Annotated in this window: 182 protein-coding genes, 1 tRNA gene, 5 pseudogenes and 1 riboswitch (1 of these 189 only partly in view); of the genes and pseudogenes, 104 read left to right on the top strand and 84 right to left on the bottom strand. The window is 71.4% G+C overall.

The features are described 5' to 3' along the window. Positions 1-122: 122 nt before the first annotated feature. The 3 genes and pseudogenes from ACWCQM_RS21045 to ACWCQM_RS21035 all read left to right on the top strand — a co-directional run. A pseudogene (locus ACWCQM_RS21045) lies at positions 123-632 on the top strand (site-specific integrase); the annotation flags it as partial. A gap of 139 nt (positions 633-771) precedes the next feature. Further along, positions 772-1617 carry a VOC family protein gene (locus ACWCQM_RS21040; protein ID WP_450916680.1) on the top strand — a complete coding sequence of 282 codons (846 nt, stop codon included), beginning with the start codon at positions 772-774 and terminating at the stop codon, positions 1615-1617. A 459-nt stretch (positions 1618-2076) separates the two neighbouring features. Further along, positions 2077-2256: a hypothetical protein gene (locus tag ACWCQM_RS21035; RefSeq protein WP_450916679.1), complete on the top strand. Its 180-nt coding sequence runs from the start codon at positions 2077-2079 to the stop codon at positions 2254-2256. A 100-nt stretch (positions 2257-2356) separates the two neighbouring features. Here ACWCQM_RS21035 and ACWCQM_RS21030 read toward each other — a convergent pair whose 3' ends face one another. Then, on the bottom strand, positions 2357-3118 hold the full coding sequence (locus ACWCQM_RS21030; protein ID WP_014154899.1) for a phosphoglyceromutase: 762 nt from the start codon (positions 3116-3118) through the stop codon (positions 2357-2359). 208 nt (positions 3119-3326) lie between these two features. Between ACWCQM_RS21030 and ACWCQM_RS21025 the strand changes: the two genes are divergently transcribed. After that, the gene (locus tag ACWCQM_RS21025; protein ID WP_450916678.1) at positions 3327-4694 is read left to right on the top strand and encodes an MDR family MFS transporter; all 1368 of its coding nucleotides are present in this window, start codon (positions 3327-3329) and stop codon (positions 4692-4694) included. A 76-nt stretch (positions 4695-4770) separates the two neighbouring features. Here the strand turns inward: ACWCQM_RS21025 and ACWCQM_RS21020 are convergent, their stop codons facing one another. Both ACWCQM_RS21020 and phoU read right to left on the bottom strand, forming a co-directional pair. Then, positions 4771-4911: a hypothetical protein gene (locus tag ACWCQM_RS21020; protein ID WP_450916677.1), complete on the bottom strand. Its 141-nt coding sequence runs from the start codon at positions 4909-4911 to the stop codon at positions 4771-4773. Positions 4912-5091: 180 nt separating this feature from the next. Beyond that, on the bottom strand, positions 5092-5769 hold the full coding sequence (phoU, locus tag ACWCQM_RS21015) for a phosphate signaling complex protein PhoU (RefSeq protein WP_099174137.1): 678 nt from the start codon (positions 5767-5769) through the stop codon (positions 5092-5094). Between the two features lie 199 nt (positions 5770-5968). On the opposite strand from phoU, the gene ACWCQM_RS21010 reads away from it, so the two are divergent. Next, a complete protein-coding gene (locus ACWCQM_RS21010; protein ID WP_450916676.1) occupies positions 5969-7237 on the top strand; it encodes a sensor histidine kinase in 1269 nt (422 codons plus the stop codon). Continuing rightward, positions 7234-7914, top strand: a complete 681-nt coding sequence (locus ACWCQM_RS21005; RefSeq protein ID WP_014047499.1) for a response regulator transcription factor — start codon at positions 7234-7236, stop codon at positions 7912-7914. The genes ACWCQM_RS21010 and ACWCQM_RS21005 overlap by 4 nt, the downstream gene beginning before the upstream one ends. A 91-nt stretch (positions 7915-8005) precedes the next feature. On the opposite strand, the gene ACWCQM_RS21000 is transcribed toward ACWCQM_RS21005, so the two are convergent. Beyond that, positions 8006-8674 (bottom strand): DUF461 domain-containing protein, encoded by a 669-nt coding sequence (locus tag ACWCQM_RS21000; protein WP_450916675.1) that lies wholly within the window; start codon positions 8672-8674, stop codon positions 8006-8008. 674 nt (positions 8675-9348) lie between these two features. Between ACWCQM_RS21000 and ACWCQM_RS20995 the strand changes: the two genes are divergently transcribed. The 11 genes from ACWCQM_RS20995 to ACWCQM_RS20945 all read left to right on the top strand — a co-directional run bounded on the left by ACWCQM_RS20995 (position 9349) and on the right by ACWCQM_RS20945 (position 21656). Further along, a complete protein-coding gene (locus tag ACWCQM_RS20995; protein WP_006380568.1) occupies positions 9349-9831 on the top strand; it encodes a CarD family transcriptional regulator in 483 nt (160 codons plus the stop codon). A 402-nt stretch (positions 9832-10233) separates the two neighbouring features. Next, entirely contained in the window at positions 10234-10998 is a 765-nt protein-coding gene (gene ispD, locus ACWCQM_RS20990) for a 2-C-methyl-D-erythritol 4-phosphate cytidylyltransferase (RefSeq protein WP_450916674.1), read from the top strand. After that, positions 10988-11503, top strand: a complete 516-nt coding sequence (ispF, locus tag ACWCQM_RS20985) for a 2-C-methyl-D-erythritol 2,4-cyclodiphosphate synthase (RefSeq protein ID WP_450916673.1) — start codon at positions 10988-10990, stop codon at positions 11501-11503. The genes ispD and ispF overlap by 11 nt, the downstream gene beginning before the upstream one ends. A gap of 179 nt (positions 11504-11682) precedes the next feature. Next, positions 11683-12300: a GNAT family N-acetyltransferase gene (locus ACWCQM_RS20980; RefSeq protein WP_450916672.1), complete on the top strand. Its 618-nt coding sequence runs from the start codon at positions 11683-11685 to the stop codon at positions 12298-12300. 27 nt (positions 12301-12327) lie between these two features. Further along, positions 12328-13839: an ABC transporter substrate-binding protein gene (locus ACWCQM_RS20975; protein WP_450916671.1), complete on the top strand. Its 1512-nt coding sequence runs from the start codon at positions 12328-12330 to the stop codon at positions 13837-13839. A 4-nt stretch (positions 13840-13843) separates the two neighbouring features. Continuing rightward, a complete protein-coding gene (locus ACWCQM_RS20970; protein ID WP_450916670.1) occupies positions 13844-15556 on the top strand; it encodes an ABC transporter permease subunit in 1713 nt (570 codons plus the stop codon). After that, positions 15553-16812, top strand: a complete 1260-nt coding sequence (locus tag ACWCQM_RS20965; RefSeq protein ID WP_450916669.1) for an MDR family MFS transporter — start codon at positions 15553-15555, stop codon at positions 16810-16812. The genes ACWCQM_RS20970 and ACWCQM_RS20965 overlap by 4 nt, the downstream gene beginning before the upstream one ends. A 60-nt stretch (positions 16813-16872) precedes the next feature. Continuing rightward, positions 16873-18273: a cysteine--tRNA ligase gene (gene cysS / locus ACWCQM_RS20960; RefSeq protein WP_450916668.1), complete on the top strand. Its 1401-nt coding sequence runs from the start codon at positions 16873-16875 to the stop codon at positions 18271-18273. A gap of 104 nt (positions 18274-18377) precedes the next feature. Continuing rightward, on the top strand, positions 18378-19334 hold the full coding sequence (gene rlmB / locus ACWCQM_RS20955) for a 23S rRNA (guanosine(2251)-2'-O)-methyltransferase RlmB (protein ID WP_450916667.1): 957 nt from the start codon (positions 18378-18380) through the stop codon (positions 19332-19334). A 280-nt stretch (positions 19335-19614) separates the two neighbouring features. Then, a complete protein-coding gene (locus tag ACWCQM_RS20950) occupies positions 19615-20076 on the top strand; it encodes a dTDP-4-dehydrorhamnose 3,5-epimerase family protein (protein WP_450916666.1) in 462 nt (153 codons plus the stop codon). Between the two features lie 47 nt (positions 20077-20123). Continuing rightward, on the top strand, positions 20124-21656 hold the full coding sequence (locus tag ACWCQM_RS20945; RefSeq protein WP_450916665.1) for a DoxX family protein: 1533 nt from the start codon (positions 20124-20126) through the stop codon (positions 21654-21656). A gap of 77 nt (positions 21657-21733) precedes the next feature. On the opposite strand, the gene ACWCQM_RS20940 is transcribed toward ACWCQM_RS20945, so the two are convergent. The 3 genes from ACWCQM_RS20940 to ACWCQM_RS20930 form a co-directional block, all read right to left on the bottom strand. Then, positions 21734-22453 (bottom strand): nucleotidyltransferase family protein, encoded by a 720-nt coding sequence (locus tag ACWCQM_RS20940; protein WP_450916664.1) that lies wholly within the window; start codon positions 22451-22453, stop codon positions 21734-21736. A gap of 36 nt (positions 22454-22489) precedes the next feature. Next, entirely contained in the window at positions 22490-22903 is a 414-nt protein-coding gene (locus ACWCQM_RS20935; RefSeq protein WP_450916663.1) for a hypothetical protein, read from the bottom strand. Positions 22904-23207: 304 nt separating this feature from the next. Next, complete coding sequence (locus ACWCQM_RS20930) at positions 23208-24344, bottom strand: ABC transporter ATP-binding protein (RefSeq protein ID WP_073743645.1); 1137 nt, start codon at positions 24342-24344, stop codon at positions 23208-23210. A gap of 177 nt (positions 24345-24521) precedes the next feature. Here ACWCQM_RS20930 and ACWCQM_RS20925 point away from each other — a divergent pair. Then, a tRNA-Thr gene (locus ACWCQM_RS20925) sits at positions 24522-24596 on the top strand. Positions 24597-24796: 200 nt separating this feature from the next. Here the strand turns inward: ACWCQM_RS20925 and ACWCQM_RS20920 are convergent. The 3 genes from ACWCQM_RS20920 to ACWCQM_RS20910 all read right to left on the bottom strand — a co-directional run bounded on the left by ACWCQM_RS20920 (position 24797) and on the right by ACWCQM_RS20910 (position 26770). Continuing rightward, the gene (locus tag ACWCQM_RS20920; RefSeq protein WP_450916662.1) at positions 24797-25384 is read right to left on the bottom strand and encodes a class IV adenylate cyclase; all 588 of its coding nucleotides are present in this window, start codon (positions 25382-25384) and stop codon (positions 24797-24799) included. Positions 25385-25555: 171 nt separating this feature from the next. Continuing rightward, on the bottom strand, positions 25556-26050 hold the full coding sequence (locus tag ACWCQM_RS20915) for a WbqC family protein (RefSeq protein ID WP_450916661.1): 495 nt from the start codon (positions 26048-26050) through the stop codon (positions 25556-25558). A 498-nt stretch (positions 26051-26548) separates the two neighbouring features. Continuing rightward, a complete protein-coding gene (locus ACWCQM_RS20910) occupies positions 26549-26770 on the bottom strand; it encodes a hypothetical protein (RefSeq protein WP_450916660.1) in 222 nt (73 codons plus the stop codon). A gap of 144 nt (positions 26771-26914) precedes the next feature. On the opposite strand from ACWCQM_RS20910, the gene ACWCQM_RS20905 reads away from it, so the two are divergent. The 4 genes from ACWCQM_RS20905 to ACWCQM_RS20890 all read left to right on the top strand — a co-directional run bounded on the left by ACWCQM_RS20905 (position 26915) and on the right by ACWCQM_RS20890 (position 30652). Beyond that, on the top strand, positions 26915-27451 hold the full coding sequence (locus tag ACWCQM_RS20905) for a hypothetical protein (RefSeq protein WP_450916659.1): 537 nt from the start codon (positions 26915-26917) through the stop codon (positions 27449-27451). A gap of 5 nt (positions 27452-27456) precedes the next feature. Beyond that, entirely contained in the window at positions 27457-28029 is a 573-nt protein-coding gene (locus ACWCQM_RS20900) for a tyrosine-type recombinase/integrase (protein ID WP_450916658.1), read from the top strand. Further along, a complete protein-coding gene (locus ACWCQM_RS20895) occupies positions 28026-28352 on the top strand; it encodes a helix-turn-helix domain-containing protein (protein ID WP_302000680.1) in 327 nt (108 codons plus the stop codon). Before ACWCQM_RS20900 ends, ACWCQM_RS20895 begins: the two co-directional genes overlap by 4 nt. A gap of 1235 nt (positions 28353-29587) precedes the next feature. Beyond that, positions 29588-30652, top strand: coding sequence for a hypothetical protein (locus ACWCQM_RS20890; RefSeq protein WP_450916657.1), 1065 nt, complete (start codon positions 29588-29590; stop codon positions 30650-30652). A gap of 522 nt (positions 30653-31174) precedes the next feature. Here ACWCQM_RS20890 and ACWCQM_RS20885 read toward each other — a convergent pair. The 4 genes from ACWCQM_RS20885 to ACWCQM_RS20870 all read right to left on the bottom strand — a co-directional run bounded on the left by ACWCQM_RS20885 (position 31175) and on the right by ACWCQM_RS20870 (position 34081). Next, positions 31175-31594 carry an NUDIX domain-containing protein gene (locus ACWCQM_RS20885; RefSeq protein ID WP_450916656.1) on the bottom strand — a complete coding sequence of 140 codons (420 nt, stop codon included), beginning with the start codon at positions 31592-31594 and terminating at the stop codon, positions 31175-31177. Between the two features lie 5 nt (positions 31595-31599). Next, positions 31600-32721, bottom strand: a complete 1122-nt coding sequence (locus ACWCQM_RS20880; protein ID WP_450916655.1) for an adenosylhomocysteinase — start codon at positions 32719-32721, stop codon at positions 31600-31602. 521 nt (positions 32722-33242) lie between these two features. Further along, positions 33243-33644 (bottom strand): ATP-binding protein, encoded by a 402-nt coding sequence (locus ACWCQM_RS20875; protein WP_450916654.1) that lies wholly within the window; start codon positions 33642-33644, stop codon positions 33243-33245. 8 nt (positions 33645-33652) lie between these two features. Further along, positions 33653-34081, bottom strand: coding sequence for a hypothetical protein (locus tag ACWCQM_RS20870; RefSeq protein ID WP_450916653.1), 429 nt, complete (start codon positions 34079-34081; stop codon positions 33653-33655). Positions 34082-34233: 152 nt separating this feature from the next. On the opposite strand from ACWCQM_RS20870, the gene ACWCQM_RS20865 reads away from it, so the two are divergent. From ACWCQM_RS20865 to ACWCQM_RS20850, 4 genes and pseudogenes are all read left to right on the top strand, one after another. Continuing rightward, positions 34234-35334, top strand: a complete 1101-nt coding sequence (locus tag ACWCQM_RS20865) for a helix-turn-helix domain-containing protein (RefSeq protein ID WP_450916652.1) — start codon at positions 34234-34236, stop codon at positions 35332-35334. Positions 35335-35348: 14 nt separating this feature from the next. Beyond that, positions 35349-36017, top strand: coding sequence for a YdcF family protein (locus tag ACWCQM_RS20860; protein WP_450916651.1), 669 nt, complete (start codon positions 35349-35351; stop codon positions 36015-36017). Positions 36018-36111: 94 nt separating this feature from the next. Then, a pseudogene (locus ACWCQM_RS20855) lies at positions 36112-36242 on the top strand (WbqC family protein); the annotation flags it as partial. A gap of 478 nt (positions 36243-36720) precedes the next feature. Next, a complete protein-coding gene (locus ACWCQM_RS20850; protein WP_450916650.1) occupies positions 36721-38178 on the top strand; it encodes a VCBS repeat-containing protein in 1458 nt (485 codons plus the stop codon). Between the two features lie 214 nt (positions 38179-38392). Here ACWCQM_RS20850 and ACWCQM_RS20845 read toward each other — a convergent pair whose 3' ends face one another. Next, positions 38393-39316: a LysR substrate-binding domain-containing protein gene (locus tag ACWCQM_RS20845; RefSeq protein WP_450916649.1), complete on the bottom strand. Its 924-nt coding sequence runs from the start codon at positions 39314-39316 to the stop codon at positions 38393-38395. Positions 39317-39485: 169 nt separating this feature from the next. Between ACWCQM_RS20845 and ACWCQM_RS20840 the strand changes: the two genes are divergently transcribed. Both ACWCQM_RS20840 and ACWCQM_RS20835 read left to right on the top strand, forming a co-directional pair. Continuing rightward, a complete protein-coding gene (locus ACWCQM_RS20840; protein ID WP_450916648.1) occupies positions 39486-40955 on the top strand; it encodes an MFS transporter in 1470 nt (489 codons plus the stop codon). A 404-nt stretch (positions 40956-41359) separates the two neighbouring features. Next, positions 41360-42754 carry a cation:dicarboxylate symporter family transporter gene (locus tag ACWCQM_RS20835; RefSeq protein ID WP_450916647.1) on the top strand — a complete coding sequence of 465 codons (1395 nt, stop codon included), beginning with the start codon at positions 41360-41362 and terminating at the stop codon, positions 42752-42754. Between the two features lie 138 nt (positions 42755-42892). Here the strand turns inward: ACWCQM_RS20835 and ACWCQM_RS20830 are convergent, their stop codons facing one another. Then, positions 42893-44293 (bottom strand): NAD(P)/FAD-dependent oxidoreductase, encoded by a 1401-nt coding sequence (locus tag ACWCQM_RS20830; RefSeq protein ID WP_450916646.1) that lies wholly within the window; start codon positions 44291-44293, stop codon positions 42893-42895. A 71-nt stretch (positions 44294-44364) separates the two neighbouring features. Between ACWCQM_RS20830 and ACWCQM_RS20825 the strand changes: the two genes are divergently transcribed. Together ACWCQM_RS20825 and ACWCQM_RS20820 are read left to right on the top strand one after the other, a co-directional pair. Beyond that, entirely contained in the window at positions 44365-45276 is a 912-nt protein-coding gene (locus ACWCQM_RS20825; protein ID WP_450916645.1) for an aminoglycoside phosphotransferase family protein, read from the top strand. A 37-nt stretch (positions 45277-45313) separates the two neighbouring features. Next, on the top strand, positions 45314-45796 hold the full coding sequence (locus tag ACWCQM_RS20820) for an N-acetyltransferase family protein (protein WP_450916644.1): 483 nt from the start codon (positions 45314-45316) through the stop codon (positions 45794-45796). 189 nt (positions 45797-45985) lie between these two features. On the opposite strand, the gene ACWCQM_RS20815 is transcribed toward ACWCQM_RS20820, so the two are convergent. Next, complete coding sequence (locus tag ACWCQM_RS20815) at positions 45986-47176, bottom strand: NAD(P)-binding protein (protein WP_450916643.1); 1191 nt, start codon at positions 47174-47176, stop codon at positions 45986-45988. 99 nt (positions 47177-47275) lie between these two features. On the opposite strand from ACWCQM_RS20815, the gene ACWCQM_RS20810 reads away from it, so the two are divergent. Continuing rightward, positions 47276-47983 carry a pentapeptide repeat-containing protein gene (locus tag ACWCQM_RS20810; protein WP_450916642.1) on the top strand — a complete coding sequence of 236 codons (708 nt, stop codon included), beginning with the start codon at positions 47276-47278 and terminating at the stop codon, positions 47981-47983. 18 nt (positions 47984-48001) lie between these two features. Here the strand turns inward: ACWCQM_RS20810 and ACWCQM_RS20805 are convergent, their stop codons facing one another. Further along, complete coding sequence (locus tag ACWCQM_RS20805; protein WP_267074408.1) at positions 48002-48499, bottom strand: hypothetical protein; 498 nt, start codon at positions 48497-48499, stop codon at positions 48002-48004. Positions 48500-48865: 366 nt separating this feature from the next. On the opposite strand from ACWCQM_RS20805, the gene ACWCQM_RS20800 reads away from it, so the two are divergent. Then, on the top strand, positions 48866-49468 hold the full coding sequence (locus ACWCQM_RS20800; RefSeq protein WP_450916641.1) for a dihydrofolate reductase family protein: 603 nt from the start codon (positions 48866-48868) through the stop codon (positions 49466-49468). Positions 49469-49507: 39 nt separating this feature from the next. On the opposite strand, the gene ACWCQM_RS20795 is transcribed toward ACWCQM_RS20800, so the two are convergent. Both ACWCQM_RS20795 and ACWCQM_RS20790 read right to left on the bottom strand, forming a co-directional pair. Beyond that, positions 49508-50134, bottom strand: coding sequence for a response regulator (locus ACWCQM_RS20795; protein ID WP_450916640.1), 627 nt, complete (start codon positions 50132-50134; stop codon positions 49508-49510). Next, on the bottom strand, positions 50131-51381 hold the full coding sequence (locus ACWCQM_RS20790) for a sensor histidine kinase (protein ID WP_450916639.1): 1251 nt from the start codon (positions 51379-51381) through the stop codon (positions 50131-50133). The genes ACWCQM_RS20795 and ACWCQM_RS20790 overlap by 4 nt, the downstream gene beginning before the upstream one ends. On the opposite strand from ACWCQM_RS20790, the gene ACWCQM_RS20785 reads away from it, so the two are divergent. The 3 genes from ACWCQM_RS20785 (at position 51353) to ACWCQM_RS20775 (ending at position 54097) form a co-directional block, all read left to right on the top strand. Next, on the top strand, positions 51353-51724 hold the full coding sequence (locus ACWCQM_RS20785) for a hypothetical protein (protein ID WP_450916638.1): 372 nt from the start codon (positions 51353-51355) through the stop codon (positions 51722-51724). The two genes, ACWCQM_RS20790 and ACWCQM_RS20785, sit on opposite strands and share 29 nt — an antisense overlap. A gap of 294 nt (positions 51725-52018) precedes the next feature. Then, positions 52019-52576, top strand: coding sequence for a GlcG/HbpS family heme-binding protein (locus ACWCQM_RS20780; protein WP_450916637.1), 558 nt, complete (start codon positions 52019-52021; stop codon positions 52574-52576). Between the two features lie 99 nt (positions 52577-52675). Then, a complete protein-coding gene (locus ACWCQM_RS20775; RefSeq protein ID WP_450916636.1) occupies positions 52676-54097 on the top strand; it encodes a M1 family metallopeptidase in 1422 nt (473 codons plus the stop codon). Positions 54098-54370: 273 nt separating this feature from the next. Here ACWCQM_RS20775 and ACWCQM_RS20770 read toward each other — a convergent pair whose 3' ends face one another. Beyond that, complete coding sequence (locus ACWCQM_RS20770; RefSeq protein WP_073743673.1) at positions 54371-54946, bottom strand: TerD family protein; 576 nt, start codon at positions 54944-54946, stop codon at positions 54371-54373. A 172-nt stretch (positions 54947-55118) separates the two neighbouring features. On the opposite strand from ACWCQM_RS20770, the gene arfB reads away from it, so the two are divergent. After that, positions 55119-55553, top strand: coding sequence for an alternative ribosome rescue aminoacyl-tRNA hydrolase ArfB (gene arfB, locus ACWCQM_RS20765; protein ID WP_147964033.1), 435 nt, complete (start codon positions 55119-55121; stop codon positions 55551-55553). Positions 55554-55632: 79 nt separating this feature from the next. Here the strand turns inward: arfB and ACWCQM_RS20760 are convergent, their stop codons facing one another. Next, the gene (locus tag ACWCQM_RS20760) at positions 55633-56139 is read right to left on the bottom strand and encodes a flavin reductase family protein (protein ID WP_267074400.1); all 507 of its coding nucleotides are present in this window, start codon (positions 56137-56139) and stop codon (positions 55633-55635) included. A 346-nt stretch (positions 56140-56485) separates the two neighbouring features. On the opposite strand from ACWCQM_RS20760, the gene cdgB reads away from it, so the two are divergent. Further along, a complete protein-coding gene (cdgB, locus tag ACWCQM_RS20755; RefSeq protein ID WP_450916635.1) occupies positions 56486-58141 on the top strand; it encodes a diguanylate cyclase CdgB in 1656 nt (551 codons plus the stop codon). Positions 58142-58273: 132 nt separating this feature from the next. Continuing rightward, the gene (locus tag ACWCQM_RS20750) at positions 58274-59272 is read left to right on the top strand and encodes a carbohydrate-binding protein (protein WP_450916634.1); all 999 of its coding nucleotides are present in this window, start codon (positions 58274-58276) and stop codon (positions 59270-59272) included. 72 nt (positions 59273-59344) lie between these two features. Here the strand turns inward: ACWCQM_RS20750 and ACWCQM_RS20745 are convergent, their stop codons facing one another. The 3 genes from ACWCQM_RS20745 to ACWCQM_RS20735 form a co-directional block, all read right to left on the bottom strand. Further along, positions 59345-60277 carry a 1-phosphofructokinase family hexose kinase gene (locus ACWCQM_RS20745; RefSeq protein ID WP_450916633.1) on the bottom strand — a complete coding sequence of 311 codons (933 nt, stop codon included), beginning with the start codon at positions 60275-60277 and terminating at the stop codon, positions 59345-59347. Between the two features lie 133 nt (positions 60278-60410). Then, positions 60411-61592, bottom strand: a complete 1182-nt coding sequence (gene nagA, locus ACWCQM_RS20740) for an N-acetylglucosamine-6-phosphate deacetylase (protein ID WP_450916632.1) — start codon at positions 61590-61592, stop codon at positions 60411-60413. Beyond that, the gene (locus ACWCQM_RS20735; RefSeq protein ID WP_450916689.1) at positions 61592-62485 is read right to left on the bottom strand and encodes an ROK family protein; all 894 of its coding nucleotides are present in this window, start codon (positions 62483-62485) and stop codon (positions 61592-61594) included. Before ACWCQM_RS20735 ends, nagA begins: the two co-directional genes overlap by 1 nt. A gap of 222 nt (positions 62486-62707) precedes the next feature. On the opposite strand from ACWCQM_RS20735, the gene ACWCQM_RS20730 reads away from it, so the two are divergent. The 4 genes from ACWCQM_RS20730 to otsB all read left to right on the top strand — a co-directional run bounded on the left by ACWCQM_RS20730 (position 62708) and on the right by otsB (position 66997). Next, on the top strand, positions 62708-63985 hold the full coding sequence (locus ACWCQM_RS20730; protein WP_450916688.1) for an ABC transporter substrate-binding protein: 1278 nt from the start codon (positions 62708-62710) through the stop codon (positions 63983-63985). Between the two features lie 179 nt (positions 63986-64164). Continuing rightward, positions 64165-64362: a DUF3263 domain-containing protein gene (locus ACWCQM_RS20725; RefSeq protein WP_450916687.1), complete on the top strand. Its 198-nt coding sequence runs from the start codon at positions 64165-64167 to the stop codon at positions 64360-64362. A gap of 126 nt (positions 64363-64488) precedes the next feature. Further along, positions 64489-66069 carry a hypothetical protein gene (locus tag ACWCQM_RS20720; RefSeq protein WP_450916631.1) on the top strand — a complete coding sequence of 527 codons (1581 nt, stop codon included), beginning with the start codon at positions 64489-64491 and terminating at the stop codon, positions 66067-66069. Between the two features lie 73 nt (positions 66070-66142). Then, positions 66143-66997 carry a trehalose-phosphatase gene (gene otsB, locus ACWCQM_RS20715; protein ID WP_450916630.1) on the top strand — a complete coding sequence of 285 codons (855 nt, stop codon included), beginning with the start codon at positions 66143-66145 and terminating at the stop codon, positions 66995-66997. 18 nt (positions 66998-67015) lie between these two features. Here the strand turns inward: otsB and ACWCQM_RS20710 are convergent, their stop codons facing one another. After that, entirely contained in the window at positions 67016-68392 is a 1377-nt protein-coding gene (locus ACWCQM_RS20710; RefSeq protein ID WP_450916629.1) for an alpha,alpha-trehalose-phosphate synthase (UDP-forming), read from the bottom strand. 70 nt (positions 68393-68462) lie between these two features. Continuing rightward, a complete protein-coding gene (locus ACWCQM_RS20705; RefSeq protein WP_450916628.1) occupies positions 68463-69413 on the bottom strand; it encodes a glucosyl-3-phosphoglycerate synthase in 951 nt (316 codons plus the stop codon). A gap of 153 nt (positions 69414-69566) precedes the next feature. Beyond that, a riboswitch (SAM riboswitch) is annotated at positions 69567-69694 on the top strand. Positions 69695-69712: 18 nt separating this feature from the next. On the opposite strand from ACWCQM_RS20705, the gene thrC reads away from it, so the two are divergent. The 4 genes from thrC to groL all read left to right on the top strand — a co-directional run bounded on the left by thrC (position 69713) and on the right by groL (position 73933). Then, the gene (thrC, locus tag ACWCQM_RS20700; RefSeq protein ID WP_450916627.1) at positions 69713-71011 is read left to right on the top strand and encodes a threonine synthase; all 1299 of its coding nucleotides are present in this window, start codon (positions 69713-69715) and stop codon (positions 71009-71011) included. Positions 71012-71039: 28 nt separating this feature from the next. Beyond that, the gene (locus tag ACWCQM_RS20695; protein WP_073743704.1) at positions 71040-71315 is read left to right on the top strand and encodes a MoaD/ThiS family protein; all 276 of its coding nucleotides are present in this window, start codon (positions 71040-71042) and stop codon (positions 71313-71315) included. A gap of 443 nt (positions 71316-71758) precedes the next feature. Next, positions 71759-71965 (top strand): cold-shock protein, encoded by a 207-nt coding sequence (locus ACWCQM_RS20690; protein ID WP_003967346.1) that lies wholly within the window; start codon positions 71759-71761, stop codon positions 71963-71965. Positions 71966-72310: 345 nt separating this feature from the next. Further along, positions 72311-73933 (top strand): chaperonin GroEL, encoded by a 1623-nt coding sequence (gene groL, locus ACWCQM_RS20685; protein ID WP_073743705.1) that lies wholly within the window; start codon positions 72311-72313, stop codon positions 73931-73933. Between the two features lie 108 nt (positions 73934-74041). Here groL and ACWCQM_RS20680 read toward each other — a convergent pair. The 4 genes and pseudogenes from ACWCQM_RS20680 to ACWCQM_RS20665 all read right to left on the bottom strand — a co-directional run bounded on the left by ACWCQM_RS20680 (position 74042) and on the right by ACWCQM_RS20665 (position 78920). After that, positions 74042-75446, bottom strand: a pseudogene (locus ACWCQM_RS20680) (GH1 family beta-glucosidase). Positions 75447-75546: 100 nt separating this feature from the next. Further along, entirely contained in the window at positions 75547-76452 is a 906-nt protein-coding gene (locus tag ACWCQM_RS20675) for a carbohydrate ABC transporter permease (RefSeq protein WP_450916626.1), read from the bottom strand. After that, positions 76449-77414, bottom strand: a complete 966-nt coding sequence (locus ACWCQM_RS20670) for a carbohydrate ABC transporter permease (RefSeq protein WP_450916625.1) — start codon at positions 77412-77414, stop codon at positions 76449-76451. The genes ACWCQM_RS20675 and ACWCQM_RS20670 overlap by 4 nt, the downstream gene beginning before the upstream one ends. Before the next feature lie 204 nt (positions 77415-77618). Then, on the bottom strand, positions 77619-78920 hold the full coding sequence (locus tag ACWCQM_RS20665) for an ABC transporter substrate-binding protein (protein WP_450916624.1): 1302 nt from the start codon (positions 78918-78920) through the stop codon (positions 77619-77621). Between the two features lie 240 nt (positions 78921-79160). On the opposite strand from ACWCQM_RS20665, the gene ACWCQM_RS20660 reads away from it, so the two are divergent. After that, complete coding sequence (locus ACWCQM_RS20660) at positions 79161-81941, top strand: glycosyl hydrolase (RefSeq protein ID WP_450916623.1); 2781 nt, start codon at positions 79161-79163, stop codon at positions 81939-81941. A gap of 30 nt (positions 81942-81971) precedes the next feature. On the opposite strand, the gene ACWCQM_RS20655 is transcribed toward ACWCQM_RS20660, so the two are convergent. Further along, positions 81972-83012 (bottom strand): LacI family DNA-binding transcriptional regulator, encoded by a 1041-nt coding sequence (locus ACWCQM_RS20655; protein ID WP_450916622.1) that lies wholly within the window; start codon positions 83010-83012, stop codon positions 81972-81974. Positions 83013-83245: 233 nt separating this feature from the next. On the opposite strand from ACWCQM_RS20655, the gene ACWCQM_RS20650 reads away from it, so the two are divergent. Further along, complete coding sequence (locus ACWCQM_RS20650) at positions 83246-83443, top strand: hypothetical protein (RefSeq protein WP_450916621.1); 198 nt, start codon at positions 83246-83248, stop codon at positions 83441-83443. A 16-nt stretch (positions 83444-83459) separates the two neighbouring features. Here ACWCQM_RS20650 and ACWCQM_RS20645 read toward each other — a convergent pair whose 3' ends face one another. Further along, the gene (locus tag ACWCQM_RS20645; protein ID WP_450916620.1) at positions 83460-84296 is read right to left on the bottom strand and encodes a hypothetical protein; all 837 of its coding nucleotides are present in this window, start codon (positions 84294-84296) and stop codon (positions 83460-83462) included. 309 nt (positions 84297-84605) lie between these two features. Between ACWCQM_RS20645 and ACWCQM_RS20640 the strand changes: the two genes are divergently transcribed. Beyond that, the gene (locus ACWCQM_RS20640) at positions 84606-84734 is read left to right on the top strand and encodes a hypothetical protein (RefSeq protein WP_450916619.1); all 129 of its coding nucleotides are present in this window, start codon (positions 84606-84608) and stop codon (positions 84732-84734) included. 2 nt (positions 84735-84736) lie between these two features. Beyond that, positions 84737-85312 (top strand): hypothetical protein, encoded by a 576-nt coding sequence (locus ACWCQM_RS20635; RefSeq protein WP_450916618.1) that lies wholly within the window; start codon positions 84737-84739, stop codon positions 85310-85312. 62 nt (positions 85313-85374) lie between these two features. On the opposite strand, the pseudogene ACWCQM_RS20630 reads toward ACWCQM_RS20635, so the two are convergent. The 3 genes and pseudogenes from ACWCQM_RS20630 to ACWCQM_RS20620 form a co-directional block, all read right to left on the bottom strand. Further along, a pseudogene (locus ACWCQM_RS20630) lies at positions 85375-85509 on the bottom strand (RNA polymerase subunit sigma-24); the annotation flags it as partial. A gap of 25 nt (positions 85510-85534) precedes the next feature. Next, a complete protein-coding gene (locus ACWCQM_RS20625; RefSeq protein WP_450916617.1) occupies positions 85535-85927 on the bottom strand; it encodes a type II toxin-antitoxin system VapC family toxin in 393 nt (130 codons plus the stop codon). Continuing rightward, on the bottom strand, positions 85924-86196 hold the full coding sequence (locus tag ACWCQM_RS20620) for a hypothetical protein (protein WP_450916616.1): 273 nt from the start codon (positions 86194-86196) through the stop codon (positions 85924-85926). The genes ACWCQM_RS20625 and ACWCQM_RS20620 overlap by 4 nt, the downstream gene beginning before the upstream one ends. A gap of 34 nt (positions 86197-86230) precedes the next feature. Here ACWCQM_RS20620 and ACWCQM_RS20615 point away from each other — a divergent pair, with 34 nt between their 5' ends. Next, complete coding sequence (locus ACWCQM_RS20615) at positions 86231-86518, top strand: GntR family transcriptional regulator (RefSeq protein WP_450916615.1); 288 nt, start codon at positions 86231-86233, stop codon at positions 86516-86518. A gap of 68 nt (positions 86519-86586) precedes the next feature. Here ACWCQM_RS20615 and tgmC read toward each other — a convergent pair whose 3' ends face one another. The 4 genes from tgmC to ACWCQM_RS20595 form a co-directional block, all read right to left on the bottom strand. Next, positions 86587-87708, bottom strand: a complete 1122-nt coding sequence (gene tgmC, locus ACWCQM_RS20610; RefSeq protein WP_450916614.1) for an ATP-grasp peptide maturase system methyltransferase — start codon at positions 87706-87708, stop codon at positions 86587-86589. Continuing rightward, positions 87701-88660 carry an ATP-grasp ribosomal peptide maturase gene (gene tgmB, locus ACWCQM_RS20605; protein ID WP_450916613.1) on the bottom strand — a complete coding sequence of 320 codons (960 nt, stop codon included), beginning with the start codon at positions 88658-88660 and terminating at the stop codon, positions 87701-87703. The genes tgmC and tgmB overlap by 8 nt, the downstream gene beginning before the upstream one ends. An 11-nt stretch (positions 88661-88671) precedes the next feature. Further along, a complete protein-coding gene (gene tgmA / locus ACWCQM_RS20600) occupies positions 88672-88944 on the bottom strand; it encodes a putative ATP-grasp-modified RiPP (RefSeq protein WP_450916612.1) in 273 nt (90 codons plus the stop codon). 268 nt (positions 88945-89212) lie between these two features. Continuing rightward, positions 89213-89875 carry a DUF7848 domain-containing protein gene (locus ACWCQM_RS20595; RefSeq protein ID WP_450916611.1) on the bottom strand — a complete coding sequence of 221 codons (663 nt, stop codon included), beginning with the start codon at positions 89873-89875 and terminating at the stop codon, positions 89213-89215. Between the two features lie 354 nt (positions 89876-90229). On the opposite strand from ACWCQM_RS20595, the gene ACWCQM_RS20590 reads away from it, so the two are divergent. Beyond that, positions 90230-91060, top strand: coding sequence for a helix-turn-helix domain-containing protein (locus ACWCQM_RS20590; protein ID WP_450916610.1), 831 nt, complete (start codon positions 90230-90232; stop codon positions 91058-91060). After that, positions 91057-91266 carry a DUF397 domain-containing protein gene (locus ACWCQM_RS20585; RefSeq protein ID WP_450916609.1) on the top strand — a complete coding sequence of 70 codons (210 nt, stop codon included), beginning with the start codon at positions 91057-91059 and terminating at the stop codon, positions 91264-91266. The genes ACWCQM_RS20590 and ACWCQM_RS20585 overlap by 4 nt, the downstream gene beginning before the upstream one ends. 200 nt (positions 91267-91466) lie before the next feature. Here the strand turns inward: ACWCQM_RS20585 and ACWCQM_RS20580 are convergent. Then, positions 91467-91691: pseudogene (locus ACWCQM_RS20580) on the bottom strand (helix-turn-helix domain-containing protein); the annotation flags it as partial. Positions 91692-91809: 118 nt separating this feature from the next. Here ACWCQM_RS20580 and ACWCQM_RS20575 point away from each other — a divergent pair. Both ACWCQM_RS20575 and ACWCQM_RS20570 read left to right on the top strand, forming a co-directional pair. After that, a complete protein-coding gene (locus ACWCQM_RS20575) occupies positions 91810-92049 on the top strand; it encodes a hypothetical protein (RefSeq protein WP_145804873.1) in 240 nt (79 codons plus the stop codon). Continuing rightward, positions 92039-92272, top strand: coding sequence for a hypothetical protein (locus ACWCQM_RS20570; RefSeq protein ID WP_267074366.1), 234 nt, complete (start codon positions 92039-92041; stop codon positions 92270-92272). The genes ACWCQM_RS20575 and ACWCQM_RS20570 overlap by 11 nt, the downstream gene beginning before the upstream one ends. A gap of 23 nt (positions 92273-92295) precedes the next feature. On the opposite strand, the gene ACWCQM_RS20565 is transcribed toward ACWCQM_RS20570, so the two are convergent. Continuing rightward, the gene (locus ACWCQM_RS20565) at positions 92296-93279 is read right to left on the bottom strand and encodes a hypothetical protein (protein ID WP_450916608.1); all 984 of its coding nucleotides are present in this window, start codon (positions 93277-93279) and stop codon (positions 92296-92298) included. Between the two features lie 236 nt (positions 93280-93515). Here ACWCQM_RS20565 and ACWCQM_RS20560 point away from each other — a divergent pair, with 236 nt between their 5' ends. After that, positions 93516-94121: a Uma2 family endonuclease gene (locus ACWCQM_RS20560; protein ID WP_450916607.1), complete on the top strand. Its 606-nt coding sequence runs from the start codon at positions 93516-93518 to the stop codon at positions 94119-94121. 28 nt (positions 94122-94149) lie between these two features. On the opposite strand, the gene ACWCQM_RS20555 is transcribed toward ACWCQM_RS20560, so the two are convergent. The 10 genes from ACWCQM_RS20555 to ACWCQM_RS20510 form a co-directional block, all read right to left on the bottom strand. After that, positions 94150-94548 carry a DUF5955 family protein gene (locus tag ACWCQM_RS20555; RefSeq protein WP_450916606.1) on the bottom strand — a complete coding sequence of 133 codons (399 nt, stop codon included), beginning with the start codon at positions 94546-94548 and terminating at the stop codon, positions 94150-94152. 13 nt (positions 94549-94561) lie between these two features. Beyond that, positions 94562-96403 carry a hypothetical protein gene (locus ACWCQM_RS20550; RefSeq protein WP_450916605.1) on the bottom strand — a complete coding sequence of 614 codons (1842 nt, stop codon included), beginning with the start codon at positions 96401-96403 and terminating at the stop codon, positions 94562-94564. A gap of 67 nt (positions 96404-96470) precedes the next feature. Next, a complete protein-coding gene (locus ACWCQM_RS20545) occupies positions 96471-97304 on the bottom strand; it encodes a hypothetical protein (RefSeq protein ID WP_450916604.1) in 834 nt (277 codons plus the stop codon). A gap of 185 nt (positions 97305-97489) precedes the next feature. Next, on the bottom strand, positions 97490-97843 hold the full coding sequence (locus ACWCQM_RS20540; protein ID WP_450916603.1) for a PRC-barrel domain containing protein: 354 nt from the start codon (positions 97841-97843) through the stop codon (positions 97490-97492). Between the two features lie 190 nt (positions 97844-98033). After that, positions 98034-98204, bottom strand: a complete 171-nt coding sequence (locus ACWCQM_RS20535) for a hydrophobic protein (RefSeq protein WP_267074358.1) — start codon at positions 98202-98204, stop codon at positions 98034-98036. Between the two features lie 197 nt (positions 98205-98401). Further along, positions 98402-98752, bottom strand: coding sequence for a PRC-barrel domain-containing protein (locus tag ACWCQM_RS20530; protein ID WP_450916602.1), 351 nt, complete (start codon positions 98750-98752; stop codon positions 98402-98404). A 192-nt stretch (positions 98753-98944) separates the two neighbouring features. Further along, the gene (locus tag ACWCQM_RS20525) at positions 98945-99115 is read right to left on the bottom strand and encodes a hydrophobic protein (RefSeq protein ID WP_104787922.1); all 171 of its coding nucleotides are present in this window, start codon (positions 99113-99115) and stop codon (positions 98945-98947) included. 113 nt (positions 99116-99228) lie between these two features. Beyond that, positions 99229-100740 carry a PTS transporter subunit EIIC gene (locus tag ACWCQM_RS20520; protein WP_450916601.1) on the bottom strand — a complete coding sequence of 504 codons (1512 nt, stop codon included), beginning with the start codon at positions 100738-100740 and terminating at the stop codon, positions 99229-99231. 36 nt (positions 100741-100776) lie between these two features. After that, positions 100777-101757 carry an N-acetylmuramic acid 6-phosphate etherase gene (gene murQ, locus ACWCQM_RS20515; protein ID WP_450916600.1) on the bottom strand — a complete coding sequence of 327 codons (981 nt, stop codon included), beginning with the start codon at positions 101755-101757 and terminating at the stop codon, positions 100777-100779. 82 nt (positions 101758-101839) lie between these two features. Beyond that, the gene (locus tag ACWCQM_RS20510) at positions 101840-102757 is read right to left on the bottom strand and encodes a MurR/RpiR family transcriptional regulator (RefSeq protein WP_267074354.1); all 918 of its coding nucleotides are present in this window, start codon (positions 102755-102757) and stop codon (positions 101840-101842) included. A 102-nt stretch (positions 102758-102859) separates the two neighbouring features. Here ACWCQM_RS20510 and ACWCQM_RS20505 point away from each other — a divergent pair, with 102 nt between their 5' ends. From ACWCQM_RS20505 to ACWCQM_RS20495, 3 genes are all read left to right on the top strand, one after another. After that, positions 102860-103228 carry a hypothetical protein gene (locus ACWCQM_RS20505; protein ID WP_450916599.1) on the top strand — a complete coding sequence of 123 codons (369 nt, stop codon included), beginning with the start codon at positions 102860-102862 and terminating at the stop codon, positions 103226-103228. Continuing rightward, positions 103225-103509 (top strand): DUF4031 domain-containing protein, encoded by a 285-nt coding sequence (locus ACWCQM_RS20500; RefSeq protein ID WP_450916598.1) that lies wholly within the window; start codon positions 103225-103227, stop codon positions 103507-103509. Before ACWCQM_RS20505 ends, ACWCQM_RS20500 begins: the two co-directional genes overlap by 4 nt. 113 nt (positions 103510-103622) lie before the next feature. Beyond that, on the top strand, positions 103623-104897 hold the full coding sequence (locus tag ACWCQM_RS20495; protein ID WP_450916597.1) for a hypothetical protein: 1275 nt from the start codon (positions 103623-103625) through the stop codon (positions 104895-104897). Positions 104898-105059: 162 nt separating this feature from the next. Here ACWCQM_RS20495 and ACWCQM_RS20490 read toward each other — a convergent pair whose 3' ends face one another. Next, on the bottom strand, positions 105060-106319 hold the full coding sequence (locus ACWCQM_RS20490; protein WP_450916596.1) for a Cmx/CmrA family chloramphenicol efflux MFS transporter: 1260 nt from the start codon (positions 106317-106319) through the stop codon (positions 105060-105062). A gap of 103 nt (positions 106320-106422) precedes the next feature. Continuing rightward, on the bottom strand, positions 106423-107067 hold the full coding sequence (locus ACWCQM_RS20485) for an HD domain-containing protein (protein WP_450916595.1): 645 nt from the start codon (positions 107065-107067) through the stop codon (positions 106423-106425). A 91-nt stretch (positions 107068-107158) separates the two neighbouring features. Here ACWCQM_RS20485 and ACWCQM_RS20480 point away from each other — a divergent pair, with 91 nt between their 5' ends. The 6 genes from ACWCQM_RS20480 (at position 107159) to ACWCQM_RS20455 (ending at position 114402) form a co-directional block, all read left to right on the top strand. Then, the gene (locus tag ACWCQM_RS20480; RefSeq protein WP_450916686.1) at positions 107159-107908 is read left to right on the top strand and encodes a LamB/YcsF family protein; all 750 of its coding nucleotides are present in this window, start codon (positions 107159-107161) and stop codon (positions 107906-107908) included. Beyond that, a complete protein-coding gene (locus ACWCQM_RS20475; RefSeq protein ID WP_450916594.1) occupies positions 107905-108540 on the top strand; it encodes a 5-oxoprolinase subunit B family protein in 636 nt (211 codons plus the stop codon). Before ACWCQM_RS20480 ends, ACWCQM_RS20475 begins: the two co-directional genes overlap by 4 nt. Next, positions 108537-109466 (top strand): 5-oxoprolinase subunit C family protein, encoded by a 930-nt coding sequence (locus ACWCQM_RS20470; protein WP_450916593.1) that lies wholly within the window; start codon positions 108537-108539, stop codon positions 109464-109466. The genes ACWCQM_RS20475 and ACWCQM_RS20470 overlap by 4 nt, the downstream gene beginning before the upstream one ends. Before the next feature lie 156 nt (positions 109467-109622). Then, on the top strand, positions 109623-111032 hold the full coding sequence (locus ACWCQM_RS20465; RefSeq protein ID WP_450916592.1) for a lipase family protein: 1410 nt from the start codon (positions 109623-109625) through the stop codon (positions 111030-111032). Between the two features lie 178 nt (positions 111033-111210). Then, entirely contained in the window at positions 111211-111900 is a 690-nt protein-coding gene (locus tag ACWCQM_RS20460) for a copper homeostasis protein CutC (protein WP_450916591.1), read from the top strand. Between the two features lie 234 nt (positions 111901-112134). Beyond that, positions 112135-114402, top strand: coding sequence for an MMPL family transporter (locus ACWCQM_RS20455; RefSeq protein WP_450916590.1), 2268 nt, complete (start codon positions 112135-112137; stop codon positions 114400-114402). 33 nt (positions 114403-114435) lie between these two features. On the opposite strand, the gene ACWCQM_RS20450 is transcribed toward ACWCQM_RS20455, so the two are convergent. From ACWCQM_RS20450 to ACWCQM_RS20440, 3 genes are all read right to left on the bottom strand, one after another. Beyond that, positions 114436-115422 carry a lytic polysaccharide monooxygenase auxiliary activity family 9 protein gene (locus tag ACWCQM_RS20450; protein ID WP_450916589.1) on the bottom strand — a complete coding sequence of 329 codons (987 nt, stop codon included), beginning with the start codon at positions 115420-115422 and terminating at the stop codon, positions 114436-114438. 283 nt (positions 115423-115705) lie between these two features. Continuing rightward, positions 115706-117766 (bottom strand): HelD family protein, encoded by a 2061-nt coding sequence (locus ACWCQM_RS20445; protein ID WP_450916588.1) that lies wholly within the window; start codon positions 117764-117766, stop codon positions 115706-115708. 429 nt (positions 117767-118195) lie between these two features. Then, a complete protein-coding gene (locus ACWCQM_RS20440; RefSeq protein ID WP_450916587.1) occupies positions 118196-118567 on the bottom strand; it encodes a winged helix-turn-helix transcriptional regulator in 372 nt (123 codons plus the stop codon). 203 nt (positions 118568-118770) lie between these two features. Between ACWCQM_RS20440 and ACWCQM_RS20435 the strand changes: the two genes are divergently transcribed. Further along, positions 118771-119751 carry a zinc-dependent alcohol dehydrogenase family protein gene (locus tag ACWCQM_RS20435; RefSeq protein WP_450916586.1) on the top strand — a complete coding sequence of 327 codons (981 nt, stop codon included), beginning with the start codon at positions 118771-118773 and terminating at the stop codon, positions 119749-119751. A 158-nt stretch (positions 119752-119909) separates the two neighbouring features. Next, positions 119910-120101, top strand: a complete 192-nt coding sequence (locus tag ACWCQM_RS20430; RefSeq protein ID WP_450916585.1) for a hypothetical protein — start codon at positions 119910-119912, stop codon at positions 120099-120101. Positions 120102-120206: 105 nt separating this feature from the next. Here the strand turns inward: ACWCQM_RS20430 and ACWCQM_RS20425 are convergent, their stop codons facing one another. Beyond that, positions 120207-121850 (bottom strand): DNA repair helicase XPB, encoded by a 1644-nt coding sequence (locus ACWCQM_RS20425; protein WP_450916584.1) that lies wholly within the window; start codon positions 121848-121850, stop codon positions 120207-120209. Positions 121851-122064: 214 nt separating this feature from the next. Here ACWCQM_RS20425 and ACWCQM_RS20420 point away from each other — a divergent pair, with 214 nt between their 5' ends. The 6 genes from ACWCQM_RS20420 to ACWCQM_RS20395 all read left to right on the top strand — a co-directional run bounded on the left by ACWCQM_RS20420 (position 122065) and on the right by ACWCQM_RS20395 (position 128451). Further along, positions 122065-122457 (top strand): small hydrophilic protein, encoded by a 393-nt coding sequence (locus tag ACWCQM_RS20420; protein WP_450916583.1) that lies wholly within the window; start codon positions 122065-122067, stop codon positions 122455-122457. Between the two features lie 64 nt (positions 122458-122521). Further along, positions 122522-123916 carry a sensor histidine kinase gene (locus tag ACWCQM_RS20415; RefSeq protein WP_450916685.1) on the top strand — a complete coding sequence of 465 codons (1395 nt, stop codon included), beginning with the start codon at positions 122522-122524 and terminating at the stop codon, positions 123914-123916. After that, positions 123913-124572 carry a response regulator transcription factor gene (locus ACWCQM_RS20410; protein ID WP_450916582.1) on the top strand — a complete coding sequence of 220 codons (660 nt, stop codon included), beginning with the start codon at positions 123913-123915 and terminating at the stop codon, positions 124570-124572. The genes ACWCQM_RS20415 and ACWCQM_RS20410 overlap by 4 nt, the downstream gene beginning before the upstream one ends. Positions 124573-124715: 143 nt before the next feature. After that, positions 124716-126131, top strand: a complete 1416-nt coding sequence (locus ACWCQM_RS20405; RefSeq protein WP_450916581.1) for an SLC13 family permease — start codon at positions 124716-124718, stop codon at positions 126129-126131. A 179-nt stretch (positions 126132-126310) separates the two neighbouring features. Beyond that, the gene (locus tag ACWCQM_RS20400; protein ID WP_450916580.1) at positions 126311-127585 is read left to right on the top strand and encodes a glycerate kinase family protein; all 1275 of its coding nucleotides are present in this window, start codon (positions 126311-126313) and stop codon (positions 127583-127585) included. 80 nt (positions 127586-127665) lie between these two features. Next, a complete protein-coding gene (locus tag ACWCQM_RS20395; RefSeq protein ID WP_450916579.1) occupies positions 127666-128451 on the top strand; it encodes a uracil-DNA glycosylase in 786 nt (261 codons plus the stop codon). 31 nt (positions 128452-128482) lie between these two features. Here the strand turns inward: ACWCQM_RS20395 and ACWCQM_RS20390 are convergent, their stop codons facing one another. Together ACWCQM_RS20390 and ACWCQM_RS20385 are read right to left on the bottom strand one after the other, a co-directional pair. Next, entirely contained in the window at positions 128483-128752 is a 270-nt protein-coding gene (locus tag ACWCQM_RS20390) for a hypothetical protein (RefSeq protein WP_450916578.1), read from the bottom strand. A 104-nt stretch (positions 128753-128856) separates the two neighbouring features. Next, a complete protein-coding gene (locus tag ACWCQM_RS20385) occupies positions 128857-131337 on the bottom strand; it encodes a helicase C-terminal domain-containing protein (RefSeq protein ID WP_450916577.1) in 2481 nt (826 codons plus the stop codon). A 64-nt stretch (positions 131338-131401) separates the two neighbouring features. Here ACWCQM_RS20385 and ACWCQM_RS20380 point away from each other — a divergent pair, with 64 nt between their 5' ends. The 7 genes from ACWCQM_RS20380 (at position 131402) to ACWCQM_RS20350 (ending at position 140231) form a co-directional block, all read left to right on the top strand. After that, positions 131402-132628, top strand: a complete 1227-nt coding sequence (locus tag ACWCQM_RS20380) for a hypothetical protein (protein WP_450916576.1) — start codon at positions 131402-131404, stop codon at positions 132626-132628. A 126-nt stretch (positions 132629-132754) separates the two neighbouring features. Next, the gene (locus ACWCQM_RS20375) at positions 132755-133336 is read left to right on the top strand and encodes a sugar O-acetyltransferase (protein WP_450916575.1); all 582 of its coding nucleotides are present in this window, start codon (positions 132755-132757) and stop codon (positions 133334-133336) included. 6 nt (positions 133337-133342) lie between these two features. Beyond that, entirely contained in the window at positions 133343-133894 is a 552-nt protein-coding gene (locus ACWCQM_RS20370; RefSeq protein ID WP_450916574.1) for a TetR/AcrR family transcriptional regulator, read from the top strand. 460 nt (positions 133895-134354) lie between these two features. Then, positions 134355-134972, top strand: a complete 618-nt coding sequence (locus ACWCQM_RS20365) for an HAD family hydrolase (RefSeq protein WP_450916573.1) — start codon at positions 134355-134357, stop codon at positions 134970-134972. Positions 134973-135168: 196 nt separating this feature from the next. Continuing rightward, complete coding sequence (gene aspT, locus ACWCQM_RS20360) at positions 135169-136845, top strand: aspartate-alanine antiporter (protein WP_450916572.1); 1677 nt, start codon at positions 135169-135171, stop codon at positions 136843-136845. Position 136846: 1 nt separating this feature from the next. Further along, the gene (gene aspT / locus ACWCQM_RS20355; RefSeq protein ID WP_450916571.1) at positions 136847-138550 is read left to right on the top strand and encodes an aspartate-alanine antiporter; all 1704 of its coding nucleotides are present in this window, start codon (positions 136847-136849) and stop codon (positions 138548-138550) included. A gap of 34 nt (positions 138551-138584) precedes the next feature. Further along, a complete protein-coding gene (locus ACWCQM_RS20350) occupies positions 138585-140231 on the top strand; it encodes a bifunctional aspartate transaminase/aspartate 4-decarboxylase (RefSeq protein ID WP_450916570.1) in 1647 nt (548 codons plus the stop codon). Between the two features lie 16 nt (positions 140232-140247). Here ACWCQM_RS20350 and ACWCQM_RS20345 read toward each other — a convergent pair whose 3' ends face one another. Next, positions 140248-140484 (bottom strand): hypothetical protein, encoded by a 237-nt coding sequence (locus ACWCQM_RS20345; RefSeq protein WP_450916569.1) that lies wholly within the window; start codon positions 140482-140484, stop codon positions 140248-140250. Positions 140485-140649: 165 nt separating this feature from the next. Here ACWCQM_RS20345 and ACWCQM_RS20340 point away from each other — a divergent pair, with 165 nt between their 5' ends. Further along, the gene (locus ACWCQM_RS20340; RefSeq protein ID WP_450916568.1) at positions 140650-141033 is read left to right on the top strand and encodes a cold-shock protein; all 384 of its coding nucleotides are present in this window, start codon (positions 140650-140652) and stop codon (positions 141031-141033) included. A 42-nt stretch (positions 141034-141075) separates the two neighbouring features. On the opposite strand, the gene ACWCQM_RS20335 is transcribed toward ACWCQM_RS20340, so the two are convergent. From ACWCQM_RS20335 to ACWCQM_RS20320, 4 genes are read right to left on the bottom strand one after another with little or no spacing between them, the layout of a single operon-like run. Next, positions 141076-141981: a 1,4-dihydroxy-6-naphthoate synthase gene (locus tag ACWCQM_RS20335; RefSeq protein ID WP_450916567.1), complete on the bottom strand. Its 906-nt coding sequence runs from the start codon at positions 141979-141981 to the stop codon at positions 141076-141078. Then, entirely contained in the window at positions 141953-142672 is a 720-nt protein-coding gene (locus ACWCQM_RS20330; RefSeq protein WP_450916566.1) for a futalosine hydrolase, read from the bottom strand. Before ACWCQM_RS20330 ends, ACWCQM_RS20335 begins: the two co-directional genes overlap by 29 nt. 38 nt (positions 142673-142710) lie before the next feature. Further along, positions 142711-143193: a DUF2771 domain-containing protein gene (locus tag ACWCQM_RS20325; RefSeq protein WP_450916565.1), complete on the bottom strand. Its 483-nt coding sequence runs from the start codon at positions 143191-143193 to the stop codon at positions 142711-142713. 27 nt (positions 143194-143220) lie between these two features. After that, a complete protein-coding gene (locus ACWCQM_RS20320; RefSeq protein ID WP_450916564.1) occupies positions 143221-144654 on the bottom strand; it encodes an MFS transporter in 1434 nt (477 codons plus the stop codon). 439 nt (positions 144655-145093) lie between these two features. Between ACWCQM_RS20320 and ACWCQM_RS20315 the strand changes: the two genes are divergently transcribed. From ACWCQM_RS20315 to ACWCQM_RS20305, 3 genes are all read left to right on the top strand, one after another. Further along, complete coding sequence (locus ACWCQM_RS20315) at positions 145094-146026, top strand: DUF3027 domain-containing protein (RefSeq protein WP_450916563.1); 933 nt, start codon at positions 145094-145096, stop codon at positions 146024-146026. Positions 146027-146341: 315 nt separating this feature from the next. Further along, positions 146342-149521: a sacsin N-terminal ATP-binding-like domain-containing protein gene (locus tag ACWCQM_RS20310; RefSeq protein ID WP_450916562.1), complete on the top strand. Its 3180-nt coding sequence runs from the start codon at positions 146342-146344 to the stop codon at positions 149519-149521. 151 nt (positions 149522-149672) lie between these two features. Next, positions 149673-150524, top strand: a complete 852-nt coding sequence (locus tag ACWCQM_RS20305) for a DUF5707 domain-containing protein (protein ID WP_450916561.1) — start codon at positions 149673-149675, stop codon at positions 150522-150524. Between the two features lie 9 nt (positions 150525-150533). Here ACWCQM_RS20305 and ACWCQM_RS20300 read toward each other — a convergent pair whose 3' ends face one another. Both ACWCQM_RS20300 and ACWCQM_RS20295 read right to left on the bottom strand, forming a co-directional pair. Then, the gene (locus tag ACWCQM_RS20300) at positions 150534-152942 is read right to left on the bottom strand and encodes an HAD-IC family P-type ATPase (protein ID WP_450916560.1); all 2409 of its coding nucleotides are present in this window, start codon (positions 152940-152942) and stop codon (positions 150534-150536) included. A 92-nt stretch (positions 152943-153034) separates the two neighbouring features. Then, on the bottom strand, positions 153035-153316 hold the full coding sequence (locus tag ACWCQM_RS20295) for a DUF2530 domain-containing protein (RefSeq protein ID WP_450916559.1): 282 nt from the start codon (positions 153314-153316) through the stop codon (positions 153035-153037). Positions 153317-153525: 209 nt separating this feature from the next. Between ACWCQM_RS20295 and ACWCQM_RS20290 the strand changes: the two genes are divergently transcribed. Beyond that, a complete protein-coding gene (locus ACWCQM_RS20290) occupies positions 153526-154977 on the top strand; it encodes an NCS2 family permease (RefSeq protein WP_450916558.1) in 1452 nt (483 codons plus the stop codon). A 49-nt stretch (positions 154978-155026) separates the two neighbouring features. Here ACWCQM_RS20290 and ACWCQM_RS20285 read toward each other — a convergent pair whose 3' ends face one another. Then, positions 155027-155242, bottom strand: coding sequence for a hypothetical protein (locus ACWCQM_RS20285; RefSeq protein ID WP_198959602.1), 216 nt, complete (start codon positions 155240-155242; stop codon positions 155027-155029). A gap of 134 nt (positions 155243-155376) precedes the next feature. Here ACWCQM_RS20285 and ACWCQM_RS20280 point away from each other — a divergent pair, with 134 nt between their 5' ends. Together ACWCQM_RS20280 and ACWCQM_RS20275 are read left to right on the top strand one after the other, a co-directional pair. After that, entirely contained in the window at positions 155377-155817 is a 441-nt protein-coding gene (locus tag ACWCQM_RS20280) for a MarR family winged helix-turn-helix transcriptional regulator (RefSeq protein WP_073743900.1), read from the top strand. Positions 155818-155912: 95 nt separating this feature from the next. Further along, positions 155913-157247 (top strand): MFS transporter, encoded by a 1335-nt coding sequence (locus ACWCQM_RS20275; RefSeq protein ID WP_450916557.1) that lies wholly within the window; start codon positions 155913-155915, stop codon positions 157245-157247. Positions 157248-157300: 53 nt separating this feature from the next. Here ACWCQM_RS20275 and ACWCQM_RS20270 read toward each other — a convergent pair whose 3' ends face one another. Then, positions 157301-157882, bottom strand: coding sequence for a Uma2 family endonuclease (locus tag ACWCQM_RS20270; RefSeq protein WP_267074308.1), 582 nt, complete (start codon positions 157880-157882; stop codon positions 157301-157303). A 99-nt stretch (positions 157883-157981) separates the two neighbouring features. On the opposite strand from ACWCQM_RS20270, the gene thpR reads away from it, so the two are divergent. Beyond that, a complete protein-coding gene (gene thpR, locus ACWCQM_RS20265) occupies positions 157982-158554 on the top strand; it encodes an RNA 2',3'-cyclic phosphodiesterase (protein WP_450916556.1) in 573 nt (190 codons plus the stop codon). A 196-nt stretch (positions 158555-158750) separates the two neighbouring features. On the opposite strand, the gene ACWCQM_RS20260 is transcribed toward thpR, so the two are convergent. From ACWCQM_RS20260 to ACWCQM_RS20235, 6 genes are all read right to left on the bottom strand, one after another. Further along, a complete protein-coding gene (locus ACWCQM_RS20260) occupies positions 158751-159746 on the bottom strand; it encodes an aldo/keto reductase (protein WP_450916555.1) in 996 nt (331 codons plus the stop codon). A gap of 46 nt (positions 159747-159792) precedes the next feature. Continuing rightward, positions 159793-160767, bottom strand: coding sequence for a prolyl aminopeptidase (gene pip / locus ACWCQM_RS20255; RefSeq protein ID WP_450916554.1), 975 nt, complete (start codon positions 160765-160767; stop codon positions 159793-159795). Between the two features lie 26 nt (positions 160768-160793). Further along, entirely contained in the window at positions 160794-161309 is a 516-nt protein-coding gene (locus ACWCQM_RS20250; protein ID WP_450916553.1) for a hypothetical protein, read from the bottom strand. A gap of 267 nt (positions 161310-161576) precedes the next feature. Continuing rightward, positions 161577-162407: an ammonia-dependent NAD(+) synthetase gene (gene nadE / locus ACWCQM_RS20245; protein WP_450916552.1), complete on the bottom strand. Its 831-nt coding sequence runs from the start codon at positions 162405-162407 to the stop codon at positions 161577-161579. A 70-nt stretch (positions 162408-162477) separates the two neighbouring features. Beyond that, positions 162478-163059: a hypothetical protein gene (locus ACWCQM_RS20240; protein ID WP_450916551.1), complete on the bottom strand. Its 582-nt coding sequence runs from the start codon at positions 163057-163059 to the stop codon at positions 162478-162480. A 204-nt stretch (positions 163060-163263) separates the two neighbouring features. Further along, positions 163264-164157, bottom strand: coding sequence for an NADP-dependent oxidoreductase (locus ACWCQM_RS20235; protein WP_450916550.1), 894 nt, complete (start codon positions 164155-164157; stop codon positions 163264-163266). 132 nt (positions 164158-164289) lie between these two features. Here ACWCQM_RS20235 and ACWCQM_RS20230 point away from each other — a divergent pair, with 132 nt between their 5' ends. The 4 genes from ACWCQM_RS20230 to ACWCQM_RS20215 all read left to right on the top strand — a co-directional run bounded on the left by ACWCQM_RS20230 (position 164290) and on the right by ACWCQM_RS20215 (position 167554). After that, complete coding sequence (locus ACWCQM_RS20230; RefSeq protein WP_073743920.1) at positions 164290-164694, top strand: winged helix-turn-helix transcriptional regulator; 405 nt, start codon at positions 164290-164292, stop codon at positions 164692-164694. Then, positions 164691-165191, top strand: a complete 501-nt coding sequence (locus ACWCQM_RS20225) for a hypothetical protein (protein WP_450916549.1) — start codon at positions 164691-164693, stop codon at positions 165189-165191. The genes ACWCQM_RS20230 and ACWCQM_RS20225 overlap by 4 nt, the downstream gene beginning before the upstream one ends. A gap of 218 nt (positions 165192-165409) precedes the next feature. Continuing rightward, positions 165410-166213 carry an ABC transporter ATP-binding protein gene (locus ACWCQM_RS20220; RefSeq protein ID WP_450916548.1) on the top strand — a complete coding sequence of 268 codons (804 nt, stop codon included), beginning with the start codon at positions 165410-165412 and terminating at the stop codon, positions 166211-166213. Between the two features lie 3 nt (positions 166214-166216). Beyond that, the gene (locus tag ACWCQM_RS20215; protein ID WP_450916547.1) at positions 166217-167554 is read left to right on the top strand and encodes an FtsX-like permease family protein; all 1338 of its coding nucleotides are present in this window, start codon (positions 166217-166219) and stop codon (positions 167552-167554) included. A 100-nt stretch (positions 167555-167654) separates the two neighbouring features. Here the strand turns inward: ACWCQM_RS20215 and ACWCQM_RS20210 are convergent, their stop codons facing one another. After that, positions 167655-167942, bottom strand: coding sequence for a hypothetical protein (locus tag ACWCQM_RS20210; RefSeq protein ID WP_450916546.1), 288 nt, complete (start codon positions 167940-167942; stop codon positions 167655-167657). Next, positions 167899-168846, bottom strand: coding sequence for an EamA family transporter (locus ACWCQM_RS20205; protein ID WP_450916684.1), 948 nt, complete (start codon positions 168844-168846; stop codon positions 167899-167901). The genes ACWCQM_RS20210 and ACWCQM_RS20205 overlap by 44 nt, the downstream gene beginning before the upstream one ends. 164 nt (positions 168847-169010) lie before the next feature. Between ACWCQM_RS20205 and ACWCQM_RS20200 the strand changes: the two genes are divergently transcribed. The 7 genes from ACWCQM_RS20200 (at position 169011) to ACWCQM_RS20170 (ending at position 175115) form a co-directional block, all read left to right on the top strand. Further along, positions 169011-169883: a LysR family transcriptional regulator gene (locus ACWCQM_RS20200; RefSeq protein WP_450916545.1), complete on the top strand. Its 873-nt coding sequence runs from the start codon at positions 169011-169013 to the stop codon at positions 169881-169883. A 47-nt stretch (positions 169884-169930) separates the two neighbouring features. Beyond that, complete coding sequence (locus ACWCQM_RS20195) at positions 169931-170578, top strand: maleylpyruvate isomerase family mycothiol-dependent enzyme (protein ID WP_450916544.1); 648 nt, start codon at positions 169931-169933, stop codon at positions 170576-170578. Between the two features lie 250 nt (positions 170579-170828). Beyond that, the gene (locus ACWCQM_RS20190) at positions 170829-171848 is read left to right on the top strand and encodes a hypothetical protein (protein WP_450916543.1); all 1020 of its coding nucleotides are present in this window, start codon (positions 170829-170831) and stop codon (positions 171846-171848) included. 65 nt (positions 171849-171913) lie between these two features. Next, positions 171914-172774, top strand: a complete 861-nt coding sequence (locus ACWCQM_RS20185; RefSeq protein WP_450916542.1) for a DUF1963 domain-containing protein — start codon at positions 171914-171916, stop codon at positions 172772-172774. Between the two features lie 93 nt (positions 172775-172867). Further along, the gene (locus ACWCQM_RS20180) at positions 172868-173758 is read left to right on the top strand and encodes a DUF4429 domain-containing protein (RefSeq protein WP_450916541.1); all 891 of its coding nucleotides are present in this window, start codon (positions 172868-172870) and stop codon (positions 173756-173758) included. A 38-nt stretch (positions 173759-173796) separates the two neighbouring features. Next, positions 173797-174234, top strand: coding sequence for a DUF6892 domain-containing protein (locus ACWCQM_RS20175; protein ID WP_450916540.1), 438 nt, complete (start codon positions 173797-173799; stop codon positions 174232-174234). Positions 174235-174473: 239 nt separating this feature from the next. After that, complete coding sequence (locus tag ACWCQM_RS20170; RefSeq protein WP_450916539.1) at positions 174474-175115, top strand: TetR/AcrR family transcriptional regulator; 642 nt, start codon at positions 174474-174476, stop codon at positions 175113-175115. A 24-nt stretch (positions 175116-175139) separates the two neighbouring features. Here the strand turns inward: ACWCQM_RS20170 and ACWCQM_RS20165 are convergent, their stop codons facing one another. Then, positions 175140-176093 (bottom strand): endonuclease/exonuclease/phosphatase family protein, encoded by a 954-nt coding sequence (locus ACWCQM_RS20165; RefSeq protein ID WP_450916538.1) that lies wholly within the window; start codon positions 176091-176093, stop codon positions 175140-175142. 4 nt (positions 176094-176097) lie between these two features. After that, positions 176098-176871, bottom strand: coding sequence for a GDSL-type esterase/lipase family protein (locus ACWCQM_RS20160; RefSeq protein WP_450916537.1), 774 nt, complete (start codon positions 176869-176871; stop codon positions 176098-176100). Between ACWCQM_RS20160 and ACWCQM_RS20155 the strand changes: the two genes are divergently transcribed. Together ACWCQM_RS20155 and ACWCQM_RS20150 are read left to right on the top strand one after the other, a co-directional pair. After that, a complete protein-coding gene (locus ACWCQM_RS20155; protein ID WP_450916536.1) occupies positions 176870-177880 on the top strand; it encodes a WD40 repeat domain-containing protein in 1011 nt (336 codons plus the stop codon). The genes ACWCQM_RS20160 and ACWCQM_RS20155 overlap by 2 nt on opposite strands. A gap of 80 nt (positions 177881-177960) precedes the next feature. After that, positions 177961-178632, top strand: coding sequence for a histidine phosphatase family protein (locus ACWCQM_RS20150; protein ID WP_450916683.1), 672 nt, complete (start codon positions 177961-177963; stop codon positions 178630-178632). Positions 178633-178717: 85 nt separating this feature from the next. Here ACWCQM_RS20150 and ACWCQM_RS20145 read toward each other — a convergent pair whose 3' ends face one another. Then, complete coding sequence (locus ACWCQM_RS20145; RefSeq protein ID WP_450916535.1) at positions 178718-179119, bottom strand: PPOX class F420-dependent oxidoreductase; 402 nt, start codon at positions 179117-179119, stop codon at positions 178718-178720. 228 nt (positions 179120-179347) lie between these two features. On the opposite strand from ACWCQM_RS20145, the gene ACWCQM_RS20140 reads away from it, so the two are divergent. The 3 genes from ACWCQM_RS20140 (at position 179348) to ACWCQM_RS20130 (ending at position 181125) form a co-directional block, all read left to right on the top strand. Beyond that, positions 179348-179884 (top strand): GNAT family N-acetyltransferase, encoded by a 537-nt coding sequence (locus ACWCQM_RS20140; RefSeq protein ID WP_450916534.1) that lies wholly within the window; start codon positions 179348-179350, stop codon positions 179882-179884. 106 nt (positions 179885-179990) lie between these two features. Further along, a complete protein-coding gene (locus ACWCQM_RS20135; RefSeq protein ID WP_450916533.1) occupies positions 179991-180683 on the top strand; it encodes a class I SAM-dependent methyltransferase in 693 nt (230 codons plus the stop codon). Between the two features lie 13 nt (positions 180684-180696). Continuing rightward, positions 180697-181125 carry a DUF4259 domain-containing protein gene (locus ACWCQM_RS20130; protein WP_450916532.1) on the top strand — a complete coding sequence of 143 codons (429 nt, stop codon included), beginning with the start codon at positions 180697-180699 and terminating at the stop codon, positions 181123-181125. A 21-nt stretch (positions 181126-181146) separates the two neighbouring features. On the opposite strand, the gene ACWCQM_RS20125 is transcribed toward ACWCQM_RS20130, so the two are convergent. The 4 genes from ACWCQM_RS20125 to ACWCQM_RS20110 form a co-directional block, all read right to left on the bottom strand. Next, positions 181147-181758, bottom strand: coding sequence for a Uma2 family endonuclease (locus ACWCQM_RS20125; protein WP_450916531.1), 612 nt, complete (start codon positions 181756-181758; stop codon positions 181147-181149). Between the two features lie 150 nt (positions 181759-181908). Further along, positions 181909-183027, bottom strand: coding sequence for a phosphoserine transaminase (gene serC / locus ACWCQM_RS20120; protein ID WP_450916530.1), 1119 nt, complete (start codon positions 183025-183027; stop codon positions 181909-181911). A 174-nt stretch (positions 183028-183201) separates the two neighbouring features. After that, positions 183202-184410 carry a cytochrome P450 family protein gene (locus ACWCQM_RS20115; protein ID WP_450916529.1) on the bottom strand — a complete coding sequence of 403 codons (1209 nt, stop codon included), beginning with the start codon at positions 184408-184410 and terminating at the stop codon, positions 183202-183204. Continuing rightward, positions 184407-185275, bottom strand: the 3' portion of a protein-coding gene (locus tag ACWCQM_RS20110) for a cytochrome P450 (RefSeq protein WP_450916528.1). It continues 367 nt past the right edge of the window; 869 of the gene's 1236 nt are visible here — the last part of the coding sequence; its start codon lies off the right edge, out of view — the gene reads right to left on this strand; the stop codon is at positions 184407-184409. Before ACWCQM_RS20110 ends, ACWCQM_RS20115 begins: the two co-directional genes overlap by 4 nt.

Here is a 185275-nt window from a genome sequence, read left to right as displayed (position 1 = left end):
GTACTCCGGCGTGAAGGAACGGCGAGGGCGGCGAGGCTTCTTCTTCCCCATGCTCTCCATGATGGACATCCTCCCGGGGCTGAACCCCTGATCTCTCGAATGTCCGTCAAAGCGGATCAAGCCCAGTCCGAGGCTCGTACGCCCGGACGATCTACTCCAACGTTCGGGCGGCTCTCAGCGCGGCCGTGGACGACGGGCACCTTCCGCGAAACCCTTGCGCTGCCCGTTCGGTACGGCCGCCGACCGTGGACACGAAGCGCGTCACGCCTTGGACGACGGAACGGCTCTTCGCGGTGCGTGCGGGCATGCCGGAGCGGTCTCAGGCGATGGTCGACCTGGGCGGCGGCGGCGGCCTCCGGCAAGGCGAGATCCTGGGTGTCGCGGTGGACGCGATCGACTTCCGGTCGGACACGTTGCACGTCGTCCAGCAGCTCAAGCTGAGCCGTAGCAAGCCCGTCTTCGCTCCGCCCAAGGGCGGCTAGCTGCGGGACGTGCCGCTCCCCGGCCCGGTCGCCGACGCACTGAGGGCCCACATGAAGCAATTCCCGCCGGTCGAGATCACGTTGCCGTGGAAGGTCGCGGGCGGACCGCTGGTGACCAAGCAGCTCATCTTCATGGGACCGCTCGGTGGGACTGGACACGCCCGCGAACGATCGAATCGGTGCGGTAGGACCGGTTTGACGCCGGCCCTGCTACGCAGCGCAGCCGAAAATCTCTTGCGGAGTCGTCCAAGTACTCGATACCCAGCATTGAGACGACAAGGAGCACAGGATGACGACCCGTCTGGGTTCATCGAACGAGTTCTGCTGGATGGATCTCAAAACCCGTGACTTGGCCGGCACCGCCACCTTCTTCTCGAAGACGCTGGGCTGGCGCTTCGAGGTGGACGAGAAGGACTGGCGAAAGGCCACCAAGATAGCCATCGACGGCCACCTGATCGGTGGCGTGAGCGACCTGGCGAACCCGGTCTACCCACCGGGAACACCCGCCCACATCGCCTACTACTTGGCAGTCGACAACGTCGACCGTCGCGCCGAAGTGGCGACGGTGAACGGCGCTCGTCTTGTCGTACCTCCCTTCGACGCGGGCGATCAGGGGCGCATGGCGACATTGATCGATCCGGTAGGTGCCGCTTTCTCCCTGTGGCAGCCGCGCAACTTCACCGGATGGCAGTTCCCGCCCCACTTGGCGGGTGCCCCGCACGGCATGGTCCTGACGTGCGACCAGCCTGAGAAAGCCCGGCACTTCTACGAAAAGACGACGGGGACCCCTCTGAACTGCGCCGATTTCATCGCTACACGTGGACCCAGCGCATCCCTTCCGCAGTGGGAACTTGCGGTCGACGTCGAGGATTTGGACAGCGTCGTCGTACGCGCACACGAACACGGCCATGACTTGGCCACCTGGTCCGAGAGAACCGGTCGTCGTGTTGTGCGGTTGAGTAGCCCGGAGGGACTGGCATTCCTGGTTCGCTGCCTTGAGAGTGACTCGGCCGTCGATCAGGCGGTGGTCGCAGCCTGGACCAACCCGGCGGACCTATGCGGTCACAGCACTAGTCAGGAACGCACTCGAAAGGCAATCGAGCACGCATACGAAAATTCAGGGCGTAGAAACTGAACTTTGGCAGTCCAGCAAGGCTCACAAGATGAGCACACGGCTTGAATCAACGTACAGAAACTCGGCAACCTTCCATGGGTGGGCAGTTCCATCCATGGAAGGAAGCTTACGGTTTATCGAAAAGAACCCTGGGAAGCGGTAGGTGACTCGAACACCCCTCCCTGACCAGCGAGGATCTCTCCCTACCCAGGGATGATTCCTACCTGGGTAGGGAGGTTCGAGCCGTCCAAGCTGTACAACAAGGCGTTCATCCAGTGAAATGAATCAGCGTCGACGTGCAGCAGTCTGTGACTTTTCTACTGTCGCGGTAAAAGCCCGCTTCTAGCTGCACGTTTGTCTGTGAAGCCGAGCTGTGCGAAAGTCTCAACACGCGCGAATGCCGCCCGTGCGTGGGCGGCATTCGTTTCCATTTCCGCACCCGGAATCCCTAGCCAGGAACCGACCACAGATGGAGACATCATGGTCCCACGCACAGGTGTCACCGTCGACATCTGTCCTCGCGACTTGCCGCTCGCGCTCACCGGCAGTGCCGGTGGCGCACTCGCCCTCTGGGCTGACGCCCCCGCAGAGATCGCCGTACCCGTGGCACTGCTGATCGTCCTCGACATCCGCATCCGCCGCTGGAGCCGTCCCGCCTGACGGCCCGTTGAGCACGCGACGGCCCACAGACGGCCCAGCGCACCAAAAAGCCCCCCACCACGCGGAAAACCCGCAGGTGGGGGGGCCGGTTCAGCTCTGCTTACTTCTTCTTGCCCTGGTTCTTCACGGCCTCGATCGCGGCCTTCGCCGCGTCCGGGTCGAGGTACGTGCCGCCCGGCTTCAGGGGGCGGAAGTCGGCGTCCAGTTCGTAGGCGAGCGGGATGCCGGTGGGGATGTTGAGGCCCGAGATGGCGTCGTCGGAGATGCCGTCCAGGTGCTTCACCAGGCCGCGCAGGCTGTTGCCGTGGGCGGCGACCAGGACGGTCTTGCCGTCGAGGAGGTCCGGGACGATGCCGTCGTACCAGTACGGCAGCATGCGGATGACGACGTCCTTGAGGCACTCCGTGCGCGGGCGCAGCTCCGGCGGGATCGTCGCGTAGCGCGGGTCGGCGCTCTGCGAGAACTCGGTGCCGTCCTCGAGGGCGGGCGGCGGGGTGTCGTAGGAACGGCGCCAGAGCATGAACTGCTCCTCGCCGAACTCGGCGAGCGTCTGGGCCTTGTCCTTGCCCTGGAGGGCGCCGTAGTGGCGCTCGTTCAGGCGCCAGGAGCGGTGGACGGGGATCCAGTGGCGGTCCGCGGCCTCCAGCCCGAGCTGGGCCGTGCGGATCGCGCGCTTCTGGAGGGAGGTGTGCACGACGTCGGGGAGCAGGCCGGCGTCCTTGAGCAGCTCACCGCCGCGGACCGCCTCCTTCTCGCCCTTGTCGGTGAGGTCTACGTCCACCCATCCGGTGAACAGGTTCTTCGCGTTCCATTCGCTCTCGCCGTGGCGGAGGAGGATCAGCTTGTACGGTGCGTCGGCCATGGGTCCGAGCGTAATCGAACCCGTGCGAGCTCCGCGCGCTCGGTCACAGGGCGGACGGAGGCGGGGCGGAGAACCTCCGATTGACGGGCGGCGTCAATTGAGTGGCGGCCGGGGAATCCGCCTTCGTAATGTTCGGACAGCAGCAGGGACGCTTACATGAAGGCCTGCTCGCATCCATTCCGTACGTACGCCCCCAGGGGGAAGCCCTATGTCTGTCGCCGGTCTCAGAAAGGCGGCACACGAGACGGTCGCCGGTCTCCCCAGGGAGTTCTGGTGGCTGTGGACCAGCACGCTGGTCAACCGCCTCGGGGCGTTCGTCGCCACCTTCATGGCCCTCTATCTGACCCTGGACCGGGGCTACTCGGCCTCGTACGCGGGTCTCGTCGCCGCGCTCCACGGGCTCGGCGGGGTCGTCTCGTCGCTCGGGGCCGGGGTGATGACGGACCGGCTGGGCCGTCGCCCGACCATGCTGATCGCGCAGCTCTCGACCGCCGTCTCGGTGGCCGTGCTCGGCTTCATGGTGCATCCGGTGGCCATCGCGGGCGTCGCCTTCGTCGTGGGGATGGCGAGCAACGCGTCCCGGCCCGCCGTGCAGGCGATGATGGCCGACATCGTCAGGCCCGAGGACCGGGTGCGGGCCTTCTCGCTCAACTACTGGGCGATCAACCTCGGGTTCGCGGTCTCCTCGGCGGGGGCCGGCTTCATCGCCGAGTACAGCTATCTGGCCGGCTTCATGGGCGAGGCCGCGCTGACGCTGCTCTGCGCCGTCGTGGTCTTCCTCAAGGTGCCCGAGTCCCGCCCCGAGGCGAAGCCGCAGCCCGCCGGGGTCCGCGCGCCGGACGACGTGCGGCTGAGCACCGTGCTGCGCGACGGGCGCTACATGGGTGTCGTCGGGCTGTCCTTCCTGGTCGCGTTGATCTTCCAGCAGGGATACGTGGGACTGCCGGTCGCCATGGGCACGGACGGGCTGTCCAGCTCGGACTTCGGTACGGCCATCGCCGTCAACGGCGTGATGATCGTGGCCCTGCAGATTCCCGTCACCCGCTTCATCCAGCACCGGGACCCCCGGCGGCTGCTGATCATCTCGTCCCTGGTCGCGGGGTACGGGTTTGGGCTGACCGCCTTCGCGGGGTCGGTCGGGGTGTACGCGCTGACGGTGTGCGTCTGGACCCTCGCCGAGATCGTCAACGCGCCGACGCAGACCGGCATCGTGGTGCAGCTGTCCCCGGCGCACGGCAGGGGCCGCTACCAGGGGGTGTACTCGATGTCCTGGTCGGTGGCGGCGCTCGTCGCGCCGCTGATGTCCGGCTTCGTGATCGACCACTACGGCGCGGCCTGGCTGTGGGGGACCTGCGCGGTGCTGGGCACGGTCACCGCGTTCGGCTACTGGCTGCTCATGCGGAACCTGGACCTGCCGGAGCCGGTGGTCGCAGGCTCGCCGGCCCTCGAGGGCCAGGCGGTCACGGAGCCCGTGGTGCGGGAGGTGCGCCACGGTGAGGGCCAGGCGGTCACGGAGCCCGCGGTGCGGGAAGCGCGCCACGGCGAGGACCGGGCGGTCACGGAGCCGACGGTCTGAGGAGCGCGCCACGGCGGGGCCCCGGGAGCGGACACGCGTCCGTCACGGGGCCCTGCCGCGAGGTTCGGTCCGGCCCTCAGCCGCCGCACTGGCACGGCGCGCCGGACTGGCAGCCGCACCCGCAGCCCGAGCCGCAACCGCAGGCTCCCAGCACGGGCAGGTGCACCACTTCGGTCGGGCTCTCCTGCTGGGGTTCGGTCACGGGGGAATCGGCCATGGTCCCTCCTCAGGGCGTACGACTCGACGGCGTACGGCACATGCGTGGGCACACATGCCGACGAGGGGGCGCAGGCATGCCGCGCCGCCCCCGCACCCATTGCATGCCCAGTCCGGAGGGCGCATCAACGGCGCACAAGTGCTGGAACGGACGTGCGAATGCGGTGAGGTCCGCGCCCCTCTACGCCCCCTCCACCGGCGTCGCCGCCTGGATCTCGTCCGCGTGCTCGCCCGTGACCAGGTAGACGACGCGCTTGGCGACCGACACGGCGTGGTCGGCGAAGCGCTCGTAGTAGCGGCCGAGCAGGGTCACGTCGACGGCGGTCTCGATGCCGTGCTTCCAGCGGTCGTCCATCAGGTGCTGGAACAGCGTGCGGTGCAGCAGGTCCATCTCGTCGTCGTCCTGCTCCAGCTGGAGCGCCAGGTCGACGTCCTTCGTGATGATGACCTCGGCGGCCTTCGCCATCAGCCGCTGCGCCAGCTGACCCATCTCCAGGATGGTGGCGTGCAGGTCGTGCGGTACCGCCGACTCGGGGAAGCGCAGCCGCGCCAGCTTGGCGACGTGCTGGGCGAGGTCGCCCGAGCGCTCCAGGTCGGCGCTCATCCGCAGGGAGGTGACCACTATCCGCAGATCCGTCGCGACCGGCTGCTGGCGGGCCAGCAGCGCGATGGCGCGGGCCTCCAGGTCGTGCTGGAGGTCGTCGACCTTTTGGTCCGCGGCGATCACGCTCTCGGCGAGCTTGAGATCGGCGTCGAGCATGGACGTCGTGGCCCGCCCGATCGCCGAGCCGACGAGCCTGGCCATCTCGACCAGGTCCTCGCCGATCGAATCGAGTTCCTCGTGATAAGCGTCGCGCATGGAAGTCCCTCTCCAGATCCTTTGTTGAGGCCGGGGTCTAGGGCCGACCCCCACGTTGCCACGGTGCGGGTGCAACGCGTCGGGATCCGACCGCCCAAGTGAACCGGCACTATCCCCTCGGTGAACTCTGGGCGACGAGTGTTCGAGATGGCACCCGGATGGCTGGGAGAGTGTCGGCGCGCCCGCATAACCTTGAAGCATGGACGTGAACGCGGCGGTCGCCGCAGCTGCCGCGATCGCCGGGCTGTGCACCGGTGTGATCGCCGTGCTGGCGTTCCGCTGGAGTGAACGCGAGCAGAAGCGCCCCACGCGTACGTCCCTGCGGCCCGACGGCAACGCCGCGCTGCCGCCGGGGGTGGACACGGTCCTGTCCGTGCTCAGTTCCTCGGCCGTCGTGCTCGACGAGAGCGACAGCGTCGTCAAGGCCAGCTCCGCCGCCTATGCGCTGGGCCTGGTCAGGGGTGGCCGCCTGGCGGTGGAGCCCATGCTCCACATGGCCAGGGACACCCGGCGTGACGGTGAGATACGACAGGTGGAGCTGGACCTCCCGCGCCGGGGCACGGGCCGGGGCGAGGCCCTCGCGGTCTCGGCCAGGGTGGCCCCGCTGGGCTCACGCCTGGTCCTGCTGCTGGTCGAGGACCTCACGGAGGCCCGCCGCATAGAAGCGGTACGGCGCGACTTCGTCGCCAACGTCAGCCATGAGCTCAAGACCCCGGTCGGCGCGCTCTCGCTGCTCTCCGAGGCCGTCATGGGAGCGTCCGACGACCCGGAGGCGGTGGAGCGGTTCGCCGGGCGCATGGAGATCGAGGCGACCCGGCTGACCAACCTCGTCCAGGAGCTCATCGACCTCTCCCGGGTGCAGAACGACGACCCGCTGGAGGACGCCGAACCCGTTCGGGTGGAACAGCTGGTCGCGGAGGCCATCGACCGGTGCCGCCAGCAGGCCGGATCCAAGCAGATCACCATGGCCTCGGGCGGTACCGCGGACCTCACCGTCTGGGGAAACCGCAGTCAGCTCGCGGCCGCCCTCGGCAATCTCGTGGAGAATGCCGTCAACTACAGCCCCGCCCGTACACGCGTCGGCATCGCGGCCCGGAAGCTGGCCGCGCCCGGCGGGGATCTGATCGAGATAGCCGTGACCGACCAGGGCATCGGCATCTCCGAGAAGGACCGCGAGCGCGTGTTCGAGCGGTTCTACCGAGTCGACCCGGCCCGCTCACGGGCCACCGGTGGCACCGGTCTCGGCCTCGCCATCGTCAAGCATGTGGCCGCCTCGCACGGCGGGGAGGTCACCGTATGGAGCTCGGAAGGCCAGGGCTCCACCTTCACCCTGCGACTGCCCGAATCGGGCGTCGTACGGGGTCGTCCCACCGGCGGGCCCTTCTCCGTCAACGGTGCTGTTGACGCGGAGCGACCGTACGAGACCGATTCTTTTGATCCATTTCCTGCCCCGGAGGCCCTTCCGTGACCCGAGTGCTTGTCGTCGAGGATGAGGAATCCTTCAGCGACGCCCTGTCCTACATGCTTCGCAAGGAAGGCTTCGAGGTGGCCATCGCGGCCACCGGCCCCGACGGCCTCGACGAGTTCGAGCGCAACGGCGCCGATCTCGTACTGCTCGACCTGATGCTCCCCGGCCTGCCGGGCACGGAGGTCTGCCGGCAGCTGCGCGTGCGGTCCAACGTTCCGGTGATCATGGTCACCGCCAAGGACAGCGAGATCGACAAGGTCGTCGGCCTGGAAATAGGAGCCGACGACTATGTGACCAAGCCCTTCTCCTCGCGGGAGCTCGTGGCCCGCATCCGCGCGGTCCTGCGCCGCCGCGGTGAGCCGGAGGAGGTCACCCCGGCCGCTCTGGAGGCGGGCCCGGTCCGCATGGACGTGGACCGCCACGTCGTGACGGTCTCCGGCGGGAAGGTCGACCTCCCGCTGAAGGAGTTCGACCTGCTGGAGATGCTCCTGCGCAACGCGGGGCGTGTGCTGACGCGTATGCAGCTGATCGACCGGGTCTGGGGCGCGGACTACGTCGGCGACACCAAGACCCTCGACGTCCACGTCAAGCGGCTCCGCGCCAAGATCGAGCCCGACCCCGGTGCGCCGCGCTATCTGGTGACGGTGCGCGGCCTGGGCTACAAGTTCGAGCCGTAAACCGCGGTGGTCTGCCGTGCACGGCGTTGACCCGGTGACATCGGGCTGAGCGGGGGTGCCTCCGGCCGGAGACACCCCCGCCCGCCTGTGATCAGTGGGTGGCGGACGCGTCCTCGTCCGTGGGCGAGGCGGAGTCGGTCGGAGAGGCGGAGCCGTCAGCCGATGGGCTCTCGGAGCCCGCGTCCGTCGGCTCGCCCGCCGACTCGGAGGCGGACGCCTCGGGCGTGGGCTGCTTCGTCGCGGGCAGCGTGCCCGGGCCGAAGGACTCGAAGAAGCTCGTCGCCGGGACGACCGCGGCACCGAGCTGGATGTCGCCGGTCTCGCTGAAGCTGAAGACGACCGACTGCACGCTGCCGTCGGCCCCGACCTGACGGCCGTTCTCGATCACGGCCGAGGCGTTGTCCTTGCCGCCGATGATGACCCGCCCGCCGGCCGGGACCACGAGCGGTCCCTTGCCCTTGGCGGGCTTCAGCTCCACCGTGGCGTTGCTGCCCGGCAGCGTGATCTTCTCCAGGACCTCACGCTTGGTGCCGTCGTTGAACAGGGTGCCCGCGATGACGGCGGGGCCCTCGGCCTCGTGGTCGGGCTGTGTGATGACGTTCAGGTTCTGGATCTTGAGGGATCCGACAGCGGTGGCTGCGTTGTCCGGCCTGACCTGGAGCGTCTGCGCGTTGTTGCCGGCACTGCACGCGGACAGCGAGGCGATCGAGAACACGAGGGCAGTGGCGGCGAGGGCGCCGTGTCGAAGGCTGCGGCTCACGGCGGCGGCAACTCCTTGAACGTTCGGACTGCGGACTTCGGACTCTGCGGACAGGAAGGCCCGAGCGGCCGTAAAGCCGCCCTAAGTGTGTGTCAGCGGGCTCAGGTTACCGAGCCGTCCTCCCGGGCCCGCACCCGACCCGCCCCTGTGGCCGACCTACCTGTGGACGGAGGAGCCTCGCCGCGCCCGGGGGACCGTCCGTGCGTCTTCTGTCCGCCCGGGGGCCGTCTCCCGCTCGATGGCGTTTCGCACGCTGTTCACATAACCCGGCTGATCAGCATGTTGATCGGAGAGTGATCGATTTTCCCGGCCCTGGCGCATTTCCCGTGCATAATCCACGCGGCCACCGGCCGGTGATCAATTTCAATGGCCACGGACGCTAAGGCCCGTACGGGTGATCGATGTCCGAACGGAGTACGGAAAGTTCACCATCTGGAATCCGGCAAAACGGGACGTTCGACCCCTTCTGGAGGGCTTCCGGCCCGTGTGACGCGAACGTTTCCGGTCGGTCGTACGCCCGCTCCGACCTGCGAATATCGCCTTCCGGAAGCCTCGCGCAGCACGTTCGTGTCTCAGTTGTCAAGCCCCGAGATATGCCCTGACCTGCGAAAACGCCATTCAGGAGAAGCCGTTCTCGTGTTACTCTGGATAGCCACGGAAGGGGTACCTGTCACATGACGTTCAAGGTTGGCGACACCGTGGTCTATCCCCATCACGGGGCCGCGCTGATCGAGGCTATCGAAACTCGCCAGATCAAAGGCGTGGACAAGACCTACTTGGTGCTCAAGGTCGCCCAGGGCGACTTGACGGTTCGTGTGCCGGCGGACAATGCGGAGTTCGTCGGAGTGCGCGACGTTGTCGGGCAGGAAGGGCTGGACCGGGTCTTCGAGGTGCTGCGCGCGCCGTACGCCGAAGAGCCGACGAACTGGTCCCGACGCTACAAGGCAAATCTCGAGAAGCTCGCCTCCGGCGATGTCATCAAGGTCGCCGAAGTGGTGCGTGACCTGTGGCGTCGTGAGCGCGAGCGAGGACTCTCCGCAGGTGAGAAGCGCATGCTCGCCAAGGCCCGCCAGATCCTGGTGAGCGAGCTTGCTCTCGCGGAGAACACGAACGAGGACAAGGCCGAGGCCCTGCTCGACGAGGTTCTCGCGTCCTGAACCGGACGACACCGGCGACCGGTGCCACCGGTAGACGAATCCGGTCGTAAGTAAATGTGCCGCGGTGCCCGCTGACCAGCCGTTTTTACGGTAAGTCGTCGGGCGCTGCGGCATGCTCGGATCCGAAAGATCCGGCCTGATCCGGCTGTCCTGTCCGGAAATGGTCCCTGTCCGGAAGTCCGAGCCGTCCTGCCCGGAGCCTGTCCAGCCTGTCTCCGGGGTCTTCATCGAGCGGTCCTGCGCCGAGCCCGCCGCGGCTTGGCCGACCGGGGGTCACGGAAGGGTTCCCGGTCGAGTCAAGGCGTCGCGCCCGGCTCTCCCCCAACCTACGGCCGGGGTACGCCCAGGCCATACCCATGTCGGCCGTGGAAACAAACCTGCCGAAGCTTCGGAGTGCAACCGATGTCATCGATGTCACCGACGCCCGCTGAATCGAGCCCCTCCCGCACCGCCGCGGTGATCCCGGCCGCGGGCCGCGGCGTCCGGCTCGGCCCCGGTACCCCCAAGGCGCTGCGCGCGCTCGGCGGTACCCCCATGCTGATCCACGCCGTACGGGCCATGGCGGCCTCCCGCGCCGTCAGCCTCGTCGTCGTGGTCGCGCCGCCCGACGGCGCGCCCGAGGTCAAGAACCTCATCGACGGGCATGCGCTGCCCGAGCGCACCGACTACGTCATCGTCCCCGGTGGTGCGACACGCCAGGAGTCCGTGAAGCTCGGCCTCGACGCCCTGCCCGACGACGTATCCGTCGTGCTCGTCCATGACGCGGCCCGGCCGCTCGTGCCGGTCGAGACCGTGGACGCCGTCATCGAGGCCGTGCGGGACGGGGCTCCCGCCGTCGTTCCCGCGCTTCCGCTCGCCGACACCGTCAAGGAGGTCGAGCCGGCCGAGGGCGGTCTGCCCGAGCCGGTGCTCTCGACGCCCGTGCGCGCGAGGCTCCGGGCCGTGCAGACGCCCCAGGGCTTCGACCGGGACACGCTGGTCGGGGCGCACGAGAGGGTCGCCGTCGACGGCGAGGGCGCGACCGACGACGCGGGCATGGTCGAACGGCTGGGCTCGCCCGTCGTCGTCGTACCCGGGCACGAAGAGGCCTTCAAGGTGACCAGGCCGCTCGACCTCGTGCTGGCCGAGGCCGTTCTCGCACGCCGGAGGGCGAACGATGGATTCTGAGGCGCCCCTGCGGCACACCGCTCCCGTGATTCCGCTCGTCGGCATCGGGACCGACATCCACGCCTTCGAGGAGGGCCGCGAACTCTGGTGCGGGGGACTGCTCTGGGAGGGCGAGGGGCCCGGTCTGGCCGGGCACTCCGACGCCGATGTGGTGGCGCACGCCGCCTGCAACGCGCTGTTCTCGGCCGCCGGGCTCGGTGACCTGGGGCAGCACTTCGGCACCGGCCGGCCCGAGTGGTCGGGGGCCTCCGGGGTCACCCTGCTCACCGAGGCCGCCCGGATCGTGCGCGCCGAGGGCTTCGAGATCGGCAACGTGGCGGTGCAGGTCGTCGGCCTGCGTCCCAAGATCGGCAAGCGGCGCGACGAGGCCCAGAAGGTGCTGTCCGCCGCGGTCGGCGCTCCCGTCTCGCTCTCCGCCGCCACGTCGGACGGGCTCGGGTTCACCGGCCGGGGCGAGGGAATCGCGGGCATCGCGACAGCCCTGGTGTACCGCGCCGGAGGCTGACGTACGGCTCCGTGCGCCGGGCCGGGGCTGACCCGAGGCTCGGTTCGGCACTCGGAGCCGGGCCCCCGGGAGGGCAGGAGTGCGGCCCCGCCGCCTTATTGCACATCACTCGCACGTACGCTGGTACGGCAAGTGATGTGCCGTGAGCCGGAACGGGCCGAGAGCGAGGGTGGGCGTCAATGGTGAGCGTGATCGCCGGGGCGACGACGACGCGAGAGGCGCCGGCCCGGCGCGTCCCGGCCGGCTACACGCTGCGGACCGCCACCGCCCAGGACATCGGTGGTGCGCGGGCCGTGATGCTGGACACCGTCTACCGCGACCTGCGCTCGGGCTACGTGCCGCGCTGGCACGCCGACATCATCGACCCGGAGGGCCACTACCTCCTGCCCGAACGCTGCACGCTCCTGGTCGTCCTGCATGACGGCGAGGTCGTGGCGACGGGCGCGGTGCGGGACCGGGGGCCGCAGGCGCCGCCCAATCCACAGTGGGTCGCGGACCGCTTCCCCTCCGGTACGACCGCCCAGCTGTGCCGGATCTACGTACGCCCGGAGCACCGCAGGCACGGTCTGGCCCGGGTGCTCGTGCGGGAGCTCGGCGAGTTCGCCGCGCGGGCGGGCGGCTACACCTCGCTCTATCTGCACACCGACCCCTCCGTGCCGGGCGCCGAGCCGTTCTGGCGGTCGATGGCCCGGGAGGTCTGCGACGAGCGCACCCTGCCGGGCGGCGGGCAGGGCATCGTCCACTTCGAGCTGCCGATGCCCGGCCCCGGGGGCGCCTCCGCCCCGAATGTCAGATGATAATCGTTTCCATATAGGGTTCCCGTTATGCCTACGTCCCGAAACCGCCGCACCACGCTGCCGGTGATCGCCGCCGCCCTGCTGCTCCCGCTCGCCGCCTGTTCCTCGTCGGGCGGGTCCGGGTCGTCCGACGGCGCGCAGCGGCTCCGGGTCGTCATGGCCTTTCCGCCCGCCCAGGCCATGTCCCCGTACGGCGATGACGCGGTGACCCTCAGCCGGCTCGCCGTCGTCGAGGGCCTCACCGCCCTCGACAAGAACGGCACCGCGAAGCCCGCCCTGGCCGCGTCGTGGAAGCAGGACAACCCCACCACCTGGACGTTCACCCTCCGCGACGCCGTCTTCCAGGACGGCGCGAAGGTCGACGCCGACGCCGTCGTACGGTCCCTCACCGCGGCGGGCAAGGCATCCCCGCTGCCCCGGGTCCTGTCGGACACCGTCATTGAGGCGACGGCCGCGGGCGCGGACACCGTACGGATCGTCACCGATGAGGCCGACCCGCTGCTCCCGCAGCGGCTTGCCAACCCGTCCCTCACGATCCTGTCCGCCGGTGCCTACGAGAACGGCAAGGTGAACCCGGCCGGGCACGCCACCGGCCCGTTCACCCTCACCGACGTCAAGGGCGCGGTCGCCGCGACCCTGGAGCGCAACACCGACTACTGGGGCGGCAAGGCGAAGGCCCCCGGTGTGGACGTCACCTTCGTCGCCGACGGGACCGCCCGCGCCAACGCGCTGCGGACGAAGGCCGTCGACGTCGCCGAGTACGTGCCGATATCGCAGGCCTCGCTGCTCGGCGACGCGTACGTCCACGAGTTCCCCTCCGCGCGGACCAACGGCCTCTCCCTCAACACCGAACGCGGAGTCTTCGCCGACCCCGCCATGCGCGCCGCCGCCCGTGAGGCGATCGACTCGAAGGCGCTGGTCGACGGGGTGTACGAGGGCCGGGCCGACACCGCGCAGGGCCTCCTCGGTCCCGGAGTGGCCTGGGCCGCCGACAAGCGCACCGCACCCACCGGGCGGACCCCCGCCGCGAGCCGCGCCGAGGTGGCGAGGACGAAGGAGATCGTCCTCGCCACCTACACCAACCGGCCCGAACTCCCCGAGGTCGCCACGCTCGTCCAGCAGCAGCTGGAGAAGCGCGGATTCACCGTCAGGCAGGTCGTCCGCGACTACGCCCAGATGGAGGCCGACGCCTTCGCGGGGAAGTACGACGGGTTCATCCAGGCCCGCAACACCCTGCTCGACGCCGCCGACCCGGTCTCCTACCTCGCCTCGGACTTCACCTGCGACGGCAGCTCCAACATCTCCCAGCTCTGCGACGAGCGGGTCGACACCGCCGTGGGCAAGGCCGCGGCGCTGACCGGCACCGATGCCCGGCACAGCGCCGAGATGACCGCCGAGGCGGCCGTTCTCGGCACGGACGCCCTCGTGCCGCTCGTCCACGAGCGCTTCGTGCAGGGCTACGACGAGGCACGCGTCGAAGGCGTCGCACTCGACCCGATGGAACGCACCCTGATCACCGCCGACACCCGCGTCGGGTGAACGGGTGAAGTACCTGGCCGGACGGCTCGGTGCGCTCCTGGCCGTCGTCGCCGTCATCGGCCTGCTGCCCAGGCTGACCCGCACCGATCCGGCGCTGACGATCCTGCACGCCAGATACGCGGACCGGCCGGCGACGCCGGAGGTGCTCGACGCGATCCGCGCCGAGACCGGACTCGACGGCGGCCCGCTGCACGTGCTCGGCGGCTGGGCGGCCGGTGTGCTACGTGGCGACCTGGGCGAGTCATGGGTCTCCGGGCAGCCGGTCGGCCCCGACGTGACCTCGGCGTTCGGGGTCTCCCTCACCCTCATGGGCGTCTCGCTCGCCGTGGCCGTCCTCCTCGCGCTCGCCCTCGCCGCCGGGACGCTGAGGCGCGGTGCCCGCCGCACGCTGGTCACCACCCGCTCGGGCGTCGGAGGGGCCGTGCTCGCCGCGCTGCCGGAGTTCCTCCTCGCCGCGGTCCTGGCCACCGTCCTCGCCGTACAGCTGGGCTGGTTCCCCGCTCTCGGCTGGGGCGGCCCCGAGCAGATCGTCCTGCCCGCCCTCGCCATGGGCGTCCCCGCCGGTGCGCTGCTCGGGCGGCTGCTGGACGACGCGCTGCCCGCCGCCTTCGCCGAGCCCTGGGCGCGCGCGGCCACCGCGCACGGGGTGCCCGCCCGCCGGATCGCCGGTCAGGCACTGCGCCGCGTGCTGCCCACCCTGCTGCCCCAGCTCGGCCTGGTCGTCGTGGGCCTCACCGGGGGCGCCGTCGCCGTCGAGACGCTCTACGCCATTCCCGGCCTCGGAGGTACGGCGCTGGCCGCCGCCCTGGCCCAGGACCTGCCCGTACTCCAGGCCTGCGTGCTGCTCCTGCTCCTGCTGGGCGTCGCCGCCGGACTCGCGGCCCGGCTCGGCTCCAGGGCGCTGCTCGGGCCCGCCCGCGCGGACGGCGCGCTGCCTCCGCTGGTCGCGCCGGTCCGTCCCGCCCGGCGCGCTGTGGCCGTCGTCGCGGTGGTCCTGTCGGCGCTGTTCGCCGCCCTCGTCCTCGCCGGCCTCACCCGCGACCCCCTGTACGCCGACGCCGCGGCCCGGCTCGCGTCTCCGTCGGCGGCCCACCCGCTGGGCGCCGACTCCCTCGGCCGTGACGTCCTCGCCCGCCTCGCGCACGGCGCGGCCAGGACCGTGCTCACCGCCGTCGCCGTCAGCGCCGTCACCCTGGTCCTGGGCCTGCTCGCCGGAGCCCTCCCCGCCGGGGCCCTCACCGAGACCGCGAACGCGCTGCCCGCCGTGCTGGCCGGGCTCGTCGTCGCGGGCGTCGTGGGGCCCGGCCCCTGGGGCGCGGCGGGCGCGGTCGCCGCCGTCGCATGGGCCCCGCTCGCCGCCCACACCTCCGCGCTGTACGCACAGGAGCGGGCGGCCCCGCACGTCGCCGTGGCCCGCGCGCTCGGCGCAGGGCGGTGGCACCGATTGCGCCGGCACGTCCTGCCGGGTGTCGTCCCCCCGGTCGTGCGCCACGCCGTGCTGCGCGTCCCGGCCATCGCCCTGGCGCTCGCCTCCCTGGGCTTCCTCGGGCTCGGCACCCCGGCCCCCGCGCCGGAGTGGGGCCGCATGCTCTCGGAGAACATGCCCTACGCCGAACGCGCCCCCTGGGCCGTCCTCGCCCCCGCCGCGGCCCTCGCCGCCCTCGGCGCGCTCGCGGTCCTGACCGCGGCGGCCGTGCGGGGCAAGGGGCGCGGATGACGGCGTACCCGGAGAGCGTGACGGGCACGGACGCCCCGGGGCCGACCTCGTACATCCGGCTCCTGACCACCACCCAGTTCGCGTTCAACATCGGCTTCTACGCGGTCCTGCCCTACCTCGCCGCCCATCTCGGCGAGGGGCTCGGGATGGCGGGCTGGCTCGTCGGACTCGTGCTGGGGCTGCGCACCTTCAGCCAGCAGGGCCTGTTCGTCGTCGGCGGCGCCCTCACCGACCGCTACGGCCCCCGGCCGGTCGTCCTGGCCGGCTGCGTCCTGCGGATCGCGGGCTTCTGCTGGCTCGCGGTCGCGGGCTCCACCGCCACCGTGATCGGCGCGGTCCTCCTCATCGGCTTCGCCGCCGCGCTCTTCTCACCGGCCGTCGAATCCGAGACCGCCCGGGCCGCCGTCGCCGGCGAGAGCGCCACCGGCACCCCGCGCGCCCAGGTGCTGGCCGTGTTCTCCGCCGCAGGACAGGCCGGAGCCTTCATCGGACCGCTGCTCGGCAGCCTGCTGCTGCTCCTGGGCGGGGGGTTCCGGTCGGCCTGTCTCGCGGGGGCGCTGGTCTTCGTCGGCGTACTGGTGGGACACGCCCGGCTCATGCCGCGCGGGCCGCGCCGGGCAACCGCCGCCGCCGGGCCGGGCGCGCGTGTTCCCCGCCGGCTCCTGGCCAACCGGCCCTTCCTGCTGCTGTGCCTCGCGTACAGCTGCTATCTCGTCTCGTACAACCAGCTCTATCTCGCCCTGCCCGTGGAGGTGGAGCGTGCCACCGGCTCCCAGGGCGCGCTCGGGGTGCTGTTCGCGCTCTCCTCGCTGCTCGTCGTCGTGGCACAGCTGCCACTGACCCGCTGGTCCGTGCGTCGCATGGCGCCCAGGACGGCCCTGGTGGCGGGGCTCGCGGTCGTCGCCACCGGGTTCGCGGCGGTGCCCCTCGCGCCCGGCGGGCCCGCCGGGCTGCTGCCAGGTGCCGTGCTCGTCGTGCTGCTCACACTCGGCCAGATGCTGCTGGTCCCGGCCACGCGGGGGCTCGTGCCCGACCTGGTCGACGACCGCAGGCTGGGGCTCGCGACGGGGGCGCTGTCCTCGGTGTCCGGCCTCGCCGTACTCGTCGGCAGCGCGGCCAGCGGGACACTGCTCGACACACCCGGGCCGGTCCTGTGGACCGTGCTCGCGGCCGTGCCCCTGGCCGGTGCCGGAGTCGCCCTGGCACTGCCCTCCGGACGGCGCGCGCCGGGGCCGGATACCACCGTCACCGATTAGTTGTGACACGTTTTCCACAGGGGGCGCTGGGCACTGGTGCGGGCCCACTACCCTTGAGGGGTGACTATTCGCCTGCATGACACCAACGCCCGGCAGATCCGTGACTTCGTCCCGCTCACAGCGGGCTGTGTCTCGATCTACCTCTGTGGCGCGACTGTCCAGGCCGCCCCGCACATCGGGCACATCAGGTCCGGGCTGAACTTCGACATCATGCGCCGCTGGTTCGAATACCGCGGTTACGACGTGACGTTCATCCGGAATGTCACCGACATCGACGACAAGATCATCAAGAAGGCCGCCGAGCAGAACCGCCCCTGGTGGTCCATCGGCTACGAGAACGAGCGCGCCTTCAACGACGGCTACGACGCCCTGGGCTGCCTCCCGCCCACGTACGAACCGCGCGCCACCGGGCACGTCCCGGAGATGATCGAGATGATGCGCGGCCTCATCGAGCGCGGTCACGCCTACGAGGCCGACGGCAACGTCTACTTCGACGTCCGCTCGTACGAGGGATACCTCGAGCTCTCCAACCAGGACCTCGACGACCTGCGCCAGCCCTCCGGCGACGGCGAGACCGGCAAGCGCGACCAGCGCGACTTCGCCATGTGGAAGTCGGCGAAGCCCGGTGAGCCCAGCTGGGAGACCCCGTGGGGCCGCGGCCGTCCCGGCTGGCACCTTGAGTGCTCCGCGATGGCGCACAAGTACCTCGGTACCGCCTTCGACATCCACGGCGGCGGCATCGACCTGATCTTCCCGCACCACGAGAACGAGATCGCCCAGGCCAAGGCCTTCGGCGACGACTTCGCGAAGTACTGGGTGCACAACGGCTGGGTCACCATGTCCGGCGAGAAGATGTCGAAGTCCCTCGGCAACTCCGTGCTGGTCAGCGAGATGGTCAAGGCCTGGCGCCCGATCGTCCTGCGCTACTACCTCGGCACCCCGCACTACCGCTCCATGATCGAGTACAGCGAAGAGGCCCTGCGTGAGGCCGAGTCCGCGTTCGCGCGGATCGAGGGCTTCATCCAGCGCGTGGTGGAGAAGACCGGCGGGCCGGTCGAGGCCGCCGCCGAGGTGCCGCCCGCGTTCGCCGAGGCCATGGACGACGACCTCGGGGTCCCGCAGGCGCTCGCGGTCCTGCACACCACGGTCAGGCAGGGCAATTCCGCCCTCGCCGCCGACGACAAGGAAGCCGCCGTCGCCCGCCTCGCCGAGGTGCGCGCGATGCTCGGCGTCCTGGGGCTGGACCCGCTCGACCCGCACTGGGCGGGCGAGAGCGACCGCGGCGAGGATCTGCACGGCGTCGTCGACACCCTCGTACGGCTCGTCCTCGACCAGCGCCAGTCGGCCCGCGAGCGCAAGGACTGGCCCGCGGCCGACGCGATCCGCGATCAGCTCAACCAGTCCGGCCTCGTCATCGAGGACAGCGCCAGCGGACCCAGGTGGACGCTCGGACCGCGCTGAGCGGATTCGCACCATGCGTGAGCAGCGCAAATGTGCCGCCCGGCGGTCCGGGCGGCACACTTTCACTTGACGACGTTTTTCTGAAGCAACGAAACAGGTAGGTCATGGCCGGGAACAGCCAGCGCAGGAACCGCCGCACGTCCAACAAGAAGGGCATGCAGGTCGGCAGCGGCGGTAACCGACGCCGTGGTCTCGAAGGCAAGGGACCGACGCCGCCCGCCTCCGCCCGCAAGGGACACAAGAAGAACAGGGTGGCGAACGCCCAGGCCAAGCAGGCCGCGGCCCGCCGTCCCGCCCCGCGCCGTGGTGGCGTCAAGGGCACGTCGGAGATGGTCGTCGGCCGCAACCCGGTCTTCGAGGCACTGCGTGACGGCGTGCCCGCGACGACGCTCTACGTCCAGCAGTACATCGACAACGACGAGCGGGTCCGCGAGGCACTCCAGCTCGCCGGTGAGCGCGGCAACATCCACCTGATGGAGGCGCCGCGCCCCGAGCTCGACCGGATGACGAACGGCCTGAACCACCAGGGCCTCGTCCTCCAGGTCCCGCCGTACGAGTACGCGCACCCGGAGGACCTCACCGCCGCCGCGTACGACAACAACGAGGACCCGCTGATCGTCGCCCTCGACGGCGTCACGGACCCCCGCAACCTCGGCGCGATCGTCCGCTCGGTCTCCGCGTTCGGCGGGCACGGTGTCGTCGTGCCCGAGCGGCGTGCGGCCGGTATGACCGCCGGGGCCTGGAAGTCGTCGGCGGGCACCGCCGCGCGGACCCCCGTCTCGCGGGTCACCAACCTGACGCGCGCCCTGGAGGGCTACCAGAAGGCCGGCCTCACGGTCGTCGGCCTCGCCGCCGACGGTGAGCACACCGTCGAGGACCTGGAGGCCCTGGACGGCCCGGTCGTCATCGTGATCGGCAGCGAGGGCAAGGGCCTGGGCCGCCTCGTCGGCGAGACCTGCGACTACCGCGTCCGCATCTCCATGCCGGGTGGCGCGGAGTCCCTGAACGCCGGTGTCGCCGCGGGCATCGTGCTCTACGAGGTGGCGCGCCGCAGGGCGTGACCCCGTACGCCCCGGGGACCCGGAGGCCGGGTCCCCGGGGCGGGCAGCGTGCTCGAACGACGAGGCCGGGTCCCCGGGGCGGGCAGCGCACAGGAACAACGGGGCCGGGTCCCCGGGGCGGGCAGCGCACAGGAACAACGGGGCCGGGGACGTCCGGCGCTGAGCCGCCCACCGGTATGCCCGGCGCTGAGCCGCCCACCGGGATGTCCGGCGCGCAGCCACCCACCGGTATGCCCGGCGCTGAGCCGCCCACCGGAATGTCAGGCGCTTCCCCACCGCCATGCACGCCGTGCGCTGTCGCTGGTCCTCCCCACCGCCCTGCGCTCCGTGCACCTGTCGCCGGCCCGTCTCCCGGCGTGCGGTGCTACGCGCAATCCACTACGCCGAAGTGCCGCCCGGCCAGGCGGAGTACGCCACCTGTCTGCGCGGTGTCACACCCGATGCGGCAATCGATCTCCGCACCGGCCGGCTCCCGTGGGGACACCGCGAAGAGGTCCGACGGGACGCGCGGAACCGTGCTCCCTCCCCCCGGCCGAGGGTCCGGGCCACGCGTTCCCGGCCCTGGAGGACCGCACCACCGGCGTGCGCCCCCTCCGCGACGCGGCCGAAGCAGGGGCGACGCCCTCCCGCTCCGCGTGCCTCGCGTCCACGGACTCGTCGCGCACGGCAGAGTGTTGACGGGTCTCGGACACTTCGGACGCGTCAAGGCAGTGTCCTAATCACACATCACTCGGTTAGATGAGTGTGGACACCAGAACGCCTCGGTTCGACGACCAACCCGCCCTGAGCATGACAAAGGTGGACAGCGACCCCGCGCAGGTCATCGTCAGCCACGCCAGCTTCCGGGTACAGCTCGCCCCGGGCCAGCGCACCCGTCTGCGCCCCGTGGGCGGCCCCGCCGGACCGCTCAGGATTCCCGCCATGAGCGGCGCGGGCGGCCGGAGGCGGGCTCCCGTCGTCTGGAGCGGCAGGTCCGAACCGGGCGACCCCGGAGCGACCGGACTCCTGCAGGCCGTACGGAACTCCACCGCCGGCCACCTCGACACCCGCCCCGGCGGCGACTTCGGCGCGGGCGGCGGCACCCAGGTCATCCCCCGCCTCGACGAGACCCAGCCCAACCCCGTGGTCCAGCCCGGCGGCGGCCGTGGCGGCCCGCTGCTGCCGCCCATGCGCCAGGCGGTCGGGGCCTACGACGCGGTCGACACGCCCCGCCACGACACCCCGTACGACGAGGGCCCCGACACCGACGCCCAGGGCGCCGCCGGTGAGCGGCGCCACGCCGACACCGTCCGGCACGCGTACTACCCGGGCCGCCGGATGAACCTCGGCGTCGTGCTCCTCCCGCTGCGCGTCATCCTCGGCTTCCTCTCCATCTACGCCGGCATGGGCAAGCTCTGCGACCCCGCCTACTTCGACGGCGGCGACCGCGGCTCCATGGTCAAGTACCTGACCTCGCTGCATCCCTGGGCCCTCGCCGAACCCCTGCGCGACTTCGCGCTCTCCCACCCCGTCGGTGCCGGACTCTCCGTCGCCTTCCTCCAGGTCATCGTCGGCGTCCTCACCGTCCTCGGCCTCTGGCAGCGCGTCGCCGCGGCCTTCGGGGCCCTGCTCTCCGCCGCCCTCCTGGTGACGGTCAGCTGGCGCGCCACCGCCGCGTACGACACCCCCGACATCATCCTGCTGGCCGCGTGGAGCCCTCTCGTCATCGCGGGCGCTCCCGTCTACTCCCTGGACGGACGCCTCGCGGGCGAGGCCTGGCGCACGCTCGGCCCGCGCTCCGAGATCTGGGACCTCCGCCGCCGGGTGCTGCGTCGTGGCGCGGCGGTCGCCACCGTGGTCGTGGGGCTGACCCTGCTGGTCGGCTCGATGCTCGGCGGGGCGGTCCGCTCCACCGAGGTCGTCACAGTGCCGGGCCCGGACAGCTATCCGACCAACCAGCTGCCCGGCTCCCCGCTCCCCGACAAGACCAAGAGCGAGAAGCGCAAGCCCTCCAGGACCCCGGACGGCCGCACTCCCGAGGCGGCCCCCTCGAGCGCTCCGGGCACCCCGTCGGCCGAGGAGTCCACCCAGGGTTCCGACGCCACGGGCGAATCGGCCCCGACGGCCGGTGCGAGCACGGGCGCGCCCAGCCAGACCCAGGGCACCGGACAGGAGACTCCGCAGGAGCCGGCCCCGCAGGAGCCCCCGTCGGGCGACGCGGGCCCCAGCTCCTCCGGGTCCACCGGCTCGGACGGTACGACCAGCGGCTCGGACGGCGGTGAGCCCGAGGACGGCTCCTCCGGCGGCGCCGGGCAGAACCCCATCGGCGGCCTGCTCGGCTGACCCGGGCACCCCACACCGCGAGGGCGGCCACCGGACATCCGGTGGCCGCCCTCGCTCACGTATATCCCCGCGTGCGGCTACGTGCCCGGGTGGGCGCCCAGCTCCTTCGCCGCCTCGGTGAGGTCCTTCGCGGTGTCGATCGCCCGCCAGTAGGCCCCGTGCGGCAGCGGGAAGCCGGCCAGCCGGCGTTCGCGGGCCAGCCGGGGGAACGTCGTCCGCTCGTGGTCACCGCGGTCCGGCAGCAGCGACGTGAAGGCGGGCGCGAAGACGTACACGCCCGCGTTGATCAGGTACGGCGAGGGCGGCGACTCGATGAAGTCGGTGATGTGCCCGAAGGCGTCGGTCTCCACGGCGCCCCACGGAATCCGGGGGCGGGCGAGCGCGAGCGTCGCGGTGGCGTCCCGCTCGGCGTGGAAGGCGGCCATCTCCCGCAGCGAGAAGCGGGTCCAGATGTCGCCGTTGGTCGCGTACCAGGGCTCGGACGGCTCGGGGAGCCGCGCCGCGGCATGCTTCAGACCGCCGCCCCGGCCCAGAGGCTCGGTCTCGACGACGGTCGTGACGCGCAACGGAAGATCGGCGGAGGCCAGCCAGTCCTGCAGCACATCGGCGAGATGGCCGCACGAGACCACGGCGTCGGTGACGCCCTCGGCGGCCAGCCAGGACAGCTGATGGCCGATGATCGGGGTCCCGGTTCCGGGGATCTCGACCATCGGCTTGGGGCGGTCATCGGTGTACGGGCGCAGCCGCGAGCCCTGACCACCCGCCAGGATCACGGCCTGCGTCGGATACGTATGCATGCCAGGCACGATATGCCGTGCCGGGACACGCCCGGCTCAGCTGAACTGCGCGACGCCCGAGGCGAAGGAGGTGTCGCAGACCGGACGGGAGAAGCGGTGGGCGCGCGTCGGACCGTACTGGTCGACGGCGGCCTTGCCCAGCGCCTTGGCGATCGACATGCAGTGCTTCGCCAGGGACGGACGCCCCTCGACGGTGCGCTGGAGGCTCGTCAGCGCGACACCCGGGTCCTTCTCGCGGAGCTCCAGCAGGAGCTTGTCGCGCAGGACGTCGTGCGGGGCGCGGGCCTTCGCCTGCTTGGACACGGTCTCCGAGGCGGCGGTCAGCAACTGGGTCTCGGTGTCCTGCCCCGACCACTGCACACGGGTGACCGCGAGGGTCCCGGACAGCACCATGACGACGGGCAGTACGAGGGCGAGGGTTCGGCCGATTCGGCGCGCGGTGTGGGTCACGCAGGCGAGCGTAGCGGCCAGTGATGACTTGGCGACATTTCGTCACCCCTCCGGGGGATGGTTCGAGGGGTCTTTTCGAATAGCGGGTTGACGCTCGGGGTGAATTGACCGGTGTGCCGGGGTATTTGGGCTCCCGCCGCCCCAAAACCCGATCCGCTCCGCACCACGCAAACGGCCCCGCCACGCGGACGGTCCCGCGCCGTGCCAACCGTACCGCCACGCACGCGGTCCCACGGCACGCGAACGGCCCCGCACCCTCGAAAGGGCGCGGGGCCGAAGCGACAGGCTGGGGAGGCCGGGCGGATCAGGCGGTCAGGCGCTCACCGGTCGACGTCGCGAAGACGTGCAGCTCGTCCGGGCGCGGCACGACGTGCAGCTCGGTGCCCTTCTCCGGGACGGCACGGCCGCCGACGCGGACGACCAGGTCCTTGTGCTCGCCACCGACCTGCGCGGCACCGTAGACGAAACCGTCGGCGCCGAGCTCCTCGACGACGTTGACGGAGACGGCCAGACCGGCCGGGGCGTCCGAGGAGGCCTTGGAGAGGCCGGTCGCGGCGGCGCCACCGTGCTCGACGATGTCGAAGTGCTCCGGGCGGATACCGACCGTGACGGTGGTGTCACCACGGTTCGCGGCGGCGGTGAGCGCCTCGCGGGAGACCGGGACGACGCTGTTGCCGAACTTCACGCCGCCGTCGGTGATCGGGACCTCGACGAGGTTCATCGCCGGGGAGCCGATGAAGCCGGCCACGAAGAGGTTCGCCGGGCGGTCGTACATGTTGCGCGGCGAGTCGACCTGCTGGAGCAGACCGTCCTTGAGGACCGCGACGCGGTCACCCATGGTGAGGGCCTCGACCTGGTCGTGGGTGACGTAGACGGTGGTGATGCCGAGACGGCGCTGGAGCGAGGCGATCTGCGTACGCGTCGACACACGGAGCTTGGCGTCGAGGTTCGACAGCGGCTCGTCCATGAGGAAGACCTGCGGCTCACGCACGATCGCGCGGCCCATCGCCACACGCTGACGCTGACCACCGGAGAGCGCCTTCGGCTTGCGGTCCAGGTAGTCGGTGAGGTCCAGCATCTTGGCGGCCTCTTCGACCTTCGCCCGGATCTCGGTCTTGTTCACACCGGCGATCTTGAGCGCGAAGCCCATGTTGTCCGCGACGGACATGTGCGGGTAGAGCGCGTAGTTCTGGAACACCATGGCGATGTCCCGGTCCTTCGGGGGCAGGTGCGTGACGTCGCGGTCACCGATGCGGATCGCGCCGCCGTTGACGTCCTCGAGACCCGCGAGCATGCGCAGGGAGGTCGACTTGCCACAACCGGAAGGACCGACGAGGACGAGGAACTCGCCGTCCTCGATGTCGATCTCGAGCTGGTCCACGGCCGGCTTCGTGGAGCCGGGGTAGACGCGGGAAGCCTTGTCGAACGTAACACTGGCCATGACGGTTCTTCTCCTCCACCGGCAGGAACGTGCCGGACGATCCGAGTAAGGGAGTGGTGGGACCACTTGAGTGGGCCTGCCGTGACGCTACCTGGCGTTTTCGGTTCTGTCAGTAGGTCCGAGGTCACGAATATGGCGCGGGTTCCGGTCCCGGTGTTGGTTACAATGCTCCCCGATGCCTCCTTAGCTCAGTCCGGCCAGAGCAACGCACTTGTAATGCGTAGGTCGTCGGTTCGAATCCGACAGGGGGCTCTACCGGAACCCCAGGTCACATAGCCTGTGACCTGGGGTTTTTGCTGCTCGGGGCATGGCAGGTCACACGGCCAGGGCGCCGTGACTATGCCTGCGTGAGCTGTCTGCCGCGGCGGGCACACTGCCGCGCGAACTCGGCGACGCCAGGTATGACCCGAGGTGCCACGGTCGGCTCCATCAGCACAGATCGGTTCTCAAGCTCACTCGCTCGGGACAGCTGCCCTGGCCGAAGCCTGCTTGCCGGCGTCGGAGAAGAGGAGAGTGGGCTCGGCCAGGATGTCCCTGCCGGATTCGCCCTTGTAGATCTCATCGACGCTGCCGAAACGCGCTGCGGAGTAGTCGAGGTCGAGCAGGGCGGCTGCCTGGCGGACCGATGCCTCGTCGGGGCCCTCGATCTCGACGAAGGTGGGGAGGTCCGGCCAGGTGTCGAAGTCGAAGGCGACCTCTCCGAGGCGCCATTCCTCGCGGTAGTTCTCCTGATTCCGGACCTCGCGCATGCCGAGGCTGCGCAGGATCTCGGCCATGGCGTGCAGGTCCGTGACCTCGGTCTCGATCTCGGTGGTGCCGTTGATCGTGGTGGCGTCGGTGACCTGCTTGAGCGTGAGCGTCGATCGGGTGCCCTCGTCCCGCAGCCGCACCCAGGCTCCTCCTTCGAGTGCGTCGTTCTCGAAGATCTTGCGAGTCAAAAGGGTGCGCGGGAAGGCTTGGGTGGCGCCCAGGGCGGTCAGCTGGGTCTGGAGGCCGGTGACGTCGATGGCGAGGAACTTGGCCTCGTACTCATGCTTCACAGGTTCGTCCTTCGTGCTAGGAGGGGGTGCGGGCCGCGAGAAGCCGGCCCATCCGGTGTGTGGTCCTGGAGCCGGCATCGCTGTGGCCGAGAGTGTCGGACACGATCGTGACGTCGATGCCGACGGCGAGCCTGAGGGGGCCGCTCCGTGGCGGTCGAGCGGCGGTCGCCATCAGGCGTGGTCCGAGGCGAGCCTCTGCATGATCGTGGCCAACTCCTGCGGGCCGAGTGCCGCCAATGCCCCGAGCGAACTGAGAGTTCGGCCGGAGGCCCAGATGTCGGTCGTCGGCGGCCGGAACGGCGTGACGGCGATGTCCTCGGCGGCGAACGGTGTTGGGTCGAGGTATGTCATGCCGCCGGCCCCGCAGAGATAGGAGCGGGCACCGGTTATGGCGGAGAGATCGGCGAGCCGCTGGGAGCGGCCGGGCCGGGATGACAGATCGCTGCTGGTGAGGATCTTGCCCTGCCAGCCGAGCAGTCCGATCAGAGCACGGGTTGAGGTTTCGGCGACTGCGGCGGTCCGGCCCGTACCGAAGGCATCCAGTGCCGGGGCCAGGGCACGTGAGAGTGCGGGCCAGTGAGGGCTCGAACCGTAGTACTGCCGCAGCATTCCCGCAGTTCTGCGGCACGCCCGGTCGGAACCGTCGATCAACGTGTCCCGGATCAATATGTCAGCACCAGACCGGGGCGCGGAGCGTGGCCAGCGCCTTCATGGGCAACTTTTGACTGCGTGTCGAGGGCCAGTTCCAGGCAGCTCTGCAGCCGTTGTTCACGGCAGGGTCGGCGTCCGCACCGCTGTCGTCGGGGCCGCCGAACCCTGCGCGGATTTCGTAGCAGCTGATCGCTCGCCGGGGGGAGCCTCTATGTCGTTCGTCAAGGCATCCCTGCCGGGTGGTGCGGTTATGCGGCGAGTTCGATGTCTGTCGGTGCGACTCGTCCGCGCCGTTTCATCCCCCTGGCCTGAGGTTATGTTCTGGAGACCAGAGGCGGTCCGCGCCCTTGGCCGCGCGGGTATGCCTGCAAGGGGCGCGCGGATTTACGGTGCACTCGACGCCCACACTCGTCGAGTGCACCGTGATGACGGGGCACAGCCACCCTGCGTCCGGCGGCACGCTCTACCCTTGCCGCTGCGCCTCAAGTCCGGGCAGCCCCGACCCGTCATGGGTCAACGAAGCGCGCGTGCAACCCGCCTCACCAGTTGCTCGTCAGCCAGGCTCTCCATAGTGCGCCAAGCGGCATCCGTGACCTCTTCGGTCTGCAGTTCGCCGATGTCGGCAGTGGTATGGAACAGGAACCGGAAGTCGAAGTGCTGGTGGGCGGGTTCGCCCTTTGCGGGGTTGGCGTCGATGGGGTGGACGTCGATGTGCAGAAACGGGATGAGTTGCATTGGATGCAACATTCCGTCTAGTGGTGAGGACGCCATTTTGGCTGCTCCGGCGCGTCGATGGAAAGGGAACGGTTGAAGCGGCACGGCCTTGACCTGGGCTGCTGCGTATTGATTCAACAATGTTGCACCTGATACAACAGCGGCGTGAGTGCGACAGCGCCGGGTTCGGCCTCCCTTGTCCTCGCCCGGAATGTGGTTCATCTGGACCCGGCGGCCGCGGTGTTCAAGGCCATGCTCGATGGGTGGGCGAGGCAGCAGTCGGCTCGCTTTCTGAAGAGCTCGACGATCGACCCGCGGCGGCGGCTGATCGAGCGGTTCGAGGAGTTAACCGGGCTCTATCCGTGGCAGTGGACGCCAGCGGAGGGCGAGGCATTCATCGCAGACTTGCGAGGTGGCCAGACGCCGATCCAGATGTCGACCGCCCGCGGCTACGAAGTCATCATCAGTCTCTTCGTCGAGTACCTGAGGGACAGTCGCTACGACTGGCTCAAGGTCTGCGAAGAGCGGTTCGGTGAGGTGCCTCAAGAGGTCTTCCACGAAGGCAACTCGGTGATGCACACGGTCGAGTACGAGGGAGACCCTCGGCGTCGGCCGCTGACCTACGACGAGGTCCAGGCCCTGTTCGACGCCGCTGACGCCCTGCCGTCAAGATCCGGGGACAGGGACGCAAGGGCGCCCTGACAGCGATGCGGGACGCAGCCGTCATCAAAACCGTCTACGCCTTCGGCATACGGCGAACCGAAGCGTCGCGTCTGGACCTCGTGGACCTGCGGTGCAACAGACAAGCGCCGGACTTCGGGAACTTCGGCTCGATGATGGTGCGCTTCGGCAAGTCGTCGAAGGGTGCTCCGCCGAAGCGACGGATGGTCCTGACCGTCCCGGAGATGGACTGGGTGGTCGAGGTCCTGAAGCACTGGCAGGCCGAGATACGCCCACATCTGGTCCCGGGACGCCACCCGGCACTGTGGGTCACCGAGCGCGCGGGACGCCTGTCGCCTCGGTCGATCAACTCCGCCTTCACCGCCGCGCGCGAGGCGGCCGGGCTGGATCCGGATCTGGACCTGCACTGCCTTCGCCACAGCTACATCACCCATCTCACCGAGTTCGGATACCCAGCACGATTCGTCCAAGAGCAGGTCGGGCACTCTCACGCATCCACGACGGCGATCTATATGGGAGTGTCGAACGAGTACCGCAACAACCTGCTGGAGGCGGCGTTGAAGAACCGGCTGGGCGACGTCTGGGACGTGACCGCGTGATCAAGAAGATGGGATACCACTGGCAGCTGCGTCAGCTGATGGCCGAACGCGGCATGTTCCAGACCACCGACCTGGTTCCCCTGCTCGCCGAACGCGGAATCCAGCTCTCGCGCGAACAGGTCTACCGCCTGGTCACCCAGGCCCCGCAGCGCATGAGCATGGACACCCTGGTGGCCCTCTGCGACATCCTCGACTGCACACCCAACGACCTCATCAAGCCCGAAGTCGTCAACGTTCAGGTCCGCAAGACAGCTGGCGGTGACTCCGACGTCGCCCCGCCCACGCAACCGCGCCGGACGGTCGTCCGCCGCCCAGGCACGTGAGCGCTCCAGTGAGTCGGCCCAGCCGGGCCAACACGAGGGTGCGCCGCAACCAGGCCGAACTGACAAGATGCAGAACCGACTTGATGGGCCGCGTCCAGGCCGTTGCCGGATCACAACTCACCTCCAGCGACGCTCAGCGCATCCTGGAGGCAGCCAACGCCTGGGAGCCTCGGCCGGCCCGAGCTTTGGCAGCCCACCTGGCCGAACACCCTGACGCGCTCACCGCACCGAAGTCTCACAGCCCGGCAGCCCTTCCCAGGCTCCTGCTGGAACTGGCCGCGGCAGGCTTCGCCGTCACCAGGCTCGCCTGCGCACGCTGCGGACGCACCGACGACCCGTTGCCTCGCAACTCGTCCGTCGGGCGTCTCTGCAACTGGTGCGCCGAACGTGACCGCCTTCAGCAGTGCACCCGATGCGAACGCCAAATCCGCATCCACAGCCGTACGGCAGACGGCCCGGTCTGCCGCTCCTGCTTCCAGAAGGACCCCGTCAACCACCGTCAGTGCGACCGCTGCCAGCGAATTCGCCCCACCAGCCGGCGCCCGGACGGCACGAACCTCTGTTCCTCCTGCGTCCCTCGCCCTGAACGCTCCTGCGTCCACTGCGGCACCGTCGCCCGCGCCAGCACCATCACAGACGCCGGTCCGATCTGCCCCCGCTGCTACGAACGGCCGACGCGCCCATGCGGCGTCTGCGGACAGACCACCACCATCAAGATCCGAGCAACGGACACGAGCCCTGACATCTGCGAGCCGTGCTCGCGCCATCACATCGCGGTCTGTGAGGCGTGCGGCCATCAACGCCGAGGCGCCGTTCGCAGAGGCGGCACCTTCCTCTGTCACAGCTGCCAGCCTCGGACGCCAAGGACCTGCGCTGACTGCGGCGAGTCCAAGCCTGTGACCGCGACCTACCCGGTCGGCGTCCTCTGCAGCACCTGCTACCACCATCGCCGGCGCACCCCCCGAACCTGCGTCGAATGCGGCAACACCCGCATAGCCGCGGGACGCACCTCGGAGGGCGGGGACCTCTGCGGCCCCTGCAGCGGACGCCCTGACCTGCACACGACCTGCAGACAATGTGACTACCCCGGCGACATCTACGCCCACGGCCGATGCACCCGCTGTGCTATCACCGATCGAGTCGCCCAACTTCTCGCAGGACCCGATGGCACGATCGCCCCGCCGTTTCAGCCCCTTGCCGACGCGCTCACCCGAGCGGAGAAGCCCTGGTCGGTCATGAGCTGGCTGCGGACCAGCGCCGCGGCCGGACTCCTCGACGAACTCACCACGGAGTACACCGAGATCACCCATGGGCTCCTCGATCGGTTGCCTCAGAGCACCGTCACCCGCAACGTCCGGCACCACCTCGTCATGACCGGAGCCCTCCCCGAACGCCACGAGACCTTCGCCCGGCTCGAGCTCTGGGCGAGAGCCACCCTCGAGGCCCTGCCCCCGCCCCAGTCCCGGATCGTCAGCCCCTTCGCGGAATGGCACGTCATCAAGGACGCACGCCGCCGAGCGGAGCGCGGACGCTACACTCCCGGCGCCGCGAAGGCCGACCGTGGCAACATCCGAGCCGCAATCCTGTTGCTGAACTGGCTCGACCAGCACCAGCTCACCCTCCCGGACCTGCACCAAGAGGACCTGGATCTGTGGTTCACGCAGAACCCCACCCGACGGCAAGCTGTGCACTCCTTCGTCCGATGGCTCACGAAGCGAAAGCTGACCCGACCGCTCGATACACAACTCGCCCGCAAGGGATTCCCTGCGAACTTCCAGACGGACGACGAGCACGAGCAACAGCTGCGGAGATGCCTCACAGACGAGGCTCTGCCCCGAGAACTCCGCATCGTGGGAGCCCTGATCCGCCTCTACGCACTCCCCATCTCGCGCATCAAAGAGATCACCACCTCCCAGTTCCAACTGGACGACGCCGGCGCCTTCCTCACCATCGATCGCCACCCTGTGCTGCTGCCTCCGACGCTGGCCCGGCTCATCAAGGCCCACATAGCCAGCCCGCAGGCCAGCTCGATGCTCAAGCCCCGCGCGTCTTCCGGGCCCGACTACCTTCTCCCTGGTCGACACGCAGGTCGCCCCCTGAGCGCCAGCCACCTCATCAAACGACTGCGGAACCACGATCTCCCCACCCGTGCGGCACGCAACACGGCAATGATCACAGCCATCACCGAGCTGCCGCCGATCGTGGTCAGCGACCTCTTCGGCCTCTCGGCCTCCACCGCCTTCCAGTGGGCCAAATTCGCCCAACAGAACTGGACCGACTACCTCGCGCTCCAGGAATGATGCAGGCATCAGACCCTGCCCCCCTTCTCCCGGGCAAAAGGACCGACTCAAATTTCGATGCGCCGTTGCCACCAGGGAAGATCCTGTGGAGCGAACGGGTCGTTAACCGTTCTGCCGAGGATCCGGGCGTCGACGGGAGCCAGCGCGGCTCGCAGCTCTCGCCGCGCTCGTGAACGCAGGTTCCGAGCCGTCACTTCCAGCAGTGTGCGGATGTGCCCGGTTGGGACGTCGGAGTACCCGTAGCGCCACTCTTCAGCACTACGGGGTCGCCCGGCACGCAGAGCCCAGCGTTGGAAGGCGAGTGCGACATCGCCCCTCGGCAAGCCTCGCTCGCGCTCGAATGCAGCTATCTGTCGGTTCGCTGAAGCTGACAGCCCTCGTATGACGGTTCGCCTGGCGTGCCTTGTGTCCCGAAGCGGCAGCTGAGACCTGATCTCGCCCGGTGTTCGGCGAGGCATGTCGACTTCCTGAAGGTGCTGGTACTGGCAAGTCCTCGAACGCTAGCCCAGCCGCCAACGATCCTCAAGGCTCACCCGAGGCATAGGCAGTGAGCTTGTTCCGACCCGAATAGTGCAGGGTTGGAACACTGCCTCTTCCCCAGTCCGGGATCTCGCTGTGCGGAGTGACGACGTGGGACGGGATGCCGGTTTCCTCGGTCAGTTCACGGCCGGCGGCTTGCAGGAGCGTGTCGTCGGAAGGCTCGATGTGGCCGCCGGGCAGCAGCCATTTGCCGGTGGCGTTGTGGAGGATGTGCAGGACACGGCCGTCGCGGCCCACGAGGATCGCGCCTGCGGTGGCGTGGCCCGGCAGGGACTTGTGGCTGGTGAGGTCGTTACCGTCGTCGAGGAGGCCCTGGACGACGGCGATCTCGTGCTTGTCCTCGGGGTGCTGGTCGAGGTACGCGGTGATGGTCGCGCGGATGTGGTTCGCCGTGATGGGCATGGTGATCACCTGTTGAAGTAGGAGAGCCAGGTCGCCGCGATGGCCTCGCGGTCGGGTGCGGAGACCTCGTGGATGCCAGGGGTGAGGTCCCCGCGGGTGAGCATCCTGATCGCGGCGAGGATCTCGGCCTGGATCAGGAAGATGAACGGTCCAACGCTTGCGCCGTGGATGAAGTTGACGGCGTTGCCGCCGTTCGCCAGATAGAAGTAATGGCCGGTGGTCTGGTAGCGGGTGACGTGGTCCCCAACGACCGTGCGGGTGTAGACGTCCGGCAAGCCGGCGAGGTCGAGCTCGTCCTCGCTGGAGGTGACGGTGGCGATGTAGGCGCCGTTGCGCAGGTGGGAGAAGTCCTCGCCGCGCAAGGAGACCGCGCCGGTCGCGCAGAGCACCAGGCCGGCGCCGGTGAGCGCGGTCTCGCGGTCGCGTGCGACGGTGAAGCCCTGGGACAGGGCCTGGGTGCGGCGTACGGGGTTGATGTCGAAGACGGTGACCTGGACACCCTTGGCGTGAAGGAGTCGGGCGATGGAGGAGCCGAGTTTGCCGAAGCCGATCACGAGGGCGGGGCGGCCGTGGAGGATGTCGCCGCGCCCGCGCATGACGGCCTCGGTGGAGAACACGACGGATTGACCGACGAGGTAGTCCTCGGGGTCCTTGAGCGGGGAGCGGGCCACCGAGACGACGGGACAGGGCAATTTGTCGAGGGCCTCGTAGCGGCGGTGGCCGTTCTCGGTGTCCTCGACGACACCGACCAGGCGCCCGGTGAAGCGGCTGTGGAGGTCGGTGAGGGTGGGGGCGAAGTAGCCGCCGACATCGAGGAGGGAGACGGATTCTCCGGCGGCCCGGGATTCGAAGTAGTCCAGCGCGGTGTCCGGGTCGGTGAACAGTTCGCGGGTCAGGGTGTCGACGACAACGGTCCGCTCGGTCTCTCGCTGGGCAGCCGGGTGTACGGACTTCGGCTTGGGCAGCACCGCCGTCAGCCGGGTCATCGCGGCAACGGCGCGGACGAATGCGGGACGCTCAGCCAGCAGGTGGGTGATCAGGAACGACGAGGTCTGCTCGTCGGGGGCGAACTGGGCGGCGATCCGCGCGAAGTATGCATCCAGCTTGGCGCGTTCGAAGGTTTCCACGGTAGGTGCCTCTCATCCGTATAACCGGGACCGTGCAGGAAGTTCCCGGGCTTCAGCGGCTGCGGGCGAGTCCGACCAGCAGCCGGTCGGTCGCGCTGGCGAGATTCAGATAGGTGTCGAGCTGAGAAGCGTCGGCGGACTGCGACAGCGGTTCCAGACCGAGTAAGAGAACGGCTGTGCCGGTGCAAGCGACCAGCGCCGTCCAGTCAGGGAGGCTCGGCAGCCCGCATCCTGCGGGAGACGCCTGGGAAGTGCAGAAACACGTGGTGGCCGAGGATGTGCAGGCAGCGGCCGACACCACGGACCACGTCCCCCGCCCCGCCCAGTCCGCCAAGGCTGTCTGCGAGACGCCGCATGCGGGCTTCCGGCGCTTCAGTAGAGGCGGAAAGAGCGGAAGCAGGACTGTGGGCGATCAGGATGTGGGCGAGTTCACGGCCGTCCGGTCCGGTGCCCGGCCCAGGTCCAGGCGGAGAGCGAAACCAGTAGCCGAAGGTCAGGGCCGGCCGACGTGTGGATGGTGCTCACGTGGTCCTCCCTCCTGCGGCCTTGAAGCAGGACCAAACGATCTTTCCGAGCGGTGCACGGTCGCGCACTCCCCACTCGTCGGAGAGCTCGGCCACGAGGGTCAGACCACGGCCGGACAGGTCGGTGCTGGCGGCCTGGCGGGGCCGGAGGCGTCGACGGCGGCTGTCGTGCACCTCCAGGCACACGACGTCGTCCTCGATTTCGAGGCGGACCAGGAATCCGTGGTCGGAGACAGTGCCGTGGACCAGCGCGTTGGTCGCCAGCTCGGATACGCAGAGGCGAATGTCGTCGACCCGCTCCGCCAGGCCCCATTCGGTCAGGGTCTCGTGAGCGAATTTCCTTGCCTGTCCGACGGATTCGGGGTGGGCCCTGAAGAAGCGCTGTGCCGTCTCGATCATGGCTGTCCTCATGTCTCGGTCTCCAAGAGGCTCGCGGTTTCGGGGCTGTGGCGGCAGGCCACCAGGCTGGGGGCGGTTGGCTTGCATGCAGGGTGGGGTCGGCGGACCAGCAGCAGCCGGGAGCCGGCCGCCTTGATCCACCGGCCGCGTTCAGCGGCTATCGCTCTCGGGCCAAGGTGTGATGCGGCCGGGGCGAGTACGCCATAGACGTCCGGCAGGGCCAACACGTCCAGCAGGCCGGTGAAGGCCGCCGAGCCGGGGCCGGCACTCGCCTCGCGTTCGGTGAAGACGCCGGAAAGCTCCAGTTCGTGACTACGGCAGTACTCGGCGAGCGAGGCGGCAAGCGCCTCCTGTCGGGCTTCGGAGACCCGCACGAGCCGCAGAAAGCCGTAGACGACGGGGCCGCTGACCAGGCGATGCTCCGTGAGGGGTTCCATGCGGGGACCGTCCAAAGAGTCGACACGGGGTGATGATCCTGAGCATGGAGGACCCCGAACTCCGGGCCAATCACTTGCCGTTCTACTTCCGTTCCACTTCCGTCCCGCCACCCCCAGCCATCTGCTTCGATGACGGCGGAAGGGAGTGAGGCGTGGCAACCGTGCACCATTGGACCGGCTTGGAGGCCAGGGCTCTGCGTCTCGCCCTGCGTTTGAGCGTGCGGGCCTTTGCCGAGCACCTCGGCGTGGCCGTCGCAACGGTCTCGAAGTGGGAGAGCAAGCGCGCCGAAACCGAGCCCAGACCCGACACCCAGGCAATCCTCGACACCGCCCTCGGACGCGCCGACGCCCACGCCCACCTGCGCTTCGAGACACTCCTGTCCGAGATGGCCAGCACCGTGCCAGGCGCCGGCCGCCGGGTCACCACCTCCGGCCCCCGAGCCTGGGAGTACGAGTCGTGGACGGACGACCTGGACCGCGTCGTGGTCGCGCTCGCCCGCCAGAACTTCGCCTTCGCCGACAGCCTGCTCAACCGCTGGCTGGTGCGGTTCGACGCCCGGGAACTGGACGAAAAGGGCCTGTACCTCTTCGCCCGCTCGAACGCGCTGCTCGGTGACCTCAAACGCGACCAAGGCTCAGTGCTCGGCCCGCTCTCCGCCCACCACTCCTACGCCGGAGCCCGCGCGGTCTTCACCCAACTCGACATCCCACGTCGTGTCGCCCAGCTCGATCTCTCGCTCGCGGTGGTCACGGAGATGTCCGGCAAGTTGGAGATCGCTGCCCGCCAATACGAAACCCTCGCCGTCGACGACCGGCTTTCCCGCCGTGATCGTGCCAGGGCCCGCCTGTGGGTGGGTACCGCGCTGAGCAAGAACGGTCGGCACGACTACGCGACTCGCGTCATGCAGGCCGCGACCCGCGACTTCGAGGACCTCACCGAACCCGACGACTGGTCGGTGGCCCACCAGAAACTCGCCCTCGCCCGCCGTGGCGCCGGCGACCTCACCCAAGCCCTGCACTTCATCGACATCGCCCGCAGCAGTGGCGCCACCGACTCACCGATGCAACGCGTTCGGCTGGACACCGCCCATGGCCACATCCTGCTCTCCGACACAGCGACCCGAGATGATGGACTCCTCGTCCTCGATCGAGCCACCCGCACGGCCGCGCAGTACGGACTCGTGCACCAACTGCGCAGTATCGAGGGCATCAAGGCCATGAGCGAGGGGCCCACCGCCCCCCGGCGACGGTGACCAGGGAGAAATGCGTGAGCGACAACCAGCAGGCCATCACCGAGGACCAGCGGCGCCGGGCCGCGCTGATCTGGGACTACCACCAGATGCACCACCAACTGCGGCCGGTCGACGTGGCGATCGGGCTGGGCAGCCACGACCTCGGCGTCGCCACCCACTCCGCCGACCTGTACCGCGCCGGGCTCTTCCCGACCCTGGTCTTCACCGGCGGCAACAGCCCCACCACCGCCAAGGCCTTCCCGCGCGGCGAGGCCGTCCACTACCGCGAGCACGCCCTCGGTCTGGGCGTCCCCGCCGAAGCGATCCTGCTGGAACCGAAGGCCGGTAACACGGGGCAGAACATCACCCTCTCCCGCGAGGTCCTCACCGCCGCCGGCATCACCCCGACCACGGTGCTGTTGGTCTCCAAGCCCTATATGGAACGGCGGTCGTTCGCGACCGCCCGCAAGCTGTGGCCCGACGTCGAGATCCTCTGCGCGTCGGAGCCGCTGGAGTTCGACGACTACGTGAAGTCCATCGGCGACGAGAAGCTCGTCCTGGACATGCTCGTCGGTGACCTCCAGCGGGTCACCGAGTATCCGAAGCTCGGATTCGCCATCGAGCAGAAGGTCCCGGAGGGCGTGCATGGAGCGTACAAATCCCTCATCCACGACGGTTTCACCAGCCGCCTCATCGCTTCCTGACCTGCCGGAGCCGGGCGGACTGTGCGTTATCCACCAGCCCAACCTCTTTCCGAGACTGACTACGCTGGCCAAGCTGTTCGCGGCGGACTACTGAATCGTCCTCAACGACGTGCAGTTCGCCGCCGCGATCGCCAGCACCGAGCCCGCCTCGGGATCCTCGACGAACCGGGTGGTCGGCAGTGGCTCACCATCCCTACTCGCCTCCCCCACGGACGTCCGACGCTCGATCCGAAACGCATGAAGCTCCGGTGCGAAGAGCAGAAAGCGGACGCGATGCGGTGTCGCATCGAGGAGATGCAGAATCGGCTCACGTCAACTCCTGGCCTCGTGCGTAGGGTCGGGATTGCGCGAGCGATGCGTGAGCGGACGGGATAGCACCTGTTGGATTGCGTGGCACGTCAGCGAGATCGGCAAGTCCCTGACCTGGGATAATTGGACCGAGGGTGACCAAAGAGCAGCACCCGTCACGATCATGCAGGCCCTGGTAATGCGTAGGTCGTCGGTTCGAATCCGACAGGGGGCTCTACCGGAACCCCAGGACACATAGCCCGTGACCTGGGGTTTTCTGTTGTCCGGGTCACCGCACGGCCCCGGCCAAGGCTTCTACGACCTCCCCGCCCGGCCACAGTGCCCCACACGCCTTTATGATCCGTCGCGTTGTTCGGGTGCACGGGAGGTGTGCCCGGGGCGGAGGGGGCTCAGCATGAGAATGAACCGTGTTCTGACCGGGCGCAGATGGAGAGCCGCTGCCCTCCTGGTCGCCGGCCTGATAGGCGGCACCTTGCTGCCGGCCACTCCCGCGGCTGCCGTGCACGGGGCGGTACCCGGTGACTTCAACGGCGACGGCTACCGTGACGCCGTCCTGCCCGCCCCCGGCGCCGATGTGGCGGGCAAGGAGGCGGCCGGTGCGGTCGTCGTGATGTACGGGGCGAAGGCGGGACTGTCGACGGCCCAGCGGAAGATCATTACGCAGAACACCGCAGGAGTGCCGGGCGCCGCCGAGGCGTACGACCGGTTCGGTGCCGCCACCGCCACGGCGGACCTGAACCGCGACGGGTACGCGGACCTGATCGTGTCCTCGCCCTACGAGGACACGACCCAGGGGACCGATGCCGGGACGGTGACGGTGCTGTGGGGGAGCAGCACCGGTCTCACGGCAGGCACCAACCTGCCGACACCGGCGAGTGATCCGCTGTACTACGGTCTGGACCTGGCAGCTGTCAGCGCCGGCCCGGGAGTGAAGACCGAAGTCCTGGCGGGCGGCTGGCACGGGACCGTCCGCTTCAGCGGCCCCTTCGGTCGCACCGGATCGTTCGGCAACGCGGCCATGCCGGCGGACATGTCCTGGGGCGAGTCAGTGGCGCTCGGCGACTTCAACGGGGACGGAGCCCAGGACCATGTGAACGTCACCTACCGCTACGGTGGTCTCTCCGGTGGCCTGGTCTTCGTGAATCCCGAGAACCAGGTCCACAAGCCCGGTGTGTCACCCGGTCTCCAGAAGGGCAACGGCCTTATCTCCGCGACCGGCGACCTCAACGGTGATGGATTCGCCGATCTCGTGGTCGGCGACCCGGACGAACCCGAAGTCGCCGGGGTCGACGGCGCGCTGGGCGGTCGCGTCCTGGTCTGGTACGGCTCGGCGCTCGGCATCGCGGCCGACGCGGCCCCCGTCCAGGTAACGCAGGCGACCGCTGGTGTCCCCGGCGGGAGTGAGAAGTACGACGCCTTCGGCGGCGCCTTGGCGGTTGCCGACCTCAACCGTGACGGGCTCGCTGACATCGTGGTCGGGGCGCCGTACGAAGCCATCGGGAAGGTCGGACGGGCCGGGCAGGTGACCGTCGTCCCCGGGCGGCGCACGGGCGCCCTCGGCACCGGGGCGTACGCCTTCACGCAGGACACAGCAGGTGTCCCCGGCGGCTCGGAGGTCGACGACTTCTTCGGTACGACGGTCGCCGCGGGTGACGTGAACAAGGACGGCAAAGCCGAGTTGTTCGTCGGAGCGGCCGGCGAGAACAACTCCACGGGTGCCGTTTGGGTCTTCCCCGGCGGCACCTCCGGACCGACAGCCGCGGGCAGTCGCATGTTCACCGCGTCCTCCGTCGGCCTCACCCAGCAGAACGGCACTCTCCTGGGCGGCAACGGGCTGCTCTGGGTGATCTGACACGCCATACGGGTGGCAGTCCCCAGATGCCGTACCGCCCGTAGTTGCCCGGACGACGCCATGGATCAGGTACACGGCGCTCACAGGATCCGACAACTCGTCATGCGTACGTCGTCGGTCCGAGTCCGATTAGGGGCTCTACCGGAACCCCAGGTCACCTAGCCCGTGACCTGGGGTTTCTGCTGTTCCGGGTCCGGTGTGCCCGGTGGGGGCGTCAGACCGGCAGTTCCGTTCTCGGGTCGCCCCGGGTCACCTCGCCCGCCGCTGCTCGGGTCGCTCCGGCGAAGGCCTCCAGGGCGCGGGTGGTGTTCCCGGCCCGCCATACCAGGCCGTATCCGACGGGTTCCGCGTCGGCGAAGGGGAGGTACACGATGCCCGGGCGCGTGTAGTACGTCGTGGTGTGCGCGGCTGTGAGCAGGGCACCCCTGCCGCCCGCGACCAGCGTCAACGCCTCCTGCATCTGGGTCACGGCCGGCCCGCGTCCGATCGGCCGTCCTCCTGGTGTGTGCGTGGGGACGTGCTGCTCCAGCCAGTAGTCAGGCAGCTCGCCCTCGATCGTGAGCAGGGGCACGCCGGCGAGGTCCTCCATCGACACCGACTCCCGTGCGGCGAGCGGGTGCGACGAGGGGACGGCGAGGACGCGCTCCTCCGCGAGGAGCGCCGGGCCGCCGCTGAGGTCGTCCTCGCGCACCGGGTGCTCCTGGAGCTGGATGTCGAACGCGCCGCTGCGCAGCTGCCCGAACGGATCGGTCAGCGGGACCTCGCAGATCTCCACGGCGAGACCGGGGTGGCTGACCCGCAGGGCCTCCGCCGCCTTGAGCGCGATCTCGCCGGTCAGCGGGTTGGAGAACCCGACGTGCAGCACGGTGTCGATGCCGCGTGCGGTGGCGGCGGCACGCGCGAGGGCGGCCTCTATCGCGCGGTGGTGTGGTTCGAGGTCCGCTCGCAGCTGCCGGCCCAGCGAGGTGAGGGCGACGCGGCGGCTGGTGCGTACGAACAACGGTGCGCCGACGCGCCGCTCCAGGCGCTGCACCAGCTGGCTCACCCGCGCGCGGGAGAGCCGCATCCGGTCGGCGGTGCGGCCGAAGTGCAGCTCGTCGGCGAGCAGCAGGAAGCATTCGATCTCGTCGCGTTCCATCAGTTCCCCCAGATGAACCGGATCGGTAAGCCTGACTGAACGAACGTGCAGATCTTCGCCGTTGTTCCGGTCAGGTGCCCTGGCCGAGGGTGAAGGTGCCGCCGACGGAGGCCTCCGGCACCGCGGCGCCACCCTTCCACCATCCTCGTTTCCCAGGAGCTGAACCGACATGAGTGAGCAGAAAGCAGCGGTCGACGCCCCGCTCGGTGCCCGTGACTGGGGCGTGCTGCTCGTCCTGTGCGGCGCGATCTTCCTGGAAGGCATCGACGTGGCCATGCTCAATGTGGCCCTGCCCTCCATCCGCGCCGATCTCGGCCTGTCCACCGGTTCGTTGCAGTGGGTCATGAGCGCGTACGTCCTCGGATACGGCGGTTTCATGCTGGTCGGCGGACGTGCCGCCGACCTCTTCGGGCGGCGCCGGATGTTCGTCCTCTGGCTCGCCGTCTTCCTGGTCTTCTCGGGGCTCGGCGGACTCGCCACCGAGGGCTGGATGCTCGTCACGGCCCGGTTCGTCACCGGGGTCGCGGCCGCCTTCATGACCCCGGCCGGTCTGTCCATCATCACCACCGGCTTCGAGGAGGGCCCGCGCCGCAACAAGGCCCTGCTCATCTACTCCGGCACCGCGGCGGGCGGTTTCTCGATCGGGCTGGTCGTGGGCGGCCTGCTCGCCTCGGTCGACTGGCGCTGGGTGTTCTTCGCCCCGGTCGTGCTCTCGGCCCTGATCCTGCTCGCCGCGCTCGTCCTCGTACCCAGGTCGCCGCGGCCCGACCGTGCCGGCGGGCGTCTCGACCTCGCCGGGGGTCTCGCCATCACCGGGGCGATCCTGCTGCTGGTCGTCGGCGTCGAGCGCGCCGGTCACACGTCGCTCGCCTGGACCCTCGGCACGCTCGGGGCCGGTCTCGCCGCTCTCGGCGCGTTCGTCGTGGTCGAACGCCGCTCACCGGCTCCGCTGGTCCGCCTCGGCATCTTCCGCAGCGGTGCTCTCGTGCGCGCCAATGTGGCCGGACTGCTCTTCGCCGCAGGGTTCTTCGGCTTCCAGTTCCTGGTCGTCCTGTATCTCCAGGAGCTGCGCGGCTGGTCCACGCTGGAGACCAGCTTCGCGATGATCGTCATCGGGATCGACGCGATCCTCTCGCCGGTCCTCGTGCCCGGGCTGGTCGCCCGCTTCGGCAACGCCAGGCTGATCGTCGGCGGACTGCTCCTCGCCTCCCTGTCGTACGCCCTCTTCCTGCCCCTCGGCGCCGACCGGACCTACGCGGCGATGGTCCCGAGCCTGCTGCTGCTCGGTGTCGCCTTCTCGCTGGCGTACGGCCCGCTCACCATTGTCGCCACGGAAGGCGTGAAGGAGGAGGAGCAGGGGCTGGCCGGCGGGCTGCTCTACACCTCGTTCCAGTTCGGTGCGGCGCTGGGCCTCTCGGCCGCCGCTACCGTCAACGTCGCCGCCACCGCGTCGGATTCACCCGGCGCGCTGCTCGACGGATACCGGGCGGCGCTCTGGGTGCCGCTCGTCGCGGCCCTGCTCGCGACGCTCATCAGCGGTCTAGGACTGCGCTCCCGCCGGCCCGCCGGCGCTCAGGCGGTCGTCGCGAGTGAACCGCCGGCCGACGACCGGGCGTCGGAACTGCCGGCCGCCCGCTGACATCCGGGCCGTCGTCGGAAAGGGCGGCGTGACGCACCGATCGCTGTTGACGAATGCCCGGCCAGGTGAACTCTCCTGGCCGGGCTCCCTGGTGGGGAGGTCGCGGCACTTCGCGGTCATCACGGGGTGAACCCCGCTCTTCCGTGCCGATCATGGGGAAAACGTCACCGACCGGCCGAGAACCGGTGCCGCGGAGGGTCTTTCCTCACGGGGTGATGCCCCCCTTCCCTTTCGCTCCCTTGCGCACGCTCTGCGCCGCTGGTCCGGCTTGGTGGTTGGACCATGTGCCAAAGTTCCGGCCACCTGGGACTCGGCCCTTCCTTCATGCGGGAGCCCGCTTGATAGTTGACCATCAAGCGGAATTGGTATTTCGCATCATGGAACAAGAGCAGGAGGAGTAATCCATGACGAAGGTCGGTCCGTCCCTGACTCGTCGTCTCGCTCGAAGTCTTCGGACATCGATGTTCGTGCAGGTCCTCTGCGCGCTTCTCGTCGGCATCGCCGTCGGGGGGATCTGGCCCGACGCGGGTTCCGCGGTGCAGCCGCTCGGTGACGGGTTCATCCGGCTGATCAAGGCCGTCATCGCTCCCCTGGTCTTCTGCGTGGTGGTCACCGGGATCGCCAAGGCCGGTGACTTGAAGTCCTTCGGGAGGATCGGGCTCAAGGCCCTGATCTGGTTCGAGGTGGCCACGACCGTGGCTCTCGTGATCGGGCTGGTGGCCGGCAACCTCGTCCGCCCGGGGGACGGGATGAACGTGGATCCGGCCTCCCTGGACGCCTCGGCCGTCGACGAGAAGACCGGTGGCGGCGAACTGCCCTCCACGAGCGAGTTCCTGCTGCACTCGCTGCCCGACAGCGCGGTGGGCGCGTTCGCCGAGAACTCCCTGCTCCAGGTCCTCGTTCTGGCCTGCCTCGTGGGCGCCGCCCTGCTTCATCTGGGTCACACCAGGGTGCCGGCGATTCTCCCTGCCGTGGAACAGGCGCAAGAGGTGATCTTCGCCGTCGTCGGTTTTCTCATGAAGCTCGCTCCGCTGGCCGTGTTCGGGGCCACGGCTCATCTGGTCGGCGAGTACGGGCTCGGCGCGCTGACGACGTACGGAAAGCTGATCGGCGTCTGCTACGCGGTGGCGCTGGTCTTCCTGCTGCTGCTCGGCGCCGCCTTGAAGATGTTCACCGGTGTGAGTCTGTGGAAGTTCGTCCGTTACGCCCGAGAGGAACTCGTGCTGGCACTGGGCACGGGTTCGAGCGAGACGGTGATGCCGCGCATGATGCAGAAGCTCCGGCAGGCCGGCTGTCGCGACGACTCCGTGGGCCTCGTGCTGCCTACCGGGTACTCGTTCAACCTGGACGGCGCTTCCATCTATCTCTCGATCGCGACACTGTTCATCGCCCAGGCCGTCGGCGTCGACCTGACGCTCGGTCAGCAGGTCACGGTGGTGCTGGTCCTGATGCTGAGCAGCAAGGGGATGGCGGGCGTCCCCGGATCGGCGTTCCTCGCGCTGTCGGCGACGGTCTCGGCTCTCGGTGTCATCCCGGCGGGCGCCGTGGCGCTGCTGCTCGGAGTCGACCGGATCATGGACACCATGCGGGTGGCCACCAACCTGCTCGGCAACTGTGTCGCCGTGTTCGCCGTGTCCAAGTGGGAGCGAGCCCTCGACCACGACCGAGCCCGTCAGGTTCTTGACGGAGAGATCGTGTTCGTCCCCGAGGAGGAGGAAGCGGCGGCCACCCCGGCGGACCGGGCCGAGGGCGAGGCGACCGCGTCCGCTGCTGTGGCGGAGGCCGACGCCCGCCGGTGAAGGCGGCCCTCCCCGCACCATCGGCCGTACGCCCAGGCTCTGGGGGCCCGGCGGTGTGTGCGGGGGCCCGAGGGCGTCGGCGTCGGTGCCGGTGGGATCGGTGACGGCGCCCGGTTCGGTCGAGGGCGTCCGGTTCGGTCAGTGGCGGCCCGCGATGCGGTCCGCCACCCGGGCGATGCGGTCCGTGGTGGGGCGGGACGAGGCGGACTCGCGGCGGTCCGCCGCGCGGTAGGCGGCGTACAGGGTGTGGACGCCGAGCCAGCGGAGGGGTTCCGGTTCCCAGCGGCGGACCTTGTGGTTGACCCAGGGGAGAGCCGTCAGGTCGGTGGGGCCCGCCTGGCCGGAGTCCTGCTGGATCAGGTCGCGCAGGGTGCGGGCGGCGAGGTTGGCGGTGGCGACGCCCGAGCCGACGTAGCCGCCCGCCCAGCCGATGCCCGTGCTGCGGTCCAGGGTGACGGTGGCGCACCAGTCGCGGGGGACGCCGAGGACGCCGGACCAGGCGTGGTCGATGCGGGTGCCCGCGGTGGTGGGGAAGAAGCGGACGAGCAGGTCGCGCAGGGCCTCGATGGTGGCGGGCTGGGTGCGGCCGTCGTTGTCGGTGGCGGAGCCGTAGCGGTAGGGGACGCCCCGGCCGCCGAGGGCGATGCGGCCGTCGGCGGTGCGCTGGGCGTACATGTAGGCGTGGGCCATGTCGCCGAGGGTCTCGCGGCCGTCCCAGCCGATGGTCTCCCAGAGGGATTCGGGCAGCGGCTCGGTGACGATCATGGACGAGTTCATGGGGAGCCAGGTGCGTCTGTGGCCCTTGAGGCCTGCGGTGAAGCCTTCGGTGCAGCGCAGGACATAGGGGGCGCGCACCGTGCCGTACGGGGTGACGGCGTGCTTGGGCCTGATCTCGGTGACGGGGGTCGACTCGTGGATCGTGACGCCGAGCGCCTCCACGGCGTCGGCGAGGCCCTTGACCAGCTTGGCGGGGTGCAGGCGCGCGCCGTGCGGGGTCCAGCTGGAGCCGACGGCGCCGCTGACGCGGACGCGTTCGGCGGTCTCGCGGGCGCCGCGCAGCACGCGGTCGGTCTCGCCGAAGGCGATCTCGACGGAGTGGAAGTCCTTGAGGCGGGCCAACTGGGACGGGGTGTGGGCCACTTCGAGTACGCCGCCGTGGTGGATGTCGGCGTCGATGTTCTCCTCGTCCGCGATGCGGATGACCTCGCCGACGGTGTCGTTCATGGCCTGCTGGAGACGGACGGCGGCGTCGTGGCCGTGCAGCTTGGCGTAGCGGTCACGTCCCGCGATGCCGTTGTAGAGCCAGCCGCCGTTGCGGCCGGAGGCGCCGTAGCCGCAGAACTTGGCTTCCAGGACGGTGATGTTGAGGAAGGGGACGGCCTTCTTGAGGTAGTACGCCGTCCAGAGCCCCGTGTAGCCTCCGCCGACGATGCAGACGTCGGCGGTGCCGTCGCCGGGCAGGGGCTCGCGCGGGGTGGGGGTGCCCTCGCCCGCGTACCAGAACGATATGCCGCCGTTGACGGTGCTGACGGTGCTCATGTGTCCCCTGCTTGTCCGTGTGCGGCCCGGTCGCTGGAGGGACGTTACCTCTACACCTCTACGCTCGCGATGTGATCGACGTTCCGGATGAGCTGGTCGTGAGTCTGCGCACCCACAGCGGTGTGGAGGGGGCGGCGTTCGCCGAGGCGCTGCCCGGGATGGCGGGGAGGTTCCTTCAGGAGTGGGGGCTGAGGCCGGACGGGGCGGCGATGTACGGGATGTGCGCGCTGGTGCTTCCGGTGGTGCGCGGGGCGGACGGCCGGCCGGCGGCGCTGAAGCTCCAGATGGTGGACGAGGAGACGGCGGGGGAGCCGGTCGCGCTGCGGGCCTGGGGCGCGGCCGGGGCGGGCGCGGTGGCGCTGCTGGAGCACGATGCGGCGACCGGGGCGATGCTGCTGGAACGGCTCGACGAGCGGCGCCCGTTGGCCGGGGTGGCGGATGCCCGGGTGGCGGTGCGGGTGCTCGCGGAGTCGCTGGCGCGGCTGGTCCGCGTACCGGCCCCGCCGGGGATGCGGGGGCTGGGCGAGGCGGCGGAGCGGATGCTCCAGGCCGCGCCCGGGGCGGTCGAGGGGCTGGCGGACGAGGGGGAGCGGCGGTTGCTGCTGGACTGCGCGGCAGCGGTGCGGGAGGTGGTGGGGGAGCCGGGGGACCGGCTGCTGCACTGGGACCTGCACTACGACAACATCCTGGCCGGGCGCGCGGAGGAGGGCCGGGCGGGGGAGTGGGTCGCGCTCGACCCGAAGCCGCTCTCCGGGGACCCCGGTTTCGAGCTGTTCCCCGCGCTGCACAACCGGTTCGACGCCTCGGAGGTGCTGTGGAGGTTCGATCTGCTGTCCGGGACGCTGGGCCTCGACCGGGAGCGTGCGCGGGCGTGGACGCTGGGCCGGGTGCTGCAGAACGGGCTGTGGGGGGTCGGGGGCGGGGCGCGGCGGCTGCCGGCGGACCACGCGGAGATCGCCCGGCAGCTGCTGGGGCGGAACTGAGGGGCGCGGGGGACGGCCGGCTGTTTAGGCTGCTCCCATGATTCGTGTCGCCACCCCCGAAGACGTCCCCGCCATCCACGCCATGGTCCGTGAGCTCGCGGATTACGAGAAGGCCCTCGACGAGGCGAACGCCACCGAGGAGCAGCTGCGCGAGGCGCTGTTCGGGGAGCGGCCCGCCGCGTACGCGCACATCGCGGTGTCGGACGAGGACGGTGAAGTGGTCGGCTTCGCGCTGTGGTTCCTCAACTTCTCGACGTGGCGCGGGGTGCACGGTGTGTATCTGGAGGACCTGTACGTGCGCCCGGAGCGGCGCGGCGGCGGTCATGGGAAGGCGCTGCTGAGGGAGCTGGCGCGGATCTGTGTGGAGCGCGGGTACGGGCGCCTGGAGTGGTCCGTGCTGAACTGGAACACCCCGTCCATCGCGTTCTACGAGTCGCTCGGCGCGCGTCCGCAGGACGAGTGGACGGTCTACCGGCTGACGGACGGGGCGCTCGCGGAGCTCGGGGCCGCTGCCGCCTGAGGGGCCTCGGGGTGCCCGGGTGCTCGGGTGCTCGGTTGCTCGTGCGGGCGTGAGGCGGCCGGGTGCTCATACGGCCGTGAGGTGCCCGGGCGGTCGTACGGTGGGGTGCTCGGGCCCGCACGAGCACGAGGCGATCGGGCGGGGTGTACGGGCGCGGGGTGCCCGGGCGTTCGTACGGGCGCGGGGCGGTCAGATGGCCGTGCGGGTGCCGGTGCGTGCTGCCGTGGCCAGGAGTCTGACCGCCAGGACCGCCGCCTCGATGCCGCTGTTGAACGCGACCTCGCTGAGCAGTCCGGGGGCCGCCACCTGGTCGCCCGCCAGCAGGATTCCGTCGCCGCGGTCGACGGCGGGGCGGTCGCGCCAGGTGGTGCCGGGCTTGTCGACGGCGCCCGTACGACCGGACGCGAGGGCCTCGCGGCGCCAGGTGGTGCGGTCGCGCCAGCCGGGGAAGCCGAGGTCGAGCAGTTCCTCGGCCCGGCGGACGGCGTCGGCGCGCGGGGTGCCGGGGGCCAGGGGGATCTGGGCCTGGATCAGCTGCTCGCCGGCGGGGGCGAGGGTGGGGTCCTGGGCGGTGAACCGTTCGATCCAGCCCGGGGCGTCGAGGTCGGAGATGATGAACGGGTCGCCGCGCCGGGTGCGCAGGGCCAGGTCCAGCAGGACCGTCCGGCCGCTCTCCCAGCTCAGGGCGGGGTCCTCCAGCAGGGCGCGGGCGGAGTCGAGATGGGTGGCGACGATCACCGGTCCGCCCCGCCGCAGGCCGGCCAGTTCGCGGGGGCCGATGCGCGCGCCGGTCTCGATGCGTACGCCGAGGTCCCATGCCCGTGAGGCCATCCTTTCGACGAGCGCGGCCCAGCCGCCGACCGGGTAGTGGGCCTCGGGCGGCAGCGCGGTGGCCCGGCGGAACCGTTCCTGGACGAACGCGGCGGAGAGCGAACCGGGGTCGTGGTGGAAGAGCGCCACTCCCATGTAGTGCGCCGCCGCGCGGGCTCCGGCCTCTCCGGTCTCGCCGGTGGCCCAGCTGAGGAAGTCGGTGCCGACGGGGGCCGTCCGGGCGCTGCGGCGCGCGAGACGCAGCATGCCGAGGGGCGGGGTCCTGCGCAGGGTGCCGCCCCGGTGGAAGAGGAAGCGGGCGGCTTCGCGGGGCGGTACGGAGGCGAGCGGGCCCAGTAGTCCCCGCTTGCTGAGCCAGGTCCAGTGCGGGCCGCGCCTGTACAGGGCGTGCGGGCCCTCGTTGGTGAGGTAGGGGCCGTCCGATGTCCTGGCCCGTCCGCCGAGGGTCCGGTGCGCCTCGTGGAGGGTGACGGGGGCGTGGGACTCGGCGGCGGTGATGGCGGCGGTGAGCCCGGCCAGGCCGCCGCCGACGATGTGGATGCGCTGCATGGGAAATCTCCTCGCGATGGGCGCTTCTGCACGGGGGACGGGCGGGCCCGGCGGTTCCGTGACATCGGTGCGGGGGCGATGTCAGTGGTGTGCGTCACGATGGGGGGCATGGCACGTACAGGCAACAGGAGCGGCAGGGGCGCGGGCGCTAAGGACGGGGTGGCGCCGGTGCGCCGGCCGGAAATCCGGCTGCCCCCGCTCGCGGAGTACGACGGGGAGGGGCTGGAGCCCGACGGGGACTACGACGGCCTGCGGTTCGAGGAGACGGACCTAGCCGACGCGTCGGGGCCCGGCGCGCGCTTCATGGACTGCGAGCTGCGCGGCTGCGCCCTGGACCGCGCGGAGCTGGTGCGGGCCAGGTTCATCGACTCGGTGCTGACGGGGGTGCGCGGGGTGGGCACCGATCTGGCGGGGGCGTCGCTGCGGGACGTGGAGGTCGTGGACGCCCGGCTGGGCGGTGTCCAGCTGCACGGGGCGGTGCTGGAGCGGGTGCTCGTGAAGGGCGGGAAGATCGACTATCTGAATCTGCGCAAGGCACGGCTGAAGGACGTCGTGTTCGAGGGCTGTGTGCTCGCGGAGCCGGATTTCGGGGAGGCACATCTGGTCCGGGTGGAGTTCCGGGACTGTGTGCTGAAGCGGGCCGACTTCAGCTCCGTACGGATGGAGTCCGTGGATCTGCGGACGGTCGCGGAGCTCGACATCGCGCGGGGCGTGGAGCGGCTCGCTGGGGCAGTCATCAGCCCGCCCCAGCTGATGGAGCTCGCTCCGGCGTTCGCCGCGCAGATCGGGGTGCGCGTGGAGGCGTGATCCTGGCCGGGTGCGCGGTCAGAGGCGGGGGAAGCGGGCCTGGAGGTCCCAGATGATCGGGTTGTCGGCGAGGCCTTCGTGCATGTCGGCCAGGTCGGCGATCAGGTCGTGCAGGAAGTCGCGGGCCTCGCGGCGCAGCAGGGAGTGGCTGAAGGTGAGCGGGGGCTCGTCGCCGGGCATCCAGTCGGCCTCGACGTCCACCCAGCCGAAGCGGCGCTCGAAGAGCATGCGGTCGGACGATTCGGTGAAGTCGAGCTCGGCGAACTGCTGGCGGTGCGAGCGGTTGCCCCGGGGGTCGCGGTCGATCTGCTCGACGATGTCGCAGAGCGCCCAGGCGAAGTCGAGCACGGGGACCCATCCCCAGGCTGTGGACACCTCTCGGTCGGCCTTGGTGTCGGCGAGGTAGACGTCCCCGGAGAACAGGTCGTGCCGCAGGGCGCGGACGTCCGCGCGGCGGTAGTCGGTCTGCGGGGGGTCCGGGAAGCGCCGGGAGAGGGAGTAGCCGATGTCGAGCACGGTTCGATGGTGTCATGCCGCGCGAGGGCCGGGCGCCGGGCGAGGGGTCCTGCGAGGCCGGGCGCCGCGCGAGGGCCGGCGCTGCGCGACGGGGTCGTGTGTGGCTGGGTGCTGTGCGAGGGCTGGGCGCCGTGTGTGGCCCGGGCGCCGCGCGAGGGCCGGGGTGGCGATCGGCGGTTGCCGGAGTGGGGTGCGGCACATGGCGGCGGCCGGTGGCGCGAAGCGCCGAGCGTGGCACTCGCCCCGGCTGAGCATGCTGGTCCGCCCGGCCGTTTTCTCGTCCTTCCGCAGCGAGACCGGCGCGGCCGATGAGTTTGCTGCTCCCGGTCGGTCCAAGCTCATGACAGCCTGGAAAAGGAGACCGCCATGTCGGAGCTGCTCGTCGACTTCATCACCTCCCTCGACGGCTATGCCTCAGGAGAGGGATGGCCCGGGTTCTGGGGCCTCGAGGGCCCGGAGTACCTCGCATGGCTCGGTGAGCAGCCCGAGGTCACCTACCTGATGGGAGCGAACACCTACCGCCTGATGTCGGGCTTCGCCGCAGGCGAGGTCCCGAACGGCACCGACGAGTTCAGGCCCGAGGAGGAGGCCTCCGTCGACGAGCTCTCGCAGACGCCCAAGGTGGTGTTCTCCTCCTCGCTCGAGGAGCCACTGACCTGGGCCAATTCCACGCTCGTCCGCGACGACGCCGTCGAGGCGGTCCGCGCCATGAAGGCGAGCGGTTCAGGGCTCCTCAGCACGATCGGCAGCCTCAGCCTGTGCCGGTCCCTTCTGCGTGCCGGACTCGTCGACCGCTTCCGGGTCGTGATGTTCCCGGTGATCACCGGGGCCACGGGCCAGGAACGCATCTACGACGGCTATCCGGACGTCGCCCTCGACATGATCGGGCACCGCACCTTCGACGGCAGCATCCAGCTGGTCGAGTACAAGCCCCGCGTGCTCGAACACCCGCCGCTCATCCCCGCGTGACGCCCCGCACCTGCCCGCGTGACGTCCCGCACCGGTGCCCTACGGCAGCAGCCGCTGCTCCTTGGCGACGGCGACCGCTCCCGCCCGGGTGTCGACGCCGAGCTTCTCGTAGATCCTGCCCAGGTGGGTCTTGACGGTGGCCTCGCTGATGAAGAGGGCCCGCGCGATGTCGCGGTTGCCGAGTCCCTGTGACAGCTGGCCGAGGATGTCGAGTTCGCGGTCGGTCAGGGTGGGCCGGGGACTGCGCATCCGGGCCATGACGCGGCTGGCGACGGGCGGCGAGAGCGTGGTGCGGCCCTGGGCGGCGGCGCGGATCGCTGCGAAGAGCTCCTCGGGCCGCTCGGCCTTCAGCAGATAGCCGGTGGCCCCGGCCTCGATGGCGCGGGTGATGTCCGCGTCCGTGTCGTACGTCGTGAGGACGAGGACATGGACGGTTCCGGCGGCGGCGATGCGGCGGGTGGCCTCGACGCCGTCGATGCCGGGGCCGAGCTGGAGGTCCATCAGGACGACGTCGGGGGTGAGCCGGGAGGCGAGGGCGACGGCCTCCTCGCCGCTGCCCGCCTCACCCACGACCTCGATGTCCGGTTCGCCGCCGAGGAGGGCGAGCAGTCCGGCCCGTACGACGGCGTGATCGTCGCAGAGCAGGATCCGTACGGTCGGATTCATGCGCGTTCCTCAGGATCGGAAGGGGCGGGCGAGGCCGGTGGGGCTGCCGGGGCGGTCGGGTGGGGCAAGGGCACGGCGGCGGACAGGACCGTGCCCTCGCCGGGCGCGGACTCGATGGTCAGCGTGCCGCCGAGCTGCTGGACCCGGGCCCGCATCGCGGGCAGGCCGTGACCGCGTACGCCCCCGGCGGGGCGGGCCTCCTGCCCGGCCGGGCTGAAGCCCCGGCCGTTGTCGGCGATGTCGAGGACGACCCGGTCGTCCAGATGGGTCAGGGTCAGCGCGGCGACGGTCGCCTCCGCGTGCTCGGCGACGTTCGCGAGGGCGCCCTGCGCGATCCGCAGCAGTGCCGACTGCACCCGGTCGGGGAGCGCGGCGGCCGGTACGCCCTCGACATGGCAGCGGACGGTGAGGCCCCCGGCGCCCTGGGCGGTCTCGCGGGCGGCGAGTGCGTGCAGCGCTGCTTCGAGGCCGCCTCCCTCCGCCAGATCGGCCGGGGCGAGGTCGTGCACGAAGCGGCGGGCCTCGGCGAGGTTGCGTTCCGCGATGCCGGTCGCGGTCAGGACATGGCGGCGGGCGGTGGCGGGGTCGGCGTCCCAGGAGCGGTCGGCGGCCTGGAGCAGCATCTGCTGGCTGGAGAGGCCCTGGGCCAGGCTGTCGTGGATCTCCATGGAGAGCCGCTGGCGCTCGGCGAGGGTCCCCTCCCGGCGCTCGGTGGCGGCCAGTTCCCGACGGGTGCGCAACAGGTCGTCGATGAGTTCACGCTGGCGCCCGGCCTGGCGCTGCATGTGGACGAAGACGGCGGTGGCCACGGCGGCGACGGCGGGCGGGGCCAGGACGAGATTCGGGTCGAAGCCCGTGGCGAGCCGCAGTTGGGCCGCGACGACCAACGCGGTGAGCAGGGCGACGAGCGCCAGGGCCGCACGCGGCGGCAGGATGCGCAGGCCGGTGTAGAAGAGCGGCACCGCGCACCACGCGAAGCTCGGCGCGAGGACGACCAGGACCATCCAGACGACGACGAGGATGCCGAGCCAGGCCAGCCGGCGGGGTGTGGGGCGGGAGCCGAGGACCGGGCCGAGGAGATAGAGCACGACGAGCGTGGCCGACAGCGCGATGATCCACGGGGTGCGGGTCTCGCCGGGGTGGCGCATCAGGAAGCGCGCGAGCGAGGCGCTGAGCAGCAGGAAGAACGCGGCGTGCATGAGGAGTGCCAGCCACCGGGTGTCGGCGTCCTCCGGCGCGGCGGCCATAGGGCCCGCAGCCGGCCGGTCTGCCGGGGTTGCCCCGTACGCGGTGGAGCCGTGCGCGGTCGGCTCGCGGTCCGCAGCGGTGGCCCTGTACGCGGTGGACCGGCCTGCCGTCGCCTCGCGGTCCGCGGCCGTCGACGCTTGGCCCGCCGAAGACGACTGGCCCGCCGAAGAGGTCCGGCCGGCCGAGGACGACGGGCTCGCCGAAGAGGTCCGGCCGGCCGAGGACGAGTGGCCCGCCGAGGCGGCGCGGCCCGCCGCCGTATCGGCGTCCGCCTGTGCGGCGCGTTCCGCCGCAGTCGGCCGGTCCGCGCCCGGGTCGCTTCCCTTCCGCCGCACCTCGTAACCCCGCGTTCCCTCGATCGCGCCCTGCCATGACCTACCGCGCCCTGCCGCGCGGCGCGTCCCGCCGTGCGGTGTCCGCGTTGGCGCTGACCTGCACGGACATCCCATGGTCACCCCTCGGGGCCACCTCCGCATCAACCGATCGGCCGACGGGGCGGTCGTCCGTCGTGGGGGCTGCTTCCAGCCGGTACGCCGACCGTACGGGCCCGGAACCGGCCGGAGGATCGATACCGGAAGCAGAAAGCCGAGCCCGCGGCCGTTCGAGGCCGAGCCCGAAGTCACCCGAGGAGTCCCCATGAAGAAGATGTCGCTGCGCACCCGTGTCCTGACCGGTGCCGTTGCCGCCGCCGCTCTGGGCGCCGGTACCTTCGGCGCGATGTCGGCGAGCGCGTCCACTCCGGCCGCCGCCCCCGCCGCCGCGGTGAAGGCCGACGCCGCCGACCGCAACCTCCAGCAGTCCACGCACCTGACCGTGGCCGCCGCGACGAAGGCCGCGCAGGCGACCCTGGACGCCGCGAAGAAGGAGAACCAGCGCGTCTCGGTGGCCGTCGTCGACCGCAACGGCAACACCATCGTCACCCTGCGCGGCGACGGTGCGGGCCCGCAGTCGCCCGAGTCCGCCGTGAAGAAGGCGTACACCGCCGTCTCCTGGAACGCGCCCACCTCCGAGCTGGTCAAGCGCCTGGAGCAGGCCCCGAACCTCAAGGACATCCCCGGCACCCTGTTCCTGGCAGGCGGCGCTCCCGTGCAGGTCAAGGGTGCGCCGGTGGCGGGCATCGGCGTGGCGGGCGCCCCGAGCGGCGACCTCGACGAGAAGTTCGCCGCGGCGGGCGTCGCGGCCCTCGGCAAGTAGCCGCACCGACCCGCTCCCCGGTCCGGGACGGTCCGGGACGGTCCCGGGCACTCCGGGCCGGTGCGGGGAGCGGTGGACCGCAGCGCCTACGCTCGGCGTGTGGATCCACGATCAGCGGCACGCCGCACCGCACTCGGCGCCGCCCTGCTGCCGGTCCTGGCCGTCCTGGCGGCAGGCTGCACGGCGGGCCGGGGCGGGGTCGTGGGCACGCCCGGCGGTGCGGGTCTGCGCGATCCGTACTTCCCCCGGCTCGGCAACGGCGGTTACGACGTCACGCACTACGCCCTGGACCTGGAGCTCGGCTCCGGCGGCCCGTCCGCCCGGCTGAGCGGTACAGCCGTGATCACGGCGCGCGCCACCCAGAACCTCAGCGCGTTCAACCTTGACCTCGCCGGCCTGGAGGTCCGTTCGGTGACGGTCGAGGGGCTGCCCGCGGCGGTGAACCGGGCCGGCACGGAGCTGACCCTGCGTCCGGACAGCGAGGTCGCGGACCGTCTGCGCGAGGGCCGGACGTTCCGCACGGTCGTGCGCTACGGCGGATCGCCCCGGACCGTCACCGACGCGGACGGCTCCGAGGAGGGCTGGCTGCGCACCGACCGGGGGACGGTCGCGCTCGGGGAACCGGCCGGTTCGATGGCCTGGTTCCCCGGGAACCACCACCCGAGCGACAAGGCGTCCTACGGCATCCGGATCACCGTGCCCGAGGGCCGGAGCGCGGTGTCCAACGGGGAGCTGGAGTCCCGTCGCACCACCGGCGGCCGCACGACGTTCCACTGGCGTGTCCGCGAGCCGATGGCGAGCTATCTCGCGACCGTCGCGGTCGGCCCGTACACCGTGAGGAGCACCGTCACCGGGGACGGACTGCCGGTGGTCACGGCGGTGGACCCGGGATCGGCCGGGGAGAGTGCCGCGGTGCTGGCCCGGATTCCCGAGGTGGTCGCCTGGGGGGAGAAGCGTTTCGGCCCTTACCCCTTCTCGTCGGCCGGGGCGATCGTGGGCAGGCCCGGCGACGCGGGATACGCGCTGGAGACGCAGAACAGGCCCTTCTTCCCCGGCCCGCCGGACACCGGGCTGCTGGTCCATGAGCTGGCCCACCAGTGGTTCGGCAATTCCGTGACGCCCCGGAGCTGGCGCGACATGTGGCTCAACGAGGGCTTCGCGACCTACGCGGAGTGGCTCTGGAGCGAGGACCACGGCGGCCCTTCCGTGCGGGAGAGCTTCGCCACGGCGTACGCCGACGACGCGAACTGGGCCTTCCCGCCGTCCCGTCCGCCCGGCCCCGCCGATCTGTCCAGGCCGCCGGTCTACGGGCGGGGCGCGATGGTCGTGCACCGCGTCCGGCAGGAGATGGACGACGACACGGCCTTCTTCCGCCTGGTCAGGGGCTGGCTGAAGGACCACAGGCACGGCAACGCGTCGACGGAGGACTTCACCGCGTACGTCGAGGAGAAGTCCGGCCTGGACCTGAGCGAGCTGTGGGACACCTGGCTGAACGGCGGGAGCCGGCCCGCGCTGGACTGACCGGCTCCCTGTGGTGCGGGTCCGTCCGCTACTTGACGTTGACCCCGGCCCAGGCGGCGCCGGAGGAAGAGGCGTTGCCGGCGGCGGTGCTGGGACCGGCCGTGGCGGTACCGGCGCTCGTGTCCGCCATATGGCGCACGGGAGCAGCCGCAGCAGCAGCCGAACGGGGCGCGCGTAGGCGCCGGGTGACGGATGTGCGGCCCGGGCCGCGACACACGGGAGCCCCCGTCCGACCGAGGTCGGGCGGGGGCTCCCGTGGGACGTGCCGTTACGTCAGAGGTTGACGCCGAAGTCCTGGGCGATGCCGCGCAGGCCCGAGGCGTAGCCCTGGCCGACCGCGCGGAACTTCCACTCGGCGCCGTTGCGGTAGAGCTCGCCGAAGACCATGGCGGTCTCGGTGGCGGCGTCCTCGCTGAGGTCGTAGCGGGCGATCTCGGTGCCGCCGGCCTGGTTGATGATGCGGATGAAGGCGTTCCGCACCTGGCCGAAGTTCTGGCTGCGAGCCTCGGCGTCGTAGATGGAGACCGGGAAGACGATCTTGTCGATGTCCGCCGGGAGGCCCGCCAGGTTGACGTTGATCTGCTCGTCGTCGCCCTCGCCCTGGCCCGTGACGTTGTCACCGGTGTGGACGATGGTCTGGTCCGGGGTCGCCTTGTTGTTGAAGAAGACGAAGTGGCCGTCGGAGAAGACCTTGCCGGCGGCGTTGACCGCGATCGCCGAGGCGTCGAGGTCGAAGTCGGTGCCGGTGGTGGTGCGGACGTCCCAGCCGAGGCCGACCGTGACGGCGGTCAGGCCCGGGGCCTCCTTGGTGAGGGAGACGTTGCCGCCCTTGGACAGGCTTACTGCCATGGGAAGTCCCTTTCATCGTCGTGTGCGGGCTTCGTGCCATCACGAAAGCTACCGTCACACCTCTTAACGCAGGCAAGAGACCACGAGGTTCCTGCTCGCTTTACTTTCTTTGCCGAACTTCTGGCCGAACGCTCGCAAAAGAAGGTGACGAACAGGTCGTGGGCCGGGGAACATGGGTGTCATGTCCGGGCCCTATGTCATCCGCGGTTCGGTCTCCCTGCCGGAGGCCGAGCTCATGTGGCGTTTCTCGCGGTCCTCCGGACCCGGCGGGCAGCACGTCAACACCAGCGACTCCCAGGTGGAGCTGCGGTTCGACCTCGCGGCGACCGAGTCGCTCCCCGAGGTGTGGAAGGCACGGGCCCTGGAGCGGCTGGCGGGCCGGCTGGTCGGAGGGGTCGTGTCCGTCCGCGCCTCGGAGCACCGCTCGCAGTGGCGCAATCGCGAGACGGCGGCCGTGCGGCTGGCGGCGCTCCTCGCGGAGGCGACCGCGCCGCCGCCCAAGCCGCGCCTGAAGAAGAAGATTCCGCGCGGCATCAACGAGCGGCGCCTGCGCGAGAAGAAGCAGCGCGGCGACACGAAGCGCGGACGCTCCGGCCGCGACTGGTAACCGGGGGCCCCACGGGTTGCCACGCGAGTCCCGCGCAAGCGACCCGGGCCCCCCGAGTCCCCGCCCCCCGGTGCCCCCGCTACCCCAGCTGTCGGTAGCGCCCCTTGAAGTACGTCAGCGGGTCGCCGTCCGTGCGCGGCAGGGACGCCGCCAGCACCCGGCCGATCACCAGCGTGTGGTCACCCGCCACCACCCGCTGCTCCGTGCGGCACTCCAGGGTCGCCAGCGCCCCGTCCATCACGAGCGCGCCCGTGACCTCGCCCCGTATACAGGGGAGTTCCTCGAACAGCAGCCGGTCGCTGATCCGGCCCTTCATGGAGAACCGTCCGGCGATGTGCCGCTGGTTCTCCGCGAGTACAGACACCGCCCACAAGGGCTGCTCGGCCAGCAGGTCGTCCATCCGTGAGTCGTTGCGCAGGCTCACCATGACCAGCGGCGGGTCCAGGGAGACCGACATGAAGGCGGTGGCCGTCATTCCGACGTCCTCGCCGCGTCCGTGCTCGTCGAGCGGTGGCTCCTGGGCGGTGACCAGCACCACACCCGCGGCCAGGCGGGACAGGGCGGCGCGGAATTCGTCGTTGCTCACCCCTTCAGGATGGATGACGGCTTCGGGACGCGGGGAGGGGGGAGTCTTCTGCAGCACACTGGGCACGCTAGTGGCCCCGGCCGTACCGACGCATCGGACCGGGGGACCAGCCGGGTCCTAGGACTCCGGGACCACGCCGCGGATTTGCGTTCGGTAAATAACAGCAGCCACGGGAGACGGCTCCTGAAGTCTTCACCATCTGTTGTGACTTGAGTCACAGAGAGCAATATTTGTTGACCCTGTGTACCGGGTGCACAGCTCACTGTGATTCAGTGGCCGTGACAGTGCAACAAGTACGTCGATATGAAACCTGGAGTTGCTGTCGAGGTCTCAGGGAGTGCGAGCGATGGAGGCCGAGTCGGAGCCGTACGTCCGCCTTGCGACCATGCGGCAGTTGCACCAGGCCGTCGCTGATCTCAACACGGCGCGGAGTCTGGCGGACACGCTGCAGTCGGTCGCCGACGGCATCGTCGGCGGTCTCGGGTACGAGCTGGGCTGCGTCAATCTCGTGCGTCCCGACGGTGACCTCGTCGTCGCCGCGTTCGCCGGCAACACCGCCGCGGAATCCCTGATCACCGGCCGGGTCGGCTCGCGTGAGTCCTGGGAGCGCAGGCTCTCCATGGGCGAGGCCTGGGACGAGCTCCGGTTCATACCCCACACCGAGGGCTGGGTGCTCCTCGACGACGACGTACCGCAGTGGCACACCGAGGGCCCCGAGCCCCGCTTCGAGGACGAGTGGCACCCCCTGGACCGCCTCTACGCCCCGATGTACGCCTCCGGCGGAGGTCTGGACCTCCTGGGCGTCATATCGGTCGACAGGCCCCGTAACGGCCGCCGTCCCGGCGCCTGGGGCCGTGAGGCCCTCCAGATGTACGCCTCGCAGGCGGCGATTGCGATCAGTAACGCCAGGCTCCGAGCAAATATGCAGCGCGCGCTCGTCAGGCTGGAGCGCGAACAGCAGGCACTGCGCGCCAGCGAGGAGTCCTTCCGTCAGGCTTTCGAGTACGCCCCCAGCGGCATGGCCATCGCTGAGATGGGTGGTGACCAGCACGGCAGGCTGCTGCGCACCAACGACGCGCTCTGCCGGCTGCTGGGCCGCCCCGCGTCCGTGCTGCGGCGCTACTCCTTCGCCGATCTCGTGCACCCGGAGGACATCGGCACCCTGCTCCGCACGTCGGCCGAGGGCGGCCGGGCGGAGCTGCGGCTCGGGCGCAGGGACGGCACGTATCTCTGGGTCTCGCTGCGCAACTCCGTCGTCGCCGACACCACCGACGGCCCGCGCTTCCTGCTCACCCACGTCGAGGACATCGAGGAGCGCAAGCGTAACGAGCTGAACCTCGCGCACCGCGCCTCGCACGACGCGCTCACCGGCCTGCCCAACAGCGCCGAGCTGCGCTCCCGGCTCAGCGCCCGGCTGTGTGAGAGGCCTCACGCGGCGGTCACCTCCTCCGCGATCGAGGCGCTCGACGCGGCGTACGGCGACGTGGAGAGCTCGGCGCACGGCTATCGCGCCGACGGTTACGAGGGAGAGGTGGCGCCGGGCGTCGGGCCGTACGACCACCATGTGCACATCGTGGCGCCCGACGCGGAGCGCGACGACGGGACCAAGGGCCTCGCGGTGCTCTTCTGCGACCTCGACGGCTTCAAGTCGATCAACGACCGCTTCGGGCACCACGCGGGTGACGCGGTTCTCATCGAGGTCGCGCGGCGGCTGACGACCTGCGTACGGGACGGTGACACGGTCGCGCGGCTCGGGGGTGACGAATTCGTCGTCCTCGCGGACGGTCTCGGGGCGGCAGATGCCGCGGATCTGGCCGTACGCTTGCGTAACGCCATCATTCCGCCCATCCGGGTGGACGGCCGCGCGGTCAGGGTCGGGGCGAGTTTCGGTATCGGCTGGGCCGAGTGCGGCATGACCGAGGAAGAGGTCCTGCACTCCGCCGACCAGCGGATGTATGTGGAAAAGCGGTCCCGGTCGAAGGTTCACCGCAGAGCCGGCTGAGGTTAACGCCCCGGCTGTTCCCGTGCACCGCCCGGTTTTCCGGGGGACCGAGGGCAATTCGACGCGTGCTCCGTTCGGGGTAGGCTCGGCCGGTCGGCGACGGCTGGCGACATGGTGAGGAGTGACCCAGGGATGACGGCCGGAAACAACGGCGCGAGCAAGCCCGAGGACGACGATCCGTTCGGCTATCTGTACGCGGACGGGCAGGCGGCGGGCGCACAGCCGCCCGGGCAGGGTGGCTACGGCTACCCCGGTCCGGCCGCGCAGCCCGGCCGGCCGAGAACGTCGTACAACCAGGTGCGCGCGGTGGGCGAGCGCCAGTACGGGCAGGTTCCGCCGCAGCAGGCGTACGGCCAGCAGGCTCCGCCCCAGTACGGCCAGCAGTCCCCGCAGTACGGTCAGCCGAACCCGCAGTACGCGGCACCGGAGACCTACCCCGGCGGAGCGCCGACCGCGCAGTCCGGCTCCGTGGGGTACGGCGGCGGCAGGGGCTCCGGCCCGGGCCGTGGCGGCCCCAACACCAAGGCCCTGCTGATCGCGGCGGTGGCCGTGGTCGCGGTGGTGCTCATCGGCATCGGGGCCGCGCTGATGACGGGCGACGACAGCGAGGGCAAGAAGGACGAGGCCGGTTCGTCGGCGGGTCCGGCCGACGAGGTGCAGGAGTCCCCGAAGCCGGAGAAGTCCGCGAAGCCGTCCCAGGAGCCCGTCGACCTGCCCGAGCAGGACGCGGCGACGCTGACGCTCGGCGGTACGGCCTCGCTGGACAACACGGTCAAGGGCGCCAAGAGCGCCAACGGCCAGTACATCAGCCTCAACGAGGTCGGCCGGTCGGCCACCTGGACGGTCGATGTGCCCGAGAGCGGCGAGTACACGCTGTTCGTGACCTACGGCGTGCCGGGCAAGGACGCGAAGACGTCCCTGACGGTCAACGCCGAGGCCCCCCGGTCCATCAACATGAAGAACTTCGCGCAGGCGGCGGAGGGCGACCTGGAGAAGGGCTGGACCAAGACGTACGCGTGGGTCCAGCTGAAGAAGGGGTCGAACACGCTGATGCTCTCGTGCAACGAGGGCGACTCGTGCGACGCCAACCTCGACCAGCTGTCGCTGAAGTCGGGGCACGTCCAGGGTTAGTCGTCCGCGAACACCGCGTCCCGGTCCGCAGTTGCGGGCCGGGACGCGGTGTTTTCGCGTGCGGGGCGCGGATCAGGCCGCGGACGCGTGCTGCTCGACGGTGACGCGCGGCAGTAGTTCCTCGTAGGCGGCGCGGTCGAACTCCCCGGCCGCCGGGGCCAGTACGGTCGCCGTCGACAGGGCCACCGCGCGGGCCAGCCGGTCCTGCCAGCCGAGCCCCTCGGCGAGCGCGGAGAGCAGTCCGGCCACGGCGGAGTCGCCCGCGCCCGTCGGGTTGCCCCGCACGGCGGACGGCGGCGCGGCGCGCCAGATGCCCTCCGGGGTGACGGCGAGGAGCCCGTCGGCGCCCAGCGAGGCGACGACGCTGTGCGCGCCGCGGCGGCGGGCGTCGCGGGTGGCGCGCAGGGGTTCGCGGGCGCCGGTGAGCCGGGCGAGCTCGTCGGCGTTCGGCTTGACGAGGTCGGGGCGGGCGGCGATGCCGCGGCGCAGGGGTTCGCCGTCGGTGTCCAGGAGCACGGGCACCCCGGCGGAGCGGGCGAGCCGGACGAGTTCCGCGTACGCGCCGACGTGGATGCCGGGCGGCAGGCTTCCGCAGAGGGCGACGGCCTCGGCTCCGGGGAGGAGTTCGCCGTACGTCCGGAGGAAGGCCGCCCACTCGTCGGCGCCTATGTGCGGGCCGGGTTCATTGAGCTGGGTGGTGTCGCCGGTGGAGCGGTCGGCGACGGCCAGGGTGCGGCGGGTGTTGCCGCCGACGGTGACGAGCGCGTCGGCGGGGCCGTGGGGGAGTGCCCCGAGCAGGCGGCGCACGACGGCTCCGGTGGCGCCGCCGGCGAAGCCGGTGACCACGGTGTCGTGGCCGAGCGCGGAGAGCACCCGGGCCACGTTGACGCCCTTTCCGCCGGGCCGTTCGGTCACCTCGGTGACGCGGTGGCTGCTGCGCGGGACGAGGGCGGGGACGGCGTAGGTCAGGTCGAGTGCCGTGTTCAGCGTGACGGTCAGTATCACCTGTACCGGCCCCCGGTTCCTTGGTCGTCCGTTCCCGCGCGCCGTCTCCCCGCGGCGCTGTCCTGGTGATCATGCCAAAGAGGCGGCGGCCGTCCCAGGTCTCCGGGACAACCGCCGTCTCTTCGTTACGTGTTCACACGGCCGTCGGCCGGGGTGCGGCCTCAGCCGATACGGGTTCCACGATCCACTCGCCGCGGCGCATGACGCCCTTGACCGCGAAGTCCGCGTCCAGGACGACGAGATCGGCGTCCTTGCCCGGGTCCAGCGAGCCGACCCGGTCGTAGAGCCCCAGGAGCCGGGCCGGGTTGGCGGAGATGGACCGCACGACGTCCTCGACGGGAATCCGGTCGATCGTCACGGCCCGGCGGAACGCGGTGTCCAGGGTGAGGGTGGAGCCCGCGATGGAGCCTCCCTCGACCAGGCGGGCCACGCCGTCCTTGACCTCGACGGCGAGCGGGCCCAGCTCGTAGAAGCCGTCGTCCGCGGCTGCCGCGTCCATGGCGTCCGTGATCAGCGCGACCCGGTCGGCGCCCGCGCGGTGGTAGGCGAGCTCCAGGGCGGCTGGGTGCAGATGCGTGCCGTCGTTGATCAGCTCGACGGTGACGCGCTCGTCCTCCAGGAGGGCCGCGATCGGCCCGGGGGCGCGGTGGCCGAGGGCCGGCATCGCGTTGTAGAGGTGCGTGGCGACGGTGGCGCCCGCCTCGATCGCCTCGACGGTCTGCTCGTACGTCGCGTCCGTGTGGCCGACGGCGGCGATCACCCCGTGCTCGGCGAGCAGCCGCACGGAGTCGATGCCGCCGGGGAGTTCGGTGGCGAGGGTGACCATCTTCGCGGTGCCGCGTGCCGCGTCGAGCAGCTTGCGGACCTCGGCCGGGTCGGGGTCGCGGAGCAGTCCCTCGCTGTGTGCGCCCTTGCGGCACGGGGAGATGAACGGGCCCTCGAAGTGGATGCCGGCGAGTTCGCCCTGCTCGACCAGCTCGGAGAGCAGCCCGGCCTGGCGGGCCAGGAAGTCCATGTCGCCGGTGACGGTGGAGGCGACGACGGTCGTCGTGCCGTGCTCGCGGTGCGCCCGCACTCCGGTCAGGACGTCCTCGGCGGTGCCGGTGGCGAAGGACGCGCCGCCGCCGCCGTGGTTGTGCATGTCCACGAATCCGGGGACCACCCAGTGGCCCGTGAGGTCGAGTGTCCGGGCGCCGTCCGGTGTGCTGCCGGCGATGCGGGTGCCCTCGACGATCACCCGGCCGTCCTCGACCGTCCCGGTCGGAAGCACCACCCGGGCACCTGCGAGAACTGTGCTGTCTGCGCGTCCGGCCATCAGGCGGATACCTCCGTGGAGAGTAGATCCCAGGCGAGCAGCCCTGCGCCCAGGCATCCGGCGGTGTCCCCGAGGGCCGCCGGGACGATGTGGGGCAGCTTCTGGAACGTGACGCGTTCCTCGACGGCCGCACGCAGTGGTGTGAACAAGGTTTCCCCTGCCTCGGCAAGACCGCCACCGATGATGAGCGTGCGGGGGTCCAGCAGAGTGATCGCGGTGACCAGGCCCGCGGCGAGCGCGTCGACGGCGTCCTGCCATACGCGTACGGCGGCGGGGTCGCCCGACGCCACGGCCTTCGCGCAGTCCGCCGCGTCCGCTTCGGGGTCGCCGCAGGCGGCGGCCCAGGCCCGGGAGACGGCGGAGGCGGACGCGAGGGTCTCCAGACAGCCGCGCTGGCCGCAACCGCAGTCGGGTCCGTCCGGCCGGACCACGATGTGGCCGATCTCGCCCGCGTAGCCGTGGGCGCCCGCCTCGATGGCGCCCGCGATGCCGATGGCGCCGGCGATCCCGGTGCCCAGCGGCACGAAGAGGAAGCGGTCCGCGCCGTTGCCCGCGCCGATCCGTCCCTCGGCGAGGCCGCCCGTCCTGACGTCGTGGCCGAGCGCGACGGGTATGCCGCCGAGCCGTTCGCCGAGGAGTGCGCGGAGCGGGAGGTCGCGCCAGCCGAGGTTGGCGGCGTAGACGGCGATGCCCCGTTCCGCGTCGACGATGCCGGGGACGGCGACCCCGGCGGCGACGGCGCCCTCGCCGAAGTGCTCCGCGCCGTACGCCTGAAGCTCGGCGGCGAAGCCCAGGATCGTCTCCACGACGGCCTCGGCGCCGCGCTCCCTGCCGGTGGCCCGGCGCGCCTCGTGGAGCAGCGTGCCGTCCGCCCCGACCAGCGCGGCCTTCATCCCTGTGCCGCCCACATCGAGGGCGATGACGTGTCTCACGGGAGACAGTTTCGCCCGCCGACCCCTAAAAGGTCTAGTCCACTAGCGCGGTTTGTTGACCACCCATACAAAACGGTCCTGCTAGATTGCCGAACCGAGGCACCGGTGGTGTAGACCTCCGTGTGGAACATGGGCAAGGAACGCGGTTCCGCCGCCGTGGCGGCGGAACCGACCGATGTAGGGATGGACAGGGCTGTGCAGCGGCGCTTTGTGGGTCTGACCGCGGCGGTGGCCGCACTCGGTATGACGGCAACGTTGTCAGGGTGCGGGTCGGACACCGGTGGCGGCGACGTCACCCTGAAGCTGGTCGCGGCGGACTACGGGACGGACGCGGAGAGCGGCTCCCAGAAGTACTGGGACGACGTCGCCGGGAAGTTCGAGAAGAAGAACCCCGGCATCACGGTGGACGTGAGCGTCTACTCCTGGAAGGACGTCGACCGGAAGGTCGCCGAGATGGTGAAGGCGGGCAACGCCCCCGACATCGCGCAGATCGGGGCGTACGCCGACTACGCCGAGGCGGGCAAGCTCTACACCGCCGACGAGACGATCGCCATCCGTACGGGTTCCAACTTCCTGCCCTCGCTGACCGGCGCGGGCGAGGTCGACGGCAATCTCTACGGTCTGCCGTTCGTGGCCAGCACCCGGCTGATGTTCTACAACAAGGGCCTGTTCGCCAAGGCCGGCCTCGACGCCCCGAAGACCTGGGACGACATCGAGAACGACGCTGCCGCGCTGGACCGGCAGGGCGTGACCTACCCCTTCGCCCTGCCGCTCGGCGAGGAGGAGTCCCAGGCCGAGACCCTGATGTGGATGCTCAGCGGGGGCGGCGACTACACGGACGACGTCGGCAACTACGACATCGACTCCCCGGCCAACATCGCGACGTTCCGGTGGCTGAAGGACAACCTCGTCGGCAAGGGGCTGACCGGACCCGTCGCCCCCGGGAAGCTCGACCGGGCGAAGGCCTTCGAGGCGTTCACCAAGGGCGAGGTCGGCATGCTCAACGGCCACCCGACGCTGATGCAGGAGGCCGAGAAGAAGGGCGTCCAGGTCGGCATGGTCCCGCTGCCCGGGATCGACGGCCCCACCGAGGGCTCGATGGGTGTGGCCGACTGGATGATGGGCTTCAAGCAGAACGGCCACCGGGCCGAGATAGGCAAGTTCCTCGACTTCGCCTACGAGGACGACAACGTGCTGGCCTTCGCCGACCGCTACGACCTGCTGCCGGTGACCGGCAGCGCGTCCGCCGCGATGGAGGCCGACACAGAGCACGCGTCGCTGCGCCCCTTCCTGTCGGCGCTGCCGAACTCCCGGCTCTACCCGTTCGGCAAGACGTCCTGGGCGCAGGCCAGCGAGACGATCAAGGAGAAGATCGGTGCCGCGGTCGAGCCCGGCAGCAACCCGGAGGGCGTGCTCGTGGAGATCGCCGCGCTGGCCCGGCAGGCCGACAACGCGAAGTAGGTCGTAGGTTGGTTGATATGACCGCCGACCGCTCCGACGCCGACGACCCCGGCCGCCCCGACGCCGACGATCCCGGCCGCCCCGACACCGACGACCCCGGCCGCCCCGACACCGACGCCGCCGACGACCCGGGCCGCTCCGCCTCCTCCGCCGCCCCGCTCTCGGAGCAGCAGCGCGCGGTGCTCGCTCTGGAACGGCGCGACTGGGCGGGCCCCGGTGCGAAGGAGCGGGCGGTCAGGGAGCAGCTGGGGATGTCGCCGGTGCGCTACTACCAGCTGCTCAACGCGCTCCTGGACGACCGCCGCGCGCTGGAGGAGGACCCGGTGACGGTGAACCGCCTCCGCCGCGTACGGGACGCGAGGCGCGGTCGCCGCTGAGGCTTGCGGAGACCGGGACGCGACGGCGCGCTTCCGCATGTCCACGGAATTTCCCCGCCGTACCCGTCCTGTTGGCCACACCTGGCTACTCTCCCCTCGCCCGGTCGTCGCAGGAGAGGTACGTCCATGAGCACCCCGGCCCACCGCACCTCGCCGCAGCCGTCCGCAGCCGTCCTGGCGTCGGCACGGCAGCGCAGGGAGGGCAGCCGGCCCGGGGGGACGTCCGCACGCGCGACGGAACACGCCTTCCTCGAGATGCAGTCCCGCGCAGGCAACCGGATCGCGACCGTGGCGGTCCAGCGCGCCAGGGGCGCGGACGGGGGGAGGGCGCCGGAGCAGGGCGGGGGCGCCGGAGCGAAGAAGGACTACCGCGCCCGGATCGCCGCTTTCCTCGACAGGTTCAAGAAGAATCTCGAACCCATCGACACCTTCGTCAAGGGCATCCAGACCCCCGCCAACGCGGGCTTCACCCAGCAGGCCGCCGCCGCGGGCAACGAGGGTCTCAAGCACTCCACCGCCGCCTCGGGTGCCTCCGCCGCCTCGGGGAACCTCCTCACGGAGCTCCCCGGCGTCGTGGTCAGTGGCATGGACGCGTACAAGAACATGAAGGACGCCAAGCAGCACGAGAGCGGGGCCAAGCACCACACGGCGAACAAGAAGGCCAGGACCAAGGGGGCCGACGCGGTGGTCGGCGCCATCAGTTCGGGGGCCTACGGCGCCGGCATCGCCAAGGAGGCGACCAAGCTCCAGAAGGTGGCGGAGGCCGCGCTGGCGTCCGAGGTGAGCGGTGCCGCCAGTGCCTCCGCCGGCCTGGTGAAGAGCGGACGGGCCGCCGTCCGCATAGGGGGAGCGGGCCGCAAGTACAAGAACGTGAAGAATCTCAGAGATCCCCGCCTCGTCCTCAGCGAGTCGGTGGCCCGGCTGCACGCATCGGTGGAGCGGACCAGCAGGGCCGTGGAGGACGCCGACGTCGCGCTGAACGACGCCTGGGACCTTGACGACGAGGGACGGCCGGCGGCCGTTTCCGCGGCCTTCGACGGCGTCTGGCAGGCGGCGGGCGCGGCCCGTGACGCCGCCGAGAGCCTCCAGCACACGGAGAGCCACGGGCAGCGCGAGGCGGAGAAGCTGAGCGCGGCGCAGGGGTACGCGAAGAAGAAGCAGCTCACCAAGATCGGCAAGGAGGCGGTCGGCGGCGCGATGGGCGAGTCGACGAAGGCCGCGGCCGGCATCGTGACGGCGGTGGCGGCGGGAACCGGCATGCTGGCGAGCAACCCGGTCGGATGGGGCCTCGCCGGGGCCGGAGCCGGCCTCGTCCTGAGCGTCACGCTGTACAAGGCGCTCCGCGCCGCCACGAAGCGCTACGAAGAGGTACGTCACCCCGAGCGCTGGTCGCCGGAGGGCGAGTCCGCGGCGGCGTCCCGCAAGGAATCGCTGCAACACGCCCTGAAGTTCTGGAAGAAGGTGTCGAAGGGCGAACGCCAGGCCATGGCCCGCGAGATCTACGCCCTGGCGGCGGGTCCCGACATAGCCGGGAGCGGCAGCACGACGGCCGAGATGCGGGAGTCCGCCAGGGCCCTGCTCGTCGCTCTCAAGTCCGGCCCGGCCACGCACAAGCTGGAGCCGGATGCGTGGGCCGAGACCCTCAACGACCCGAGGAAGAGCGCCGGTTGGATCCAGGAGATAGCGGAGCAGCTGGCCTCGGGGTGACCGTGCCGGAACGGACCCGGCGTGGGCGCGGCGCGGACCCCACCGCCCGCCCGGTCACCGATACGCTCGGGCCATGGGTATCCCGGCACACCCCCTTCCGACCCCGTCCACCCAGGCCGGCCGTGACGGCCTCGCCGCGTTTCTCGCTCGGCCCGGCCGTGCGGTCGTCGCGCTGGACTTCGACGGCACGCTTGCCGACATCGTCCCCGACCCGGAGCGGTCCCGCGCTCACCCCGATGTCGTCCCGGCCCTCTCCGCGCTCGCCCCGCGGGTAGCCGCCGTGGCCGTGATCACGGGCCGCCCCGCCGACACCGCCGTGCGGTACGGCGGCTTCGCCGGAGCGCCGGGCCTCGACCACCTCGTCGTCCTCGGCCACTACGGCGCCGAACGCTGGGACGCCGCCACCGCCACCGTGAGCGCTCCCGACCCCGACCCCGGAGTGGAAGCCGTCCGGGCGGAGCTTCCGGCGGTGCTGGCGGAGGCGGGCAGGCCCACGGACAGCGGCATCTGGATCGAGGAGAAGGGCGGCCGGGCGCTCGCCGTGCACACCCGCCGCGCCGACGACCCGCAGGCGGCCTTCGAGGCCCTGCGTACCCCGCTGGCCGCTCTCGCCGCCCGCCACGGCCTCATCGTCGAACCGGGCCGCCTGGTCCTGGAGCTGCGCCCGCCGGGCATGGACAAGGGCGTGGCGCTGGAGGAGTACGTGAAGGCGGTGGGCGCGGAGTCGGTGCTGTACGCCGGTGACGACCTGGGCGACCTCGCCGCGTACGCCGCCGTGGAGAAGCTCCGCGCCCAGGGCCTGGCCGGACTGCTCGTGTGCAGCGGCACCGAGGTCCCCGAACTCGCCGACCGGGCGGACCTGCTGGTGTCCGGGCCTGCGGCGGTGGCGGCTCTGCTCGGGGACCTGGCCGGACAGCTGGCCCCCTGAGGGCGGGCGGGACGGCCCTCAGGCCCGCAGCGCCTCCAGCTGGTCCAGGAACCACTGCTGCGGGGGCAGCGCGGTCGACGCGGCGGCGAGGCGCTTCGAACGGGCGCCCCGCTCGTCCGGGTCCATCGTCAGCGCCTCGTGCAGCGCCGCCGCCGTGGCGGATACGTCGTACGGGTTGACCACGATCGCGTCCTCGCCCAGCTCCTCGTACGCCCCCGCCTCGCGCGACAGCACCAGCGCGCAGCCGTGGTCGGAGACGACCGGGACCTCCTTGGCGACCAGGTTCATGCCGTCGCGGATCGGGTTGACCAGGGCCACGTCCGCCAGCCGGTAGGCCGCGAGGGAGCGGGCGAAGTCGTCGTCGACGTGGAGCAGGACCGGGGTCCAGTCCGCCGTGCCGTACTCCGCGTTGATCGCGTCCGCGACCCGCTGGACCTCCGCGGTGTAGTCGCGGTACACCGCGAGGTCCTGTCGCGAGGGGTAGGCGAAGGCGATGTGCACCACGCGTTCGCGCCATTCGGGGCGCTCCTCCAGGAGCGCGCGGTAGGCGTGCAGCCCCCGGACGATGTTCTTGGAGAGCTCGGTGCGGTCCACCCGCACGATCGTGCGCCGGTCAGCGCCCACCTGCTCCCGCAGGATCTCCATGCGGTCGTCCACGTCCGCCTCGTGGGAGCGGCGGCGCAGGAAGTCGGCGTCGGCGCCCAGCCCGTGCACCCCGATCCGGGTGCGGCCGGTGCCGCCGAGGATCTCCGTGCAGCAGCCGATGAAGGCGTCCGCCCAGCGGCGGGTCAGGAACGCGGCGCGGTCGGCCCCCAGGATGCCCTTGAGCAGCTGCTCGCCGATGTCGTCGGGCAGCAGCCGGAAGTAGTCGACGGGCGCCCAGGGGGTGTGCGAGAAGTGCCCGATGCGCAGGTCGGGGCGGAGCTCGCGCAGTATGCCGGGGACCAGCGAGAGGTGGTAGTCCTGCACCAGGACGGCGGCGCCCTCGCCCGCCTCCTCGGCGAGCGCCTCGGCGAAGGCACGGTTGTACGCCTCGTAGGAGGCCCACTGCCCGCGGAACTCCGCGTCGAAGACCGGCTCCACCGGCGTCTCGTAGATCATGTGGTGGACGAACCAGAGCACGGAGTTCGCGATGCCGTTGTACGCGTCGGCGTGGACCCCGGCGTCGATGTCGAGCATCCGGACGCCCGGCTCGGACACCCCGCGCCGGACCGCCTCGCGGTCGCCGTCGCCGAGGGCGGCGCAGACCCACAGCTTGTCGTCGACGGCGCTGAGGCCGGAGACGAGCCCGCCCCCGCCGCGTTTCGAGTCGAGCGTGCCGTCCTCCCGCAGGGCGTACGACACAGGGCCGCGGTTGGACGCGACGAGGACCTGGGCGGCTTGCTCGGAGACCATGTACCCGAACCTAGCCCGTTCGGGAAGCCGCCAAACGTGAAGTCTGCGTGCGGCTGAGCGAGAAGAACCGTTACGCCGCGTTGCGCGAGGCGTACTCGGCGATCTCCCGCATCGGCGGCCTCTCCTCCGTGTCCACCGCATGGGTGTGCGGGACGAACCCGTCGGGCCCCCGCTCGAACTGGGTGATCTCGGGGCGTACGAGCGAGCCCCGGGAGAGCCGCAGCTGCGCCGTGCGGTAGATCGTGGCGGCCATCCTGCCGAGGGCCTGGCCGTCCTGGTGGCGGTGTTTGCGAACGCCGACGTCGACCTGGGCCAGCGCGTCCAGACCGACCGTGTGCAGGGCGTCGACGAGCAGGCCCAGTTCCACTCCGTAGCCGACGGGGAAGGGCAGCCGTTCGAGCAGGGAGCGCCGTACGGCGTACTCGCCGCCGAGGGGCTGGACGAAGCCGGCGAGGCTCGGCCAGTGCAGGTTGAGCAGGGGGCGTGCCACGAGCTCGGTGACGCGACCGCCCTGGCCTGCGGCTTCGCCGAGCGGGCGGTCGTACATCGCCTTGACGAACTGCACCGTGGGGTCGGTCAGCAGCGGGCCGACGATGCCGGAGACGAAGTCCGCCGAGAAGTCCTTGAGGTCGGCGTCGACGAAGCAGACGATGTCCCCGCTGGTCACCAGCAGCGACCGCCACAGCACCTCGCCCTTGCCGGGGACCGCGGGTACCCGGGGCAGGATCGCGTCCCGGTGCACGACCCGGGCTCCGGCCCGGCGCGCGGCGCGGGCGGTGCCGTCGGTGGAACCGGAGTCGATCACCACCAGTTCGTCCACGAGCTGGACCTTCTCCATCAGCTCGCGCCGGATCTCCGCGACGATCGCGCCGACGGTCGCCTCCTCGTTCAGCGCGGGCAGGACGACGCTGACGCGGGAGCGGTGCGGACCGCTCTCCCGGGCGGCCGTGAGACGGTCGAGCGGGCGGTCTGCGGCCGACCAGGAACGCCTGGTCAGCCAGCGTTCCACCTCTTCCAGCACGGTCGATACTCCCTGTATGTGATCCATCTCGCGGTACGGACGACTATCTCAATCGTCCGGTGCTTCGGTTACAGTCTTGAACAACGCGGATGACCCTCGCATGTCGGGGTCGGTCCGCGAAAAAACGCCCGGATCCATGGTCCGGTGCCATAGCGCTCATCCAGAGGGACTGAGGGAACGGCCCGTTGAAGTCCCGGCAACCCTCCTGCCGACCGCGAGGTCACGGTGGGGAAGGTGCCAATTCCGTCTTGTGGCGAAATACGTCGCAAGGAAGATGAGGAGAAAGGGCCTCCGCCATCATGGCCGTGCAGACAGTTGCCGCCGACACCAGTACTTCCGCCGTGGATCTCGGTCCCGCCGTCGCGCTTTCCTGCCGCGAATGCGGTGAGCGTTTCGAGCTCGGCCCCATTTTCGCCTGCGTGTCCTGTTTCGGGCCGCTCGAAGTGGCGTACGACCTGCCGAGCGGCTCCCCCGAAGAGCTGAAGAAGCGCATCGCCGAAGGCCCGGACAACATCTGGCGCTACGCGCCGCTGCTGCCCGTCCCCTCCGATGTCGCGGACAAGCCCAACATCAACCCCGGCTTCACCAAGCTGGTCAAGGCCGACAACCTCGCCCGCGAGCTGGGCGTGACCGGCGGTCTGTACGTCAAGGACGACTCCGGCAACCCGACGCACTCCTTCAAGGACCGTGTCGTCGCCATCGCCGTCGAGGCCGCCCGCGCCTTCGGTTTCACCACGCTCTCCTGCTCCTCCACCGGCAACCTCGCCGGTGCGGTGGGTGCCGCCGCGGCCCGCGCCGGCTTCCGCTCCTGCGTGTTCATCCCGCACGACCTGGAGCAGGGCAAGGTCGTCATGGCCGCGGTGTACGGCGGCGAGCTGGTCGGCATCGAGGGCAATTACGACGACGTCAACCGCTTCTGCTCGGAGCTCATCGGTGACCCGCTCGGCGAGGGCTGGGGCTTCGTCAACGTCAACCTCCGGCCGTACTACGGCGAGGGCTCCAAGACCCTGGCGTACGAGATCTGCGAGCAGCTCGGCTGGCAGCTGCCCGACCAGATCGTCATCCCGATCGCGTCCGGCTCGCAGCTCACGAAGATCGACAAGGGTCTCCAGGAGCTGATCAAGCTCGGCCTCGTCGAGGACAAGCCGTACAAGATCTTCGGCGCCCAGGCCGAGGGCTGCTCCCCGGTCTCCACCGCCTTCAAGGCCGGTCACGACGTGGTGCGGCCCCAGAAGCCGAACACCATCGCCAAGTCCCTGGCGATCGGCAACCCGGCCGACGGCCCGTACGTCCTGGACATCGCCCGGCGCACCGGTGGTGCCGTGGAGGATGTCAACGACGAGCAGGTCGTCGACGCGATCAAGCTGCTGGCCCGGACCGAGGGCATCTTCGCCGAGACCGCGGGCGGGGTGACGGTCGGTGTGACGAAGAAGCTGATCGACGCCGGTGTGCTCGACCCGGCGCTGACCACCGTCGTCCTGAACACCGGTGACGGCCTGAAGACGCTCGACGCGGTCGCCCCGACGACCGGCCTGTCGGCGACGATCCGGCCCAGCCTGGACGCGTTCCGCGACGCGGGCCTCGCCGCCGCCAGCTGACCACCCGAGACCCAAGGAAGGCACCCACATGAGCGTCAAGGTCCGTATCCCCACCATCCTCCGCACCTACACGGGCGGTCAGGCCGAGGTCGCGGCCGAGGGTGCGACCCTCTCCGAGGTCATCGCGTCCCTGGAGCAGAACCACCCGGGCATCGGCGCCCGCGTCTTGGACGACCAGGGCAAGCTGCGCCGCTTCGTCAACGTGTACGTCAACGACGACGACGTGCGCTTCGAGGGCGGCCTGGACGCGGTCACCCCGGACGGCGCCGGCGTCTCGATCATCCCGGCCGTCGCCGGAGGCTGATCGCCCCTCACGGGCCGGCCCGGCCGCCCGACTGCGCAGCGTGAGCACGATGGCCCCCTCCGCGAGAGAAACGGAGGGGGCCATTCTGCATGGTTGAGCGCGGTACAGTTGGGGAAGTCCCCGCCGCTGCCCGTGCCGCCCGCATATGAGAATGCGCCCGGCCACGACAAGAAGCAGCCAAAGTACGTGAACTCCTTGCGCCATAAGTGGCCTTTGTCAGGCCCGACTTGCCCAGGATGTTCACGAATTCATCCCTTCCGGGCGTTCATGTGTGCCCAGAATTCTCGTCCGATTGACCTGTTGCAGAGGGCAGTTGGGCAGATACATTCGGCCGCGGTCGACGCGTTCCGGCGCACGCCACCCTCTCCTGTCGGAGGGTGAGTTCTGACCCGGGCCCGCGAAGTGCGGTGCTCGTGCAAGGGCCAGTAATAGGGGAGTTAGGCATGGCTCAGGGCACCGTCAAGTGGTTCAACGCGGAGAAGGGGTACGGCTTCATCGCGGTCGACGGTGGTGCGGATGTTTTCGTCCACTACAGCGCGATCCAGATGGACGGGTACCGCACCCTCGAAGAGGGTCAGCGAGTTGAATTCGAGATCTCGCAGGGCCAGAAGGGGCCGCAGGCGGACATGGTCAAGCTCGCCGTCGGCTGAGCTCGGCGCGGTCGTCCGACGACACCACTCACACACGCGGGGCCCGTACCTCCCACCGGGGGACGGGCCCCTCGTGCGTCCCCGGCCGGGCCCGTGGTTGTCCCATCCGGAGGGGGACGCTCGGGCCCGTGGTTGTCCACATCCCGAGGGGGACGCTTGCACTCGCAGGGGTCGAGTGCTAATCATTGGCGTTAGCACTCTCCAGGTGAGAGTGACAGAACTTAGGACCGGGCCGGTGAGGCCCGCACGCTTGCCGGGGCAAGGAACCGGTGAGCACGCTGGCCGTCCGTCGCGGGCGCCTCTCGGTCCGGAGAAATCCACCCCTGTCCGGGAGGACCACTTCACATGGCCAAGATCATCGCGTTCGACGAGGAGGCACGGCGCGGTCTCGAGCGCGGGATGAACCAGCTCGCCGACGCCGTCAAGGTCACCCTCGGCCCCAAGGGCCGTAACGTCGTCCTCGAGAAGAAGTGGGGCGCGCCCACGATCACCAACGATGGTGTTTCCATCGCCAAGGAGATCGAGCTCGAGGACCCGTACGAGAAGATCGGTGCGGAGCTGGTCAAGGAGGTCGCCAAGAAGACGGACGACGTCGCCGGCGACGGTACGACCACCGCCACCGTTCTCGCCCAGGCGCTCGTCCGCGAGGGCCTGCGCAACGTCGCCGCGGGTGCCAACCCGATGGCTCTGAAGCGTGGCATCGAGAAGGCCGTCGAGGCCGTCTCCGCCGCTCTGCTGGAGCAGGCGAAGGACGTGGAGACCAAGGAGCAGATCGCTTCGACGGCCTCCATCTCCGCTGCCGACACCGAGATCGGCGCCAAGATCGCCGAGGCGATGGACAAGGTCGGCAAGGAAGGCGTCATCACCGTCGAGGAGTCCCAGACCTTCGGTCTGGAGCTGGAGCTCACCGAGGGTATGCGCTTCGACAAGGGCTACATCTCGGCGTACTTCGCGACCGACATGGAGCGTATGGAGACGTCCTTCGACGACCCGTACATCCTGATCGTCAACTCCAAGATCTCCAACGTGAAGGACCTCCTTCCGCTGCTGGAGAAGGTCATGCAGTCGGGCAAGCCCCTGCTGATCATCGCGGAGGACGTCGAGGGCGAGGCTCTGTCGACGCTGGTCGTCAACAAGATCCGTGGCACCTTCAAGTCCGTCGCCGTCAAGGCTCCGGGCTTCGGTGACCGCCGCAAGGCCATGCTCGGCGACATCGCCATCCTCACCGGTGGCACCGTCATCTCCGAGGAGGTCGGTCTCAAGCTGGAGAACGCCGGCCTGGACCTGCTCGGCAGCGCCCGCAAGGTCGTCATCACCAAGGACGAGACCACGATCGTGGACGGGGCGGGTGACAGCGAGCAGGTCCAGGGCCGCGTCAACCAGATCCGTGCCGAGATCGAGAACTCCGACTCGGACTACGACCGCGAGAAGCTCCAGGAGCGCCTCGCGAAGCTGGCCGGCGGCGTGGCCGTCATCAAGGCCGGCGCCGCCACCGAGGTGGAGCTCAAGGAGCGCAAGCACCGCATCGAGGACGCGGTGCGCAACGCCAAGGCCGCCGTCGAGGAGGGCATCGTCGCCGGTGGTGGCGTGGCTCTGCTCCAGGCCTCGGCCGTCTTCGAGAAGCTCGACCTGACGGGCGACGAGGCCACCGGTGCCAACGCCGTCAAGCTCGCGCTGGAGGCCCCGCTCAAGCAGATCGCCGTCAACGGTGGTCTTGAGGGTGGAGTCGTCGTCGAGAAGGTGCGCAACCTGCCGATCGGTCACGGCCTCAACGCCGCGACCGGCGAGTACGTCGACATGATCGCCGAGGGCATTCTCGACCCGGCGAAGGTCACGCGCTCCGCCCTGCAGAACGCCGCGTCCATCGCCGCGCTCTTCCTCACCACCGAGGCCGTCATCGCCGACAAGCCGGAGAAGGCCTCTGCGGCTGCTCCGGGCGGCATGCCGGGCGGTGACATGGACTTCTGATCCCTCGGGGTCAGCAGCTCCTCGCAGTACCTGTACGACGCCGGCCCCCGGGATTCGTCCCGGGGGCCGGCGTCGTCGTGTCCCCTCCGGCAATCTCGTCTCCGACGGTCAGGGGTGGTCGAGACCGCCGCGTGCGATGACGTCCGCGTACCAGCGGGCACTGTCCTTGACCGTGCGGCGCTGGCTCGCGAAGTCGACGTGGACGATGCCGAACCGCTTGCTGTAGCCGTACGCCCACTCGAAGTTGTCCAGGAGCGACCACAGGAAGTACCCGCGCACGTCCACGCCGTCCTGGATAGCCCGGTGCACGGCCGACAGATGGGCGTCCAGGTACGCCACCCGCTCCGGGGTCGTGGACCTGGCCCGTGGGGTCGGCGTAGTCGTCGTACGCGGCGCCGTTCTCGGTGACCATCAGCGGCAGGCCGGGCAGTTCCCCGCCGAGCCGGGTGAGGAGTTCGTGCAGCCCGTTCGCGTCCACCGGCCAGTCCATCGCGGTGCGGGGTCCGTCCGCGGGAGTGAACGCCACATGCTTCTCGGCACCCGCCCACGGGGACGGGGACTCCGACGTGCCGGCGGAAACGACGCTGGGGGAGTAGTAGTTGATGCCGAGGGAGTCCAGCGGCGCGGAGATGACCTCCAGGTCCCCGGCCCGGACGAAGGACCAGTCGGTGATCGACGCCGTGTCGCGCACCAGGTCCTGCGGCAGCCGCCCGTGGAAGACCGGGTCGAGGAAGATCCGGTTGGCGACGGCGTCGATCCGCCGCACGGCCTCGTGGTCCGCCGGGGTGTCCGTCAGCGGCCGCAGGGCGTGCAGGTTCAGGGTCAGCGACACCTCGGCGGAGGGCGGCAGCACGTTCCGCAGGACGCTGGTCGCGCTGCCGTGGGCCAGGTTGAGGTGGTGGGCCGCGCGCAGGGCCGCGAGGTCGCTGGTTCGCCCGGGGGCGTGGACCCCGTTCCCGTAGCCGAGGAAGGCCGCGCACCAGGGCTCGTTGAGCGTCGTCCAGGTGGCGACCCGGTCGCCGAGCTCGTGCGCCACGAGCCCGGTGTACTCCGTGAACCGGTGCGCCGTGTCGCGCTCCGGCCAGCCGCCCGTGTCCTCCAGCTCCTGCGGCAGGTCCCAGTGGTAGAGCGTCGCGACGGGCCGGATGCCGGCGCCCAGCAGTTCGTCGACGAGCCGCCGGTAGAAGTCGAGTCCGCGCTCGACGGCGGGGCCGCGGCCGGTCGGCTGGACCCGGGACCAGGACACCGAGAAGCGGTAGTCGGTGACGCCGAGCTCCTTCATGAGCGCCACGTCGTCCGGCATCCGGTGGAAGTGGTCGGCGGCGATGTCACCGGTGTCGCCGTTGCGGACCTTGCCGGGGATTCTGCTGAAGGTGTCCCAGATGGACTCGGTGCGGCCGTCCTCGGTGGCCGCTCCCTCGATCTGATAGGCGGCGGTGGCCGTCCCCCAGCGGAATCCGGTGGGGAACCGCAGCCCCGCCGCGGTGGTGGGGCGGGCATCGACAGCGGTCATGAGACAGGCACTCCAGGAGGTGAGATGGGGTGGTGGGGGGACGGCTCAGCCCTTGACGGGCAGGTCAGCCCTTGACGGCGGCTCGGCCCTTGGCGGCAGCTCAGCCCTTGACAGCTCCCTGCATGATCCCGCCGACGATCTGCCGTCCGAGCAGGCCGAAGACGAGCAGTACGGGGAGGGTGCCGAGCAGGGTGCCGGCCATGATCACCGACTGGTCGTGGACGTAGCCGCCGCCGAGCTGCCGCAGGGCGACCTGCACGGTCGGCTCCTGCGAGGACAGGGCGATGATCGGCCAGAAGAAGTCGTTCCACGCGGTCATGAACGTGAGCATCCCGAGCACGGCCATCCCGGGCCGGGCGACCGGGACGACGATCGACCAGAAGATGCGCGCGGTCGACGCGCCGTCGACACGGGCCGCCTCGATCAGTTCGTCGGGCAGCGACTGCACCAGGTACTGACGCATGAAGAACACTCCGAAGGCCGACACCAGTCCGGGCAGGATCACGGCCTGGAGCTGGTTCACCCACTGGAGTTCCGCGATCAGCATGAACAGCGGGATGACGCCGAGCTGCGGCGGGATCATCATCGTGCCGATGGTGAGGGCGAGCAGGGCGCCCCGGCCCTTGAAGCGGAGCTTGGCGAAGGCGAATCCGGCCAGGGTGCAGCAGAGCACGGTGCCGACCGTGATGGAGCCGGACACGATGAACGAGTTCAGCAGCGCCTTGCCGATCGCGGCCTCCTCCAGCACCGCGTCGAAGTTCTTGATGAGGTTCGGGCCGGGCAGCAGGCTGGGCGGGACCTTCGCGAGGTCCGCGTTGGACCGGCTGGCCGCGACGATCGTCCAGTAGAACGGGAACGCCGAGACCAGCAGCGCGAAGCCGAGGATCAGGTAGGAGAGCCAGCCGCCCTGCATGCCCCGCGGCCCGCGCGGCTTCCTGCGCCCGCCGGGCGGGGTCGTGGCCGGTACGGTCTCGGGCGTGGTCGGCTGTGCGGCGAGCGTGGTCATCGGCCGGCCTCCTTACGGGCACGGCGGCGCACGACGAGGGCGTTGACCCCGACGAGCACCACGATCAGGACGAACATCACCCAGGCGATGGCGGCGGCCCGGCCCAGGTGGAAGAAGCCCCAGCCCTGCTCGTACATGTACAGGCCGAGGGTCTGGTACTGGTGCGAGATGCCGCCGGAGATGGACCCCTCGAAGAGCAGCGGCTCCCCGAACAGCTGGGTGGCGCCGATCGTCGACACGATCACCGTGAAGACGATCGTGGGCCGCAGACCGGGCAGCGTGACATGGATGAACTGCCGCCAGCGCGAGGCCCCGTCCATCTCCGCGGCCTCGTACAGCTCGCCCGGGATGGACTGCATGCCCGCCAGGTAGATGAGCGCGTTGTATCCGGTCCAGCGCCAGACGACGATGGTGGAGACGGCGATCTGCGAGGCGACCGTGCCGGTCTGCCAGTCCACGGGGCTGACGCCCACCAGCCCCAGCGCGTAGTTGATCAGCCCGAAGTCACGGCCGAAGAGCTGGGCGAACACCAGCGTCGCGGCGGCCACCGAGGTGGCGTACGGGAGCAGGATCGCCGTCCTGATGAAGGTGCGCCCGCGCAGCTTGTAGTTGAGCAGGTGCGCGAGTCCCAGGGCCATCGCGAGCTGCGGGACGGTGGACAGGACGCCGATGGTGAACGTGTTGCGCAGTGAGGTCCAGAAGTATTCGTCGGTGAACAGCGCCGTGTAGTTGGCGATGCCGCGCCACTCCATGTCACCGCTCGTCTGGAGTTCGACCCGGTAGAGGGAGACGAACGCCGTGTAGAGCAGCGGGAAGAGCCCGAAGGCGGCGAAGAGGGTGAGGAAGGGGGCGATGTAGGCGTACGGAGAGAGCGTGTGCCAGGTGCGCCGGAGGGACGCGGTCCGGCCGTCGTCGGGTCCGGGCGCCCGGGGCGCGGCCTTCGCGGTGGCGGTGAGGGTCACGGTGCGGCCCTTCGGGGAGTCGCGGGCGGGGAGTCGGGGCGTTACGGGGGCGGGGGCCGGTCCACCGTGCTGCGGAGGAGGACCGGCCCCGGCGCGTGATGACGGGCGTCTCGGTGGTGACGGGCGTCGGTGGTGACGGGTCGTCTGTGGTGACGGGCGTCGGTGGTGACGGGTCGACGGTGGCTGGACGGACGGTGCCGGGCGTCAGCCGACGACGTTCGCCACGCCCTTCTTCGCGGTCTCCCACGCCTTCTCCGACGAGGTGCCCTTGCGCTCGACCTCGCCCAGCGCGTTGGTCAGCTGCTGGACCACGTTCTGGTCGTGCACACCCAGCACCTGGACCGGAGACGCCTTGGCCGCGTCCCCGAAGATCTGGCCGATCGGCGCGCCGGAGAAGTACGCGTCCTCGGCGGCGGTGATCTTCTCGATCGCACCCGTCGAGGACGGGAAGTTCCCCTGCTTGTTGAAGAGCTTGGCCTGCTGCTCGGGGGCGGTGAGCCACTTGATCAGCTCGTACGCCTCCTTCTTGTGCTCGGCCGCACGCGGGACCGAGAGGTAGGAGCCGCCCCAGTTGCCCGCGCCGCCGGGCAGCTTGGCGATGTCCCACTTGCCCTTGCCCGTGTCACCGGCCTGGCCCTTGATGTAGCCGAGCATCCAGGCGGGGCACGGGATGGTGGCGAAGGAGCCGGCGGCGAAGGCCTGGTTCCACTGGGGCGACCACTGGTCGAGCTTGGCGCTCAGTCCGGCGTCGGAAGCCTTGACCGCGGTGTCCCAGGCCGCCTTGACCGCCGGGTTCTCCTCGTAGATCAGCTTGCCGGAGGCGTCGTAGTACCGCTCCTTCTCCTGGCCGATCACGACCTGGTAGAGGCTTCCGATGCTGTCCAGCCAGGCGCTCTTGGCAGGGGCCTTCTTCCTGTACTGCTCGCCGAGCTCCAGGTAGCCGTCCCAGGTCGACCACTTCTGGGCGAGTTCCTCGCGGTCGGTGGGCAGGCCGGCCTGCTCGAACAGGTCGGTCCGGTAGCACATCGCCTCGGGTCCGACGTCGGTGCCGAGGCCGAGGATCTTGCCGTCCTTGGTGGTCGCCGCCGACCATTTCGCATCGGCGAACTGGTCCTTGAGCTGGTCGGCGCCGTACTCCTTCAGGTCCTGGAACTTGTCGGACTGCTGCTGGGTGACCGACGCGATCCTGCCCACCTCGATGCCCTGGACGTCGGCTAGCCCGCCGCCGCCGGCCAGCCGGGTCTGGAGCGACTTCCAGTAGTCGACCTCGTCCTCGGTGTCCGTCTGCTTGATGGTCACGCCGGGGTTGAGCTTCTCGTACTCCGCGTACAGCCCGGCCTCCTTGTAGCCGAACGACCCGAAGAGGTCGACGGTCAGTGTGACCTTGCCGTTCGCGCTGTCGGAGGAGTCCGAGGTGCCGGATCCACAGGCGGCGAGGAGCGTTCCGGCGAGGACGACCGCGCCGAGGCGGACGGTGGTTCTCTTGGCGGCTCGGGTGATGAGCATGGGAAGTCTCCCTTGGCTTCGGGATGAACCGAGCGCTTGAGAGCGCTCTCAAAAACTGGTCTGGAGCGTCCCGCGGCGTTCCCTCGCCGTCAAGACTCGAACGCATAACGGCTGCGGATACGCCCAACTAGCGCCCGTGTCAGTTCTCTTGACACTTACGTTTCAGAAGTTTTACGTTCCTTGGCACTTGAGAGCGCTCTCGAAAACGCTCCCGCCCCCCATGACTCCGAGGTGCTGCCCATGCAAGCCAACCTCTCCAGATCCGCCGCGGCGACGGTCCTGTCCCTCGCCCTGGCCGCCGTGGCTCTGGGTCCTGCCGCTTCCCCGGCGGCAGCCGCCACCATCCCCGCCGGCTCCGGCAGCTACACCGACAGCCGCCCGGCCGGTACCTCCGGACCCACCACCAACACCGGCGCCCCCATCACGCCCAAGCTCACCGCGGCGGCGAAGAACAAGCCGGTCCCCACCAACGACTGGTGGTCCTCCCTCGCCTACCAGCGCTACGGCGACAACCCGTACTCCACCCCGATGTACGGCCACCCGCTCACCTATCAGGCCACTTCCGGCGGCCTGGAGGTCGGCTACCCGACCTCTCCCGCGGTCGTCGGCGAAGGCCGGCAGTACGAGTACGCCCACAAGGCCGACCTCACCGTCGGACTCAACGGCCTCAACTCCCCGGACACCAAGGCCGACGACTGGTCCGACTGGACGGTCACCCCCTACTGGTCGGACGGCACCCGTACCCTGCGCACGACCATCGGGCACGGCATGCCCTTCGTGTACGCCAAGGGCTCCGGCGGCGACGCCCGGATCACCACGGCCGGCACCCCCACCGTCTTCGCGGACAACGGGAACGTCCTCGGCATCACGGTGGCCGGCCACCACTACGCGCTGTTCGCCCCGACCGGCAGCGACTGGAACGTCTCCGGCACGGCGATCACCGCCGGACTCGGCGGCAAGGACTACTTCTCGCTCGCCGTGCTGCCGTCCACGGACGCGCTCGCGACCTACCGGAAGTACGCCTTCAGCTTCGTCACCGGTTCCACCGTGGCCTGGCAGTCCACCGGCGGCACGGTCAAGGCGACCTACAGCCTGACCACGGAGGCCAAGGAGGGCACCGAACGCGGCACGCTCCAGGCGCTGTACCGCCACCAGTGGCTGCACACCACCGACGCGCTCACGTCGTACACGTACGTCTCCCCGCGCGGCACGATGAAGGTGCGGGAGTCCGCCTCCTTCACCACCAGCCAGCAGAACCAGGGCGTGCTGCCCGCCCTGCCCGCGTCCAGCGGGGTCGACAAGGCCCGGCTCACCGGATATCTGAACGACGTGGCGAACGCCTCCGACCCGTTCTCCGGGGCCAGTGACACGTACTGGACCGGCAAGGCGCTCGGCCGTCTCGCCCAGCTGGTGCCCGTCGCCGACCAGATCGGCCAGACGGGCGTCCGGGACAAGCTGCTGGGCCTGATGAAGGGCCGCCTCCAGGAGTGGTTCACGGCGGGCGGGGCCAGCGAGTTCAGCTACGACAAGGACTGGAAGACCCTCACCGGCTACCCGGCCTCGTACGGCAGCGACACCGAGCTCAACGACCACCACTTCCACTACAGCTACTACGTGTACGCGGCGGCGATCGTCGCCCAGTACGACCAGGCATGGGCCGCCGACTCCGCGTGGGGCACCATGGTCAAGACCCTGGTGCGGGACACCGCCAACCCCAGCCGCACGGACTCCGCGTACCCGTTCCTGCGCGGCTTCGACGTGTACGCGGGCCACAGCTGGGCCTCCGGCCACCAGGGCTTCGCGGCGGGCAACAACCAGGAGTCCTCGTCGGAGTCCATCAACCTCAGCGCGGGCCTCGTCCTGTGGGGTGCGGCGACGGGTGACACCGGGCTGCGCGACCTCGGCAGCTACCTGCTGACCACCGAGTCGGAAGCGATCACGCAGTACTGGTTCGACGCCGACCAGCAGGTCTTCCCCGGCTCCTTCGGCCACGACACGGTCGGGATGGTCTGGGGCAGCGGCGGCGCGTACTCCACCTGGTGGACCGCGAACCCGGAGGAGATCCACGGCATCAACGTCCTTCCCGTCACCGGTGGTTCGCTGCACCTGGCCCGTGAGAAGGCCGCCATCAAGCGCAACATCGCCGAGATGGAGCGCGAGAACGGCGGACCGGCCGTCGAGTGGCGCGACCTGCTGTGGCAGTTCGAGTCGCTGGCCGATCCGGCTGTGGCCAAGGCCAAGTGGGACGCGGGCAACGCGGGTTACACCCCGGAGCAGGGTGAGTCCAAGGCGCACACGTACCACTGGATCACCACGCTCGACACCCTGGGCGCCCCCGATCTGACGGTCAGCGGGAACATCCCGACGTCCGCCGTCTTCGCCAAGAACGGCGTCCGCACCTACGCCGCTCACAACTTCGACTCCACCGCCCGCACCGTTACCTTCTCCGACGGCAAGACGCTCTCCGTACCGGCCCGTTCCACGGCCACCGGCACGGGCGCCGGCGGTGGCGACCCCGATCCCGAGGAGCCCGGCCCGTCCACCGGCAACACCTTCCGGCTGAAGTCCGGCGGCACCCTCACCACCGCGACGGACGGCGCGGCGGGAGCCGACACGCTGGCCTCGGCGGACGGCGTCAACCGGGACGGTACGCCGTACAAGCCGACGGTCTACGAGATCAAGAACGTGGACGGGACACTGGCGTCGGGTGCGTCCACCGCGTTCCGTCTCCGGGTCGACGCGGGTACGAAGGTCGGGCTCGCCCCGCAGGTCAGGGTCAGCTACGACCTCACCGGTGACGGCACGTTCGACCGGGTCGAGACCTTCCGCTACTTCGCGACCGACCCGGTCGCGGGGTGGGAGGAGTACACCCAGGCGGCGGGCACCGCGGCGGTGATCGGGAGCCTGGGCAACCTCAGGGCCGGAACGGTCCGTCTGGAGATCTGGAACGCGCTGGGCAACGGCACGTCCCAGGTGCAGACCGGTACGGACGCGGCGGTCGTGAAGATCCCGTACGTCTGAGCCTGACCCTGTGCGGCGGGTCCCGGCCTCTCAGGCCGAGGCCCGCCGCACGAGTTCGGTCGGTGTGATCACCGAGTCGGGGGTGTTCGCCCCGTCACGATCCTTGTGCAGACCGCGCAGCAGCAGCCGGGCCATCAGCCGGCCCTGGCCCTCGATGTCCTGCCGGACGGTGGTCAGCGGCGGGTCGCAGACCTCGGCCACCGAGTCCATGTCGTCGAATCCGACGAGCGCCACCTGCTCGGGCACCGCGATCCCGTGCTCGCGCAGTACCCGCAGCGCACCCGTGGCCATCAGGTCGTTGGCCGCGAACACCGCGTCCAGATCGGGCCGGCGCCCCAGCAGTTCCGCCATCGCCCGCGCCCCGCTCTCCACGGTGAACGCCCCCTCGGCGACGAGCGTCGGGTCCGTGTCCAGCAGGACGTCCCGGTAGCCATCGAGGCGGTCCACCGCCGAGGTCTGGTCGGGCGGCCCCCCGATGTACGCGATCCGCTCCCGCCCCAGATCGCGCAGATACTGCACGGCCACCCGCGCCCCGCCCCGGTTGTCGGCGTCCACGTACGGCACGGCCTGTTCGCCCGGGGCCGCCGTCCAGCTCGGCCGCCCGCCGTACACCGTCGGTATCCCGGCCCGCCGGGTGATCGCGGGCAGCGGGTCGTCGGTGTGCAGGGAGAACGCGAGGGCCCCGTCGACATGGCCGCCGGACAGATAGCGCGCGATCCGGTCGAAGTCCTCGGGCCCTTCCACGATCAGCAGCACGAGCTGGATGTCGTGGGCGGCCAGCTCCTTGCTGATGCCACGGAGCTGCTGGGAGAAGAACGGGTCCGAGAAGATCCGGATCTCGGGTTCCGTGATGACCACGGCCACCGCGCTGGCTCGCCGGGTGACGAGCGTCCGGGCGGCGTGGTTGGGGATGTAGCCGAGCTCGTCGACGGCCCGGCGCACCTTGTCGACCAGCGGTTTGCGGACGCCCTCGCCCCCGTTGACGACCCGGGACGCGGTGGCCCGGGAGACACCCGCCAGCGCCGCGACGGCTTCCAGGGTGGGTCTGGACCCGGGATGCTGCTCGGCCAAGACGGGCGCTCCTCGCTGCTGGGCGGCGGCACGGGCAGACGGGGCACCGCCGGATCGGCTACAGCCTATCTCCGGGGTCTGGCAGCGGGCTGAGAGCGCTTCCAATCGGCGGTGCGGGCGGGACCCGGTCGTCCAGGAGTACGGCGAACGCCGGCCCTGGATGAGTGGATGTACGACCCTCAACCTTCGCGGGACACGCGCCCTCGGCGTTCCTCGCTCCCCGGACCCACGCCGTGTCCAACACCCCGTTCGTGGGAACACAGGACTCCGTGGACGGCGAGTGGATCTACCCGCTGGGCGTGATCAACGAGCTGTACAGCACCGAGGACGAGTGGGGCGAGCCCGTCGAGCCTCACCTCAGGGGCGCGCTCCACGATCCGTACGACGACGACGAGATCGACGACGAGGACATCGAGGACGACGAGGGCTGACCCTCCCCGTGAAGGCTCAGTGCCGCCGCCCGCGTGCCCATGCCGTCCGGTCCGGGCGCGCGACCATCCCGGCCCGCACCGAGGCCATCCGCTCCTGCACCCCGTCCGTGGGTACGGCGCCGGGCGGCCCTGAGGGCGCGTGGGCGGCCTCGCCCCGGCAGCCCGCGCACAGCCCGCCCGCCAGGGCCTCCGGGCTGCCCGGTGCGCGGCACTCACCGCACTCCAGGGCGAGCAGCGTCGTGCGGCGCTCGGGGGCGGGCCGGTGCGGCGGCAGCTTGTCGGTGAGCCGCCTGCGGAGCAGCGAGGCCGCGTGGTGCACGGGCGTGGGGAGCCCGTCGGTCAGGGCGTGCATCAGCTCGGCGGTCGTGGCGCCCCGCTCGAACCACTCGCTGACCTGCGGTTCCAGGCTCGCGCACTCCGCCGCCGACAGGCTCAGCGAGGGCGCGGTGCGCCCCAGTGCCGCCAGCAGGACGAAGGCCCGTGAGCGGGTCTGCGGCTGCGGGGTCTCCCGGGGTACGTCGCCCCGTGTGAACGCCGCCCACCACGCGTCGTCCCGCGCGGTCCTGGAGAAGAACGTCCGGGTGACCCAGAGCAGGACCTCGTCGTTGGCGACGCACTCGCTGCCCCGGCGCAGATGCCCGGCCGCCTGGAGCCTGTTGAGCGCGGTCCGCAGGGCGCACTGTCCGTACGGAAGGACCTTGGCGAGCGTCTTCACGGAGATGTCGGAGCCGTCGGGCAGCCGGTCGATGTACGAGGCGATGGCGGCCTCACGCGGCGGCAGATGCCTGAAATCGGCTGCCTCGCGAGGGCGTTGGTCCGGCGCGGAGCGCTTGCCGTAGCCGGGGTTCGCCATGGGGTGCGTGGAGCCGCGCGGGGGCAAGGGGGCAGCACTAAGCTGGGTGACAGTCATTTAGGTCGGGCCTTCGATCTAGGTGGTCAGACCCCTGTCCGGTGTTGGCGCACCGACGGGGGTCGTTCTATGTCACTCCGCACGCTAGAGCGTCGTCACGATCCGTGGCAAGCCGAGCACGAAAAGTCAACCCTTCGTGGCGAACGAGGGAGGGTGGGCGGGAAAAGACCCCTCCATCCATTCCTCTGAAAGAGCGCCCGGACTTCAGGACTTGAGCTCCGGTCAACCCGCGAGAGGAGCCTGCCCGATCGGATGATCTTGGTTGCGCACTCGGGCGTGGCGCGTCACAAGATCGCCAGGATGGCCGGTGACGGCGCCCTGACCAGCAGGTCCGAGGACAGGGGCACACGCATGCCGTCGACCGACCAGAGCGGGGAGTGACCATGGCTAACGAGCTGAAGTACGGCGACAAGATCCACCTCCAGAACGGCTACAACGGCTGGACCGGCGGCTATCTGGACACCAACGGCCACAGCACCGACTCCGGCGGCAAGTACGCCGTGTCGACCGCCGAATCGCCCACCCGCGGGGAGGGCACCGGAACCTGGGAGATCCTCTCCCCGAACGGCAAGGCGACGGGTGCTCCGGTGGTCAGCGGCGACGTGATCCAGCTGCGCAACCTCTACGGCGGGGACGGTGGTTACCTCGACACCAACGGCCACGCCACGGCGGACCAGAAGAACGCGGGCGCCAGGTACAACGTCTCCACGTCCAAGGACCGGGACCGCGCGCCCGGCTCCGGCACCGGTCGCTGGCGCATCACCGCGCGGACGTCCTCGCCCACCGACGGGAACATCCGCCCCGGTGACGTCATCCAGCTGTGGAACCTCTACGCCGACAACGGCGGCTTCCTGGAGACCAACGGCGGCGGCCCGGCCGGCGGCAAGTACGACATCTGCACCAACGCCTACGCCAACCGCTCGTCGGACGTGGCCGACTGGAAAGCCCAGCGCCCGTAACAGCTGAGCCGTGTGATGCCCCGTCGTGGGGGCCGCCGCTCCGCCTGCGGCCCCGTGACGGCTCAGCGCGTACGGATCGAGTGGTACGTGCCCTTGCCGACAGCCCCCAGCTTGTCGGGGTTGGCGACGTTGTGGATGGCGGAGATGCGGCCCTCGGCGTCGAAGTCGAAGGCCACCGTGGCGATCACCCGGTCCGGTGGCGGGCGGGCCCCGCGTGCGCTTTCAGACCTTGTACACCTGGACGCCAGGGCCGCACAGAGCGAGGAGATCCTCGGGGTCGGACGTCAGTACCGTCGTAGGGGTGTGGCAGGCCAGAGCGGTGGCGGCAACGATCGCGTCGAGGGCGTACTTGTGGCCGTGCAGGCCGGCTTCGGCGAGCAGCCTGCTTGCGCGACGGGCGATGGCCTCGCTGGGAGGAACTACGTTCACGCGCGACACGGCAAAGTCGAACCTGGCCTGATTGATCTTGGGGTCGCGCGCCTCGACGAGCGTGACAGAGCTGGTGATGACCCGGATGTCCTCCGCTTCGGCCGCAGCCAGCCACTCGGTGAGTGCAGGCGTGCGTCGGACGAGTGCGGACAGGCCCTCGCAGTCCAGAACCAGTGTGCCGCTCACGCGGCGTCCGCAGGCCGCGCCGAGCTGCCGCGAAGGAGGGATCGCTTCGCCTCGACCCCTGCTCGGTCCACCTCGCCGTGATGGGCCTGCGCGTCGTCGATGAGCTCGCGGAGCTGCTCGCGTTCCAGTTGGCGCTGGATCAGGGACTCGACGTACGAGGACATTCCTCGCTTGCCGGTGAGCGCCTTGAGCGCGGCGATGGTGCCTTCGTGGAGTGAAACGGACACCGGGCGGATCGGGCCTTCGCCAGGCGCGGGGGATTCGGTCATGCACCCACTTTAACAAGAGTCTTGTTAAAGTGGAGTGTCAACGACTCCGTACGAGCTGTCCCGTCGTTCGCCGCCCCCGCGCCACTGCGCTGCTGCCCTTGGGCGTGAAGGCCCTGGGGTGCGAGCCGCCGGCGGAGCGCCTCCCCGCCGAGCTGCGCTTCAGGTCGTCGAGAACGCGCTCGCCGACGAGTACGGCCTATCCCGCCCGACCGTCCGCCGGGCGATCGCGGTACTCACCGAGGAAGGGCACCTCTACGCAGTGCCGGGGCGCGGTACGTACGTAGCCGGACAGGCGCCGGAGGGGTCCGCTCCGAGAGCGTGAAGAAGCCCCGCCCGTCCGCCACGGGGGAACGACGGACAGGCGGGGCGGCATGGGGTGTCAGCTCGCGGTCACGCCCAGGTGAGGCGTTGTCCGTCGGGGCCGGCGTGCAGCCGCATCCGGTCGGCCGGCGGTCGCCCATCCGTCTGCCACCGCGTGATGCGTTCGGTGATCTGATCCCATAGGCGTGCCGGGCCGCCCTGTCGGACTATCCATCGGCCGTCTCCCTCGAAGAGGACGGCGCATGCCCCGGCGTCCACGTCGATGATGACGTGTTCCGTCCGGCCCTCCCGTTCCAGCGTGAGCCGCTGCGCGCGCGGCGCGGCGAACTGTGCGACGAACCGGGCCGTCCAGTCGTCGAGCACATCCGCGCCCAGTTCGGCGGGCACCGCGTCGCCCTCGCTGAGGTTCGGCAGCATCCCGAGCGGAGGCGGAAGGTGGGGACGGGCCAGCATGAACGAGACCTGTCCACCGAGAACAGGGCCGCTCGCCGTGCCGTCGTCGGCGACCGTGAGCCGTACGAGTTCGGATGCGTGCATCCATCCTCCGACCGTGACCAGGACTTCACCGCCGGGCCGTGTCTGCGCGAGCCAGTCGGCCGGCACGGTGTGCACGCCGCACGTAGCGATCACGCGGTCATACGGGCTTCCCTCCTTGTAGCCCGCCAGGCCGTCACCGACCACGCGGGCAGGCCGGTAACCGGCGCCCGACAGGGCCATTCCGGCACAGGCGGACACCTCCGCGTCAACCTCGACCGTGGTCACGTTGTCCTCGCCCACGACATGGCACAGCAGCGCGGTTGAGTAGCCCGTGCCCGTGCCGATCTCAAGGACGCGCGTCCCCTCGGTCACCCGCAGGTCTTCGAGCATCCGCACGACCAGACTCGGCAGGGTGGACGACGAAGACGGGGCCGCCGCGATGCGCCCCTCGACCTGGTCGGGGAAGACGCCCCCGGCCACCTGCGTCACAAGGCTGTCGTCTTCGTAGACTCGCACGAGCCCTTCCGGGGAGCCCCCGGCTGCGGGGCGGTACCAACCGCCGTCCTCATACTCGAACCAGCCGCGCGAGAGGAACGCCTCACGAGGCACCGACATGACGGCCGCCTCCCATTCCGCGCTGCGTAGGGGGCCGGACTTGGACAGGCGCCGCGCGAGGTCGGCCCGTAGGTGTTCCGAGTGCAGTGGGTCAGTCATGCTGACTCGCTCCGTTCTCCAACAGGTCTGCGATTGCGTGGGTGATGGGCAGTTGGGCCGCGTCTTCGAGCCACGCCCATTGGCCGTTGGGGTTGCACTCCAGGAACCACCATGCGCCGTCAGCGGTCACGGAGAAGTCGAAGGCGCCGAAGTTCAGCCCGAAGCCGGCGAGGAACCGCACCAGCGACCCGCGTATCCCGTCCGGGCACGCGACCGGCTCATATGTGAGGCTCTGGTATTCGGCTCTCCAGTCCACGACCCCGGGCGGCGCGGTGATGCGCGCGCTGAACACCTGCTCGCCGACGACGACCGCCCGCACGTCCGCCACCTTCGGCACCCATTCTTGGAACAGGTGCGCGCTGTGACTCACCGCTCCGTCGATCTCGCCCGCCTCGACCGGGGCCGCCCAGATTCCGGCGGGCTCGCCCTCGACGTCGTAAGCCCCGGCGTGCAGGGGCTTGTAGATGGTCGGCCGTTCGGCGCAGAACGCCTTGCCCTCCATCGGGTCGTTCGTGATCAGGGTGGCGGGAACCGTGAGCCCGACCCGTGTCGCCGCGTACAACTGCGCGGGCTTGTACTCCGCTCGCGCGATGGCTTGCGGGTGGCTCAGGTACAGGCACCCCGGAAGCGCGCCCAGTACGCCGCCCAGGCCGCGCCGGTTCTCCTGCGCGGCGAACCGGGCCGCCTGCTCGCCGCTCCCCGTCGGGTAGGAGCTCGGACGACGGTGGTACAGGGCGCGCACGGCGGATAAGTCGGCCGTACGCTCCCCAACCGTGAGCCGTCCGCCCCATCCGCCCGCCCTCATGTGCGCGGCGAGCACCGCGGGCGCCGGGAAGTCGCGCCCCGGGTCGAACCGGAGGACGGGCACCCGGCGCCGGTTCAGTTCTGCGATGACCAGATCAGCGGTCGCGTCCTCGTACTCCGTGCAGACCAGCACCGGGCGCCCGTCCATGGCACTACCCCCTAGTCCTGTGTCGCATCGTGACCGGAATCGCTGTCCATCTTGCCGTCCTTGCCGACCTGCGTGGGCGGGTAGGTGTTCACGCTCGTACCGTGCTTGCCGAGTTCGGCCGGCGTCATCGCTCCGTCCTCCCCGAGCCATCGGCCGGTCTGCGTGGCCGGGTCAATGCCCGCGTACCGCCACGGCGAGGGAGAACCGTTGCGCAGCGGAGCCATACGGCGCAGCCCCCACGGGGCCTGTGCGGACGTCTGCTTACCTGTGGGGCTTGTCTGCAAGTCTCCTCCTTGGTTGCTTCCTACGGTGTCGTGCAGGACCCGCCCGGCTGGCGCTCGACCTGTCCAAGGGTTGCGTGCGGTGATCCGACCGGGGCGCGGGGTGGTGCCCGCTCCCCTGCCGGGGGATGTGGGAGAACCGGTTGACAGGTCATCCCCGGCAGGGGGCGGAGTCTTCACAGGTAGATCTGTCGCTTGCAGGCCCGGCAGTACGTCTTGCCGTCGCGCTTCTCGGTCTGCCGGTGCTCACACGTCCTGGTCCTGGTCCCGGTCATCGCACCGTCCCGGCCGGCAGCGCCGTGGGGTACGGGTCTCGCTCGCGGCGGGACGCCCGGTGACGGCCGCCGGAACCGCCCGGGTGCGCCGGGCGCGGCGGGGGCACGTGGGCGGGAACGGCGAGCGTGGCGGACCGCGCGGCGCGGTCGGTGATCCGGTCCCGTCCGTGCGCCTGGACCCGCACCATGTGGTCAAGCTCCGCGAGGCACGGACCGCAGGCGTACACGTCGCCCGTCGCCCCGGGCGTGGTCACGGAGCCGACCCACAGCACGGCCACGCCCTCACGGCGGCAGAACAGCCAACACGTCCCCGTCGACCACGCGTTACCGTCGCCAACCTGCGCGACCAAGGGCCACGCATCACGCCACGGACGCTCAACGGACGGGGCGAACATCACGCCGTACCCCCGTTCGCCCCCGCCAGTTCCGCCGGGCCGCATCACCGCGTAGTCGCCGAAGTTCCGGCGGTAGCGCCGGTGCGCCGTCTCCGGCGTATGCCAGCGCTGCCACTCCTCGACCGCCCCCGGGCCGTTGTACGTGCCGGACTCCGCCCCGCACTCGGCATCGTCGCTGGACACGCAGCGCGCTGCGTACTCCGGTTCCGCCGTCTCGTCCTGCTCCATGGTGAACGGGACGTAGCGGAGTACACGCCGGGTCACCGCGCCGCCCCCCTCTCAATGGCCGCCGCCAGCTCAGGGGCCACGGGGGCGGAGCAGTCGCCTAGGGTCACCAGGGCGTACCCGACGCCGTCGGCCCGCAACGAGGGACGAACGTCCATCGCGGGAAGCTGGATACCCGCCCGTCGCAGGGCAGCGCCGAGGGCGTCGCGCGCATCCTCGGCTTCCCTGATCTTCCCTACCGTCCGCCGCTCCGTCGCCATGCCGTCCACTCCGTACGGGTCGCTTGTCCGCGTGCTCTGCGTAACTACCTACTCACACCATGGCCGCGAAGTGCGTACGCTCAACAGGTCTGGAGCCATTCCAACGGAAGCGGAATACCAGGGAGTTGAACAGGTGAGCGAGGAAGCTGACCAGGCAGGGGAGCCCGCGAACGGTGCCGTGTACTTCGGTGAGGAGGTGAAGGCTCTACGGGAAGCGTTGGGGCTGTCTCAAGAGAAGTTCGCGGACAGGCTGCACTATCAACAAGCACAGGTCAGCAAGGTTGAGAACGGCACTGTGCTTGCCTCAGAAGCGTTCGCAGAGGCCATGGACCGTGTGGCCGGAACGCCGGGGGTGTACGTGCGCCTGCGCGCCAAGCTGAGCAAACAGGGGCACCCGGAATGGTTCGTGCCGTACATCACCCTTGAGGAGTCCGCGAGCGGCATCACGGACTACTCGTGCACGTTCCTCATGGGCTTGTTGCAGACCCCGGACTACGCGACGGCCGTCATCCGAGCCGCTTTCCCACGTGAGACAGAGGACCAGGTCAAAGAGCGCGTGGAGCTGCGCATAAGGCGACAGGCTGTCATCGAGCGTGACGAACCGCCACTCCTGTGGGTCGTGATCCATGAGGCAGTCCTGCGTACGTGCATCGGTGGCCGATCAGTCATGATCGGGCAGCTTGAGCACCTGGCCGTGCAGATGGCATCACCCCACGTCATGGTTCAAGTGCTGCCGTACAAAGCGGGTGCCGCGCCCAGCCACTTGCCGTTCACGCTGCTGGCGCTGAACGGCGCACCTCACGCGGTCTACACCGAGACCCCCACCCATGGTGGTCAGGTGGACGACACCTCTAGCGTGGTGGCGAGGGCCGTCGGCATGTTCGATCGGCTTCGCATGGCGGCACTGTCCGAGGAAGAGTCGCTAACCCTGGTTCGCAAGATCATGGAGGATCACGCCAAATGAGCAGCACGTCCGACCCTCAGCCCATGCGGTGGGTCAAGAGCACCTACAGCGGCGGCGAGGGACAGTGCATTGAATGGGCGCCCGACCACGCGCACGCAACGGGTGCGTTCCTGGTCCGTGATAGCAAGGATTCGGACGGCCCGAACCTGACCCTGACCCGTGAGGGGTTCGCCGGCCTCGTGGAGTTCGCCAAGCACCACGGGTGACCCGCGCCCCACCGCCGAGTGACCGGCCCTCGCCACACGGCGGGGGCCGTTGTCGTGTCGGCACGGAGCGCACCATCCGTGCGCTTGCCTGCTGAGGTCCGTCGCAGTGCCGAGGGGGTGGCCAAGACGGGTTAGCACCGGAACAGCACCGTTGACCTGCACGTTTCCGCCAGCCAGTACCGGGGGGCAAGAGGGTCAGCAACGAAGAAGCCGGACGCGTCCAGCACCTCGTCCAGCTTCTGGGCCTGGTCCAACTGCATGCGGCGGGTGCCCGACTCCAGCTGGCCGATGAACGAGCCGCTGACGAACAGCGGGGCGCCGAGGTCCTCCTGCGAGAGGCCGGCCGCCTCCCTGCGGTGGCGGAGCTCGGCGCCCAGCAGGGCGCGGGGGGAGGAGGAGGGATCGAGCTTCTTGGGTCCGGGCAAGGCGACTCCCTGTTGCACACGTCCGGGTGTTGGAACTGCACCACTTCCACGGTAGCGGTGAATTGGACACGCTGAGTAGGCATAGCCACTACTCAGCGTGGAAATGGGGAAGATCATGATGACGGCTACGGAACGGCGCAAAGAGGCAGCGGGCAGAGTGCGGGCTGCGGAGGACGCGGTGGAGCGGCTGAGGGCCGGTCTCGCGGGGGTCGGCGTGAAGCTGCCCTCGCTGCGGATCGACCCGGTGTCGTTCGCGGGGAACGAGCCCAACCCGCTCGTGGACCTCGGCCGGTGCTCGATCGAAACGGCGCTGCGGCTGAGTGTTCAGCTGGAAGCGGCGGCGGCACATGACAGTTGAGGGCCTGGAGCCGTGTACGCCGGAGCCCGGGACGTTCGCGGTGGACGGCCGTGACGGCCGGGTGGGCCGGGTGATGGGCCGCGTCGGCCCGTACGTCCAGCTGCGCCCCCCGGGCGGCGGGGCGGAGTGGGACTGCCCGCCGGACGCGGTCCGTCCCGCCCCGCCGGGGCTCGTGCTCCGGGCGCGGGTGAGGGAGATCAACCGGGAGGGGCGGCTGCCCTGATCCGGCGGGCCCGGTCCGTTGCCCTAAGCGCGGGAGGCGGCCGGGACGAGCCGCTGCCCCAGCACCGCGAGAAGGGTGTGCGCCGGGGGGAGGGCCAGGGCCCCGGTGAGCAGCAGGGCGGCGGCGATCGGGGCGAGGACCCCGGCGACGTACGCGGCATAGGTGTTGTCCGGGCCCCACTCCAGGAACAGGGAAGCCGTGCCGGAGCGCAGCGGATGGGCGGCGGAGCTGAGCAGGACGTACAGGCCGATGGTCAGCGCGCCCATGGGCAGGGCGACGGCCACGGTCCGGAACCACGCGGAGGCCCCGCCCCACACCAGGGACCAGGAGCGGCGCAGCGCGGCGAGGGGCGAGAGTTCCTCCGTCGCCGCGACGGCCGGGGCCAGGGTCCACCCGAGCCTGAGCACCAGCGCGGCCACCAGGCCCAGCAGGGGCGGACCGTAACGCAGCAGGACGAACAGGTTGGGGTACTCCCACTTCGGCACGATCACGGTGTGCTCCCTGAACAGGGTGGTGGTGAAGGTCTCCTCGACCAGGACACCGAGCACCACCGGAGCCCACACGAGCACTCCGCGCAGCGCGTACACACCGAGGACCGAGCGGAACCGTCCGCCCGCCCGGCCGGTGACCGCGCGGGCGGACGCCGTCTGGATCGCGGTGCAGGCCAGGTGCAGGAGCAGGATCAGGAACGGCAGGCAGGCGAGCAGGATGAGCCACATGGTGTTCACGCGGCTGCCGTCGGGGGCGTAGGAGTCCTCGTCGATGCGGGCCCGCTCCGCGCCCAGGCGTATCTCGGTGAACTCGGGCCAGGCGGCGACGAAGCCGACGACGGTCAGCAGCAGTCCGCCCAGGGCGACCAGACCGGTGACACCGGCCGCCCGTCCGAACAGACGGCCCCTGTCGCGCCGCAGGACGACGAACGCGGTACGGACGATGCCGCGCCCCTCGTCGTCCGCGTGCCCTTCCCGGAGGGGGGCACCGGTCTCGGTCGCGGGGTCGTTCGCCATGTCTATCGCCTCTTACTGTCCGGGGGGACGCTGCCCAGCGATCGAAGATCAACCTCTTGGAAGTGGGATGCGAAGGAACCGGCTGCCGGTTCCTCGGCCACGACGAGCGCGGGGGGACACCTGCGGAGAGGTCGCTGCGGGCGTCACACGTTCGTGGGACGCTGATGAGAGCGGCGGACCGCCGCGAACACGTCGATCTACGCTCCCGCGTACGGCCACAGGAGGAGGGACCCGCGATGACCGCCGCGATGGTTGAAAGCGATCAGGGCTCTGAAGGCCGCCCGTGGGACTACCTGCTGCGCACGTGGCAGGAACTGGACGTGCCCGAGGGGTGGCGCGCCGAGATCGACGAAGGGCAGATCGTCTTGGTACCGCCGCCTCATGCGCACCACAACGGGATCGCCGAAATGGTGCAGCGTGTTCTCTACGGGAGCCTCCCCGACGAGCTGGGGATCTACCAGACGCTCGGTGTGCACGTCGCGCCTCTCGACAAGCTGTACGTCCCGGACCTCGTAGTGATGCCGAGAGAGCTGATCGCCGCCGCCGACCCGGAGACCAGCGATCCGCTGGACGCGTCCGAGGGGCTTCTGATCGTCGAGATCACCTCTCAGGGGAACGCCCGGGAGGACAGGACGAAGAAGTACCGCGCCTACGCGCGGGCCGGGGTCCCGATGTATCTGCTGCTGGACAGGTTCGACACGCGTGGGGCGATGGCCACGCTGTTCACCGAACCGAACGAGGACGGAACGTACAAGCACAGCGACGCCGTGCCCTTCGGGAAGCCCCTCCAGCTTCCCGGTCCCTTCGATGTCACCCTGCCCACGGCCGAGTTCCCGGTCTGAGGGCCCCGTCGCGGCTTCGTGCGGGCGGTCAGAACCAGGGGGCTGCCGCCTCCCGCAGTGCTCTGATGGACTCGGAGAGCGAGGCCACCGAGGCCAGTGCGCCGGACACCGTGAAGATGGCGTTCCGCACGCGGCCCTGACCGGCTTCGTCGGTGCTGGGGAGCGCGTCCTCGACCTCGGCGAGTGCCGACTCCGCGGCTGTTCCTTCCGCCGCCGACAACTCGTCCGCGCCCAGGTCGCGGATACGGGCCCGGAGGGCTTCGACGGCTTCCCGCAGCTGCACGATCTCGGCCGATTCCGCGGCGCGCACCGCCCCTCCCGCATGGCTCACGTACTGGGCGGTGCTGTTGTCGCCGGTCTGGGCGTTCCCCGTGAACGTGCCGCTCACATGGATTCCGCGGCCTTCTCCGGCCGGTGTGTCCGTCATCGCGTCGACTCCCTCAGCTGGAACCAGTGGAGCCGCCGGCCGGACCGACCTGCGGCTGTGGTGTGGTGATCGTCTGGTGGCTGGCACGGGCGTTGTCGCCCGTCTGGACGTTTCCGTTGACCGTTCCGTTGACGTGCACGGAGCGGTCGAAGAGGACGGTGGTGCGGGCGTCGAACTCGCTCGTGCTGTAGCCCGCGTCGCTCAGGCTGTTGCGTACCGCCGTGACCGTCCTGGTCTGGACGCTCTTGAGGAAGCGCCGGACGTCCATCTCCTGGAAGAGCTGCTGGAAGTGGGGCTCCGCCGCCAGCTCGCGGATCGAGTAGGCGGGGCCGTGGTCGACCGGGCGGTCGGTCCGGCACATCCGGTCGTACCAGATCTTGGACTGCGCGGTGCGGGTGACCGTGCGCGAGGCCGCCGTGAGGTCGTTCGGGGCGTCGGCGACCACGGAGAACATCGAAGCCGTTGCCGCACGGGCCAGATCGGCCCAGTCCCCGGCGGTCTTCGGCGGGAGGATGTCGTCGATGCAGTGGTAGAAGCGCGCGATCGGCGGGAGCAGGAAGGCCCGCGACTCCAGGAACAGCAGGCCACCCTGCATCTGCACGCGGCTGAAGACCGTGAGCACCACCTCGTCGCCCCAACTGCCCACCCGGACCGTCAGATAGTGGCGCAGCCGCTCCTCGGCGAACAGGTCGAGGCTGTCCGGCCACCAGGTCGCGGGCGGCTGCGCGTCCGGTGGGGTGCGCAGCAGAGCGGCGGCCTCGGCGCGGGCCTCGGGGGCGAGGGCGTGGAAGGGGGTGCCGGGCGAGGTGCCGCTCCAGTCCCGGGAGGGGCCGAGCCGCTTGCCGCTCTTCATGACGTGGTCGTCCACCTGAAGCCCGCGCAGCCGGTCGCCCGGGTAGCTCGTGCCCTCGCCGAACCTGCGCAGTTCGCTGCGAATCCGCGCGTGGACCTCGGGCACGGTGAACGCGGCGCGGCGGCCGGCGGCACCGGTTTCCCGCTTCATGAGGTCCGGTACGAGCTCGATGGCGAACGACCAGTGGTCCAGCTCGATGCCCGCTCCGACGAAGGGGGCGTAGTCGCTGTACACGACATCGGGGTCGGCCTGCTGTTCGCGGATCTCGCCGAGCCTGCGGGCGATCGCGGGAGGGTCGGAGACCTCCACGCTCCGGCCGATGGCCAGGAGATACAGGCGGCGCTCCGTGCGGTACCGGTAGACGGTGGCGATGGCGGCCCAGCCCGCCAGGACCACCAGGGCGGCCAGGAGGTGCCCGCCCCCGCCCGAGAAGCCACCGGTCAGGAGCGTGAAGGCAGTGGAGGACAGCCTCACCGTCTGCCAGAGGGCCCAGACGAGGACGAGCAGCAGCAGGAGCGTGACGACGCCCTGGCCCGAGCGGGACCTGGGATCGGCGTCGGGCCGGTCGCGCCCGGCCATGGTGTTCTTCAGCGCGCGCCAGACCGTGCGCAGCAGCCGCACGACGAGGACCAGCAGGGGCGGGACGAACGCCCCGGTGACGCTGAACGGAAGCAGCAGCAGCGGCAGCACCAGCATCAGCTTGGCGCGGGTGGAGACCTCCTTGCGCGCGAGGAAGCACTCCTTGAGGACCGCCGCCAGATCCACCCCGTACGACGGAGGGGGCAGACGGTGCGGGTTCTCGGCGAGCTCCTTCACCACGGCGTCCCTGAACCGGCGGTCCAGATGGGCGGCGCCACGCAGATAGGCCGTGGCGTTGCCGGGCCGGTTCCCGGCCTGGGAGCGGACCAGCTCCCACAGGCGGCTGCCGGGGCCGGGAGGCGGAGGCGTCGGCGGCGCCGACGGGAGGAGCGGCGGGGGCGGTGGGCCCTGGGGATCGGTCATGGCGTGAGGCGGCTTTCCGTCGGGACGAAGGAGAAGGGGCGCGGTGCCGGGGGGATGTGACGTGCTGTCAGAGCTGTGCCGTGTCGCGTTCCGGCAGCCCGTAGCGATCGGAGATGGGCGTCCAGAGCGAGAGGAAGTCCTGCTTGGCCTCGGTGGCGAGCTCACTGCTGCGCACGCCCTGCCGGTACGAGGCGGTGCGGGGGACCGAGCCGGGGGAGCAGCCCCGCGCGTCGGCGGCCCAGTCCGCGAACGCCCGGTCCGCGTCGGCCGAGTGCTGCCATCCCGTACGGAGGCTGCGCGCCGCGGGCGGGCCGGACGGGAGCTCGCCCAGGTCGAGTTCGGCGAGGCTGGTGATCAGTTCCTCGCGGCGGACGGCGGCGGCGTCCAGGGCCGTGCCCGCGTCGGCGACGGAGCTCGCCGAGGCGCAGGCCTCCACGGCGTTGACGGCGTCGATGACCTGCTGGCGGTCCGACTCGCTGCGCTCCAGGAGCGCGTCGACGGCCGCGGCCTGTTCCTCGGCCGTCGCCGTGGGCGGGGCGGACGGCTCGGCGGTGTCGGCGGCGGTGGAGGCTTCGGCGGCCGGTGCCGGCGAACCGGAGACGGAGGGGGCGGCGGAGTGGCCCGCCTCGGAAGGGGAGGGGCGCACGGCATGGGCGGTGACGAGGACCACGGCGGCGAACGCCAGCCCGCCGCCCACGGCCAGCAGGACGTGCTTCTTCGGGAACGTGCGACGGCCGGAGTCCGGTTCGGGTGCGGGCCCCGGTCCCTGGCCGGGTCCTGCTCCGGGGTCCGGCTCGCCCGGAGGGCCCTGCGGGTCCGCCGAGGCACGTACCCAGCCGCCCGCGCCCCCGCGTGCGTGCTCGTCCCAACGCATCGGTCCATTGCCGTGGTTCTCGCTCATGTGGGCCCCCCGCCACTGCAAGAAGGGCAACCATCCCACGTACCCGTGGCACAGCCAACGGGGTGTTGTGATGTGGCCGAAGATCGCTCCCCAAGGGCCGGTCCTCGGCCGCGCACAGCTGAACGGCGGGGGCCCGCCCGTGTTCCCCGGGCAGACCCCCGCCTCTGACAGCGGTGCTGTGCGTGTCACATGATGCGGTAGCTGTCGTAATAGTTGGCGATCTGGGCGTGATAGCCCGGATCACCCGCGTGGCTGTGCCGGTCGAACTCCGGGGCGTCCTTGATCTGGGCCTTGGTCAGGTCGACGTGGATCTTCTTCTCTTCGGTGTCGATGCCCTTGACCGTGCCGGCCGGCAGGAGGACGTCCTTGCCGAAGATCCAGACCCCGGTGTCGACGAGGAGGTAGGAGGACCCCACCTCGTCGGAGTGCTTGTCGACCTTTCCTATGCTTCCGTCCGTCGCCTCGACGGAGAATCCCGTCAGATCGGCGCCCGGGGTGTGACCGCTCGTAGGCTGGTAGCCCCACAGGGTGTCACTCATGAACGGCTCCTTCCTCGCGGTTCGTTCGGCGCGGCGAGTCCTCTCGAAAGGGCGAGGAGCGCCGCTCGGTATATCGACTGCCCGCGCTTTCCCTGTCCACACCCTGTGAATGCGCGAAAGGCAGAAAAATGCGGGTGGCCCAGGACCTGTGAGGTCCTGGGCCACCCGCTTCAGGAAAGGTCGAGGCCGTTTACCAGCGATACCACCGGCCGCGCCCACCGCCACTGGCCGTCGGACGAACGAAGAATCCGATGAGCCACACCACGAGCACGATCACTGCGATCCACCACAGCGCCTTGAGTGCGAACCCGGCACCGAAAAGGATCAGGGCGAGCAGAAGAACGAGAAGCAGGGGAACCATAGTTATCAACCTCCGAACCATCTGGTGCCCGGAAAGCAATTCCCTACACACGCGTGTTCGGAAGAATCATTTCCGGGCCCTTGGGGTGTTGCCCGTGCCGGCACGGACCGCGCACCGGGCGCAGACCGCACACACTGACGGCGGGGCCGGCTCCTCGAGGGAAGCCGACCCCGCCTCTGTGCGTGTGCGCCGCGTACTCAGGTGCGGTAGCGGTCGTAATAGGTGCCGACCTGGGCGTGATAGCCCGGGTCACCCGCGTGCTTGTGCTTGTCGAACTCCGGGGAGTCCTTGATCTGCTCCTTGGTCAGGTCGACGAATATCGTCCTGCGCTCGGTGTCGATGCCCTTGACCGTGCCGGCCGGCAGGAGGACGTCCTTGCCGAAGATCCAGACCCCGGTGTCGACGACGATGTAGGCGGAACCCACATCGTCGGAGTGCTTGTCGACCTTGCCGATGCTTCCGTCCGTCGCCTCGACCGAGAATCCGGTCAGGTCGGCGCCCGCGGTGTGACCGCTCGTAGGCTGGTAGCCCCACAGGTTGTCGCTCATTTCTGGCTCCTTCCTCGACGGTTCATTCGGCGCGGTGAATCCCCCGTGTGAGGGGGCTTTTCGCCGCTCACCCAACGGCTGCCCCGGCTTTTCCGGTCCACACATGGCACTTTCGGAGAAATACGGAAACGCGGGTGGCGCAGGGCTCGAAAGCCCTGCGCCACCCGCGTTTGTTGCTGGTCGTCAGGCCGTTTACCAGCGGTACCACCGGCCGCGCTTACCACCGCTGGCCGCCGGACGGACGAAGAACCCGATAAGCCAGACCACGAGTACGATCACGGCGATCCACCACAGTGCCTTGAGTGCGAAACCGGCACCGAAAAGGATCAGGGCGAGCAGAAGAACGAGAAGCAGGGGAACCATTGTTATCAACCTCCGAGACTCTGGTGCCCGGCTATCCATTATCTACACACACGTGTTCGTGAGGAAAATTTCCAGGACTTTCCGTGACCGCGCGGACACGGCGAGGCGCTCGCTCAGACCCCGGCGGGTTCCTTCGCCGAGGTGCCGCCCGACGCCGTGGCCGGGCCGGTGGCCGCGACCGTGGAGGGCACCGGCTCCTGGGAGACGTTGAACTCCGTCAGCAGCGCCTTGCTGAAGCCGAAGAAGTACGTCGCCAGGAAGCCCGCGACATAGCCGACGAGCAGGCCGCCCGCGTAGATCGCGATCGTCGACCCGAGGCCGTGGTTGCCGTCCAGGAGCGGGAACAGGGCCCAGCCGGACGGGCCGATGGCCGTGGAGCCGACCGAGTCGCCGAGCTGGTTGAACAGGCCCACGAAGCCGCCGCCGAACGCGCCGCCCACACAGGCCGTGATGAACGGGCGGCCCAGGGGGAGCGAGACACCGTAGATCAGGGGCTCGCCCACGCCCAGCAGGCCCGCGGGCAGGGCGGACTTGATGGTCCTGCGGATCGACTCGTTGCGCGGGAGGCGGAGGTAGACCGCCGCCGCGGCGCCGACCTGGCCGGCACCGGCCATCGCGAGGATCGGGAGCAGCACCGTGAAGCCCTGCTGCTCGATCAGCGTCGTGTGGATCGGGATCAGTGCCTGGTGCAGGCCCAGCATCACCAGCGGCAGGAAGAAGCCGCCGAGGAGGAAGCCCGCGCCCGCGCCGCCCGTGGAGAGCAGCCAGTCGGCGAACGTACCGATGGCGGAGGAGACCTCACCGGCGACGTACATCAGGCCGAAGATCGTGACGAGGCCGGAGATCAGGACCGTCAGCGTCGGGGTGACGAGGACGTCCAGCGACTCGGGCACCCAGCGGCGGCACCACTTCTCGACGTACACCGCGAGGACCGCCGCACCGAGGGCGCCCAGGACGCCGCCCTGCCCGGGGGAGAGCGTCTGGCCGAAGGCGTCGATGTTCGCGACGCCGGGGAAGACGATGATCGCCGCGACGGCGCCGCCCAGGATCGGCGTGCCGCCGAACTCCTTCGCGGTGTTGTAGCCGACGAAGACCGCGATCAGGGCCATGAAGCCGGAGGCCATCGCGGCCAGGGCGGGGGTCACCGAGGTCAGCCAGCCGAGGTTCACCAGGAGGCCGTTGAGACCGGCGATGATGCCGCAGCCGATCAGGGCGGGGATCAGCGGGACGAAGATGTTCGCGATCTTGCGCAGGAACAGCTTGAAGGGCGTGGAGTTCTTCGCCTTCTGCTGCGCCTTGAGCGCGGCGCCCTTGTCGGCGAGCTCCTCGGCGGTGGGGACGGGCGCGGGGGCCCCGGACGCCTTGCCCTCCTCGACGAGCTGCTCGAACTCCGGGGTGACCCGGGCGACCGTGCCCGGGCCGAGGACGATCTGGTACGTGTCGTCCTCGACCACACCCATGACGGCGGGAACCGCCTTCAGGGCCTCGTCGTCGACGAGGGAGCGGTCGTGCAGGCCCAGCCGGAGCCGGGTCATGCAGTGGGCGATCGAGCTGACGTTCGCGGCGCCACCGACGAGCGGCAGGATCGCGGCGGCAGTGGCGCGGTTCTTGTCTTCAGTAGCCATGGTGCGTGGTGCCTTGCTGTGCGGGGAGTTGGTGCGTCAGGTGGTACGGACGGCCGCGAGGGCGGCGCGGAGGTGGCCGTGGGAATCGGCCAGGAGCGTGGCGGCGGTGGGTCCGTCGACCCCGCCGAGGATGGTGAGGATGGCGTCCTTCACCTCGCCGTCGGTGGCGGCGAGCGCTACCTCGATCTCCTGGTCGGAGGCGCCGGTGGCGAGGGAGACGATCCGGCGGGAGCGGGCGCGCAGCTTCTCGTTGGACGCGCGGACGTCGACCATGAGGTTCCCGTACGTCTTGCCGAGCCGGATCATCGTGATCGTCGAGATCATGTTGAGGACGAGCTTCTGCGCCGTGCCCGCCTTGAGACGGGTGGAGCCGGTGAGCAGCTCGGGGCCGACCACGATCTCCAGGCCGTGTTCGGCGGCATCGGCGAGCGCCGAGCCGGCGTTGCAGGAGAGGCCGATGGTGAGCGCGCCCCTCGCGCGGGCGTGCTCGACGGCGCCGATGGCGTACGGAGTGCGGCCGGAGGCGGAGATTCCGACCACCGTGTCGTCGGCGGTGAGTCCCAGCTCGTCGAGATCGGCGGCGGCCAGCTCCTTGCTGTCCTCCGCGCCCTCGACGGCCTTGACCATGGCGGAGGGGCCGCCGGCGATCAGGCCGATGACCTCGGACGGGTCGGTGTTGAAGGTGGGAGGGCACTCGCTGGCGTCGAGCACACCGAGGCGGCCCGCGGTGCCCGCGCCCGCGTAGATCAGCCGGCCGCCGCGCGCCATGCGCTCGGCGGTGGCATCGATCGCGGCGGCGATCAGGGGCAGCTTCTCGGCGACGGCGGCGGGCACCGTGGTGTCCTCGCCGTTCATGATGCGGGCTATCTCGTGCGTCGGCAGCTGGTCGATCTCGGCGAGCTCGGGGCGGAACGCCTCGGTGGTGAGCGTTTCGAGCTGGGCGCGCAGTTCGCCGTAGCCGCCCGGGGTGGCTGCTTCGGCGTTCGCTTCGGCGTTTGCGTCGGTGGTGGAGGACATGGACAGCGGCTCTGCTTTCTCGTTCTCGTACGGCTCTGCGGGGGCGGGTGCAGGTGCGGGGTGCGGGTGCCGTGCTGCCGGGTCAGCGGCTGCGCGGGGTGTGGCGGTGGGCGAGCGCCTCGTACGAAGCGGAGAGGGCGGGCGCCGCCGTCTCGTACGTCCGCTGGGCGACGCCTATGAAGAGGCAGTCCACGACGAGGAGCTGGCTGGTGCGGCTCGACATCGCGGCGGGCCGCAGCTCGCTCTCGCGGGCGGTGGAGGTGGTCAGCACGTGGTCGGCGTACTGCGAGACCGGGCCGTCGGGGCGGCCGGTGATCGCGATCGTCGTCGCGCCGCGGTCGAAGGCGACGCGGAGCGGCTCGATGACGTCACCCGTGGAGCCGGAGTGCGTGATCGCGATGGCCACATCGCCCGAGCGGAGCTGCACGGCGTTGGTCACGGCGAGGTGCGGGTCCATGTGGGCGTGGGCTATCAGGCCGATCCTGAGCAGCTTCTGCGCGAGGTCCTGGCCGACGAGCGAGGACGCGCCCACGCCGTAGATGTCGATGCGGCGGGCCGTCGAGGCGGCGGCGACGGCGGCGCCGAGCTGCACGGTGTCGAGACCGGCGGCGGTGTCGGCCAGGGTCTGCTGCTCGTCGTAGGCCAGCTTGGCGACGACGTCCGCGATCGGGTCGTCGACCGCGATGTCCGCCGTGACGGCGGGCGCTCTGCCGGACTGCTGGTGCGCCGCGAGCCCCGCGAGCGCGAGGCGCAGGTCGCGGTAGCCGGGATAGCCGAGGAGGCGTGCGGTGCGGACCACGGTCGCCTCACTGGTGCCGGTGAGCTCGGCGAGACCGGTGACGGTGAGGGCGGCGCACCCGGCGGGGTCGCCCGCGACTGCTTCGGCGACCCGCTGCATGGAGCGGGTCATGGAGGGCGCGAGGGTCCGCACCTTGGCCGCCAGGGCGGCAGGGGCGGGCGGAGAGTCCGCGCTGAAACTTTCCTTCACGTCATTGGTCACATTTGAAAGATATTTTCACCCATGGGAGACGTCAACCCCCCTTTGGTCCCTACCTCTGAAGGATCAAGACCGGCCGTACGGACGGCAGGGGACAATGGGGCCATGGAGTTGAACCGCCTGGAACAGGCGCTGCACAGCGCACGCGCGCTGGTGATGGCCGACCTCGTCGCGGGGGACGTCGCCGAGGCCGCGATCGTCTCGCTGGTGGAGGACGCGGTGACCCACCGGCGGTGGTGGGTCGAGCAGTGGCCCGAGGGTGTGTCCTTCGTCACCGGGCTGATAGCGCAGGACGTCCAGGACGCCCTGCTGGAGCGCTACGGACGCTGGCCGCTCTGCCCGGTCTGCACGGAGGGAGGGCCGCACGCGCTGGACGTCGAGCCGGAGCTCGGCCCCGATCCGCACTGGGTCTGCACCAAGGCCACGGTGTCCGTCGCGCCGGTCGGCGCGCTGGCAGAGGTGCTCGGCAGGTGACCGTCTACATCGACCCGCCGACCTGGCCCGGACACGGGCGCATGTGGTCCCACCTGGTCAGCGACGTGTCGTTCGAGGAGCTGCACGCCTTCGCCGCCTCGATCGGCTGCCCGCCCCGCGCGTTCGAGCGCGACCACTACGACGTGCCCGAGGCGCGTTACGCGGACGCGGTGCGCGCCGGGGCGCGCGAGGTCGGATCGAAGGAGATCGTGCGCCGGATCACCGAGGCGGGGCTGAGACGGCCGAAGGGGCGGCCCGCCCCGGGCCGCGTTCTGCCGTAACGGGTGGTGCAACCTGCGGTGAGCGGCGGCGCCGCGTCGTGGGGGTGGTGCAACCTGCGGCGCGGCCCGCCGCACTTACCGGGTGAGACCCAGAACCCGGAAGGAACCACCGCATGCCCGAGCTCACCCGTCGCTCGCTTCTCCGCTCAGCCGCCTCCCTGACAGCCCTGTCGGCCGTCCTGCTCACCCCGCTGCCCGCGACGGCACAGGGAGCGAGCGCCGGCACCGCACCCGCCTGGTCGCCCCAGCCGCTGCCGTTCACCGACGCCAACCTCGTCGGGGCCGTGAACCTGGGGCAGGGGCGCACCTGGGCCGCCGGATTCACCCTGCGCCTGGAGGGCAAGGTGACCCGCTTCACCCCGGTGGTGGCGGAGCGCGCGAGCGCCGACGGGGAGTGGACCCCCGTCGAGGCGGCCACGGAAGCCGCCTCCACCGTGAGCAGCCGGGTCAACGCGATCGACGCCGACGGCCCCGGCGACGTGTGGATGGTGGGGGACGACACCTCGGTCCTCGACGGACGGATCTACACCCAGCACTACGACGGCACCCGGTGGAGCGTCGTCCCGGCGGACCTGCCGGAGAAGGCCGAGGCCGCTTCGCTGCTGGACGTCGACACCGGGTCCGACGGCACCTGGGCCGTGGGCTCCGCGCAGATCGAGGTGGGGCGTACGTGGAACGAGGAGAAGGGCGTCTGGATCACCGAGTCGAGGCAGGCGGGGATCGCCAGGCACTTCGACGGCACCGCGTGGCGTGACATGCCGCTGCCCGAGCTGCCGGGCGACCTCTGGTACCTGAACGCGGTGCAGGCCATCTCCGCCGACGACGTCTGGGCCGCCGGATACGACGGCGACAGCGGCAGGCCGCTCCTCATGCACCACGACGGCACGTCCTGGAGCAAGGTCACCGCTCCCGGAGTGACGGACCGGCCCGGATACGCACAGGGGCTTTCCGTAGCACCGGGGGGCCAGGTCTGGCTGGTGGGCGAGGACTGGTCCCCGGCCGACGGGACGACCCGGGCGCTCGTGGCGCGCCACGACGGGAGGAAGTGGCGCAGGACGGAGGTCCCCGACGTCCCCGCGCGGCTCTTCGCCGTGACCCCGGTCCCGGAGCACGGGATCGTCGTCGTCGGCCAGACGCTGGGCGAGCGGCGCGAGGCGATCGCCTGGCAGTGGGAGCCGGCCCTCCCGGGAAGCGCGAGCGGTACGGCCGGGGGCCGGTGGACGACGCTGGGGCTGCCGCAGCCGGCGGGAGCGGGACTCCCGGGGGACACGGAGAACACGGCGCACGCCGTGGTCGGTGACCGCGGCGGACTCACCGTTCTCGGCACGTCGACCGCCCCCGGTGCGGAGCCCCAGCCGTTCGCGGCGTTCCGGAGAAGCGGACGGTGAGCCGGGCTTCCTGGTGATCCCGTGCCCCCGGGCACGGTGTGCCCGGGGGCGTGGACCGGGCCTGCGGGTGCCTGGGGGATGAGCCCGGTCCTGGTGTGCCTGGGGGATGAGCCCGGTCCTGGTGCCCCCGGGGGCGTGGACCCGGCCCGGTGGCGTCCCCGCTCAGGCCCTGTCGGGTGTGCACGCCGGGTCGAGGGGCGACGTCACCGCTTCGCGGTCCTTCCCGCCCGTGCCGGTCGTCGCGGACTTCGCCGTGGCGACCAGCCGGGACGGGACGCCCCCGCCGCCCAGCCGCAGCGAGACCACCACGGCCACGAGGCCGAGGACCAGCATCCCGGCGCCCGCCCAGGCCGTGGCCCGGAAGCCGAAGTCCGCGTCGATCACCGTGCCGCCCAGCCACGGGCCGCTGGTGTTGCCCAGGTTGAACGCGGCCGTGGTCGTCGCCCCGGCCAGCGTCGGCGCCGCGCCCGCCACGTTGAACATCCGGGCGTTGAGCGCCGGGGCCGTGTAGAACGCCGACAGCCCGAGCAGGAACGCCAGGGCGATCACGGCGACCTGGTTCGACGCGAAGAGGGCCAGCGCCACCAGGAAGACCGTCGAGGCGCTGATGCCACTCAGCAGCACACCGAAGAGGTGCGCGTCCGCGACCCGGCCGCCGATCGTCGTACCGATCAGCGCGCCCACGCCGAACAGCCCGAGGACCCACGGCACCCAGCCGGAGCCGAGCCCCGCCACATCCGTCAGCAGCGGCGCGAGATAGCTGAACGCGCAGAACACCCCGCCCGCCGCGAGCGCGGTGATCACGATGGACAGCCACACCTGGCGGTCCCTGTAGATCGCCACTTCCTTCTTGAGCTGCGGCTGCTCGTCCGGCAGCGGGATGCGCGGGATACGGGTGACGACACCCACCAGCGCCACGGCGGACGCCGCGCCCACCGCCCAGAACGCCGAGCGCCACCCGAAGCTCTCCCCGAGGAACGCGCCCAGCGGCACCCCCAGCACATTGGCGATCGACAGCCCGCCGATCATCACGGCCATCGCCCTGGCCCGCGCGTTCACCGGCACCATCGCGATGGCCACCGCGGCGCCGACCGCCCAGAAACCGGCGCACGCCAGCGCACTCACCACGCGGGAGACGAACAGCACCTCGTACGTCGGCGCCAGCGCGCCCGCGATCTGGCCGAGCCCGAAGACCGAGATCAGTGCGATCAGGGTCGTGCGGCGTGGCAGCCGCAGGGTGGCGACGGCCAGCAGCGGGGCGCCGACCACCATGCCGATCGCGAAGGCGGATATGAGGAGTCCGGCCTTGGGGATCGACACGTCCATGTCGGACGCGATGGGTGGCAGCAGCCCGGACAGCATGAACTCGCTGGTACCGAGAGCGAAGACCGAGAGGCCGAGAATATAGACGGCCATCGGCATGCGGGGACGACGGGAAGCGGAGTCAGGCATGACAGTGGCCAACAGTGCCCTCGTCCCTGTCATTCCCCTGTCTCAGTGGGTGAGCAGCTCGCATTCGGTTGTCTCAGCGGGTGAGCAGCTCCAATTCGGTGGTCAGATTCTGCCGCGCCCTCGGTTCCCACTCCTCCACGCCGTGCGGCGTACGGAACAGCCGGGGCAGCTCCAGCAGCTGCCGCAGCACCGCCGAGCGCCCTTCGCGGAAGGCGTCGTCCGGTACGAAGCCGTACTCCTCGCGCACCTGCGCCGCGTAGGCCGCGTACTCCTTCGGGGATGACGCCAGGATCGCGAGGTCCGCGTCGCACAGCACCTCGCCGTTCGTGTCGCCCTCGGCCGGGTCGTGGGTGACCGTGAGTCTGACCAGCCGGGCGACCTCGGCCGTCGCCGTGTCGGGGACACCGGCCTCGGGCAGGGCCCGCTCGGCGAGCGCGGCGCTGCGCTCCTCGTTCTCGGACCGGTCCGGGCGGTAGACCGCGTCGTGGAACCAGACGGCGAGGCGCACCAGGTCCGGATCGGCGGCGTGCCCGGCCAGGGTGTCGACGCGGTCCAGGACCTGCGTGAGATGTGCGGTCGTGTGATAGCGCCGCTGGGGCTCGGCCCAGCGTTCCAGGAGGTTGTCGGCGTACGGCAGGGGGTCGGGGCCCGGTACGCCGCCCCGGGCGGCGGTGAGGGCGTCCTGCCAGCGGACGCGGAGCGCGGTGGCGTCGGTCATGCAGCGACTGTAGAGCCGGGGGACCTTGCCCGGCGGGCCGGCCGCTCGTTAGCGTTCGGCCGTGACGGAACCGGCGGAATCCCCGTATCTCATCGATCTCAACGCGGACCTGGGCGAAGGGTTCGGACGCTGGACCCTCACCGAGGACGAGGCGCTGCTGACCTGCGTCACCAGCGCCAACGTGGCCTGCGGCTTCCACGCGGGCGACGCCTCCGTGATGCGCAGGGTCTGCGAGACGGCGGCGGAGCGCGGGGTGCGCATCGGGGCGCAGGTCTCCTACCGCGACCTCGCCGGGTTCGGGCGGCGCTCCATGGACGTACCGGCCGCCGAGCTGACCGCCGAGATCGCCTACCAGATCGGCGCCCTGAGGGTCTTCGCCGAGGCCGCCGGCTCCACCGTGTCGTACGTGAAACCGCACGGCGCCCTCTACAACCGCGTCGTCCGGGACGAGGAGCAGGCCGCCGCCGTCGTCGCGGGCGTGCGGCTCGCGGGCGGCGGCCCGGCCGTCCTCGGGCTGCCCGGTTCGCGGCTCCTCGCCCACGCGGAGGCCGCGGGGCTGACCGCCGTGGAGGAGGCCTTCGCCGATCGCGCGTACACCCCGCAGGGCACGCTCGTCCCGCGCGGCGAGCCGGGCGCGGTGGTGCACGACCCGGACGAGGTCGTGCGCCGCAGCGTCGGCATGGCCGTCGACGGCGCCGTGACCGGCGCGGACGGCGGCCGGATCGCCGTCGCGGCGCGCTCGCTGTGCGTCCACGGCGACACCCCGGGGGCCGCGGCGCTCGCCCGGCGGGTGCGGGCCGCGCTGGAGGAAGCCGGCGTGCGCATACGGGCGTTCGCGTGAGCGGCATCCGGGTGCTGGAGGCCGGCCCCCGCGCCCTGCTCGTGGAACTCGGCTCGGGAGAGGAGGCGGAGGCCTTCCACGCGGAGCTGCTGCGCCGCCGCGCCGCCGGTGAGCTCCCCGCCGTACGCGAGATCGTCCCCGGCGCCCGGACGGTGCTCCTGGACGGCGTCGAGGACCGGGCGCTCGCGGCGCGGATGGCCTCCTGGACCGTGCCGCCGCTGAGCCGGAGCGCGGGGGAGGCCGTCGAGATACCCGTGGTCTACGACGGCCCGGACCTCGCCGATGTCGCCGACGCGTGGGGCGTCGCCGTCGACGAGGTGCCGCGCATCCACGCGCGTACGGAATTCCGGGTGGCCTTCTGCGGGTTCGCGCCCGGCTTCGGCTATCTGACCGGCCTGCCGGGGCACTTGCGCGTGCCGCGCAGGGCCACGCCCAGGACCCGGGTGCCGGCCGGGGCGCTCGCCCTCGCCGGGCCCTACACCGGGGTCTATCCGCGTGCCTCGCCCGGCGGCTGGCAGCTCATCGGCCGGATGCCCGCGCCGGACGCCCTCTGGGACCCGGGGCGGGAACCGGCGGCGCTGCTCGGCCCCGGGGCCCGGGTGCGCTTCGTGGCCGTGGGGGCGGAGGGATGAGCCCGGCGCTCGGAGGGTCCGGGGGCGCGGGTCCGGAGCTCGAAGGGGCCGGGGGCGCGGGTCCGGCGCTGGAAGTGGTCAGGGCGGGCGCGCTGACCACCGTGCAGGACGCGGGCCGCACCGGCTGGGCGCACCTCGGCGTGCCCCGCGCCGGCGCGCTGGACGGGCCCGCCCTGCGGCTGGCCAACCGGCTCGTCGGCAACGCGCCGGACGCGGCGGTCCTGGAGACCACCGTCACGGGGTGCGCGGTCCGGGTGACCGGCGCCCGGCCGGTGCTCGCCGTGGTCGGCGGGGCGGGCTGCCGGGTCACCGTGGACGGCCGCCCGGTCGCGTGGGGCGCGCCCGTGCGGGTGCCGCCCGGAGCGGTCCTGGAGGCGGGACCGGCGGTACAGGGCCTGCGCGGCTATCTGGCGTTCGCGGGCGGCCTGGTGCCCGAGCCGGTGCTCGGCAGCAGGTCCGCCGACCTGCTCTCGGGGCTCGGCCCTCCGGTCCTGCGCGAGGGTGACGTGCTGCCGCTGGGCCGCGCGCTCCCGCCCCTCTCCCCGCACGGCGACGCCGTGCCCTGGCCCGGGGTACCTGCCGAGCTGGTGCTGCCGCTGCATCCGGGGCCGCGCGAGGGCTGGTTCACCGACGCGGCCCTGCGCACGCTGACGACCGCCGTGTACCGGGTCTCGGAGCGCAGCAACCGCGTCGGGCTGCGCACGGAGGGCGGCCCCGCTCTGGAGCGCGCGGTGGAGGGCGAACTGCCCAGCGAGGGAATGGTCCTGGGGGCCGTTCAGGTCCCGCCGGACGGGCTGCCCGTGGTGTTCCTCAACGACCATCCGACGACGGGTGGTTACCCGGTCGTGGGCGTGGTCGCGGAAGCCGCGCTGGCGGGCGCGGCGCAGGCGGTGCCGGGGACGCCGGTGAGGTTCGTACGCCCGTGACGGGGGGCCAGGACGGGGCCGATGGCCGGGCCGCCGTCGCTGCCGGGGAGGCGCGACCTCACGTTACCGAAGCGTAACTTACCGACGAGTTACTTCGGGTAACCCCACGGTGCTAGCTTGCGCTGACAGCCATCGGAGCAGAGCGAGGAGTGAGCCGTGAGTCCGCGCAAGACCACCCGTTCGAGCTCGACCGTGAACGCCCCCCACCTCCATGGAACCCGTCGGCCGGGACGCCGCACGGGACGCCTGCTGGCTGCCTCGGTGGCCGCCGCGGCCTGCCTGGGCGCGGCGACCGTGCCCGCGTCGGCCTCCGGTGCCGCCGGGCCGGAGTCGGTGGTCTCCCGGGGTGTGACCATCCCCGCCTTCTACAATCCGCCGGCGCAGCTGCCCTCCGCCGACGGGTCCCTCGTCCGCACGGAGCCGCTGCCCCTCGGCGTGAGTCTCCCCGGGCTGGATGGTCGCCAACTGCCCGGCACCGCAACGCGGTTGATGTACAAGTCCACCGATGCGAACGGCGCGCCCGTCGCCGTCACCGGCGCCTACATCGAGCCCTCCGCCGCCTGGAAGGGCGACGGCCCCCGCCCGCTCGTGGCGCTGGCCTCGGGGACCATGGGCCAGGGCGACCAGTGCGCCCCCTCGCTCTCGCTCCAGAACCCGCTGACCATCGGCGAGGGCACGGTCTCCATCGGCTACGACAACATCGCGGCCTACCGCTTCCTCGCCGCCGGTGCCGCCGTCGTCGTCACCGACTACGTGGGCCTCGGCGCCACCGACCGGCTCCACACCTACGTCAACCGTCTCGACGAGGGCCACGCCCTCCTGGACGCGGCCCGGGCCGCGCGCTCCGTCGCGGGCAGCTCGCTCACCTCCTCCTCCAGGGTCGGCCTCTACGGCTACAGCCAGGGCGGCGGGGCCGCCGCGTCGGCCGCGGAACTCCAGCCCTCCTACGCGCCTGACGTCAATCTGGCGGGCGCCTACGCAGGGGCGCCGCCCGCCGACCTCACCGAGGTCATGAAGGGCATAGACGGCAGCGCCCTGGCCGGAGCGCTGGGCTGGTCGATCAACGGATTCGCCCAGACCGACCCGTCACTGAAGGTGATCGTCGACGCGAACACCAACGACGTCGGCAAGGCCGCGCTGAAGGACACCTCGACCATGTGCGTGGGCGACGCGATCCTCGGCCACGGCTTCACCAGCAGCAAGAAGTGGACGGCGAGCGGCAAGCCGATCGCCGACATCATCGCGGCCGAGCCGAAGCTCCAGGAGATCCTCGCCCAGCAGCGCATCGGCACCCTGAAGCCGGCGGCCCCGGTGCGGGTGGTGACCGGTGTGCAGGACGACATCGTCGGGCACGCGCAGGCCAGGCAGCTCGCGGTGGACTGGTGCCGCAAGGGCGCGAACGTGACGTACGAGGCGGTCCTGCTCCCCAACCTCGGCGACAAGATCCTCACCAACCACCTCGCCCCGCTCCTCACCGACCAGGGCAGCGCCATCTCCTGGCTGACCGACCGTCTCTCCGGGCGGAAGGCCACCTCCAACTGCTGGTCGATGCCCGTCCAGCCCTGACCTCCCCGCACCGTGGGCCCTGAGGCCGCGGCGCGCGTCCGCCCCACGGACGCCGCTGCGGCCTCGCGCATGTTCACGTACGTGTTCATCCGGGGAGCTGCGCGGCGGGGGACGGGCCCGTAGTCTGGTTATTGGACTAGACCTGTAGTCCGCAGCCGCTCCGAGGGAATGGAACACCATGAGCAACCGTGCAGTCCTGGAGGTGATCGCTCTCGACGCGGAGGACGCGGTCGCGGCGCAGACGGGAGGTGCGGACCGCCTCGAACTGGTCACCGACATGGCGGCCGACGGCCTGACCCCTTCGGTGGAGACCTTCACGGCGATCAGGGCCGCCGTCGACATCCCACTGCGGGTCATGCTCAGGGTCACGGACGGCTTCGCCGCCGGTGACATCGTCGTCCTGGTGGAGAAGGCCCGCGAGATGCGCGCGGCGGGCGCCGAGGAATTCGTCCTCGGCTTCCTCGACGAGGACGGCCACGCCGACCTCGTCGCCGTCGAACGGCTCGTCGCCGAGCTGAACGGCTGCCGCTGGACCTTCCACCGCGCCATCGACCGCGCGGCCGACCGCGACGTCCTGCGCAAGCACCTCGCGGACCTGCCGGGGCTGGACACGTACCTCACGGCGGGCTCGCCCAGGGGCGTGGACGCGGGCATCGACACCCTGCTGGCCGAAGCGGAGCACGCGGACCTGCCCGGCTACGAGCCGCAGATCATGGTCGGCGGCGGCCTGCGCCTGGAGCACCTGCCGCGCCTGCGCGCCGCGGGCATCGAGGCCTTCCACATCGGAGGCGCGGCCCGGCCGGGCGGCTGGGACGGGCCGGTGGACGTGGCTGCCGTACGGGAGTGGCGCACGGCGCTCGACGGCTGACGGGACGGTCGACGGGGCCCTGGCGCGGGGCGCAGCTCGCGGGGCCGAGGCTGCCGTACGCGAGTGGCGCACGGCGCTCGACGGCTGACGGGACGGTCGACGGGGCCCTGGTGCGGGGCGCCGTTCGTGTGGTGGCGGGGTCACCCGTTCTCCCATCCCGGCGTGCCTGCGGGGCGGGACGGGCCTTGAATGCTGCTGAGTGTTCCAGTTGCCCGGCCCCGCCCCGGAGTTCACATGTCGCACCAGCAGACCGCCCACGGCGCCGGCACTCCCGCGCGCCGGGCGGGGGTGCTGCACGCGACCGGGGCGTGGTGCGCGCGCCACTTCGTGATCGTCATCGTGCTCTGGCTGGCAGCGCTCGCCGCACTCCAGGTCCTGCACCACGCCTACGGCGGCGACTACTCCGACGACTTCTCGATCTCCGGGACCCAGTCGCAGGAGGGCCTCGACGTCCTGGAGAAGCACGCTCCATCGGCCGGCGGCTACAGCAGCCAGATCGTGGTGCACGACGCGGACGCCTCACTCACCGGACTGAGCAGCCAGATGTCGACGGTCGTCGGCAGCCTCCAGAAGCTGCCGGACGTGCTGTCCGTCCAGAACCCGCTGACGGCGCAGAGCGGCTCCGGCAGCTCGGACGTCGGGCCGCTCTCCACCGACGGGAAGACCGCGTACATCACCATCCGGTTCAGCGAGCAGCCCTCCACACTCGGGGACGGCTACCTCGACGGGGTGGACTCGGCCGTCGAGCCGCTGCGCAAGGCGGGCGCCGACGTCGAGTACGGCGGCTCGCTCGGCGAGCTGGCCCGGCCCGGCGCGAACGACCGCACCAGCGAGGCCATCGGCTTCGGGGTGGCCGTCCTGGTGCTGCTGATCGGCTTCGGCAGTCTCGTCGCCGCGCTGCTGCCGCTGGTGACGGCCCTCATCTGCGTCGTCTGCGGGCTCGCCCTCCTGGGGCTGCTGGCCGCCGCGACCACCTTCGCCACCGTCTCGCCGACGCTGGCCACCATGATCGGGCTCGGCGTCGGCATCGACTACGCCCTCTTCCTCGTCACCCGGCACCGCCAGAACCTCATGGACGGCAAGGACCCCGTCGAGGCCGCCGGGTCGGCCACGAGCACCAGCGGCCGGGCCGTGCTGCTCTCCGGCTGCACGGTGATCATCGCTCTCTGCGGACTCTGGGTCTCCGGGATCGGCTTCATCGGCAAGCTGGGCGTGGCCGCAGCCGTCACCGTCGTCACGGCGGTGCTCGGGGCGCTCACCCTGGTGCCCGCCATGCTCGGACTGATCGGCCGCCACATCGACCGGATCCACGTCCGCAGGCCGATCGCCGAGATCGAGGGCGACGCGGACGCCGGGCCGGGGGAGCAGCAGACCGGCACCTGGCACCGCTACGCCCAGCGCGTCGAGCGCAGACCGTGGTGGTTCCTGGCCTCCGGGGTCGTCGTCCTGGCCGTCCTGGCCTTCCCCGTCTTCTTCATCCAGCTCGGGCACATCGGCGACGGCGCCGACCCCAAGTCTTTCACCGACCGGCGGGCCTACGACCTCATGTCCTCGGCATTCGGCCCCGGTTCGAACGGTCCGCTGACGCTCGTGATCGACCAGAGCGAGGTGCCGCAGAGCGACCGGAGCGCGCTGGAGAGCCAGGCCCAGCAGTCCCTGGCCAAGGTGCCGGACGCGTCCGTCATCACCCCGCTCACCGCCACGTCCGACGGGGACGTCCTCACGGCCACCGCCTACTCCGTCGCCGCACCGCAGGACGAGCGGACCACGAGCCTGGTCAACCACCTCAAGGACGACGTCCTGCCCGACGCGGTGTCCGGCACCGCCGCGAGCGGCTATGTGACCGGCACCACCGCTGCCCAGGTCGACTTCCTCGACATCGTCTCCAGCAGACTGCCCCTGATCATCGCCGTGGTGGTCGCCCTCGCCTTCCTCGTGATCCTGGCCGTGTTCCGCGGGCTGCTCGTCGCGGTCAAGGCGGCCCTGCTCAACGTGCTGTCGATCGCGGCCTCGTACGGGGTCGTGGTCGCCGTCTTCCAGTGGGGCTGGGGCGGACCCGCGCTCGGGGTGTCGGGCGACGTGCCGATCGAGAGCTATGTGCCGATGATGATGTTCGCCATCGTCTTCGGCCTCAGCATGGACTACGAGATCTTCCTGCTCTCCCGCATCCACGAGGCATGGCTGTCCACCGGCGATCCCAGGGCGAGCGTCGCGCACGCCCTGGAGATCACCGCGCGGGTCATCACCTGCGCCGCACTGATCATGGTCAGCGTCTTCGCGGCCTTCCTCATCAGCGACAACATCGTGGTCAAGATGCTCGGCCTCGGCCTCGCCGCCAGCGTCCTCATCGACGCCACCGTCGTACGCCTGCTCCTCGTGCCCGCCGTGATGACCCTGCTCGGCCGCGCCGCCTGGTGGACGCCGCGGTGGCTGGACCGCATCCTTCCGCACCTCGACGCGGAGGGGGAGTCCACGGCCGGCGGTGCGGCCCCGGGCCGGTGACGTCCGGTCCGGGGCCGTGAGCGGTCCGGGCGGTCAGTGGTCCTGCGCGGCCTCGCGGCGCCTGCGCCGGCTCTGGGCCACTGCCCCCGCTGCGAACATCAGGGCGGCGCCGGTCAGTGAGACCGCCGTCGCCGCGGGCAGATAACCGGCCGAGGATTCCTGGGCGGAGGCCACGAGGCCGGCCTTCCCTGCCTCGGCCGCGTGCCCGGCGTGCTCCGCGTGGGCCGGTGCGGCCTGGGTGCCGGTCTTCTCGGCGACCTCCGCCAGCTCGTCCGCCGACAGCTGGCTCCCGTTCATGCCGGTGACCTCGCCGCTGCCGCCGTCGAAGTCGACGTCGGAACAGGAGTAGAAGTTCTCCTGGCTGTCCGAGCGGATCCAGTGGATGAAGATCATGTGCTTGCCGGACTTGCCCTGCGGGAGCTGGAGGTTCCAGTAGTAGTTACCGCCGTCCGAGCCCGCCCCGCCCGCCTGCGGCGGGTTGGCCACGGTCTGGGTGAGCGTCAGGTCGTCCCACGCCAGGGGCTGGCTGGGCGACCAGCCGTCCTTGGTGATGTAGACGTCGAACCTGCCCGGGTGCGCGGCCCAGTTGCTGTACTTCACCTGGGTGGTGGTGCCCGCCGTGAGGTGGGTCGTCGGCCAGTCGCTACGGGCCGCGTTGTACGACGAGAAGTTGTACGGGCCGTTGTGGCCGCCGCTGCAGAGCTCGCCGTCCGGGATGTAACCCTTGGTCCTCCCGCCGCCGTTGGAGTCCAGGACGCCGAACCAGTTGTACAGCGGAGTGGTGCCGGTCGCCGCGACCGCGGCGGCGCAGGCAGGGTTGGACGGGGTCTGGTTCCCGCTCGCGACCATGTCCTTGTAGCACAGGTAGCTGCGTGAACCCGGCTCCATGGCGACGCCGTGAGCGGATGCGGGGGAGGGCAGACCGGCCAGGGTGAGGCCCAGCAGGCCTGCTCCCAGGAGGCTCAGTACGCGAGGCGCGCGCATCGGAAACGTTCTCCGGAAGAGGGTTCGCATGGCCATGTGTTGATCTCCTCTGGGGGGATGAAGGAGAGTGCGAAGGGTGTGGGAGCGCTCCCAAAAACGTAGCGCGCACCGGTTGGTCTGTAAACGCCTCATGCGGCGACTACTGCAACTTCCCCTGAATGCGGCGCAGTTGCGTCAGCCGGGGGGCCGGTGAGCTGGTCCCGGCCGGCCGGCTCCCGGTGGACCGCCGGCCGGTACGTCCTCGGTGCGTCTTCGGTGCGTCTTCGGTGCGGGGAGTGCTTCACGGCACCGTGCCGCGAAGCACTCCGGGCAGGCGCCGTCAGCCGAGCCGCTCCGGCAGCGGGGCCGCGTGCAGGACCACGAGGCCCGAGACCGCACGGGTCAGCGCCACGTACAGACGGCGCAGGCCGGTGCGCTCGTCGGGCTCGCCGTCGACCACGGCCGCCGGCTCGTCCAGGACCACGTAGTCGTACTCCAGGCCCTTCGCCAGCGAGGCCGGGACCAGCGTCAGCCGGGAGTCCGCCGTCGTCTCCTCGCCGGGGGCCAGCACGCTGTGGCCCGCCGCCGCGAGGGCCTCCGCCAGGGCGGGGACACGGGCGTCGGCCGCGATCAGGCCGATCGAGCCCTCGTGGAGCAGCGACTCCTCGCACGCCGCGACCACCGCGCCGTCCAGGGCAGCCGCGTCGGTCACCTCCCGTACCGACAGGGAGCCGGGCGTCTCACGCACCGACTCCACCGGCGCGAGGCCGGGGGAGATGGCGGGCAACAGCCGGGAGGCGTACGCGATCACCTCGCGCGGCACACGGAAGCCCGCCGTCAGCTCCTCCACCACCGCGTCCGCCTTGCCCAGGTGGAACAGCGCCTGCTCCCAGCTCTGCGTCGACCACGGCGTCGTCCCCTGCGCCAGGTCGCCGAGCACCGTCGCCGAACCGGTCGAGCAGCGGCGGCCGACCGCGCGGTACTGCATGGGGGAGAGGTCCTGGGCCTCGTCGATGACGACATGGCCCAGCGAGTGCGTGCGGGCCACCAGGTCGGCGGCCTCGTCGATCAGGACCGCGTCCGCCGCCGTCCACTTCGCGGACTTCACACTGCGGGCCGGCTTGGCCATCAGGACGTGCTTCTGCTCGTCCTCGCCGAGGATTCCCTCCGCGTGCTCCGCCAGGAAACCGGCGTCCGTCAGGAGGCGCAGCACCAGCTTCGCCGGGTCCACCGCCGGCCAGATCGCCTTCACGGCCGCCTTCACGGCGGGGTTGCGCGCCACCGAGTTCTGCACCCGGTCGTCCGGGGCCTCGCCCGCCTCCTCCATCCGTACGAGGACGGCGTGCGCGATGCGCTGCGGCAGCGCCTCGTGGGCTGCGCCGTAGCGCATGTCGCGGGCCAGCAGCTCCTGGACCATCTCCTCGACCTCGTACGCCGGGACCCGCCAGCGGCGCGAGCCGCGCACCACCACGACCGGTTCCGTGGGGGGTGTGACGTGCGAGCGGATCGCCCGCCGCAGGACCTCCGCCATGCGGGCGTCGCCCTTGATCACCGCGGCGGGCGACTCGTCCGTGCCGCGCACCTCGACGCGGGCGGTCACCAGGTCCTCCACGGTGGCCTGCTTGACCTCCAGCTCGCCCAGCGCGGGCAGCACCTGCTCGATGTAGTGGAGGAACGAGCGGTTCGGGCCGATCACCAGGGTGCCGGTGCGGGCCAGCCGCTCGCGGTGCGCGTACAGGAGGTACGCCACACGGTGCAGGCCCACGGCCGTCTTCCCGGTGCCGGGGCCTCCCTGGACACAGACCGTCCCGCCGAGCCCGCTGCGGACGATCTCGTCCTGCTCGGGCTGGATCGTCGCCACGATGTCGCGCATCGGACCCACACGGGGCCGCTCGATCTCGGCCTGGAGCAGCCTGCTGGTCTGCTCCTTCTCGGCAGGGTCGGTGAGGTGCTCGTCCTCGTACGCGGTCAGCTCCCCGCCGGTGTAGCCGAAGCGGCGGCGCCGGTCGACGTCCAGCGGGTTGTTCCTGGAGGCCTGGTAGAAGGGCTGGGAGACCGGCGCGCGCCAGTCGATGACCATCGGGTCGCCCTGCGCGTCGTGGACATGGCGGCGCCCGATGTAGAACTGCTCGCCCTCGGCGCCCTCCGCCTTCTCGGCCCCGACCACGTGCAGATAGTCGAGACGCCCGAAGAACAGCGGGGTGTGGGAGAGGTCGGCGAGCGCCTTGATGCGGTCGTCGATCTGCGCCTGGAGGACTGCGGCGTTGACCCAGTTCGCGGTGACGTCGCGGATGTCGAGCGCCTGCACGTCCTCGCGCATGGCGCGCAGCGCGGCACGGGACGCGGCGAGGTGCGCCCGCTCCCTGGCCAGTGGATTGCTTGACTCTTCGTGCGCGGGCACGGTGTTTGCCTCCGGCTTTGTCGACGCAGGACGGCGGACAGGGCTCACCGCCCCGTCCGCTCGGGGACGTTCACACACAGATGCGCACGCGAGTGGCGCGTGCGGCTGTTGTCGGCCGGTTTCCGTCCGGTCGGCGGCACTCCCCCGGCTGCCGGCCGCTCGGAAGGGCGAGCCGGTACCCCGGTTCGGGAGGCGGGCAGACGGGCGATTGTAGCGATCGCGGCTTCCGGGGGCGAACGAATAGATCAGCGGCACGGAGGGGTCCGGCGGATGGAGAACTTCGGCGGACGAAGGGTTTCGGCGGACGGGGGCGCCTGTCCGGACGTTCCCGCGTCGGGGGACCGTGGAGGGGCGCTTGCCCGGACGTCCCCGCGTCGGGCGTGGAGGGACGCTTGCCCGGACGTCCCTGCGTCGTGCGACCGCCGTCGCCTACCCGGCGGACCCGTCCTGCTCCGACTCCTGGAAGTCGACGACGGCTTCGCCGTGCAGGGCCGCCCACTCCGTCAGCGCGGCGATGGGCACCACGAGCGTCCGGCCGAGCTCGGTGAGGCTGTACTCGACCCGGGGCGGCGCCTCGGCGTACGCGTGGCGTTCGACGAGGCCGTAGCCCTGGAGCCTGCGCAGCGTCTGGGTGAGGACCTTGCGCGAGACACCGCCGATCAGGCCGACCAGTTCGCCGTGCCGGCACGGCCGCCGGCTGAGCGCGAAGATCACGACGACGGCCCACTTGTCGGCGATGATCTCGATCGCCAGCCGGGCGGGGCAGTCGGCGAGGAAGACGTCTCCGGCCGAGTGGCTCATGGGAGGGGAAGGTACCAGGAGGTACCTGTCGGATCAGTAATTTCGTCTGTGTGCGACGGCGACCGCGAAGGCGACGGTGGCGGATGCGGGCAGCACCCGCGTGTTCCCGGCCCGGCGAGCGCCCCGCCGCCCTCCCGCGCGGGAGGGCCGGGCGCCCTGCCGCCGCACCGCGCCCAGCCCTCCGAGAGAAAGACGGGTCACCCATGCCACGCGTCGTCGTGTTCGACAGGACCGGAGCACCGGACGTCCTGCGCATCGCCGAAGAACCGGTCGTCGAGCCCGCCGAGGGCGAGGTGCGGATCAGGATCGAGGCCATCGGCGTCAACCGGCTCGACCAGATGATGCGCGCCGGGTCCTACCCCGGGCCGGTCCGTCTGCCGCGCGCCCGGCTGGGCTGCGAGGGAACCGGTGTCGTCGACGCGGTGGGCCCCGGTGTCGAGGGGCTCGCAGCCGGCGACGCGGTCCTCGTCACCGCCGTCCCCGCGATGGACCTCAACGGCACCTACGCCGAATACACCACCGTGCCCGCCACCACCGTCGTCGCGCGGCCCGACGGGCTGGACGCGACCGGCGCGGCGGCCCTGTGGGTGGCGTACTCCACGGCGTACGGCGCGCTCGTGGAGAAGGGCGGGACGCGCCCCGGCGACCACGTCCTGATCACCGCCGCCTCCAGTTCCGTGGGCCTGGCCGCCATCCAGGTCGCCCGCCAGATCGGTGCCGTTCCCCTGGCGGTCACCCGTCATGCCGCGAAGAAGGAGGGACTGCTCGCCGCGGGCGCCGCCGCCGTCATCGTCACCGACGACGAGGACGTGGCGGAAGCCGCCCGCCGGCACAGCGGCGGGGCCGGGGCCGACATCATCCTCGACTCCGTCATGGGCCCCGGTCTGGCGGATCTGGCGAAGGCGGCCAGGCCCGGCGGCACCCTGGTCACCGCGGGCTGGCTGGACCCCCGGCCCGCGACGTTCCCGATGACCTGGCCCCTCACGATCCTCGGCTACGCCAGTTTCGAGCACACCCTCGACCCCGTCGTGGTGCGCCGCATCGCTGCCTTCCTGGACGCCGGCCTGCGCAACGGGGCGCTGCGGCCCACCGTGGACCGGGTGTTCGGCCTCGACGAGATCGTCGAGGCGCACCGGTACCTGGAGCGGGGACAGCAGGTCGGCAAGATCGTCGTCACTGTCTGACCACCAGGGGTACGGCCGCAGCCGGTGTCCGTCCCGTGGCCCGCGGGCGGCGTCCGTCCCGTAGGGGACGGGTCCGTCCTGCGGGCGACCCCGGTCCGCGCCTTCTTCGGCCGCCCGGCCGATGCCGGGGCGCGGCCGGGCGGAGCACCATGGAATGCATGAGCACCCTTTATGTGAACCCGCGAAGGACCGGGCCCGCGCACGGCGCGACCGCGGCCACCGGCCGCCCGCGCGGCCACCGCGTCGGGGACGCGGTGCGCGCCGTCTCCGTCTACGCGCGCGCCGCGTTCGGCGTGGCCGTACTCGGCGAGTACGCGGAGGAGGCGGGCATCGTCCGCCGCCACCGCTGAGCCCGCCCCGACCGGCCGCCGTACCCGCTCGGCGCGCCTGCACGCGCCCAGCGCCTGCACGACCGGCCGCCGTACCCGACCGGGCCCCGTACCCGACCGGCCCCGTCAGCTCTCCGTGAGCAGCTCGTCCGCGTCGACGATCCGGTACGCGTACCCCTGCTCGGCCAGGAACCGCTGGCGGTGCGCCGCGAAGTCCTGGTCGATCGTGTCGCGGGCGACCACCGAGTAGAACCGGGCCTCGTGCCCGTCCGCCTTCGGCCGCAGTACCCGGCCGAGCCGCTGTGCCTCCTCCTGGCGCGAACCGAACGTCCCGGACACCTGGATGGCGACCGTGGCCTCCGGCAGGTCGATCGAGAAGTTCGCGACCTTCGACACCACCAGCACGCTGATCTCGCCCTGGCGGAACGCGTCGAACAGCTTCTCGCGCTGCGCGTTGCTCGTCTCGCCCTTGATCACCGGGGCGTCCAGATGCTCGCCGAGCTCGTCGAGCTGGTCGATGTACTGCCCGATGACGAGGGTCTGCTCACCCTGGTGCTTGCGCACGAGCGCCTCGGTGACCTTCCGCTTCGTCGCGGTCGTCGCGCAGAACCGGTACTTCTCCTCGGCCTCGGCCGTCGCGTACGCCAGGCGCTCCGAGTCCGTGAGGTTCACCCGGACCTCGACACAGTCGGCGGGCGCGATGTAACCCTGCGCCTCGATCTCCTTCCACGGGGCGTCGAAGCGCTTGGGCCCGATGAGGGAGAAGACGTCCGACTCGCGGCCGTCCTCGCGCACCAGCGTCGCGGTCAGCCCGAGACGCCTGCGTGCCTGGAGGTCGGCGGTGAACTTGAAGACGGGCGCGGGCAGCAGATGCACCTCGTCGTAGATCACGAGCCCCCAGTCCCGGGAGTCGAACAGCTCCAGGTGCGGGTAGATGCCCTTACGGCGGGTGGTCAGCACCTGGTACGTGGCGATCGTGACCGGGCGGATCTCCTTGCGCGTACCGCTGTACTCGCCGATCTCCTCCTCGGTCAGCGAGGTCCGCTTCACCAGTTCGTGCTTCCACTGCCGCGCCGACACGGTGTTGGTCACCAGGATCAGCGTGGTCGCCTTGGCCTCGGCCATGGCACCGGCGCCGACCAGCGTCTTGCCCGCGCCGCAGGGGAGCACGACGACACCCGAGCCGCCGTGCCAGAAGCCGTCGACGGCCTGCCGCTGGTACGGGCGGAGCGCCCAGCCGTCCTGGTCGAGCTCGATCGGGTGTGCCTCGCCGTCGACGTAACCGGCGAGGTCCTCGGCCGGCCAGCCCAGCTTCAGCAGCGTCTGCTTGATCTGCCCGCGCTCGGAGGGGTGCACGGCCACGGTGTCCGGGTCGATACGGGTCCCGACCAGCGGCTGGACCTTCTTCGAGCGGAGGATCTCCTCCAGCACCGGCCGGTCGTTGGAGGTCAGCACCAGCCCGTGCACCGGGTGCTTGGACAGGGTGAGGCGGCCGTACCGCGCCATCGTCTCGGCGATGTCGACGAGGAGCGCGTGCGGCACGGGGTAGCGCGAGTACTCCACGAGGGCGTCGACGACCTGTTCGGCGTCGTGCCCCGCGGCGCGGGCGTTCCACAGGCCGAGCGGGGTCAGCCGGTAGGTGTGGATGTGCTCGGGCGCACGCTCCAGCTCGGCGAAGGGTGCGATGGCACGACGGCAGGCCTCGGCCTGGTCGTGGTCGACTTCGAGGAGAAGCGTCTTGTCGCTCTGGACGATGAGGGGTCCGGTCACGCGCGTCGGCCCTTTCTGCTCTGCTTCTGCCCTGCTGCTGGGAAACGCCGCCGGGGACGGCCGCGGACGGCCAAACGTCCAGTGTGCCGCATCCGGGCCGGGACCGGGCGGCTACGTTGAGGGCATGAGGCATAACCACCGGCGAGGGGCCAGATGAAGGTTTCCTCATCTTGGCTTCATGCCGGCGCGCGGATACGGGCGGCAGGCTCCGTGTATGGCCTTCTCGCACCGTATCGCCACCCTGGCAGCCGTTGTCGCGATCCCGCTGGGCATAGCCGCGACCAGCTACGCGCTGGCCGACAGCCCCGCACGGCCGGAAGTGCCCGGCCGGGTGGACCTGGACAGCGGCCCCGCCTCCGGCAGCCCCGATCCCGGTACGACGACCAGCCCGGGTCCCGGCACCACCGCCAGCCCGGGTCCCGGCGCCACCGTCAGCCCGCGTCCGGGCAGTACGGACCCGACGGCCCCGCCGGGCGACGTCGTCGTCCCGCAGCCGCCCGCCACCGACACCAACGACGACGATGACGCGGACGACTCCGATGACGACAGCACCTCCAGCACCCCCGGGACCCGCGGCGGCGGTGACGACGGCAACGACGACGGGTGAGCAGCCCCCGGCCCGGCACCGGATATCCGCACGGGTCCGCATCCTGCTCTGGCTCCTGGTGGTGATGACCGTGGCGCTCGCCGCCGTCGCCACCACCACCCGCTCCATCCTGCTGGGCGACCTGGACCACCGGATCAGCACGCTGCTCGCCCAGGAGACCCAGGAGTTCGCGAACTTCGTCGAGCACGGCAGGGACCCCGACACCGGCACCCCCTTCGCCGGGCCGCAGCGGCTCCTGGAGGTCCATCTCCAGCGGCAGTACGCCGATACCGGTGAGGAGCTGCTCGCCGTCGTCGGGGAGGGGGCCTCCTCCTCGACGCTCCGGCAGAACCGCGAGATCGCCACCGGCCTGCCCCTCCACAAGGACCGCGGCTCGCTGAGGGCCATCACCGGGTCCTCGCGGAGCACGGGGACCCTGGAGAGGCCCGAGGGCGAGATCCGCTGGGCGAAGGTCGACGTGGGCAGCGACGGGGGCGCGGCACAGGGGACCTTCGTGGTCGCCTTCCACGCCGACGGCGAACGGGCCGTGGTGAACGGCGTCTTCCGGGTCCTGCTCGCCATCTCGGGTGTGGCCCTGCTGATGACCACCGGCATCGCCTGGGTCGTCGCGGGGCGGATACTCGCGCCCGTACGGCTCGTGCGCGCCACCGCGGCGCAGCTCACCGAGCAGGACCTCACCCGGCGCATCCCCGTCCACGGGCGGGACGACATCTCCGCGCTCGCCGAGACCTTCAACGCGATGCTGGACCGGCTGGAGCGCGCCTTCGGGACCCAGCGGCAGTTCATCGACGACGCCGGGCACGAGCTGCGCACGCCGATCACCATCGTGCGCGGCCATCTGGAGCTGATGGGCGACGACCCGGCCGAGCGCGAGGAGACGGTTCGGCTGGTCACCGACGAGCTCGACCGGATGAGCCGGATCGTCGAGGACCTCCTGCTCCTCGCCAAGGCCGAACGCTCCGACTTCACCACGCCCGAACCGGTGCAACTCGCCGAGCTGACCGCGGACGTCTATGTGAAGGTACGGGCGCTCGGGCGCCGCGACTGGCAGCTGGACGGCGGTGCCGACGGCTGGGCGACGCTCGACCCCCAGCGCGTCACCCAGGCGATGGTGCAGCTCGCGCAGAACGCCGTCCAGCACACGGCTCCCGGCGCGACGGTCCGCATCGGCTCGCGGCTCACGGACGCGGGCGAGGTGGAGCTGTACGTGGCGGACAGCGGCTCCGGTGTGCGGCCCCAGGACGCCGAGGTCATCTTCCAGCGGTTCCGCAGGGGCGCCGCCCGGCGGGGCTCGCGCGGCAGCGGCGCGGGACTCGGGCTGTCGATCGTCAAGGCCATCGCGGAAGGCCACCGGGGGCGCGTCGAGCTGCGCGCCACCCCCGGCGGCGGGGCGACCTTCGCCCTGCTGCTGCCCTGCTCGCCCGTCGCGGAACCGGATGTGGAGGCTGTCGGACTGTGAGCAGGATTCTCATCGTCGAGGACGAGGAGCGGATCGCCGCCTTCGTGGAGAAGGGCCTGCGGGCCAACGGCTTCACCACGACGGTCGCGGGCGACGGGCGCACGGCCGTCGACTACGCGTGCACGGGCGGCTTCGACCTGATCGTCCTGGACATCGGGCTGCCCGACCTGGACGGCTTCTCGGTGCTGCGCGAGGTCCGCGAGGCCCAGGTGACGTCCCCGGTGATCGTGCTGACCGCGCGGGACTCCGTACGGGACACCGTGGCCGGCCTGGAAGGCGGCGCGGACGACTGGATGACCAAGCCGTTCCGCTTCGAGGAACTGCTGGCCCGGGTGCGGCTCCGGCTGCGCACCGCGGCCCGGGTACCGGAGGTGACCGTGCTGCGCAGCGGCGACCTCACGCTGGACCTGCGCACCCGGCGGGCCCGGGCACAGGACCGCACCGTGGACCTGACGGCGCGCGAGTTCGTCCTGCTCGAACTCTTCCTGCGCCACCCCGACCAGGTGCTGTCGCGCGAGCAGATCCTGTCGCACGTGTGGGGCTACGACTTCGACCCCGGCTCCAACATCGTGGACGTCTATGTGCGGGCACTGCGCAAGAAGCTCGGCGCGGAACGGCTGGAGACCGTACGGGGCATGGGCTACCGGATGCGCTGAGCGCACCCGCTCCGGGGTGCGGGGCGGGCGCGCCGGTCCATGAACTTTCCTTCATGGGCGGCTCATGAGGTGCTCACCGCGGCTCTCAAGACTGGCTGACACGGGCCGGGACCGGCCCGGTCCCCGCCCGTTGAGGAGCCAAGGTGAACCTGACTACCCGTCAGGCCGTGTCGGCGTGCGTCGCGTTGAGCGCCTGCGCGGTCCTGCTCGTGCCCGGAGCCGTCCAGGGCATCGGCACGGACGGCCGGATCACGCTGATGGTGTTCGCCGTCGCCACCTGTGCGTGGATCGGGACCGCCGTGGACGACACGTACATCGCGCTGGGCGCGGGGCTGGTGCTCGCGGCGGCCGGAGTGATCAGCAGCGACACCCTGTTCGCGACCCTCGGTGATTCGACCGTCTGGTTGCTGATCTGCGCCTTCGTGATCGCCGCCGCGGTCTCGCGCAGCGGCCTCGCGGGCCGGGCGGCGGCCTTCCTGGTCGGCGGTGCGCGCACCGTGCGGCAGCTGGTGCACCTGACGACGACGGCCCTGGTGCTGACCGCGTTCGCGGTCCCCGCGACCTCGGGCCGCGCGGCCCTCGCGCTGCCGGTCTTCCTGGCCCTGGCGAAGGCGCTGGCCGACCGCAGACGGCTGGTGGTCATGCTGGCGCTGCTCTTCCCCACGGTCATCCTCCTGTCGGCGGTGGCCACGCTCATCGGGGCCGGGGCTCACCTGATCACCGTGTCCGTCCTGTGGGAGGCCACCGGGCAGCGCATCGGCTTCACCCAGTGGCTCCTGCTGGGGCTGCCGCTGGCCGTCGTCTCCTCCCATCTCGCGGCGGAACTGGTGCTGTTCACCACCACACGGCGGGAGGACCGGCGCGGGCCCGTCCACATCTCCGTCGAGGAGATCCAGGAGCACAGCGAGAAGCCGGTGACCGGTCCGCTGGAACCGGGCGAGGCGCGGTGCGCGCTGCTGCTGGGCACGGTGGTGGTCCTGTGGTGCAGCGAGCCGCTGCACGGGGTGCCGCCGGCCCTGGTCGCGCTGATCGGCGCGGTGGTCGCCGCGTCACCGGCGCTGGGCACGGTCCGGCTGAAGGACGCCCTGTCGACGGTGCCGTGGTCGCTGCTGCTGTTCATGGCCGCGACGATGGCGATGGGCGCGGCCCTCACCCAGTCCGGGGCCGCCGAGTGGCTCGTCTCGGGCCTGCCGGCCGGCACCGGGGTGCCCGCCTGGGTCTTCCTCGCGGCCGTCGTCGCCCTCAGCACCGCGGCGCACCTGGTGCTCCAGTCGCGCTCCGCCCGCTCCAGCGTCCTCGTGCCGCTGGTCGTGGCGGCGGCCGTGGGCCTCGGCGTCGACCCGGTGGCCGCCGCGCTCGCCTCCACCGCAGCCGCCGGGTTCTGCCACACCCTGCCCGCCTCGGCCAAGCCGGTGGCGCTCTTCGCCGACGTCCCGGGTGTCCCGACGTACGGCCCTCGCGATCTGCTGCGGCTCTCGGCCTTCCTGGCACCGCTGAGCGCGGCGGTGGTCCTGCTCTTCGCGCTCGGCGTCTGGCCGCTGCTGGGCGTCGCGCCCTGACTGTCCGGTGTCCGGCCGCTGCGGGGCGCGTCGCGCCTTGACTGTCCGCTGTCCGGCCACTGCTGGGCGTCGCGCCCCGACCGTCCGGTGTCCGGCCGCTGCGGGGCATCAGGCCCCGGCCGTCTCCCGCTCCACCCCTTCCTGTCATCCGTCACCCCGCCACCACCCCAGGAGTAGCCATGTCCGCGACGTACCGGTTCGCCATCGCACCCAGCGGTTTCAAGGAGTCCCTGTCCGCGCAGGACGCCGCACAGGCCATCGCGGAGGGGCTGCTGCGCGTGGTCCCCGACGCGGAGATCGACCTCATCCCGCTCGTCGACGGGGGCGAGGGCACCGCACAGGCGCTGGCCGCCGCCACGGGAGGCAGGCTGGTGCACCGTACGGCGACGGGGCCGGTCGGCGAGCCCGTCGCCACGCACTTCGCACTGCTCGGAGGGCCGGCCCACGGGCCGCGCACCGCCGTGGTGGAGATGGCGGCGGTGGCGGGGCTCGGCCTGGTGCCGCACGACCGCCGCGATCCGGTCGCGACGACGACGTACGGGGTCGGCGAGCTCATCCGCGCCGCACTGGACGCCGGCGCGCACCGCATCCTCGTCGGCTGCGGGGACTCGGGGACGTCCGACGGGGGCGCGGGGGCCCTCCAGGCGCTGGGAGCCCGGCTGCTCGATGCCGATGGCCGTGAACTCCCGCAGGGTGGAGGGGCGTTGCGTCACCTCGCCCGTATCGACGCCTCGGGGCTCGACCCCCGGCTGTCCGAGGCCGAGATGCTCGTCGCGTGCAATCCGTACAACGTGCTGTGCGGTCCCCAGGGCGTGGCCCGGGTGTTCGGCCCGCAGAAGGGCGCGACGGCGCGGCAGGTCGAGGAGCTGTCCGCCGCGCTCGACCACTGGGCCGGGCTGCTCGCCCGTGACGTACGCCCGCGCCTGTGCGGTGCGCCCGGCACGGCGCCGCCGGACAGTCTGCGCCACGGACCCGGGACCGGTGCGTCGGGTGGGCTCGGCGCCGGGCTCGCCGCACTCGGCGCACGGCTCCTCCCGCGCTTCGAGGTGCTGCTCGACCACCTCGACCTGGACGCGCGGCTCGCCCGCGCCGACCTCGTGATCACCGCCGAGGGTGCCCTGGACCGGCAGACCCCGCGGGGCAAGGTCCCGGCGGAGGTGGCGCGCCGGGCCAAGCTCCACGGCCGGCCGGTCCTCGCACTCGCCGGAACGATCGGCGAAGGCGCCCAGCAGGTACGGGAGTCGGGCGTGGACGCGTACAGCGGCATCCTGCCCGCGCCGGTGGGCCTCGCCGAGGCGCTCGACCGGGGCGCGGAGTTCCTCGCCGACGCGTCCGAACGCGCGCTGCGGATGGTGCTGATCGGCATCGGTCTGACGCCCGGCGGGGCGCCGGGTGACCAGGGCCCGCCGGACCGCGCGGGCGCTCCCGGGGAGGCGCTGGCGCAGGCGGGATGAGGCACGCCACGGAGCCTGCGCGGAGCGGGTGACGTGTCGCCCCGGGCCGGGTGGGGCCGGGCCGGCCGTAGCGTGGAGGCATGGACGCGAAGCAGGCGGCAGGCCAGATGCCGGGGCCCGACGACCCGGGCTTCCCCGCGCATCACGCGCCCCGGTGCGACGACCTCGGTGAGCTGGACGCACACCTCACGGAGTGCCGGGCCTGCCCCCGGCTGGTGGCCTGGCGGGAGGAGGTCGCCGAGGTGAGGCGCGCGGCCTTCCGGGACCAGGAGTACTGGGGGCGGCCCGTCCCCGGCTTCGGCCCGCCGGACGCCTCCCTGGCGGTCGTCGGCCTCGCGCCCGCCGCGCACGGCGGGAACAGGACCGGCCGGATGTTCACCGGTGACGACGCCGGTGACTTCCTCTTCACGGCCCTGCACACCGTGGGCCTCGCCTCGCGGCCCGGCTCCGTCCATGCGGGGGACGGGCTGACCCTGCGTGGCGTACGGCTCACCTCTCCCGTGCACTGCGCACCCCCGGCCAACTTGCCGACCCCCGAGGAACGCGCGACCTGCCGGGCCTGGCTGTCGGCCGAGCTGGACCTGCTCGGCCCGGGGCTGCGCGCGGTGGTGGTCCTCGGCGGCTTCGGCTGGCAGGCGCTGCTCCCCGTACTCGCCGAGGCGGGATGGCGGGTGCCGCGCCCGCGGCCCGCCTTCGGTCATGGCGCGCACGTCGTCCTGCCCGCCACGGACCACGGGCGGGAGCTGCACCTGCTGGGCAGCTACCACCCGAGCCGGCGCAACACGTACACGGGCCGGCTCACCATGCCGATGCTCGTCGAGGTGCTGCGTGAGGCCGCCGCACTCGGCGGGCTGCCGGCCTCCTGACGGCCATGTGTCTGTTCGGCAGGCGTGTTGTTCACTCGCGCCATGAGCAGCGCCGACCGGCACGGACTGGTCGCGCGATGACGAACGAGAGGGGCGGCCGGCAGACCGGTGCCCGCCCGGCAGGAGCACGCCGGGCCACCACCCGGCGCCCGGAGTCCGCCCCGCGCGGGGCCGCCGCGACCGCGCCCAGGGCCGCCACGATGCGGGACGTGGACAGGCGTGCCGGGGTCTCCGTGTCCGCGGTCTCCCGGGTGGCCTGGCTGTGGATCAGCTTCCCCGCCGCGGCGTTCGTCCCGGCCACGGCGGCCCTGTACGTCCTGCGCCGGACACAGCCACCAGGACGACCGCGGTGGCGCCGGCTCTCCGGGGACGGCCCGGCTCCGCGTGGTGGACTGCGCCGGGCCGTCAGCTCGTCTGATCGTCGGCGAGTTCCGCCACGCCCGTGATCCGGTGCAGCGGATACGTGCGCACCTCGTCGGCCGTGTGGTCGTACGCCGTGACGAAGCCGCCCTCGACCTTGACCGGGGCGATCACGCGCTGACTGGCCGCGCCCTCGGCGTTGACGTAGCCGATCCAGACCGCCGAGCCGGTCATCGCCGCGGCCTGCACCGTGGCCAGGGTCTCGGCGGAGGTGGTGCGCGGCAGGGAGCCCGAGGCCGTGGAGTCCGGGGTGTCCTTGTGGACGACCCTGGCGGCCGTGTCGCCGGCCCTGATGGCCCGTACGGCCGCGCTCAGCAGGGTGGCGTCCGGGACGGGCGGGCCCTCGGGCACGGGAGCCGGAGGCGTCCTGGGCGGGGTGCGGCGGGCTCCGGCACGGGTGATCAGGACATCGCCCTCGGCGGACTCGGCGGCCGGGGCGTACCCCATCTCCCGCAGCCCTTCGAGCAGGGAGCCCGGGTCGGTCTGGGCGGCCAGGACGGTCGGCGCGAGCCGGCGCAGCCGCAGGGTGGCCGAGCGCTTGTCGGCCAGGATCTCGTGGAGCACGGCCTCGTCGTCGCAGCGTACGTACGCCGAGGCGGCGCCGATCCGGAGATGGCCGTGCCGCCGGGCCACGTCGTCGATGAGATAGCTCAGCGGCTGCGGCACCGGGGTGCGGCTGTGCGTGGCCAGGAAGGCGTGCAGGTCGGACGCGGCCTGCCCGGCGTCCAGTGCGCGGCGCACCGAGCCGGGGGTGAAGCGGTAGACCGTCGCGCCGCCCTTGGACTCGACGTCGGCGAGCACCGAGAGCATGTCGGCGAGCGGGCGTTCCAGTGGGCCGGGGGCGACGGCCGTCAGGTCGGCCTGGAGCAGCACATGGTCCAGTGGCTCGGGCATCAGCGGGGCGAGCCGGGCCGCAGCCTCGGCGGGACCCTCGTCGAGCAGTGCGCGGGCCTGGGAGGAGAGGGCGCCGCGGCCGGTGATGCCGAGGAGCTCCGATTCGTTGACCGTCCACAGGGCGAGCCGGGACCGCAGGTCGGTGGCCTCGTCGGGGGAGGTGCCCGCCGGCGAGGGAGGGCCGCCCGGTCTGGACGTACGCAGGGGCCGCTCCCAGCGCAGCCTGGCCAGCAGGGTCTGCGGGTCGGGGGCGGTGCCCGGAGGGAGGGAGGCGAAGAGCGCCAGGACCCGGCGGCGCACCTCGGGTGCGGCCGAGCGGTCCAGATCGGGGCCGAGCGCGGACAGGGCCCTGCCCTTGGCGTCCTGGCCGCCGATCAGCCCGGCGGTGCGGGTGGCGGCGAGCCAGGCGGTGGCGAGGTGGGTCCAGCGTTCCTGGGCGGGGAGGTCGAGCCACTCGTCGGACGCGGGGGTCGCCGCATAGCGTTCGTCGGTCTCGCCGTCGGAGGCCAGCAGGCCCGCCGCGTAGGCGAGTTCGATCCAGAAGGCGGCGACGGGCTCGGAGACGTCGAGCGCGCTCGCGCACCGCTTCAGCTCGCGCACGCTCAGGCCGCCCGCGCGGAGGATGGCCGGGCCGCCGTTGTTCCACAGCTTCAGCAGCTCCTCGACGGTGGACAGCGCCATGAACGCCTGGCCCGCCGCCGCCCTGTCCACAGCCTGGGGATCGCGCTCGGCCGCCGCCATGAGCTCCGGCGGCAGGGGCTCGGGCACGCGGTGGGCGCGTCCGGCCCTCAGATGCAGCGCCGCCTCGCGCGGCAGGACCACCGTGCGCGTCGACACGGGCAGCAACAGCCCGCGGTCGCGCAGCCATTGCACGGGCGGGGTGGGATTCGGCGTGACCTCGCCGTACGGCGGGCCCCAGACCAGCCGGTCGAGCACGGACAGCGCCTCGGCCGGCGCGGTGTCCAGCAGCTCCGCCATCCTTGTCCGGTCGGTGAAGAGCCCGGCGAGCGCGGCGACGGCGGACACCGGGTCATGGGTGGCCGGCAGTCCGGCGGCGGCCAGGATCTCCTGGAGCCGGCCGGGCGACATCCCGGCCGTGGCCTCCGCGACGGTCGGGCCGAGGCCGGTGGGGGAGGGGTGCTGCGGGGACGGCGCCAGCAGCTCTCGCGCGGTGCGCACGAGATGCAGCCGGGCGTCCTCGCCCCAGACCAGGGCCTGTTCGCGCAGGGTCGCCAGGGCGGCGGGCAGCGCGGCGGTGATCGTCGCGCCCGATCCGTCGCGCCCTTCGCCGTCGCCCTGTCCGTCACCGGTGAGGAGCGCCAGCAGCGTGTCGTACGGAGCCGGGTCCGGCGCCACCGCCAGCGCCTCCGCGGTCTGGAGGGCGAAGCGGTCGAGGTGCTCCAGCGCGCGCACCACGGAGGCGCGCGTGCCGGCCCGCGTCGCCAGCTGGGTGATGTCGTTCGGCACGGGGCCGAGCAGGTCGGGGCGGGCACGCAGAAGCCCCGCCAGCGATTCGTCGCCCCGGGCGCGCAGAGCCTCGGCGAGCGTGCGCGGTGGTGTGGTCGTCCCCATCCAACCCACGGTAGCCCCTGGAGCGCTACCGTCGGGGCAGGGCGGGTAGAGGGAGAACGATCGCGTGGGGATCGAGAGCGACCAGCTTGTCTACGACTATCTCAGCCGGGTCGGTGACCTGGCGCAGCAACAGCAGCTGTCCTCGGGTGCCCGGATGCGCCTCGTCGCGACGCTCCGGGGCGAGATCGACCGGCAGCGCGGCACGGACGGTTCGGACTCCCCGGCGGTGGTGCGCCGCATCCTCGGCAGGCTCGGCGCCCCCGACGAACTCGTCGCGGCGGCGGCCGAGTCGGTCGACGGCGGGGTGACGTTGCCCCCGCCCCGTGCGGCCAGGAGCCCGGCCGGGAAGAAGACGGACGCGGGCCCCGGCGCTGTGCCCCGGGCGCGCCGGATGCTCCGTAAGGACGCGTCACGCGAGGAGGCGGCACGCGAGGGCGCGTCGCCGGAAGCGGAGGCCGCCGACACCCGGGCCGGGACCGCCGGAGCCGGGGCATCCGGTACCGGGGGCGAGCCGGCCCCCGGCTGGCCGTCCGCCTCGGCGCCGCACATGGCCGGGCTGGGCCAGCAGCCGTCCGGCGGCGAGCCCGAGTGGTGGCGGATCGAGCCGGGGCCCTTCGGCGAGGGCGGCCTGGGCGCGACGAACCCGGGCACGGACGTGCCCGGGTTCGTGGGCGGTCCGGAGAGCCTGGAGCTGTTCGGGCAGCCGGGCGTGGCGGGTCCCGGCACGGCCGTGCCGGGGTTCGTGGGCGGCCTGGAGAGCCCGGAGCTGTTCGGGCTGCCGGGAAGGCCGAAGACCCCGGGGCCGCGCGCTCCGGTGGAGGAGGCGGAGGACGAGGAGGAGCCGGGCGAGGAGGAGCAGGAGGCCGACGAGCCCGGGACCCGGTCCCGGTGGAGGCCGCGTCTGCGCCGCCCCCGGCGGTCCGCCGAGGGCTCCGGCTCCACGGGCCGGGTCCGGCTGTCGAACCCGGTGCTGCTGCTGGCCGCGGCGCTGCTGGTGGCCGGCGCCGTACTCGGGTCGCTGCTGGCGCTCGCGGGAGGCTGGCTGCTCGCCTACAGCTCACGCAGGTTCTCGCGCGCCGAGGCGAAGTGGGTCGCGATGGGCCTGCCGGGAGTGGTGGTGGGCGGCGCCTTCGTCTGGCTGTGGGGGCGCATGGAGGGCCGCTGGGGCAGCCCCCTCGCCGCGGACGCCATGGGGGACGCGATGACGGATGTCCTGCCGGTGGTGGTGCGGGTGGCGGCGGTCGTGTCGGCGCTCTATCTGGTGTGGAGGGCACGGCGGCTGTCCGGGTGAGCCGTCCTCTGGTGTGGAGGGCACGGCGGCTGTCCGGGTGAGCCGTCCTCTGGTGTGGAGGGCACGGCGGCTGTCCGGGGGAGCCGAGAGTGTACGTTCGTACATTCCAGGTGTACGATCGTACGCATGACGACGGACTACTTCGCCCAGGATCCGCGTACCAACCTGGAGCGCATGCTCGCGGGTGACCTCTACATCGCCGACGACCCGGAGATCGCCCTGCGGCAGCAGCGGGCCATGCGGCTCGCGGCCCGCTACCAGGCCGCGCACACCGAGGACGCGGAGCAGGCCCGGACGATCCTGGCCGAGCTGCTCGACTCGGTCGGCGAGGGCGTCGAAGTGCGCCCGCCGCTGTACGTCGACTACGGCAGCAACATCGCGATCGGCGCCCGCACCTTCGTCAACTACCACCTCACCGCGCTGGACGTCGCCCGGATCACCATCGGTGAGGACTGCCAGATCGGCCCCAACGTCCAGCTCCTCACGCCCACCCACCCGGTGGAGCCGGAGCCCCGGCGGGACAAGCTCGAAGCCGCGCTCCCCATCACCATCGGGGACAACGTCTGGCTCGGCGGCGGCGTCATCGTCTGTCCCGGGGTGACGATCGGCGACAACTCCGTGATCGGCGCCGGTGCCGTCGTCACCAAGGACATCCCCGCCAACGTCGTCGCCGTGGGCAATCCCGCGCGCGTCGTGCGCGAGATCTGACACGCCGTGGCCACCGGGCACACCGACCCGCAGCGCCGCGAGCGCATCCTCGCCGCCACGCTCGACCAGATCGCGGACGAGGGCGTCGCCGGGGTCTCCCACCGCAAGATCGCGGTGCGCGCGGAGGTGCCGCTCGGCTCGATGACGTACCACTTCAGCGGCATGGACGAGCTGCTGCGCGAGGCCTTCACCCGCTTCGCGGACGACATCGTGGCCGTGTTCGAGCTGCACCTGGGCCGCGCGGGCACCCAGGAGGAGGCGCGGGAAGCGGTGGTCGACCTCATCCACCTGCTCTCCGAGGGGCCGCGCCGCGAGCTCGTCCTCACCCAGGAGCTGTACACGCTGGCGGCGCGGCGCGACGAGTACCGCGAGCTGACCCACGCCTGGATGAACCGCAGCCGCCGCCTGCTGGAGCAGCACTTCGACCCGGACACGGCCCGCCAGCTGGACGCCCTGATCGAAGGGCTGTCCCTGCACAGGTCGCTCGACACCGAACCGCACGACCGTGAGCTGACGCGGACCGCGGTACGGAGGCTGACCTCCGCCCCGGCGGACTGAGGGCACTCCCGTGATCCACCAGGGATCACGGGACGGCGCTCAGCGCCCACCTGACCACCCGTGGGGTGCGGACCTGACCCCGCGCCCCACGGGTCTGCTTCGTCAGACGGACCTGACCCCGCGCCCCAGGGGTTACTTCGTCAGATCGGCCTGGAGCTCGTCCAGGATCTTGTCCGCCGCCGTGCAGCCGATCCCCTGGGTCCACAGCTCGTCGTCGACGGGGAACACCTTCGGGCCCGGTGCGCGCAGGGGGCTGGAGCACGGTGCGGAGTCGTGGGCGGGGCGTAAACGTGCTCTGACGTCCGCCCGCCCGCCCGCCCCCGCCCGTCCGCCCCCCCGCCCGCCCGTCCCCGGCCGCCCGTCCCCGGCCGCCCGTCCCCGGCCGCCCGGGACGGCGGTGGCCGGGCCCCTTCAGGGCTGTGCTGACGTCCGGTGGGAGGCGGTCTGCACAATGGGGGGCATGTCCTCACACACCTTGACGGTCGGTTTCGACCTCGACATGACGCTCATCGACTCCCGGCCCGGCATCAAGGCCGCCTATGAGGCGCTGGCCGCCGAGACGGGTGTGTACGTGGACACCGACCTGGTCGTCAGCCGGCTCGGGCCGCCGCTGGAGGAGGAGATGGCCCACTGGTTCCCGGCCGGCGCGATCGCCGAGGCGTCCGACCGGTACCGCGCGATCTACCCGGAGACGGCCATCACGCCGACGACCGCGCTCCCCGGCGCCCGCGAGTCCGTGGAAGCCGTCCAGGCGCTCGGCGGCCGGGCCATGGTCGTCACCGCGAAGTACGAACCGAACGCCAAGCTCCACCTCGCGCACCTCGGCATCGAGGCGGACGTACTGATCGGCGGCCTCTGGGCCGAGGGCAAGGCGGAGGCGCTCCTGGAGCACGGGGCGCGGATCTATGTCGGCGACCACACCGGCGATGTGCGGGGCGCGCACGCCGCGAACGCCCTGTCGGTCGGCGTGACCACCGGCCCGTGCGACGAGGAGGAGCTCCGGGCGGCCGGAGCAGAGGTCATTCTGCCGGACCTCACCGCGTTCCCCGCCTGGCTGCGGACGTTCGCCGCGGGCTGACGGGGTCTGACGGGGTCTGACGGGGTCTGACGGGGTCTGACGGGCACCCGACGCATGCCTGGTGTGCCGGGCGGCACCCTGACCGGTCCGGGTCCGGCGACCCGGGCTGTCGCGGGTGCCGTCCCGGAGCCATGCTGTTAATTTCTCCCCTATGTCCCAAAAGTGCACTTATCGCCTGATCGGCGGGTGAGGCGGGGTGGGTGTTCTCCGCGACAATCCCGCCCTCTCCCTCTTCCTCTGCCTGGCCGCCGGATATCTCGTCGGCAAGCTGCGGGTGGGGCCGATCACGCTCGGCGGCATCTGTGGCACGCTGATCGTGTCGCTGCTCCTCGGCACCCGGCACGTCAGCGTCGACGACGACGTGAAGACCGTCTTCTTCGCGCTGTTCATCTTCTCGCTGGGTTACATGGCCGGCCCCCAGTTCTTCTCCAACCTCAACCGGAGCAGCCTGCGGTTCTTCGCGCTCTGCCTGATCGAGGTGGTCTGTGTCCTCGGCATCGCCTACGGGCTCGCCGAGGCCTTCGACCTGGACGTGGGCACCGCCGCCGGAATCCTCGCCGGAGCGGCCACCGAGTCCGCCGTCGTCGGCACGGCCACGGAGGCCATCGGCAAGCTCAGTGACCTGACCGCAGACCAGATCACCCAGTACCAGGGGCATGTGGCCACCGCGTACACGGTCTGCTATCTCTTCGGCCTGATCACCATCGTGCTCTACACCAGCCAGATCATGCCGATGCTCCTCCGCATCAATCTGGCGGACGACTCGCGCAGGCTGTGGGAGAAGATGCGCGGCGGCAAGGCCGGTCTGGAGTCCGACGAGCGCGAGGCGCTCCCGGTCATGGTCGGCCGCACCTATCTGGTGACCCAGGCCGACGGCCGGACCGTCGGTGACCTGCAGAGCGCGTCCGGCGACCGGATCACGGTCGAGGGCGTCAAGCGGGGCAGCAAGCTGCTCACGCCCGAGCCCGGACTGGAACTGACGCTCAGCGACCTCGTGCAGGTGGTCGGCCTGCGGTCGGCCATCATCGAGGCCGGCCGGGAGATCGGCCCGGAGACCCCGGCCGTGCCGGGACTCGACACCCCGCTGGCCACCAGTCAGGTCGCCGTCACCGACAAGGAGACCGTCGGCGCGACCATCGACCGGCTGGAGAAGCGCCACCCGGAGTTCCGCAAGGACGGTGTCTACATCACCGACGTACTGCGCAACGAACAGCACCTGCCCGCGACCGGGGAGACGACTCTGGCCCGGGGCGACGTGCTCACCCTGGTCGGGGCCAGGGGCGGGCTGAACCGACTGGTCGCGAAGCTCGGGGCGGTGGTGAAGAACGACTCCACCGACTTCATCTACCTCGGCTTCGGCATCGTCGTGGGCTCCCTGCTCGGCCAGATCGTCATCAAGGCCGGGGACGTCCCGCTGTCGCTCGGCACCGGTGGGGGCTGTCTGATCTCCGGCCTGGTCTTCGGCTGGTTCCGCTCCCGCAGCCAGACCTTCGGCGCCTTCCCGCCGCAGGCCGCGAGCACCCTGAAGGACATGGGCCTGGCCGTCTTCATCGCCTGCACCGGGCTGGCGGCGGGACCCCAGGCCTGGCCGCTGCTCAAGGAGTACGGGGCGCTGCTGCCGGTCGCCGGGATCGCCATGGTCCTGATCCCGGCGACGATCTCACTGATCGTCGGACGCAAGCTGCTGAAGATCGAGAAGCCGCTCCTGATCGGTGCCATCGCCGGACAGCAGTGCTCCACCCCGGCGATCACCTCCATCACCCAGGTGGCCCAGAGCTCCGTACCGCTCCTCGGCTACACGATCACCTACACGCTCTCCAACTTCCTGCTGCCACTGACCGGGCCCATCCTCGTGGGCGTCCTGGGGGCCTGACATGGTCGACTTCCTGAACCGGAACATCTTCCAGCCCCACCCGGAACTGCTCGTCTTCGTCGTGCTCGCGCTCGGCTTCCTCCTCGGGAAGATCCGCTACCGGGCGATCGCGCTCGGCGCGGTGACGGGGTGTCTGGTCGCCGGGCTGGTGCTGGGCGCGCAGTTCAAGGTGGAGATCGACGACACGGTGAAGAATCTGTTCTTCATCATGTTCCTGTTCGCCCTCGGCTACCGCGTCGGCCCGCAGTTCTTCCGGGGGCTGAGGAAGGACGGCCTGCCCCAGGTCGTCAACGCGGTCGTCGTCTGTGTGACCGGGCTGCTGGTCTCCTGGCTCTTCGCGAGCCTCCTCGGCTACGGTCCCGGGCTCGGCGCCGGGCTCATGAGCGGCGCCCTCACCCAGTCGGCCGCCATCGGTGTCGCCCAGGACGCCATCGGCACCCTGCCCGGGCTCTCCTCCGCCGAGGCGAAGTCCGAACAGAACCTGGTGGCCGTCGGGTACGCGGTGACGTACCCGCTCGGCACCATCCTCTGCGCGATGCTCCTGGCCAACGTGCTGCCCAAGCTCTACCGCAGGGACCTGGCGAAGGAGAGCGCCGAACTCGCCGCCGAGATGGACGCCCCGAACGAGAGCCCGGACGAGGGCGAGGGCTACTACGAGGTGGTGCTGCGCGCCTACCGCGTCGAGCGCCCCGACCTGGCCGGCCGCTCCGTGGCGGACTTCGAGGACCAGCAGAAACAGCTCGGGCGCCGCGTCTACCTCACCGGCGTCCGGCGCGACGGCACGGTCCTGGAGCACGACCAGTCCCGCACGCTCCAGCCCGGCGACACGGTCGCGGTCAGCGCCATCCGGGGCGACCTGGTCGCCTTCGACCCGCGGACCCACATCGGGACCGAGGCCGACGACGTCGAGCTCCTCGGCTACCGCACCGAGACCCTGCACGTGGTGGCGTCCGAGAAGGCGCAGCTCGGCCGGACCATCGAGGAGCTGCGCCGGGAGCCGTTCATGGTCGGCGTGTACGTCGACAAGCTGTACCGGGCCGGGGCGGAGTTCCCCTACCGGCTCTCCACCCGGCTGGAGCGCGGCGACACGGTGATCCTCACGGGCCCGGAGCGGCTGGTGGGCCCGGCGGCCAAGGAGATCGGCAAGCCGGTGCCGACGAGCTTCGCGACCGACATGGTCTGGGTGGGCCTCGGCATCTTCCTCGGCGGCTGCATCGGCATCCCGGCGCTGACCGCGGGCGGGGTGCCGATCTCGCTGTCCACCTCGGGCGGGGGCCTGATCATGGGCCTGGTCTTCGGCTGGATCCGCGGAAAGTATCCGACGTACGGAAACGTCCCGCCCGGTGCCCAGTGGTTCATGGACACGCTGGGGCTGTGCGTCTTCGTCGCCGTCGTCGGCATCAACGCCGGGCCGAGCTTCACCAGCGGGCTGTCCTCCGCCGGCTGGGGCCTGCTCGTCCTGGGCGCCGTCGCCACCGTCGTCCCGCTGATCGTGGGCTTCCTGGTCGGGCACCACGTCCAGAAGATCCGTTTCCCCGTGCTGATGGGCGTCCTGGCGGGCGGTCAGACCACCACGGCCGCGATCGGAGCCATCAACGAGACCTCCAGATCCCAGATCCCCACCCTCGGTTACACGATCCCGTACGCCGTCGGCAACGTCCTGCTGACGGTGTGGGGCGCCGTGATCGTCCTCCTCAACCACTGACCCGACACCGACCTGCACGGGAGCGGAGACCACCATGCCGAAGACGAGACTCAGCCGGGAAGAGATCCGGTCCTTCGCCCAGCTCTCCCCCTTCGAGCTGAAGGACAAGTTCATCCAGATCGCGACGGAGGCCCAGAGCGACAAGGCCGGCCAGAAGGGCATGGCGGCCCAGGCCATGCTCAACGCCGGTCGGGGCAACCCGAACTGGGTGGCCACCGGCCCCCGCGAGGCGTACCACGCGCTCGGCTACTTCGCGATCAGCGAGTCCCGGCGGGTGTGGACGGCCGACAACCTGGGCGGCATGCCCGAGGAGTCGGGCTGCGCCGCGCGCTTCGGACACTTCGTCCGTACGAACCCGTCCCTGCCCGGCATCGAGCTGCTGAAGGCGTGCGTCGACCTCGCGGTGAAGCGCTTCGGCTTCGTGCCCGACGCCTTCGTGCACGAGCTCGCGGACTCCTCCATCGGCGACAACTACCCGGTGCCGGACCGCATCCTGCGCCATACCGAGCAGATCGTGCGGGGCTACCTGGCGGACGAGATGTTCGACCACCGGCCTCCCGAGGGGCAGACGATGAGCCTGTTCGCCACCGAGGGCGGCACGGCGGCCATGTGCTACATCTTCGACTCCCTGATGAAGAACGGGATTCTGGAGAAGGGCGACCGGATCGCCCTGATGGTCCCGGTCTTCACCCCGTACCTGGAGATCCCGGAGCTCGACACCTACGGCTTCGACGTGGTGACGGTGGAGGCCAGCCTCTTCACGGAGACCGGGGTGCGCCAGTGGCGCTATCCGACCGAGGAGATCGAGAAGCTCGCCGACCCGTCCGTGAAGATGGTGTGCTGCGTCAACCCGAGCAACCCGCCCTCGCTGGCGCTCTCCACCAGGGTCGCTGAGCAGATCGTGTCCATCGTCGCCGAGCGCAACCCGAACCTGATCATCGTCACCGACGACGTGTACGGGACCTTCGTGGAGGGCTTCCGTTCACTCGCCGCCGACCTGCCGCGCAACACACTGCTCGTCTACTCCTACTCCAAGCACTACGGCGCGACCGGCTGGCGGCTCGGGGTGATCGGGCTGCACGACGACAACGTGATCGACGCGATGCTGGCGGGCCAGCCCCCGGAGCAGAAGGCCCGGCTGGAGAAGCGGTACGGGACGCTGTCGCTGGAGCCGGGGAAGATCCGCTTCATCGACCGGATGGTGGCGGACTCCCGGCAGGTCGCGCTGAACCACACGGCGGGGCTCTCGCTGCCGCAGCAGGTGATGATGGCGCTGTTCTCGCTCTTCGACATGCTCGACGAGGGCCAGGAGTACAAGCACCGGATTCGCGCCATTGTCCGGCAGCGGCTCGACCTGCTCCTGGAGGGCGTCCACATGAAGATCTCGGAGGACCCGAAGCGGGCGGCGTACTACGTCGAGCTGGATCTGCTGGCGGAGGCCGAGCGTGTCCACGGCAAGGAGTTCGCCGGCTTCCTGGAGCGGAACTACGAGCCCGTCGACCCGCTGTTCCGGCTCGCCGAGCAGACCTCCGTGGTGCTGCTCAACGGCGGAGGCTTCGACGGGCCCGAGTGGTCGGTGCGGGTGTCGCTCGCCAATCTGGACGACCTCGACTACCTGAAGATCGGCCACCACCTGCGCGTCATCTTCGACGAGTACGCGCGGGAGTGGCGGGCCGGATGACGGACGGGAGGGCCCGCTACCGCGCGGCGGCGCGCTTCGGGGAGTTCTTCCACACCGACCGGACCACCCCCGCGCCCGCGATCAGGAAGCCCAGGCCCATCAGCATGCACACCGCGTAAGCGACGGACGGGAAGGGCTCGGTGCCCAGGAACAGCGGGGCCACGGTGACCAGAGTGGCCAGCGCGCCGATGAAGAAGACGATCGCGCCGACCTGTACGAGCCGGTCGCCTGCGCCTGAAGGAGTAGTACTCACCCGGCCAGGGTAGTTCCCAGCTCGGCGGAACCATTCGGCGACGTCTTGTGTCAGGCCTCCGGGCCATTAGCCTGGAGCCTGGCGGGTCGGTGACCCGCTGTACTGCTATCCGGAGCCGTATGGCGGCTCTCCCGCGCACCGACGAGTACGAGGACGAGGACAGACGTGCCCACGGGTAAGGTCAAATGGTTCAATTCGGAAAAGGGCTTCGGCTTTCTTTCGCGCGACGACGGCGCAGACGTCTTCGTCCACTCCTCGGTGCTCCCGGCCGGCGTCGACGCCCTCAAGCCCGGCCAGCGCGTCGAATTCGGCGTGGTCGCGGGCCAGCGCGGTGACCAGGCCCTCTCCGTCGTGGTCCTCGACCCCACCCCGTCCGTCGCCGCGGCCCAGCGGCGCAGGCCGGACGAGCTGGCCTCGATCGTGCAGGACCTGACGACCGTGCTGGAGAACATCACACCGATGCTGGAGCGGGGCCGCTACCCCGACAAGGCCGCGGGCGCGAAGATCGCCGGCCTGCTGAGGGCGGTCGCCGACCAGCTCGACGTCTGAGCCGCGCCCCCGGGCCCGCCCGCCGGGCGGGCCCCGGGACGGTCAGCGCGCGTCGAAGGAGAGCGCGTCCGGCGCCAGTGCGGGGACGAGCCCCTCGGCCGCCGCGCGGGTCAGCAGGCCGCGGATCGCCGCGTAGCCGTGCTCGCCGAGGTCCGCGGTGAACTCGTTGACGTACAGCCCGATGTGCTGGTCCGCCACGGCGGGGTCCATCTCCTGGGCGTGCTCCAGGACGTACGGCCGTGAGCGCTCCGGGTCGTCCCAGGCCATCCGCACCGACGTACGGACCGAGTCCGCGAGCCGCTTCAGCGTCTCCTCGCCCAGCGAGCGCTTGGCGATGATCGCGCCGAGCGGGATCGGAAGGCCGGTGGTCGACTCCCAGTGCTCGCCCATGTCCGCGAGGCTGTGCAGGCCGTAGTTCCGGTAGGTGAAGCGCGCCTCGTGGATCACGAGCCCCGCGTCCACCCGGCCGTCGCGCACGGCGGGCATGATCTCGTCGAACGGCATCACGACGATCCCGCCCACACCGCCCGGCACGACCTCGGCCGCCCAGAGCCGGAACAGCAGATAGGCGGTGGAGCGCTCGCTCGGCACCGCGACGGTCTTCCCCGTCAGGTCGGCGCCCGCCTCCTTCGTGAGGACCAGCGGCCCGCAGCCACGCCCCAGGGCGCCGCCGCACGGCAGCAGCGCGTACTCGTCGAGCACCCACGGCAGGACGGCGTACGACACCTTCAGCACGTCGAACTCGCCGCGCTCGGCCATGCCGTTGGTGAGGTCGATGTCGGCGAAGGTGACATCGAGGGCGGGCGCGCCGGGGACCCTTCCGTGCGCCCAGGCGTCGAAGACGAAGGTGTCGTTCGGGCACGGCGAGAAGGCGATCCGCAGGGCGGGGCCCGGCGCTCCGGAGAGGGCGGTCGCGGTGTCAGTCACGGTGTCGGTCGTGTCGGTCATGATGGGTCCAACTTTCCACTACAGGTGCGGTCTTCCCGAACGCCTCGGTGAGCGCGGCCAGGGCGTCCCCGATCCGCCAGGCCGCGCGGTCGCGCGGCCCCACGGTGTTCGAGACGGCCCGGAGCTCCAGGGCCGGTACGCCGAGCCCGGCGGCGGCCTCCGCGACACCGAAGCCCTCCATGGCCTCGGCGACGGCCCCGGGATGCGCGGCCAGGAGCTCGGCGGTGCGGGCCGCGCTGCCGGTCACGGTGGAGACGGTGAGGACGGGGCCCGGCACGGCCCCGGTTGCCGCCGCCACGTCCCGTACGAGGGCTTCGGGCGGCAGGAAGGCGTCCCTGCCGAAGCCGAGACCGGTGACGGGCACGAAGCCGTCCGGGGTCTCGGCGCCCAGGTCCGCGGCGACGATGCCGGTCGCCACGACGAGGGAGCCGACGGGCGCGGCGGGAGCGAAGCCGCCGCCGATACCGGCCGAGACGACCAGTGCGTACGGCTCGGACGCGGGCGCGGCGGCGAGGGCGAAAGCGGTGGCGGCGGCAGCCGCCGCCGGACCCGCGCCGCCCGCCAGGACGTCGAACGGCCCGGCGCGGTGCAACCGGGCGCCGGGCACCTCGCGGACCTCGGGATCACCCCCGAACGCACGCGTGACCGCGTCCCGTTCGGCCGGGACGGCGGTCACGACAAGCACCCGCACGGCGGTGGTCCTCGGTTTCAGAGGGTGGTTCGAGGAGGTCAGGAGGTCTTCTTCAGCTGGAAGTGCCAGATGCCCGTGAGCTTCTGGCCGCTGGTCTCGACGATGCTGACCTGCGTCTTGTCCGCCGTGGTCTCGCCCGTCTGGCTGGCGAAGAAGGCGCTGCCCGGGATCGAGCGGTAGGTCCGCTTGTACGGCTCCTGCTCGGCCTGCTGGCCGTTGATGAAGAGCGTCCAGCCCTTGTCCGCGACCTCGGGGTCGACGCCGAAGCGGACCTTGTCGTCCATCGCGACCTCGACGGACTTCTCCGCCTTCTTGTTGAGGCAGCCCTGGATCTCGGACTCCTTGAGCGCCTTGCCGTCGTTGTAGCAGGCGGCCTCGGTGCTCACCGAGTTGTCGCCGACCGTCACGGTGGCGAGCGGCGTCGGCTTGTCGCAGGCGGACAGGACAAGGAGTCCCGCGGACACGGCACCGAGAGCGACGCCGATTCGACGGCCCTTACCGGAGAAGAACGCAACGGTCATGCGCCGAAGGTTATCGGTCGGCACCGCTCACGCCACGCGGGGGTGCGGTGTGCCGCGCCGCGCGGCCCCCAGGAGGCCCCGTACGGAGGCCGTGGCGCCGAGGGCGAGGATGCCGGCGGCGACGGCCATGCCGACTACTCCGTTGAGAGGGAGCGCGATGCCGATCGCGCCGCCGGCCACCCAGGCCATCTGGAGCAGCGTCTCCGACCTGGCGAAGGCGGAGGTGCGCACCTCCTCCGGCACATCGCGCTGGATCATCGCGTCCAGCGACAGCTTCGACAGGGCCTGGGTGAACCCCGCGACCGCCGCGAGGGCGGCGACCATCACCGTGCTGAAGAAGACCGCGGCGAGGACGGCGACCGCGAGGGCCAGACCCAGCACCGTCGCGACGATCACCTCGGGGCCGCGCGCCCTGAGCCAGGAGCCCACCGCCGTGCCGCAGGCGTTGCCCGTGCCGGCCGCGACGCCCACGATGCCCAGGGAGACGGCGGCGCTCTGCCCGGCGAGCGGGTGGTCACGCAGCAGGAAGGCGAGGAAGAAGATCAGGAAGCCCGAGAGCGCGCGGTGCGAGGCGTTGGCCTGGAGGCCGTGCAGGACGGACGGGCCGACGGAACGCAGCCCCGGCGGCTTCTCCCTGCCGTTCCTCCCCACGGTCCTGGTGCTGCCGCGCCTGCCCTTCCCCGGGGACGCGGCGGGTGCGGGGGGCCGGGCCGCCTCCTCGTGCGGGAGGACGAGGCGGGCCTTGCGCTCGCCCTTGGCCGAGTCGACCTTGTGGGGCAGTGTGAAGGCGAGGACGGTCCCGCCGAGGAAGATCGCGCAGGCGCCGTAGAGCGGCCAGGGCGAACCGACGGTCTGCAGCCCCGCCCCGATCGGTGCCGCGATCCCCGTCGCCAGGAGCCCCGCCAGGGTCACCCGCGAATTGGCCTTCACCAGGGAGAAGCGGGGTGGCAGCAGACGGGGCACGACGGCGCTGCGCACGACCCCGTACGCCTTCGAGCAGACCAGGACCGCCAGGGCCGCCGGATAGAGCTCCAGGCCGCCGGTGGCCACCGCGCCCGACATCGTGATCGCGAGCACCGCGCGGGCGAACATCGCGCCCGCCATAGCGGCCCGCCGCCCGTGCGGCAGCCGGTCCAGGAGCGGTCCCACGACCGGGGCCAGCAGGGTGAAGGGCGCCATCGTGATGGCGAGGTAGAGGGCGACGCGCCCGCGGGCCTCGTCCGTCGGTACGGAGAAGAACACCGTCGAGGCGAGCGCCACGGTGATCATGACGTCACCCGCGCCGTTGACCGCGTGCAGCTCGATCAGCTTGCCGAGGCCCGACTCGCCCGCCCCATGGGCGTGCGTCGCCCTGCGGATTCCCCGCGCGGTGCCGGTGAACGGGGCGCGCAGGGCGCGGCCCATCGCCCGTCCCGCCCTGCGGAGCGGGCCGGATCCGTCGGACGACCTGGCGGCGGCCACGTGGTCATAGTGCCCCAGCACCCCCGGTCACGAACCCAAGATCGTGCGGGGCGCGGTGGCGGTCCGCTCCGTCGGGTGAGTCATCCCCGGTCGGAAATGGCTTGGATCAGACACCGGTCCGATGTGAATAGGAGCCGGTCCGGCCGCGGATCCGACGGTTTCGGAACCAGTTACGGTCCTGTTTGGGACGGGCAGGTGGGCGCGGGGCGGCGGAGAGGGTAGCGTGCACTCACGCGCCACCGGCGGTTGTTCTTGGCCGCGCGCCTCTCCGCGATCCCGCAGAATGGGTGGCAGAAGGCGCGCCCGAGGCAGGCACAACGGGTGTGGACGTCGACGCGGCCCCCAGGTCCGCTCCGCTCACAACTGTCATGGCCGAAATCGGACATCGATGGAGCTGCTGGCGCGCTCGTGAGACGGCGTATGGAGAGAAGCGAGACCTGTGAGTGCTGCGACGACGCGAAGCCGTACGGCCCGTACCCCCGCCCCTGACCGCCTGTGCGCCGAGGCGGTAGACCTCGCCCGCGCGGCGGCCGAGGAAGCCGCCGCGCCCGGAGTGGTCGGTGAGCACGTGGCCCTGGTCTCCGAAGGGGACCGGGTCGTCACGCACTACTTCGAGTCCAAGGAGCCCGGCTACCGGGGCTGGCGCTGGGCGGTGACGGTCGCCCGGGCATCCCGCGCCAAGAACGTCACCCTTGACGAAACGGTGCTGCTGCCCGGCTCGGACGCCCTCCTCGCCCCGGAGTGGGTGCCGTGGAGCGAGCGGCTGCGCCCCGGCGACATGGGCCCCGGCGACCTGCTGCCCACCGAGGCCGAGGACCCGCGCCTGGAGCCCGGCTGGACCGGCGAGGACGAGCCCCTGCCGAACTCCGCCGTCTCCGAGGTGTCCGAGGAGCTGGCCGCCCTCGCCGACGCCGAGGACGCGGAGCTGACGACGCTGCCCGCGACGAGCCGCGGCTCGATCGCCTCGGTCGCCGAGGAGCTCGGCACCCGGCGTGCCCGGGTGCTCTCCCGCTACGGGCTGCGGCTGGCGGCCGACCGCTGGGACGAGGAGTTCGGAGCGAAGACGCCCATGGCGCAGGCGGCGCCCGCGTCCTGTGTCAGCTGTGCGTTCCTGGTGCCGATGGCGGGCTCGCTGAAGCAGGCCTTCGGGGTCTGCGCGAACGAGTTCGCTCCGGCGGACGGGCGTGTGGTCTCCCTGTCGTACGGCTGTGGAGGGCACTCCGAGGCGGCGGTCATGCCGAAGACGCCGAAGCCCGCGCCGCACGCGCTGGACACGATGCGGGTGGACGACTATCCGCTGCGTCCGGCCGGGGACTCGGGCTCGGTCCCGGCACAGCCGGACGGCTCGACGGAAGACCTGGGTCACTCCTGACGTTGCCGCCCGCCGCGGGGCCCCGCTCCGTGCCGGCCCCCAGGCCGGGCCGTGCCGCGGGCCCGTCCTCGCGCCTCCCGGGACTTCGTCCGGGGGACATCCGGCAGGCTCGGCCCCGGCCGGGCAGGCCGGACGCGGACGCTGCCCGGACCGGGTGATTCCGGCCCTCCGGGGTCCTCCCGGGCCGATCGAGGGGGGCATCCCCCGACGAAGCCCTGCTCGGGGACGGGGCGCTGCGGGGGTTCCCGGTCGCGGTACCTTCGGGCGCACACTGGGCGGCACGGGTCACCGGAAGAGCGGAGTACGAGCGTGGGCATGAATGCGACCGAGGGGGCCGATCCGTTCGGGACGGCGCGACTGCGGCGCGGCGTGCTCGACGCCTGGGGTGCGGGCCCGGCCCGCTTCCGTGAGGACGCCAACGCCGAGGAGGACCTCGTCCTGGGCGGCTACCGCGACCGCCTGGTCGTCGAGCTCGCCCAGAACGCCGCCGACGCCGCGGCCCGCGCGGGCGTGCCCGGCAGGCTCCGCCTCACCCTGCGCGCGGCGGCCGACGGCAGCCCCGCCGTCCTCGCCGCCGCCAACTCCGGCGCTCCCCTCGACGCGACCGGCGTCGAGTCGCTGAGCACGCTGCGGGCCTCCGCCAAGCGCGAGGGCCACGAGTCGGCCGTCGGCCGCTTCGGCGTCGGCTTCGCCGCGGTGCTGGCCGTCAGCGACGAGCCCGCCGTCGTCGGCAGGCACGGCGGCGTCCGCTGGTCCCTCGCGGAGGCCCGTGACCTCGCCGCGCAGGCCGCCGTCGGCAGCCCCGGCCTCGGCGACGAGCTGCGCCGCCGCGACGGACACGTGCCGCTGCTCCGGCTCCCGATGCCCGCCGAGGGCAGCGCCCCCGACGGTTACGACACCGTCGTGGTCCTTCCGCTGCGCGACGGCGTCGCCGAGGACCTCGTGGGCAGGCTGCTCGACGGCGTGGACGACGCGCTGCTCCTCACCCTGCCCGGCCTCGAAGAGGTCGTCATCGAAACCCCCGACGGGGCACGGACGTTGCGCCGCTCGCAGCACGGTCCGTACACGCACATCGACGACTCCGCGCACGGTCTGCACCGCTGGCGCACCGCCGGGGCCGACGGCCCCGTGGAGCCGGCGCTGCTGGCCGACCGGCCCGTCGAGGAGCGGCTGCGTCCGCACTGGTCGGTGACCTGGGCGGTGCCGGTGGACGAGGACGGCGCGCCCCGGAACCCGCGTACGGCCCCCGTCGTGCACGCGCCCACCCCCACGGACGAGCCCCTCGGCGTGCCCGCGCTGCTGATCGCCTCGCTGCCGCTGGACACCACCCGCAGGCACCCCGCGCCGGGCCCGCTGACCGACTTCCTGGTGCAGCGGGCGGCCGACGCGTACGCCGAGCTGCTCGCGGGCTGGGAGCCCGTGTCCGTGGCCACCATCGGGCTCGTGCCCGGCGTGCTCGGCAAGGGGCGGCTCGACGGCGCGCTGCGCGCCGCGATCCTGGAGCGGCTGCCCCGGGTGGCGTTCCTGGAGCCCGCCGCGCCCCGTGACCCCTCCGAGGCCGCGGACCAGTGGGAGGACTGGGAGGGCGCGGCGACGCCCGCCAGGGAGGCCGCCGCGCTGCGGCCGGTCGAGGCCGAGGTCGTCGAGGGCGTGGGCGCGGAGACCGTACGGGTCCTGGCCGAGGTGCTGCCCTGCCTGCTGCCCGCCGGCCTGGAACGCCGTACCGAACTGCGCACGCTCGGTGTCGCCCGCGTCCCGCTGACCGAGGCCATCGACCGGCTGGCGGGCCTGGAGCGCGACCCGGACTGGTGGCGGAGGCTGTACGACAGCCTGGCCGGGGTCGACCCCGACCGGCTCTCCGGCCTGCCCGTGCCCCTCGCCGGGACCCCGGACGCGCCGCCCCGCACCACCATCGGACCCCGCCAGGTGCTCCTGCCGCTGCCCGACGCGCTGACGGCCCCCATCCTCGCCCGGCTGGCCCGGCTGGGGCTGAAGGTGGCCCATCCGGACGCCGCGCACCCCCTGCTGGAGAAGCTCGGCGCCCTGCCCGCCACCCCGCGCGCCGTCCTGACGACCCCGCAGGTGCGGGCCGCCGTCGCCGGGTCGCTGGACGCGGGCGAGATCTGGGACGAGGAGGCGCTGGACGGCGACGAGCTCGCCGACACCGTACTCACCCTCGTGCGGGACGCCGACCTCGCGCCCGGCGACGAACCCTGGCTGGGCGCGCTGGCCCTGCCCGACGAGGACGGCGAGACCGCGCCCGCCGGTGAACTCGTGCTGCCGGGAAGCCCGTTCGCCCAGGTGATGCGCGAGGGTGAACTCGCCCTGTGCGACGCGGAACTGGCCGAGCGCTGGGGCGAACAGCCCCTGACCGCCTGCGGGGTGCTGGCCACCTTCGCCCTCGTGCGAGCCGCGGACGTCGTCCTGGACCCCGACGAACTGGAGCCCCGCGACAGCGACTTCGCCGAGCCGGACGACGCCGGGCTGCTCGACGCCGTCGACGTGTGGTGCGAGGACATCCTGGACCAGCTGCCCGACACCCCCGTGCCGCCGGTCGCCACCGAGCTCGTCGCCGTACGCGATCTGGACCTCGTCGACGACGACGCCTGGCCGCAGGCCCTCGCGATGCTCGCCCGTCCGCCGCTGCGGGACGCGCTGACCCAGCCGGTCCGGGTGCTGCTCCCGGACGGTACGACGCAGTCGGTGCGCCCGTACACCGCCTGGTGGCTGCGCGACCACCCCGTGCTCGACGGCCGCCGCCCCGCCGGTCTGCGCGCCGAGGGCGGCGACCCGCGCCTGGCCGGGCTGTACGACCCGGCCGACGCGACGGGCTTCGACGACGCGCAGGTGCTGCGTGCGCTCGGTGTGCGGACCTCGGTGGCCGCGCTCCTGGACGAGCCGGGCGGAGCGGCCGAGCTGCTGGGCCGGCTCGCCGACGAGGAGCGTCCCGTCGGCCCCGTACAGCTGCACTCGCTCTACACGGCGCTCGCCGAGCTCGATCCCGAGCAGGTCACGCTGCCGGACGAGCTGCGGGCCGTCGTGGACGACGAGGTGCGGGTGGTCGACGCGGCGGACGCCGTGATCGCCGACGCCCCCGATCTGCTGCCGCTGACCGGCGGGCTCCCGCTGCTGCCGGTGGCCCCGGCGAGGGCGGCCGAGCTGGCGGATCTGTTCCAGGTGCGGCGGCTCGGCGAGAGCGTCGAGGCCGGGGTGACGACGGAGGGCGAGGAGCACCCGGTGCCGGAGTCCGTGCGCATCCTGCTGGGCGTGGGGACACCCGACAGCTACGTCGAGCACAGCGAGCTGCGGGCGGGCGGCGTCGAGCTGGACTGGCGGCGCACCCCGGACGGCGTGGTCCACGCGTCCACCGTGGAGGGCGTGGCGGCCGGTCTCGCCTGGGCGGCCGGCCAGTGGCCCCGCCGCTTCGAGGTGGCGGCGCTGCTGGAGGACCCGTCCCGCACGGAGGAGCTGGCACGGGACCGCTGGTTCGACTGACTGTTGTGATCTTCACATCACATACATGTAACGAGCACAACCATTCACATGAGGGAGCCGTCTGATCCGTCGAGTCATCAGACTCGACGACCAGCTGGGACCTGCCAGGAGGATCACACTCCGGCGGGCCCCCTGCTCCACAGGGGACCACATGCGTATTCGCGCCACCGTCGCCGCTGTATCCGGCGCCCTGGCCCTGTCCGCTCTCGCCGTTCCGGCGGCCACGGCCGATGACGGCCGGACCTGGACACCCGACTTCGGGCTCTCCGCCCCCGAGCAGTCCAAGGGGCGCATGGCCGCCCGTTCGGTCACCGCCGACAACGACCTCAGGATCACCAAGGCCGTGGTGAACGGCGGCAAGGCCATCGTGGTGGGCACCACCGCCCCCAAGAAGGTCACCGTCGCGATCACCGCCACGGACGACTCGGGCATCGCCGACGCCGGCACCATCCTCTGGATCGGCGACGACCTCGAGTCCGACGACAGCTTCGGCTTCACGCAGAACGAGGAGGCCGCCACCTGCAAGGCGGCCAGCGCCACGACGTCGACCTGCACGCTCACGGTCACCGTCGACCCGGCCTGGCTGATCAACTCCGACGCGACCACCTGGCACGTCGGCGCCGCGGTGCTCAGCAACGACGGCCAGATCGTCCAGAACGACGCGTTCGCCAAGACGAGGCTCCAGCGCCTCTCCAAGGTGACCGTCAACGCCGCCCCGGAGCCCGTGAAGAAGGGCAAGACCATCACGGTCACCGGCAAGCTCTCGCGCGCCAACTGGGAGACCGGCACCTACAAGGGCTACGCCACCCAGGCCGTCAAGCTGCAGTTCCGCAAGAAGACCAGCAGCACCTACACCACCGTCAAGACCATCAAGTCGAGCAGCACCGGCGCGCTGAAGACCACCGTCAAGGCGTCCGTGGACGGCTACTGGCGTTACAGCTTCGCCGGCACGTCCACCACCCCGACCGTCACGGCCGCGGGTGACTTCGTCGACGTGAAGTAGTCCTTCCCGTCACGAGCGGAAGCGGCGGCCGACCAGCCTCCAGACCAGTTCCAGGACGGCCGCCGCGACCGCGGCGATCGCCACCGCAGCCCACGGCATCGTCGTGCCCACCAGCTTCAGGGCGAAGAACTCCTGGAGCCAGGGCACGGCGAGCACGACGAGGAAGCACAGGCCCATCGTCGCCACCAGGGCGATCCGCCACCAGGTGTACGGGCGGGCGATGATCGCCAGGACCCACATGGAGACCAGGAACAGCGTGAGTGTCGCCGCGCTGGTCTCCGCGTCCAGCGCTCCCGTGCCCGCGTAGTGGTGCCGGGCCAGCAGATACGTCGCGAAGGTGGCCGCCGCCGCGATGACCCCGGACGGGATCGCGTACCGCATCACCCGGCGCACGAAGTGCGGCTGGGCCCGCTCCTTGTTGGGGGCGAGCGCCAGGAAGAACGCCGGTACGCCGATCGTCAGCGTGGACAGCAGCGTCAGATGGCGCGGCAGGAACGGGTACTCCACCTGGAAGCAGACCACCAGGATCGCCAGCAGCACCGAGTAGACCGTCTTGGTCAGGAACAGGGTGGCGACCCGGGTGATGTTGCCGATGACCCGGCGGCCCTCGGCCACGACGGACGGCAGCGTCGCGAAGCTGTTGTTCAGCAGCACGATCTGGGCCACCGCGCGGGTCGCCTCGGAGCCCGAACCCATCGAGACGCCGATGTCGGCGTCCTTCAGCGCGAGCACGTCGTTGACCCCGTCGCCCGTCATCGCGACCGTGTGCCCGCGTGACTGGAGCGCCGCGACCATGTCCCGCTTCTGCTGCGGGGTGACCCTCCCGAAGACCGCGTTCCGCTCGATCTCCGTCGCCATGTCGTCGGGGTCCGACGGCAGCCGGCGGGCGTCCAGGGTGTGCTCCGCGCCCGGCATCCCCAGCTTCTGGGCCACCGCGCCGACCGAGACGGCGTTGTCGCCGGAGATGACCTTGGCCGCGACGTTCTGGTCGTCGAAGTAGGCCAGGGTCTCCCCGGCGTCCGGCCGCAGCCGCTGCTCCAGGACGACGAGCGCCGTGGGCACGGCGCCGGACGCGGCGTCCGGGGCGTCGAGCGCGCCCCCGGCGCGGGCCAGCAGCAGGACCCGCAGCCCCTGTTCGTTGAGGTGGCCGGTCTCCGCGAGGGCGGGGTCGCCCTCGGCCAGCAGGACGTCGGGGGCGCCCAGCAGCCAGGCGGACGCGTCGCCGTTGCCCTCGGTGAAGGCGGCGCCGCTGTACTTCCGGGCCGAGGAGAACGGCATGGACTGCGTGACGTCCCAGCCCTCGCCGTCCGGGTAGGCGTCGATGATGGCCTGGAGGCTGGCGTTGGGCCTGGGGTCGGAGGCGCCGAGGGCGCCCAGGACGCGGCGGACGTACTCCTCGTCCGAGCCGTTCAGCGGGCGGACCTCGGTGACGTCCATGCCGCCCTCGGTGAGGGTGCCCGTCTTGTCCAGGCAGACGATGTCCACCCGGGCCAGCCCCTCGATCGCGGGCAGCTCCTGCACCAGGCACTGCTTGCGGCCGAGCCGGATGACGCCGATCGCGAAGGCGACCGAGGTGAGCAGGACCAGTCCCTCGGGGATCATCGGGACGATTCCGCCGACCGTGCGGGCCACCGAGTCCTTGAAGTTGTTGTCCTTGACGACGAGCTGGCTGATGATGAGCCCGATCGCGGTCGGCACCATCATCCAGGTCACGTACTTCAGGATCGTGCTGATGCCGCTGCGCAGCTCCGACTGGACGAGGGTGAAGCGGGACGCCTCCTCGGCCAGCTGGGCGGCGTACGCCTCGCGACCGACCTTGGTGGCGGTGAACGCCCCGCCGCCCGCGACGACGAAGCTGCCGGACATCACCGGGTCGCCCCGCCGCTTGATCACGGGGTCGGCCTCGCCGGTCAGCAGCGATTCGTCGATCTCCAGGCTGTCGGCCTCGGCGACCGTGCCGTCGACGACCACCTTGTCCCCGGGGCCCAGCTCGACCAGGTCGCCGAGGACGATCTCGGAGACGGACACCTCGGCGGACACCCCGTCGCGCCGCACGGTCGGTTTCGCCTCGCCGATCACCGCGAGGCCGTCCAGGGTCTTCTTGGCGCGCCACTCCTGGACGATGCCGATCCCCGTGTTGGCGATGATCACGAAGCCGAAGAGGCTGTCCTGGATCGGCGCGACGAGCAGCATGATCACCCAGAGCACACCGATGATCAGGTTGAACCGGGTGAGGACGTTGGCGCGGACGATCTCGGTCACGGAGCGGGAGGAGCGGACCGGTACGTCGTTGACCTCGCCCCGCGCGACCCGCTCGGCCACCTCGGCGGTGCTCAGCCCGCCGGGTGGTGCGGGCGCGGGAGAGGGCTGGAGAGGGTCCGGCTGCTCACCGAAGGAGTCGACTGCCCGCTGCGTCATGGTTCCGACCGTACGGGCGGAAGGGGTGGTTCACCCGCCGGGGGCCGGAAGTTCCGACCAGGGGAGGAGCCGGCTCCTACGGGGGGTGTACGTCAGGAGTGCGCGGACCCCGGGGTGCCGGCCCCGGCCTCGGCGGCGGCGCGCTTGATCGCGGCGTCCCGTCCCCGGACGTACCAGATGCCGATCAGACCCAGTCCGGCTCCGGCCAGGCAGGCCCAGATCCACCAGGCGTGCCCGCGGTCGTCGAACCAGCCGTAGAAGGGAACCTGCACGAGGAAGAGGACGAACCAGAGGATCGTGCCGCCGGTGATGGTGGCGACGACGGGACCCTCCAGGGGCTCGGGTGCCTCGTGCTTCGGTGTCCACTTCTCCATGCGGCCAGTCTAAGGGCCGTCCCGTACCCCCTGGCGGGGGTGTCGGCGGGCCAGTCGGCCCAAGGGTCTACGCGCGGAGATAGCGATCTTTGGCTTATGTATTCATACTGAATCTGCTTGTGGATGACTCGATTTATTCGTGTGAACATCCAAATCTGTCTGGTTTCATCCCCCGATTTCGTCCCCCGATGCACAACTGAAGGTCATACATGTCCTCCTCGGCCACCGCCACGGTCGATCAGCCTCCGATGCCGCAGCCGCCGCACGGGTTCCTCGATCGCTACTTCAAGATCTCCGAGCGGGGGTCGTCGGTCGCCCGGGAGATTCGAGGCGGTTTCGCCACGTTCTTCGCGATGGCGTACATCATCGTGCTGAACCCGATCATCCTCGGCAGCGCCAAGGACATGTACGGGCACCAGCTCGACGGCGGGCAGCTCGTCACCGCCACCGTGCTGGCCGCGGCGTTCTCCACGCTCCTGATGGGCGTCATCGGCAACGTGCCGATCGCGCTCGCCGCCGGTCTCGGCGTCAACACCGTCGTCGCCCTCCAGCTCGCCCCCCGGATGAGCTGGGCCGACGCGATGGGCATGGTCGTCCTCGCGGGCATCGTCGTGATGCTGCTGGTCGCGACCGGGCTCCGCGAGCGTGTGATGAACGCCGTGCCGCGCTCGCTCCGCAAGGGCATCGCGATCGGCATCGGCCTCTTCGTGCTGCTGGTCGGCCTGGTCGACTCGGGCTTCGTCTCCCGCATCCCGGACGCCGCGCACACCACCGTGCCGCTCCAGCTCGGCAGCGACGGCCACCTCAACGGCTGGCCCGTCCTGGTCTTCATCCTCGGCACGCTGCTGACCCTCGGGCTGATCGTCCGCAAGGTGCCGGGCGCGATCCTGCTCTCCATCGTCGTCATGACGATCGTCGCGCTGGTCATCGACGCCGTCGCGGACCTGCCGGCCGGTGCCTGGGGCCTGACCGTCCCGGAGTGGCCGGGCAACCCGGTCGCGTCACCGGACTTCGGGCTGATCGGTGAGGTCAGCCTGTTCGGCGGCTTCTCCAAGGTCGGCTATCTGACCGGCATCCTCTTCGTCTTCACCGTGCTGCTGTCCTGCTTCTTCGACGCGATGGGCACCATCCTCGGCGTCGGCGACGAGGCCAAGCTGATGGACAAGGACGGAAACTTCCCGGGCATCAACAAGGTCCTGCTCATCGACGGTGTCGCCGTCGCCGCGGGTGGTGCGAGCTCCTCCTCCGCCTCGACCTGCTTCGTGGAGTCCACGGCGGGCGTCGGAGAGGGCGCGCGTACGGGGCTTGCGAGCGTGGTGAGCGGGCTGCTCTTCACGGTGGCGCTGTTCCTGACGCCGCTGGCGACGATGGTCCCCTCGCAGGCGGCCACCCCGGCCCTGATCGCGGTCGGTTTCCTGATCCTCGCGGGCAATGTGCGGGACGTGGACTGGGGCGACTACACGCTCGCCATCCCGGCCTTCCTCGCCATGCTGATGATGCCGCTCACGTACTCGATCACCAACGGCATCGGCATCGGCTGCATCGCCTTCAGCGTGATGCGCCTGGTGGCGGGCCGGGGCAAGGAGGTCCCGGTGGCCATGTACGTGGTCTCCGCGGTCTTCGTCTTCTACTACGCGATGCCGGCGCTCGGCCTCACGTAGGCGCGGACAGCCCTCAGCGGAGCACCCACCCCTACGGGGCGGATGCCCGTCATGTGACCCGGTCGGCCGGGTCCGCCTGACGGGGGTCCGCCCCGTAGAACTTTTCGGTCTCGTCGACGGCCGCGTGGAAGCGTTCGTCGAAATCGTCGCGAACGAGCGTCCTGACCACGTAGTCCTGGACGCTCATGCCGCGTCTGGCGGCGTGACGGCGGAGCCGGTCGAGCAGCTCACCGTCTATGCGCAGGCTGAGCACTGTCGATCCCATGCCAAGCAGGGTCCCGGCACACATGGCCTTCTTGTGGCTCTTTCCGCCCCATACTCACTCGTTCGGGTGATCAGTTTCTCGCGCGTGTACCACCGGGTGGTATTTAGCATTGCTAATGAGTTACGCTAAGGAACATGCCTGACCTGATCCACGACGGTGAGAGTGCCGCCGCCGTGAGCTCCCTCCGCTCCGCCGTGATGCTGCTGGGCCGGCGGCTGAAGCACCAGCGTGTCGACGAGTCGCTGAGCCCCACCGAGATGTCGGTGCTCGGCACTCTCGCGCGTTGCGGCTCAGCCACTCCCGGTGAGCTGGCCCGCAAGGAGCACGTGCAGCCGCCGTCGATGACCCGCATCGTCGCGCTGCTGGAAGCCAAGGGCCTGGTCAGACTGGAACCGCACCCCGATGACCGTCGGCAGAAGAGGGTCAGCCGGACCGAGCAGGCGGAAGCCATGCTCGCCGAGAGCCGCTCCAAGCGGAACGCCTGGCTGGCCAACCTCGCCGAGGGCCTGGACGAGGACGAGTGGGAGAAGCTGCGGGCCGCCGCGCCCGTGCTGGAGAAGCTTGCCCATCTGTGACCCCCGGCGGGCGCGCGGGGCCCCGGCCCCGTGAGCGCCCGCGGTCACCGTCCCGTCAGTCCGTACGCCGTATACGCCCGAGGAGGCGAACCCTTTTGAGTACGGGATCCGGAGCAGACTCCGCCCCCGCACCGACTTCCACCCACGAGAGCAAGACCGGCGGGACCTTCTCGTCGCTGAAGATCCGCAACTACCGCCTGTTCGCCACGGGCGCCGTGATCTCCAACACCGGTACCTGGATGTCCCGCATCACGCAGGACTGGCTCGTCCTGAGCCTCACCGGGTCCGCCGCCGCCGTCGGTATCACCACGGCCCTCCAGTTCCTCCCGATGCTGCTGTTCGGCCTGTACGGCGGTGTCATCGCCGACCGGCTCCCGAAGCGGCGTCTGCTGCTCATCAGCCAGGCGGCGCTCGGCCTGTGCGGCATCGCACTCGCCGTGCTGACCCTCTCCGGCGTCGTACAGGTCTGGCACGTCTATCTGATCGCGTTCCTGCTCGGCATGGTGACCGTCGTCGACAACCCGGCGCGCCAGTCATTCGTCTCCGAGATGGTCGGCCCCGCGCAGCTGCGCAACGCGGTCAGCCTGAACTCGGCGAACTTCCAGTCCGCCCGGCTCATCGGCCCCGCCGTCGCGGGCGTCCTGATCACCACGGTCGGCAGCGGCTGGGCCTTCATGCTGAACGGACTGTCGTTCATCGCCCCGCTCGTCGGCCTGCTCATGATGCGTACGAGCGAGCTCCACGCGTCCGTGACCGTCAAGCGCGCCAAGGGCCAGCTGCGTGAGGGGCTGCGCTACGTGTCGGGCAGACCCGAGCTGATCTGGCCGATCGTCCTGGTCGGCTTCGTCGGCACGTTCGGATTCAACTTCCCGATCTGGCTGACGGCGTTCGCCGACGAGATCTTCCACGGCGGCGCCGGGATGTACTCGTTCTTCAACATCCTCATGGCCGCCGGCTCCCTCGCGGGAGCCCTGCTCGCCGCCCGCCGCCGCTCCTCGCGGCTGCGGATGCTGGTCGCCGCGGGCACCCTGTTCGGTGTCCTGGAGATCGCCGCGTCGCTGTCGCCGTCCGTCTGGCTCTTCTCGCTGCTGCTGGTCCCGATCGGCATGATCGGCCTCACGACCAACATCAGCGCCAACACGAGCGTCCAGATGGCCTCGGACCCCGAGATGCGGGGCCGGGTGATGAGCCTCTACATGATGGTCTTCGCCGGTGGCACACCGGTGGGCGCGCCGATCGTCGGCTGGATCAGCGACGTGTACGGCGCCCGGACCGGCATGGCGGCCGGCGGGGCGATCTCGATGCTGGCCGCGCTCGGGGTCGGCTTCGCGCTGACCCGCGTCGGCGGCCTCCGCGTCAAGGTCGACCTGCGCCCGGGCCGCCCGCATGTGCGGTTCGTCCCGAGGGAACAGCTGGCCACGGCGGCCTGAGAGCCGCCCGCGTACGCCGTCCCCTCCACGCCGGAGGGGGCGGCGTTCCCGTTTCAGTCGCGGGGGAAGTCGGAGGTCTCCAGCGTGAGGCCGACGACCGTCCCCGTCAGGTCCACCGGTGTTCCGAAATCGAGGCTCAGCACGCTGCGGTACTCGTCGTCCTTGGGGATCGAGTGCAGGTGCCATGTGCCGGTGTAGGGGTCGGCGATGAGGTACACCGGCACGCCTGCGGTGGCGTAGGTGGCCTTCTTCGAGCCGTAGTCATTGGCCGCCGTGTCCTTGGAGATCACTTCGGCGACGAACTCGATGTCCTGGTAGCGCCAGTGGCCCTTGGCGTCCGTGGATGCACCCTCGGCAAGCGCCACCACGTCGGACGCGAAGCCGTTGAGGCGGCCGGGGAAATCGATACGCACATCCGACATCAGCCGCTGTCGGGGATAGCCGACACGCAGCTGTTCGACGAGGTCCAGAATGATCTGCCAGTGAGTGCCCCGTTGCGGCGACATGTAGACGTTCCCCTCGACGATCTCGACCTTGAATCCCTCGGGGGTGGGCTCAAGCCACTCGAACATCATGTCCAAGGTGCGCTCGTCGCTGGTGTCGGCCATCTCGATCCTGTCGTCGACGACGGTCATCGTGGCGCTCCTCCCCGCTGCCGCACGGCGCGGGCAGCCGCGTAGTACAACGATAGGCCCGGCCCCCCGGACACGCGGGGACGCTGGGACACTCGCCGCATGAGCAGCCAGAGACTCTTCGCCGCCGTCCTGCCGCCCGGTCCCGCCGTGGAGGAGCTGGCCGGGGCCGTCGGCCGTCTGCGCGGGATGCCGGGGGCCGGCGACCTCCGCTGGACCGAGCGGGCCGGCTGGCACTACACGCTGGCCTTCCTCGGGAACGTGGAGGAGGAGCTGCTGCCCGAGCTGTACGTCCGGCTGGAGCGGGCCGCACACCGGACCGAGCCGTTTCCGCTCAGGATCCACGGCGGGGGCCGCTTCGACGGGCGGGCGCTGTGGGCGGGGGCCGCGGGCGGCCTGGACACGCTGCGGCTGCTCGCCGAACGCGCCGACGCCGCCGCCCGCCGGGCCGGGGTGGCGATGGAGGAGCACCGCCGCTTCACCCCGCACCTCACCCTGGCCCGCAGCCGGGTCCCGGCCGACCTGACCCCGTACACGGCGGCGCTGGAGGGCTTCGAGGGCATGCACTGGGAGGCGGCGGAGCTCAGTCTCGTACGCAGCCGTCTGCCCGTGGACGGGGTGCCGGGGGAGCAGCCCCGGTACGAGGTGGCGCGGACCTGGCCACTGGGGCGGTGAGCGGTCCGGTTACGCTCGTCGGGTGGACCCGAAGACAAGAAACCGCATCATGGCGGCCGTGCTCGTGCTGATGTTCGTCGTCGTGGCGGCGGCCTCCGCCCTCGGAGGCTGACTCCGGACGCCGTATCCGGGGCTGATGCCCGGGGCGATCCAGGAAAGCTGATCCGGAGGCGAAGGCCGCGCACGTGCCGCGTCGCTACCAGGCGAAGTTCTCCGGCGACGGGCCGGGGCCCGGGAAGATCTCGTCCAGGGCGGACAGCACCTCCTCCGAGAGCTCCAGCTCCACCGCGCGCAGCGCCGAGTCGAGCTGCTCCCGCGTGCGGGGGCCGGAGATCGGGCCGGTGACGCCAGGCCGGGTCAGCAGCCAGGCGAGACCGGCCTCGCCGGGCTCCAGGCCGTGCTTCTCCAGCAGGTCCTCGTACGCCTGGACCTGCGCCCGCACCTTCGGGTCGGCCAGCGCCTCGCCCGAGCGGCCGGACGTGGACCGGGCGCCGCCGCCCTCGCGCTCCTTGCGGATCGCGCCGCCGAGCAGCCCGCCGTGCAGCGGCGACCACGGGATGACCCCGAGGCCGTACTCCTGGGCCGCCGGGATGACCTCCATCTCGGCGCCGCGCTCCATCAGGTTGTAGATGCACTGCTCGCTGACGAGGCCGTAGCTGCCGCGCCGCTGGGCCCGCTCGTTGGCCTGGGCGATCTTGTAGCCCGAGAAGTTGGACGAGCCCGCGTAGAGGATCTTGCCCTGCTGGATCAGTACGTCGATGGCCTGCCAGATCTCGTCGATCGGGGTGTCCCGGTCGACGTGGTGGAACTGGTACAGGTCGATGTGGTCCGTCTGCAGCCGCTTGAGGCTGGCGTCGACGGCGCGGCGGATGTTGAGGGCGGACAGCTTGTCGTGGTTGGGCCACGCCTCGCCGTCGGCGCCCATGTTGCCGTAGACCTTGGTGGCGAGGACGACCTTGTCGCGGCGGTCGCCGCCCTGCGCGAACCAGGTGCCGAGGATCTCCTCGGTGCGGCCCTTGTTCTCACCCCAGCCGTAGACGTTCGCCGTGTCGAAGAAGTTGACGCCCGCCTCCAGGGCGGCGTCCATGAGCGCGTGGCTGTCGCTCTCGTTGGTCTGGGGGCCGAAGTTCATCGTCCCCAGCACGAGGCGGCTGACCTTGAGTCCTGTGCGTCCGAGCTGCGTGTACTTCATGGAGCCCAAGCCAACTCCTTCGAGCGCGCTCGAAGCAAGCGTGATCTCAGACGCGCCGCGCGAACCGGTCCAGCGCCGCCAGCACCGCCCGGGAGGTCGCGGGGCCGCCGAGGTGCCCCGCGCCGTCGATCACCGTCAGCTCGGCGTCCGGCCAGGCCCTGGCCAGCTCCCAGGCGGTGACCAGCGGCCCGCCCAGGTCGAAGCGCCCGTGGACCAGGACGCCCGGGATGCCCGCCAGGCGGCCCGCGTCGCGGATCAGCTGTCCCTCCTCCAGCCAGGCGCCGTGCGCGAAGTAGCGCGCGCAGATCCGCACGAGGGCCAGCTGGTCGCGGCCGGGTCTGCCGCCGTACGGGGACGGGCCGGTGTGCGCCTCCATGGAGAGCACCGCGTCCTCCCACGCGCACCAGTCGGCGGTCGCCCTCGCCCGCACCTCCGGGTCGGGGCTCTCCGTCCGGCGGGCGTACGCGGCGACGAGGTCCCCGGGGCCCTCGGCCTCCGGTACACCCGCCCGGAACAGGTCCCAGGCCTCGGGGAAGATCTGCCCGGCACCCCTGTACAGCCAGTCGATCTCGCTGCGCCGGGTCGTCGTCACGGCGGAGATCACGATCTCCGAGACCCGCTCCGGGTGCTGTTCGGCGTACGCCAGGATCAGGGTCGAGCCCCACGAGCCGCCGTACAGCAGCCACTTCTCGATGCCCAGGTGCTCCCGCAGGAGCTCCATGTCGGCGATCAGGTGGGCCGTCGTGTTGTGCGACAGGTCGGCGGCGGGGTCGCTCGCGTGCGGGGTGGACCGGCCGCAGTTGCGCTGGTCGAAGAGTACGACGCGGTAGAGGTCCGGGTCGAAGTACTGCCGGGGGCGGGTGCCGCAGCCCGAGCCGGGCCCGCCGTGGACGACGAGGGCGGGTTTGCCGGCCGGGTTGCCGCAGACCTCCCAGTGGACGAGGTTGCCGTCGCCGACGTCCAGCATTCCCTGGTCGTGGGGCTCGATCGGCGGGTACGTTCCGTCGGGCTTCCTGTCCACTGCGGCGGTTCCCCTCGGTCGGTGGGCTATTCGGTGAAGGTGAACGGGGTGTCGGCCGTGTTGTTCGAGTCCACGTTGTCCACGCTCCACACCCGGAACACGGGGGTTTCGTTCCCCGAACCCACTTCCGCGGGCACCGTCACCACCGCAGCGGCCCGGCCGTCGGCATCCGTGATGACATCACGCAGGTCCTTCTCCACGGACCCGCTGTCGCGGAAACTGATGCAGATCCTCTCGTCCGGCGCGAAGCCACTGATCTCGATCGTCACCTTCTCGCCCGCAGCCGCCGTGTAGGGGGTCACGACCACGCGCGGCACGGAGTCCGGGGTCGTGGGACTGGTCGCCGGCAGGGTTTGCACCGGGGGACCCGGCCCGTCGGCCGAGGCGGTGGGCTCCGTGGTCGAGGCGGATGACGTCACGGGCGTCGTCGCCGGACCGGCCCGCAGGCCGTCCGAGGAGGAGTCGTCGCCGGACGCCACGGCCGCGATGACCGCGGCGGCGATCGTCGCCACCGCCGTGATCACGGCGGCGATGACCGGCATCCGGTGGCCTCCGCCCTGCGGAGCCGGGGGGTGCGGCGGAGAGGGCGGGGGACCGGTGGGCGGGACGGGGGCCGGAGCCGGGGGGTTGCTGGGCCTGGGCGGGACCGGGGGGCCCGGTGGTGGGCTGGGCTCGGACACGCGGGATCCCCCTGTGGGCTCGTCAAGATCGGTGGAGCCGCTCAGGATACCGATCCCGATGTGGCGCGCGCCTCTCAATTCGCCCTGGCGACAGCCGAGTTGCGCGAACGGCTCGGGTGCCCCCGGGCGTCACGGGGCGATCGGCAGCCGGCGCTTGTGGTCGGTGAGGCGGTAGCGGCCGACGATCGTGTCGAAGGCCTGCTCGTCGACCGGCTTGCCCTCCAGGAAGTCGTCGATGGTGTCGTACGTGACGCCGAGCGCGTGCTCGTCCGCCTTGCCCGGGTCGAGCGTCTCCAGGTCGGCCGTCGGCACCTTCCACACCAGCTCGGCGGGGGCGCCCAGCGCCTCCGCGACGGCGCGCACCCGGCGCTTCGTCAGGCCGGTCAGCGGGACCAGGTCGGCGGCGCCGTCCCCGAACTTGGTGAAGAAGCCGGAGACCGCCTCGGCCGCGTGGTCCGTGCCGACGACCAGGCCGCTGTGCGCGCCGGCAACCCCGTACTGGGCGATCATGCGCTGCCGGGCCTTGATGTTGCCCACCACGAAGTCCTGGTGGTGGGGGTCGCGGAAGGCCACGTCGCCGGTGAGCAGGGCCTCCCGCATGGCGTCGGTCGCGGGCTTGATGTCCACGGTCAGCACCTGGTCGGCCTGGATGAAGGAGAGCGCGAGCTGCGCGTCGTGCTCGTCGGCCTGGACGCCGTAGGGCAGCCGCATCGCGTAGAACCGGGCCTCGTGGCCCTCGGCCCGGGCGCGCTCGACGGCGAGCTGGCACAGCCGGCCCGCGGTGGTGGAGTCGACGCCGCCGCTGATGCCGAGCACGAGCGAGCGCAGGCCGGTGGAGGTCAGCCGCCCGGCGAGGAAGGACACACGGCGCTCGATCTCCTGCTGGGCGTCGAAGGTCTCCGCGACCTCCAGCTCCCTGGCGATCTCCTGCTGCAGGGCGATGTTCGCCGGCTCGCTCACGTCTGCTCCTCGGTCCGGTTCACGACGGTCTGTCTCGCCCACCCTACCGAGGGCCGCCCGCCCGGCCCGGTCAGCCCTTGACCGCCACGTGGTACGCCGACGCCCACAGCGTCGCCGCGGAGGCCAGGCCCACCACGGCCCGCACGGTCCCGTCCGAGAGCCCCGCCGCGACGAGCACGAAGCCGGCGACCGCCACGGCGCTCAGCAGCGCGGCCGTCCCCTTGTACTGCCACTGGTCGTAGAGGCGCGCGAGCGGGACGAAGTGCAGGCCGACCACCAGCGCGATGGCCGGAGGGATCAGCCCGGGGCGGCCCGACGCGTTGGACGCCGCGATCACCGTGAAGATCGCCGCGAGTTCGACGACGTTGACGATCCCCACCGACCGCGCCCAGTTCGCTGGCAGATCCACCATGCGCGGCGAAGGCGCCGCGCCCTTGCGGTAGGCGAGGAGGACGGCCGCCACGGTGACCGGCACGGCGGCGATCTCGACCGCCAGGGCCGCTCCGGAGGATGCCAGCCCGGACGCCCCCGCGAAGGCCCAGACGAGAGCGAACACGGACAGGACGACGGTGCCCCTGCGGCGCAGGGTCCGGGTGAGGGCGGCGCACTCGGCGTCGGAGACCGTGGGCGTCGAGGGGGTCGGCTGGATCATTGGGCGAGGGTATAGCGATCACGCCGGCCGTTCCGGGGGTTCCGGGCGGACCGGGAATGCCTCCACTTACGGAGTCCCTCCGTCCGCCCGGAACCGCCCTGACCTGCCCGTTCCGCCGTACGGGCCCGTGGGCAGGAGCCCGCGCCGCACGGGTCCGTGCGGCAGGAGCCCTCACCCCCCCGGGCCCCCGCCCGGGGAGCGTCCTCACGGTACGAGGACGAGCCGCCCCCGCACCCCGCCCTCCGCGAGGCGGGCGTGAGCCTCGGCCGCCCGCTCCAGCGGATAGGTGCGGGCCACCCGGGACGCCAGGACGCCCTCGTCGACCAGCTTCACCAGCTCGGCGAGCCGGTTGCCGTCGGCGGCCACCTCCACGACCTGGACGCGGATGCCGCGCACACCCGTCGGGCCCGCGTGCGGGATGACACCGACGTACTTCCCGCCGTCCCTCACATGCGCCAGCGCGTCCGCGCCGATCACGGCGGCGTCCAGCACGGCGTCGAACCCGTCCGCCACCGCGCCGCGCTCCACGAACCGGTCGGCGCCGAAGGACCGTACGAGCTCCTCGTCACCCGGCCCCGCCACCCCGGCGACGCTGATTCCGGCGCGGTGCGCGAGCTGCACCGCGTATCCGCCGACCGCGCCCGCCGCGCCCGTGACCAGCAGTGTGGACCCGGGGGCCAGGTCCAGCAGGTCGAGCGCCTGCGCCGCGGTCAGGGTGTTCAGCGGCACGGTCGACGCGTGGACCGCGTCCACCGAGGCGGGGGCGGGCGCCACCGCGGAGCCGTCCACCACCACGTACTCCGCGTGCGACTTGGCCGGGGCGGGACCGTAGGCCAGCGCGACGACCTCCGCCCCGGGGGCGAACGGCGCCCCCGCGCCCACCGCGTCCACGGTCCCCGCCACGTCCCAGCCGAGGCCCAGCACGCCGCCCTCGGGCAGGGGGACGAGGAACCCCGCGCGATACGCCGCGTCCACCGGGTTCAGGGCCGCCGCCACCACCTTGATCCGCACCTGGCCGGGGCCGGGCACGGGCACCTCGGTCTCCACGAGCTCCACTGCCTCAGGACCACCGAACGCCTTGACCACCACAGCACGCATGTCGACAACTCCTCGGTATCGGTGGCGGGTTTCTCCCGCCACCGCAAACCTAGGAAGAGTTACTCTCCTTCCGTAAGTACGTACCTCCAGGTGCGTAGCCCACCCCCAGGTAGGACCGGAGGCCGGAGACCCATGGCGACCCGCACCGCGGCCCAGCGCCGCGAGGAAGCCCGTTTCGCGTACGACGCCTTCCTCCGGGAGTGCCCGACCAACCAGTTGCTGGGGCGGCTCGGCGACAAGTGGGTCAGCCTCATCGTGAGCGCCCTGCGTGACGGCCCCATGCGCTACAGCGACCTCGGCCGCAGGATCGCCGGGGTGAGCCAGAAGATGCTGACCCAGTCACTGCGCACCCTGGAGCGGGACGGCCTCGTCACGCGTACGGTGACGCCGTCCGTGCCCGTGCGCGTGGACTACGAGCTGACGGAGCTCGGCCACAGCCTGAGCGGCCTGCTGTTCGCCGTGAAGACCTGGGCGGAGACCCACTTCGACCAGGTCCACGAGGCCCGTGAGCGCTACGACGAGGAGGCCGCGGCATGAACGCCACCCCGCGGATCCTGGCGGTGCTGGACGAGATCGTCGCCTCCTCGGACCCCGGCGGGCGGGGCGCCCTGTGGCGTCTCGCCGAGCAGGGCCGGGAGCTCGACGCCAACGTGGTCCGTCTGCCGCCGGGCGCCGGGGTCGGCGAACACCAGGAGGACGCCCTGGACGTGCTGTTCGTCGTCCTCGCGGGCGGCGGCGGTCTGCGTACGGGCGAGGGCGGCACCCTGGAGCTGGCCCCGACCACCGTCCTGTGGCTGCCCCGCACCTCCCGGCGCGCCCTGGAGGCGGGGCCGGAGGGGCTGACGTACCTCACGGTGCACCGCCGCCGCCCCGGACTGACGGTCGGGCCGGCCGTCCGGACGCCCCCGTACGCGAACGAGGGCGGCGAGGCCCCCTGCATGCTGGACCTGGTGTGCCCCGGCTGCGGGCGGCTCTCGGCGGACCGTGCGCCGAAGTTCTGCAGCGCGTGCGGGGAGGCGTTCCCCGGGCGCTGACGGGTGTTCAGGCCCCGAGGCCCGCGTCCCGCGCCGGCAGCGCGGCCAGGCCGCTCGGGCGGAGGCGACGGAACCTGCCTCCGGTGCTGTCCCCCCGCGCGGGGTGTACTCAGCGCCACCCTCGAAGCCGGGTGCGTACGCCAATGTGCTCGTCCCCCCGCGTCCGTAGCGTCGATGCCGTGACGCAGAGGGCGTCCGACGAGCAGAGGGTGATGACCATGTTCGATCGCAAGAGGCAGTCCCCGCGCCGCACGGACGAGGCGCTGCGGCTGGTTTCGGTGACCAAGGTGTACGGGTCCGGGGACGGCGCGGTGACCGCCCTGGACGGGGTGACCCTGAGCCTGCCCACCGGGAGCTTCACCGCGGTCATGGGCCCCTCGGGCTCGGGCAAGTCCACGCTGCTCCAGTGCGCGGCCGGTCTGGACCGTGCCGACGCGGGGCAGATCCTCGTGGACGGCGAGGAGATGGGCGGCGGGGGCGAGGCGGCGCGCACGAGGTTCCGGCGCGAGCGGATCGGCTTCATCTTCCAGCAGTACAACCTGCTGCCCACCCTGACCGTCGAGGAGAACACCTCGCTGCCGCTGCGGCTGGCCGGCCGCAGGGCCGACCCGGAGCGGGTCCGCGCGATCCTCACACAGGTGGGGCTCGGCGAGCGCCTCCGTCACCTCCCCGACGAGCTCTCCGGCGGCCAGCGCCAGCGTGTCGCCATCGCCCGCGCCCTGGTCACCCGGCCGGGCGTGGTCTTCGCCGACGAGCCGACCGGTGCCCTGGACACCCGCAGCGCACGCGATGTCCTCGGTCTGCTGAGGGAGACCGTGCGTCGGCACGGCACCACCGTCGTGCTCGTCACCCACGACCCGGTGGCCGCCTCCTACGCCGACTCGGTGCTGTTCCTCGCGGACGGGCGCCTGGCCGGGCACCTCACGGCTCCCACCGCGGAGGCCGTCGCCGAGCGGATGACGCACCTCGGCGACACCGTGGCCGAACGGCACGCGCACAACAGCCCGCTGATGGAGGTGTGAGCCATGCTGTTCCTCGCCTTCCGCTCCGTCCGCAAGCGCCCGGGGCGCTTCCTCGCCACGCTGCTCTCCGCGTTCCTCGGCGCGGTCGTCATCATGACGTTCAGCTCCCTCCTCGATACGGCGGCCGCCCCCGGGGTCGACGACGTCAGCGCCGAGTCCCTGACCCTCTCCGCGAGCGTCGTCGGCGGCTACGGCTCCCTCCTCGTCTTCTTCGCCGTCGCCTCCACCCTCACCGTCAGCGTCCGCCAGCGCGCCGAGGAGATCCACCTGCTGCGCTGCACGGGAGCCACCCCCGCCCAGATCACCCGCATGGTCGTCGGGGAGTCGGCCGTGGTGGGGCTGGCCGGGACGGTGCTCGCCATCGGCCCCGCCATGCTCGGTGGCAGGCTCCTGCTCGACATGTTCAAGGACAGCGGCCAGGTCGCCGCCCACGTCGACCCCGCCTTCGGCGCGATGGCGCTCGGCTCCGGCTTCGGCATCGCGGTCCTCGCCTCGGCGGGCGCGGCGTTCCTCGCCGTACGCCGCGCCACGAAGGCCGCCGGAGCGCGCCGCCGGTCCACGGGCCGGGGCCGCGTCCTCGCGGGCTGCGCGGCACTGGTCGCCGGGGCCGGCGGAGTCCTGACGACGTACGCCGTCGACAGCACCGAGGAGATGCTGATGGCGTTCCCCGCCTACGGGGCGATCCTGCTCTCCGTCGGCTTCGCCGTCCTCGCACCTTCCCTGCTCGGCCGGCTGCTGGACGCGACGCGCGGGCCGCTGGCCGCCGTCGCAGGCGCGGGCGGCTATCTCAGCGCCCGTAACCTGCGCAGGCGGGGTGCCGAACTCGCCGGAGTGCTCATGCCGATGGTCATCTTCACCGGCATGGCCACCGCCACCCTCTACATCCAGGGGGTGGAGAGCGACTGGGTCACCGCGTCCGGCCTGGACAAGACCGTCGAGGACAAGAACCTGGAGACCCTCAACCTGGTCGTCGTCGGCATCATCGTGGTCTTCTCCTGCATCATGCTGGTCAACAGCCTCTACGCGGCGACCTCCTACCGCTCCCGCGAGTTCGGCCAGCAGCGGCTGGCCGGTGCGACACCCGGCCAGGTCATGGGCGTGGTCGGCTGGGAGTCGGTGATCCTCACGCTGACCGGGCTGTTCCTCGGCACGGTGGCGGGCCTCGCGGGGATCATCCCGTTCACGATGGTCCGCACCGACCAGGTCCTCCCCGACCAGGGACCGGGCACCTGGCTGGCCATCATGGCGATCGCGGCGGTGGTGACGCTCGGGACGAGCCTCGGGACGGCCCGCAGGACGCTCAGGGCACCGGCGATCGACGCGGTCACCCTCGCGGCCTGACCGTACGGGCTGCCGACCGTACGCGACGAAGGCCCCTGCCGGTGTGGCTCGGGCCTGACCGTACGCAACGAAGGCCCCTGCCGGTGCGGTTCCGGGCCGGTCAGACCCAGGGGGCCTGGCGCTCCCAGGGCGGGAGGTCCTCCTCGCGGTAGCCGCAGCGGCAGGACAGGACCTGGCAGGGGGCGTCGCAATGGAGGTGCCGGGGGTGCGGGCACAGGGCGCAGGGGCCGGCCGTCAGGCCGGTCTCCCGCTCGTTCCTGTACAGGGTGCAGGCGCAGCCCGCCTTGGACTCCCACCCGCAGCGGCCCGACGCGTTCGCATGGCGGTGGCGCGGGTGGCCGCAGTCACGGCAGTCGTCCTTCAGGTCCTGCGAGGAACTCTCGGGCATCGGTGCTCAACTCCTTTGCCGGGCATGCAGGATCACTCTCGCAGTATGACCGGTCGGACCCGTGCCGGGTGGCGGCGTCCGCGCGGACGCCGGGCCGGGACGCCGTGGAGACCACGACGGTGTTGGCGGTGACGATCACCGCGACGGCCGACCAGGAGGCCGCGTCCAGGTGCTGGTCCAGGACCGCGAGGCCGATCAGCGCGGCGAAGACCGGGTTCACGCTCATGAAGACGCCGAAGAAGTGCGGCGGCACCCGGCGCAGGGCCATCAGGTCCGCCACGAAGGGCACGGCCGACGAGAGCACCCCGGCGACCGGCGCGCAGACCAGCGCCAGCGGTGTGGGCGGGTGCTGCCAGAGCACCCATGCGCCCACCGGCAGATACAGCGCGCCGGAGACCAGGGCGGCGGCGGCCGAGCCCTCCAGGCCGGGCAGCCGGGCTCCGACGGTGCGGTTGCACTGGATGTAGCAGCCCCAGCAGACCGCCGCCAGCAGGGCGAGGCCGATGCCGAGGTAGTCGGTGGTGGGGGTGGGGCGCGCGAGTACCGCCACCGCTCCCGCCGCGGCGAGCGCGGCGGCGAGGTCGGCACGGCGGCGGGAGCCGGCCAGGGCCACGGTCAGCGGGCCGAGGAACTCCAGCGTGACGGCCAGCCCGAGCCCGATCCGCTCGATCGCCGCGTACAGGGACAGGTTCATCCCGGCGAACACCAGCGCCAGGCACAGCACCGGGCGCCACTGCGCCGCCGTGAAGTTCCGCAGCCGGGGCCGTCCGGCCGCCCCGAGCACGGCGGCGGCCACCCACTGGCGCACCGCCACCACACCGACCGGCCCGATCGCCGGGAAGGCCAGCGCCGCGACCGCCGCCCCGCTCTGGTTGGACAGTCCGCTGCCCAGCATCAGCGCCATCCCTCCCCAGCGCTCCGCACGAGGGCCAACGGCCCGTACACCGGCGGCCTGCGGGGCGGCGGGAGACACGGTTGCGGGGGAGGTCGCGGGCTTCATGCGCCCACGATGGGACGCCGCCACCCATGCGCAAAATGCATGGGGCGCTCGACCTATACGCTGGGCGTATGGATGGTGGGCGGAAGACGGCCGGTGCGATGGAGCTGAAACACCTGCGCTGTCTGGTCGCCATCGTCGACACCGGCAGCTTCACCGACGCCGCCCATGAACTCGGCATCTCCCAGGCCGCCGTCTCGCGGAACCTGACCGCGCTGGAGGGAGTGCTCGGGGTGCGGCTGCTGCACCGTACGAGCCGCTCCGTCGCCCCCACGACCGTGGGCGTGCAGGTCCTGGCCCGTGCGCGCGTCCTGCTCGCGGGCGCGGACGAACTCGCACGCGAGGCCACCGTCGGCCACACCCGGCTGCACGTGGGCCACGCCTGGTCCGCCTTCGGCCGCCACACCACCGAGTTCCAGCGCCGCTGGCACGAACAGCACCCCGAGACCGAACTGCGCCTGATCCGCCACAACAGCCCCACCGGCGGCCTGGCGGAAGGGCGGTGCGACCTCGCCGTCGTACGCGCCCCTCTCGACCTGACGTCCTGGTCGCACGCCCTGATCGGTCACGAGGCCCGCTGTGTCGCCCTGGCGTCCGACGACCCCTGGGCCCGCCGCCGCGGCATCCGGCTGGACGAGGTCCTCGGCCGGACCCTGGCGATCGACCGCCGTACGGGCACCACCACGCTGGACCTGTGGTCCGCGCACGAGCGGCCCCTCGTCGAATACACCCACGACATCGACGACTGGCTCGCCGCCATCGCCACCGGCCGCTGCATCGGCCTCACCCCCCGGGCCACGGCCGCCCAGTACCGCCGCGACGGCATCGTCTACCGCCCCCTGCGCCACGCGGACCCCGTCCCCGTGCACCTCATCTGGCGCACCCACGACGCCCACCCGGCCACCCATACCGCCATCGCCCTCGCCGCCGAGCTCTACCGCTGAACCGTCGTGTCCTCGCCTCCCCGTACGACTCGTGACAGGAGATCCGCATGGCCGGTACCGAATCGAGAGCGGCGGTATGGCCGTTGGTCAACGCCGAGCGGGCGGCACTGGCCTCCGATCTCGCGGGCCTGACGGACGAGCAGTGGCGGACCACCTCGCTCTGCACCGGACTGACGGTGCGTGAGGTCCTCGCCCATCTCACCGCGGGGGCGCGTCTGACGCCGGCGCGCTGGATGGCCGGAGTGATCCGCTGCCGGTTCGACTTCGACAAGCAGGTGGCCGTGCGTCTGGCCGAGCAGATGGGCGCGAGCCCCGCCGAGACCCTCGACCGCTTCCGGGAGTCCGTCACGAGCACGACCAAGCCCCCGCTGCCCGTCCTGGCCATGCTGGGCGAGACGATCGTGCACGGAGAGGACATCCGGCGCCCGCTGGGCATCCGCCGTGAATCCCCGATCGAGGTGCTCACCCGGGTCGCCGAGTACTACGCGGGCACGGACATGGTCGTCCTCGCCAAGGGACGGATCGAGGGCCTGAGCCTCGCCGCCGACGACGGCCCGTTCAGGACGGGCACCGGCCCTCTCGTGACCGGCCCGACCCTGGCCCTGGTGATGGCCATGACGGGACGGGGGGCGCACTGCGACGACCTCTCGGGCGACGGCGTGGAGCTCCTGCGCGAGCGGTGCTCGGCGGGGTGACGGGCGGGTCGGGGCGGCCTGCCGCACCCGGCCCTCACAGGCCCGTGGGGAGCGACAGCAGCCGTTCCGGCGCGGTGAGTTGGCCCATGATCGCGATCGGGGCATATGCGGAACAGGACCCCTCCGCGTGCGGTACCGTAATCGCGTCATCACGTTCCGTACACGCATAGTGCGCGGGGCGGCCCCCGGGGGTGCTACCAACACCCGGCCGAGGGCCTTCACCCAGAGTGGAAGAGTGGAGTCCACCAAGATGCTTCGGCATGCTATCGCGCCCTCCCGGCGCTACACGAAGGCTTCGCACGACGTCGTACGCCATACGCGGCTGACCAGCGACGCGAAGATTCTGCTCTTGGCCGTGCAGGGGCTCCCCGACGGACAGGCCGGGCTGCCGCTGAGTGAGCACGCGCGGAAGCTCGGCATCACGGGGCGGGCGTATCAGAAGTCCAAGGAACTGCTGGTCGCGCACGGTTACGTCCATGAGTGGCGCGAGCAGGGTGAGCGCGGGCGATGGGTGACGGAGCAGCTGCTCTCCAATGTGCCCCTCACGCGGGAGGAGGCGGCCGGGCTTCGCCAGGGGCGGCCCCCAGTGGTCCCGAGTGCCCGGAAACCGACGGTCGGTGAACCAGCCGGTCGGGTGGTCGGTCATCAACTACCGGTGGATGAAGAACTGGAGAAGAACTCTCCCCACCCGCCCTCCGAAGCCGAAGCCGAAGCCGAAGCCGAAGCCGAGACCGGGCCCGAGACCGGGCCCGAGGACGCACTCGCCCCCGAAGTGGCGGAGGGTGAGCGCGTGTTGCTGTCGCTGCGGCATGTGAGGCGGGAGCTGTACCTCGGGGTGAAGGAGGCCAGAGCGCTGGCCGGGCTCGCCGCCCGCTGGCTGTTGCGCGGGGTGTCGGCGGGTGAGCTGCGGCGCGCCCTGACCAGCGAACTGCCGGGCGACGGGGTGCGGTCGGCGGTGGGCTTCCTGCGGTTCAGGCTGCTGAACAAGATGCCGCCGGAGCTCCCCGCCGGGCACTCCCCGGAGCCTGCCGCACCGCCGCCCGTCGCGGAACTGGTGGTCTGCGCGGCGCGGGATGAGGAGGAGCACGTCTTCCGTCCGGTCGCCGACGAGACCGAGTGCGGGCCGTGCCGCCGACGGGCCGCACGGGAGCACTGGGCCCGGCAGAGGACTCTGGCGGAGGCCGAGCCCGACCCCCTCCCGTGGCGGCAACGCTTCGCGCGGGCCGGGGCGCCCGCCCCTGACGGCGGGGCGGCGCCCTGCGCGCCGTAGCCGGGGTGCCCGCGCGTGGGCCGGCTGCCGGGGCAACTGTCAGAGGCGGAAGCTAGGTTCGGTGTATGAGAACCGAGTCGTCCCAGAAGCTCGACCGTTTCCGCGAGAAGGCGCTCGCACGCGGCGTCCCGGCCGACGCGGTGGAGCGCTGGCTGGCGTCCGCCCGCCCGTGCGTGACCCTGGCTCCGATGGCGGACGGGCCCGTGGTGGGGCGGCTCGGCGGTCCTGTGATGCTTCCCGCCGACGCTCCCGAGCTCGGCCGGCATCTGCATCTGATCGCCACCCTGGAGCTCACCGCAGTGCCGCAGGGGGCGACAGGGCTGCGCCTGCCGTCCGACGGCCGGCTTCTGCTGTTCGCCCACGCCGACCCGGAGGAGTGCGAGGCGTCCGGCAAGGTGGTGTACGTCCCGGCCGGTATACCCGTCGAGGAACGACGCGTGGACCATGGCTACGAACCGGACCACGCGATGGCGGATCTCGATGTGCGACTGGAGGAGCTGGGAGAGCTGCGGCTCGCCCACGACGTCTCGCTGCCGGACCACGAGGTGCTCTTCGACCCTTCCGAGCACCCGCACGCCGGCGAACTGCGCGCGGCCTGGGCCGACGTGCGGGACGCGGACTGGAAGCAGCTCGGCCGGGGACATTTGCAGATCGACGGTTACGCCACGGACCCCTACGGCGAGGACGACCCCGTCACGGCGTGCCAACTGCATCCGCAGCGCCGGGAGGACGCGGACGGCGGGCCCGGTGAGGAGGGCCGGCGCCCGAGCCCCTGGGAAGCCCCCCGGCCGGGGGACTGGGCGCTGCTCGGTCAATGGCACGGCCTGGTGGGCGGGGTCCTCTACTGGACGGCCACGAGGCAGGACGTGTCGGAGCGCCGCTTCGACCGGACGACTGTCCTGGGGTTCTTCGAGGGGCCGTTCTAGTCCCGCCTCGGGTGGTTCCAGGACTCCGGTGGCCAAGGGCCGTCCCCCGCCGAACCGCGCCGCGCTCCGCGCGGGGCTGGCAGAATCCGGGGTATGGCGGACATCATCACGCGCGACGGAACGTGGAGCTTCGACGGTGACGCGATACGCGTCGTGCCCGGCAGCAAGGTCCACCCGGTGCGGCAGGACCTCGGCGAGTTCGCCGTGCCGTTGCGCGCGGTGGCGGGGGTGTCGTTCGAGCCGGACCGCAAGGGCGGCCGTCTGCGGCTGAGGCTGCGCAACGGCGCCTGCCCCGTCCTGCGGGCGGCGGACGGGCGGCTCAAGGACGCCTCCGACCCGTACCAGCTCGTGGTCGAGAAGGACCGCGCGGGCGTGGCCGAGTATCTCGTCGACGAGATCCGCAACGCCCTGCTGATCGAGCAGGTGCCCGAGGGGCCCGTGGACGGTTTCCTGCTGCCGGGGCCCTCGGTGCCGGTGTCCGGCGGCGGCGGTGACGGCACGGCGTCCTTCGACGGGGAGACGGTCCGCCTCACCTGGAACTGGAAGGCCGAGGAGTCGAAGACGGCGGGCGGCGCGGTGACCCTGCCGCTGTCCGAGGTCACCGGGGTGCGCTGGCTGCCGGCCATAGGGCTGGAGAACGGGTCCCTGCGCTTCGACCGGAGCGGCGCGGTCTCGGCGTCGCCCGCCAAGTACGACCCGTACTCCCTGGAGTTGTGGGGGCTGTCGAAGCGGGAGTACACGGCGGTGCTGGTTGCGGCCGCCGTGCTCGTACGGCTGCCGTCGCCGGGGGGCAGGGCCGAGCTCGCCGCGCCCGTGGGGCAGCCGGACGCCGCTCCGGCGCCCGTTCCCGCCCCGGGCCCGGCGGCCGACGACCATGACGTCCTGCTGCGCAGGCTCCGGGAGCTCGGTGAGCTGTACGAGTCGGGCATCCTCACCGACGAGGAGTTCGCCCTCGCCAAGCGGGCCGTGCTGAAGCGCCTCTGACCGGGGGGCTGTCAGACCCCGTTGATATATCTGGGGGCATGACGGCTTTCCGTGACTTCAACTTCAAGCTCCTCGTCGTGGAGCAGCTCATGTACGGGGACAAGACGCTCACCCCGGAGTTCAGCATGGCCGAGCACATGCGGGCCCGCGGGGTCGAGGACCTCCACGACCACGTCGAGGAGAAGGGGCTGGAGTACACCGTCCTCGACGAGGCCCGCGCCTACTTCGAGCAGTTGGAGATACCGGCCGAGCTGCTCGCCACCGTCGAGGAGCTGACGTTCGACGGCGGGAACCAGGTCTTCATGGAGTGCGCGCCGGTCTGGGACGGCGAGGACGACCTCTTCGACGTACGCAGCCTCGACGACCTGGAACTGCTGCCGAATCTCAAGCGCTTCATCGGGGGATATGCGCTGGATCACATGCTCCCCGGTTCGCTGGAGACCCTGGCGGCCAGGGGGATCGCCGTGGAGGACTAGAGCCGGTCCGGTGGTCAGGGGGGCGCTCGGCCGCGCGCCGGGCGGTCCCGGACTGCTGTACGAGCGCTCACCGGTCCTGGCGGTCCGTGCCGTGGGCGGCGCGGCGCGTGGCGTGTCGCGCCGGACGAACCAGGACAATGGCGCACGCGCCATCCAGACGCGACCAAGCCCTCTTCGGCCCCTGCGACCCGCTCGACTGCCGTCGCGCGCCCGGAGATACGGCCGACGAAGGAGGACCCGTGGTGGATGTCCCGGTGGACCAGCTGACCGGTACGGTCGACGGTGCGCGTACGCGCGCACGCGGAAAGCTCCTGGACGCCGCCCTGGAGCTGTTCGGGGTGTACGGCTACGCGCAGACGTCGGAGCAGGCCGTGTGTGTGATGGCCGGGGTGCCGGAGGAGGTCCTCTGGGAGGAGTTCGGCTCCCGCGAGGGACTGCTGACGGCCCTGCACAACCAGATCACGACCAGCGGACTGCGGGCGGCGGAACAGGCCCTGCTCTCCGAGGGGATGGACGACTGTCCGCTGGAGCAGCGCTTCCGGCGGCTGTTCGACGCCTATGTGACGGCGGTGACCCGGGACCTGCGCGAGGCGCGCGTGTGCTTCGTCGAGGTGCTGGGGGTGAGCCCGGCCGTGGACGCGCACTGCAAGCGGTGGCGCGACCTGTGGGCCGACTTCCTGAACGGCGAGGCCGAACGGGCGGCGGTGCGCGGCGAGGTGGAGGAGCGGGACCATCGGGTCGTGGTGATGGTGATGGTCGGTACGGTCCACGAGCTCATGGCCCACCACGCCCGCCGCCCGCGCAGGGCGCGGCCCGACGAGGTGACGGAGGAGCTGACCAAGCTGGGACTGGCCATGCTCGGGGTGGAGTTCGTGGGCTGAGCCGGCCGCGGGCCGGGCGGGCGCTCACAGCCTGATGTCCGCCGCTATGGGCAGGTGGTCGCTCCCGGTCGCCGGCAGCGACCGTACGCGGGTGACCGTCGCCGACCGGGCCATGACCTGGTCGATCCGTGCCACCGGCAGCTTCGCGGGCCAGCTGAAGGCGAAGCCGGGGCCCGTCGGGTCCATCAGTGAGCCGACCGGCTCCAGGCCCCTGTCGTCCAGGGTGCTGTTGAGGTCCCCGAGGAGGATCACGCGGTCCAGAGGTTCCGCGGCGAGGGCCTTGCCGAGGAGCACGGCGCTCTCGTCGCGCGTCCCGGACGAGAGCCCGGACGGGCCGATCCGTACGGAGGGCAGATGGGCGACGTACACGGCGATCTCACCGTGCGGTGTACGGGCGGTGGCCCGCAGTCCCCGGTTCCAGCCCTCCCCGACGCCCTTCGGCCTGATGTCGACCAGCCGCACCCCGGTGAGGGGGTACTTCGACCAGAGCCCGACCGTGCCCCTCGTCGCGTGATGGGGATGGCTCGCCGCCAGGGCTGCTTCGAAGGCGGGCAGGGCGGGGGCCGTCAGCTCCTCCACGGCGATGAGACCGGCGTCCGTGTCCGCCAGCGCCCGTGCGGTGGCGCCCGGGTCGGGGTTCACGTCGCTGATGTTGTGCTGGACCACCGTGAGATCGGCCTCGGGCGCCTTGCCGGGGAAGAGCAGAGGGCCGAAGACCCCCGACCAGGCGATGGCGGGCAGCAGCACGGCGGTTGTCGCGAGGAACGAGCGGCGCAGCAGCGCCGGGACGAGCAGGACGGGGACGGCCAGTCCGAGCCAGGGGAGGAAGGTCTCCAGCAGACTGCCCAGACGCCCAGGGGTGTTGGGGACGATTCCCGGCAGCAGGAGCAGGACGGCGACCAGGCCGCAGAGCAGGGCGGTCACCCGGCCGTGACGCCAACTCCAGCCTTTCGCGGGGCTGTCCGGCTTCTCCGCCACTCGCTCACGCCCCCACGGGAACTGTTCCCGCGAGCGCGCCCGCGTACGGGCCGCCCACGCCCCAGGCCTGGTGCATCGCGTCGGCGAAGGCCCCGGCCAGCCGGTGCTCGCCGGTCGGGCCGGGGTGGGTGCCGTCGTAGGTGTCCGTGTGGATGTCGTAGCCCTCGGGGGCCGAGGCCAGCAGGACCGGGGACGCGGCGGTGTCCAGGTCGGCGACCGCTTTCGCGAGCAGGGTGTTGAAGCGGTCGCACTCGGCGGCGAAAGGGGCGTCGGACTCCGCCCGTATGTTCGGTATGACCGGGAGGAGCACCATCCTGATCCGCGGGTTCGCGGTGCGGGCCCCGGCGATGAAGGCCCTTACGTTCGCGGCGGTCTGCGCACTGTCCGTGTAGAAGCCGAGGTCTATCAGGCCGAGCGAGACCAGCAGGACGTCGGCGCGGGTCGCGGTGACCGTGTCCGCGATGACGGGGGCCATGTGCAGCCAGCCCTCGCCCCAGCCGGACAGGTGCCGGCGTGCGGGGGCCGGGAAGGCGGGATCGGCGTACGCGTGGGAGAGCGGGGCGTTCGCCTCGGGGTCGTACAGCTCGGTGCGCGGGCCCGTGATCGCGTACCCGCCGTCGCCGAGGGTCGCTTCGAGGTGCTGCCACATGCGGTAGCGCCAGGTGAAGTCGCCGGCCCTGCCCACGGTCATGCTGTCGCCGACGAAGAGAAAACGCATGGCGACATCATGGCCGATCAGCGCTCCGGCCTGCGACGTGACAGTGGACACTTGTGCCATGAGATCGCTGCTGACCGTCTCCGCCGCTGCCGCCCTCCTGTTCCTGACGGGGGCGGCACCCGCCGTCGCGGACGACGGGGACGGGGCGGACCGCACGTTCACGATCGAGGACCCCCGGATCACCGAGTCCAGCGGCCTCGCCGCCAGCCGCCTCCACCCGGGCGTCTACTGGACGCACAACGACAGCGAGGACGGGCCGTACGTCTACGCCGTCGACTCCCGGACGGGGAAGACCGTCGCGACGATCACCATGAAGGGTGTGGGCGAGCCCCGGGACGTCGAGGCGATCTCGCTCGGGCCCGACGGCAATCTGTACGTCGGCGACATCGGCGACAACCTCGACGGCTCCTGGGACCACGTCTGGATCTACCGCTTCCCCGAGCCGAAGCGGCTCGCGGATGCCACGGTGCGGGCGACGCAGTTCGACGTGACGTACGCCGACGGGGCGCGCAACGCCGAGGCGATGATGGTCCACCCGAAGACGGGGCGGGTCTACATCGCCTCGAAGAACGAGGACGGCGGCGGGCTCTACGAGGGCCCCGAGAAGCTGGCGACCGGCGGGAACAACGTGTTCCGGCGGGTGGGCGAGGTGCCGTGGGTCACCGACGGGGCGTTCTCGCCGGACGGCGAGGAGCTCGTGCTGCGCTCGTACTTCAGTGCCCGGCGCTACGCCTTCGAGAACGGCCGGCTCGGCGCGGACCACGCGGTGGGCGTCCCCCTCCAGGGACAGTCCGAGTCGGTGACCTACACAGCGGACGGCTCGGCGATGATGTTCGGCTCCGAGGGCGAGAAGAGCGACGTCGTGCGCGTGGACGTGGAGGGCTGGGACGACCGGAAGGACGGCGACGCGCCCTCCCCGAGCAACGGTGGCGGCGGGACCTCGTCCGGGGACGACGGGGACGACGGGGACAACGGCGGACCGGACAAGGGCACCACGACCGGGGGAGCCGTGGCCGTCGCCGTCATCGTGCTGGCCCTGATCGCCGCGAAGCGCCGCCGGGGCCGGTAGGGGCCGCCGGGCCGGCAGGGGGCCGCGCGGTGGCACAGTGGAAGCCCGACCCACCCGTCCTCCCGGAGACCGATCCCCCCATGCGCCTGCTGCTCATCCGCCATGGTCAGACCCCCTCCAACGTCAAGCGCCTGCTGGACACCGCCGAGCCGGGCCCTGCCCTGACGCCCCTGGGACAGGAGCAGGCGGCGGCTCTGCCGGACGCCCTGGCGGACGAGAGGATCGACGCCCTCTACGCGTCCAGCCTGCTGCGCACCCAGCTCACCGCGGCGCCCCTGGCGGCCACGACCGGCCTCGACGTCCAGGTGCGGGAGGGCATCCGGGAGCTGATCGCAGGCGATCTGGAGATGCGCGGGGACGACGAGGCGGTCGAGACGTACATGACCACCGCGTTCGCCTGGTCGGCGGGGAACACCGCGCTCCGCATGCCGGGCGGGGAGAACGGCGTGGAGGCCCTGCGGCGGTTCGACGCCGTCGTCGAGGAGGCCGCCGCCACCGGAGCGCGGACCGTGGTCATGGTCAGCCACGGCGCCGCCATCCGCATGTGGTCGGCGGCCCGCGCCGAGAACATCGACGTCACCTCCGCGTCCGCGCAGGAGCTGCGGAACACCGGCATCGTCATCCTCTCCGGCGCGCCCGGCCGGGGCTGGCGTGTCCTGCACTGGGAAGGCCGGGCGGTCGGCGCCGAGGACAGCGGCATCGAGGAGAGCGGGCCCGCCGGCGAGGCGGTCGAGGACACGGAGAGCCTCTAGCGGGGCGCCCGGCAGTCTGCCTGATCGGGCCGGCTCGGATCGGGCACGTACGGACCCGGTCCGATCCGGACGCTGAGCGCCGGGTTCACCGGTCGTCGGTGATCGGCCGCAGCTCGTAGTGGAGCGTGTGGTCGCGCTTGAGGCGATGGGCGAGGGGTACCGCCACACCGTGGAGTGCCGGGTACTTCCTGGACATCGTCCGGGAGGCGTGGGTGTTCTCCTTCGACCCCTCCTGGAGGAGCCGCGCCCAGGCCTTCACGGGCGGTCCCGTCGGCGCGCCCCGCACGGTGCACGGGGCGATCTCCACGACGGGGTGGTTGCGCATCCGGTCCACCTTCCACGCCGAGGAGAACGTCCGGATGTAGGCGTGGTCGCCCTCGACGGCGATGCTGACGGGCGTACGGGCAGCCGATCCGTCCGGCCTGCGGCTGCTCAGCAGGACGGTGTACTGCTTCACGAAAGGCTCTAGTTCATGGATCGTCTCCATGTATTCCATGGTGCATGAAACAGGGGTGATCCGGGCCCTTCCGGCGGACCTGTACACAGCGCGCGAACTGGTTGATCGCGAGTGCCCAGGAGTGGGCCCGGAGCGTGGCCCGGCAGGTGCGGACCGTGACATCGGTGGCCGTCCGTACCTGTGGGGCGTGGTGTTCCCGTCGCTCGCCGTACGCGGATTCCGGCGGCTCGGCCGCTGACGCCGCGTAGGCTCCGCCCCATGCAGGTCAACGGGGCCCCCGAGCCCTTCTCCACCTCCCGCCTCGACGCGCTGCCGCTCGATGTCGCGCACGCGGAGGAAATGGCCGCGGTCCTCTTCGACCCGGCCCTGCACGCCTACACGGGAGGCGCCCCGGAGGACGCCACCGCCCTGCGCGCCCGCTACGAGCGCCAGACCGCCGGCTCGCCCGACCCCGCCGAGCTCTGGTGGAACTGGGTCCTGCGGGAACGCGCCGACGGGTGCCTGACCGGATACGTACAGGCCTCCGTGCGGGGCTCCGGGGCGGAGGTGGCCTGGGTGGTCGGGACCCGCTGGCAGGGCAGGGGATACGCCAAGGAAGCGGCCACGGGGCTGGTCCGGCACCTGCTGGACCAGGGAGCCGTCCGTACGGTCGTCGCCCACATCCACCCGGACCACGCGGCCTCCGCCGCCGTGGCCTCGGCGGCGGGACTGCTGCCGACGGACGAGTGGGAGGACGGGGAGGTGCGATGGCGGTACGAGGCGCCCGCCGCACCGGCCCCGGAGCCCGGCGCCTGACGGGGGCGGCGCGGTCCCGGGGCGGACCGGCCCGGGGTCTGAGCTCGGGGTCCGGCCGGGCGGCGCGGCCCCGGACTGTCAGTGCTCCCCGCTACAGTGCCCGACCGTGACCGAACCAGACTTCCTGCGCACCACTCGGGCGTCGTACGACGTCATGGCGGACGGCTACTTCGCGGCCTTCCAGGACGAACTCACCGCCAAGCCCGTCGACCGGGCCCTGCTCGCCGGCTTCGCCGAGATCGTCCTGGCGGACGGGGGAGGGCCGGTGGCCGATGTCGGCTGTGGCACGGGGCGGGTGACGGCCCATCTGCACGGCCTGGGACTGGACGTCTTCGGCGTCGACCTGTCGCCGGGGATGCTCGCGGTGGCCCGGCGGGCCTACCCCGAACTCCGGTTCCAGGAGGGCTCGATGCTCGCCCTCGACCTCCCGGACGGCGCTCTCGGCGGCCTGCTCGCCTGGTACTCCACGATCCATGTGCCGGACGACCTGCTCCCCGCGGTCTTCGCCGAGTTCCACCGCGTCCTCGCCCCCGGCGGGCACCTGATGCTCGGCTTCCAGGCGGGTGACGCGGTGCTGCGCCGGGACGACGCCTGGGGCCAGGAGATCCAGCTCGACTTCCACCGCAGGCAGCCGGACCGGGTGGCCGCACTGCTGGTGGAGGCCGGGCTGACGATGCGGGTGCGGACGCTGCGCGAGAGGGACACCGCGAGCGCCTACCCCGAGCCGACGGACCAGGCGTTCCTGATCGCGCGGAAGCCGATTGTCAGTGGCGGGCGGCAGGATGGGGACACCGACTGAGGAGGGGGCTCCCATGGGCACCTGGGGGATGGGCCATTTCGACAGCGACACCGCCGCCGACTTCTCGGGGAGTCTCGACGACGCCCCGCCCGGCAAGCGCGAGGAGATGATCAGGGAGGCCCTCGCCTTCGCCGCCCGCACGGGCCCGGAGGAGTATCTCGACGCCGACGACGGGGTGGTGGCCGTCGCGGCCGCGGCCCTGCTCGCCGCCCAGAGACCTGGCGGCACCCCCGTGGACACCGTGTACGGCCCGGACGAACCTCTGCCCCCGCTGCTCACCCCGGACCTGTGCGAGCTGGCCGTGCGGGCACTGGGGCGCGTGATAGCTGAGGAGTCCGAGCTGCTGGACCTGTGGGACGACGCCGGGGAGGGCGAGCAGTGGAGCGCGGGCGTCCGTGAGCTCCGCGCGATTCTGGCGGGGGCCGACGCGGCGGCACCGTAGCCGGCCGGTGGGCGCCGGCCGTCAGCCCTTGGGGCGGCCCGCCCGCACCAGCTCGGCGACGTCGAGGGAGACCTCGGCGCCGATGGAGGCGGGCAGCGGGGCCTGCTGGCCGGGGGCGTACACCTCGTGGCGGTCGTAACCGGAGGCCAGGGGCTCGGTCAGCACGTGGACGCGGCCGTGCCTGCGGTCGACGATGACATAGACGGGGATCTTCGCCTCGGCGTACGCCACCACCTTGTTCCGCAGGTCGGCCTGGTAGTTGCCGGAGGTGACCTCCAGGACGAGCCGGAAGCAGGCGGGGTCGTAGCAGTTGTTCTCGACCAGGTGCGCGTCGAGATCGGCGTCGACGATCGCCAGGTCCGGGATCGCGTAGTCCTCGGGACCGCCGGGCAGCCAGAGACCCACGGCCTGGAGGACTTCTGTCTCGCCGTCGTCGAGCCCGGCGGTGATGAACGGCCGCATCAGTTTGGTGAGCGCGCGGGCGTGCGGCCCGTCCGGGCGTGGTGCCACGGTGATGACGCCTCCGATGATCTCGACGCGATGCCCCGGAAGCCGCTCGGTGAGACGGTTGGCCGTCACCAGCATCGGTTCCGGCTCATCGTCACAGGGGTGCTCGACTGCTGCTGCAGACATTGCGGGGCTCCTGGGATGGCTGGTGTCGAGAGCATCATCGTAGGGCGAGGGGCCGGTTTCCGTCGTGAGCCCTCGTTCGTCACCCCGGCGAGTGAAGCAGAAACGGCCCTGCTCACCGGGGTGAGGAGGGCCGTTCCGGACGCGTGACCGTCAGAGCTTGTCGATGACGTAGTCGATGCAGGCCGTCAGCGCCTGGACGTCCGCCGGGTCGATCGCCGGGAACATCGCCACGCGCAGCTGGTTGCGGCCCAGCTTGCGGTACGGCTCGGTGTCGACGATGCCGTTGGCGCGGAGCACCTTGGCGACGGCCGCCGCGTCGATGCCGTCCTCGAAGTCGATCGTGCCGATGACCTGCGAACGCTTCGCCGGGTCGGTGACGAACGGGGTGGCGTACTTGGACTCGTCGGCCCAGCCGTACAGGTTCTGCGCGGACGTGGCCGTGCGGCCGGTCGTGAACTCCAGGCCGCCCTGGGTGTTCATCCACTTCAGCTGCTCGTTCAGCAGGAAGAGGGTGGCCAGCGCCGGGGTGTTGTACGTCTGGTTCTTCAGGGAGTTGTCGATCGCCGTGGGCAGCGAGAAGAACTCCGGGATGTGCCGGCCCGAGGCGTGGACGCGTGCGGCGCGCTCCAGGGCCGCCGGGGAGAAGACACCGATCCACAGGCCGCCGTCGGAGGCGAAGGACTTCTGCGGGGCGAAGTAGTAGACGTCCGTCTCGGTGATGTCGACCGGCAGGCCGCCCGCACCGGAGGTGGCGTCCACCAGGACGAGGGAGCCCTCGTCGGCGCCCGCGACCCGCTTGACGGGGGCCGCGACACCGGTGGAGGTCTCGTTGTGGGTGAAGGCGTAGACGTCGACGCCCGCCTCGGCCTTCGGGTCCGGGTGGGTGCCCGGGTCCGAGGCGATGACGGTCGGGTCGGCCAGCCACGGGGCCAGCTTGGCCGCCTTCGCGAACTTCGACGAGAACTCGCCGAAGTTCAGGTGCTGGGACTTCGACTCGATCAGGCCGTGCGTCGCGACGTCCCAGAAGGCGGTGGAGCCGCCGTTGCCCAGGACGACCTCGTAACCCTCGGGGAGGGAGAAGAGGCTGCGCACGCCGTCGCGTACCTCGCCGACCAGGTTCTTGACCGGGGCCTGGCGGTGGGACGTACCGAGAAGGGAGGTGCCGGTCGCGGCCAGCGCGTCGACCGCCTCCGTCCGCACCTTGGAGGGCCCGGCGCCGAAACGACCGTCGGCGGGCTTGAGGTCTGCGGGAATCTGGATATCAGCCACGAAGCGGAGCGTAGTCCCTCCCGGAAGCGGTCGAGGACCATGTCCGTCCGGTGAGACGCGCGCTCCGGATCATGGACGGTCCGTGCGGCGCGGGCAGCGGGCCCCCTCCGCGCCCGTGCGGCGCGGGCAGCGGGCGCCCGCGCCGCACGGAACCATGGCGGAGGTCCGCCGGGCTCAGCCCAGGTCGACGGGGAGCTCGTGCAGGTCGTTCTGGGTCACGATCGGCTTGTTCCGCAGCTCGGAGGCCGGTACCGCGAGGTCCAGGTCGGGGAAGCGCTCGTACAGCGCGGGCAGGGCCACCCCCGCCTCCAGCCGGGACAGCGCGGCGCCCGGGCAGACGTGCGGGCCGTGGCCGAAGGCGATGTGGCGGTTGGGGGAGCGGGTGATGTCGAACTCCCCGGCGGTGGGCCCGTACTGCTTCTCGTCCCGGCCCAGCGCGCCGAAGGAGATGAGCAGGCCCTCACCCTTGGGCAGGATCTTGTCGCCGACCTCGATGTCCTCGGTCGCGAAACGGATCAGGACGTGCGAGGTCGGGGTGTTCCAGCGCAGAGTCTCCTCGATCACGTTCTCCCACGGGACCTCGCCGCTCAGCACGCGCTTGCGCTGCTCGGGGTGGGTCTGGAGCGCCTCCACGACGTTGACGACCAGGCTGATCGTCGTCTCGTGACCGGCCGCGATGATCAGCTGCAGCGTGTTGACGATCTCCTCGTTGGTGAGGTGGTCGCCGTCCTCGGACGCCGCGATCAGGGCGCTGGTCAGGTCGTCGCCCGGGTTGGCCCGCTTGTCGTCGACGATCTTCGTGAAGAGGGTGCCGAGGTCCGCCATCATCTGCGGGACCTCCTCCGGCGGGGTCTGCGTCGAGAAGAACTTCTCGAACAGCTCCTTCAGCCGGGGGTGGTCGGCCGCGTCCACGCCCATCAGCTCGCTGATGACGTTCATCGGCAGCGGATAGGCGAACTCCGCCTTCAGATCGACCGTCTCGCCCTTGGGGTGCGCCGCCAGCCGGTCCAGGGAGGCGTTCGTCAGCGCCTCGATGCTCGACCGCAGCCGCTCCACCCGCTTCACCGTCAGCGCCTGCGCGACGAGGGTGCGCAGCCTGCGGTGGTCGGCGCCGTCGACGGTCAGCATGGAGCGGCCCGGGTTGACGAGACCGATCAGCGGCCAGTCCATCGGGATCTCGCCGCGCTGCCAGGCGTTCCAGACGTTGATGTCCTTCACCACGCGGCTGTCGGTGAGCAGCTGGCGGGCCTCCGCGTGATGCGTCACCGCGTAGCAGTGCACCCCTCCGGGGAGCTCCACCTCGGCCAGCGGGCCCGCGGCGCGCAGCGCGGCGCTCTCGGCGTCGAGGTCGGTGACGAAGGGATCGAGGACGATCCGGGTCATTTCTGGCCTCCAAGTGCGGGAGTGGGCGTGAAGTGCACCGGCAGGTCCGTCAGTCCGCGCAGCCACGGGGAAGGACGCCGGGTCAGCTTGTCCGCGGGGACGGCGAGGTCCACGTCCGGGAGCCGGTCCAGGAGCACCTCGATCCCCGTACGGGCGATGACCTCCGCGGTCTCCTGGGCCGGGAACGGGCAGCGGTGCTCGCCGTGTCCGAAGGAGAGGAACGCGTTGTTGCCGCCGGTCAGCGCGGAGCCGTCGGTACGCACCTGGGGGTCGCCGTTGGCGGCGGCTATGCCGAGGAGCAGCAGGTCGCCGGCGCGGATGTGGCGCCCGCCGAGGTGGGTGTCGCGGGAGGCCCAGCGGCCCGCCACGTTCTGGGTGGGCGTGTCCTCCCAGAGCACCTCGTTCATGGCCTCGCCGACGCTGTGCCGGCCGCCCGAGAGCGACGCGGCGAAACGGTCGTCGGTCAGCATCAGCCGCAGCGAGTTGCCGATCCAGTCGGCGGTCGGCTGGTGGCCCGCGGCCATCATCACCATGAGGTCCTGGGCGACCTCCTCGACGCTGAAGCCGCCCGGGTCCTGGAGCATCCGCGACGCGACGTCGTCGCCGGGCCCGGCCAGCTTGTCGGCGAGGAGCTGCCCCATGGCGGCGGCCAGGTGCTGCTGCCCGGCCAGCGCGCGCTCGCGGCCGTCGATCATGTCGTTCAGCGCGCCCACGAGCGGGCCGCCGACCTCGTCGCTGAAGCCGTAGAGCTTCGCGAGGACACGGGCGGGCAGCAGCATCGCGTACTCGGCGATGATGTCGGTCCTGCCGGTGGCGCAGAAGCGGTCGATGAGGTCGTCGGCGAACTCCTCCGCGTACCGATTGA

It is taken from the genome of Streptomyces sp. NPDC002125, from assembly GCF_053593715.1.
Note: the sequence above shows the minus strand (reverse complement) of the source record. Positions and strands in the feature narration are given on the sequence as shown.

Coding starts and splice junctions, on each gene's coding strand:
- ACWCQM_RS20560 (WP_450916607.1), top strand. CDS start 93,516: ATGACCGCCGCGATGGTTGAAAGCGATCAGGGCTCTGAAGGCCGCCCG.
- tgmC (WP_450916614.1), bottom strand. CDS start 87,708: ATGACTGACCCACTGCACTCGGAACACCTACGGGCCGACCTCGCGCGG.
- ACWCQM_RS20230 (WP_073743920.1), top strand. CDS start 164,290: ATGGCGACCCGCACCGCGGCCCAGCGCCGCGAGGAAGCCCGTTTCGCG.
- ACWCQM_RS20570 (WP_267074366.1), top strand. CDS start 92,039: ATGACAGTTGAGGGCCTGGAGCCGTGTACGCCGGAGCCCGGGACGTTC.
- ACWCQM_RS21010 (WP_450916676.1), top strand. CDS start 5,969: ATGGACGTGAACGCGGCGGTCGCCGCAGCTGCCGCGATCGCCGGGCTG.
- ACWCQM_RS20455 (WP_450916590.1), top strand. CDS start 112,135: ATGTCGCACCAGCAGACCGCCCACGGCGCCGGCACTCCCGCGCGCCGG.
- ACWCQM_RS20290 (WP_450916558.1), top strand. CDS start 153,526: ATGTCCTCCTCGGCCACCGCCACGGTCGATCAGCCTCCGATGCCGCAG.
- ACWCQM_RS20325 (WP_450916565.1), bottom strand. CDS start 143,193: ATGACCGTTGCGTTCTTCTCCGGTAAGGGCCGTCGAATCGGCGTCGCT.
- ACWCQM_RS20210 (WP_450916546.1), bottom strand. CDS start 167,942: ATGCCCGAGAGTTCCTCGCAGGACCTGAAGGACGACTGCCGTGACTGC.
- ACWCQM_RS20750 (WP_450916634.1), top strand. CDS start 58,274: ATGACGGCCGGAAACAACGGCGCGAGCAAGCCCGAGGACGACGATCCG.
- ACWCQM_RS20710 (WP_450916629.1), bottom strand. CDS start 68,392: ATGGTCTCCGAGCAAGCCGCCCAGGTCCTCGTCGCGTCCAACCGCGGC.
- ACWCQM_RS20220 (WP_450916548.1), top strand. CDS start 165,410: ATGTTCGATCGCAAGAGGCAGTCCCCGCGCCGCACGGACGAGGCGCTG.
- ACWCQM_RS20395 (WP_450916579.1), top strand. CDS start 127,666: ATGGACGCGAAGCAGGCGGCAGGCCAGATGCCGGGGCCCGACGACCCG.
- ispD (WP_450916674.1), top strand. CDS start 10,234: ATGTCATCGATGTCACCGACGCCCGCTGAATCGAGCCCCTCCCGCACC.
- ACWCQM_RS20525 (WP_104787922.1), bottom strand. CDS start 99,115: ATGGTTCCCCTGCTTCTCGTTCTTCTGCTCGCCCTGATCCTTTTCGGT.
- ACWCQM_RS20190 (WP_450916543.1), top strand. CDS start 170,829: ATGCTTCGGCATGCTATCGCGCCCTCCCGGCGCTACACGAAGGCTTCG.
- ACWCQM_RS20800 (WP_450916641.1), top strand. CDS start 48,866: ATGTCGGAGCTGCTCGTCGACTTCATCACCTCCCTCGACGGCTATGCC.
- ACWCQM_RS20620 (WP_450916616.1), bottom strand. CDS start 86,196: ATGACCGAATCCCCCGCGCCTGGCGAAGGCCCGATCCGCCCGGTGTCC.
- ACWCQM_RS20660 (WP_450916623.1), top strand. CDS start 79,161: ATGCAAGCCAACCTCTCCAGATCCGCCGCGGCGACGGTCCTGTCCCTC.
- ACWCQM_RS20270 (WP_267074308.1), bottom strand. CDS start 157,882: ATGACCGTCGTCGACGACAGGATCGAGATGGCCGACACCAGCGACGAG.
- ACWCQM_RS20180 (WP_450916541.1), top strand. CDS start 172,868: ATGGCGGACATCATCACGCGCGACGGAACGTGGAGCTTCGACGGTGAC.
- arfB (WP_147964033.1), top strand. CDS start 55,119: ATGGGTGTCATGTCCGGGCCCTATGTCATCCGCGGTTCGGTCTCCCTG.
- ACWCQM_RS20520 (WP_450916601.1), bottom strand. CDS start 100,740: ATGGCTACTGAAGACAAGAACCGCGCCACTGCCGCCGCGATCCTGCCG.
- ACWCQM_RS20185 (WP_450916542.1), top strand. CDS start 171,914: ATGAGAACCGAGTCGTCCCAGAAGCTCGACCGTTTCCGCGAGAAGGCG.
- ACWCQM_RS20965 (WP_450916669.1), top strand. CDS start 15,553: ATGACGGCGTACCCGGAGAGCGTGACGGGCACGGACGCCCCGGGGCCG.
- ACWCQM_RS20130 (WP_450916532.1), top strand. CDS start 180,697: ATGGGCACCTGGGGGATGGGCCATTTCGACAGCGACACCGCCGCCGAC.
- ACWCQM_RS20995 (WP_006380568.1), top strand. CDS start 9,349: ATGACGTTCAAGGTTGGCGACACCGTGGTCTATCCCCATCACGGGGCC.
- ACWCQM_RS20300 (WP_450916560.1), bottom strand. CDS start 152,942: ATGACGCAGCGGGCAGTCGACTCCTTCGGTGAGCAGCCGGACCCTCTC.
- ACWCQM_RS20440 (WP_450916587.1), bottom strand. CDS start 118,567: ATGAGCCACTCGGCCGGAGACGTCTTCCTCGCCGACTGCCCCGCCCGG.
- thpR (WP_450916556.1), top strand. CDS start 157,982: ATGAGCAGCCAGAGACTCTTCGCCGCCGTCCTGCCGCCCGGTCCCGCC.
- ACWCQM_RS20305 (WP_450916561.1), top strand. CDS start 149,673: ATGCGTATTCGCGCCACCGTCGCCGCTGTATCCGGCGCCCTGGCCCTG.
- ACWCQM_RS20675 (WP_450916626.1), bottom strand. CDS start 76,452: ATGACCACGCTCGCCGCACAGCCGACCACGCCCGAGACCGTACCGGCC.
- ACWCQM_RS20250 (WP_450916553.1), bottom strand. CDS start 161,309: ATGCCGGTCATCGCCGCCGTGATCACGGCGGTGGCGACGATCGCCGCC.
- ACWCQM_RS20485 (WP_450916595.1), bottom strand. CDS start 107,067: ATGACCGACGCCACCGCGCTCCGCGTCCGCTGGCAGGACGCCCTCACC.
- ACWCQM_RS20695 (WP_073743704.1), top strand. CDS start 71,040: ATGAGCGTCAAGGTCCGTATCCCCACCATCCTCCGCACCTACACGGGC.
- tgmB (WP_450916613.1), bottom strand. CDS start 88,660: ATGGACGGGCGCCCGGTGCTGGTCTGCACGGAGTACGAGGACGCGACC.
- ACWCQM_RS20555 (WP_450916606.1), bottom strand. CDS start 94,548: ATGACGGACACACCGGCCGGAGAAGGCCGCGGAATCCATGTGAGCGGC.
- ACWCQM_RS20720 (WP_450916631.1), top strand. CDS start 64,489: ATGAGCACCCCGGCCCACCGCACCTCGCCGCAGCCGTCCGCAGCCGTC.
- ACWCQM_RS20160 (WP_450916537.1), bottom strand. CDS start 176,871: ATGGCACAAGTGTCCACTGTCACGTCGCAGGCCGGAGCGCTGATCGGC.
- ACWCQM_RS20280 (WP_073743900.1), top strand. CDS start 155,377: ATGCCTGACCTGATCCACGACGGTGAGAGTGCCGCCGCCGTGAGCTCC.
- ACWCQM_RS20890 (WP_450916657.1), top strand. CDS start 29,588: ATGAGCTGGCTGCGGACCAGCGCCGCGGCCGGACTCCTCGACGAACTC.
- ACWCQM_RS20850 (WP_450916650.1), top strand. CDS start 36,721: ATGAGAATGAACCGTGTTCTGACCGGGCGCAGATGGAGAGCCGCTGCC.
- ACWCQM_RS20910 (WP_450916660.1), bottom strand. CDS start 26,770: ATGCAACTCATCCCGTTTCTGCACATCGACGTCCACCCCATCGACGCC.
- ACWCQM_RS20870 (WP_450916653.1), bottom strand. CDS start 34,081: ATGGAACCCCTCACGGAGCATCGCCTGGTCAGCGGCCCCGTCGTCTAC.
- ACWCQM_RS20415 (WP_450916685.1), top strand. CDS start 122,522: ATGACCGTGGCGCTCGCCGCCGTCGCCACCACCACCCGCTCCATCCTG.
- ACWCQM_RS20365 (WP_450916573.1), top strand. CDS start 134,355: ATGTCCTCACACACCTTGACGGTCGGTTTCGACCTCGACATGACGCTC.
- ACWCQM_RS20505 (WP_450916599.1), top strand. CDS start 102,860: ATGGAGTTGAACCGCCTGGAACAGGCGCTGCACAGCGCACGCGCGCTG.
- ACWCQM_RS20225 (WP_450916549.1), top strand. CDS start 164,691: ATGAACGCCACCCCGCGGATCCTGGCGGTGCTGGACGAGATCGTCGCC.
- ACWCQM_RS20770 (WP_073743673.1), bottom strand. CDS start 54,946: ATGGCAGTAAGCCTGTCCAAGGGCGGCAACGTCTCCCTCACCAAGGAG.
- ACWCQM_RS20535 (WP_267074358.1), bottom strand. CDS start 98,204: ATGGTTCCCCTGCTTCTCGTTCTTCTGCTCGCCCTGATCCTTTTCGGT.
- ACWCQM_RS20550 (WP_450916605.1), bottom strand. CDS start 96,403: ATGACCGATCCCCAGGGCCCACCGCCCCCGCCGCTCCTCCCGTCGGCG.
- ACWCQM_RS20115 (WP_450916529.1), bottom strand. CDS start 184,410: ATGACCCGGATCGTCCTCGATCCCTTCGTCACCGACCTCGACGCCGAG.
- ACWCQM_RS20950 (WP_450916666.1), top strand. CDS start 19,615: ATGCACGCCGTGCGCTGTCGCTGGTCCTCCCCACCGCCCTGCGCTCCG.
- ACWCQM_RS20350 (WP_450916570.1), top strand. CDS start 138,585: ATGCCGAAGACGAGACTCAGCCGGGAAGAGATCCGGTCCTTCGCCCAG.
- ACWCQM_RS20140 (WP_450916534.1), top strand. CDS start 179,348: ATGCAGGTCAACGGGGCCCCCGAGCCCTTCTCCACCTCCCGCCTCGAC.
- ACWCQM_RS20530 (WP_450916602.1), bottom strand. CDS start 98,752: ATGAGCGACAACCTGTGGGGCTACCAGCCTACGAGCGGTCACACCGCG.
- ACWCQM_RS20585 (WP_450916609.1), top strand. CDS start 91,057: ATGAGCAGCACGTCCGACCCTCAGCCCATGCGGTGGGTCAAGAGCACC.
- ACWCQM_RS20875 (WP_450916654.1), bottom strand. CDS start 33,644: ATGATCGAGACGGCACAGCGCTTCTTCAGGGCCCACCCCGAATCCGTC.
- ACWCQM_RS20885 (WP_450916656.1), bottom strand. CDS start 31,594: ATGCCCATCACGGCGAACCACATCCGCGCGACCATCACCGCGTACCTC.
- ACWCQM_RS20435 (WP_450916586.1), top strand. CDS start 118,771: ATGCCACGCGTCGTCGTGTTCGACAGGACCGGAGCACCGGACGTCCTG.
- ACWCQM_RS20690 (WP_003967346.1), top strand. CDS start 71,759: ATGGCTCAGGGCACCGTCAAGTGGTTCAACGCGGAGAAGGGGTACGGC.
- ACWCQM_RS20840 (WP_450916648.1), top strand. CDS start 39,486: ATGAGTGAGCAGAAAGCAGCGGTCGACGCCCCGCTCGGTGCCCGTGAC.
- ACWCQM_RS20400 (WP_450916580.1), top strand. CDS start 126,311: ATGTCCGCGACGTACCGGTTCGCCATCGCACCCAGCGGTTTCAAGGAG.
- ACWCQM_RS20575 (WP_145804873.1), top strand. CDS start 91,810: ATGACGGCTACGGAACGGCGCAAAGAGGCAGCGGGCAGAGTGCGGGCT.
- ACWCQM_RS20145 (WP_450916535.1), bottom strand. CDS start 179,119: ATGGAGACGATCCATGAACTAGAGCCTTTCGTGAAGCAGTACACCGTC.
- ACWCQM_RS20200 (WP_450916545.1), top strand. CDS start 169,011: ATGGATGGTGGGCGGAAGACGGCCGGTGCGATGGAGCTGAAACACCTG.
- aspT (WP_450916571.1), top strand. CDS start 136,847: ATGGTCGACTTCCTGAACCGGAACATCTTCCAGCCCCACCCGGAACTG.
- ACWCQM_RS20540 (WP_450916603.1), bottom strand. CDS start 97,843: ATGAGTGACACCCTGTGGGGCTACCAGCCTACGAGCGGTCACACCCCG.
- ACWCQM_RS20495 (WP_450916597.1), top strand. CDS start 103,623: ATGCCCGAGCTCACCCGTCGCTCGCTTCTCCGCTCAGCCGCCTCCCTG.
- ACWCQM_RS20645 (WP_450916620.1), bottom strand. CDS start 84,296: ATGGCGAACCCCGGCTACGGCAAGCGCTCCGCGCCGGACCAACGCCCT.
- ACWCQM_RS20420 (WP_450916583.1), top strand. CDS start 122,065: ATGGCCTTCTCGCACCGTATCGCCACCCTGGCAGCCGTTGTCGCGATC.
- ACWCQM_RS20945 (WP_450916665.1), top strand. CDS start 20,124: ATGACAAAGGTGGACAGCGACCCCGCGCAGGTCATCGTCAGCCACGCC.
- ACWCQM_RS20780 (WP_450916637.1), top strand. CDS start 52,019: ATGAAGAAGATGTCGCTGCGCACCCGTGTCCTGACCGGTGCCGTTGCC.
- ACWCQM_RS20975 (WP_450916671.1), top strand. CDS start 12,328: ATGCCTACGTCCCGAAACCGCCGCACCACGCTGCCGGTGATCGCCGCC.
- ACWCQM_RS20460 (WP_450916591.1), top strand. CDS start 111,211: ATGAGCAACCGTGCAGTCCTGGAGGTGATCGCTCTCGACGCGGAGGAC.
- ACWCQM_RS20215 (WP_450916547.1), top strand. CDS start 166,217: ATGCTGTTCCTCGCCTTCCGCTCCGTCCGCAAGCGCCCGGGGCGCTTC.
- ACWCQM_RS21035 (WP_450916679.1), top strand. CDS start 2,077: ATGGTCCCACGCACAGGTGTCACCGTCGACATCTGTCCTCGCGACTTG.
- ACWCQM_RS20490 (WP_450916596.1), bottom strand. CDS start 106,319: ATGCCGATGGCCGTCTATATTCTCGGCCTCTCGGTCTTCGCTCTCGGT.
- cdgB (WP_450916635.1), top strand. CDS start 56,486: ATGGAGGCCGAGTCGGAGCCGTACGTCCGCCTTGCGACCATGCGGCAG.
- ACWCQM_RS20470 (WP_450916593.1), top strand. CDS start 108,537: ATGAGCCCGGCGCTCGGAGGGTCCGGGGGCGCGGGTCCGGAGCTCGAA.
- ACWCQM_RS20545 (WP_450916604.1), bottom strand. CDS start 97,304: ATGAGCGAGAACCACGGCAATGGACCGATGCGTTGGGACGAGCACGCA.
- ACWCQM_RS20565 (WP_450916608.1), bottom strand. CDS start 93,279: ATGGCGAACGACCCCGCGACCGAGACCGGTGCCCCCCTCCGGGAAGGG.
- murQ (WP_450916600.1), bottom strand. CDS start 101,757: ATGTCCTCCACCACCGACGCAAACGCCGAAGCGAACGCCGAAGCAGCC.
- ACWCQM_RS20735 (WP_450916689.1), bottom strand. CDS start 62,485: ATGAAGGCCGCGCTGGTCGGGGCGGACGGCACGCTGCTCCACGAGGCG.
- ACWCQM_RS20205 (WP_450916684.1), bottom strand. CDS start 168,846: ATGGCGCTGATGCTGGGCAGCGGACTGTCCAACCAGAGCGGGGCGGCG.
- ACWCQM_RS20450 (WP_450916589.1), bottom strand. CDS start 115,422: ATGGCCATGCGAACCCTCTTCCGGAGAACGTTTCCGATGCGCGCGCCT.
- ACWCQM_RS20310 (WP_450916562.1), top strand. CDS start 146,342: ATGAATGCGACCGAGGGGGCCGATCCGTTCGGGACGGCGCGACTGCGG.
- ACWCQM_RS20155 (WP_450916536.1), top strand. CDS start 176,870: ATGAGATCGCTGCTGACCGTCTCCGCCGCTGCCGCCCTCCTGTTCCTG.
- ACWCQM_RS20730 (WP_450916688.1), top strand. CDS start 62,708: ATGGACAGGGCTGTGCAGCGGCGCTTTGTGGGTCTGACCGCGGCGGTG.
- ACWCQM_RS20820 (WP_450916644.1), top strand. CDS start 45,314: ATGATTCGTGTCGCCACCCCCGAAGACGTCCCCGCCATCCACGCCATG.
- ACWCQM_RS20835 (WP_450916647.1), top strand. CDS start 41,360: ATGACGAAGGTCGGTCCGTCCCTGACTCGTCGTCTCGCTCGAAGTCTT.
- ACWCQM_RS20940 (WP_450916664.1), bottom strand. CDS start 22,453: ATGCATACGTATCCGACGCAGGCCGTGATCCTGGCGGGTGGTCAGGGC.
- ACWCQM_RS20795 (WP_450916640.1), bottom strand. CDS start 50,134: ATGAATCCGACCGTACGGATCCTGCTCTGCGACGATCACGCCGTCGTA.
- ACWCQM_RS20285 (WP_198959602.1), bottom strand. CDS start 155,242: ATGGGATCGACAGTGCTCAGCCTGCGCATAGACGGTGAGCTGCTCGAC.
- ACWCQM_RS20175 (WP_450916540.1), top strand. CDS start 173,797: ATGACGGCTTTCCGTGACTTCAACTTCAAGCTCCTCGTCGTGGAGCAG.
- ACWCQM_RS21030 (WP_014154899.1), bottom strand. CDS start 3,118: ATGGCCGACGCACCGTACAAGCTGATCCTCCTCCGCCACGGCGAGAGC.
- ACWCQM_RS20815 (WP_450916643.1), bottom strand. CDS start 47,176: ATGCAGCGCATCCACATCGTCGGCGGCGGCCTGGCCGGGCTCACCGCC.
- ACWCQM_RS21040 (WP_450916680.1), top strand. CDS start 772: ATGACGACCCGTCTGGGTTCATCGAACGAGTTCTGCTGGATGGATCTC.
- ACWCQM_RS21025 (WP_450916678.1), top strand. CDS start 3,327: ATGTCTGTCGCCGGTCTCAGAAAGGCGGCACACGAGACGGTCGCCGGT.
- ACWCQM_RS20930 (WP_073743645.1), bottom strand. CDS start 24,344: ATGGCCAGTGTTACGTTCGACAAGGCTTCCCGCGTCTACCCCGGCTCC.
- otsB (WP_450916630.1), top strand. CDS start 66,143: ATGGGTATCCCGGCACACCCCCTTCCGACCCCGTCCACCCAGGCCGGC.
- ACWCQM_RS20810 (WP_450916642.1), top strand. CDS start 47,276: ATGGGGGGCATGGCACGTACAGGCAACAGGAGCGGCAGGGGCGCGGGC.
- ACWCQM_RS21020 (WP_450916677.1), bottom strand. CDS start 4,911: ATGGCCGATTCCCCCGTGACCGAACCCCAGCAGGAGAGCCCGACCGAA.
- ACWCQM_RS20260 (WP_450916555.1), bottom strand. CDS start 159,746: ATGAAGTACACGCAGCTCGGACGCACAGGACTCAAGGTCAGCCGCCTC.
- phoU (WP_099174137.1), bottom strand. CDS start 5,769: ATGCGCGACGCTTATCACGAGGAACTCGATTCGATCGGCGAGGACCTG.
- rlmB (WP_450916667.1), top strand. CDS start 18,378: ATGGCCGGGAACAGCCAGCGCAGGAACCGCCGCACGTCCAACAAGAAG.
- ACWCQM_RS20240 (WP_450916551.1), bottom strand. CDS start 163,059: ATGATCCAGCCGACCCCCTCGACGCCCACGGTCTCCGACGCCGAGTGC.
- ACWCQM_RS20295 (WP_450916559.1), bottom strand. CDS start 153,316: ATGGAGAAGTGGACACCGAAGCACGAGGCACCCGAGCCCCTGGAGGGT.
- ACWCQM_RS20845 (WP_450916649.1), bottom strand. CDS start 39,316: ATGGAACGCGACGAGATCGAATGCTTCCTGCTGCTCGCCGACGAGCTG.
- ACWCQM_RS20385 (WP_450916577.1), bottom strand. CDS start 131,337: ATGGGGACGACCACACCACCGCGCACGCTCGCCGAGGCTCTGCGCGCC.
- ACWCQM_RS20640 (WP_450916619.1), top strand. CDS start 84,606: ATGATCTTGGTTGCGCACTCGGGCGTGGCGCGTCACAAGATCGCCAGG.
- groL (WP_073743705.1), top strand. CDS start 72,311: ATGGCCAAGATCATCGCGTTCGACGAGGAGGCACGGCGCGGTCTCGAG.
- ACWCQM_RS20830 (WP_450916646.1), bottom strand. CDS start 44,293: ATGAGCACCGTCAGCACCGTCAACGGCGGCATATCGTTCTGGTACGCG.
- ACWCQM_RS20665 (WP_450916624.1), bottom strand. CDS start 78,920: ATGCTCATCACCCGAGCCGCCAAGAGAACCACCGTCCGCCTCGGCGCG.
- ACWCQM_RS20195 (WP_450916544.1), top strand. CDS start 169,931: ATGGCCGGTACCGAATCGAGAGCGGCGGTATGGCCGTTGGTCAACGCC.
- ispF (WP_450916673.1), top strand. CDS start 10,988: ATGGATTCTGAGGCGCCCCTGCGGCACACCGCTCCCGTGATTCCGCTC.
- ACWCQM_RS20790 (WP_450916639.1), bottom strand. CDS start 51,381: ATGGCCGCCGCGCCGGAGGACGCCGACACCCGGTGGCTGGCACTCCTC.
- ACWCQM_RS20900 (WP_450916658.1), top strand. CDS start 27,457: ATGCGGGACGCAGCCGTCATCAAAACCGTCTACGCCTTCGGCATACGG.
- thrC (WP_450916627.1), top strand. CDS start 69,713: ATGGCCGTGCAGACAGTTGCCGCCGACACCAGTACTTCCGCCGTGGAT.
- ACWCQM_RS20980 (WP_450916672.1), top strand. CDS start 11,683: ATGGTGAGCGTGATCGCCGGGGCGACGACGACGCGAGAGGCGCCGGCC.
- nagA (WP_450916632.1), bottom strand. CDS start 61,592: ATGGCCGGACGCGCAGACAGCACAGTTCTCGCAGGTGCCCGGGTGGTG.
- ACWCQM_RS20125 (WP_450916531.1), bottom strand. CDS start 181,758: ATGTCTGCAGCAGCAGTCGAGCACCCCTGTGACGATGAGCCGGAACCG.
- ACWCQM_RS20235 (WP_450916550.1), bottom strand. CDS start 164,157: ATGCGTGCTGTGGTGGTCAAGGCGTTCGGTGGTCCTGAGGCAGTGGAG.
- ACWCQM_RS20375 (WP_450916575.1), top strand. CDS start 132,755: ATGACGACGGACTACTTCGCCCAGGATCCGCGTACCAACCTGGAGCGC.
- ACWCQM_RS20430 (WP_450916585.1), top strand. CDS start 119,910: ATGAGCACCCTTTATGTGAACCCGCGAAGGACCGGGCCCGCGCACGGC.
- ACWCQM_RS20635 (WP_450916618.1), top strand. CDS start 84,737: ATGGCTAACGAGCTGAAGTACGGCGACAAGATCCACCTCCAGAACGGC.
- ACWCQM_RS20150 (WP_450916683.1), top strand. CDS start 177,961: ATGCGCCTGCTGCTCATCCGCCATGGTCAGACCCCCTCCAACGTCAAG.
- ACWCQM_RS20335 (WP_450916567.1), bottom strand. CDS start 141,981: ATGACCGACACGACCGACACCGTGACTGACACCGCGACCGCCCTCTCC.